This is a genomic window from Tsukamurella ocularis, assembly GCF_024807615.1.
Classification (GTDB): Bacteria; Actinomycetota; Actinomycetes; order Mycobacteriales; family Mycobacteriaceae; genus Tsukamurella; species Tsukamurella ocularis.
The window spans coordinates 846,946-1,077,631 of record NZ_JANUCJ010000002.1 but is presented as its reverse complement, the minus strand read 5'-3'; the positions used below and the strand labels follow the sequence as shown (position 1 = coordinate 1,077,631).

The following is a 230,686-nucleotide window of genomic DNA, read 5'->3' as shown; positions in this document are numbered from 1 at the left end:
GCTCGCGCCCGGCCGCGGTTGCACGCCACATGACCGAGACCGGCTCCTCGCGCGGCCTGACGATCAGGCGCGACCTGGTGGAGAAGATGGTCGCGCACGCGCGGCGCGACCACCCCGACGAGGCGTGCGGCGTCATCGCCGGGCCCGAGGGCTCCGACCGCCCCGAGCGGTTCATCGAGATGCTCAACGCGGAACGCTCGCCCACCTTCTACCGCTTCGACTCGGGCGAGCAACTGCGCGTGTGGCGCGGGATGGACGACGCCGACGAGGAGCCGGTGGTCATCTACCACTCGCACACTGCCACCGAGGCCTACCCCTCGCGCACCGACGCCAAGTTCGCGTCCGAGCCGAATGCGCACTACGTCCTGATCTCCACCCGCGACGAGCTGGGACCCGACGCCGAGGTCCGCAGTTATCGCATCGTCGATTCCGTGATCACCGAAGAGCCCGTCCACATCCTGGAGGATTGATGTCCGTCACCGTCTCCATCCCGAGCATCCTGCGGCCGCTGACCGGCGACCAGAAGCGCGTGCCCGCCGACGGCGAGACGCTCGCGGCCGTCATCGACGACCTCGAGACCCGCCACGCCGGGATCAAGGACCGGCTCATCGCCGACGGCGCGCTGCACCGATTCGTCAACGTCTACGTCGACGACGAGGACGTCCGGTTCACCGGCGGCCTCGACACCCCTGTCGCCGACGGCGGCACCGTCACGGTTCTTCCCGCGGTGGCAGGTGGCTAGGTTCGACAGTCTGCTGGCGTCTCTGGGCGGGACGCCGCTGGTCGGGCTGCCACGCCTGTCGCCCCGGTGGGACGACGCCGACGGTGCGCCGCACGTGCGGCTGTGGGCCAAGCTCGAGGACCGCAACCCGACGGGCTCGATCAAGGACCGTCCGGCGCTGCAGATGATCTCCGAGGCGGAGGCCGACGGCCGGCTGCGCCCCGGTGACACCATCCTGGAGCCCACGTCCGGCAACACCGGTATCAGCCTCGCCATGGCGGCGAAGCTCAAGGGCTACCGGCTGGTGTGCGTGATGCCCGAGAACACCTCCGCCGAGCGACGTCAGCTGCTCACCATGTACGGCGCCGAGATCATCCCGAGCCCCGCCGCCGGCGGTTCCAACCGCGCCGTCGCGGAGGCGAAGAAGCTCGCCGCGGAGCACCCCGATTGGGTGATGCTCTACCAGTACGGCAACCCCGCGAACGCCCGCGCGCACTACACGGGGACGGGACCGGAATTGCTCGCCGACCTGCCCGAGATCACGCACTTCGTCGCGGGTCTCGGTACCACCGGCACGCTCATGGGCACCGGCCGCTACCTGCGCGAACACGTGCCCGGCGTGCAGATCGTCGCCGCCGAGCCGAGGTACGGCGAGCTCGTCTACGGACTCCGAAATCTTGACGAGGGCTTCGTCCCCGAGCTCTACGACGAGGCGGTCCTGACGCGCCGGTTCTCCGTGGGCGCCTACGACGCGGTACGCCGCATGCGGCAGCTCATCGACGAGGAGGGGATCTTCGCCGGCGTCTCCACCGGCGGGGTGCTGCACGCCGCGCTGGGCGTCGCGAACAAGTCCCTGGCCGCGGGTGAGCGCGCCGATGTGGCCTTCGTCGTCGCCGATGCGGGATGGAAGTATCTGTCGACCGGCGCCTACGACGGTACGTTGGAAGATGCGGAGGATGCCCTCGATGGCCAGCTCTGGGCGTGAGTCGACACCGCCTCCGCTCGCGCGAGGAGGTCGCCATGACGGTACCCATCAACGACGAGCGCTCGCCCGCGAGGCGGGTGGCCGGGAGCACGGCCGGACGGTCCGCGATCGTGATCGCCGCCTTCGTCGCCGCGCTGTGGGGCATCGAGGTCATCGACGCGCTCGCCGGCAACTCTCTGGACCAGTGGGGCATCCACCCGCGTGAGGGCACCGACGCGGTCCGCGGGATCGCTGCGGCGCCACTCCTGCACGGCGGCTGGGAGCACCTGGCGGCCAACAGCGTTCCCGCACTGATCCTCGGCTTCCTCGGACTGATCGCAGGCAGCGGCCGGTTCCTGATCGCCACCGCGATCATTTGGCTGGTATCGGGCGTCGGCGTCTGGGTCACGGGCGGGAGCGGCACCGTGGTCATCGGGCTGTCCGGGGTGCTCTTCGGCTGGATGACCTACCTGGCGGTGCGGGGGCTGTTCACCCGCAAGCCGCTCGACATCGTCGTCGGGGTGACGCTCATGGTGCTCTACGGCGGCATGCTGTGGGGCGTTCTGCCCGGTCAGCCCGGTGTCTCGTGGCAAGCGCACCTGTGGGGCGCCGTCGGCGGCGTGCTCGCGGCGGTGCTGCTGGGGCGCCGCGCCCGCACCGAGTCCGGACCTGGCAATTCCCGTGAGGTCGGCGCGATTGCCTCGTGACGATCGCGGATCTGGCAGCATGTGCTTCATGCGTCTCACCATCCTCGGGTGTTCCGGCAGCGTCGGCGGTCCTCGGGCGGCCTGCTCGGGATACCTCTTGGAGGTGGACGGGCACGATCCGGTCGTCATGGATTTCGGACCCGGGGTGTTGGGAGAGTTGCAACAGCGAGTCGACCCGAACACTGTCTCCGTCCTGCTGTCGCACCTGCACGCCGACCACTGCCTCGACGTGCCGTCGCTGCTCGTCTGGCGGCGCTACCACCCGGAGCCGGCGGTGGGGCGCGCCCGCCTGATCGGCCCCGCGGACACGCCGGAGCGCTTGGGGCGTGCCTCCGCTGAGTCGGCGGCGACGCTCGATGACATCTCCGACACCTTCGATTTCTCGGCGTGGACCGAGGGCGAGGACCACGCCGTGGGCGGCCTCACCGTGCGTCCCTTCCGCATGTTCCATCCGCCTGAGTCGCACGGTCTGCGGATCACGTCGCCGAGCGGAAAGGTCCTCGCCTATACGGGCGACACAGGTGTGTGTGACAACCTGGTCGAGGTAGCCCGCGGCGCGGACGTGATGCTGGCCGAGGCCAGCTGGACGCACGACCCCGCGAACCGCCCGCTGGGCGTGCACCTCTCGGGCATCGAGGCAGGCCAGGCCGCCGCGGACGCGGGCGTAGGACGGCTACTGCTCACCCATATCCCGCCGTGGACCTCGCGCGAGGCGGTGCTCGCTGAGGCGCGCTCCGTCTACGACGGGCCGGTCCACGCGGTGACGGGCGGAGACGTCTTCGAGCTCTAGCGCCCCCGCCGACGGGAGGCGATAGGCTGGGGCCGTGAGCAGACGCGCAGACGGCAGGGCCGACGACGAACTCCGCCCCGTGACCATCACCCGGGGATTCACGCAGAACCCCGCCGGCTCGGTGCTGGTGGAGTTCGGTAACACGAAGGTGCTGTGCACCGCGAGCGTTGAGCTGGGCGTGCCCGGATGGCGCCGCGGCTCCGGTCAGGGCTGGCTGACCGCCGAGTACTCGATGCTCCCCGGCGCCACGCACGAGCGCAGCCGCCGCGAGTCCACGAAGGGCAAGGTCGGCGGCCGCACCCACGAGATCTCCCGCCTCATCGGCCGGTCGCTGCGCGCCTGCATCGACCTCGCGGCGCTGGGCGAGAACACGATCGCCCTCGACTGCGATGTGCTGCAGGCCGACGGCGGCACCCGCACCGCGTCGATCACCGGCGCCTACGTCGCGCTGTGCGACGCCGTGACGTATCTCGGTGCCGCGGGCAAGCTGACGGACCCACAGCCCATCTCGTGCGCGATCGCCGCCGTGTCGGTGGGCGTCGTCGACGGCCGCGTCCGGCTCGACCTGCCGTACGAGGAGGATTCGCGCGCGGAGGTCGACATGAACGTCGTCGCCACCGATACGGGAACCCTCGTCGAGGTACAGGGCACGGGCGAGGGCGCCACCTTCGCCCGCACCACCCTCGACTGGATGCTCGACTCCGCGGTCGCCGGCACCGAGAAGCTCTTCGCCGTGCAGAAGGAGGCGCTCGCGGCGCCGTACCCGGGCGTGCTGCCGGAGTTCGAGGGCGAACAGAAGAAGAAGTTCGGGCAGTGACCGGCACGCGGCTGCTGCTCGCCTCGCGCAACGCGAAGAAGCTCCGCGAGCTGCGGCAGGTCGTCGCCGACGCCGGCATCGTCGGTCTCGAGATCGTCGGGCTCGACGAGGTCCCGGCCTTCGAAGAACTGCCCGAGGACGCGCCGTCGTTCGAGGGCAACGCGCTCATCAAGGCCCGACAGGGCTACGAGCGGACCGGACTGCCGTGCCTCGCCGACGATTCCGGCATCTGCGTCGATGCCCTGAACGGCATGCCCGGCGTGCTTTCGGCGCGCTGGTCCGGCCGCCACGGGGACGACCCGGCGAACACCGCGCTGTTGCTCGCGCAGATCTCCGACACCCCGGACGAAAGGCGCGGCGGCGAGTTCGTCTCGGCGTGCGCCCTCGTGGACGGCACGGGGGAGCGGACGGTGCGCGGTACCTGGCGCGGCACCGTCCTGCGGGAGCCTCGCGGCGACGGCGGCTTCGGGTACGACCCCGTCTTCCTCCCCGACGGCTCGGACCGCACCGCCGCGGAGCTGACCGCGGAGGAGAAGAACGCGATCAGCCACCGCGCGAGGGCGCTCGCCCAGCTGGTGGAGCCGCTCCGGGCACTCGCGGCGCGCGTCCCCGGATAGCGCCGCTCCGCGCGGTAATGTCGCCGCGTGAAGCGCAGACCGTCGGGAGCGCGCGGTGGCCGCGTCGCCATCGCGCTGCTGTCGGCCGTCGTGCTCGCCGTCACCGGAACCGTCTGGTGGAGTACCAATCTGGTGATCGGCGGCTTCAACGTCTCGCGCGCGCTCGCCGAGGCCAAGGTCGCCAAGTCCACGGGCGGCGCGAAGAACATCCTGCTGATGGGGCTCGACACCCGGCGCGATCAGAACGGCGACCCGCTGCCGGCCGACGTGCTCGAGCAGCTGCACGCCGGTACCAGTGACAACGGCGGCTACAACACCAACACCCTGATCCTCCTGCACGTGCCCGCGGACGGGAAGAAGGTGACCGCCTTTTCGATCCCGCGCGACGACTACGTGACCTTCATGGGCGTCGAGTCCAAGAAGAAGGGGAAGATCAAGGAGGCGTACGGCACGCGCAAGGCCGAGGTCGAGGACAAGCTGGCCGCCTCGGGCGTCTCCGATCGCAAGGAGCTCGAGAGCAAGGCCCGGGAGTCGGCGCGCGCCGCCACGATCGCCACCGTCGGCCGGCTCGTGGGCGTGCCGATCGACCATTTCGCGGAGGTCAGCCTCGTCGGCTTCTACGACCTCGCGCAGACCCTGGGCGGCGTCGAGGTGTGCCTCAACAACCCGGTGCGCGACAGCTACTCCGGCGCGGCGTTCCCCGCCGGGCGGCAGAAACTGAACGCGTCGCAGTCGCTCGCCTTCGTCCGGCAGCGGCACGGGCTCGCCGACGGCGACCTCGACCGCACGCACCGGCAGCAAGCCTTCATCGCCGGCGTCATGGTGCAGCTGCAGAAGCAGGGCGTCTTCGGCGACGTCCGGAAGCTGCAGTCGCTGATCGCCGTGGCGCAGAAGGACGTCGTCGTCTCCGACGGCTGGAACCTGCAGGAGTTCGCACAGCAGGCCGGCCAGATCGCGGGCACGAACCTCACCTTCACGACGCTGCCGGTCCTCGGCTACGACATGATCGACCAGCAGGCCGTGAACCTGGTGGACCCTAAGGCCATCCGTGCTCAGGTGCAGAAGGCCTTCGGTCAGTCCGTGCCCGAACCTGACGACGCCGACGAGTCCTCCGGCGCCACCGCGACCGCCGGCGCGACGCCGGCCCTGAAGCCCGTGGGCTTCACCGCGCCCCGCGCGCCGGCCACGACGACGGTGCCCGTGTCCGCCGCGGCGGGCCCGGTGCCGGACTCCGGGACGACCCTGCGCGGCGGCGAGATCCCCTGCGTCGACTGATCCGGCCGGGGTCTCGGTAGGGTCGACCCGTCCTGTCATCCAGCCGGAAGGTGCCCCATGTCGAAGCCCACGAACGGAATCCGCCTCGGTGCGGCGGTGCTCGCCGTCGCCGCGCTCACCCTCACCGGCTGCACGAAGCAGGGCGGTGACACCACGTGCGAGAACTACCAGAAGATGACCGACGCGGACCAGCGCGAGCAGGTGACGAAGCTGTACAAGGACAAGCACGGCGACGAGCCGTCCGCACTCGTGATCACCGGCCTGCAGCAACAGGCGATCGTCTACTGCAAGACCGCGGGCAAGCCCGATTCGAAGATCAAGGAGATCCCTATCTCCTGACGGGTCACAGGCGAAGGCGCCGACTCCAGGGGAGTCGGCGCCTTCGTGCTGTGTGGGGTGATCAGTACTGCGAACAGGTCGACGCCACGACGCCGATCGTCTGATTGATCTTTCCCTGGTTCTGGCTGTAATACGCAGCGAGCTGCGGATTCTGCCGGCCCAGCTCGTGGATCCGGGCGGTGCGCTCGGCTGGAGGCAGGGTCAGGACCCGTTCGGCCTCGGCGCGGCCGCCGGGCACCTGATTCACCATCGTCGCAGCCTCGGGCGCGACGGCGACCAGTGCGCGTTCAACCTGGGCGACCGTGCATTTCGTGCCGGGCACCGGATCGGACGGTGCCGCCTGCGCCATTGCGGCGGGGGCCAGGGCGAGGGCCCCGGCAGCGCCGGCGGTGGCGGCGATCTTCCATCGTGTGAGCATGTCGTTCTCCCTTCGTCGTCGCTCGGATTCGCCGGTGGGCGGTCCGAGCCACTCCCTCGAACGTAGCGGGGCGAATCTGAGTTCCTACGAAGAGAATTCATAGACATTCACAGATGCCGGGGCGCATATGGAGCGAAAACCCGGTACCGCCTGCAGGTTCCTTCATGAGAAACGCCGAGGAGCGTGTAGCGAACGGCATCCTCTGTTGTGCTAAGTCCGCCGGTGATTGGCGCGAGGTGTGGTACGCGTGGCGAGAGTCGATGGATGGTGCGCCCGTCCGACCGCGGCTCGCGGCAGTGTGCGGCCGTGCCTGGTAGACAGGAAAGATGACTGACGAGCAGGGAGCTGCGCGGACACGCAGACGCAGATGGCCGTGGATCGTCGGTGGGCTCGTGGCGGTGTTGCTGATGTGGAGCATGAGCTGATCGACGCCAGGGGGATTCGTCGTGTCGGTCGGGCTTCCGAGCCCGACGGGCGCTCCCACGGGTCGGTTGCTCCGGTCAGAGCAGTGCGCGCAGCGCCGTGGCCGCCCCGGCGATGACGAGGGGGAGGCCGAACATCGCGGCCAGCCCCGTCGGGCTCAACTGCTCGCGGACGTGGAACATGTAGTCGCCCCAGCCCTCGGCAGATTCGGTTCCTGGGATGATGACCCATGAAGGGCGCCACCAGCACAGGACGATCCAGTCGAGGATCACCAGGTCGATCAGGCAGAACCCGAAGAGCGTCGCGAAGGCCATTCCGTAGGCCTGGAGGAATCCGGAGGCGGGAGCGCCGTCGATCCAGGTGTAGGCGGCTACGAAGACCGCCCCGACGAGCGCCACGAGGAAGACGGTGGCGAGCACGGTGCCACGGCGCCGCTCCGCCGCCGAGAACTCGGGCATCAGAGCGCGGACATCAGCGGGATAGTCGCCCGCGAGAGCGGCCCGCCCCCAGACGGCGCACGCGAACAGTGCGACGGTGGGCAGAAACAGTAGCGGCAGTGCGACGCCGAGGAAGTGCGTGAACCACATAGGTAAACCTTACCTTGGTGGCGAGCTGGTTCGGCGGGTGCGCCCGGGGAGACTTGAACTCCCACACCCGGAGGTACTGGAACCTAAATCCAGCGCGTCTGCCAATTCCGCCACGGGCGCGTGCGGCAGCGGAGAGTCCCAGCTGCAACGCAGGTCACGATACCGCCATTCGGACACCGCCGGGTCGACGGGTACCGTCGAGGTCGTGAATCGTCGTCGTCACCGCCCCGCGCTGATCGCGTTCGTCGTGATCGCCGCCGCGGCGTTCCTGGCGCTCGGCTGGTGGCAGTGGGGACGCTTCGAGTCCACCGCGGGCTCTGCGCGGAACCTCGGCTACGCCCTGCAGTGGCCGCTCTTCGCCGTCGCGGCCGTCTGGGGCTACCGCCGATTCGTGCAGCTCGAGGACGAGGCAGAGCTGCAGGACCGGCTCGTCGCCGAGGCCGAGGGCGGCACCGGTTCCGCGACCGCGGATTCTCCCGTCGAGCGACCGGCCGTCGCGCCTCGTTCGACGATCGCGCCTGCCGGCACGCTGACCGCGATCCCGGAGGGCTTCCTGCCCAGCCGGGTGACGGCACCGTCGGCCCCCGACACCGCGCCGGACGACCCGGCGCACGACGAGTACAACAGGCTCCTCGCCGAACTGGCGGGGAGCGAGCAGACCGAGGAGAAGAAGTGACCGACGCACCCGCGCCGACGGCGGAGAAGCTGGCGGCCAAGCGCCGCGACCAGGTGAGCGGCGCGCTCAAGCGCTACCGCTTCATGGCGAACTTCACCGGCTACTTCCTGCTCATCCTGTGCGCCGAGATGATCTACAAGTACCTCCTTGCGCCCGCCTTCGACTGGCCGATCCCGGGCTGGCTCGGCCTGATCGCGATCATCCACGGCTGGGGCTACTTCATCTACCTGATCCTCACGCTGGACCTGGGCGTCAAGGTGCGCTGGCCCGCTCCGCGCTTCCTGCTGACGCTGCTCGCGGGCACCATCCCGCTACTCGGCTTCTACTTCGAGAAGAAGAACTCGGACGAGATCCGCGCGCAGTTCGATCTCTGATCCGCTGAACGAACGACGCCGCCCGCTCCGGCAAGGAGCGGGCGGCGTTCGTCGTCCGGGGAGGTCAAGCGTAGATCGCGTCGACCTCGTCGCCGTACTTGTCCATGACGACGTTGCGCTTCACCTTGAGCGTCGGGGTGAGCTCGCCGCCCTCGATGGTGAAATCGGTGCTGAGCACACTCCATTTCTTCACCTGCTCGGCCTTGGAGACCAGCGCGTTCGCGGTTCCCACGGCGGAGGCGATCTCGGCGAGCAGGACGTCGTTGGCGGTGGCCTCCTCGAGCGTCATCTCGGCCGGCAGCCCGTGCGCCGCGAGCCAGCCCGGCAGCGCCTCCTGGTCGAGGGTGATGAGCGCGCCGACGAAGGGCTGCTTGTCGCCCACGAGCATCGCCTGCGAGACCAGCGGGTGCTGGCGCAGCGCGTCCTCGGTCTGCGCGGGCGCGACGTTCTTGCCCGCCGCCGTCACCAGAATCTCCTTCTTGCGGCCCGTGATCGACAGGTAGCCGTCGGCGTCGAGGGAGCCGAGGTCGCCGGTGTGGAACCAGCCGTCCTGCAGCGCCTCGGCGTTCGCCTCGGGAAGGCCCCAGTAGCCGCCGAAGACGACGGGACCGCGGAGTAGCACCTCGCCGTCCTCGGCGATGGCAACCTCGTTGCCGGGGACTGGGCGGCCGACGGTGCCGATCCGCTGTTCGGTGGGCGTGTTGCAGGTGATGGCAGCACTGGTCTCGGAGAGGCCGTAGCCCTCGTAGACGGTGACGCCGGCGCCGCGGAAGAAGTGGCCGAGGCGCGCGCCGAGCGGGGCGCCGCCGGAGACGGCGCAATCGCACTGGCCGCCGAGCGCCTCGCGCAGCTTGGAGTAGACGAGCTTGTCGAACAGCGCGTGCTTGAGCTTGAGCACCAGACCGGCACCGCCCGTGTCCCGGGCCTTGCTGAACTCGATGGAGGTGTCCACCGCGGCGTTGAAGATCTTGCCCTTCCCGCCCTCCTCGGCCTTCGCGCTCATGGTGTTGTACACCTTCTCGAAGACGCGCGGCACGCTGAGGATGTAGGTGGGCTTGAGCTCACCGAACAGGCCCGTCAGGTTCGACAGGTCGGCCGTGTGCGCGACCCGGATCGAGTGCTGGACCGCGGCGACCGAGATGGCGCGCGCGAAGATGTGGGCGAGCGGGAGGAACATCACCGTGCTGGCGTTCTGGCCGGCCATCTTGTCCAGGCCCGCGTGGATCGCGTCGTACTCGCTGAGCAGGTTGTCGTGCGTGAGCACTACGCCCTTGGGCTTACCGGTCGTGCCGGACGTGTAGACGAGGGTCGCCTCCGCGGATGCGTCGACGGCGGTAGCGCGGGCCAAGTAGTCCTCGTCGGAGACGCCGGCGCCGTCGGCGACCAGGGCGTCGACGAGGCCCTCGTCGATGATCCACACCTGCGTGCCGGCGGGCACGCCCGCGGCGATCCGGTCGGCCGTGCCACGGGAGTCGGTGACGAGGGCGATCGAGGCGGAGTCCGCCAGGATGTGCTCGACCTGCGCGGCCGAGTTCGACTCGTACACCGCAACGGTCGAACCGCCGACGGACCAGTTCGCGTAGTCGAGGAGCGCCCACTCATACCGGGTGGGGCTCATGATCGCGATCCGGGTGCCGGCGTCGACTCCGCGGGCGATGAGGCCCTTACCGATGGCGGTGATCTGGTCGTTGAACTGGGCGGCGGTCACGGGCGACCACCCGGAACCGGAGGGGCGCAGGAACAGTTCCGTCGACGGTGCCGATGCCGCGAGATCGCGGACCCGCGTGGTCAGATTGTCGGACGGTGCGTGGGTCCGGGTCGGTTCCGTGGACTCGATGCGCAACTTCATCTCCTCATGCAGATAGTGGAATGAGCACAACCTATCGGAGGATGTCCGATTCCGATAGTGTTTCGCGTGCGCGGCGGATACCGCATATGCTGGGGAAACAATGTCTGATGAATTCGGTGCTGAGCGCACCGCCCCCGCCGCCGTCGAGAACGACGCGCAGGCTCCGGAGAACGAAGCCGAACCGGTGACCTTCCTCGACCTCGGAATCGACGAGCGCGTGCTGCGCGCTCTCGCCGAGGTCGGCTACGAGAACCCCTCGCCGATCCAGGCCGCCACCATCCCGCCGCTGCTCTCCGGCAGCGACGTCGTCGGCCTCGCGCAGACCGGAACCGGTAAGACCGCCGCGTTCGCCGTGCCCGTGCTCTCCAAGATCGACGGTGACAGTCGCAAGCCCCAGGCACTGGTGCTGGCCCCCACTCGCGAGCTCGCGCTGCAGGTGTCCGAGGCCTTCGGCAAGTACGCCGTGCACATGCCCAACATCACCGTGCTGCCGATCTACGGCGGCCAGAGCTACGGCGTGCAGCTCTCGGGGCTGCGGCGCGGTGCGCAGATCATCGTCGGCACCCCGGGCCGCGTGATCGATCACCTCTCCAAGGGCACGCTCGACCTCTCGAACCTCGAGTTCCTCGTGCTCGACGAGGCCGACGAGATGCTCACCATGGGCTTCCAGGAGGACGTCGAGCGGATCCTCGCCGACACCCCGGAGTTCAAGCAGGTCGCGCTCTTCTCGGCGACAATGCCGCCGGCGATCCGCAAGATCTCCAAGAAGTACCTGCACGACCCGGTCGAGGTCACCGTCAAGTCGAAGACGGCCACGGCGTCGAACATCACGCAGCGCTACCTGCAGGTCGCGCACCAGCGCAAGCTCGACGCGCTCACCCGCCTCCTCGAGGTGGAGGAGTTCGACGGGATGATCATCTTCGTCCGCACCAAGTCGGCCACCGAGGAGCTGGCTGAGAAGCTGCGCGCCCGTGGGCACGCAGCCGCCGCGATCAACGGCGACATCGTGCAGGCGCAGCGCGAGCGCACGATCGGCCAGCTCAAAGAGGGCAAGATCGACATCCTGGTCGCGACGGACGTCGCCGCCCGCGGCCTCGACGTCGAGCGGATCAGCCACGTCGTGAACTACGACATCCCGCACGACACCGAGTCCTACGTGCACCGCATCGGCCGCACCGGCCGCGCCGGCCGCAAGGGCGACGCGCTGCTCTTCGTGACCCCCCGCGAGCGGCACCTCCTGCGGGCCATCGAGAAGGCCACTCGGCAACCGCTCACCGAGATGGGGCTGCCCTCGGTCGAGGACGTCAACGCGCACCGCGTGGAGAAGTTCGGCGAGTCCATCACCGAGAACCTCACCAACGACCACCTACAGATGTTCCGCAGGCTGATCGAGGACTATGTGGGCGCCAATGATGTGCCCCTCGTCGACGTGGCTGCAGCGCTGGCACTGCAGTCGCGCGACGGCGCCTCGTTCCTGCTCAAGCCCGACCCGCCGGAGCGCGAGCGCAACGCTCGCGACCGCAAGGACCGCGACTTCGGCGATCGTGACGACCGCCCCGCTCGCGGGCGGGACCGGGATCGGGACCGGGAACCGTCGACCCATCGGAAGACGGGCCGCCCGATGGTGCCGTACCGGATCGCGGTGGGCAAGCGGCAACACGCCACCCCGTCGCAGATCGTGGGCGCGATCGCGAACGAGGGCGGCCTCCGTCGGAGCGATTTCGGGCACATCAGCATCCGGCCGGACCACAGCATCGTCGAGCTGCCGGACGATCTGGACCGCGATGTCTTCGACGCGCTGGAGCGGACCCGCATCTCGGGACAGCTGATCAACCTCGAGCGGGACCCCGGCGCACCATCGGGCCGGCCGAGCGCGGGCAAGCAGCGGTTCCGGGCGGGCCGCAAGCGCTGACGACGCGTCGGCGTTCGCTCCCAGATGTATTAACCTTGAGTCAAGGTGTAGTCCGAATCGGGCGCGCCCACTGTCGGCTGCCGCCGACCCGAGAGACTCGAGGAGCGCATGACCGCCGCCGGTGACCAGGGCGACGGCCCCGGTGGCCGTCGGGATCGCGTCGTCCGTCTACTGCAGTACCTGGACGAGCTGATCCGGTCCAGGTCCGTCGTGACGCGGGACCTCGACGACCACCTCGCGGTGCTGCCGCTCACCGGCGACGGTGCCCTCACCGACAGCTGGGACGCCGACGCAAAGCCCGGCGCGACGATTTTCACGGTTCCGCGCGACGACGCCCCGGACTCCCCGCACTCCCGACTGCTGCGCGTCTTCGACGAGCTGACCGACCACCCCGAGTCGGTGGAGCTGGTGCTGGCCTCTGGTCTGCTCACGGCCCGCGACGGTGACACCGCCATCCGCGCACACCTTCTGACGCAGCCCGTGCTGCTCGAGCGCGACCGCCGTGGCAAGCGGCTGACGGTGGTGCTCCCGCGGGACTCGGTGCCCCGGGTCGAGGACTCGCTGTTGCTCGCCGGGCTCCCGTCCTTCGACCTCTCCGGCTCCGCCGAGCTGCAGACCGAGCTGCGGGAGAACGCCCGCACCGTGCTCGATCCAGCGTGCCAGCAGTTCACGTCAACGTGGCTCGGTGCCGCCACCAAGGACGGGGGAGCGCACGTCGAGTTCGCCCCGGCACTCGTCCTCCGCACCCGTGGCTCGGCGCCCCTGCTCGGTTTCTACGATGCGATGAAGGCCGACGTCGCCGACCCCGAGCGGGACGTGCCGATCGCGCTTGCACAGCTCGTCGAGGGCGTGAGCTCGGAGGAGCGGATCCGGCAACTCGCCGTGGACGGCGCGATGAGCCCGCTCGAGCTGCTGGACGAGGCGTACTACGTGCTGCCGTCCAACGTCGAGCAGCGGGACATCCTGGCGCACATGGGCGCCGACTCCGGCGTCGTGGTCGAAGGGCCGCCCGGGACCGGCAAGACCCACACCATCGCGAACCTGCTGGCCGCGCTGCTCGCCAAGGGGCAGCGCGTGCTGGTCGTCTCGGAGAAGGCGCAGGCCCTCGCCGTGCTCGAGGAGAAGCTGCCGCCGGAGGTGCGCCAGCTGGTGGTCTCGGTCACCGACGTGACCAAGGACGGCTCGGCCTCGCTCGCCTCGTCGGTCACGGAGATCGCCACCCGCAAGTCGACCTACTCCGAGGCCCTCGCCGACGCGGAGATCCGCGATCTGCGGGCCAAGCGCGACCGCGCGATCGAGCGTCGTGAAGAGCTGGTCCGCGACGTCTGGTCGCTGCGCACCGCGGAGAGCGAGGACTCCGACTGGCTGGCGTCGGCGTACTCCGGCAAGCCCGCAGAGATCGTCGCCCAGGTCCGGCGGGACGCCGACAAGTACTCCTGGCTGCCGGGTCCTGTCGACGGTGCGGTGCCCCCGCTCGACACTCGCGAGTTCGACCGCCTCGTCGGGCTGCTGCGGCGCAACGATGAGAACTTCTCGCGTCGCCTCGCACACAACCTGCCGGACCTCTCCGAGGTCCCCGACGCCGACGAGCTCGAGGCGCTGTGCGCCACCCTCGCCGACTCCCCTCTGGCGGGCGCCGACAGCGGCGCGCTGACGCACGTCCTCGGCGGTGTCGACGCCGACCGGCTGGCCGTGATCCGGGCCCGCGCCGATGTGATCAACGAGCTCGTGGGGCGGGTGCGGCGCTATCCGCCGTCCGCGCAGCTGCTGGCCGAGGACATGCTGATCGGCGACCGTGCGCACCTCGCCGCGCGGCTGGGCGGCCTGGAGGAGCAGATCGCCACGGCCCGCACCGCCGACGGCGAGCTCGACGGCGCTGTCGTCCAGCTCAGTGACACCCCGGACGCCAACGATCGCGCCGCGATCGACGGCTACGCGCGCCACCTCTCGCTGGGCAACGAGCCGCGTAAGCGGTTCCGCAAGCCCGAGCAGAAGCAGTTCGAGGCCACCGGTCTCGGCATCGTCGTCGACGGTGTCGACGGGGCGGACAAGGCGCATCTACGGGCCGCCGCACAGCATCTCAAGGTCGAGGACGTGATCGGCCGCGTGGGCGACGTCTTGCGCGCGCTCGGGCTCGAGGCACCCTCGACCGACCCGTCGGGGCGCACCGCCACCCGGGGTCGCAGCGAGCGGCTGAGCCAGGCCGCCGACCAGTTGCTGCGGGCGCGGACCGTCGTGCGCCTGGTCGCCGAACGGGACCGCTTGGTGGAGGCAATGCAAGCGCTCTCCGAGCATGCACCGCGGCCCAAGGACCTCGCCGAGACGGATCAGACTGCGCGCCAGGTGATCGCGATCTCGGCAGCCGTCGGTGCGCGCGACGCGCACAGCCGGCTCGACGCCATCCGGGTGCAGGTGCAGGAGATGGTCGAGCGGGGCCCGTCGCCCGAGGGTGACGCGATGGTCGCCGCCCTGCGCGGCTACAAATACGCCGCGATCCGCGACGCCCGCCGCGCCTGGGACGCCGCCCGCGCCGAGCGCGACGACCGCGGCGCGCTGGACCTTCTCGCGCTGCGTCTGCGGACTAAGGCGCCCGCCCTGTTCGACCTCGTGGCCCGCACCGCCGACGATCCGGTATGGGACGTCCGGGTGCCCGAGCTGGCCGCGGCCTGGTCGTGGCGCCGCGCGGTCACCTGGGCAGCGTCGCGCGTGCACCCCGGCGACGACGCCCAGCTCGAGGCCGACCTGCAGGCTGCGGAGCAGGATGTGGCGCACTACACCACGCGGATCGCGACGGCGAGTGCGTGGCGGCAGTGCCTGCGCCGCATGACTTTCGACGAGATCCAGGCGCTGCACGCGTACCGGGACCACGTCTCCTCGATCGGGCGCGGCTCGGGCCGGCACGCCGAGCGCTTCCGCATCGCGGCGCGTGAGGCGATGCGCCAGGCGCAGTCCGCAGTTCCCGCGTGGATCATGCCGATCTCACAGGTCGTCGCGTCGATCTCCCCGGAGCGCAACGCCTTCGACGTGGTGATCGTGGACGAGGCCAGCCAGGCCGACATCACCAGCTCCTTCCTGCTGTGGCTTGCACCGCGCGTGATCGTGGTGGGCGACGAGAACCAATGCGCGCCCTCGGCTTTCACCGGCGTCAGCCTTGACGACGTCTTCGCCCGGCTGGACGCCCAGCTGCCCGACATCCCGCCGTATCTACGCGACTCGCTGACCCCGCGGTCCAGCCTGTTCACCCTGCTGCGGACGCGGTTCGGGCACACTGTGCGGCTCCGCGAGCACTTCCGGTGCATGCCGGAGATCATCGACTTCAGCTCGCGGCAGTTCTACAGCGATGCCCCGTTGATCCCGGTGCGGCATTACGGCGCTGATCGCCCCGTCCCGCTGCGCGTCACGCACGTGCCGAAGGCGAAGGTCGCCGGCGAGGGCGCGCGGATCAGTAACCCGACGGAGGCTCAGGCCATCGTCGACCAGCTGGCGCGGTGCTTCGCCGATCCGCTCTACGCCGGCCGCACTTTCGGCGTCATCGCGCTGCAGGGCCAGGGGCAGGTCGACGAGCTGTACCGGCGGCTGCGCGAGAGCATCGACCCGGACGAGTGGGATGCCCGCCGGCTGCGGGTGGGTACGCCGCCCGACTTCCAGGGCGACGAGCGCGATGTCGTGCTGTTGTCGATGGTCGTCGCGCCGGACTACCGATTCCGCGCGCTGACCGGCCGTGACTTCCAACGCCGGTTCAACGTCGCCGCGTCGCGCGCCCGCGACCAGCTGTGGCTGTTCACCTCCGTCGATGAAGAGGACCTCAAGGCGAACGACCTGCGCGCCTCGCTGCTGCGCTACGTCACCCGCGCGGACGTCGAAGTAGCGCAGCCGATGCCGCCCGACGTGCCGACCGATCGTCGCGTCGAGCCTTTCGACAACCTCTTCGAGCAGCAGGTCTTCGTGCGGCTGCGTGACATGGGCTACCACGTCAACCCGAAGGTCGTGGTGAACAACCGCTCCATCGATCTCGTGGTGACGGGCGAGCAGGGCCGGCTCGCGGTCGAGTGCGACAGCGCCGACTTCGCCTCGACACCCGAGCAGGCCCGGTCCGACATCGAGCGCGAGCGCGAGCTCCGACGGTGCGGGTGGGAGTTCGTCCGCATCCGCGAGTCCGTCTTCGCTACCGACGCGGACGCGGCGATGGCCGTTGTGGTGCAGGCACTGGACCGGCGGGGCGTCCGCCCGCTGACGCTGCAGCGCGCGCTCACCGTCGGCGAGCGCGCCGCCGACGGCTCCGTCGAGCTGTGGGAGCCCGTCGGGCTCGACATCGATACGGAGTAGGCCGAGGGCCTACTCCGTATCGATCCGGATCAGGAGCGCGAGAACTCCGACGCCACCCGGACCAGCTCGGGGTCGGGGCGGACGCCCGTGTAGAGCACGAACTGCTCCGCAGCCTGCAGGGCGATGACCTCCGCGCCCGTGATGACCGTCGCGCCCGCGGCACGACCGGCCCGCACCAGCGGCGTCTCGGGCGGCATCGCCACCACGTCGAAGACGGTGTCCGCCGCCGCGACGAGCGCCACCGGGAAGGAGAGATCCTCCGCCGCCGGACCGCCAGCCATGCCGACGGGCGTCGCGTTGACGAGGACCCGCGCACCGTCGGGTGCCTCGGTCGCATGGCGGAAGCCGTATAGGCCCGCGAGCGCGGAACCGGCGCCCGCGTTGCGGGCCACGACGGTCACGTCGGCGCAGCCGTGATCGCGCAGGGCCGCGACCACCGCCTTCGCCATGCCGCCCGAGCCGCGAACCGCGACGGGCAGCGTCGGGTCGACGCCGTGCGAGGCCAGCAGCGAGGCGACCGCCGCATAGTCGGTGTTGTGCGCGTGCAGTACGCCGTCTTCGTTGACGATCGTATTCACCGAGTCGATGGCGCTCGCCGACGGCTCCATCACGTCGATGAGCTCGATCACGGCCTCCTTGAACGGCATCGAGATCGCACATCCCCGCACGCCGAGCGCCCGCACGCCACCGATGGCCGCGGGGAGGTCCGTGGTGGTGAAGGCCTTGTAGAGGTAGTTGAGGCCGAGCTCGCGGTAGAGGTAGTTGTGGAACCGGGTGCCGATGCTGCTGGGGCGGCCGGAGAGCGACATGCACAGCACGGTGTCGCGGTCGGGCATGGCGATCGAGTCGTTCACCCCGTTCACCCTAATCCGGCCGATCGGGAACCGCGGGCGCACCTGGTGCGTCCAATTGATGTGACGGATTTCCAGGGCATCGGGCAGACCGCGTGGGAGGAGATGTCGGTCTCCGAGATTCGACACTTCGCGCGCGGGCTCTCCGGCTCGGGCGTCGCGGCGGATGCGCGGGCGATCGGCAGCGCGGGGAACTCCCACGCGGACAGTCTGGCGGAGCTGCAGCGCGACGCCGGCCTGCTGAGCGCCCGCTGGCGCGGCGAGGCCAAGGACCAGTCGTACGTCGAGATCGGCCAGTACACCGACCGCGCGTACACGAACGCGGTCGCGCTGCGCCGGCTGGTGGGTGACGTCGAGGATCTGTCCGACACGGCGACGACCACGACCGAGCAGTTCAGCGACCTGCCCGATCCGCCCTCCACCGACGGGGCGTGGTCGGACTCCGGCTATCGGAACGAGGTGGCGGAGGGCGTTCGTAGCACCTACTCCGCGCCGGTCCAGACGTCCGCGTCCACCCTGCCGTTGGGGGAGAGCCGCGGCCGCACCGACTTCCGTCACGTCGGGCCGGCGGCGACCAAGAACAACGCCGCCGTCACCGGGACGCAGACGGACCCGGGATCGGTGTCCCCGACCGACGGCGCCGGCACGGGTGGCGGGACGTCGGACACGGGCAACGGGACCGACCCGGCGGTGACCGGGTCGGATACCGTCGACACCGCGGCGACGGGCACGGACACCGCCGCCGACGAGGTCGGCGCCGGTACGGGAACCGGGGCCGGCCCGGGTAGCGGTACGGGAGCTGGCACCGGCACCGGCACCGGCGACACCGGCGCGGGCGAGGGGCCCGGGAGCGGCACCGACCCGACGCCGGACGACCCGACCTACGATCCGCTCGATGACACCGCGACACAGACGTCGCTGCTCTCGCCGTCCACCGGCGTCCCCGTCACGTCGGCGGCCCGGACCGGCGCGGGGCTGTCGAGGATCGGCGGCCGCGGCGACGTCGGGCGCACCGCCTCGCCGCTCGGCCTGCGGCAGGACGCCGCGATCGCGCGATCCGCGGCGCCGCAGGTCGGAACGGGAGCGACCACCACGGGCGCGCGGCCCTCGACGGGCCCCTACGGCATGCCGGCGGCCGGCGCGGGCGCGCAGCGCGGCCAGGGCGACGGCCGCCACCGCGCGCCCGCCTACCTCATCGACCGGAGCAACGGGGAGGAACTCGTCGGCGGGATGCCGCTCGTCGGCCCAGGCGTGATCGGCCAGTGGAAGTCCGACGGTCCGCCTGACGCCCCGCGCCCGCCCGCGACTTCGGCGGCGCCGCCCGCTACGGGTGGGCCGCGCCCGCGTTGATCGTCGCGACGAGAGCTGGGAGCGTCGTGGCCGCGGTACCCCGCCAGTGGTACGACGCGGCCTCGCTGAGCGGTGTGGCCTCCGGGTTGATCTCGATGACGGGGATCCCGGCTGCGAGCGCCGTCTCTGGTAGCCGCGCCGCGGGATAGACGATGCCCGACGTGCCGATGACCAGAACCACGTCGGCCACGACCACCGCGGCCTCGGCGCGGCTCCACGCGTCCATCGGCAGTGGCTCGCCGAACCAGACGATCCCGGGCCGCACCAGCGACAGGCAGTGCATGCAGGTGGGCGGCGTGGCGCGCAGCGTCGGCGCGACGTCGGCGTCGTCGGGGAGGAAGGCGTCCGACCCGAGGTAGGGGGTGCCGCAGTGCTCGCAGCGCGGCGCGAACAGGCTGCCGTGCAGGTGCGAGATGACACGCGAGCCGGCCCGCTCGTGCAGGTCGTCGACGTTCTGGGTGACGATCGAGATGGTGCGGTGTGAGGCCAGCTCGGCGAGGGCGATGTGGCCGTCGTTCGGATCCGCCTGACGCGCGACGTGCGCGCGCCACTGGTACCAGCCCCAGACCAGCGCGTTGTCGCGGCTCCAGCCCTCGACGGAGGCGATCGCCTCCGGGTCGTACTGCTCCCAGAGCCCCGTCTGTGCCTCCCGGAAGGTGGCGATGCCGGATTCGCGGCTCATTCCCGCGCCGGTGAGGACCGCGATGGACTCGGCGGAACGCACCAGCTCCGCCACGGCGGCGGGGACGGGGATTGCGGCGGGGCGGTCGGAAGGGTGCATTCCGGGCTGCATCGGCACAGACTACCGACCGTCGACCGGGCGACGGGACAGGTAACGATTCGATAACAACTGCTACTCGCGGGAAACATCGGTGATGGTGGTCACGTGGTGGTGGACCTGCGTGGATTCATGGGTGTATCGGCAACCGGATACACCCGTGAATCGATATCTCCTAGCTACTCGCCGGTATACCGACCGGTTACATATTCGCACGTCAGAGGTAGTGCGAATCCTGTGTTCTCATGGAACACGGGTTTTCCGCGGGCCTGCCGCGGACGCGCCGTCATGGCGGCGCGCAGCGAGCTGATCCGAGGAGATTCATGACTGTCGACGACTTCGTCACCGCCAATGCACGCACGGCCAAGGGACCGCGGAGCAATGACGCGCTGGTGGACAGGTTGGCAGCGGGGGAGCAGTACGCGCTCACCTTCGGCGGCCAGGGCGGCCCGTGGTTGCCCGGTCTGGTCTCGCTCCTGGAACAGACCGGTCTGGCCGACGATCCCGAGTACCGCGACCTGTTCGACGGCTTCGTCGCGCGCGCCGACAGTGTGCTCGAACCCGTCCGTGCTGAGCTGCTCCGCGCGCAGGCCCTGACCTTCGACCCGATGCGCTGGCGCGACGCCTCGATCGCCGCCGCCGAGGCCGAGACCACCGACGAGGACGAGGACCAGGCGCAGGCGGCTGCGGCCCCGTCGGCGCGCCGGCTGCTCGCCCCGCAGGTCGACGGTGCCGTCTTCTCCGTGCCCGGCGTGCTGTTCGCGCAGCTCGTCGCCCTGTACGGCCTCGAGGCCCAGGGCCTCGACCCGTGGGATGTGCCGCCCGTCGCCGCCATCGGCCACTCGCAGGGCCTGCTCGCCGTCTCCGCTTTCGCCTCGCGCGGCAACGAGGGCGACCTCCTCGCGATCGCGCGCCTCATCGGCGCCGCGGGCCGCGTCGTCGCCCGCCGCAAGGGCCTCGTCGCACTGGGCGGCGCCACCCCGATGATGGCGGTCACCGGCGTGCGCCGGGACAAGCTCGAGAAACTGCTCGCCGACTTCACCGCCACCGTCGCCTTCGACGCCTGTGGCCCCGTGCTCGCGGTGCGCAACAACCGCAACTCCTTCGTGCTCACCGGCACACCGAAGCTGCTCGCCGGCTTCCGTGAGTTCTGCGAGTCCGTCGCGGAGACCGAGGAGGAGCAGCGCAAGGAGAAGCTCACCGGCGGCGCCGCCTTCGCGCCGAAGTTCGAGGACGTCGCGGTCGACATCGGCTTCCACCACCCCGCGCTCGCCGACGGCGTCGGCCTCGTCGCGGAATGGGCCGAGCGCTGCGGCCTCGACACCGCCACCGCTGCCCGCCTCGCCGCGGCCGTCCTCGTCGAGTCCGTGGACTGGGTCGACGAGGTCGACGGCGCCATCGGCAAGGGTGCGCGCTGGCTCATCGACCTCGGCCCCGAGGACATCGCCACCAAGCTCTCCGCCGCCCCCGCGCGCGGCCGCGGCGTCGGCCTCGTGCCCGCCACCACGCTGCGCGGCGCCCGCAATCTCTTCTCGCCCGGCGGCGTGCCGGAGCTCCCCCTGGCGTGGTCGGAGTTCTCGCCGCGCCTGGTGACCCTGCCCGACGGCCGCACCGTGCTGTCCACCCGCTTCACCGAGCTCACGGGGCGCAGTCCCATCCTGCTCGCGGGCATGACCCCGACCACCGTCGATCCCGGCATCGTCGCCGCGGCCGCCAACGCCGGCCACTGGGCCGAGCTGGCCGGCGGTGGCCAGGTGACCGAGCCGATCTTCGCCGAGAACGTCGAGAAGCTGACCGCGCTCCTCGAGCCGGGCCGCGCTGCGCAGTTCAACTCGCTCTTCCTCGACCCGTACCTGTGGAAGCTGCAGCTCGGCGGCAAGCGCATCGTGCAGAAGGCCCGCGCCGCGGGCGCCCCGCTCGACGGCGTCATCATCACCGCTGGCATCCCCGAGCTGGAGGAGGCCACGGCGCTCGTCGAGGAGCTCACCGACGCCGGCATGCGGCACGTCGCCTTCAAGCCGGGCACCGTCGAGCAGATCCGCCAGGTGGCGCGCATCGCCGCCGAGGTCCCGCAGTTCCCCGTGATCGTGCACGTCGAGGGCGGCAAGGCCGGCGGCCACCACTCCTGGGAGGACCTCGACGAGCTGCTGCTCGTGACCTACGCCGAGCTCCGCGACCGCAACAACGTCGTCCTCGCGGTCGGCGGCGGCATCGGCACGCCCGAGCTCGCGGCCCAGTACCTCTCCGGCGAGTGGTCGCGCAAGTACGGAGCCCCCGCGATGCCCGTCGACGGCATCCTCGTCGGCACCGCCGCGATGGCCACGCTCGAGGCCACGACGTCGGACGACGTCAAGCGGCTGCTCGCCGAGATCCCCGGTACCCCCGCCTGGATCGGCGCCGGACATGCCGGCGGCGGCATGGCGTCGGGACGCAGCCAGCTGGGCGCCGACATCCACGAGATCGACAACACGGCCTCCGCGTGCGGCCGCCTGCTCGACGAGGTCGCCGGTGACGGCGACGCCGTGGCCGAGCGCCGCGACGAGATCGTCGCCGCAATGGCCGGTACGGCCAAGCCCTACTTCGGCGACGCCGACGCGATGACCTACGCGCAATGGCTCGAGCGCTACCTCGAGCTCTCGGTCGGCACCCGCGAGCAGCTCGCCGCCGCCGACGCGAGCCGCTTCGGCGACTACGGCTGGCTCGACATCACGCACCAGGACCGCTTCCTGTCGATGCTGCACCGCGCCGAGGCCCGCCTCGCGCCCGAGGACCGCGGCCCCATCGAGACCGGCTTCGCGGACGTCACCGCCACCGACGACGCCTACGCCGCGCTCGAGCGACTGCTGCAGCGCTACCCGGAGGCGGCCGACACGCGCCTGCACCCGGCCGACGTGCCCTTCTTCGTCTCGCTGTGCCGCACTCCCGGCAAGCCGGTGAACTTCGTGCCCGTGGTCGACAAGGACGTCCGCCGCTGGTGGCGCTCCGACTCGCTGTGGCAGGCGCACTCGCCGCGCTACTCGGCCGACGAGGTGTGCATCATCCCCGGCCCGGAGGCCGTCGCGGGCATCACCCGCGTCGACGAGCCCGTCGGCGACCTGCTCAACCGCTTCGAGGCCGAGCTGGTCCGCCGCCGTCTCGGCGAGGGCGTCGTCGCGGAGGCCGTCGCCGGCCGTCGCGTCGTGCCCGGCGTTCAGTCCGTCCCGCTCGCGCGGGCCCTGGCCGCCACGAACATCCTGTGGGCCGGCCGCCTCGTGCACAGCCCCATCGCCCGCCTGGGCGCCGGCAGCACCTGGACCGTCGAGGCCGACGGTGACTCCGCCCTGCACTCCGCCACCGGCGCCCGGTTGCGGGTGACCGGCCCGAACGCGGTCGTCCTGGAGATCCCGGTCTCGGGCACCGACCTCGTGATCCCGATCCAGGTCCCGGACAGCTGCGCCGACGGCGGCGTGCCCGTCATCGAACTCGGCGCGGCCAGCGAGTCCATGTCGAAGCTGGTGGCCCTCGCCGCCGCGGGCGACCTGCCCGCCGTCGCCGACGGCGCCGCGACCATCGACTTCGAGTTCCGCGCCGAGGACGCCGCCGACCACGCGGCGATCACGGCGGACAGCCTTCCCGTGGGCCTGTCGGCGCTGTACGGCGACGAGCAGCTGGCAGTGCCGGACGCCTTCGTCGGCCTGTGCTGGCCCGCGTCCTTCGCGGTGGTCGGCGCCGCCACCACCGCCGAGGGCCGCCCCGTCGTGGAGGGCATGCTCGACCTGGTGCACCTCGATCACGCGATCGAGCTGGCCGCGAACCCGACGCCGGGCGCGTACCGCGCGACCGCGCGCCTCGAGGACGTGACCGCCACCGACATCGGCACCGTCGTCACCGTCGGCATCGACGTCCGCGCTCCGGGCGCCGACGCCCCGGCCGTCGTCATGACCGAGCGCTTCGCGATCCGCGGCCGCACCGGCGCCGCCGAGCTGGCCGACCCGCAGCCCGCGGGCGGCGCGCGCGGCGAGACCGCCACCGAGACCCCGCGCAAGCGTCTCCGCCAGGCCGTCGTCCACGCCCCGCAGGACATGAGCGGCTTCGCCGCCGTCTCCGGCGACCACAACCCGATCCATACCTCCCAGGTCGCCGCGAGCCTGGCCGGCCTGCCCGGCCCGATCGTCCACGGCATGTGGCTCTCGGCCGCCGCGCAGCAGGTGGCGTCCGCCTCCAACGGTGACGTCATGCACCGCAAGATCCGCGGCTGGACCACGCGCTTCCTCGGCATGGTCCTCCCGGGCGACGAAGTGCAGTTCACCGTCGAGCGCGTCGGCATCGACCGCGGCGGCGAGCTGCTCGAGATCACCGCGCGGGTCGGCGACGACCTCGTGATGGCCGCGTCGGCCGTGGCCTTCCCGGCCGTCACCGCGTACGTCTTCCCGGGCCAGGGCATCCAAGGCAAGGGCATGGGCCTGAACCAGCGCTCGCGGAGCAAGGCCGCGCGCGAGGTCTGGGATGCGGCCGATGCGCACACCCGCGAGAACCTCGGCTTCTCCATCCTCGCGGTGGTTCGCGACAACCCGCTGTCGATCCGCGCCAACGGCACGGTCTACACCCACCCCGACGGGGTGCTGTACCTGACGGAGTTCACCCAGGTCGCGATGGCGACCGTCGCCTGCGCGCAGCTCGCCGAGCTCACCGAGATCGGTGCCCGCGTGGACGATCCGATCATCGCCGGCCACTCCGTCGGCGAGTACAACGCGCTGGCCTCCGCCGGCGTACTGCCGCTGGGCACGATCCTCGAGACCGTCTTCCACCGCGGCCGCATCATGCAGCAGCTGGTGCCCCGCGACGAGCAGGGCCGCAGCCCCTACGCGATGGCCGCGCTGCGGCCGGAGCTGTTCGATGTCGACGATGCCGACATCTCCGACTGGGTCGAGGGCGTCGTCGAGGGTGCCGGTCTGTCCGGGGAACGTCCGGACCACGGCAGTGGTGCCGCTTTCGGAGAAATCGTCAACCTCAACCTGCGCGGCGCGCAGTACGTCGTGGTCGGCAACCAGGCCGGGCTCGACGCGCTGGAGAAGGCGATCGCCGAGCGCAGCGGCAGCCCGAAGGCATTCCAGCTGGTGCCGGGCATCGACATCCCGTTCCACTCCTCGGTCCTGCGCGACGGGGTGCCGGAATTCACCGCGCGACTGCAGGAGCTGGTGCCGGCCGAGTTCGATTACACCAAGCTCGTCGGCAAGTACCTGCCGAACCTGGTGGCGCGCCCGTTCGAGCTGACCGCCGACTTCGCGGTCTCGATCCTCGACGTGGTGCCCAGCGAGCCGGTCCGCGCGCTCGTCGCCGACTGGGACGCGGCCGCCGCGAACCCGATGGACACGGCCCGCACGCTGCTCATCGAGCTGCTGGCGTGGCAGTTCGCCAGCCCGGTCCGGTGGATCGAGACCCAGGACCAGCTGCTCATCGACACCGACCACGGCGGCCTCGGCGTCGAGCGGTTCATCGAGGTGGGCCTCGCGTCCGCTCCGACGCTCGCGAACCTCGCGAGCCGCACCCTGGCCCTGGCCTCCTACCAGCGCGCCGCCGCGACGGTGCTCAACGCCGAGCGCGACGCCGCGAAGGTCTTCGCGACCGACGAGGACGTCGAGGAGGGCGAGGGCACCGACGCGCCCGCCGAGGCCGCGGCGCCCGCCGCGGACGCACCGGCCGCAGCACCCGCTGCCGCGCCGGTGGCGAGCGCACCGTCGGGCGGCCCCCGCCCGGCCGACCTCGGCTTCGACGCCGCGGATGCCACGCGCGCGATGATCGCGATCTGGACCAAGATGCGTCCGGACCAGCTGGAGAAGACCGACACCATCGAGACGCTGTGCGACGGCGTGAGCTCGCGCCGCAACCAGCTGCTCCTCGACCTGGGCAGCGAGCTCAACCTCGGCGCCATCGACGGTGCCGCGGAGGCGGACCTGCCCACGCTGGCCGGCACCGTCACCAAGCTGGCGCGCACCTACAAGCCGCTCGGCCCGGTGCTCTCCGAGACCGTCGGCAACCAGCTGCGCAAGCTGCTGGGCTCCACCGGCAAGCGCCCGAACTACATCACCGAGTACGTCACCGGCACCTGGGAGCTCGGCCCGGGCTGGGCACAGCACACCGTGCTCGCGCTGGCCACCGGCACTCGCGAGGGCGCCTCGGTCCGCGGCGGCGACCTCGCGACGCTGCTCGACGGCGCCGTCTCCAACGCGGCCGCGCTCGACGCGCTGATCGACCGGGCGGTCGCCGAGGTGGGCGCCGCGCAGGGCGTGCCCGTCGGCAAGCCCTCCGCCGGTGGCGGGGGCGGCGGCGCGACCGTCGACGCCGCGGCGCTCGCCGAGTTCACCTCCGCTATCACGGGGGAGGACGGCGCGTTGGCTTCGTCGGCCCGCGTGCTGCTGCAGAAGCTGGGCCTGGGCACCGTCGAGGGCGGCCTGCCCTCGCTCGACGGAGAGTCGGAGCGGCTCGCCGCACTGATCGCCACCGAGCTGGGCGACGACTGGGCGAACGCGGTCGCGCCGGCCTTCGACGCCAACAAGGCCGTCCTCATCGACGACCGCTGGGCCAGCGCCCGCGAGGACCTGCTCCGCGTGTGGAACATGGACCCGGCGACCTTCCCGACCTACAGCAAGCACATCCTGGAGACCGCCAAGGGCGCCGGCAAGGCGCTGCAGGACCAGGCGCAGTGGTGGGAGAAGAAGGCCACCGAGGCGGGCCGCACCGAGCACGCCCGGGCGTACGCCTTCCTCTCGGGCCTGGCCAAGAGCAGCCCGGAGCCGGGCGTCTACGCGGGTGAGGTCGCCGTCGTCACGGGCGCCTCCGCCGGGTCGATCGCCGCGGCCGTGGCCGCGCGCCTCCTCGCGGGCGGCGCGACCGTGATCGCGACGACCAGCCGCCTCGACGACAAGCGCCTCGACTTCTTCAAGGAGCTGTACCGCACCAGCGCCCGGACCGACGCCGCCCTGTGGATCGTCCCGGCGAACATGGCGAGCTACGCCGATGTCGACGGGCTCGTCGAGTGGATCGGCGAGCGCCAGGCCGAGACCGTGGGCCCGTACACCACGGTCCACAAGGAGGCCCTGGTCCCGACGATGCTGTTCCCGTTCGCGGCGCCCCGCGTCTCGGGCGACATGTCGGACGCCGGGCCGCGCGCCGAGCTCGAGATGAAGATCCTCCTGTGGTCGGTCGAGCGGCTCATCGCCGGCCTCGCCGCCATCGGCAAGGACACCGACCTGGCCTCGCGGCTGCACGTCGTTCTGCCGGGTTCGCCGAACCGCGGCATGTTCGGTGGCGATGGTGCCTACGGCGAATCGAAGGCCTCCCTGGACGCCCTCGTCACCCGCTGGAACGCGGAGAAGTCCTGGTCGGAGCGCGTCACCCTGGCCCACGCCATCATCGGCTGGGTCCGCGGCACGGGCCTCATGGGCGGCAACGACCCGCTGGTCGAGGCCGTCGAGGCGGCCGGTGTGCGCACCTGGTCGACCTTCGAGATGGCCGACAAGCTGCTCGCGAACGCCAGCGCCGAAGCGCGGGAGCGAGCCGCGACGGCCCCGCTGTTCGACGATCTCACCGGCGGCCTGGGCGGCGTCAACCTGGACATGAAGGCGCTCGCCGAGCAGGCCATGGAGGCCCGCCTCGCCGAGGCCGCGGAGGCCGAGGACGAGGGCACCATCGCGGCTCTGCCGGGCGCCCCGGTCGCGACCCTGGGCGAGCCGGACTGGAGCGCGATCGAGGCCCGGCCCGAGGACATGGTCGTGATCGTCGGCGCCGGCGAGGTCGGCCCATACGGCAGCTCGCGCACCCGCTTCGAGATGGAGGTCGACGAGCGGCTCTCCGCCGCGGGCGTCGCCGAGCTCGCCTGGGTGACCGGCATGGTCACCTGGGAGAACGACCCGGAGCCGGGCTGGTACGACGCCGAATCGGGCGACCTGGTGCCCGAGGCCGAGCTGGCCGACAAGTACCACGACGCGGTCGTGGAGCGCTGCGGTATCCGCGAGTTCAGCGACGACGGCGACATCATCGACCAGACGGCTCCGCTGCTGGTGTCGGTGTTCCTGCCCGAGGACATGTCCTTCGTGGTGGCGAACGAGGCCGAGGCCCGCGCCTTCGTCGACGCCGATCCGGAGAACACCGTTGCGGTGCCGATGGAGACGGGCGAGTGGCGGATCACCCGCAAGGCCGGCACCGAGATCCGCGTGCCGCGCCGCACCAAGCTGCTGCGCAGCGTCGGCGGACAGATCCCGGACGGCTTCGACCCCACGCACTGGGGCATCACGCCCGAGATGATCGAATCGGTCGACCGCCTGGCCCTGTGGAACCTGGTGGCCACCGTCGACGCCTTCATCTCCGCGGGCTTCGAGCCGGCCGAGCTGATGGAGTACGTGCACCCCTCGCACGTCGCCAACACGCAGGGCACCGGCATGGGCGGAATGAGCTCGATGCGCGACCTGTTCATCAACACCCTGCTGGGCGAGCCGAACCAGAACGACATCCTGCAGGAGGCCCTGCCGAACGTCGTCGCCGCGCACGTCGTGCAGAGCTACATCGGCAGCTACGGCGCCATGATCCACCCCGTGGCGGCCTGCGCCACCGCGGCGGTCTCGGTCGAGGAGGGCGTCGACAAGATCAAGGTCGGCAAGGCCGTGTTCGCGGTGACCGGCGGATTCGACGACCTGTCGATTGAGGGCATCACCGGCTTCGGCATGATGCAGGCCACCGCGGACAGCGAGAAGATGCTGGCCAAGGGCATCAGCCCGCGCCGCTTCTCCCGCGCCAACGACCGCCGTCGCGGCGGCTTCGTCGAGTCCAACGGCGGCGGCACCGTGCTGCTGGCCCGCGGCGATATCGCGGCGAAGATGGGCCTGCCGGTGCTCGGCGTGGTCGCCTGGGCGCAGAGCTTCGGCGACGGCGTGCACACCTCCATCCCGGCTCCCGGCATGGGCGCGCTGTCGGTGGCCGCCGGCGGCCCGGAGGCCCCGATGGCCCGCAGCCTGCGGCAGCTGGGTGTCGCGGCGGACGACGTCTCGATCATCAGCAAGCACGACACGTCGACCAACGCGAACGACCCGAACGAGGCGAACCTGCACGAGCGGATCGCGGCGTCGATCGGCCGCTCCGAGGGCGCCCCGATGTTCGTGGTCTCGCAGAAGTCGCTGACGGGTCACGCCAAGGGCGGCGCCGCTGCCTTCCAGCTGATCGGTATGTGCCAGATGCTCAACGACCAGGTGCTCCCGCCGAACCGCAGCCTCGACTGCGTCGATGACGAGATGCGGAAGTTCCCGCACCTCGTCTGGTTGCGGGAGACGCACCGGTTCGATGAGGGGTTCCGTCCCAAGGCGGGTCTGCTGACCTCGCTCGGCTTCGGCCACGTCTCGGGCCTCATCGCGGTCGTGCACCGCGACGCCTTCCTGGCCTCCCTCGACCCGGCGGCGCGCGCCGTGTACCTGGCGGCGGCGCGGGAGCGCGAGGTCGCGGGTCGGCGTGCGGTGCTGTCGGCGATGTGCGGCCGGTCGGGCCTGTACCGCAAGCCCCCGGCGGGCCGGCGCTTCGGCGCCGACGCGACCTCCGAGGCGACGGACCGGACCGAGGCGGCTCTGCTGCTCGACGAGGCCGTGCGGCTGGGATCCGACGGCACGTACTGCGCCGACGGATGCCGGTAGCCCGCTAGGCTTCCGCCATGGCCGTGGTGGGAGTCGGGATCGACGTGGTGCACGTTCCCGGGTTCGCGGAGCAACTCGCGCAACCCGGGACCACGATGCTCTCGTCGTTCAGTCCCGCCGAACGACGGGACGCCGCGGGCGACGTGCGCTCCCTGGCCGCCCGATGGGCGGCCAAAGAGGCCGTCTTCAAGGCGTTCTCGTCGGGCTTCTACGCCCAGCGGCCGGCCGAGAAGGAGGTCGGCGCGCGGGAGGTGGAGGTGGTTTCCGATGCTTGGGGCCGCCCGGCGGTACGGGTGTACGGCCGCATTGCGGCCGATCTCGGGCCGGGTGCGACGATCCATGTGTCACTCACCCACGACGGTGACACCGCGGCGGCGTTCGCGGTGATCGAGAGAACTGAAGAGCGCGACGGTCCGATAGGGACCGAGTCGCGCACCGGATAGAGCCGAAAGGGAACAAGCGAGTGTTCAGCCGAATCGCCATCGTGAACCGAGGTGAGGCCGCGATGCGTCTCATCCATGCGGTCCGCGACCTGGCCGCCGAGACCGGGCAGCAGATCGAGACCGTCGCCCTCTACACCGACGTCGACCGCACTGCGACCTTCGTCCGCGAGGCCGACATCGCGTACGACCTGGGCCCCGCTGCGGCGCGCCCGTACCTGAACTACGAGCTGCTCGGCACCGCCCTGCAGGAGACCGGCGCCGACGCGGCGTGGGTCGGTTGGGGCTTCGTCGCCGAGGATCCCGTCTTTGCGGAGAAGTGCGCCGAGGTCGGAGTGACCTTCGTCGGCCCGAGCCCGGACGCGATGCGCCAGCTCGGCGACAAGATCGGCGCCAAGCTGATCGCCGAGGAGGTCGGCGTCCCCGTCGCGCCGTGGAGCCGCGGCCCGGTCGAGACGCTCGAGGACGCCAAGGCCAAGGCCAAGGACATCGGCTACCCCCTCATGCTCAAGGCCACCGCCGGCGGCGGCGGGCGCGGCATCCGCATGGTCGCCTCGGACGCCGACCTCGAGGATGCCTACCTGCGCACCCGCGACGAGGCCGAGCGCGCCTTCGGCAGCGGCGTCGTCTTCCTCGAGCGCCTGGTCACGGGCGCCCGCCACGTCGAGGTGCAGGTCATCTCCGACGGCGATACCGCCTGGGCCCTCGGCGTGCGCGACTGCTCCGTGCAGCGCCGCAACCAGAAGGTCATCGAGGAGTCCGCCTCCCCGGTGCTCGGCCCCGAGCAGGTGCAGCGGCTCAAGGAGTCCGCGGAGCGCCTCGCCATCAAGGTTGGCTACCGCGGCGCCGCCACCGTCGAGTTCCTCTACCACCCGGGCGACGACCTGCTCGCCTTCCTCGAGGTGAACACCCGCCTGCAGGTGGAGCACCCGATCACCGAGGTCACCAACGACTTCGACCTGGTCCGCGCGCAGCTGCACGTCGCTTCGGGCGGCAAGCTCGACGGCGAGCGTCCCGTCGAGCGCGGCCACGCCATCGAGGCCCGCCTCAACGCCGAGGACCCGGACCGCGACTTCGCGCCCGCTCCCGGCCGCATTGCGCTGCTGGACCTGCCCGCGGGCCCCGGCATCCGCATCGACACGGGCGTCTCGCAGGGCGACACGATCCCCGCCGACTTCGACTCGATGATCGCCAAGGTCATCGCGTACGGCAGCGACCGCGATCAGGCGCTGGGCCGCCTGCGCCGCGCCATGAACGAGACCCGCGTCATCATCGAGGGCGGCGCCACCAACAAGAGCTTCGTGCTCGACCTGCTGAACCAGCCCGAGGTGATTGACGGCAGCGCCGACACCGGCTGGATCGACCGGGTCCGCGGCGAGGGCCGCCTGGTCGCCGACCGCCACACGTCGGTGGCCCTGGCCTCCGCGGCGATCGACGCCTACGAGGACGAGGAGCGCGCCGAGCTCACCCGCTTGCTCACGACCGCGTCGGGCGGCCGCCCGCAGGTGCAGCACGAGAGCGGCACCCCGCTGGACTTCAAGCTGCGCGGCGCGAGCTACCGCGTCCGCGTCGCCCGCACCGGCGCCCACAACTTCCGGCTCGTCATCGACACCGGCGCGGAGACCCGTACCGCCGACGTCGACCTGGAGCGCTTCGACAACCACACCGGCCAGGCCGTGGTCAACGGCGTCCGGTACCGGCTCACCACGGGCACGCACGGCCCCGTCCACGTGGTCGACGTGGACGGCGTCACCCACCGCGTCAGCCGCGACGAGGGCGGCGTGGTCCGCTCGCCCGCGCCGGCGCTCGTGGTCGCCGTCCCGGTCGCCGTCGGCGACGAGGTCGAGGCCGGTGCGCCGATCCTCGTCCTCGAGTCGATGAAGATGGAGACGGTCCTCCGCTCGCCCTTCTCGGCACGCCTCAAGGAGTGCGCGGTCACCGTCGGCAGCCAGGTCGAGGCGGGCGCGCCGTTGCTGCGCCTCGAGCCCCTCGGCGACGGCGACGAGGAGACCGCTGGCAGCGCCGCCGGCCCCATCGACCTTCCGGCGGAGCCCGCACAGGTGGGCGCCGTCGAGCGCGCCGCCGCGGGCCGCGACGCCCTGCGCAGCCAGCTGCTGGGCTACGACGTCGACCCTGCCGACGAGAGCCGTCTGCTTGACGAGTACCTGGTGGACCGCGTCGCCGCGGAGCTCGAGGGCGCCGCTCCCGCAGGCGCCGAGCTCGCGCTGGCCGGTGTCTTCGCCGACCTCGCCGAGCTGGGCCTGCGCCGTTCGGTGGGCGGGGACGACGAGGTGCACAGCCCCCGCGAGCACTTCCACACCTACCTCCGCAGCCTCGACGCCGACCGCGCCGGACTGCCGGACTCCTACCGGGCCAAGCTCGCCGCGGCCCTCGGCCACTACGGCGTCGCCGAGCTCGACCGCACGACCGACCTCGAGTCGGCCGTCTTCCGCGTCTTCCTGGCGCAGCAGCGGCCGAAGGTGGGCGTCCGCGCCATCACGGCGCTGCTGCGCAAGTGGCTGCGCGAGCCGGCACCGTCGGTCGAGGAGGGCGGCGACGCGCGCGCCGTGCTCGAGCGGCTCATGGACGCGACGCAGTCGCGCTACCCGGTGATCGCCGACCTCGCCCGCGGCGTGGTCTTCGCCTGGTTCGGTCAGCCGCTGCTGCGCGGCAACCGCGAGGGCGTGTACTCGGCGGTCCGCGCGCACCTGACGCACCTCGACCAGAACCCCACGGCCGTAGACCGTTCCGACCGCATCGCGGAGATGGTGCGCAGCACCGAGCCGCTGGTCCTGCTCCTGGGCGAGCGCTTGGCGGGGGATCACCCCACCGACAACGCGGTCATGCTCGAGGTCCTCACCCGCCGCTACTACGGCAACAAGGGCCTCACGGAGGTCCGCACGCAGGACGTCGCCGGCACCGAGTGGGTCGTCGCCGAGCGCGACGGTGCCCTGCTCGCCTCCGCCGCCGTTGCCTACGACGGGCTCAGCGCCGCGGTCGCCGGGCTGGCGCAGGTCGCCGAGGGCGCGGCGTCGGTGGACGCCGACATCTACCTCAGCTGGGAGCAGCAGCCCGAGGATCAGGACGAGATGGTGGCCGCCTTCGACAGCGTGCTGTCGGCGCACCCGCTCCCGGCGCAGGTCCGTCGCGTGACGATCACCGTCGCGGGCAGCGGCGGTGCGGTCATGCACCACCACTTCACGTTCCGCGCGGCGACCAACGGGGTCGTCGAGGACCGCCTGATCCGCGGCCTGCACCCGTACATCGCGCAGCGCATGCAGCTGGAGCGGCTGCGCCGCTTCGATCTGACGCGCCTCACCTCGTCGGACGACGAGGAGGTGTACCTCTACCGCGCGGTCGCCAAGGAGAACCCGGCCGACGATCGCCTGGTCGCGTTCGCCCAGGTCCGCGACCTGGCCGCCGTCCGCGACGGCGAGGGCCGCCTCCTGGCCCTGCCGACCGCGGAGATCGCGCTCGCCACGTGCGTGGACTCGATCCGCCGGGCGCAGGCCGCCCGCCCCAGCGCGAAGCGCCTGCCCACCAACCGGATCGTCATGTACATCTGGCCGCCGGTGGACCTCAGCGATACGGAGCTCGAGGCGCTCGCCGGGCACATCGGGTCGACCACGGTCGGCGCGGGTCTCGAGGAGGTGCTGCTCATCGGCCGTCGCCGTGACGCGGCGACCGGCGAGCTCGTCAAGACCGAGGTGCGGGTGTCCTTCAGCCCCACCGGTCGTGCCGACCTGCACATCGGCGAGCCGGTCGAGGACACCGTCGAGCCGATCGACGGCTACCGCCAGAAGGTGCTGCGCGCCGCGAGCCGCAACACCGTCTACCCGTACGAGCTGACTTCCGCGCTGGGCGATTTCGTCGAGTACGAGTTGGCCGAGGGCGACATCGCCGACGTGCTGGTGCCCACAGACCGGCCGAAGGGGCGCAACACCGCAGGCATCGTGGTCGGCGTCATCTCTACGGCGACTGACCTGTATCCGGAGGGTGTCAAGCGCGTTCTGCTGCTGGGCGATCCGACCAAGTCGCTGGGTGCGCTCGCCGAGGCGGAGTGCCGCCGGATCAGCGCGGCGATCGACCTCGCGCACCGGATGGAGCTGCCCGTCGAGTGGTACGCGCTCTCCGCGGGTGCCCGCATTTCCATGGACTCGGGCACCGAGAACATGGACTGGGTCGCCGCGTCGCTGAAGAAGATCGTCGAGTTCACGCAGCAGGGCGGTGAGATCAACATCGTCTCCGCCGGCATCAACGTGGGCGCGCAGCCGTACTGGAACGCCGAGGCCACCATGCTCATGCACACCAAGGGCGTGCTGATCATGACGCCGGAGTCGGCGATGGTGCTCACCGGCAAGCAGTCGCTGGACTTCTCGGGCGGCGTCTCGGCGGAGGACAACTTCGGCATCGGCGGTTACGACCGCATCATGGGTCCGAACGGCCAGGCGCAGTATTGGTCCGCGGATCTCATGGGCGCGCACCAGATCCTGATGGAGCACTACGCGCACACCTACATCGCCCCCGGCGAGCAGGCGCCGCGTCGCGCCGCGACCACGGACCCGTCCGATCGCGACATCACGACGTTCCCGCACGTGCTCGCCGACAGCGACTTCACGACCGTCGGCGACATCTTCTCCGCGGAGAAGAACCCGGATCGCAAGAAGCCCTTCGATATCCGCACCGTGATGCGCGCGTTGTCCGACCAGGACCACGACGTGCTCGAGCGCTGGGCCGGTATGGCCGACGCCGAGACCGCGGTCGTGCAGGACGTGCACATCGGCGGCATCCCGGTCTGCCTGCTGGGCATCGAGTCGAAGTCGGTGCCGCGCCTGGGCTTCCCGGCGACCGACGGCCCGGACACCTACACCGCCGGCACGCTGTTCCCGCAGTCGTCGAAGAAGGCGGCGCGCGCGATCAACGCGGCGAGCGACAACCGGCCGCTGGTCGTGCTCGCCAACCTGTCAGGCTTCGATGGGTCGCCGGAGTCACTGCGCAAGCTCCAGTTGGAGTACGGCGCCGAGATCGGTCGCGCGATCGTCAACTTCTCGGGTCCGATCGTCTTCTGCGTGATCTCGCGGTACCACGGCGGCGCGTTCGTGGTGTTCAGCAAGCAGCTGAACCCGAACATGACGGTGCTGGCCATCGAGGGCTCCTTCGCCTCGGTGCTCGGTGGCGCGCCCGCGGCCGCGGTGGTCTTCTCGGGTGAGGTCAACTCCCGCACCGGCAACGACGCGCGGGTCAAGGACCTCGAGGCGCAGGTGGCCGAGGCCACCGGCACCGAGCGCGCGGCGCTGCTCGCCGAGCTCGACGAGGTGCGGGGCTCCGTCCGCGCCGAGAAGCTGGGCGAGGTCGCCTCCGAGTTCGACGGGGTGCACAGCATCCGTCGCGCCGTCGAGGTCGGCTCGGTCGACGAGATCATCGCCGCCGCCGACCTGCGCCCGAAGATCATCTCGGTGATCGAGGCCGCGCAGTAGGACTCGCGTACGAAGGGCGCCGTCGGGACATCCCGACGGCGCCCTTCGTCGTTCCGTGACCTGTACGACGAACGGCCGGGGCGCGCCCTGCGCACCCCGGCCGTCACCGTCGAAGCGACCTACAGCGTCAGGTCGCGCCCGATGATCTCCTTCATGATCTCGGACGAACCGGCCCAGATGCGGGTGACGCGGGCGTCCATCCACGCGCGGGCGGCGCGGTACTCGCGCATGTAGCCGTAGCCGCCGTGCAGCTGCACGCAGGAGTCCAGCACCTGGTTCTGGATCTCGGCGGAGATGTACTTGACCTTCGCGGCGTCGACGGCGGTCAGCGTGCCCTCGGCGTGCGCGACCACGGCCTGGTCCACGTAGGCCTGCGCCATCTCGATCTTGGTGACCAGGTCGGCCAGCAGGAACTTGTTGTGCTGGAACGAGCCGATCGACGCACCGAAGGCCTTGCGCTCGCGGGCGTACTCGATCGTCTCTGCCAGGATCTGCTTGGCGTGCGCGATGTTGCCCACCGCGGAGCCGATGCGCTCCTGGGGCAGCTTCTCCATCATGTGGTAGAAACCGCGGTCCACCTCGCCGATGAGGGCGCTGCCGGGCACGCGCAGGTCGGAGTAGAAGAGCTCCGCGGTGTCGGCCTCGGGCTGGCCCACCTTGTCGAGCTTGCGGCCCCGCTCGAAACCGGGCAGCGAACAGTCCACGGCGAACAGCGAGATGCCGCGGGCCTTGGCGTCGGGGTTGGTCTTCGCCGCGATCACGGCGACGTCGCAGGTGTAGCCGTTGGTGATGAAGGTCTTGGAGCCGTTGAGGATCCAGTCGTCGCCGCTGCGCACCGCCGTGGACTTGATTCCGGCCAGGTCGGAGCCCGCCGAGGGCTCGGTCATGCCGATCGCGGCCACGGCCTCGCCGGCGGCGATGGCGGGCAGCCACTGCTGCTTCGCCTCGTCGGTACCCAAGCGCGCGATGTAGGGCGTGGTGATGTCGAAGTCGATGCCCACCGAGCTGGCGAAGGCCATCGAGACCTTGGCCAGCTCCTCCTGCGCGATCGCGTTGAACCGGTAGTCCTCCGCTTCGCCGCCGCCGTACGACTCCGGGATCTCGAGTCCGAGGACGCCCTGCTCGCCGAGGCCGCGCCACACGTCGCGGGCGATCAGCTTGTCGTCGATGTACTGCTCGGCGTGCGGAAGTACCTGCTTCTGCAGGTAGTCCCGCACCGCCGAGCCGAACTGCAGGTGGTCCTCGGAGTAGATGGTGCGTTCCACGTCGGTGGGGTTCCTCTCTAGATCTTCAGATCGCGGCGCAACTTGGCGACATGGCCGGTCGCGCGCACGTTGTACTGCGCCACCTCGATGGTGCCGTCCGCGCCGATGACGAACGTCGACCTGATGACGCCCGTCACGGTCTTGCCGTACATCATCTTCTCACCGAAGGCCCCGTATTCGGTAAGCACCTGCTTATCCGGGTCCGACAGGAGCGGGAATGTGATCGAGTCGCGCTCCTGGAACTTCGCGAGCTTCGCCGGCTTGTCGGGAGAGATGCCCAGCACGGTGAGCCCGGCGTCGGCGAAGTCGGCCAGGTTGTCGCGGAAATCGCAGGCCTGTTTGGTGCAACCCGGCGTCATCGCTGCCGGGTAGAAGTAGAGAACAACCCGCTGGCCACGGTAGTCGGAGAGCGACACAGGATTGCCGTCCTGGTCCGGCAAAGTGAAAGAAGGTGCATTTACTCCCGGCTCCAGCCGCGTCGATGTAGTCATGCCGTTACCGTATCGGGCATGGCAGCACAGGACGAGGGCTCGGGGTACTCCGGCGGCGCGGGTGGCCGCGGCCGCGCACGCATCCGCAGCCTGGCGAGCGCGGCGCTCAACGCGGACATGACGATCGACCAGGCCACGACCATGCTCGAGGGCATGGCAGTGACCATGGAAAACATGAGTACCACCATGTCGACGTTCGACGAGACGGTGGCCCGCGTGAACCGCAATCTCGACGAGTTCGAGAAGCTCACGGCGCGGTTCTCCGCAACCCTGGAGAAGACCGACGCGGCGTTGGAGAAGGTCAACAGTCTGCTCTCCATGCCCGGCGCGGCGGTCACCGTCGCCGAACGGGTGCTCGCGGTGCCGGCCGAAGTGAGCAAGCGGTTCCGCGGCAAGCCCTGAGTGCGCGCGCCCCCGGCTCCGCACCCGATCGGATCCGGGCGGCGGACCGTCAGATCAGCCCCGGCGGTACCCGTTCGACAGTCCTACCAGCAGTTCCGCGACCAGCGGGTTCGGGGTGGCGTCGGTGCGCAGCACCGCGGACACGGGCAGTGTGAAGCCCGGCGCCGGCCGGCTCGCGATGCCGGGCTGGCGCGGGTCCTCGTACAGCAGCGTCCACCCCTCGGGGTTGTTGATCAGCTCGAAAGCGACGGGGTGGTCCTCGCGGATCTCGGGACCGAGCCGTACCTCCAGCCCGTCGGCAGTGAACACCTTGTCGACGAGCCGGTGGAGCAGCACCTGCTGGTGCGGGGGCGGCAGGAGCAGTGGGTACTGCGCCAGCTCCGTGGTCGACGGTGCCCGACCGAGCACCGCGAGGGGGTGCCTCGTGGAGAACGCGATGAGCGGATTGTCGACCCAGAGCGGCTCCAGGTAGAGGCCGGGCTCGTCCAGGCGGCCGCGGATGAGCGCGAGGTCGGCCTCACCCGACTTCACCGCGGCAATGCGCTGCGCGAAGGGCTTGATGAGGAAGTCGATCTCCGCGCCCGGGTGCCGCTCGCGCACGTCGGAGGCGGCGGCCAGCGCGGACCGGGCGAACGACATGTTCGCCGCGAGCCGGATCCGGTCGGGCCGCGGTCGCACCGCGTCGATGGCCTCGTCCCGCTGCCGGAGCAGCTCGCGGGCGCGGGGGAGCAGGGACTCGCCGGCGTCGGTGAGGCGCACCCGCCGCCCCGCCCGCTCGAAGAGCTCGGCGCCCAGTTCCTTCTCGAGGGTCGCGATCTGGTGGCTCACCGCCGACTGGGAGACGAAGCACTGCTTCGCCGCTCGGGAGAAGCCGCCGTGGTCGGCCACCGCGACGAGGTACTCGAGCTGCCGGAATTCCATACCGCCATTCTATGAACAGATGCGATGGGTCGCATCATCAGGACGGCGATCTACCAGGTTGAAGCGTGATCATCCATGCACCAATCTGGTAGTAGACAAAGACGTCGTGAAGGAGGAGAAGATCATGCGCAGCACCCACGTCGTGGTGATCGGCTCGGGATTCGGCGGCCTCGCCGCCGCGAAGCAGCTGGCCAAGTCGAACATCGAGACCACCCTCATCTCGGCGAACGGCACCCACCTGTTCCAGCCCCTGCTCTACCAGGTGGCCACCGGCGTCACCGTCGGCGAGCGCATCGCGCCGCCCATCGCTGAGGTGCTGCGCCGCCGCCGCACCGTCGACGTCGTGACCGGCTATGTCACCGAGGTCGACGCCGAGCGCAAGGTGGTCACCTACGCGACCGCCGACGGCATCGAGCAGATCGGCTACACCTACCTCATCGTCGCTGCGGGCGCCGCGCAGGCGTACTTCGGGCACGACGAGTGGGCCGGCCGTACCTTCGCCCTCAAGACCCTCGAGGACGCCGAGAATCTCCGGACGCGGCTGCGGGCCGCGTTCGACGCCCCCGCCGAGAGCCCCGCGCGCACCGTTGTGGTGGTCGGCGCCGGCGCCACGGGCGTCGAGGTCGCGGGCCAGGTCGCCGAGCTCGCGCGCCGCTTCCACGACGACGCCGAGATCCGCATCCACCTGGTCGAGGGTGCCGACGACGTCCTGCCCTTCTACGGCGGCACCCTCTCGGGCTACACCCTCGCCGCGCTGGAGAAGGCGGGCGTCACGGTGCACACCGGCACGTTCGTCACCGCGATCGAGGATGACGTCGTCACCGTCAAGGACAAGGCGGGCGTCGAGCGCGAGATCGCCGCGGGCACCGTCGTCTGGTCGGCGGGCGTCAAGGCCACCCCGCTCGCCGGGGTGATCGCCGAGGCCACGGGCTGCGAGACGGACCGCAACGGCCGCCTCCTCATCAACCGCGACCTCACGGTCGGCAGCCGGGCCGATGTCTTCGCCCTCGGCGACATGACGAGCCTGAACGGCCTACCCGGACAGAGCCCCGTCGCCATGCAGCAGGGCCGCCACGCCGCTGACATCATTCGCGGGAAGACGGGCCCGGGCACGCACTTCCGCTACCTGGACAAGGGCAGCATGGCGATGATCGACACCCCGCACGCCGTCATCCAGCCGCCGCTCGGTCTGCCCGGGCTCACCGGCATCGTCGCGTGGGTCGGCTGGCTGGCCGTGCACCTGTACTACTTGGCTGGGATGGGCAACCGCGTCGCTGTGCTCCGGGACTGGCCGCGCGCCTTCGTCGGCACCGCCCGGCCCGGGTTCGCCGTCACCACCGCGCTGCCCGACGGTGCGCCGACGGTCACCGTCGGAGCCCCGGAGTCGGGGGAGGAGCTACCCGGCGGCCTTCGCGTTGCCGGCGCGCCAGACGGACCACGGGAGATTCCAGTCGCCTAGCCCGTCCGTGCCGTCCAGCACGGGGCCCGAGGTGTCGGTGACCTTGACGATGTCGCCGCGCTTGGTGTTCTGCAGGAACCACAGGGCGTTCTCGGTGCTCACGTTGAGGCAGCCGTGGCTCACGTTGGTGGAGCCCTGTTGGTTCACCGACCACGGGGCGCTGTGCAGGTAGATGCCGCTGTAGGACATCTGCACGGCGTAGTCGACCAGCGTGCGGTAGCCGTTGGGGGAGTTCACCGGAACGCCGTAGGTGGACGAGTCCATGATCATGTTCTCGCGGTGATCACCGATGAGGTAGACGCCGTTCGGGGTCTCGTTGCCCGGGCCGCCCATCGAGGTGGGCATCGTCTTGATGAGCTTGCCGTTCTTCGTCACGCGGACGATCTTGTCCTTGTCGGAGACGGTGGTGATCACCTCGTCGCCCACGGTGAACCGGGTGGAGGCGTCCTTCTGGCCGAAGGTGCCGCCGCCGAGGTCCACTCCGTAGATCTTCACGTCCACGCTGACCTTGGTGCCCGGCTTGAAGTAGCTCTCCGGGCGCCAGCGCACCTCGGACGGACTGATCCAGTAGAAGGCGCCCTCGACCGGCGGATCGGTGACGATCTTGATCGCGCGCTGTGCGGCCATCCGGTCGGCGATGCGCTCGTCGAACTTCACGCCCACGGTCTGGCCGATGCCCACCGTCGAGTTGTCGGCGGTGGTGAAGTACGCCTGCGCCAGGTTGTTCGGCGATTGGGTGCTGAAGGTCTCGTTCGCGACGTTGACGCCGCCGATGCCGTTGGCCTCGGCCCGCAGCTTGTAGGTCTTGTTGTAGCCCAGCGGCTCGGCGTTGTTCCAGGAGCGGCCGTCCTCGGCGAGCTTGCCGGCCACCTCCTTGCCGTCCGCGTTGGTCATCACGACCCTGGTCAGCGTGCCGCCGCTCGCGCTCACTGTGATGGGGACGCCGGGCTGCACGTCGAGCGCGCCGTTGCGCACGCTCGAGGTGATCTGCGGGCGCAGCAGGTCGAAGAAGGGCGTCGAGTCGGTGATCTTCTGGTTCTCGTCCGGCAGTGCCGCGTCGCCCGTCGACGACGTGCATCCGGCGACAAGGGCGACGGAGACGACCAGTGCCGTCACCGCCGTCGGGATACGTCGATACACGGCGGGACGGTTGCGCATGGCTCAGCTCCAGGAAAGGCTCAGTCGGATTCGGTCCACGGGACCGATTGATCCCGATTCTACCGGGCCTGCTGAGGGCTCTGCCGGTACGGTGCGGGGTGTGAGCGACGACGGTGACCGGTCCGATTCCGGAGCGCAGGACGACGGTGACCGCCCCTCGGGGCCGTGGGGCGACAAGGGCTACAACAAGCTGGCATTGGGGCTCGCGATCGGCGTGGTCTTCGGCGCGAGCATCGGGACGGCGCTGGGGAATCCCGCGCTGGGTATCGGGATCGGCCTCGCCCTGGGCATCGCCTTCGCCATGGCCTTCGGCTACGGGGCCGGTGAGGATGACGAGGCCGACTGACTCGCCGGCCCCGTCGTCCCGACTTGGGTGAGAGCCTGGGGAGAACGCTGCGGGCGGCAGGTGAGGTGGTTGCTCCCCAGGCTCGATCAGAGCCTAACTTAGCGTAGCTAAATTTAGAAGATTCAATTCTGCGAGCATGGTCACGGTTGGCATTGCTCTCGCGATCGGATGAACGCGTAGTATTTGCTGAGGTGAATACTCTCAGGCTACTGACGAACCGGCACGGCCGGTGCTGATCGACACTCCGTGGACGAAGCTCTCCGGAGTTAGCAGTCCCGACATCAGTGCCTGGAAGTGGGTGGTCTTCGTCGCCGCCATGCTCCTCCTCGTCGTCCAGATCATGGTGTGGAGGGAGCGGTGGTTTAGTGCTTGGCGGTGGTGGAAGTCGGTGCTCTTCTTCGTCGGCTTCTTCTGAGAACGCGGCGGGATCCGTCCTCGACATCCCCTGCAAGGGGGAACACCTCGACTACCGGGTCGAGGTCACTGGTGTGGCGCGACTCGGCGGCGTCGTCCGGTGTCGCTCGACACATTGTCTTTGTGTCGCGCTACGACATGCCGAGGGGGAAGTCCGCGCCGGTCTCCGCTCGGATGACGGGGACTGTCGGCCGGCTGCATGGACCTCCGGGCGGACACGAAAAAGCCCCCTCCGAAATGGAGGGGGCTTCTCGATTGTGCGCCATCAGGGACTCGAACCCCGAACCCGCTGATTAAGAGTCAGCTGCTCTGCCAATTGAGCTAATGGCGCATGCTCGCTCGCTGCGTGCTGGAATACATTAGCAAGGAGTGCCACGAAACGTGAAATCGGCTGGTCAGGGTCAATCTCTGGGCTAACGGCGGGTCACTGGAAGGCGCTCTGCCCGGTGAGCTTCTGGCCCAGGATCAGGGTGTGCATCTCGACGGTGCCCTCGTACGTCAGCACGCTCTCCAGGTTGTTCGCGTGCCGGATCACCGGGAACTCCAGCGAGATGCCGTTCGCGCCCAGGATCGTGCGGGCGGTGCGGCAGATGTCGATCGCCTCGCGCACGTTGTTCAGCTTGCCCAGGGACACCTGCTCGGGCCGCAGTGTCCCGGCGTCCTTGAGGCGGCCCAGGTGCACCGCCAGTAGCACGCCCTTCGTGTACTCCAGCGTCATGTCTGCGAGCTTCTGCTGGGTCAGTTGGAAGCCGCCGATCGGCCTGCCGAACTGCTCGCGCTCCACCGCGTAGCGCTGCGCGCACTCCAGTGCGGTCCGGGCGGCACCCATTGCGCCCCAGACGATGCCGTATCGCGCCTCGCTCAGGCACGACAGTGGGCCGCGCAGGCCGCGAACCTCGGGGAAGGCGGAGGAATCGGGGACGCGCACACCGTCGAGCACCAGCTCGGCGGTCACCGACGCTCGCAGCGACATCTTGTGCTCGATGGTGTTCGCGGCGAAGCCCGCGGTGTCGGTGGGGACAGCGAAGCCGCGGACGCCCTCGTCGGTCTTCGCCCAGATCACGGCGACGTCAGCGAGGGAGCCGTTGGTGATCCACATCTTCCGGCCGTCCAGGATCCAGTCGCCGCCGTCGCGTCGCGCCCGGGTGCGCATGTTCGCGGGGTCGGAGCCGTGGTCCGGCTCGGTCAGCCCGAAGCAGCCGATGAGCTCGCCGGCGGCCATGCCGGGCAGCCAGCGCTGCTTCTCCTCCTCGCTCGCCCACTTCCAGATCGCATACATCGCCAGTGATCCCTGCACGGAGACCATGGATCGCAGGCCCGAGTCGCAGGCCTCCAGCTCGAGGCAGGCCACGCCGTACTCGGTGGCGGTCGTTCCGGCGCAGCCGTATCCGTCGAGGTGCATGCCGAGCAGGCCGAGCGCGCCGAGCTTCCGCATGAGTCCGCGCGGGTCGTCGAGTTCGCCGCGCTCGAACCAGTCGGCGACGTACGGCTCCACCTCGCGGGCGGTCAGCGCGCGGACGGATTCGGCGATCGCGCGCTCCTGGTCGGTGAACAGGCCGGTCAGGCCCGCCAGCTCATCGGGATGTGTGGTCATGGTGCCTCCTCGGCGCCACCCTAGCCGGGCGTGGTGGCCGCCGGACGGAATGTCGTGCTTAGCTGGGCGCATGATCCTTCCCGGAACCCCTGCCCCCGCGGGCGCCGCAGAGGTGCTCAGGCAGCCGGCCCACCAGGTCTCGCCGCGCGCGAAGACGTGGTGGACGGTCCGCGCCGCGATTCGCTGGGTGATCGTGATCCCGCTGGTCACGGTGGTGCTCGCGGTGATCCCGGACGTGCCCTGGTACGTGGCCGTCGCGGCCTTCCTCGTGTTGGCAGGGGCCGCCGCGGCGCACCTGATGGTGATGCCGCGCTTCCGCTACGCCTTCCACCGCTGGGAGATCAACGCCGTGGCGGTGTACTCGCAGGCGGGCTGGCTCACGCGGACCCGCGTCCTGATCCCGATCTCTCGCGTGCAGGTGATCGACACCGTCGCCGGGCCGCTGGAGCGGTCCTTCGGGCTGTCGACGGTCACGGTCACCACCGCCTCGTCGGCGGGCACGGTGCGGATCGCGGGCCTGCCCACGGAGACCGCGCAGGCGATCGCCGCCGGGCTCACCGTCAGCGCCGCGGAGGACACCGATGACGCGACCTGACCAGGAGGCAGCTTCGGTCGCCGACGACGGTTGGAACCGGCTCTCGCCGTGGGGCATCGGCACCCGCGTCATCAAGGCGGTCCCGTCGCTCATTCCCGCCCTCATCGGCGTCTTTTTCCTCGGCCGTGCCGCCGGCCCGGTGTTCTTCGTGATCGCCGGCGTCGCGATCAGCGTGCTCGTCGGCCTGCTGCCCTGGCTCACCACCCGCTGGCGGGTCACCGAGGACCAGCTGGAGCTGCGGCACGGCCTGGTGCGCAAGGTCTCCGCCACCGCCCGCCGAGACCGCATCCGCAGCGTCGACGTGACGGCCGGGCCCATCGAGCGCGCACTCAAGCTGCGCAAGGTGGTGGTCGGAACCGGCGTCGGCGGCAAGGAGTCCGCGCTCGTCCTCGACCCGATCCCCGCCGACGTGGCGGAGCAACTCGGGCGAGACCTCCTGCGCCGCACCGCGGCACCGTCAGCCACGGAGACTCCCGGTGAGCACAGCACAGAGGTGGCGCCCCAGCCGAACGCTCCCGAGGAGGAGCTCGCGCGCCTGCGGCCGGAGTGGATCCGGTTCGCCCCGTTCTCGCTGACGGGGTTCGCCGTTGTCGCGGCGGGCGCCGGCATCGGCTTCCGCATCGTCGACGAGGCGGGCCTGCGCGAGCGCGGCTCCGAGCTCGCCGAGTCCTGGCTGGCGAAGATCCTCGACCTCGGTGCGGCTGTGGTGATCCCGGCCGCCGTTGTGCTCGTGATCGTGGTGTCGATCCTGGTCTCGGTGCTCGCCTACGTGCTCGCCTTCTGGGGCTTCCGCCTGGTCCGCCGGGCCGACGGGGCGCTGCACACCAGCCGCGGCCTGATCTCGACGGTGGCGGCGACGATCGAGCGCAAGCGGGTGCGCGGCGTGCAACTGCACGAGCCAGTCCTCATGCGCCTGCCCGGCGGCGCGAAGCTGCGCGCCATCGCTACGGGCACGGATCGCAATCCCACCCTGCTGCCGCCCGCGCCGCGCGCCGAGGCCGTCCAGGTGGCCGACGAGATCCTCGGCCGGCCCGGCGTGGTCGAGACAGCCCTGGACCCGCACGGGCCGGTGGCCCTGCGCCGCCGCTACACCCGCGCGGTGCTGGGGGCTGTCGTGCCGATCGTCGTGCTGGTGGCGTTCGGCATCGTCGCGCCCGGCGCGTGGAAGGCGCTGCCCCTCGTCGGTGCGGTCCTCGTGGCGATCCTGTCGGTGGCGCTGGCGCGCCTGCGCTACGCCAACCTCGGCACCGTCATCACCGGCGATGCCGTTGTCCTCGGTGCGGGCACCGTCGCACGCACGCGCACCGCACTCGAGTTCGACGGGGTGACCGGGTTCGTCACCCGGGAGACCTTCTTCCAGCGGCGCGCGGGCGTCGCGACCCTCACCGTCGCCACCGCGGCCGGGGCGTTCGGCGCCGTCGACGTGACGCCCGACCGCGCGGCGCAGGTCGCGCGCACCGTCCACCCCGCGATCGTGGCGGGCTTCCTCGTCAGCGAGGCGTGAGCCGGAACAGCTTGATCGTGCGGCCGCCGGCCCAATCGATGTAGTCGTCGTAGGCGGGCCAGACGGCGACGACGCTGGGCCACAGGCGCTTCCGGTCCGACTCGGAGACCCGGCGCGCCCGCACCGGGATGCGCCGGGTGCCCAGCAGCACCTCGGCGTCCGGCGTCGCCTCCAGGTTGTACGACCACGCGGGGTGGTGCTTCTGCCCGAAGTTGGAGGCGATCACCACGAAGTCCGCTCCGTCGCGCACGTACAGCAGCGGGACCGCGCGGGCGACGCCGCTGCGCCGCCCCACCGTGGTCAGCGTGAGCTGGGGGAGTAGCGCCTCGGGGATGAGGTGCACCGAGCCGCGACTGATCCGGGTCACCGCCTTATCGAGCGGCACGGTGGCCCGGACCATGCGGGACACCGCGCGGTGTCGCCCGAGCTGCAGGAAACGCGACTTGAGGTCGTCCACGACGGTCATGGCGGCAGTGTAATGAACGCAGCCCGCCGCCGGGCCCCGATCAGTTGGTCGCGAGTCGCGCGCCGCCCGCCGCGCGGAGCGCTGCGTTCAGCGAGTAGTACTGCGTGAGCTGTTGCGTGACCTTGCCTGAGTCGCGATCGGTCAGGGTGACGGCGTCGGTGATGATGCCGATCGCGGCGTTGTCCGACGTGCGGATGAGCGGCCCGCCACTGTCGCCCTGCGTGGTCACGATGTCGGCGACGACCCAGTCGCCCACGACCTTCGTCACCGTGCCGCAGCGGCGACCGTTCACCGAGCCCAGCTGGCACACCGGGTCCCCGGCGCGCGCGGTGCCCACGGTGCGCGGCGTCATTCCGGGTGCTGACGCGAGGAGCTTCACCTGCGGATCGGTCAGCCGGAACGTGGCCCAGTCAGGCCCGAACGGGTCGACGGGGGAGTAGTGCCCGGGACGGTTCGGGTCCTCCTTGACCTCGGGGGACTTCGACTGCACGACCTCGCCGACGATCCACTTCTTCACGCCGACGGGCTGCTGTGGCGCGCCGCAGTGCCCCGCGGTCACACCGAGGCGTTCGCCGTCCGGCGCGGTCACCGCGAACCCCATGGTGCACTGCAGCGACTCGAACCGGCCGCCGCCCAGGGAGCGCTGCAGGATGTCGATGCGATCGCCCGGTGCCACCGACTTCGGGGCGGGGGTCTGCGTGGGCGCGGGCGTCGGCGCGCTCGGCTTCGCGGGCGTCGACGGTGCGCCCGGCCCCGGCTTCGGCGTTGCGCTCGGCTTCACGGGCGTGCTCGGCGCTCCGGGCTTCGGCGATGGGGCCGGGGTCGTGGGCGCGCCCGAGGCGAGCGCGGGCGTGAGAAGTGCTCCCGACACCAGCAAGGTGACCACCCCGATCGATCCGCGTCGCAGTACCGCACCGATGCGCGTCCCGTCGGTCAAGGTCGAACCCTCCTAAGATGTGGGTCGTGGTGATCGAGGGGCGCCTGAAGAAAGCGCCGCAGAAAATCGTGGCCGAGCTTACCATTCCGCTTGACTGACTTCGTGTGAGATCAATTCACCGTATTGGGATTTCGCTGGTTGTATAGACCATGTACGAACCGCGAGTTTCGGTTCCTGGACCTGAGGAGACCCCTAGTGTCTGACCAGACCTATCAGACGATCGCAGTAACCCTGTACTTCGCAGCTATGTTGTACATCGGTTGGAGTGCGTACCGGAAGACGCGCGACAACCTCGACGACTACATGCTGGCGGGCCGGGGCCTCAAGCCGTGGGTCGCCGCGCTCAGCGCGGGTGCGTCGGACATGTCCGGCTGGCTGCTGATGGGCCTTCCCGGCGCGATCTACGCCAAGGGGCTCGTCGAATCGTGGATCGCGATCGGCCTGACGATCGGCGCGTGGCTGAACTGGAAGTTCGTCGCGCCGCGGCTTCGCTCCTACACCGAGGTCGCGGGAAATTCGATCACGATCCCGAGCTTCCTTGAACACCGGTTGCGTGACGGTTCGCGGTCGCTGCGCATCGTCTGCGGTCTCATCATCCTGGTCTTCTTCACGTTCTACGTCTCCAGCGGCATGGTCGCCGCAGGCAAGTTCTTCGACAGCACCTTCGGCGTGCAGTACATCCACGGCATGCTCATCGTCGCCGTGGTGACGATGATCTACACGCTGTTCGGCGGCTTCCTCGGGGCCACCCTCACCGACGTCGCGCAAGGCCTGCTGATGCTCGCCGCGTTGGTCGCCGTGCCGATCGTCGCCCTCATCGAGGTGGGCGGCCCGGCGGTCACCGTCGACACCGTGAACTCCGTCAACCCGACCTTCTTCAGCCTCTTCGAGGGCGGCACCGCCCTCGGCATCATCTCGGCGGCCGCATGGGGTCTCGGCTACTTCGGGCAGCCCCACATCATCGTGCGATTCATGGCGCTGCGCTCGCCGCAGGAGGCGTCGACCGCCCGCCGGTTCGGCATCAGCTGGATGGTGGCGACGGCGCTCGGCGCCATCTCGACCGCGTTCATCGGCATCGCCTACTTCTCGCTGCACCCCGAAAAGGCGCCGAAGGACCCCGAGACCGTCTTCCTCGTGCTCGCGCAGATCCTCTTCCACCCGTTCGTCGCGGGCCTGGTCCTGGCCGCCGTGCTCGCGGCGATCATGTCGACGGTGTCCTCGCAGCTCGTCGTGTGCTCGTCGGCGCTGGTCGAGGACCTGTTCAAGATCTTCGCCGAGAAGTCGGGACGCGACATGGAGATCAGCGACAAGACGTACGTGCGCCTCGGCCGACTGGGGGTGCTCATCGTCGCGGTGATCGCGGTGCTGCTCGCGATCGATCCGTCCGACAGCATCCTCGAGCTCGTCGGCTTCGCCTGGGCCGGCTTCGGCTCCTCCTTCGGTCCGGTCGTGCTGCTCGCGCTGTTCTGGCGCAAGCTCACCGCCCCGGGTGCGTTGGCGGGCCTCATCGTCGGCGCGGCCGTCGCCTTCGTCTGGGGCCAGTGGCCGCCCTTCGAGCTGTACGAGATCGTCCCCGGCTTCCTCGCGAACCTCGTTGTCGCGGTCGGTGTCAGCCTCGCGACGTACAAGCAAGACGAGGCCGTCGACGCCGAGTTCGACGAGGCCGCGCGGCTCGCGGAGAAGCAGCCGGCCTGAGCGGAACCCGCGCCCCGCTAGGCTCGGCGAATGCCCACTGTCGCGCGGATCCGACGTCTGCCGGCCACGGTGCAACTGCTGCTCGCCTCCTTCTTCCTCTTCAACGTCGGCTTCTACCTCGTCGTCCCGTTCCTGGCCGGGCATCTCGGCGCACTCGGAATGACGGGCGCGATGATCGGCCTGGTTCTCGGGCTGCGCACCTTCTCCCAGCAAGGCATGTTCTTCGTGGGCGGTGCGCTGTCGGACAGATTCGGCGCGCGCCGGATGATCCTGTCCGGCATCGCCATGCGGGTGGTGGGCTTCGTCGTCCTCGCGTTCGCCGGCGGGGTCGTCTCGGTGGTCGTGGGGACCGTGCTCACCGGTTTCGCCGCCGCGCTGTTCGCGCCCGCGGTCGAGTCCACCGACGCGGCCTGGGGCCGCCGGCTCGAGGACGACGGGGTGCTCCCGCGGGCGGAGCTATTCGGCCTGGAGCAGATGTGCAGCCGCGCCGGGAACGTCGTCGGTCCCGCGCTCGGAGCGGCGTTGATCTGGGCGCCGTTCGGTGCGGTCACCCTCGCATCGGCCCTGCTCTTCGTGGGCATGTGGGTCGGGTTCTGGCGACTCCTGCCCCACGATGCCGCCCCGGGCGATGCGGGCGCGAAGCTCGCCGTCGCCTGGCGGACGGTCACCGGCAACGGCCGCTTCATGCTGCTCGCCGCGTTCGGCTCGGTACAGCTTGGCGCCTATGGCCTGATCTATATTGTTCTGCCGGTGGAGCTGCTGCGGGCGGGGAAGCAGGCGTGGCTGGGGTGGGTCTTCGCCGGAGCGGCCGTGATCGTCATCGTCGGTCAGCCCGCAGCCGTGGCCGTCGGACGGCGACTCGGCCGCCGGCGCGCGGTCGGGTGGGGGCTCGGCGTCATGGGCGCGTCGTTCGTCATCCCCGCCACGACGGCCGCCCACCCGGACGGCCGCCATCTGGCGGCGGTGATCGCGTGGATCGCGGTGCTGCACCTCGGGCAGATGCTGCTCGTGCCGCCGTTGCGGGACGCTGTCGGAATCCTCGCCCGGGAGCGGAATCTCGGTGCGCACTATGGGATGCTGGCCACGCTCGGCGGCGCTGCCTCGTTGGTCGCATCACTCGCGGTCGGGTGGGGCTACGACCGGGTCGCCGACGGTGCTCCCGCCTGGCTGGGATGGGCGGCGGTCGCCGCGATCGCGATGGTCGCCGCGGTCGGCCTGCGGGCGGTGACCCCGCAGGCCGGCCCGGTCAGCGCGTGAGGACGGCGGCGAGCCGGCCGACGATGTCGTTCGTCACGTAGGGGATGGTCACCGGGTTCGGCATCGAGAGGGCGTCGCTGACGACGGGATCCAGCCCGACGAGCCGCTTCTGCGCGACGACGGGAAGGGAGGCGAACGCAGGTTCGCCCTCCACCTGCGCCCGGTCGCGCTCCCAGTTGTCGAAGACGAGGACGTCGGCGTCGAGGAGGTGGAAGTTCTCGGCGGAGAGTTCGGTGTTGAGCGCGCCGCCCGCGAACCGGCCTGCGAGGGCGGCGGGTGGGGTGAAGCCCAAGCCGCGGAGGATCTGGAACCGCGCGGCGTCGGGACCGAAGGCGCGCAGTTTGCCGTCCTTCCACCGGATCACGAGAACCGCGGTCTTCCCCGCCAAGGCCGGGTTCGCCACCTTGGCCCGCGCGACGGTGGCCTCCGCGCCGGCGATCAGGTCCTCCGCCCGCTGAGGCCTGCCCACCGCTTGACCCACCCGGCGTGTCACGTCCTGCCAGGGGAGGGCCCAGTCCGTCTGGCCGGCCGCATGCAGCACCGTCGGGGCGATAGCGCTCAGCTGCTGGTAGCGCTCCGCGGTGATGGCGTTGTTCACCGCCAGGATCAGATCCGGGCGCGCCGCCGCGACCTGCTCGAGCGAGAACGCGCCCGTCGCGTTCGGGAGCGGTATCGGCGCGCCGTGCACCAGATCCTGGGACCACCGCCCGACGCCGGTATCCGTCGAGCCGGTCCACATGGGTACGAGGACGGGCGTGATCCCCAGCGCCAGGAGCGAATCCTGGTCACCGATGCCCACGACCGCAACCCGCTGCGGCGGCGTGGTCAGGGTGGTCGTGCCGTGCTGGTGCGGGATCGTAACCGGGAAGGTGCTCGGTTCGGCGCCCGCGGCGGCACTACTGGGGGCGGAGCCTTCGTCGCCCCCGGTGCCGCACGCGGCGACGAGCGTCGCACCGGCCACGGTGGCGAGCGAGGTGAATCCCAGCCGGAGTGCGGTGCGCCGATTGATGGATGCGTCCATGCGATGTCCCTGTCTCGAACCGATGAAGAAGGCGAGCCTAAGCTACATGACTTCGCACAGGGATGCCGCGGCTGCTTCCCAGTCGAGACGGACCGCCCTGTCGGCACCGTCGAACTGGGTGAGGAGCGCGCAGCAGGCCCCGCTCGCGTCGTAGAGCTCGATCGCCGCGGCGTGCTCGTCTTCGGCGGGGCGGACGACGGCGCAGTTGTCGACGCGGGCGAGGTCGATGTCGACGGCCGCGTTGTGAAAGCCGGTGAGCAGACGCGGGCCCTCGGGGAGGACCGCCTCGATCCGTCCGCTGCAGGCTTGTGCGATGCCGCCGCCGAAGACGGCGATTCCCACCGGAGTGCCGGTATCGCAGAGGAATTCGAGCACCTGGGCGATGCGCGACGATGGGATCTGGCAGTACCGTCGTTCGTCGAGCGCACACAGCCCGCGCACCCGTCGTGCGTCTTCGTCGGCGAGGATCGCATCGACGGGGTGCGCACTCGGATCCCTCGTCGCCCGCTCGGGGCGCCCGCCCGCGCTCACCTGGAACAGGACTTCGCGGTGCTGATCCGTGGGCGAGAGATGTCCGAGGGCGCGCACCACCATCCGATCCGGCTCCGCGGTGACGAAGGTGCGATGCAGCGCTCCGCCGCGCCGGTCGACCAGCCCGACCATGCTCGCGTCGGCCGGGCCGCCGGGAGCATCGTCGTCGGTGACCGCGCCGGCCACACGGTCGGGCGCGATCCGGAGCGCGATCCGCCCGGGGACCACGGTGAACGGATCACCAGGCTGCGTCGGCGGCGAGTACCGTCCCTCGTGGGCCAGAGTTGCGACCATCGAGTCCGTGACCGCCACGGCCTGATCGAGAAGAGGAAGGGCACGAGCGACGTCCATGGCCGTCGCGCCCTCGACAGTTGCGCAACCTCGGGCCCGCTGCAGCGGGCAGCGCCCGCAGCCGCAGCCGGGGCAGGACGCGGGCCGCATCAGTACACGTCCCGCACGTAGCGCTTCTCCCGCTTGAGGGTCGCGACGTATTCGTCGGCGTCGTCCGCGCCGCGGCCGCGCTGCCCGGCGATCACCTCGCGCAGCGCCCGGTCCACGTCCTTGGCCATGCGCGAGGCGTCGCCGCACACATAGAAGTGGCCGCCGTCCTCGAGCCAGGCGTAGAGCTCGCTCGCTGCCTCGATCATCCGCGTCTGCACGTAGATCTTCTCCGCCTGGTCGCGCGAGAAGGCCAGATCGAGACGGTGCAGGACGCCCGACTCGGTGAATCCCGCGAGCTCGTCTGCGTAGATGAAATCGCTCGCCCGGTGCTGGTCGCCGAACAGCAACCAGTTCCGCCCGGTCGCCGACGAGGCGGCACGTTCGTGCAGGAACGCACGGAACGGGGCGATACCCGTGCCGGGGCCGACCATGATCATCGGCCGGTCGGGGTCAGACGGGACGCGGAAGGCTGCGTTGGGCTGCAGCGAGATCCCGGCGGTGTCCGCCTCGGTGCAGCGGTCGGCGAGGAAGGTCGAGCACACGCCCTGGTGTTCGCGTCCCGCCTCGGCGCCGTGCCGCACCGCCGCCACCGTCAGGTGGATGCGGTCGGGGCTGGCCAGCGGGCTCGACGAGATCGAGTACGCCCGCGGCTGCAGGGGCCGCAGCAGGTCCGGGAGCTCCGCGGCTTCGATGTGCGCGCCCTCGCACGCGTGCAGGAGGTCGAGGACGTCGCGCCCCCACAGCCACGCGTCCAGCGTCTCCCGCTCTTCGCGCGCGAGGACCGCGGCGAGTTCGGATAAGGGAGCGCGCTCGGCGAGTGTCTTGAGCAGGTCCTTCGACGGTGTCGAGATCTCCCAGTCGGTGGTCAGTCGCGCCACAAGCGGCGCGCCGTCGATGTCGGTGTCCGGCACGGTATCGAGCGCAGCGAGCACGGCGTCCACGAGTGCCGGAGCGTTGCGCGGCATCACGTTCAGGGCGTCGCCAGCCGCGTACTCGATACTGCTGTCGGCGAGGTCGAACTCGAGGTGCCGGATCTCCTTCGCACTCCCTGCCCCGGAGAGCAGGCGGTTCTCCACGAGCCGGGAGGGGAACGGGTTCTTCTTGTTCCATCGTGACTTCGGCTTCGACGGTGTCGCGGGCGCGGCAGCGACGGGTACTGCGGCGGCGTCGGCGGGATCCAGGTGATCGGCGACCGCCCGCAGCCGGGAGACGACCTCGGCGAGCCACGCCGACGCGGGCTCCTCGAAGTCGACGTCGCAGTCCACCCGCGGGGCGAGGCGCGCGGCGCCGAGCTGTTCGAGCCGGGTGTCGATGATCTGCCCGGCCCGGCAGAAGCCCTCGTAGCCGCTGTCGCCCAGCGCGAGTACCGAGAACTGGAGGTGCTCCAGGCGCGGGGCGGCGTCGGCGGACAGCGCCTCCCAGAAGAGCTCCGCGTTGTCGGGCATCTCTCCCTCGCCGTAGGTGGACGTGACCACCAGTAGATGTGAGGCGGCCGCCAGCCGGTCGGGGTCGGCGTCGTCGAGTGCGGCGAGGTCTGCCCCGAGGCCGTTCTCCCGCAGCAACCCGACCAGCCGTTCCGCGAGCTCCTCGCTGTTCCCGGTCTGCGTTCCGTAGAGCACGGTCGCGTGCAGCGTGGCGGCGGTCGCGGTGACCGCCTGCTCGGCCTGCACCGCTGCCAGGCCCGCCAGGAATCCGGACAGCCATGCCCGCTGGTCACCGGTGAAGACGTCGATGAGAGCGGACGAATCCGCCTCGGGGAGGACATAGGTGGGGGCGCTCATGCCAGCGTCTCCTTCGCGAATCGCACCAGGTCCGGCATCGCGCCCTCGACCAGCATGGCGTTGACGGCGGCGCCGTCGAGGGCCGCGGCATTGCGAGCGCGGTGGTGCAGGATCCAGCCGTACGTGCCAGGGGCGTCCATGCTCAGAACGTTCCGCTCCTCGAGTGAGGTGGTGTAGTCGCCCAGGCGCTTCGTCGCGATGAGTGCCGCGAGCTCCGCGTCCTCGAAGTTGTCGAGCCTGGCACGCAGGTACCTCGTGATCCGTTGCCGGACTGCGAAGTCCTCGGTGAGCACCAGGTTCCGTGCACGCGCGGACACCCGCGGGTCGTCGTGCCCCGTCGCGCCCGGCACGCGTTCGGCGGCCACTTCCTGTGCGAGCGACAAGACCGTGAACGACGAGAGCAGGGAGAAGGCGTGCGGGGAACGGGTGTCGCCGAACCGCGGTGCCGAGCCCCCGCCGACGGGTGTACCCGCGCGCAGCGAGCGCTTGAACTCCCGCAGGCGGTCCGCGGCGACCGAGCTCGCCAGCTCGTCGAGCAGCTCCTTGCGGCCGTGCGCAGCCCAGATGTGGTCGGCGTCCTGATAGCGCATCAGCGCGAGGGGTGTGCCGACGACGATGTTCTCGCGGGTGCCAGCCCAGTCCGCGAGGAGGCGTGCGGCGAGCGGCGATCCGGTCGCCTCCGCGTGCCAGGCGAGCATTGTCCGCACCGCGACCTCGTGGAAGGGCGGGGTGTGGGGGCCGACGAGGGTCTCGACATGCAGCGACGAGCTCGCCGCGCCGGCGATCCGGCCCTCGGGGTCGTACTGGTAGACGAACCCGCCGCTCATGCCGTTGCCCAGGCCCTTGCCGAAGCCGCCGAGGTTGAGCACGGCGCCGCCGGTCATGTACTCGCAGCAGTACTCGCCGACCCCCTCGACGACGGCGGTGGCGCCCGAGTTCCGCACGGCGAAGCGGTCGCCCGCCTCGCCCTGCACGAAGGTGCGGCCGCCCGTCGCACCGAAGAGCGCGAAGTTGCCGATCAGGACGTTGGCACCGGCGTCGGCGCCGCCACCACCGGGGGAGCGGACCACGACGCGGCCGCCGCACTGGCTCTTCGCGACACCGTCGTTGGCGGTTCCGGTGTGCCGCAAGTCCATCCCGTCGGTGCAGAAGACGCCGAAGGATTGTCCGGCGCTGCCGTGCGAACGGACGACGACGGCACCGTCGGCGAGGAAGCGGCGTCCGCGCTCGTCGGTGAGCACCGCGGGGTGTCCGTCGGGCACTGTCACGCCCGTGAACGCCCCGCGCTGGTCCGCGGCGGGGTGGTTGAGCAGGCGTTCCAGGTCGACGGCGAGCTGGCCGCCCACCGACTTGTTCGGGTTCGCGAGCGCCACGTCGTCGACGGTGATCGACTCCGCGCCGCCGTCAAGCAGCCGGTCCCGGACCTCCGCGAGGAGGCGGTCGTCCACCGCGTAGTCCTTCTCGAGGTACACGGGATCGTCGACGGTCCGCGGCGCGGGCGCGTGCAGCATCGCGCGCACGTCGAGGTGGCCGACGGCCGCGGGATGTTCTAGCAGCTGAAGGAGATCGGTGCGCCCGCGCGCCTCGCGCAGCGACCGCAGGCCGAGTCGCGCGAGCAGCGTGCGGACGTCGTGCGCGATGTTCAGCAGGTACTGCGCGAGCGCGCGCGGATCCCCGTCGAAGACCTCGGGATTCGTCGTGAGGCCGGCCGGGCACTTGAGGTTGCAGTTCTTGGCCATGACGCACTTGAGCATCATCAGCGCGGTCGTCCCGAACTCGAACGAGTCGCCGCCGAGCAGCGCGGAGACCACGACGTCGCCGCCGGTCTGGTGCGCGCCCGAACACCGCAGGGTCACCTTGTCGCGCAGGCCGTTCGCGACCAGCGCCTGATGCACCTCCGCCACGCCGATCTCTGCGGAGCGTCCCGCGTACTTGAGGCTGGTCACCGCCGCCGCACCGGTCCCGCCGGTGTTGCCGGCCACGTTGATGACGTCGGCGCCGGCCTTCGCGACGCCGACCGCGATCGTCCCGATGCCCTCGGAGGAGACGAGTTTGACGATCACGCGCACGCGGGCCGCCTCGCAGTCGTGGATGAGCTGCGCGAGGTCCTCGATCGAGTAGGTGTCGTGATGCGGTGGGGGAGAGATCAGCTCGATGCCGGGGGTGCCGCCGCGGGCCGCCGCGATGTCGACGGTGACCTTCGGCCCCGGCAGCTGCCCGCCCTCGCCGGGCTTGGCGCCCTGGCCGATCTTGATCTCGAGCTCCTCGAGCATCGGATCCGCGAGGTACCCGGACCAGATGCCGAACCGGCCCGACGCGAACTGCTTGATCCGCGAGCCGCGGATCGTGCCGTACCGCGTGCGGTGCTCGCCGCCCTCGCCGCAGTTCGACATGCCCCCGACCATGTTGGTGCCGTGCGCCACGGCCTCGTGCGCGGTGGCGACGAGGGCACCGTGGCTCATCGCGCCGGAGGCCAGCGTGCGCGTGATCTCGTGTGCGGGCTGCACATCGTCGAGTCGCAGCGAGCGGGGCGCGGTGCACAGCAGCGTCAGGTAGGCGCGGGCCCGCCCGGTGGCCGCGATCACGACGCCGGCATCGGGGCTCGCCTCGACCGTCACCTCGTCCGCGAACAGCTCTCGGAGGTACTCGGCGAACCCTGCGTAGGCCGTGTGCGTCTCGTGTTCCGGAGCGTCGGTGAGGCGCACGACGAACCGGCCGTCCGGCGCGGTGTCGACGGTCAGGCCGCGGGTGGGCAGGCTGGCGTTGCCCTCCAACGAGAATCGCGCCAGCTCGCGATGGAACTCCTGTGCCGTCGTGAGCATCGTGACGTCGGCGGGCAGCGCGAGCACGTCGCGCAGCGCGGACGGGCGGCGCTCGCGCTCGACCAGGGTGGCGGCGAGGAATTCGCGGTAGCCGTCGGTGATCTCGAAGCCGTCGATCTGGCGCGGTAGTAGCGCCTTGAAGCCGCTGTTGCGGTAGGCGGCGTCGTCGAGCCCGAAGGCGTCGTCGAGCTTCGAGAGCGTGAGCAGGCGCAGCGACGTGGAGCCGATGCCGTCGGGTCCGGTCAGAGCCAGGGGCTCCTCGGCCATCCGGGTGAAGCCGCGGACGGCGTTGATGCCGTAGGAGTGCCCGGCACCGTCGGAGCGCTCCTTGAACAGGCCCAGCAGCGGCACGTCGCGCTCCTCCGCCACGGAGGCCGCCCGCTCGTGCCAGTGGGAGTTCGCCTCCGCGATCCGCGCGAAGCCGACGCCCCCGACGGGAGCGTCCAGGTGCGGGAAGTAGCGGGACAGCACCGGATCCCGCGTATCCAGGTAGTTGGGCTCAAAGAACTGGCCGCCGATGTACGACTCCGCCGTGCACAGGCCCACGCGGCCCATCGTCTTGGCGAGCGACTTCTCCGCCGCCTTGCGGAACCGGTCGAAGGCGCGGTCGGTGTCGGTGAGCTCACCGGCGGGCGCCGCATCCGCCGGGAACCGCTCCTCTGCCCGTAGCCGCGCCGAGAGGGAGTACACCGCGGATGCACCGAATCCCAGCGCCGAGGCGATGTGGTGCGAGGACGGTAGCTGGCCGCTCTCGGCGAGGAGCGAGAGTCGCAGGCGCAGCCCCGTCTCGGTGAGCCGGACGTCCACGGCGGCGAGCGCGAGTAAGAGGGGGAGAGGCGCGCGCGACGTGGAGACGCCGCGGTCGGTCAGCACGGCGATGCCGCCGCCGTCGCGGGCGAAGGCCTCGACGTCGTCGCACAGCCGCTCGACGGCCGCGAGCACGGCGTCGGCGTTGGCCGCCGAGTCGGTGTCGGGGTGGTACAGCAGGTCGAAGTGCTGGACCGGTGTCACCTGCTGGTCGCGGAGTTTCACCATCTCCAGGTGACTGAGGATCGGCGAGTCGATCACGATCTGCGGGGCGCGGTGGCCGTGTTCCGCGTTACCCAGAGCCACCCGCATACTCATCGCGTCGGCCTCGCGGATCGAGTCCAGCGGCGGGTTCGTCACCTGCGCGAAGCGCTGGGAGAAGTACTTCGCCATGCCGCCCTCGTGATCCGAGAGGGCGTTGATCGCGTTGCCGTAGCCCATCGCCGAGATCCGCTCCGCGCCGTCGGCCAGCATCGGGTCGAGCAGGAACCGGAAGCTCTCCTGGTTGAGCGAGTAGGCGACGTACCGGCCGTGCAGGCTGAGATCGCCCGGGTACCCGAGGGTCCCGGCATCGCGCTGGATCGGTGGCGGCGCTATGTCGGCGAGGTTCACCCGGGCCTCCCCGAGGAGCGCGGCGTAGTCGCGGCGCGCGGCCAGCAGGTCGAGTGCTTCGCGCGTGCGGCGGACCCGACCGTCGCCGGCCCGGTGGTCCACGTACAGCATGCCCCCGGCCTCGATGCGCCCGCGGTGGATGACCGAGTCCGCGGGGAACGGGACCTGACCGGCCTCCGAGGCGACGACGACGTACTCCGCCGTTTCGACGGTGCGCAGCGGGCGCAGGCCGAGCCGGTCCAGGCGCGCGCCGACCACGTCACCGTCGGAGAAGATGAGCGCGGCCGGGCCGTCGTTCTTCTCCTCGCCGAGGGAGAAGTATTCGAGCATGTCCCGGACCGGTTGCGGCACAGTGCCGTCGTTCTCCCACGCTGGCGGCATGAGCGAGACGACCGCCTCGACCAGGCCCAGGCCGTCGTCGAAGACCCTGCTCTGCAGCGACTGGTCGAGCCGGCTCGAGTCCGACTGGCCGGGCGGACGGACGATGGTGCGCGCCTTGGCGCGGGCGACGGCGTCGTCGGCGAGGCGGTTCTTGCGGTCGGTGTTGAGCTCGCCGTTGTGCGCCATCAGTCGGAACGGCTGGGCCATCGACGGATGCGGCTCGGTGTTGGTGGAGAACCGCGTGTGGAAGTACAAGGTGCACACCGAGTGCCGCGGGTCCGCGAGGTCGGTGAAGTAGCGGATCACCTCATCGGCGTTGAGTCGCCCCTTGAGGGTCTGGGTGCGCGTGCTCAGTGACAGCGGGTACAGGCCGGCGAGATCCGGCGTGCCGTAAGCGATCTGCTCGATCGCGAGGAGGGCCGCGTTCGCGGCGCGGTCCACGTCGATCCTCGGGATGCCCGACGGTGCCGTGAACACCCACTGCGTGATGGGGAGCTGATACCGGAGCGCGGCGGGACGGATCGCGGTGGTGTCGACGGGGACATCGCGCTCGGTGATCACCTCGAAGCCGTGGTCGGCGAGGGTCGCGCGGACGAGTGCCCGCGCGGTCGGTCCCTGCTGCGGGGCGGAGGGCAGGAAGAGGTTGGCGACGCCGAACCGACCACGCTGCAGCTCGCGACCCGTGATCGCGCCGAAGAACTCCACGGACAGGTCCACGTTGACGCCGGCCCCGTCGCCCACGCCCTCCGCGGACATGCCGCCGCGGTGGGGGATGGCGCACAGCGCGTGCTCGCCGTAGGCGATCACGTCGTGGTGCTGGGTGCCGTCCTTGCGGGTGATGAAGCCGACGCCGCAGGCGCTCGACTCCCGGGTGGGGTCGTACAGACCGGTGCGTGGTTCGTTCAACGGATCACTCTCACTCGGGGCGCGGTACCTGAAAGAAGAATGGTAAGGCTAACCTTATGGTTGCGCTATGTGGGGTCGGTCACTCCGGAATCTCGATTGCCGCGGGCGGAGGGCGAGGCGCGCAAATTCGTGGCGACGGCGGCCCGGGAATGGGATTCGGACGAGTCATACGCCATCGCCGTACATGCGGGCGGTGCTCTCGCCGGAACGGTGCACCGCACCCGCAAGGAAAATGGTTCGCCGGGTCGCTCTCTCGGTCGGCCTGGCGAACGACGAAGGCCGGTTGACCAGCATTCATGCCGGTCAACCGGCCTTCACCGATTGGGGTGGATGACGGGACTCGAACCCGCGACAGCCAGAATCACAATCTGGTGCTCTACCAACTGAACTACACCCACCAGGTGCCTGGGGTCGCCAGGCTCGAAGAACTTTACCCGACGGTTCCGGCGGAATCCAATCGGTATAGCCTCCACCCCGTCGAGCGTCGTGACCTGCACGTTCAGGCCGGGCCGAGCTCCTCGACGGCCGCTGCGATCTGCTCGGTCGACGGCCCGGGGGGCGGCACGAAGGCGGTGCTGCGGTAGTACTTCAGCTCCCGGATCGACTCGCGGATGTCCGCGAGGGCGCGGTGCGCCAGTCCCTTGTCGGGCTGGCCGAAGTAGATGCGCGGGTACCAGCGCCGGGACAGCTCCTTGATCGAGCTGACGTCCACCATCCGGTAGTGCAGGAAGCCGTCCAGTTCCGGCATCTCCTTGGCGATGAACCGACGGTCGGTGGCGATCGAATTGCCCGCGAGCGGCACGGCGCCCGCCTCGATGTGCTCGCGGAGGTAGGCGAGCACGGCCTCCTCGGCCTCGCGCACGGTCACCGTCGACGCCCGGACCTCCTCGGTCAGGCCCGAGCGGGCGTGCATCTCCTGCACGACGGGCGGCATGGCCGCGAGCGCGGCGTCGTCCGCGTGGATCACCAGGTCCACGCCCTCGCCGAGGACGTTCAGGTCGCCGTCGGTCACCAGGGCGGCGATCTCGATGAGTCGGTCGGAGGTCAGGTCGAGGCCGGTCATCTCACAATCGACCCATACGAGTTTGTCGTCCACGCCGATCAGCGTAGCCAACGCGGTCAGGTGCCGGGTCGGAGCGAACAGCGAGGGTAGCCTGGCCTCATGAATCCAGTCGGATCGGTGTCGGAGCTCGAGAACGCCGTCGGGAAGCCCGTCTCGGCGATGATGCTCAAGACGATCGATCACCTCGACGAGCACTGCCGGACGATCCTCGCGGTCTCCACTGCGGCCGTCCTCGGTTACGTCGACCGCGAAGGGGCGCAGCGCACCATCCTTCTCGGCGGCGCGCCGGGCTTCGCGTCGGTGACCTCGCCGACGGGGCTCGACGTGGACATCCCGGAGGACGTCGCGCCAGGCGGGGCCTCGCTCCTCGTCCTCGTTCCCGGGTGGCGCGAGACGCTCCGTGTGAACGGCACCGTCGGCGACGGCGGCTTGGCGGTCCTCGAGGCCTACCTGCACTGCGGGAAGGCGGTGATCCGCTCCGGGCTCTGGCAGCCGGCGCCGCCCAGCGCGGTCGCCGCGGGGGCCGACGCCGCCACCATCGGACCGGATGCGGCCGCGTTCCTCGCTGCCGCCCCGTTCGCGGTGATCAGCTCCCGCGACGAGGACGGACGAGCCGACAGCAGCCCCCGCGGCGACCCCGCCGGCGACCTGCGCTTGCTCGGGCCCACCACTGTCGCGATCGCCGACCGCCCCGGCAACAAACGCACCGACACCTTGCACAACATCGTCACCAACCCCGAGGTCGCTCTGCTCGCCCTGGTCCCCGGCGACGGCCGGACGTTGGAGTTGAACGGGACCGCCACCATCAGCACCGATCCGGCGCTACTCGAGCAGCTCGCCGAACGCGGGAAGGCGCCGAAGGCCGTCGTCGTCCTCGAGGTCTCGCGGGCGCGGCTGGCTCGGAGCGAGGGGATCGCCGCCGCGGCGCTGTGGGACCTCGGTCGGCATGCGGACACCGCGGAGCTGCCGCGCCCGTCCGCCGTCTGGACCGACCACGTCAAGCGCAACACGACCGGCGGCGTCGGCGCGCGAGTGTTGCGGGCAGTGGCGAACGAAAGGGTCATGCGGGCCGGAGTCGACCTCGACTACCGTCAGAACCTCTATTGACCCAGGTCTCACGCTAGGGTTTGCACCGTGACTGACAACGCGAACTCTCCGGCGCAGACCATCGCCGCCGGCTACGAATTCTCGGGGCCCGCCCTGGAGCTCGGCACCGTCCTCGTGGACGGCACCGTCGACCCGTCGGCCAAGGTGCGGATCCCGCTGGCCATGATGAACCGCCACGGCCTCGTCGCCGGCGCCACCGGCACCGGTAAGACGAAGACGCTGCAGCTCATCGTCGAGCAGCTGTCCGCCAACGGCGTGCCCGTCGTGCTCGCCGACATCAAGGGCGATCTCGCGGGCCTGTCCAAGCCCGGCGAGGCCAGCGACAGGACCGCATCGCGCGCGACCGACACCGGCGACGACTGGAAGCCCGCCAATGTGCCCACGGAGTTCGTCTCCCTCGGCACCAACGGCGTCGGCGTCCCGATCCGCGCCACGATCTCCTCGTTCGGCCCGATCCTGCTTTCCAAGGTGCTCGGCCTCAACGCGACGCAGGAGTCGACGCTCGGCCTGATCTTCCACTGGGCCGACCAGAACCAGCTCGAGCTGCTGGACCTCAAGGACCTGCGCTCGGTGATCCAGTACCTCACCTCCGCCGAGGGCAAGGCCGATCTGGAGGGCATCGGCGGCGTCAGCAAGCAGACCGCCGGCGTGATCCTGCGGGCCCTGGTCAACCTCGAGGCCGAGGGCGGCGACACCTTCTTCGGCGAGCCCGAGATCGACATGGGCGACCTGCTGCGCACCGCGGGCGGCCAGGGCGTGGTCACCCTGTTCGAGCTGGGCGACCAGGCCGCGCGGCCCACGCTGTTCTCCACCTTCCTGATGTGGGTCCTCGCCGACCTGTTCCAGTACCTGCCCGAGGCGGGCGACCTGGACAAGCCGAAGCTCGTCTTCATCTTCGACGAGGCGCACCTGCTTTTCGCGGACGCGTCGAAGGCGTTCAAGGACCAGGTCGAGCAGACCGTCAAGCTGATTCGCTCGAAGGGCGTGGGCGTGTTCTTCTGCTCGCAGCTGCCCACTGACATCCCGAACCCGGTGCTCAGCCAGCTCGGCGCGCGCATCCAGCACGCGCTGCGCGCGTTCACGCCGGAGGACCAGGCCGCGCTGAGCAAGACGGTCAAGACCTACCCGACCTCGCCCGCGTACAAGCTCGACGAGGCCCTGACCAGCCTCGGCATCGGCGAGGCGATCGTCACCGTGCTCTCGGACAAGGGCGCCCCGACGCCGGTGGCGTGGACCCGCTTGCGGGCCCCACGCTCGCTGATGTCCGCGATCGGCGACGATGCGATCCGCTCCGCCGCGCAGGCCTCTCCGCTGTGGGGCAAGTACGCGCAGACCGTCGACAACCTCTCGGCCTTCGAGAAGCTGTCGCAGAACGCGCAGCAGGCGCAGCAGGAGAACGCGCCCGCCGAGCAGGCGCCGCCGCCTCCGCCCGCGCCCAAGAAGGAGGAGGAAGAGTCCGGCTGGGTCTCCGATGTGATGAGCAACCCCGCCGTGAAGTCCTTCCTCCGGTCCGCGGCGTCCAGCGCCGGTCGTGAGCTGTCCCGCAGCATCTTCGGCACCAAGCGTCGCCGCTGAGCGACCATGACGGACGAAAGTCCGGTCATCGGTCCCCACGATCGTGGGATCCGATGACCGGACTTTCGTCGGTTCGGGCCGGGTGCGGCCCGGGAGGTCAGTTGCCCGCGAGCTTCTTGTACATCTCGCCGACGATGGGCGCCATGATCGCGCGCGGGGTGTAGTGGCCCGCCATCGACATGCCCTTCGAGAGCAGGCCCGGCACGACACGCATCTTGTTCTTCTCCAGCGCGTCCAGGGTCACGCGGGCGGTGTACTCGGTGTTGACCCAGAGGAACTCGGGCACGACCTTCTCGACCGTGGAGCGGTCCTCGGGGTCGGGGAGCTCGGTGCGCACGGGGCCGGGCGCGAGAAGGGTGACGTGCACGCCGGTCTTCTTCAGCTCGCCGCGCAGCGACTCGGAGAAGGTGTTGGCGAAGGCCTTCGAGGCCGCGTATGTGGCGTTGTTCGGGATCGGCATGTTGCCGGCCGCCGAACCGGTGATCATGATGCCGCCGTTGCCGCGCTTCACCATCTGCGGCAGGACTGCCAGGGTCAGGTCGTGGACGGCGTTGGCGTTGAGCTCGAGCTGCGCTCGCTCGTAGTCGAAGTCCAGGTCGATGACGCGGCCGAAGGTCGCGGTGCCCGCGTTGTTGCAGAGGATGGAGATCTCGCGCGAAGCGAGCTCCTCGCAGAGCGCGGCGCGGGCGGAGTGATCAGAGAGGTCGACGCCGCGGACCTCGGCCTCGACGCCGAACTCGGCGCGCAGCTTCGCGGCCAGCTCCTCCATCGGACCGGTGCTCCGGGCGACGAGGATGACCGAGTGGCCGCGACGGGCGAGCTCCGTGGCGAGGGCGACACCGATGCCGGAGGAGCCGCCGGTGACGACGGCGCGGGCGGACTGATGGGGTGCGGGTACTGGCATGGGTCAGATCGTACGGGAGGGCACGCTCGGGTCGACATCGCGAAGATCGCACTGTGACAGCCCTGGTCGCGGAGTGCCGCCGGGCGATTTCGCGCACGCTGGACCTGCGGTGATGCGGTTCGAGTGGCGCCCGCGACCCGCTGCCATTAGGTTAGCCTCGCCATTGTCGCGAGCTGAAGGTGGAAGACATGAACCGCTGGGCCCCGTACTACCTGTCCGCACTCCGGATCGTGACGGGCGTGCTTTTCGCGCTCCACGGCGCCGCCACCTTCTGGGGCTTGCTCGACGGCCGCCGGACGAGCCCGGACGTCTTCGCCTGGCCGAGCTGGTGGGGCGCTGCGATCCAACTCGTCGGCGGCCTGCTCATCGCCGCCGGCGTGTTGACCCGCCCCGCGGCGATCATCGCCTCCGGCTCCATGGCGTACGCCTACTTCGCCTTCCACGCCGGCGACGGACTGTCCCCGCTGGCGAACGACGGCGAACTCTCTGTCCTCTACTGCTGGGTACTCCTGCTCTTCGCCTTCACCGGCTCCGGGCCGATCAGCGTCGACGCCGTGATCGGCCGGCTTCGGGCAGGGGATCAGGCTGAGCGAAAGGCTCCGTCGGATCGCGCCGACGAGAAGGATGCGGCAGAGTCGGCGGTATGACCGCAGACATCCCCGAAGCCGCCCGCGCCCTCCTCGATGGGGCGCTCGTCGTCGACCTCGCGACGGTCCGCCCCGACGGCGGCCCGCAGGTCAATCCGATGTGGTTCCTTTTCGAGGACGGGCTGATCTGGTTCACCCACACCGACTTCCGCCAGAAGTACCGGAACCTCCAGCACGAGCCGCGCGTGGCGATCTCGATCCTCCCGGAGGGGAACCCGTACGGCTACCTGGAGATCCGGGGCGAACTCGACCACATCGAGCCCGATCCCACCGGCTCGCTCTACACCCGCCTCGCCGAGCGGTACGGCCAGGGCTCGGTCGTACCGCCGGATGCGGCGGATCGCATCAAGATCGCGATCCGCCCCACCCGGTTCAGCGGCAACGCGCTCCAGGGCTAGAGCGAGGCCGCGAGCTCGGTGCCCTGGCGGATCGCTCGCTTCGCATCGAGCTCGGCGGCCAGCGCGGCGCCGCCGATCACGTGCGCCTTCACGCCCCGGTCGGCGAGCGCCTCGTCGAGGTCGCGCACCGACTCCTGGCCGGTGCACAGGATAACTGTCTCCACGTCCAGCACGCGCGCGTCCGTGCGCTCCTCGCCGAAGGTGATGTGCAGGCCGGCGTCGTCGACCTTCTCGTAGTTGACGCCCTTGAGCTGCTCGACACCCTTCATCTTCACCGTCGCGCGGTGCACCCAGCCGGTGGTCTTGCCCAGGCCGATGCCCTGCGGGGTGTTCTTGCGTTGCAGCATGTACACCTTGGACCGGGTCGACGGTGCCGGGGCCGGCTTGGTGATGAAGCCGGGCACGTCGCCCTGGCGAGTGACGCCCCACTCGGCGTTCCACTCGTCGAGGTGCAGGGTGGGGGACTTGTCAGTGGTGACGAACTCGGCCACGTCGAAACCGATGCCGCCGGCGCCCATGATGGCCACGGTATCGCCGATCTCCTTGGTGCCGCTGATCGCCTCGGCGTAGGTGATGACCTTCGGGTGATCGACGCCCGGGAAGGACGGGACGCGCGGCACGACGCCGGTCGCGATGATGACCTCGTCGAACTTGCCGGCCAGGTCATCGACGGTGGCCTGCGTGTTCAGGTGCACCGTCACCTGGTTCCGGTCGAGCATCGTGCTGAAGTACCGGATGGTCTCGTTGAACTCCTCCTTGCCGGGGATCTTCGCGGCGTAGCCGAATTGGCCGCCGATGTGATCGCTCGCCTCGAAGAGCTCCACCTTGTGGCCGCACTCGGCTGCGCTCACGGCGGCGGAGAGCCCGGCGGGACCGGCGCCGACGACCGCGACCCGCTTGGCCGAACGGGTCGGGGCCAGGACGAGATCCGTCTCGCGGCCGGCACGCGGGTTCACGAGGCACGAGACCTTCTTGTGCACGAAGGCGTGGTCGAGGCAGGCCTGGTTGCAACCGATGCAGGTGTTGATCTCCTCGGACCGCTCGTCGCGTGCCTTGTTCGCCCACTCCGGGTCGGCGAGCAGGGGGCGGGCGATCTGCACGAGCTGGGCGTCGCCGCGTTCGAGGAGTTCCTCCGCGGTGGCGGGCATGTTGATCCGGTTGGCGGCGCAGACGGGGATGTTCACAGCGCGGGTGACGTCGGCGGTGAACGCGGCGAAGGCCGCGCGGGGGACCGAGGTCACGATCGTGGGCACGCGGGCCTCGTGCCAGCCGATGTCCGTGTTGAGGATGTCCACGCCGGCGTCCTCGAGCTTGTGCGCCAGAGTGAGGATCTCGTCGCGGGTCTGACCGTCGGGGACGAAGTCCGCCATCGACAGCCGGAAGACGACGATGAAGTCCTTACCGCACCGCTTCCGGATCTCCTTGACGATCTCGACGGGGAACCGCTGCCGGTTCTCGGCGGATCCGCCCCACTCGTCGGTGCGCTTGTTCGTGTGCGCCGCGAGGAACTGGTTGATCAGGTAGCCCTCGCCGCCCATCACCTCGACGCCGTCGTAGCCCGCCTTCTGTGCGGTACGTGCCGCGTTCCCGAAGTCGCGGACGGTCTTGCGCACCTCGAAGCCCGACATGGCGCGGGGCTTGAACGGGTTGATCGGCGCCTTGATCGCGCTGGCGGAGGCGCTGAGCGGGTTGTAGGAGTAGCGGCCCGCGTGCAGCAGCTGCATCGCGATCTTGCCGCCCTCCTTGTGCACCGCGTCGGTCACCCGCTTGTGTAGGAGTGAATCGATCGGCGACGACATCTTCGCTCCGGCCGGCAGTAGCCAGCCGGTGATGTTGGGGGAGTAGCCGCCGGTGATGATGAGGCCGACGCCGCCCTTGGCGCGCGCCGCGAAGTAGGCCGCGAGCTTGCCGATGTCCCACGGCATGTCCTCGAGTCCGGTGTGCATGGAGCCCATGACGACGCGGTTCTTCAGCGTCGTGTGACCGAGGTCGAGGGGCTCGAAGAGGTGGGGGTACTTGGCTGACATGGGCTGATCCTTCATTCTGCTGATCGATCCGGGCTGATGGAAGGGCTGGTTCAGGGGGTGAGGGCGGCGAGCACTTCGTCGAGCCAGTCGACGGTGCCCTGTTCGGAGTACACACCGCCGCGCAGCACGAGGTGTTGTTGCAGGTCCGTGCCGGTGAGAGTGGTGGGTTCGGGGTAGTCGCGGGCCTCGAGGCTGCGGAAGAGCTCCGCGCGCTCGGCGTGTAGGTCGCGCACCCGCCGGACCTCGGCCATGAGGTCGGTGAGGTCCGACGGTGCCGCTCCGCGGATCTTGGTGGCCAGCTCGCGCCGGTCGGTGGTGTCCTTGCCGGGGGTGCGGATCCACTCCGACAGGGTCTTCCGCCCGGTGTCTGTGATCGAGTAGACCTTCTTGTCGGGCTTGCCGTCCTGCGCCTGTTCGACGTACGTGACGAGGCCGCTGGTCGTCATCCGCGCCAACGTCTTGTAGATCTGCTGGTGCGAGGCGCGCCACCAGTGCCCGATCGAGCGATCGAAGCGCCGGGTGAGCTGGTATCCGGTGCCCGAGCGCTCGCTCAGGGAGACGAGCAGTGCGTGTTCGAGGGCCACGCCCGCGACGCTACCGGGGCTGTCGCATCTATGCAACTAGTTGCATTGCGCTTGTATGCACAACTCGGAGGCGCGCGACGGTGCCGATAAGATGGCCACCGCACTACTGCCTCCGTAGCTCAGTTGGATAGAGCATCGGCCTTCTAATCCGAATGTCGCAGGTTCGATTCCTGCCGGGGGCGCACAAGAGCCGCGTCGGACCTTGCGTACGCGTTTATGATCTGACCTGCAAATATCGGGCGATATGGGGTGTCCCAGGGCGGGTCCGCGGCGTTACGATCAGCGGTGGACGTGGGGGCCTCATAGGAGGTGCTCGATGAAGCGGACAGTACGAACATTCGCGGCGGCGGCCTGCGCGGTAGCGCTGTTCGGCGGAGGTGGGGCGGGAGCGGCCTCGGCCGACCCCACTCCCGCTCCGCCCCCGGTCGGGTCGACGTGCGGCAAACCCGGCGAGAACAAGGTGATCACCACGATCCACACCTGTGCGAAGATCAACTCCTCGTGCACGGGCTACGACATGATGATCATCGGCCGCGTCGACAAGTGGGGCCACTGCGTGTTTCCCGGCATGAACGGGACCACCTGGTGACGTGAGCGAGCTCGCGCTTCCGCTCGTCGGCCTCGTCGGCGGGATCCTCGCGGGAGTCTCCCCGTGCGTGCTTCCGGTGCTGCCCGTCGTCCTGCTCGGCAGCGCCGGACCGGGCCCGGCGGTGTCCGTACCTCGCGCGCCCGGCCGGTCGCGATCGTCGCCGGCCTGGTGCTGAGCTTCTCGCTGTTCACGCTGTTCGGCACCGTCGTCCTATCGCTCCTGCACCTCCCGGCGGGACTGATCCGGTGGGTCGGAATCGGGGCGCTGCTCCTGCTCGGCGCGGCGATGTTGGTCCCTCCGCTGGAACGGTTGCTCGAACGGCCCTTCGCCCGCCTGTCCCTGCGTGTCCCGCGTATCAAGGGCGACGGTGCCGCCGGCGGATTCGCGCTCGGTGTCGCCCTGGGCGCGGTGTACGTACCCTGCGCCGGACCGGTGCTCGCGGCGATCGCGCTGGCCGGCGCCACCGACACGATCGGCCCGCGCACGCTGATCCTCACGGCCGCCTTCGCGGTGGGTACCGCGATCCCGCTGCTCGCGGTCGCGCTCACCGGTCACCGCCTGGCCGATCGGGTCCGCGCGCTGCAGCGGCGCCAACGGGCGATCCGCGCGGTCGGCGGCGTGCTCGTCATCGCCCTCGCGGTCGCTCTCGCTCTCGGTGTCACCGACCTCATCCAGCGTCGGGTGCCCGACTACACGCAGGCCGTCGGCGACCGGCTGGGCGCCGCGGCGATCGCCCCGCAGGTCGCGGGCACGGGCTCCTTGCAGCAGTGCCAGCAGGCCGCGTTCACCGGGACGGCGCAGCTCGCCGACTGCGGGCCGGCGCCGGAGTTCGCCGGCATCGACCCGTGGATCGGTGGCGCCCCGCGAACGATGGCTGGCCTGCGCGGCAAGGTCGTGCTCATCGACTTCTGGGCCTACTCGTGCATCAACTGCCAGCGAGAACTCCCGCACGCCGAGGCCTGGTGGAAGAACTACCGCGACCTCGGCTTCGAGGTGATCGGCGTGCACACGCCCGAGTACGCCTTCGAGCACGACGTCGGCAACGTCACCGCAGGCTCGCGCAAGCTGGGCCTGACCTTCCCGATTGCCGTCGACAACCGCACCGCCACGTGGAGCGCCTACCGCAACGTGGCCTGGCCTGCGGGCTACCTCGTCGACGTCACCGGGACCATCCGCCTCGTCAGCCTCGGCGAGGGACGCTACGACAAGACCGAGACCGCCATCCGCTCCCTGTTGCTCGCCGCGAACCCCGGCGCGACCCTCCCGCCGGCCACCGACGTCCCCGACGCCACGCCCCGCAACAAGGACCGCACGCCCGAGCTCTATCTGGGGGCGGAGAAACAGCAGGGCTACGGCGGTGCCGGTGGCTACGACTCGGGCACGCGCGCGTTCACCCTCCCGGATGCCGTGCAGCCCAACACCTTCGCTCTCGACGGAACCTGGACCATCGATCCCGAGGGGATTCGAGCAAGGGAGCGGGCCGCCCTCACTCTCTCGTACACCGCGCAGCGGGTCTACCTCGACGTCGGAGGGTCCGGCACGCTCACCGTCACCGAGGGCGGTGCTGTCAGGACCATCCCCGTCGACGGTCCGCCCGACATTCGCACGGTCGTCGACCGCCAGACTTCCGGCGCGGGCACCGTCACCGTCGCCCTCAGTCCCGACCTCGTCGCCTACTCGCTCACATTCGGCTGAGCTCGACACCCGATGGGTGCGCGAAACGCGCAAAAGGGCGACTAACACGCACAAGGGCGCGATGTGAAGACCATCACGTCCATGATCCTCGTGTTACCCCGATCACTCACCCACGAGGAGAAACTCCATGCTGACAGTCCTGGGACTGACCATGGTCGCGGCGTTCATGGTCGTCATCATGACCCGCCGCGCGACGCCCATCGTCGCGCTGATCGCCATCCCGGTGATCTTCGGCCTGCTGGCCGGCGCCGGTACGGGCATCGGCACGATGATCACCGGCGGCATCGAGGACCTCGCGCCCACGGCCGCGATGCTCTTCTTCGCCATCATCTTCTTCGGCGTGATGATCGACGTCGGGCTCTTCGACCCGGTCGTGCGGGCCGTGGTCCGTGTCGTCGGGGAGGACCCGGCCAAGCTCGTGCTCGGTACTGCCGTGCTGGCGGGGGTCGTCTCGCTCGACGGTGACGGCTCCACGACGTTCATCGTCACTACCTCCGCGCTGCTGCCGCTCTATCTCAAGCTCGGCGTCAGCCCCGTCGTGCTCACCGTGGTCGCAGGCCTCGCGAACGGGACCATGAACATCCTCCCGTGGGGCGGCCCCACCGCCCGGGCCGCGGCGGCGCTGAAGATCTCGCCGTCCGAGGTCTTCGTGCCGATGATCCCGTCGCTCATCGCGGGCATGGTCGTGGTCCTCGCGTTCGCCTGGCACCTCGGGCTCATGGAGCGCAAACGCCTCGGCAGCATCGTGATCCGCGAGCGCGTCCTCGCCGGCGCGGGCGCCACCGGCGGCACCGTCGGCGGCGACGGCGGGACCGACGCACCCGTCCCGCCCACCGGTGGCACCGGCGACAGCGCCCTGACCGCGGTCACCGGCGCGCACGGCAACCCGAAGCTGATGTGGTTCAACGCCGGCCTCACCGTCGCCCTGCTGTCGGTGCTCACGCTCGACCTCCTGCCGATCCCTGTGCTCTTCATGATCGCCGCCGCGATCGCGCTGGCCGTCAACTTCCCGCACGTCGCCGACCAGCAGGAGGCCATCACCCGGCACTCCAAGTCGATCGTCTCCGTCGTCGGAATGGTCTTCGCCGCAGCGGTTCTCACCGGCGTCTTCAAGGGCACCGGCATGGTCGACGCCGTCGCCGCCTGGGTCACCGGCATCATCCCGTCGTCGATGGGACCGCACCTGGCGGTCATCACCGGCATCCTGTCGATCCCCTTCACCTTCCTGATGTCCAACGACGCCTTCTACTTCGGCATCCTGCCCGTGCTCTCCGAGACGGCGAGCCACTACGGGATCAGCGCCGCCGAAATGGCCCGCGCCTCGATCACCGGCCAGCCCTTCCACATGCAGAGCCCGCTGGTGCCGGCCATCCTGCTGCTCGTGGCGCTCGCGGGCGTCGGGCTGGCCGATCACCACAAGAAGGTGCTGTGGCGCGCCTTCGTCGTATCGATCGTCATGCTCGTGGTCGGTGTCCTCCTCGGCCAGATCCCCTTCTGAGCGCGTCTCGGATGGCTAGGCTGAGCCGATGCCCAGGATCCGGCTGCGCACGCAGATCCTCCTGCTCCAGGTGGTGATCATCATCGTCAGCCTCGCCGCCGGCTTCGGCATCGTCCTGCACCGCGTGGACGCCGACACCCGCACCGAGTACGGGCACCGGGCGGAGGCGATCGCCGAGACGGTCGCCTCCGACACCGACGTCCGCGCCGGCGCCGCCGCCCAGTCGGCGGCGCGTCGCGCAGGCCACCCGGCCACCCGGCAGGAACTCGCCGGCGGACCGCTGCAGCGCCAGGCGCTCGCCATCACCGAGCGGACGGGAGTCCTCTTCGTCGTGATCGCCGATGACGCGGGCTACCGCATCGCCCACCCGGACTCCGCCCAGCTCGGGGCGCCGCTGAGCACGGATCCGTCCACCGCGCTGGGCGGTGAGATCGAGGTGACCCAGCAGCGGGGCACCCTCGGGGATTCGGTCCGCGCGAAGGCCCCGGTTCTCGGGAACGACGGGACCGTCGTCGGGCTGGTCAGCGTCGGCATCTCCACCGAGACGGTGGCCGAGGCGGCCCGCCGCACGCTGCTCCTGCTGGCTGGCCTGGCCGCACTCGCGCTCGCCGTCGGGATCCTCGGTTCCGGCCTCCTCGCCCGACGGTGGCGCCGACTCACACTGGGTCTCGAGCCGGAGGAGATGGCGGAGCTCATCCGCGAGCAGAACGCCGTGCTGTACTCGGGTTCCGAGGGCGTGATCGCCATCGACGCGCAGGGCGTTGCCCGGGTCATCAACGATCGCGCCCGCGAGCTGCTCGGCGTGACGGCCGAGGCGGGCACCCCGCTCGCCGAACTCGGGCTCACCGACCGGGTCGCGGGCGTCGTCGCCACCCCCACCGAGGTGCCCGTCGCGGCCGCCGTCAACGAGCGGGTCGTCCTCGTCGCCTCGCGGCGGGTGCATCGCGGCGACACCGACCTGGGCACCGTCCTCACCGCCGTCGACCGGACCGACGTCGAGGCGCTCACGCGCGAGCTCGACTCGGTGCAGGCGATGAGCGCCGCATTGCGCGCGCAGCGCCACGAGTCCGCCAACCGGGTGCACGTCGTCGCCGGGCTGCTCCGCGACGGGCGCACTGACGAGGCCCTCGCCTACCTCGACGAGATCGCCGGCCGCGCGGGCGTCCTCCCGGTCTCCGGTCTCGATCGACTCGACGAGCCGCACCTGCGGGCTTTCGTCTCCGCCAAGGCGGCGCGGGCCCGCGAGCGGGACGTCGTGCTGCGCGTCGGTGCCGACACCGCGCTCGTCGGCGTGCTCACGCACCCCGTCGACACCACCACCCTCGTCGGCAATCTCCTCGACAACGCCATCGACGCCGCGGGCGACGGCCCCGAACCGCGGGAGGTGGAACTCGACGTGCTCCGCGACGGCGACGACCTCGCCGTCATCGTCGTCGACAGCGGCCCGGGCTTCGCCGTCGACGACCCGTTCGTCGAGGGCGTCAGCACCCGCACCGACCCGACGGTGCCCGGTGGGCGCGGCCTTGGGCTGGTCATCGCCCGCCAGGTCGCCCGCGGGCACGGGGGAGACGTGACAGTGGTGGCCCGGGGCGGCGACGGCGAGTCCACCACCGTGATGGCCACGCTGCCCGAGGGGGTGCGTGACGATGCCTGACGAGCTGCGGATCCTCGTCGTCGACGACGACTTCCGGGTGGCCGCGATGCACGCCAAGATCGTGGATGCGATGGTCGGCCTCACCACGGCGGGCTCCGCCCGGACGCTGTCGGAGGCGCGGGCGATCCTCGACCGCGACCGGGTCGACCTCGCGCTCGTCGACGTCTACCTCCCCGACGGCTCCGGCATCGACCTGGTGCGCGAGATGCGGTGCGACGCCTTCATCCTCGGCGCCGCGGACGACGCCGCCAGCGTCCGCGCGGGCCTGGCGGCGGGGGCGCTGCAGTACCTCATCAAACCCTTTCCGACGACGGAGCTCGCTCGCCGCCTCGGTGCTTACACGGCGTACCGCCGGATCCTCGGAACGGGAGAGGTCACGCAGGAGCAGGTGGATGCGGCCGCCTCGGTGTTGCGCAGCGAGCGGCCCGCCCCGCGACGGGACGAGGGCGGGTCGGTCACCGAGCGCCGGATCGTCGAAGCGCTGCGCGCCGCCGACGGCCCGATGCTGGCCGACGACATCGCAGCCGAGGTCGGCGTCTCCCCGGCGACGGCCCGGCGCTACCTCGCGGAACTGGTTCGGGCGGGCGCGCTGACGATGGCCCTGCAGTACGGCGCCACAGGGCGGCCGCGGCAACGGTACACGCTGAGCTGAGACGATTCCCGGGCCCGCAGGTGCGCGCCTGTGGATCCCGCGACTCGCCACTTCCGCCGCATCCGAGAGAGCTAGAGTCCGTAGCTATGAGAATTACTCGGCTCGCGCTCGCCGGCATCACAGCACTCGTCGGATCGGGACTGTTCGTCGCCCCGGCCGGCGCCGCGCCGGACTGGTCGGGCCTCGACGTCGCGAACTACGCGGGGCCCGTCCCCGCGAAGGGCGGCCAACAGATCCGGTCCGTGCCCCTCGACCCCGCGCTGTCGCTCCCGGGAGCGGGGACGGCCAAGCGGGTGCTGTACTCGACGACCGATCAGCACGGCAGGCCCGCCACCAGCACCGGTGCGATCTTCGTGCCGAAGGGGCCCGCGCCCGCCGGCGGCTGGCCGGTCATCGCGTGGGCGCACGGCACCGTCGGCCTCGGCGACTCGTGCGCCCCGTCGGCGAATCCCCGGTCCGCCCGCGACCGCGAGTACCTCGGGCACTGGTTGTCGCAGCGGTATGCCGTCGTCGCCTCCGACTACGCCGGGCTCGGGACGCCGGGCCTCATGAGCTACCTCAACAGCGTGTCGACTGCGCACAACGTGGTGGACTCCGTCGTGGCGGCGCACCAGGATCCGTCGCTGCAACTGTCGAAGAGGTGGGCGATCGTCGGCCAGTCGCAGGGTGGCGGCGCCGCCGTCAACAGCGCGCGGTGGGCGACCGAGTTCAGCGCCGGGAGCGGCCTGGACTACCGCGGCGTCGTCGCCACGGGCACACCTTTCAAGATCGAGGAGGTCGTGAAGAACGTCGGGCCCGAGAGTGGTCTGCCCGGCGGACTCAGCTCCGCGGCCACGTCCTACACCGCGTACATCCTGGCCGGCGTCCGCGAGGCGAACCCCGGCGTGGACTTCGATTCGGTGCTCACCCCGCGCGGCAAGGACGCCGCTGCGAAGGCCGAGGTGCAGTGCTACGCGCAGCTCAGCACGACGCTCGCCGGGCAGAAGCCGACGGACTTCCTCACCGCGAAGGTCAGCACCGTGCCCGGCGCGAGCGCGGCCCTCGACCGGTACATGGGTACCCCTACGTCGGGTTACGACCGGCCGGTGTTCCTCGGCGTCGGCCTCAAAGACACCGACGTGCCCGTCCAGTCCTCGATCGCCCTCGCCGCCGCTCTGAAAAAGAGCGGCACGACCGTCGAGCTGCACCAGTACCCGAACGCAGATCACAGCGGCGCCGTCCTCGAGTCCATGAAGGATTCGACGCCCTTCCTCGCCCGCGTCTTCGCCTGATCCTGCGGCCACACGGACGCCGCGCTTGACCGTGCCGCGACGGCATGGTTTCTCCTGGACGCACCCGCCGAAAGGAGCACCACCATGCCGCTGCCGAACCTCATCACCGTCGAGGAGTTCTTCGATTCCCCCGTCCGCGCCGCGGCGAAGATCTCGCCCGACGGCACCCGGATCGCCTTCCTGGCACCGTCGAACGGCCGGCTGAACGTCTGGGTCGAGGACCTCGACGGCGAAGCGCCCGCCCGGCGCGTGACCGCGGACGCGACCCGCAGCGTCCAGATGTTCTCCTGGACCACCGATCCGCGCTGGCTGATCTACCTGCAGGACGACGGCGGCGACGAGCGCTGGCACCTGATGCGCGCCGACCTCGACGACCCGGACGCGCCCGCCGTCGACCTCACGCCCTTCGACGGTTCGACCACCTTCCTCATGGACCTGCCGATCGCCCGCCCCGGCATCGCGATCATCTCCACGAATTCCCGCAAGGTCGACGAGTTCGACGTCTTCGAGCTCGACATCGCCACCGGCGCGCTCACCGAGATCGAGCGCAATCCGGGCAACGTCGCCGGGTGGGTGTACGGCGCCGACGGCACGCTGTTCGCCTCCACCCAGGACGCCGAGGGCGCGATCGCGATCTGCCGCTGGGACTCCGAGGCGCGGAAGTTGCGCCCGATCGCGGAGTTCGACGGCATCGACTACCCGCTGGGCGTCTTCCCGATCGTGCCCTCGCCCGACGGTGGCCTGTGGCTCGGCTCCAACCGCGGCACCGACCGCACGCGCGTGGTCCACCTGGACGGCGCGACGGGGGCGGAGACCGAGGTCGACGAACACCCGTCGCTGAACCTCGACACCACCGGCCTCGTCGCCCCCACCATGCCGCAGCCGCTCATCGTCGATCCGACGACCGGCGCCCTCCTGGGCGTGCGCTACCTCGGCGAGCGCCAGGAGATCCGGGCGCTGGACGCGCGGTTCGGGGAGGTGCTCGACGCCCTGCGCGGCCTGTCGGACGGCGACATCGGCGCCCTGACCTCCGATCTCGACGGGAACCGCTGGGTGGTCTCGTTCGTGCACGACCGCGACCCCGGCGCGACCTACCTCTACGACCATCGCACCGGCGAATCGCGGCTGCTGTTCCGCCCGTTCCCGCACCTCGACCCGGCCCAGCTCGCGCCGATGGAACCGGTCACCATCACCGCCCGCGACGGGCGTGCGCTGCACTCGTACCTCACTCTGCCTCAGGGCGTCGACCCCGTAGGCCTGCCCCTCGTGCTGCTCGTGCACGGCGGCCCGTGGTTCCGCGACACCTGGGGCTACCACGGCGAGGTGCAGCTTCTGGCGAACCGCGGCTACGCGGTGCTGCAGGTGAACTTCCGCGGCTCCACCGGCTACGGCAAGGCGCATATGCAGGCGGGCATCGGCGAACTCGCCGGCGCGATGCACGACGACCTCATTGACGCCGTCGACTGGGCAGTGGCGGAGGGTATCGCGGACCCGGCACGGCTCGCGATCTTCGGCGGCTCGTACGGCGGCTTCGCGACGCTGGTCGGTGTCACCTTCACTCCCGACGTCTTCGCCGCCGCCATCGACTACGTCGGGATCTCGAGTCTGCCGAACTTCATGGCGACGCTGCCCGAGATCGCGCGGCCGTACCTGGCCAACAACTGGTTCCGATACGTGGGCGACCCGTCGGACCCGGACCAGTTGGCCGACATGCTCGCCCGTTCACCGATCACGAAGGTCGACGAGATCCGCACCCCGCTCCTCGTCGTCCAGGGCGCGAACGATCCCCGCGTGGTGCAGGCCGAGTCCGACAACCTGGTGGAGGCGCTCCGGGCCCGCGGCGTCGAGGTGGAGTACATGATCAAGGCCGACGAAGGGCATGGCTTCGTCAACCCGGAGAACACGATCGACATGTTCCGGGCCACCGAGCGCTTCCTCGCCCAGCACCTCGGCGGGCGCGCTGAGGCCAGTGCATGGCCCTGAGCACCCCCGGTCCGCGGCGATCACCGCGGAGTTCCTCGTCGGTCAGCTGACCACGTCCTTCGTCCGGAAGCCGCGCACGGCGAGGGCGAACAGGACGACGGCGATGCTCACCGACAACGAGGCCCCCTGAGCCATCGCCGCCCACTCGATGCTCGGCTGCAGCAGGTCGGTCCATGCGTATTGCCAGTGCGCCGGCAGCGCGGCGCGGAGGCCGCCGAGAGCGGTGACCTGGTCGAGGACGCTACCGATCACCGTGAGCCCCACGGCCCCGCCGACCGCCGCGAGCGGCGCATCGGTGCGGGTCGAGAGCCATAGGGCGAGGCCGGCGGTAGCCAGTTCGGAGACGATGATGAAGCCGGCCGCGAGGATCAGCCGCCACAGGCCGTCAGCCGCCGGAATCGCGGTGTTCGCCGGCGTCTGCAGCGGGCCCCAGCCGTAGGCGAGGGTGCCCGCGATCAGCGCGACCGCGGTGAGCAGGGCCACCGAGGCGACGGACAGGATCAGTGCGACGATCGCCTTCGTCACCAGCAGCCGCGTCCGCGGGACGGGCGCGGCCAGGAGGTAGCGCAGCGACGACCAGTCCGCCTCCGAGGCGACCGCGTCGCCGAAGTACAGCGCGACGGGGATCACCAGCAGGAAGCCGGTGCCTGCGATGAGGACGGTGGCGGTGAGATTCAGCCCGGAGGCGGTGGCGACGTCGAACATCGACGGCCGTCCGTTGCCGCGCCCCGAATCGTCGGTGCCCACGGCGAGGGCGATGATGAGCACGATCGGCAGCGCCGCGAGCAGGGCCGCCATCACGAGGGTGCGACGGCGCTTCAGCTGGCGGGCGAGTTCCACGCGCACTGTCAGGGTGTGCCGGGGCGCGTACTCCCGTGCGGCGCCGTGCGTCGAGTCGCGGCCGGCCGCGGAGTCCTTCGTGGTGGTCATGCTCCGTCTCCCGTCAGCTGGAGGAACGCGTCTTCGAGGGTGCGGGACCCGCGGCCCTCGCCGGCCTGCACGATCTCGTCGACGGTGCCGGCGGCGATGAGCTCGCCGCGGCGCAGCACCACGACGTGCGTGCAGGTCTGCTCGACCTCCGCCAGCAGGTGGCTGGAGACGATCACGGTGCGGCCGGTCGCGCCGTAGCGGACGATCGCGTCCCGCATCTCGCGGATCTGCGAGGGGTCGAGACCGTTCGTCGGCTCATCGAGGACCAGCACGTCCGGCAGGCCGAGCATCGCCTGGGCGATCGCGAGCCGCTGCCGCATGCCCTGCGAGTAGGTGCGCACCGGGCGCTCCAGCGCGTTCCCGAGGTCCGCGATCTCCAGGGCCTCCTCGAGGTGTGCTTCGTCGGTCGGGCGGCCGGTGGCCCGCCAGTACAGGTCCAGGTTCGCCCGACCCGACAGATGCGGCAGGAAGCCCGCGCCCTCGACGAAGGCGCCGACGCGGGAGAGTACCGGTGCGCCGGGCCGGATCTCGTGCCCGAAGACCCGGATGCCGCCCTCGTCCGGCGTGATGAGGCCCATCAACATGCGCAGCGTGGTGGTCTTGCCGGCGCCGTTCGGGCCGAGCAGGCCGAGGATCTGGCCGCGCTCCACTCGGAAGGTCACGTCGCGCACGCTGTAGCCGTCGCCGCCCGCGTACTTCTTGGACAGCCCGGTCACCTGCAGCGCGATGTCGGCCAGCTCCGGGTCGGCGGGCGGCGCCGGGCGCGGGCGGCGTACGAGGAGCAGCGCCGCCGCGATCGCGAGCGCGACGAGCGGCAGCACCCACACCCACGTTGGCAGGGGCGCCGGCGCGGTCTTCAACGCCGGCACCTCAGGCACCGTCAGGGGGCTCGTCACCGTGATCGTGTGCGTCGCAGGCGCGGACGGCGAGAGGTAGGCGAGGTCGGTGGTCGCGAGGGCGAGCCGCATGCGATGCCCGGCGGCGAACTCGTGGTCGATGACGGGCAGCCGGACCGCCGCCGTCGCTGTGCCCGCGGTGATCGGGATGCGGATCGGCGCGGCGAGCTGCTGCGGCAGGATCTGTGTGCCCTCGGGGCCCACGTCGTAGAGCTTCGCGAAGAGCACCGCGTCGGACGCGGTGGAGTCGACCTTGATCGACACCGTCGGGGCGCCGGTCACCGTGACCGGTCCGCTCAGCGGTTCCGAGTCGACGATCGCGGCCTGCGCCGGAAGGTCGCGCGAGAGCCCGAAGGAACCGAGCGCCGCCGCGGACGAGGCCAGGCCGCCGAGGCCGGGCACCCCCGAGATCGACGGTGGCGCACCGCCCGCGGGATTCTCCGCCCGCTGCGGCTCGCCGGGCAGGGCGATTGCGCGCGTGATGGTCCCGGCGAGCCCGGGGTAGGCGTCGGTGCTCGACGCGCGGACGGTGCGCTCGCCTGTCTCGCGGTCGACGCCGCCGGAACGGGAGACCTGGAAGGCGGGCACCGCCGGGGCGTCCTCGTTCTTGAGGTAGCGGTCGAACCACTCCGCCGTGCGGGCGTTCACCCGGGCGTCCTCGGCGCTGCCGGCGTCGTGGCCGCCGGCGATCCAGTCCACCGCGACAGGCGCGCCGTTCGCCGCGATGCGCTGTGCGGCGGCATCGGCGTGATCGAGCGGGAACAACGAGTCGAGCTCGCCTTGCGCGAGGTACGTGGGGACGCGGATCTCCGCGCCCACCGAGGCGGGGCTCCGCGCCGCGAGCAACGCCCTGTCGGTATCGGTGAGCGTGCCGCCCTGCGCGATCCGTGTGTACATCTCGCAGACGGCCGGCTCGAAGCGCGCGCAGCCGCCGCCCATCGTGAACAGGATGCCCGCCCACTGCTTCTTGTAGACGCCGCCGGGGAACAGGGCCTGCTCCAAGTCCCAGTAGGTGATCCGCGGGGCTATGGCGTCGACGCGTTTGTCGTGTCCGGCGAGCAGGAGCGCCAGGGCGCCGCCGTAGCTGCCGCCGGCGACGCCGACCCGGGGATCACCGGGCCGGTCCTGCTGCACGTCGGAGCGCGCGGCGAGCCAGTCGAGGAGCTTGCGCGCGTCCGCGACCTCGGCGTCGGGGGAGTCGAGGCCGACGAGGCCCGTCGACTTCCCGAAGCCGCGCGCGGTGTAGGTCAGCACCGCGTAACCCCGGCCCGCCAGTTGCTCGGCCTCGGCGCGAACGTCGTCCTTCGAGCCGCCGAAGCCGTGTGCGAGGAGCACCGCGGGGGCCGGCCCGGCACCGTCGGGCCGGAAGAACGAGGTGTCGAGCTGGACTCCGGCTCCGTCGATCGCCTGGTCGGTGCGCTGGAACGACGGTGCGCTCCGCCCGCCGAGGCCGCACGCGGCGAACGCGGCGAGGATGATCACGACGGCGGCCAGCGCCGCACCGGTGACGAGGGGGCGCGCGGCGGCGCCGCGCAGAGCGCGAGGTGGGGGCACCCGACCAGGATATGTGCGCTCGCCCGTGCTCGCCGCTGGCTGGATTGCGCCCACGGCGAAAAGGGCTTTGCGATAGGTCATCGGCGGCTGTCAGAGTGGGATCCGGCACTGACCGGGGAGTGGCTGGAGCGGGGTACCGCGGACCGGTCGCCGCTCTCCTCGTCACTCGCTGAGCATGTCCTTGACCATGGGGACGACCTGCTCGCCGTACAGGGTGATCGACCGCATCAGGTCGGCGTGGGTCACGGGCTGGTCGTACTTGAGGTCGAAGCGGTCGACGCCGAGCGCGCGGACCGTCGCCGCGATCCGGCGCGCGACCGTCTCCGGTGAGCCCACGTACAGCGAACCGGTCTCGACCTCGTGCTCGAAGTCGCCCAGTGCGGGCGGAGGCCAGCCCCGCTCGGCGACCATGCGCTGTCGCATCCGCAGCCAGCCGTCGTGGACGAGAGCGCGGGCCTGCTCGTCGGTTTCGGCGACCAGGCCGGGGGAGTGGACGGCGATCGGCTGCGGCGAGCTGCCGAACTCGTTCTCGGCCCGTCGGAACAGGTCGGTGTAGGCCGCGAAGCGTTCCGCTGGACCGCCGATGATCGCCAGGAAGAGACCGAAACCGTATCGGGCGGTGCGGACGACGGATTCGGGGCTGCCGCCGACGCCCACCCAGGCGCGGAGGCCGTCCGCGGTGGTGGGGAACACGCGCTGCTCGGACAGGGCTGCGCGCGTGGTGCCCGACCAGGTGACCGGTTCCTCGGTGAGCAGCGCGGCGAGGAGCTCGAGCTTCTCCTCGAACAGCACCTCGTAGTCCTGCAGGTCGTAGCCGAACAGGGGGAAGGACTCGGTGAACGAGCCCCGCCCGGCGACGATCTCCGCCCGGCCGTTCGAGACGGCGTCCAGGGTGGCGAAGCGCTCGAAGACCCGCACCGGGTCGTCTGAGCTCAGCACCGTGACGGTGGATCCGAGGCGGATGGACTGGGTACGCGCCGCGATCGCCGCGAGCACCATCTCGGGGCTGGAGACGGCGAAGTCCGCGCGGTGGTGCTCGCCGACGCCGAAGAAGTCGAGGCCCGCGCCGTCGGCGGCGACGGCCTCCTCGACGAGGTCGCGGATCACCTGGGGATGGGGCAGCGGCTCGCCGTGGGCGTCCTTCGTGACGCCGCCGAACGTGTCCACGCCGAACTCGGGAATCTTCATGTCAGTCATAGTACCGATGAAAACGGACTGGGGTCCGATTCTATTCCGGGGCTCAGATGACGCCGTGCAGCGGCGGCCGCTCCTCGTTCAGAGTAAATCGGCCTAGGTGGTTGACCTTGTAGCGCACCGGGTCGTGCAGGGTGTGCGTGCGCGCGTCCCGCCAGTACCGATCGAGCCCCGAGTCGCCCCCGGCGCTTCGGGTGCCCGACACCTCGAACAGGGCGGACGGTACCTCGGTCGCCGCCCGGTCTGCGAGCACCTTCGCGGTGGCGACGGCGAGGGAGGCCTCGGCGGCGGTGTCCGGGCCGGGAGCGTCGAAGGTTGCGTCCACCGCCTGTGCAGCGACGACGAGTGCTGCCTCCGCGGCGCGGACCGTCACAGTCAGCTCGCCGAAACGCTGGATCACGAGCGGATCGTCCTGCGCCCGATCGACGCCGGCCTCGAACCAGGGCCGGGACTTCGTCCGGACGAACTCGGCCGCGACCTCGAGCGATCCCCGCGCTATCCCGGCGTCGATCGCGACGTGCAACAGCTGTGCGAACGCGCCGTAGCCGGTGGGCTCCGCGACTGCGGAGGAACGGGCGACGACGGCGTCGAGCGGCACGGCCACGTCATTGAAGCGGACAGTGCCGCTGCCGGTGGTCCGCTGGCCCAGGCCGTTCCAATCGTCGGCGATGGCGATACCTGGGGTATCCGCCGGGACGAAGGCGATGACGTGCTCGCCGGATTCGGTGTCCCGAGCGAGCACCGCGAGGAGGTGTGCGTAGGGCGAACCCGTGCAGTAGAACTTCTCACCGTCGAGGTGCGCGCCGTCGGGGGTTCGGGTGAGCGTGGTGGCCACGTCGGCGACGGTCCTCCCGCCCCGCTCCGACTGCGCGTTCGCGACCCGGGCCCCGTCGAGCACCTGCTCGAAGATCCTGCGCTGCAGTTCCTCCGGGCCCGCCAGACGCAGGGCGGTGAGATACACGTAGTGGCTGTGCGGGATCTGCGCGAGCGAGCCGTCGACGGTCGCGAGGGTCCGGAAGACCTCGGCGACGACGGACGGCGGCAGGTCCGGGCCGCCGAAGCGGGCGGGCACCGTCAGCGCGAACAGGCCGGCGTCGGAGAGGTATTCGACCTCGGCGTGTGGCAAGCGCCGCTCCCGGTCGCGTTCGCCGGCACCGTCGGCGAGCCGCGCCGCGAGCTCACGCGCCGCGGTGACGGCGGCCTCGGCGGAGTCGATCGCGGCCGCGAGGGTCACACCAGTGCCCCGGCGCGGCTCGCCTCGATCTCGCGGACCAGCGGTAGCACCTTCTCGCCGAAGTACTCGATCTCCTCCTGGAAGTGCAGGAAGCCGCCCAGGATGAGGTCGACGCCGAGCTCCTTGTAGGCGACGATCCGCTCCGCGACCTGCTCGGGCGTGCCGATGAGCTGCGTCCGGAAGCCGTCGTTGTACTGGACCAGGTCCTCGAAGCTGGAGTCCGCCCACATGCCGCGGCCGTCCGAGGTGGACTTGCCTGCCTGTTGCACGGCGTCGCGGAAGCCCTCGACCGCCGGCTTGTTGGCCTTCTCGACGATCTCGCGCAAGGTGTCCCGCGCCTCCTTCTCGGTGTCGCGGGCGATGATGAAGCCGTTCAGGCCGAACTTCACCTCGCGCTGCGCCTCCCGGGCAATGCGGCGCAGGTCGTCGAGCTGATCGGTGACGCCGTCGAAGTCCTTTCCGTTGGAGAAGTACCAGTCGGCGTACTTGCCTCCGTTGATGCGCGCAGCGGAGGAGTTGCCGCCCTGGAAGAGTTCCGGGTTGGGGCGCTCCGCGGTGTTGAGCGGCTTCGGCTTGAGCGTGAAGTCGCGGATGCGGTAGAAGTCGCCGCCGAAGTTCACGTCGTCCTCGGTCCAGATCTTCCGGATCACCTCGAGGAACTCCGCGCTGCGGCGGTAGCGCTCGTCGTGCTCGAGCCAGGGCTCGCCGAGCGCCTTGAACTCGCCCGCGAACCAGCCCGAGACCACGTTGATCGCGAAGCGCCCGTTCGACAGGTGGTCGGCGGTGGCGCCGAACTTCGCCAGCACCGCGGGGTGCCACAGACCGGGGTGTACGGCCGCGATCACCTTGAGCTTCTCGGTCGCACCGAGGAGTGCGAGGCTGAACGAGGTGGACTCGTGCTGGTACTCGGCGCCGTAGCTGGCCATGTACCGCACCTGCGAGAGGGCGTACTCGAAGCCCACGCGCTCGGCCGTTTGCGCCAGCTTCTTGTTGTACTCGAAGTCCCAGCTGGTGCGCTGCTCGATGTCGCTGGTCACCAGGCCTCCCGAGACGTTCGGCACCCAATAGGCGAACTTGATCTCGTCAGCGATCTTCTCGGTCGTCATCCGTGCGGTCCTTCGCGGCTAGGAGGTGGGGGAGAGGTCGGGCAGGAAAGCGCCGCGCACGGGCTCCGACGGTGCGCCGGAGGCGTCGAGCAATCCGCGCGCCGCGAGGCGGGGGCGCACGCCCTCGCCGAAGTGGTAGGCCTCCTCCAGGTGCGGGTACCCGGAGAGGATGAAGTGGTCGAGGCCCAGCGCCGCGTACTCGGCGATGAGATCTGCGACCTCGTCGTGGGAGCCGACGAGCGCCGTGCCCGCGCCGCCGCGCACCAGGCCGACGCCGGTCCACAGGCCCGGGTACACCTGGAGCGAGCGGGCGTCTGCGGCCTCGTCGAAGGCCGCACCGCCGCCGTGCAGCTCGCGCATGAGGCGCTGTCCCTCGGACTCGCTCCTGGCCAGGTTGGCCTGTGCGGCGCGCACCGCCGCGGGGTCGAGGTTGCCCAGCAGCCGGTTGGCCTCGGCCCACGCCTCTTCGCTGGTGTCGCGGGAGATCACGTGCAGGCGGATGCCGTAGGTCAGCTCGCGGCCCTGTTCGGCGGCGAGTCCGCGGATCCAGTCCAGCTTCTTCTTCACCTGCGCGGGCGGCTCGCCCCAGGTGAGGTAGGTGTCGGCGTGTTTCGCGGCGACGTCGCCCGCGGCGGGCGAGCTGCCGCCGAAGAAGATCGGCGGGGCCGGATCGGGACGGCGGGCGAGGAGCGCGTTCTCGGCGGAGACGTACTTCCCGGCGACGTTCACCGGCTCGGACGAGGTCCACAGCTGCTTGGTGATGTCGAGGAACTCGCCGCACCGGGCGTAGCGCTCGTCCTTGCTGAGCGTGTCGCCGAAGGCGCGCTGCTCGGACGACTCGCCGCCGGTCACCACATTGAGCAGGACCCGGCCGCCGGACTGCCACTGCAGAGTGCTCGCCATCTGCGCCGAGAGGAGGGGGCTGACCAGGCCCGGGCGCAGTGCCACCAGGAACTTGAGCTTGTCCGTGGACTCGGTCAGAAGCGCGGCGGTGAGCCAGGAGTCCTCGCACCACAGGCCGGTGGGGATGAGCACGGCCTCGAACTCGTTCGCCTCGGCGGCGAGGGCGAGTTGCTTGAGGTAGTGCAGGTTCGCGGGGCGATCACCGCTCATGCCGCTGCCGTGACCGCCCGCCATGAGGTTCCGCGAGTCGCCGTACGTGGGCAGGAACCAGTGCAGGTGGAGAGGTGTGCGCGAGCTCACGTCGGCCTTCCGTTGGGGGAGCGGGGATACGAAGCGCCAGTTCATCACCACGCGGTCGCGGCGGCCAGGTTTCGACTCGCGATGCGTCGAACGTGCACACCTACCGATCAGTAGCTAAGCTGGGAAAGAGTTAGTTAGAGTTCCGTAGTGAAATGAGGTGTGTTGGATGTCGATCGAGACGATGCAGGGCGGCGACCCCGGTACTGGTGGCGCAGCGGCGGCCGGCCCGGCCGGTGCGCAGGCCGAGCGACTTCCCCAGGTGATCGCCCGGATCTTCGCCCGGTACACGGACCGTCCGGCCTTCGCGACCCGCGCGGGCGGCCCCCGCGCCCCCTACGCGAGCGTGACCTACGGCGAGATCTGGCGCCGGGTCACGGCGCTGGCCGCCGCCTGGCAGGGCGAACTGGTAGCGGGGGACTTCGTGGCGATCCTCGGCTTCACGAGCGCGGACTTCGTGACCGTCGACCTGGCGACGACACTGCTCGGCGCACCGAACGTGCCGCTGCAGGCCGGCGCCCCGGCCGCCCGGATCGCCGCCATCCTCGACGAGACCCAGCCGACGATCTTCGCGGTCAGCGCCGACCAGGTGGGCCTCGCGGAGCAGGCCCTCGCCGAGTCCTCCGCCACGCCCCGCGTCGTCGTCTTCGACGGCGAGCACGCCGCTTACGAGGGCATCGAGGCCGACGTCCTCGCGGGCGAGGCCCTGCCCGCGCCCGAGTTCTTCGCGCCCGAGCCGGGCACCGACCCCCTCGTCACGCTGATCTACACCTCGGGCAGCACGGGCACCCCGAAGGGCGCGATGTACACCGAGCAACTGGTCTCCGATGCCTGGCTCAAGGTGGACAGCATCGTCGACATCGACCTGCCGTCCGAATCGCTGCTGCACTTCCTGCCCATGAGTCACATGTATGGCCGGAACTGGCTGATCGCCGGTCTCGCCTCCGGCGGCACCGGCTACTTCGCCGGCGCGTCGGACATGTCGACCCTGTTCGACGACCTCGCCGCCGCGCGCCCCACCGCGATCGGCCTCGTCCCGCGGGTGTGCGAGCTGATCCACCAGAGGTTCCTCGCCGTCGAGGCCGAGACCGACACCGAAACCGCGCGCGTCGAGCTGCGGGACCGGGTCCTCGGCGGACGCCTGCAGGCCGCCATGTGCGGCAGCGCCGCGCTGTCCGCCGAACTGCAGGCCTTCATGGAATGGCTGCTGGGTATCGACATCCAGATCGGCTACGGCTCCACCGAAGCCGGCGGCGTCATCCGTGATGGCGTGGTCGTCCGCCCGCCGGTCACCGAGTACAAGCTCATCGACGTGCCGGAGCTCGGCTACTTCGTCACCGACTCCCCGCACCCGCGCGGCGAGCTCCTGGTGAAGTCGACCCAACTGATTCCGGGGTACTACAACTCCGACAAGCGGATCCGCGATGACGAGGGCTTCTACCGCACCGGCGACGTCATGGCGGAGCTCGCGCCCGACCACCTCGAGTACGTCGACCGCCGCAGCAACGTCATCAAGCTGGCGCAGGGCGAATTCGTGCCGATCGCGCAGCTCGAGGCCACGTACGCCGCCGGCCCCGACGTGCACCAGATCTTCCTGTACGGCACCAGTGAGCGCTCTTACCTCCTCGCCGTCGTGGTCCCCGCGCCCGGCCCGGACGGCGAGACCGACGCCGACGCCCGCAGTCGCGTGCTCGACGGCCTCGGGGCGATCGCCCGCGAGAAGGACCTGGCCGCGTACGAGCTGCCCCGCGACGTGATCGTCGAGCGCGAGCCCTTCTCCCAGGAGAACGGACTGCGATCGGGCATCGGCAAACTCGTCCGTCCCGCTCTGATCGCCCGGTACGGCGCGGAGTTGACCGCGCTGTACGACGCCGCCGAGGAACGCCGACGCGAGGGCCTGCGCGACCTGGACGCCGACGGCTCCGTAGCGGAGACCGTCGTGCGGGCGGCGGCCCTGACCCTCGGCGTGCTGCCCGAGGAGCTCGACGAGGACACCCGTTTCCTCGACCTGGGCGGCGACTCCCTGTCCGCGCTCTCGCTCGCGACGACGCTCGAAGGGGTCTACGACCTGCCCGTCCCGGTGCAGGCGATCGTCGGTCCCACCGCGACGCTGCGCGGCGTGATCGCCCATATCGAGGAAGTCCGGGCGGGCGGCGTTCAGGCCCCCACCGCCGCGTCGATCCACGGTTCCGACGCCGAGGTCGCTCACGCCTCCGACCTGCGACTCGATCGCTTCATCGACCCCGCGCTGCTGGCGGCGGCCCCGTCGCTCCCCGCGCCGCACGGCGAGCCCGCGACGGTGCTGCTCACCGGCGCGACCGGATACCTCGGTCGATTCCTGCTGCTCGACTGGTTGCGCCGGGTCGCCCCGCACGACGGGACCGTCGTCGCGCTGGTCCGCGCCGCTGACGTCGATGACGCGCGCCGGCGCCTCGCCGAAGCGATCGGGACCTCCGATCCCGCGCTGACTGCGGAGTTCGAGGCGCTCGCCGAGCGTCACTTGGACGTGGTCGTCGGCGACTTCGGCGCTCCGTCGCTGGGGCTCGAGGCCGCGACCTGGGACGCCCTCAGCGACCGCGTGGACCACGTGGTGCACTGCGGCGCGATGGTCAACCACGTGCTGCCTTACGACCAGCTGTTCGGCCCGAACGTCGTCGGAACCGCGGAGATCGCCCGGCTCGCGCTCACCGTGCGCCGCAAATCGATCGACTACGTCTCGACGGTGGCGGTGGTCCCGCAGGACGACGGCCGCCTGCTCGTGGAGGACGACGACGTCCGTGTCGCGGGTGCGGAGCGGCGGATCGGTGCCGAGGCCTACGCGAACGGGTACGCGGTGAGCAAGTGGGCTGGCGAGGTGCTGCTCCGCGAGGCCGCGGACCTCGCGGACCTGCCGGTGCGGGTCTTCCGCTCGAACATGATCCTGGCGCACAGCCGATTCCGCGGGCAGTACAACCCCGTGGACCAGTTCACCCGGCTGCTGCTGAGCATCGCCGAGACAGGCCTCGCCCCCGCGTCGTTCTCCGCCGACCCGAGCGGGCCGCGCGCGCACTACGACGGCCTGCCGGTCGACTTCACCGCGGAGGCGATCACCCGCCTCGGCGCCGCGGGCCGCACCGGATTCCGTACGTTCCACGTGCTCAACGTCGCCGAGGACGGCGCGGGGCTCGACGACTTCGTCGACTGGATCGCCGTGGACCGCCCAGTCGAGCGGATCGCGGACTACGCCGAGTGGCTCGCGCGGTTCGAGGCGGCGCTACGCGCCCTGCCCGCGGAGGACCGCCACCGGTCGGTGCTCCCGTTGTTGCACTCCTTCGCTCGGCCCGCCGCCGTGGGCGCGGGAGCGTCGCTCACCGCGGACCGGTTCCGGGAGGCCGTGCGTTCCGAGAACGTCGGTCACGGTGACCTTCCGCACCTCGATCGTGCGCTGATCGAGCGGTACCTCGACGGCTTCGTCGCGGCGGGTTGGCTAGCCCGGTGACCTGCCACGGCGGTCGGACGTGGATGCCGCGGACGCGCCCTTCATCCACAACTAAGCGTACGTAACGTTTTTCCTCCACAGGGCCCGCCCGGGACGCCGTTCCGAGCGGGCCCCGCGCGCGAGACTCGTCGACGACGGCCGGGATCCGCCGGCCGCGCGAATCGACGAGGAGGGGACTATGCCCGGGGTGCTTGTTTTCGCAGCGGGGAACGTCACGAACGATCTGACCTACCGGGAGTCGGCCCGAGACCAGCGGCACGACTTCCTGAGCTTCACGATGGCAGCCAACAACGGCTACCTGGACGAGAACGGCGAGTGGAAGCAGACCAGCACGGTCTGGCTCAACGTCAAGGCCTTCGGCGCGCTGGCCCGCAACGCGCGCGCCGTGATCGCGAAGGGGCGGCCGGTCATGGTGCACGGTGAGCTCAAGCACGAGACCTTCGACGGCGCGGACGGGCAGCGGCACAGCTCCCTGGACCTCAAGGCCGACGCGATCGGTCTCAACCTGCGGATGTGCGCGAGCCAGTACGTGGGCACGGGGGAGCGGTACCGCGAGGTCGCCTCGCCGCCGCTCGAGACGGTCACCGCAGCCCCGGCCGCCGCGACGGCCGCGGACGGCGATCCCGGCGGTGCGGCGGTCGGTCCGGGCGGTGACGGGCTCGTCGTCGTCCAGGGCTTCGGGGAGGGCGAGGAGGCCCACCGCGAACCGGCGGCGGTGGGCGCACCGGACTTCTAGCGGCGGTGTCGCATCCGGCCGCGCGACGGCCAGGGGCGTACCCGGCGTCAGCCGGTGCGGTTTACGCCCGGCCGCGGGCGCGCCGGTCATGGCCGGCGACTGCCACCGGGACACCGACCGTGTGCAGGACGATGCTGCCGAGCACGACGAGGACGGCAACGCCGAGGGTCAGGTCCGCGACCCGGCCGTCCGGCAGGGTGTTGAACGCGATCAGTGCGAAGACGATCGTCGACGTGCCGCGGGGCCGGAGCCACCCCAGCTGGAGGACCTCCCGCCGCGGCAGACCGCCGCCCGCCATGGCGACTCCGATCGGGAGGACACGGCACAGCGTCAGCGTTGCCACGACGAAGAGGACGGTCTGCCAGGCGATCCCGTCGAACAATCCAACGACGGCGACCGACCCGAAGACGAACCACATCGCAGCGGTGAGGAGGAAACCGAGGTCGTCGGTGAGGCCGACGTCGTCGACCGTCGAGGTCCCGCGCCGCAGGCGGTAGACGATGCCGCAGACGAATGCGGCGACGAAGCCGTTACCGCCGAGGCCCACCGCCGCCGCATAGGTCAGGAGCGGTGTGGCGGCGATCGCGAGCCGGCGGCCGCTGTCGGAGGTGAGCCCTGCACGCTCGGCGTACTGCACGCCGACCGAGATCATCGCACCCAACGCCGCGCCGACCGCGAGCGCGATGGCCGCCTGCGGTGCGGCGGCTAGGAGCGCGGGCGCGGGATCGTCGTCGCCGTGACCCGGGCCGGCCCAGTACAGCGCGAACAGGAACAGGGGTGTCACGAGGCCGTCGGTGTAGCCCGACTCGACGGTCAGCACGTCGCGGACCCGGCGGGCACATGCCGATCCCGCAAGAGCGACGGTGCCGAGGCGAAGTCGATCGGGGCGATGACGCAGGCGATCAGGACCAGCACCGACCAGCCGAGGTGCGGGAGCAGCAGCCAGCCGATGAGAACGGTCAGTGCCAGGCTCACGGGAAGGCCGATGAGCAGCGATCGCACGACGAGCCGCGGGTGCCGCCCCAGGAGCGAGCCGCGCACGTGCGTGGCGTCCACGAACAACAGCACCGCGAGGATGATCTCGGCGGCGCGCTGCGCCGCGCCGGTGTTCAACGCTTCGGCGATCGCGCCATGCGCCCCGACGCCGACAACGCCACCCGCGAACACCATCACCAGCGGCGCGGAGACGCCCCACCGGTCCATGCGCCCGGACAACAGGCACCAGAGAAGGAAGGTCGCGGCTGCTATCAGGGTCGCCGGAATCACGCTGCGATTATCCCGCACTCCGGGCGCCGGACCTCACACCTGGCGGTGCGGTGGCGTGAGGTCGAGTTCACGGGGCGGACACCGCGGGAACCGGCGCTGCAACATCGCCTGCTTACCTTCGACGCGAGAGATCGTCGACGCACCGGGAGGTCTGGACATGAGCCGATCACACACGATCACGGACTGGGATCCGGAGAACCGTCAGCAGTGGGAGTCGGGCGGCGAGAAGGTCGCGAAGCGGAACCTCCTGTGGTCCGTCATCGCGGAGCACGTGGGCTTCTCCGTCTGGTCACTGTGGTCCGTCATGGTCCTGTTCATGCCGCAGGACGTCTACGGCCTGAGCACGGCCGACAAGTTCCTCATCGGCGCGACCGCCACCCTGGTCGGTTCCTGCCTGCGGATCCCGTACACGCTGGCCACGGCCCGTTTCGGCGGGAGAAACTGGACGATCTTCAGTGCCTTCGTCCTCGCGGTCCCAGTGATCGCCACGATGGTGATCCTCGCCAACCCGGGACAGCCCCTGTGGGTTTACCTGGCGTGCGCCGCGCTCACCGGCTTCGGCGGCGGCAACTTCGCTTCGTCGATGACCAACATCAACGCCTTCTTCCCGCAGCGGCTGAAGGGATGGGCGCTCGGGCTCAACGCGGGCGGCGGCAACATCGGCGTCCCAGCGGTGCAGCTCGTGGGGCTCCTCGTCATCGCGACTTTCGGCAACCGCGAGCCCTACTGGGTGTGTGCCGTCTACCTGGTCCTGCTGGCGGTGGCCGGCATCGGCGCTGCGCTGTTCATGGACAACCTGCAGGTCCCGACTGTCGACACCGCGGCGATGCGGGCCGCGACCAAGGACCGCGACACCTGGATCGTCGCGCTGCTGTACATCGGCACGTTCGGTTCCTTCATCGGCTTCTCCTTCGCCTTCGGACAGGTGCTGCAGGCGACGTTCCGGGCTGGCGGCGAGACGGCCGCGCAGGCTTCGCTGCACGCCGCGCAGATCGCCTTCCTCGGCCCGCTGCTGGGCTCGATCTCCCGGGTGTACGGCGGCAAGCTCGCGGACCGCCTCGGCGGTGGCCGGGTGACCCTGTACGTCTTCGCCGGGATGATCGCCGCCGGCGGCGTGCTCATCGCGGCGGCCACGACCGCGGGCTCCGGAGCCCCGTCGGGCGCGGTGCTCGGCGCCTACGTCGTCGGCTTCATCGCCCTGTTCCTGCTCAGCGGCCTGGGCAACGGGTCCGTGTACAAGATGATCCCGTCCATCTTCGAGGCCAAGGCCCGCTCGCTCGACGCCGACGAGGCGACGCGGACGCACTACTCCCGCGCGATGTCCGGCGCCGTGATCGGCATCGCCGGCGCGATCGGCGGCCTCGGCGGCGTCGGAATCAACCTGGTCCTGCGCGCTTCGTACCAGTCCTCGGGCACCGCGACCATCGCGTTCTGGGTGTTCGGCGCCTTCTACGTCCTCGCCGCCGTGGTCACCTGGAAGGTGTACGTGCGTACGCCCGCGCCGCGCGGGCATGGGACGCTGGAGCACACGTCGCGCGACGATGCCCTCACCGTCGCCGACACCCGATGACCGTCCCACTGAAGGAGCCCGATCCGATGACCGAGGCGCCGGCCCGCCCCCTTCTCGGATTCACCGTGGCCATCACGGCCGCGCGCCGCGCCGACGAGCTGGCCACCCTGCTCGAGCGGCGCGGCGCCGCCGTGCTCGCGGCGCCCGCGATCGCGATGGTCCCGCTCTCGGACGACGACCGGCTGCGCGCCGCGACCGAGGAGCTGCTCGAGACCCCGCCCGACCTGCTGGTCGCGACCACCGGCATCGGCTTCCGCGGCTGGCTCGAGGCCGCCGAGGGCTGGGGGGTCGCGGAGCGCCTGCTCGCGGCGCTCGGCGCCGGCCGGGTCATCTCCCGCGGGCCGAAGGCCACGGGCGCGCTGCGGGCCGCGGGGCTGCGCGAGGAGTGGTCGCCCGAGTCGGAGTCCTCCGCGGAGGTGCTCAGCCACCTCTCGGGCGCCGACCTCACCGGCCTTCGGGTCGCGGTCCAGCTGCACGGCGCCACGGAGAAGTGGGATCCGAACCCCGGGCTGCTCGACGGGCTGCGCGCGCTCGGCGCGGAGATCGTCGAGGTCCCCGTGTACCGCTGGGAGCGGCCCGCCGATCTGACCGGGCTCGACCGGATCGTCGAAGCGATCGCCACGTCCGCCGTCGACGCCGTCACCTTCACCTCGGCGCCCGCCGCCGCCTCGGTCCTCGAGCGCGCCGCCGAGCTCGGGCTCGACGGGGCCATCCGCGGCGCCCTGAGCGGCCCGGTCGTGCCGTACTGCGTCGGGCCGGTGACCGCGACGCCGCTCGACCGGCTCGGCATCGCCTCCGTCACCCCCGAACGCATGCGCCTCGGAGCCCTGGCCCGGCTCGTCGAGCAGGACCTGCCCGCGCGCCGCCCCGACCTCCCGGTCGCGGGCCACAGGCTCGGCCTGCGGGCCCGGGGCGCGGTCGTCGACGGTGAGGAGCGCGAGCTGACGCCCACCTCGATCGTGCTGCTGCGCCTGCTCTCCCGCGAGCCGGGGTCCGTCGTCTCCCGGGACGACCTGCTGGCCGCGTTGGGCGGCGACGATCCGCACGCCGTCGAAGCGGCGGTCGCGCGACTCCGCTCGGGCCTGGGCCACAAGGAGATCGTCGCCACCGTGGTCAAGCGGGGCTACCGTCTCGCCATCGATGAGGAGCACTGACATGGGAACCCTCCTGGTGGCCCACGGCACTCGCAGCGAGCACGGCGTGGCGATGGTCGGCGACCTCGCTGCCGCTATGTCCGCGCGCCTGACCGAGACGGTCCGCGTCGCCTTCGTCGACGTTCTCGGCCCGACACCCTCGGAGGTCCTCTCCGAGCTCGATCACGAGCCCACCGTGGTCGTGCCCGCCTTCCTGTCCAGCGGCTTCCACGTGCGCCACGACCTACCCCGCGAGGTCGCCGAATCCGGCCACCGCACCGCGACGGTGACGCCCGCACTCGGGCCGTCCCCGGAGCTCGCCCGCGCGATGCTCGGGCGGCTGCAGGAGGCGGGTTGGCAGCGCGGCGACGCCGTCGTCATGGCCGCGGCCGGAACCCGCGACGCGCACGCCCAGGGCGAGCTGCGGCGGACGGCCGCCGCGCTGTCGGCGCTGGTGGGGAGCCGGGTGTCCATCGCCTTCGCCGCACCCAGCCAGCAGAGCGAGGGCTACCCCTCGGTCCCCGAGGTCGTCGCCCGCGTCCGGTCCGCCGGTGCCCCGTCCGTCGCGGTCGCCTCGTACCTCCTGGCGGAGGGGCTGTTCCAGCAGCGCCTGCGCGACTCCGGCGCGGACGTGGTGGCCGCGCCGCTGGGCCTGCACCCCTCGGTGGTGCGGCTCGCCTGCCTGCGCCGCAGCCACGCCGGGCTGGCCGCGCCTGCGGTCCCGGACGCCGTCGTCGGGCGCTGACCTCCCCCGACGGGCCCGGCCCGGCGCGGGTCAGGACAGGTTCTGCACGACGAAGATCGCGCCCCACAACAGCGCGCTGAGCACCGCGAGCGCGACGGCGACCAGGGCGAGCAGGGTCGATGCGGATACCTTCCGCGGCCGTCCGGCAGCGCGGGACGCCTCCGCGGCGGAGTCCTGCGGGGCGGCACCAGCTGCGGGGGCGAGGGCTTCCGCGAGCGCCTGGGCGAATTCGCCCGCGGACTGAAATCGGAACGCGGGGTCGCGCGAGGTCGCCCGCGTGAGCGCCGCCTCGAGCCCCGGGCCCAGATCGGGCCGTGCCCGGCGGGCGTTGGCGATGCCGAAGGAGTTCGGCGCGGACCCGGTGAGGAGCGTGTAGGCCGCGCTGGCCAGCGAGAACACGTCTGACCGCACATCGGGTGGCGACCCTGCGAAGATCTCCGGGGCTGCATGCGCGCCCGTGTCCGGGACGTGGCTCAGTGCGGCCGGATCGACGAGGACGACGCGACCGTCCGGCAGGTGACGGATTGCGGCGGGACTGAGCCGGCCGTGGGGGTGGCCGTCTGCCACGCGCAGGTCGACCTCGTCTGCCACCGCCGAGACGAAGCGTGCGACCTCGTCCGCGGCGAGCGGGCCGGTGGCACGCACGCGGGCCGCGAGATCGTCGCCGTCGGGCATCGGGCTCTTGCGGTCAGGAGCCACTGAGGAACAGCGCCATGAAGCCGGCGGCGGCGAAGACGACCAGCAGGAGGAAGACGATCGGCAGGGCCGCTTCGGGGATCTCGAAGCGATTGCGGGTGGGCTTCGGCGTCGTCGCCGGGGAGGGTGTCGGCGGCGTGGCGAGCTGCATCGCCGCGTCGGGGGCGGGAGCGCGGACCGGGGTCGAGGCCGGTTGAACGGGCCGGTCCAGCGCTTCGGTCAGGGCGGCGGCGAAATCCGCGGCGGTGGGGTACCGGAGTTCGGGCGTCCGGGCCGTCGCCTGCAGCAAGACACCGTCGACCGCGGGGCCGAGATCGGGACGGTCCCGGCGCACCGTTGCGAAGCCGTACGGGTTGGGCGGATGCCCGGTGAGCAGTGTGTACGTGGTGCTGGCGAGGGAGAAGACCTCGGACCGCGCGGTCGGCGCAGCTCCGGCCCGGACCTCGGGTGCGGCGTAGGTCTGCGCATCCTCGTCGTCGCTCGCGTCGGTCAGCCGCGCATCGTCTGCCTGGACCTGCAGCGCCGCGGGGCTGATCCGCCCGTGCGGTGCCCCGGCGTCGACCCGGGCGTCGATGACAGGCGCGATCGCGGCCATCAGGAAGCGCACGTCCTCCGCCGCGAGCGGCCCCCGATCCTGCAGTTCCACGGAAGAGTCGCCCTGACCGGCCATCGCCTTCTCCTTCAGCTGTCAGGAGCAGAGTAGCGGTGGTGCGATCACAGAAGTTCGGGGCGGGGACGGAAACCGAAGCGGACCTCCGGCGAGTTCGCGACGAAGACCGTCCCGTCGAGCGAGATTCTCGTGTCATACACCGGGATCGAGACGCCGGGGGCGTCGAGGCAGCGCCCGTCGAGCAGGCTGAAGGCCTGCTTCTTCAGCGGCGACTGGACCACGGGGAAGCCGCCCCGGTCGCCGACGATCCCACGAGACATCACGGCGGCCCGGCCGATGGGGTCGATGTTGCCGATCGCGCGGATGCTGTCGTCGGCCAGCCGGAACAGGGCCACCTGGGCCCCGTCGGGGAGCAGGACGGCGACGCCGCGCAGCGGCTCGAGCCGGGTCGCCGGGCAGGCGGCGGTCCAGTCGCGGGTCCAGCGGTGCAGGTCGAAGGGGGCGGCGGTCATGCGCGGTCCTTCCTCGGGGGCATGGACGGGGTGGGGGTGCCCAGCAGGATCGGCACCTTGCGGCCGTTCTTCTCGCCGAAGTCGACGGTCGGATCGGGGGCGCCGGGGGCGTTGACGAAGGAGACGAACCGGGCGAGCTTGTCGGGGTCGTCGAGGACGCCCTTCCACTCGCACCCGTAGCCGTCGACATGACGCTCGACAGTGGCCTCGAAATCGGTGTTCAGGCCGAGAGCGTCGTCGATGACGACCTCGCGGAGGCGGTCCATGCCGAGGTCCTCGACCCACGGCGCCGTCCGTTGCAGCCGGTCGGCGGTGCGGATGTAGTACATGAGGAACCGGTCGACGTATCGGATGAGCGTCTCCCGGTCGAGGTCGCCCGCGAGGAGCTGTGCGTGCTTCGGCGTCATGCCGCCGTTCCCGCCCACGTAGAGGTTCCACCCGGACTCCGTGGCGATCACGCCGACGTCCTTGCCGCGGGCCTCCGCGCACTCTCGGGCGCAGCCGGAGACGCCCATCTTGATCTTGTGCGGCGACCGCAGGCCGCGGTAACGGAGCTCGAGATCGATGGCCATCTGCACCGAGTCCTGCTGGCCGTATCGGCACCAATCGCTGCCGACGCAGCTCTTCACGGTGCGCAGCGACTTGCCGTAGGCCTGACCGGACTCCATGCCGGCGTCCACGAGGCGCCGCCAGATCAGCGGCAGCTGGTCGACGGTGGCGCCGAACAGGTCGATCCGCTGACCGCCGGTGATCTTGGTGTACAACCCGAAGTCGCGGGCGATCTCGCCGATCACGATGAGCTGCTCGGCGGTGACGTCGCCGCCCGGCATGCGCGGCACCACCGAGTAGGTGCCGTTGCGCTGGATGTTAGCGAGGAAATGGTCATTGCTGTCCTGCAGCGACGCCTGCTCGCCGGAGTGGATGTGGTCCGAGCTGGTGGACGCGAGGATCGACGCCACCGTCGGCTTGCAGAGGTCGCAGCCCGTGCCGGACCCGAACCGCTCGATCAGGCCCGAGAAGGTACGGATGCCGCTCGCCTGCACCAGCTCGAAGAGTTCCGCGCGGGACTGGGTGAAGTGCTCGCACAGCGACTTCGACACCGTGACACCCTCGGCCTCCAGCAGCTGCGAGAGCAGCGGCACGCACGAGCCGCAGGACGTGCCCGCGTTCGTGCAACCCTTGAGTTCGGCGACGGTGCACGCCCCGTCGGCGATCGCCGAACACAGCGTGCCCTTGGAGACGTCGTTGCACGAGCAGACCTGCGCCGCATCGGGGAGCGCGCCGATGCCGATGCCGGGGGAGTCGCCGCCGGACGGCGCGATGAGCGAGACGGGGTCGCCCGGCAGCGACGACCCGACCAGCGGCCGCAGGACGCCGTACTGCGAGGCGTCGCCGACCAGCACGCCGCCGAGCAGGGTCGTCGCGTCGTCGGAGAGCACCAGCTTGGCGTAGGTGCCGCCGATCGGGTCGCTGACCACCACGTCGAGCGCGCCGGGGGTGGCGCCGTGGGCGTCGCCGAACGAGGCCACGTCGACGCCGAGGAGCTTGAGCTTGGTGGATAGATCCGCGCCGGGGAACTGGGCGTCGCCGCCGAGCAGGCGATCGGCGACCACCTCGGCCGTCGCGTACCCGGGACCGACGAGGCCGTAGCAGCGGCCCTCGATCGCAGCGACCTCGCCGATCGCGTACACCGCGGGATCCGAGGTGGCGCAGGAGAGGTCGGTGAGGACGCCGCCGCGTTCGGCGAGGTCCAAGCCGGCCTCGCGGGCCAGCTCGTCGCGCGGTCGTACGCCGGCGGCGAAGACCACGACCGCCGCGTCCACGACGCTCTCGTCCTTGAGCGTCACCGCCAGCCCGTGCTCGGCGGCGGCGATGTCGGTGGTGCCGGACGAGAGGGTGATGTCGATGCCGAGGTCGCCGATCATGCGGGCCAGGTGCTCGCCGCCGCCGGTGTCGACCTGCTGCGGCATCAGACGGGGATTGACTTCCACTACGTGCGGCCGTAGGCCCAGCGTGCGGAGGGCGTTGGCGGCCTCCAGGCCGAGGAGACCGCCGCCGACCACCATGCCGACGGGCTCCGCCGAGCGTGCGAGCGCCGCGTCGGCGTCGGCGCGCAGGGCGTCCAGGTCGTCGAGGGTGCGGTAGACGTGGCACCCCGGTAGGTCGTGGCCGGGGACCGGCGGGACGAAGGCGTACGAGCCGGTCGCGAGCACCAGTGCGTCGTAGGCGACGGGGCCCTCCGCCGTCGTCACCGTTTGCGCGGCCCGGTCGATGCCGGTCACCCGCGCCCCGAGCCGTAGCTCGACCAGCGGATCGCCGGCGTAGTCGTTGCCCGCGAGTGCCAGCTCGGAGCGGTCCCACGTGCCGACGTAAGACGAGAGCCCCACCCGGTCGTAGGCGCCGTCGGCCTCCTCGCCCAGGACGACGATCCGCCAGGCCCCCGCTTCGTCGCGGGCGCGCAGCGCCTCCACGAACCTGTGCCCGACCATGCCGTGACCCACCACGACGACGGTGCGCTGGGTGACCATGGACCTCTCCTCTCGTCGGAAACCGTTGGCACCGAATGTAGGGAGGGGGTGTTGCGGGGTTGTGCCGCCGTGTTGCCCGTCGATCACGCCTTCCTCACGGGGCGCGGGAGCAGGACGTGAGGAGTCAGGCGAGCCGTTCGACGAGGTCCCCGCGCCGAGCGCGCGGGGGCACGAGTGCGATTGCTCGGCGCCCGACCGCGTCGCGCAGGTGCGGCGTCGCCACTGTCGCGGGCAGGCGCCACCGGCCCGCGCCGTCGGGCTCGACGGGCAGCATGCGCCACCGGTCGTCGGGGTTGGGATCGGCGAGGGCGAGCAGCTCGGCGGCCCGCGGGGTCTCGTGAAGCAGAGCCGCGCGCAGCGGCCACGCGAGGAGCGCGGCCCCGAGCATCGCCGCCATCGGGTTGCCGCCCAGGCCGAGCACGACCGGGCCGTCAGGCACCGTCGCGACGAGCAGAGAGCCGCCAGGGCGCACGTCCACCCCGTCGATGAGCAGCGTCGCGCCGGCCTCGGCGAGCGCGCCTCGCAGCCGGTCCGCAGCGCCGCGCCCGGTGGCGCCGATGACGGCGACGACGTCGGCGCCGTCGGGCAGGAGGGCCACGCGGAAGGAGGCGGGCGCGTCCGGCAGGTGGTGGCCGCGAAGCACGCGCGCGCCGGACGCCTCGAAGAGCGCGGTGACGGGGCCCCGGGCGGTCTCGGGGAGGCCCGCGCGGCCAGCGGCCCCGACCTCGTCGCCGGAGGTATGCAGGCGGATCCGCACGGGCCCGCGGGCGGAGATCGCGGCGACGCCGGCGGCGCGGGCCAGCGAGACCAGTGATGGGTCGATCGCGGCGCCGGCCGGGGCGAGCGTCGCGCCGGCCGGCCACGCGGAGCCGGTCGACCGGACGTCGTTGCGGAGCCGATCGGTACAGGTCAGGAAGGCGCCGTCCAGTTCGATCTCCTCGTCTCGGACTACCCGGTCGGCACCCGCGGGCAGGCGCGCGCCGGTCGCGATCCGCACCGCTGTCCCGGCCGCGAGCGGCGGGGCGGCGTGCCCCGCCAGCGCGGCGCCGTCGACGGGGCGCCACGGTGCCGGGCCCGCCACGGCCCAGCCGTCCATCGCGGACTGGTCGAAGGGTGGGAACGGCGCGGCCGCGACGAGCGGCTCCGCGAGCACGGCGCCGGGCACCGGTGGCCCGCCGGCCGCAGGGAGCACGGGGAGGACGGAGCGGAGCAGTCGGCGGACCGCAAGCGGAGATCTCTCGGCGCGCGCCAGGTCCTCGGGGGTATCGATGTCGTCGAGCGGAAGGCGCAGTCGGGGCGCATCGGGGGGAAGGATCGCGCGGACGGGCGTGTTCGCGGCGCTGCCGATCCCGGCGAGCGCGGAGCGGAGGGCGGCGGTCTCCCACACGGCCAGCAGGTACTGGGGGCGGCCGTGCGGATCCTCGGCGAGTGCCACCGGTGCTCCGGTCTCGGCCCGGAGCATGGCGAGGCGGGCCAGAGTCGACGGCTCCACCTCGGGCAGGTCCGCGGCGAGAACCGCGACCGTGCGCGCTGCCGCCGGGATCGCCGCGAGCCCCGCGGCGACCGCGGCGAGGGGGCCGCCCCCCGGCGGGTCCTCGCGGACCACGACGACGTGTTCCGGCACGGCGCGGGGCGGGCCCACCACGACCGTCGGCGCCCCGCCGGCCGCGTCGATCGCGGCGTCGAGCAACCGACGGCCGCCGACCACGAGTTCGGGCTTGTCGCGCCCGAGGCGACGGGCATCGCCACCGGCCACGACGACGGCCGCGTCACAGGACGCGGCCGGGTCGTGGTCAGTAGACGTCACGCACGTATCTCCGTTCGGCCGACAGCGCCGCCAGGTAGGCGTCCGCGCTGCGCGGGGCCATGTGGCCGTGTTCGGCGACGATACCCCGCAGAGCCTCGTCCACATCGCGGGCCATGCGCGCCGCATCGCCGCACACGTAGAGGTGCGCGCCGGCGCGGATCCACTCCCATAGTTCGGCGGCGTGCTCACGCATCCTGTCCTGCACGTACACCTTCCGATCGGAGTCCCGGGAGAACGCGGTATCAAGCCGCGTGAGCACGCCGTCGGCGGTCAGCGCGTCGAGCTCCCCGCGGTAGTAGAAGTCGCTGGCCTCGTGCTGCTCGCCGAAGAACAGCCAGTTCGGCCCCGTCGCGCCGCTGCGAGCCCGGTCGTGCAGGAAGCCGCGGAACGGCGCGATGCCGGTGCCCGGGCCGATCATGATCGCCGGCGCGGTTGCGTCCTCCGGCGGCAGGAAGGCGCGAGTCGGCTGCACGAAGACGTCCACCTCGCCGCCGGCATCCAGGCCGGCGAGGTGCGTCGAGCAGGCACCGCCCCGGCGCCTGCCGTCATGGTCGAAGCCGACCACGGAGACCGTGATCGACACCCGGTCGGCGTCCTCGCGCGGGCTCGACGAGATCGAGTACAGCCGCGGAGTGAGCGGTCGCAGGAGCGCCTCCCACTCCGCCGGATCGGCCTCGACCGGGTGCGCGGCGAGCAGGTCGAGCAACTGCCGGCCCCAGGTCCAATCGGCGAATTTGGTGGGCTCGTCGAGGATCCCCCGCAGCTCCTCGCTCACCTGGCAGCGGTCCGCGACGAACCGCAGCAGCTCGGGGGTGATCCGGGTCAGATCCTTGCGGTCGAGGTCCGCGCCGTCGCGCTGGACGCCGGTCCGGGCGCAGAACTCCTCGACGACGGCCCCCGGGTTCACCGGCCAGATCCCCAGTGCGTCACCCGCGCGGTAGGAGAGCGCGGTGGCGGGGAGCTCGAAGGTGAAGCGGCGCACGTCCTTCGCCGAACCGTCGCCGGAGAGCCGCTCGGATTCCAGCAGGCGGGTGCGCAGCGGGTTGGACCGGGAGTGACCGGTCGGTTCGGGCGTCGCCGGCGGCGGCGGCGCGGCCTCCGGATCCAGCGCGGACACCACCGCGCGGAGCCAGGCGGCGGCAGTCTCGGCGTAGTCGGGCTCGCAGGAGGCGCGGGGCGCGAGGCGGGCGCCGCCGAGGTGCTCGAGCCGGGCGTCGAGCTTGCGGGCGAAGCCGCAGAAGTCGGCGTACGAGGGGTCGCCGAAGCCGAGGACGGAGAACCGCAGACCGCCCAGGTCCCCGGGCTCGGCCCCGGCGAGCGCGTCCCACAGCGCAACGCCGTTGTCGGGGGCCTCGCCGTCGCCGGTCGTGGCGACCAGAAACAGCACGGCGCCCGTCAGCTGTGCGGGCGAGATCTGTTCGGCACCGAGAACCGTCGCCGTCATACCTGCGCCGCGCAGTGCCGCGGCGCAGTCCGCAGCGTAGCCCTCGGCCGTGCCCGTTTGCGACGCCCAGACGAGCGTCACCGTCGTGCTGGGGGTCGAGACCCCGGCGGCGGTCGTGCCGAACACGCCCGCCAGGACACCTTCCAGCCAGGCCCGCGCGATCGGCGCGAGCGGGGCGTCGTCGGGCACCGTCGGCACCCCGGACGGTGGTGCGACGCTCAGGCCCGTGAGCAGGCCGCCGAGGTAGCCGGACGCCTCGGCGGTCAGTTCGCCAGGACCCGAGACGTACGGAGCGAGCGCCGCCGCGAGCGGGGACGACGGCACGTCGATCGGGGCAGGCGGGTCTGCCGGGACCGGGGTGAGCGCCACGGCGCTCACCTTGAACTCGGGCTGCAGGGATTCGGGGTCGACGGCGTCGTTGGTCACGGCGTTCACGGCCACGTCCTCTCGGAAGGCGTCGGCGAAGTGCATGGGGGCGAAGCAGACTCCCGGCCGGACGGCGTCGTCCACGGCCACCGGCAGCGTCGCGCCGCCGCGCCGGCTGGAGACCCGTACCTGCGCTCCGTCGGTGAGGCCCCACCGGTTCGCGTCCTCCGGGTGGAGCTGGAGGAAGGGCTCAGGGTTGAGTCGGTTGAGTTTCGCGACCCTCCCCGTCTTCGTCATGGTGTGCCACTGATGTGCGAGGCGGCCGGTGGTGAGGATCAGGGGGTACTCGTCGTCGGGCAGCTCCGCGGGCGGCAGGTACGGCCGCGGGAGGAAGCGCGCCCGCCCCGACGGCGTGGCGAAGACGGGGCCCCGGTCGGGGTTCTCGGGGTCCAGGTAGCGGATCGGATTCCGGTCGGGCCCGCCCGGCGCCGCGGGCCACTGCACGGGGCCGCCGGCAAGCCGCGCGTGGTCGACCCCGCGCACGTCCCAGCCGGTCCGTGGATTGTGGAAGGCCTTGAGCTCCTCGAAGACGGCCGCGGCGTCGGGGTAGTCGAAGTCGGCGCCGTGACCGAGCTCGGCGGCGATCAGGCAGATCAGCTTCCAGTCGGGCAGTGCGTCGCCGGGCGGCGGCGTCGCGGCGGCGGTGCGGGTAAGGGAGCGTTCCGAGTTGACCATCACCCCGTCGGCCTCGGCCCAGAGCGCGGCGGGCAGCACGACGTCCGCGTACTCCGCGGTCTCGGTGCCGGTGTACGCGTCCTGCACGACCACCAGCTCCGCCGACCGCAGGGCGTCGATCACGGTGGACCGGTTGGCCATCGACGCCGCCGGATTGCTGCAGATGATCCACGCGGCCTTGATGTTCCCGGCCGCCAGTTCCCGGTACATCTCGACGGTGCCCTGGCCGGCCTCGGCGCGGATCGTCCCGTCGGGCAGGCCCCACAGGGCCTCCGTGCGGGCGCGGTCGCCGTCGTCGAGCACGGAGCGCTGGCCGGGCAGGCCCGGACCCATATAGCCCATCTCGCGGCCGCCCATCGCGTTCGGCTGGCCGGTGAGGCTGAACGGGCCCGAGCCGGTGCGGCAGATCGCGCCGGTGGCGAGGTGCAGGTTGCACAGCGCGATGGTGTTCCAGGTGCCGTGGGTGGACTGGTTCAGGCCCATGGTCCACAGACTGGTCCAGTTCGCGGCGCCGGCGATGAGCTCGGCCGCGCGTTCGATGTCGGCCGAGTCGAGTCCGGTGATCTCGGCGACGCGGTCCACCGGGTAGTCCTCGAGGAAGGCGGGCATGGCGTCCCAGCCCTCGGTGTGCGCGTCGACGAACTCCCGGTCGACGGCGCCGCGGGCGACGAGCTGCGCGAGCAGGCCGTTGAGCAGCGCGAGGTCGGTGCCGGGGCGGATCGGTAGGTGCAGGTCGGCCTTCGCCGCGGTCGCGGTGCGCCGCGGATCGACCACGATCAGCTTCGCTCCCGCCTTGACCCGGTCCATCATGCGCAGGAACAGGATCGGGTGGCAGTCGGCCATGTTGGCGCCGGTGACGAGGAAGACGTCGGCGTGATCCAGATCGTCGTAACTGCCGGGCGGTCCGTCGGAACCGAGGGACTGCTTGTAGCCCGTTCCCGCGCTCGCCATGCACAGTCGGGAGTTGGACTCGATCCACTTGGTGCGCAGGAAGCCCTTCGCCAGCTTGGTCGCGAGGTACTGCGCCTCCAGCGTCATCTGCCCACTCACGTACAGGGCGATCGCATCGGGTCCGTGCTCGTCCCGGATCTCCCGCAGGCGCCGTCCGGTCGCCGCGATCGCGTCTGCGAGCTCGACGGTGCCGCGCGGCCCGTCCCGGTGCTCGCGGAGTTCGGCTCGGGCCTGCCTGCCGCCGGCGGTAAGCAGGTCGACGGTGGTGGTGCCCTTGGTGCACAGCCGCCCGCGATTCGCGGGGTGGTGCTTGGTTCCGACCGAGCCGGTGACGGCACCGTCGCGCACTTGCAGGGTGAGGCCACAGCCCACCCCGCAGTACCCGCACACCGTCTCCACATCCATGGCGCCCACGGTGCCCGCGCGGTGTTTCCGGGTTCGGGCCGCATTGTTACGGCGACGTGACCTGCTGCGCGCCGCGCCGCGCCGACTGAAGTGAGACGGATCGGAGGGACGGCGCGCACTGGGATGACACGCCGGAACTGTACGACCGGTCTCTGATGATGCGGGCCCGGCAGCCGAGCACGGGGACAGGCCTCGGCTGTGGCCATTCCAGCTGCGCGCGGTCCGCTCATCCGATCCTGCGGCCGATGCGCCAGGCGCCGAGGAGGACGAAGACGGTGAACAGGCCGGCGAACAGCGCCCAGATAGCCCAGGCCGGGACGTGCGCGGACGCGATGTACGGCAGGAGCCCGTACTCCGCTTCGGCCGTCGCACGAGCAGGCTCGGAGGATCCGACGAGCGCGTCGAGCGGACCGCGGGTGAACGGCCCGCGCATCAGGGTCGCAGACTGGTTCAGCGGGAGGACGTTCATGAAGGTCACCACGCCGCTCGGCAGGGCGCCGACGGTGATGTAGGCGCCCGCCAGGAAACCGCCCGCCGTGCCCACGATCGTCGCGACCGAGGTGAACACGCCGGCAGAACCGATGAACGTGACCACGAAGCTCCAGATCGCGGAGAACAGCAGGCAGAAGCCGACCAGCTGCGCCAGGGCCTGCGTGAACGCGCCCACCGACAGCGCTGCCGAGTGGACGATGCCGAGGTAGAGGTCCGCGAGCACGAACACCGTGGTGCTCAGGGCAGTCGACACGACGAAGGCGCCGAGCAGATAGCTCAGGATCAGCTGAAACCGGCTGATCGGCGAGACCAGGAAATCGCGGAAGACATTGCCCACCCGGTCGTTCACGAACACCACCAGCGCAGACAGACTGGTCGTGGCGGTGGTGATCATCACCAGGTTGGCGATCACCCAGGAGTAGACGAACGTGTCGACGTCGTCGGCGTTGGCGGTGGGCAGGGACTTCTGCAGTGCGTCAGTCTGCACGCCGCCGAGGAAGGCGGAGAACAGCACGAACAGGATGATGGGCGAGAGCAGGGAGAAGAACACCGCCGCCGGGTCCCGGAAGAAGACGACGACGTTGCGCCGGGTCAGGTTCGCGAGCGTCATCGCGCACCTCCCCGAGTGATGGCGAGGAAGACGTCGTCCATCGTGCCGTGTCGGAACTCGAAATCGTCGATGTCGGAGTCGAAGTCGCGAAGGAGCGCCCTGGCCTCGCCGCTGGACTCGACGGTGATCCTCCGCTCGGTGCCGTTGCGCCGCGCTCGGGGGCCGTAGCGCTGGTCGAAGCGCCGCGGGTCCCGCAGCGTGACCCGCAACTCGTCCTTCGCGTGAGCGCTCCGCAGCTCCGTCGGCGTTCCCGCCGTGACGATCCGGCCGTGGTCGATGATCGCGACGCGGTCGGCGCGCTCAGCCTCCTCCATGTAGTGCGTGGTAAGGAAGACGGTGAGCCGCAGCCGCTTCTGCAGGTCGAGAATCGTCGACCACACGCGGTCGCGCGAGTCCGGGTCCAGACCGGTCGTCGGCTCGTCGAGGAACAGGATGCCGGGCTGGTGGATCAGGGCCCGCGCGATGTCGGCGCGCCGCTTCTGCCCGCCCGACAGCGCCTTGTACCTGCGCGTGAGGAACTCCTCTAGCCCGAGCAGCGACGACAGCCCAGCGATCCGCTCCTTCGTTGTCTTCGCATCGATGCCGTAGAAGGTCGCCCGCAGCGCCAGGTTCTCCCGGACGGACAACACCGGATCCAGAAGGGACTCCTGGAAGACCACGCCGATGGCGCGCCGGATCTCGAGGTCCTGCTTTCCCACCTGCATTCCGGCGACGAGGATCTCGCCCGACGTGATCGACTTGAGTGTGGTGATGCAACTGATCGTCGTCGATTTGCCCGCGCCATTGGTGCCCAGGAAGGCGAATGTGCTGCCGCCCGCCACGTCGAAGGAGACTCCGTCCACCGCGCGTACGTCGCCGTAGCTCTTGACCAGGTTCCGGACGCTGATGACCGGCGGAGCGCCGGGTCCCGTGGCGGCACGGGGGAGGCCACCGGGGGTGGGCCGCGGCGGCCCCGCGGGCCGGGGTGCTGGTGCGGCGGGAGCCGGCGGCAACGCGGGCGGCCGATCGGGTGCCTGTGGCGCTCGTCTGCTCGTCGGGTTCAACGGCCCCTGCGGCCCGTGCGGCCCCTGCGGCGCCTGGGGCCCGAGCGGACGGGCGGACGGGACCGGAGGTGCGGTTGCGCCCGGCGCTGCGGCTGCGGCGGGCCGCGACGGCGGCGGGGACACACGGGACGCACCGGGCGGCGCGGGGCGAGCGGGACCCGAGGGGAGCGGTCGCGCCACGGTCGGTATGGGCCGGGAAGCAGACAGCGCCGGGCGGGACGCTCTCATCCGACCGGTGGTCAGCATCGGCGGGTTGGCGGTCGGCGCGGGTGTCCGGCGGCGCCGCTCGCGGAGCGTCGTCGTGGTTCGCTCCACGGGGTCGCGCGGCGTCGAACCGTTCATGAGGCCGCGCTCTCGGGGAGGTCGAGGGACGACGGCGCGGGGAGGTAGCCGCAGTCGATGAACCAATCGAAGTAGCGTCGCAGCAGCGCGCCGTCGATCGGCGGGCAGACGATGCCGGTGTCCGCGAGGCCGTCCCGCACGTTCGCGTCGTCGAACGTTGCATCGGGCATGTTGTCCAGCGGTGTCGCCGAGAGGAACGGCGCCAGGGCGGCGGCCGTCTCGTCGCCGTCGCGTTCGGCGAGGTCCGCGGCGCGCTCGCACCACTGGCCGAACGGCAGTTCCTCGCCTGCGTAGCCGAAGTCGGACATCCAGCGCACCAGGTCCGGCACGGCCACGGTCTCGGACGAGACGACGTGGAACGTGCGCCCCGCGAGTCGCTGCTGCCGCGCCAGGTGCGCGATCGCGCCGACCACGTAGTCGACGGGGGTGATGTCGGTCGACATGTCCATCGTCGGCGCCGCGCCCAGGGCGATGCCGAGCCGGATCGTCTGCCACAGGAAGTCGGAGAGCTGGCACGCCCCGGAGCGGCTGTGGCCGGCGACGCGGCCGGTGCGGTAGACGTACGTCGGCACACCGCGCGATCGGGCCTCGAAGACGAGCTGCTCGCCCACCCACTTGGACTGGGTGTAGCCGAAGGTGAAGCGCGGGTCCTGGACCGGGCTGCGGTCGTCCTCTGCGAAGACGGTGTCCTGCGGATAGGAGAACCGTGAGAAGACGTACGTCGTCGAAACGAAGTGCACGGGCTTGACGGGGCCGTCGCAGGCGAGCGCGAGCACCTGCACCGTGCCGTCGACGTTCGCGGACTTCAGCGTCGGATACGGCCGCAGGAAGTTCACGTCGGCCCCGCAGTGCATGATGCCGTCCGCGGTGGCGGCCAGCTCCGCCCAGGCGGTGTTGTCGAGGCCGAGCCGGGGTCGCATCAGATCGCCCGGCACCGCGACGATCCGGGCGGCGTAGGCGTCGCGCCAGATCCCGTAGTCGCGCATCGTCGTCCGGATCCTGTCGAAACCCTCCTCGGGCGAGCCGGCGCGGACCAGGCAGTGCATGGTCGCCGACGAGGTGTCCAGCAGCTCCGCGAGCAGGAACGCGCCGACGAAGCCTGTCGCGCCAGTGACGAACAGGTTCCGCGGGTCCGTGACGCTGCGCACCGGCGCGCCCGGTGCGGGCCGGATGTGCTCGGGCAGAACGACCTCGTCGGCGAGGACCAACGGGCTCTCGAAACCCGCGCCGCCCTGCTCAAGGATCGCCGCCAGTCGTTCGATGGTGAGCTCGCCCGCGAAGAGGGCGGGCAGCGGCACCACTCGGCCGAGCTTCTCCCGCACCCGGAAGACCAGCTTCGTCGCGAGCAGCGAGTGGCCGCCGAGGAGGAAGAAGTCGTCGCGGACCCCGGGCGCTGCCTGCAACGACAGCAGGTCGGTCCAGATCGCGGTGAGGTCGCGCTCCAGATCGGTCCGGGCGGCGACGTACTCGGTGCCGCTTGCGGCGGCCAGGGCCACGGGTGCACCGCCGGTGGCGGCGAGGGCCTTGCGGTCGATCTTGCGGTTCGGCGTCAGCGGGAAGGCGTCGACGACGGCGAACGCGCTCGGCACCATGTACGGCGGCAGCGTCTCCCGGAGGCTCGCGAGCAGGGCACCGGTGTCGCCCAGGCGTTCCGCCTCGCATTCGAGGTAGGCGGTGATCGCGGCACCGGCCGAGTCCACGGCGGCGATCGCGCGGACGCCGGGCAGCGCGGTCTCGAGCGCGCTCTCGATCTCGCCCAGTTCGACGCGGAAGCCGCGCACCTTCACCTGGGTGTCGATCCGGCCGCCGAACTCGATCCGTCCGTCGCGGAATCGACGCACCAGATCGCCCGTCCGGTAGGCGCGGACGGGCTCCGGCCCGGCCAGCGTCACGAACCGGTCGTTGGTGAGCTCGGGGCGCGCGTGGTAGCCGAGGGCGACGCCGTCGCCGATGATGCACAGCTCGCCGAACACCCCGTCGGGCACGGGGGCGGCGGTGGCGTCCGCGACCACGATTCCGGTGCCGCGGATCGGGTGGCCGATGGGGATCGCACCCGCGGCGACGTCGGCCTCGGTGACTCGGTGCACCGTCGACCAGATGGTGGTCTCGGTGGGGCCGTACATGTTCCACAGCTCGTCGGCGCTGGACAGGAGCCGCCCCGCGAGCACGGCGGGCATCGCCTCGCCGCCGCACAGTGCCCGCAGCCCGCGCGTGCCGGACCAGCCGGTGTCGAGCAGCAGGTGCCACGTGGTGGGCGTGGCTTGCATGACGGTGACGGCGTGTTCGTCGAGGAGCGCCGCGAGCCGGTCGCCGTCGCGGGCGTCGTTGCCGTCGGCGATGACGACCCGTGCTCCGGTGGCGAGCGGGAGCAGCAGTTCGAGGATCGCGATGTCGAAGGACGGGCTCGTCACGGCCAGCAGCGTGTCCGACGGTGCCATGCCCGGCTCGGCGCGCATCGCCTCGAGGAAGGTGACGACGTTGCGGTGCGAGACCCGCACGCCCTTAGGGCGTCCCGTGGAGCCGGAGGTGTACAGCATGTACGCGGTGCGAGTCGCGGGGTCCTCCGTCGACGGGGCCGGGGCCGACCCGGCGGGCGCGTTGGCGACGTGGGTCGCGTCGATCCACGGCAGGTTCAGGCCCGGCACCTCGGCCACGTTCCCGGCCGTGGTGATCAGCGCCGGGATGCCCGCGTCGGCGCAGATGAATTCGAGGCGCTCGGCCGGATAGGCGGGGTCGAGCGGCACGAAGGAATAGCCGGCCCGGAGCGTCGCGAGCATGGCGACGACGACTTCCGCCGACCGCGGGAGGAGCAGGCCCACCGGCGTCTGCGGCGGCGCATCGAGGCGATCGGCGATCCGGGCGGCGAGCCGCTCGACCCGGGCGTCCAACTCGGCGTACGTGATCCGCTCCGCACCGGCGACGATCGCGGTGCGGTCGGCGGAACCGCCTGCCGCGGCGAGCACGTACTCGTCGAGCGCGGGGGTGGCGGGCTGCGGGGCGGGCAGGTCGGCCGGGACCGGGAAGGTCGAGAGCGGCAACGTCGAGATCTCGGTTCCCGTAGGGGACCCGGTCGCGGTCACCGCCTCGAGCGCCGCGACGAACGAGTCGATCAGCGCGTCGGCGGTCTCCTGGTCGAACAGGTCCGCCGCGACGTCGAGAGTGCCGGTCATCGTGGTGGGCGTGGTGGTGACGTTCAGCAGCACGTCGAACTTGGCGCAGCCGTTGTACAGGTCGCGCAGATGCATCTCGGGCGCGCTGCGGTCCTCCTGCATGTTGAGGATCGCCTGGAACAGCGGCGGGCGCGCGGGGTCGCGGCCGAGATCGAGCGCCGAGAGCACGCGGTCGAAGCGCGCGTCCTGATGCGTGAAGCATTCGCGCACAGTGGTATTTACCTGAGTGAGCAGGCCCTTGACCGTCTCGCCCGGCTCGAGCGCGACGGGCAGCGCGAGCGTGTTGAGGAACGGGCCGATCACCTGTTCAGACCCCGGCTGGGAGCGCTGCGCAACGGGAACGCCGACGACGACGCTGTCCTGCGCGGACCAGCGGCCCAGGACCACCGCGTACGCGCCGAGCACCGTCACGAAGGGGGTGACGCCGTGCTCGGCGCTGAACGTGCGGATCGCCGCGGTCTGCTCGGCCGTGAGCGCGAACTCGGTCCGGCGGCCGCGGTAGGCCTGACGGGCCGGGCGGGGGTGGTCCGTCGGGAGGGTCAGCGCGGTCGGCGCACCGTCGAGCCGCTCGGTCCAGTAGGCGATATCCGCGGCGTCGGCGTCCGCCTCCGCGCGCTCCCGCTCCCAGAGCGCCACGTCGGCGTACTGGAACGGGACCTCGGGGAGTTGCTGCAGCCGGCCGACGAGCCGGCCCGTGGCGAGTCGACCCAGCTCGGCGAAGAGGATGCCGGTGGAGTAGCCGTCGGCCACCATGTGGTGCAGCGTGATCTGCACCCACGTGCCGCCGGAGGCGCTGCGCGCTAGGGTCGCCCGCAGCAGCGGCTCGCGGGCGATGTCGAAAGGAGTCCGTGCGTCCTCGCGGAACCGGTCCCACATCCGCTCGTCGTCGACACCGTCGAGGAACGCGACCTCGGGCCGCTCGGCGGGTGCGATCAGGGCGACCGGCTCGCCGTCCTCCATGCCGAACCGCGTGCGCAGCACCGGGTGCCGCGCGATCACCTCGGCCAGGCAGTCGGTGAAGACGTCGAGGGGGACGTCGATCGGCAGCCGAGCGACGCCGGACATGACGTGCATGGTCGTGCCGGGGTGGAACTGCTCCAGGAACCACATGTTCTCCTGTGTGGCCGAGAGCCGCACCGCGTCGCCCTCGCGCACGCGGCGCGTGATCGGCGCCGCGGCGGGCACGGCCGACGGAGCCTTCCCGAGCCGGGCCAGGAGGGCGCGGCGCTGGGCGGGACTGAGCGCCGCCAGGCGGTCTTCGATCTCGGTCATCGGGGGCCTCCGGCGTTGGGTTCGGTGGTCTCGGACTGGGCGAGCAGGGCAGCGACGGCCTCGTCGTCGAGGTCCGCGAGCAGGGACGCGAGGTCGTCGACCTCGGCGTCGGGTTCGATGTCGCCCGAGGAGAAGTCGAGGGTGGCGAGCAGCTCGGCGGCGATCGTCGCCACCGTCGCGCCGTCGAGGAGGAAGGCGATCGACGGGGCGGCGCGGAACTGCTGCTCCACGCGGATCCGCAGCTCGGTGGCGAGCATCGAGTCCACGCCCAGACGGCCGAGCGGCTCGTCGTCGGGGATGTGTTCCTCCGCCATCCGCAACACGCGGGACACGGTGAGCCGCACCCCGTCCGCGGCGATCGGCGCGCGGTCGTCCGCCGCGGCGGAGCCGAGCCGCTCGAGGATCGACTCGGCGTCGCCCTCCTCGTCGCCCTCCGCCCGGCCCAGGTGGGCGACGAGGGTCGGGGTGAGCGCGTAGCTCTCGATCACGGTGGGCCAGTGCGCCGACACCACTCCCTGCTGCACCTCGCCGGAGCCGAGTAGCTCCGCGAGGAGGTCCATGCCCGTCACGGGGTCGATGAGGTCGATACCGCGCTGCCCGTACAGCTCGCGGAGGCCGAGGCTGGCGATCATCCCGGCGTCCCACGGGCCCCAGTTGATCGACAGCGCCGGCAGCCCCTGCGCCCGGCGGTAGTGGGCCAGCGCGTCCAGGAAGGCGTTGCCGGCGGCGTAGTTGCCCTGACCCGGTGAAGGAATGACCGCGGAGATCGACGAGAAGAGGGCGAAGAAGTCGAGCGGCTCGCCGGCCGTCGCCTCGTGCAGCGCCCAGGCCCCCAGCACCTTGGGCCGCACCACTCGCTCGACCTGTTCCTGCGTCATCCGCACGAGGATCTGGTCGTCCACCGCGCCGGCGGAGTGGATCACGCCCCGCAGTGCGGGCACGCCGCCCGACCGCAGCCGTTCGAGGCACGCGGCGAGGGCTGCGGCGTCCGTGACGTCCACCGCCACGACGTGCACGGTCGCGCCCGCCGCCTCCGCGGTGCGGACCGCGACGACGGCGTCGCGCTGTGCGGGATCGGTGAGGTCGTCCCAGGTCGCCCGCGCCGGGAGGCCTGAACGGCTGGTCACGATCAGGTGGCCCGCGCCGCGCTCCGCGAGCGCGACGAGCACCAGTCTGCCGAGCGCGCCGAGGCCGCCCGTCACGAGGTAGGCGCCGTCGGGGCGCATCCGGGCCGGGATCCGACCGCCGGACCGGGCCGACGGGTACAGGCGCGCGACCAGCCTCGTGCCGTCGCGGAAGGCGACCTGGTCCTCGTCGCTGCCGGTGACGGTGAGCTCGTCGAACAGCATCGCGGCGCTGCCCTCTCGGTCGCCCGGATCGAGGTCCACGAGTCGGGCCTGCAGCCCGCTCAGCTCGTGGTGCAGGACCCGGCCGACGCCGAGCATCGTGGACTGCAGCAGCCCCGCCGCGGACACGCCGCCCGCGACGGGCTGCGCGCCGTCGGTGACGAGGAAGGTCGGTGCCGCCACGCCGCGCTGCTCGAGCTCGGCCGCGAGGTGCATCACGGAGAGGACCGCCTCGTGTGCGGTCCAGCGCAGCGGGTCGGCCGCGTCGGGGGAGGCGTCGAGCGACCACAGGTGGACGATGCCCCGCAGGCCCGCGTCGGGGACGGCGCGGTCCAGGGCGGCGGCCAGGGCCGCGCGGTCAGCGGGCGGAACGGCACCGTCGGCGGCACCCGCGTGGAGCAGCACCGGGGTGCCGCCCGCCGCGGTCAGGCGGTCGGCGAGGCGGTCGGCGACATCGGTGCGGTCCGCGAGGAGCAGCCACGTGCCCTCGGCGGATGTGCGCTCGGCGTCGTCCGCGGGCTGCGGCTCCCACGCCTCTTCGTACACCCATTCGGTGCCCACGCGCTGCGGCGCCGCGGCGGCGTCGCCGAGGATCCGGACGGTGAAGCCCTCCACCTCGGCGAGGACCCGGCCGTCGTCGCCGGCGAGGATCACGTCGCCGCTGATCGTGGCGGGGTCGGGCGAGGTCCGGGCGGTGGCCCGGGCGACGACGGGGCCCTCTGGCCGGGCGTGGATCACCACGCGGTCGACGCCGACGGGCATGAGCTTGGCGCCCTCCGCGCGTTGGAAGGCCAGCGGTAGCAGCAGCTGGAAGGCCGCGTCGAGGACGCTCGGCTCGAGGATCGGCGCGCGATCCGCCACCGGCTCGGCGGCGACGGCGCGGATCCGCGCGGACGCCGCGCCGTCGCCGACGGTCACGTCGTACAGCAGGCGGTACGCGGGCCCGTAGGCGAAGCCGGCGTCGCGGAAGCGCTCGTACAGCGCGTCCTCGTCGATGCGCGTCCCCGCGACGGGGGCGACCTCGGCGTGGGGTGCGATCGACGGCGCGGGCCGCAGCGTCGCGGTCGCGTGCCGCGCCCAGCGGCCGGCGCCGGGCACCTTGCCGTGAATCGCGATCCGCCCGGAATCGGCGTCGAGGCTGGTATCGACCAGGTAGGTCCCGCCGCCGTGCATCAGCGCGGTCTCGAATGCGACGCCCTGCAAGGTGCACGCCGTGGCGCCGTACTCGTCACGCGCGACCTCCGCCGCGATCTCAAGGAACCCGGCGCCGGGGAACAGCGTCGCGCCGTGCACCACATGGTCGGCGAGGGACCGCGGCGCCGTGCCGTCCAGCAGGCGCCGCCAGCCGGGCAGGGCACCGTCGGATCGGTTGCCCAGATAGGGCTCGACGGTGTCCGCCAGCCGCTCCCGTCGCCCGGCATCGCCCTCGGACCAGTACCGGCCCGTCTGCCACGGGTAGGCGGGGAGCGACCGCATCGGTGCGCGCGGCACGAGCGGGGAGAAGTCCACGTCGACGCCCCGGACCCACAATTCCGCCAGTGCAGCGGCGAAGGATTCGGCGTCCTCGCCGTCGCGGCGCAGCGACGCGACCGTCGTCGCCGACTGCCCGCGGGCGGCGGCGACCTCCGCGATCGCGCGGCCCACCACCGCCGTGGGGCCGATCTCCAGGAAGGTCACGGCACCGGGGTGATTCGGCCCGCTCGCTCCGCTCCCGGCGCCACCGTCGATCATCGCGCCGGCGGCGGCACCGAACAGCACCGGACGGCGGATGTTGCGCCACCAGTACTCGGCGTCGTGCGGAGCCGATCCGTCCATCGGGACGCGGGCGCCGGTCACCGTCGAGTAGAGCGGGATCGACGGTGCACCGGGGGCGAGTCCGGCGAGGACGGTGCGGAGTTCCGCCTCGAGCGGGTCCATGGCGCGGCTGTGGTACGGGACGTCGCCGGGAACGAGGCGCGCGAAGACGCCGTCCGCGCCGAGCCGTTCCGCGAGCGACTCCAGGACAGGGAGCGCGCCGACCAGGGCGACCGACTCGGGGCTGTTGATCGCAGCGAACTCGACCTCGCCGCGCGCGACCTCGGGCAGATCCCGCGCCGCGGCCTCGCCGAGCGCGACGGCCAGCAGCCGGCCGCCCCCGCTCGCCGTGTGCTGGAGGCGGGCGCGGTGCACAATAACGGTGATCGCGTCGTCGAAGGTCATAGCCCCGGCCTCCAGCGCGGCGGCGACCTCGCCCGCGCTGTGCCCCACGATGAGATCGGGCCGGACTCCGAACGACTCCCACAGCCGAGTCAGCGCACACTGCACACCGAAGTTCGCGATCTGCGCGACCACGGACTCCTGCATGCGGGACGCCGATTCCGGGGCCAGCAGCTCGGCCGTGAGCGACCAGCCGGCGAGCGGCGTGATCGCGGCGTCACAGCGCTCGATCGCGGCGCGGAAGACGGAATTGTTCTGCAGCAGGCCGCGGGCCATACCCCACCACTGCGGGCCCATGCCGGTGTAGACGAAGGCGAGGGGGCGGGCGCCGGCGAGTGCGGAACCCATGCGGACGGCCTGGTGCGGGACACCGGCGGCGGCGGTGCGCAGCGCATCCTCGGCTTCGGTCGCGTCGGCGGCGATCACCGCGAGCCGCGCGGCGCGGTGGGCACTGCGCCGGTGCGCGAGCGCCCCGGCCAGCGGGGCCGAGCCCTCGGCCGCCGCGACCCCGACGTAGGCGGCGGCGAGGTGTGCGAGGGCGTTCTCGCTGCGTGCCGCGAGCGGGAGCACGACCGCCACCCCGTCGCGCACGCCGTCCGCGGGCACCACCGGGGCGCGCGTCTCGACGGGGACGGACTCGAGGATCGCGTGCGCATTGGTGCCGCCGAAACCGAACGAGTTGACCCCGGCGCGCAGCGGGCCGTCGGGCCGGAGCGGCGTGGACTCGGTGGCGACCCGGATCCGCAGCTTATCGAGGTCGATGGCGGGATTGAGTGTGTCGAGGTGCAGGTGCCGCGGCACACGCCGGTGGGCGAGCGCGAGGGCGGACTTGATGAATCCGACGACGCCCGCCGCGGCCTCGAGATGCCCCAAATTCGTCTTCACCGAGCCGATCACCAGCGGGCGGTCCGCCGGGCGGCCCGCGCCGTAGATCTCGCCGATCGCGGTGGCCTCGATCGGATCGCCGACGGGGGTGCCGGTGCCGTGCGCCTCCACGTAGTCGACGGAGTCCGCGGCGATACCGGCGCGGGCGAGCGCAGCCTCGATGGCGCGCTTCTGGCTGTCGCCGTTGGGCACCGTGATGCCGTTCGTGCGCCCGTCCTGGCTGACCGCGGTGCCGAGCACCGTCGCGTAGACCCGGTCGCCGTCGGCACGTGCCTGCGCGAGGGGCTTGAGCACGACGAGCGCGGCGCCCTCGCCGCGGACGTAACCGTTAGCCGCCGCGTCGAACGCACGCGAAGTGCTGGTGGGGGAGAGGAAGCCGCCCGTGGAAGCGGCGACGGTGAAGTTCGGACTGAGCATCAGGTTGACGCCGCCAGCGAGGGCGAGGTCGCTCTCGCCGTTCCAGATCGACTGGCAGGCCAGGTGGATCGCGACCAGCGACGACGAGCACGCCGTGTCGACGGACATGCTGGGCCCGAGCAGGTCGAAGGCGTGCGAGATGCGGTTGGACAGCATCGTCATCACGACACCGGTCGCAGTGTGCGCGGCGACCGTCGGTGGCTCCGCGGCGGACGTGGAGAACTGCATCTGGCTGTAGTCGAGGGTGAAGCCCCCGGTGAAGACCGCGGTCTGCGAGCGCTCGAGCTCCTCGGCGCGCAGCCCGGCGTCCTCGATGGATTCCCACGCGACCTCAAGGAGGAGCCGTTGCTGCGGGTCCATCGAACTCGCCTCGATCGGGGAGATCCCGAAGAAGGCCGGGTCGAACTCGTCGACCGGGTCGGTGAGGAAGCCGCCGCGGCGCACCCGGCTCTTGCCCGGCGTGCGCTCGGACTCGTAATACCGGTCCGTGCTCCACCGACCGGCGGGGATGTCGACGATCGCATCGCGCTCCTCGTCGAGCAGCTTCCAGAAGTCCTCTGCGGAGCGCACACCGCCCGGCAGGCGGCATCCGATGCCGACGACGGCGATCGGCTCGCGGTGTGCCGGTTCTCCGCACACCCGGGTTTCACTTACCTCATTCCTCACGACGAATCCCCTATCCCCTGTGGACGATTGCGGTCCGACGGGCGCTCCCCAGCGACCGTGCTCCTACTGTGTCGTTCGGTCCTTAAGGCCCGCTTGTTACGGGCCAGTCGACGCGGGGGGCCGCCGGCGAGCGCAGGCCGTCCGGTGGCGGGGGCCAGTCGCCGTGGCGCTCGACGCGTCGCCGCATGAGTCAATCCCGGTGGGGAGCGCGTCGCGCGAGTGGCCGAGTACTCGATTCCCGGGCGGTGCGCTACCCGGTCCACCGCGCGTGCACTGCGTGGTCGCGTGCGCTCGCCCCGGTCTGGTACCCGTCCGCGGGTGCCGGTCGGTAGGCTGGAGTCGTTTGCCCCCGGCACACCGGTGGGTCGTTTTCGCGTGAGAGCAGGCAGGGACTGTGGCTGAGTTCATCTACACCATGAAGAAGGTGCGTAAGGCGCACGGCGACAAGGTCATTCTCGATGACGTGACGATGTCGTTCTACCCGGGCGCGAAGATCGGCGTGGTCGGACCGAACGGCGCGGGCAAGTCGTCGATCCTCAAGATCATGGCCGGCCTCGACCAGCCGTCGAACGGCGAGGCCTTCCTGGACCCGGACGCCACCGTCGGCATCCTGATGCAGGAGCCGAAGCTCGACGAGACCAAGACGGTCAAGGAGAACGTCGAGGACGGCCTCGGCCAGACGATGGTCAACCTGCGCCGCTACAACGAGGTGGCCGAGCTGATGGCCACCGACTACACCGACGAGCTGATGGAGGAGATGGGTCAGCTGCAGGAGCAGTTGGACGCCGTCGACGCTTGGGAGGTGGACTCGCAGATCGAGCAGGCCATGGACGCCCTGCGCTGTCCGCCGGCCGACTCGTCGGTCGAGAACCTCTCCGGTGGCGAGAAGCGCCGCGTCGCGCTGTGCAAGCTGCTGCTCAGCAAGCCCGACCTGCTGCTCCTCGACGAGCCCACCAACCACCTGGACGCCGAGTCGGTGCTCTGGCTGGAGCAGCACCTCGCGAGTTACCCGGGCGCCGTCCTGGCCGTGACCCACGACCGGTACTTCCTGGACCACGTCGCGCAGTGGATCTGCGAGGTCGACCGCGGCAAGCTGCACCCGTACGAGGGCAACTACTCCACCTACCTGGAGAAGAAGGCCGAGCGCCTCGAGGTGCAGGGCAAGAAGGACCAGAAGCTGCAGAAGCGGCTCAAAGAGGAACTCGCCTGGGTGCGCTCCGGCGCCAAGGCCCGCCAGACCAAGAACAAGGCGCGCCTCGAGCGCTACGACGAGATGGCGGCCGAAGCCGAGAAGCACCGCAAGCTCGACTTCGAGGAGATCCAGATCCCCACGCCGCCGCGCCTGGGCAACGTGGTCGTGGAGGTCTCGAACCTCGACAAGGGGTTCGACGGCCGCGTCCTGATCAAGGACCTGTCGTTCACCCTGCCGCGCAACGGCATCGTCGGCGTCATCGGCCCCAACGGCGTCGGCAAGACGACCCTGTTCAAGACCATCGTCGGCCTGGAGAGCCCGGACTCGGGCGACGTGAAGGTGGGAGAGACGGTCAAGCTCAGCTACGTCGACCAGAACCGCGCCAACATCGACCCGAAGAAGTCCGTCTTCCAGGTGGTCTCGGACGGGCTCGACTACATCACCGTCGGCCAGAACGAGATGCCCGCTCGCGCCTACGTGAGCGCGTTCGGCTTCAAGGGACCGGACCAGCAGAAGCCCTCGGAGGTGCTCTCGGGCGGTGAGCGCAACCGCCTGAACCTGGCGCTCACCCTCAAGGAGGGCGGCAACCTCATCCTCCTCGACGAGCCGACCAACGACCTGGACGTCGAGACCCTCTCCAGCCTGGAGAACGCGCTGGAACAGTTCCCCGGCTGCGCCGTGGTGATCTCCCACGACCGCTGGTTCCTGGACCGCACCTGCACGCACATCCTGGCCTGGGAGGGCAACGTCTCCGAAGGGCAGTGGTTCTGGTTCGAGGGCAACTTCGAGGCGTACGAGGCGAACAAGATTGAGCGCCTCGGCGCGGAGGCGGCGCGCCCGCACGCGGTGACGCACCGCAAGCTCACGCGCGACTGAGATCGAGCGCAGCGACGAAGCCCGCGACCGCACTGGTCGCGGGCTTCGTCGTCATTACTGGCGCGTAGCCCCCCTCCCGGTCGTAGTGTGGTGCGCGGAGCCGACAGGCTCCGTCACACCATGGCAACGGCGCCGCGTGCTGACCCCGCATTTGGCGTGCCGCTGTCGCGAACCCCGCAGGAGGAGCACGCCCGTGGCGCAGTCCGCGATCGATCCGTCCGTCTTCACTCGCGTCGCGTCCGTCGTGGCCGCGCAGCCGCCCGGAAGGTCACCGTCGGACTTCCTGGCCTGGCTCTCTGAGGACAACGCCCGGATCCTCGGATCCCGGGCCGAGGGTGTCGGCACCGGCGTCCTCGTCGACCCAGATGCGAAGCTCCAAGCCGTGATCGACTCGATGCCTGCGCCCGAGCCCGGCTCTATCGCCGTGGTGGAGCTGGCGCAGCCGCTCGGCGACGCGGCGGGCTCGCCCTTCCTGCTCGCCGCGGCGCCGTCCGACGGCGGCCCGGTGGAGCTCTTCGCGATGGCGCTCACGGTGCTCGGCTTGCACCACAACGTCTTCGGCATCCCCATGGTCGGCGCGAAGATCGAGCGCGTGCTGGCCCGCATCGGCGTAGACCGGACGGACCCGGCCAACCAGCGCCTCATGGAGTACATCCAGACCTACCCCCGCCTGCGACTCGTCGTCGCCGACGAGGACGAGCTGGCCCGCGTCTTCGGCGCCCTGCGCGACCTCGGCGACGACGACCTGGCGCTCTTCCTGCGCACCGACAAGCTGGCCCGCTTCGCGCGCGCCCTCGTCTACCTGCCCCGTGACCGCTACACCTCGCGTGCGCGCGGCGTCCTGATCGACGTCCTCGAGGACGAGACCGGCATGCACGTCGACCGGTTCACCGCCCGCGTCACCGAGTCGGCGATCGCGCGCATCCAGTTCGTGCTGCTGCCGCGCGGCGAGGACACCGTCCCCGTCTTCCAGGCCGCCGACGAGGCGCGGATCCGCGCCCGGCTCGGCGACGTGAGCCGGACGTGGGACGAAGACGTGCTCTCGGCCGCCGCAGCCGCCGGCGCGGACGCCGCCACCGTCTCCGCGTACCTCCCGGGCATCTCGCCCAACTACAAGGAGGACCAGACCCCCGAGGTCGCGCTGCTCGACATCAACCGCATCGCGGCGCTCCCCGCGCAGGGCAGCGACCTCGTCTTCTACGACCCGCCGGAGGGCCGGGGCGCCAACCTCGGCTTCACCATGTACATGACCGGCGGGCAGGTCACGCTCTCGCAGGTGCTGCCGGTCCTGCAGTCCCTGGGCGTCGACGTGCTCGACGAGCGGCCCTACACGGTCCGCCGGCCCGACGGTGCGCTGTGCTCGGTCTACGACTTCGGGCTGCGGGTATCGCCCGTGCTACGCGCGACCGCGGCCGAGGGCGTCGCCGAGGCGGACCTCCCGGCGCACCTGGCGCGCCTGCGCGGGCTGGCGAGCGAGGGCGCCGCCGCCGTCTGGCGCGGCGAGGCCGAGGTCGACAAGTTCAACGAGCTGATCTTCGCGTTCGGACTGGACTGGCGCAGCGTCGCTCTGCTCCGCGCCGTCGGCCAGTACCTGCGACAGTGCGGCTTCCCGTACAGCCCGGGCCACATGGCGCAGGTGCTGCTCGAGCATCGCGACGCGGTCCTCGCATTGGGCCGGCTGTGGACCGCGACCTTCGACCCGATCGCGGCGGACACCGACGCGGCGGAGGCCGCCGAGGCCGACCTCAAGGCCGCCTTCGCGGCCGTGACCAGCCTCGACGCCGACCGGATCCTCCGCGCCTACCTGCACGTCGTGCAGGCGGCCGTGCGCACCAACTTCTACGCCGATAAGCCCGTGATCTCCATCAAGCTGGAGCCCGGCCTCATCCCCGAGGCGCCCAAGCCGCGCCCGCGGTTCGAGATCTTCGTCTACTCGCCCCGCGTCGAGGGCGTGCACCTGCGGTTCGGGATGGTCGCCCGCGGCGGGCTGCGCTGGTCCGACCGCCGGGAGGACTTCCGCACCGAGATCCTCGGCCTGGTGAAGGCCCAGGCGGTCAAGAACGCGGTCATCGTGCCCGTGGGCGCCAAGGGCGGCTTCGTCGTGAAGCAGCCGCCGGAGGTCACGGGGGATGCCGCCGTCGACCGGGACGCGCAGCGCGCCGAGGGCGTCGCCTGCTACCGCATGTTCATCTCCGGCCTGCTTGACGTGACCGACAACCTCGGCCCGGACGGGGACGTGCTCCCGCCCGAGCGTGTGGTGCGCCGGGATCCGGACGACACCTACCTGGTGGTCGCCGCGGACAAGGGCACCGCCTCCTTCTCCGACATCGCCAACGACGTCGCGGCCGGCTACGGCTTCTGGCTCGGCGACGCCTTCGCCTCCGGCGGCTCCGAGGGCTACGACCACAAGGGCATGGGCATCACCGCCCGGGGTGCCTGGGAGTCGGTCAAGATGCACTTCCGCGAGAGGGGCGTCGACACGCAGTCCGAGGACTTCACGACGGTCGGCGTGGGCGACATGAGCGGCGACGTCTTCGGCAACGGCATGCTCCTCTCCGAGCACATCCGGCTGGTCGCGGCGTTCGACCATCGCGACATCTTCCTCGACCCGAACCCCGACGCCGCCGTCGGTTTCGCCGAGCGGGAGCGCCTGTTCGCGCTGCCGCGGTCGTCGTGGAAGGACTACGACACCACGAAGATCAGCGAGGGCGGCGGCGTCTTCAGCCGTGACCAGAAGTCGGTGCCGATCAGCCCGCAGGTGCGGGCGGCGCTCGGCCTCGCCGACGACGTCACCGAGATGACCCCGCCGGAACTCATGCGCGCGGTGCTGCTGGCCCCGGTCGACCTGCTGTGGAACGGCGGTATCGGCACCTACATCAAGGCGTCCACCGAGACCAACCTCGACGTGGGCGACCGCGCCAACGACGCGATCCGCGTCGACGGGCAGGAGGTGCGCGCCACGGTGGTCGGCGAGGGCGGCAATCTGGGCGTGACCCCGCTCGGCCGCATCGAGTTCGACCGCGCCGGCGGCCGGATCAACACGGACGCCATGGATAACTCCGCGGGCGTGGACTGCTCCGACCACGAGGTCAACATTAAGATCCTGCTCGACCGGCAGATCGCCGCGGGCGCGATCCCCGCGGGCGAGCGGCACGATCTGCTGGTCTCGATGACGGACGACGTCTCGCGCCTGGTGCTCGCCGACAACGTCTCGCAGAACACGGCGCTGTCGGTCGAGCGCTCCCTCGCTCCCAAGATGGTCGACGTGCACGCTCGGATCCTCGCGGACCTGTCCCGCAACCGCGGCGTCGACCTGCGGCTGGAGGCGTTGCCGACCCGCAAGGAGACCGACAAGCTGCAGGCCGCGGGCCTGGGACTGAGTTCGCCGGAGCTGTCCAACCTCATGGCCCACGTCAAGCTCGCGGTGAAGGACGATGTGCTGTCCGGGGACCTGCCCGACAACGACGTGCTCGTCGCGAAGCTGCCCGAGTACTTCCCGGACCGGCTCCGCGAGCGCGCGGGCGAGGCGGTCTTCGCCCATCCGCTGCGCCGCGAGATCGTAGCGACCCAGACGGTCAACGAGATGGTCGACAACGCGGGCGTCAGCTTCGTCTACCGCCTCGCGGAGGAGACCGGCGCCGGCGCCCCCGACGCGGTGCGTGCCTTCGTCGCGGTGAGCCGCGTCTTCGGCCTGCAGCGCACGTGGGCTGAGCTCAAGGAGGTGCCGGTCTCGGCGAGCGAGACCGCGGCGCTGCTCGCGGAGAGCCGCCGCGTGCTCGACCGCGGGGCCCGGTGGATGCTCACCAACCGGCCGCAGCCGATCGCTATCGGCGCCGAGGTCAACCGCTACGCCGACCGGATCGCCGCGCTGTCGGCCGCCATGGGCTCCTGGGAGCTCCGCTACGACCGGCACGCGTGCGCCTCGTCGGACCGCGCGATCGCCGCGGGTGTGCCGGAGGAGCTGGCGTACACCGTGGGCCGTGCGCTGTACCGGTTCAGCCTGCTGGACGTGGTGGACATCGCGGACATCGCCGAGCGCGAGGACGACGAGGTGGGACAGCTGTACTTCGCCCTCATGCAGCGCCTGCGGGTGGACGAGATGCTGGCCGCCGTCGCCGAGTTGCCCCGCGGCGACCGGTGGAGCGAGATGGCGCGGCTCGCGCTGCGCGACGACCTGTACGGCGCGCTGCGGGGGCTGACGATCGAGGTACTCAACTTCACGGATCCCACCGAGCCGGCGATCCAGAAGATCGGCGACTGGGCGTCGCACAACGCGCGACGGCTCGAGCGTGTCGGCGCGCTGCTCGGCGAGATCCTCGATCCCGCCGACGGGAACAGCCCCATCGCCAACGACGAGTCGCGGCTCTCGGTGGCGACCCGGGCGCTGCGGTCTCTGCTGCGGCACGTGGGGTAGCCCCATGGCGGTCCGCTAGCGTGGAGTCGTGACCGACTACAGCTTCACCGCGGCGGGCGTCACCGGGGTGCGCACCGTCGCCGACGACGGGGCCGCGAGCTTGACGGTGCCCGTGGACGTGCGCTGGTCCGATATGGACGTCTACCAGCACATCAACAACGCGCGCATGGTGACGCTGCTGGAGGAGGCGCGGATCCCGCTCCTCTTCGCGCCGGACGCGCCCACGCGCGACCTGCTCGACGGGCTGCTGCTGGCGAAGCTCGAGGTCGAGTACCGCGGGCAGCTGCGGCATCAGGACTCGCCGCTGCAGATCATGCTGTGGACCTCTGCAGTGCGGGCGGCGGACTTCGTGGTACACCACGAAGTCCGGCCCGCCGGCGGCGCGCTCGACACCGCGCCGGCAGTGGTCGCGCAGGTACGGCTCGCCGCCTTCGACGTGGCGGAGCAGCGCGTACGGCGGCTGTCGGGGGAGCAGCGCGACTACCTGAAGTCGTTCTCCCGGTGAGCGATCGACGCCTGACCGTGTCGGGCGCAGGTCCGCGCTCGAACCTCGCGGCCTTCGTCACCCGCCTGCTGCGCACCGACGACTCGGCTGTGATCCGCGTGCGGCGCCGCGACGAGCAGCACGTGGAGGTCTGGGGGAGGACGGGATTCGGGGTTCTCGCGGTGCGGGTGCTGACGGGGACCGTCGCGCCGGAGTCGCTGGTGTGCAGCGCTGCGACCGTACTCGACTCGCTCCGCGCGGCACCGTCGGACGAGGGCGGCTACGTGGACGTGGGCTTCGCCCTGGACTCCGCGTGGCGCGGGGCCCTCCCGCCCCCAACGGGTTTCCGGCCGGTCGACGATGTTCCGGCGCAGGCGTTGCGCGCGGTCGCTGCGCGCGGCGTCGAGGTGGGCCGCGAGACCGGTGGTCCGGCGGGGCCGCCCGCGTCCCTGCTCGACTCCGAAGTGGTCAGCGTGAGCACCGACGGGACCACCGTGCCCATCAGCCTGCGCACCGCGTTCGCCTTGGAGGCTATGGGATTCGCCGCCGACGGTGCCGACGAGCCGGTCCGTATCTCGGCGTCGGCGACCTGGGTCCGGGTGGACGCCCGGTTCGGCTCGCTGTACCAGCGGCGCGAGGCGGGGCCGGGCCTACTGGTCTGAGCCACCGTCCGCGCGCGTGGAGGCTTCGTAGAGCTGCGCGGTCCGGTTCTGCTGCGCGAGCCGGCGCAGCGTCTGCAGGACTTTGTCGGAGAGCACGGTGCCGACGATGGCGGTCCGCAGCGCCTGGGCGTCGTCCCCGGTGAGGGTGTCGAGGTCGGACGCGGCCACCGTCTCCGCGGCGTCGGCCCAGCGTTCCAGGGTCTCTCTGCCGCCCACCTCGCACGTCTCGGCGAGCGCCTTGAGCTGCGCGCCGAGCTGGGGCAGCAGCACGTCGCCGTCCTGGATCCGCCAGCCGCGCTGCTCCACGAACTCGGTCGCCAGGGCGGTCCACTCGGCGTCCTCGTCGAACTGCGCGGCATCCATGAGCGCCTCCTGCGCGACCCCGAGCAACTCGTGCCGCGGCACCGTCGGGCTGTCCAGCGCGTCGATCACGCGCCGGACCTGGGCAAGGGAGAGACCGCCCGAGTCGACCAGCGCGCGGATCAGCCGCACCCGCTCGACGTGTGCCGGGCCGTACTCGGACTGCGTCTTGGTCACCGGCTCGCCGGGCGCGAGCAACGACTCCCGGAGGTAGTACTTGAGCGAGGCGGTGCTCACGCCGGTCTCCGTCGAGAGTTCCGACAATTTCATCCCTTGATCTTGACACGGGATAGCTTCACTCTCCAATATGGGTAGTGGCACTATCCAATCTCGCTCCGGCAGGGAGAGACTGATGAACCACGATCTGCAGACCGATACCCACGACGGTGACCTGGTGGTGTTCCTGCTCGGAATGCGCCCACGGCGCACCTGGCGCCTGGGACAGGCGGCCTTCGTCGGGCGCTCCCTGCGCAAGATGCAGGCCGAGATCGAGCGCGACCGCAAGCGCGGCGGCGCGCTGGGCTACCTGGGCGGATTCAAAGCGATCGCGCCGGGCGGCCCGCTCCTCGTGCAGTACTGGCGCAGCTTCGAGGAACTCGAGACGTACTCGCACTCCACCGACTTCGCGCACCGGCCGGCGTGGCTGCAGTTCTACACGATGGCCCACGCCGAGGGCCGTTCGACGGTCGGCATCTGGCACGAGACCTACCGGGTCCCGGCCGGCGCCCACGAGTCGATCTACGCGGACCTGTCGGCCCCCGTCGGGCTCGCCGCGGCCGTCGGCGCGCAGCCACTGGCCCGACGGGGCCGGACCTCGCGGGAGCGCATCGGCGCCTGAGGCGCCGGCGCGGTCACGCCAGCCAGCAGGCCGCGTTCGGCGGCAGCAGACCGTCGACCAGCGGCGCGCTGGAGAGGATGACCTCGCCACCCGGAAGCTCGACGAGGCCGTCCGACGCGTTGAGCACACAGGTCAGACGGCCGTCGATGCGCCGGAAGGCCAGCGCGCCGGGGCGCGGCGCGCCGAACCACTCGATCGCGTCGCCGCGGAACTCCGGCCGCATCCGGCGCAGCTCGATGGCGGTTCGGTAGAGAGTCAGCGTCGAATCGAGGTCCTCAAGCTCGGCCTCGGCCGTGAGGTCCTTCCAATCGGCCGGCATCGGGAGCCAGGTGTCGGGGCTCGTCGAGAAGCCATACGGCGGCAGCGTCCCCTGCCAGGGCAGCGGCACCCGGCAGCCGTCGCGGCCGCGCTCGGTGTGACCAGACCGCTCCCAGGTCGGGTCCTGGAGCGCCTCGTCGGGCAGATCGACGTTCGGTAAGCCCAGCTCGGAGCCGTTGTAGAGGAACGCCGTTCCCGGGAGCGCCAGCTCCACCAAGATCATCGCCCGCGCGCGAGCCGTGCCCAGCTCGCCGCCGCCGAACCGCGTCACCTCGCGCGGCACATCGTGGTTCGAGAGCGTCCACGTCGGGATGCCGTTCACCGACTCGACCGCGATCAGCGAGTTGTCGATCGCCTCGCGGATCTCGCGCGCGTCCCACTCCGCCTCCGCGAGCCGGAAGTTGAATCCCAGATGCAACTCGTCGGGCCGGATGTACTCGGCGAACCGGTCGTTGTCCTTGACCCAGATCTCGCCGACGGTCACTCGGCCGGGGAACTCGTCCATCACCCGGCGGATGCGCCGATGGATCGCGTGCACGCCGGGATCGTTGAACCGCAGGTCGTTCTCGTCGTTGTCCATGATCTGGTTGTTGACCAGATCCATGTCCGGCAGGCCCGCCGGCTTCGACATGCCGTGCGCCACGTCGATCCGGAAGCCGTCGACTCCGCGGTTCAGCCAGAACCGCAGGGTCTGCGCCAGGTCCTGGAAGACCTCCTCGTTCTGCCAGTTCAGGTCGGGCTGCTCGGGCGCAAAGATGTGCAGGTACCACTGGCCTGGCGTGCCGTCCGCCTCCGTGACGCGATGCCACGCAGGGCCGCCGAAGATACTGGGCCAGTTGTTGGGGGGCTCGTCACCGTTCGGCCCGCGCCCCTCTCGGAAGACGTACCGGTCGCGCTCCGGGCTGCCGAGCCCCGCGGCCAACGCCGCCTGGAACCACGGATGCTGGTCGGACGTGTGGTTCGGCACCAGGTCCATGGTCACGCGGATCCGGTGGGCGTGCGCCGCCGCGATCAGCTCGTCCATGTCCTGCAGGGTGCCGAACAGCGGGTCGATGTCGCGGGGGTCCGAGACGTCATAGCCGTGATCGGCCATCGGGGACCGCATCACGGGCGAGAGCCACAGCGCGTCGACGCCGAGCAGCTCCAGGTAGCCCAGCCGGTCGATCACGCCGCGCAGATCACCGACGCCGTCGCCGTTCCCGTCCGAGAAGGACCGGGGGTACACCTGGTAGAAGATCGCGTCCTTCCACCACGGGGCCTCGATGTAGTGGGGTGTGCGGACGGGTGGCGTCATCTCACTCCTGTTCAAGCGCCCATGGGGGTGTTCACGAGCATCTGTGCGGCCATTTCACAGTAGTTCCTGAGCTGCTGCTTGCGATCCGGGATCATCCGCGCGTCGTCGATCGAGGCGATCGCCACGTCCATGCACCGTAGCCAGGCGTCGCGCTCGATCTCGGTGATACGGAAGGGCACGTGCCGCATGCGAAGTCGAGGGTGCCCGCGCTGCTCGGAGTAGGTGCGCGGCCCGCCCCAGTACTGCTCGAAGAACATCCGCAACCGGACCTCCGCTGGGCCGAGATCCTCTTCCGGATACAGGGGGCGGAGCAACTCGTCGCGCGCCACCTCCTGGTAGAAGCGGTGGATCAATTCCGCGAAGGTGTCCGCGCCGCCGACGGCGTCGTAGAAGCTCTGCTGGTCCGGCGTGCTCACGCCCTCCAGTCTCGCACGGGCCGTGACGACGGCCGTTCGAGGTTCGTCGTCGCGCCGGACTCGGATTACTGTCGGGGCGGTGAGCGGGGAATCGAGCCAGGCCGACGACGGTGCCGAGGTTCGACGCCTGCGTGATCGCATCGCGGTGCTGACCGCCGAGTTAGAGGAAGCCCGCCGGTCTCTGCCGATGTTCCGGGCGATCGCCGAGGCGGCGACGGACCTCATCTACGTCAAGGACCACGCCGGCCGGTACCTGTTCGTCAACGACGCCGTCGCCCGGCTCTACGGGGTCCGGGTCACCGACTTCGTCGGTAACGACGACAGGCAGATGTTCGACCCGGCCGCGGCGGCGCAGCTGCGGGAGACGGACCGGGAGATCATGCACACCGGGGTCGGGCAAGAGCTCGAGGAGTCGACGACCGTCGACGGACTGTCGCGCACCTTTCTGTCGATGAAAACCCCCTACCGCGACGCGGACGGCGAGATCGTCGGGTTGATCGGCGTCTCCCGCGACATCACCGACACCCGCAGCACTGCGGAGGAGGTCGCCCGGCTCCGCGCGCTGCAGGCTGCTGCAACGGCGGCGGCCACCCCCGACCCCGCCTCGGGTGCCGACTTCGCCACCTTCCGCACCTTCCAAGCCATCGCGGACGCAGCTCCCGACTCCGTCTACGTCAAGGATCGCCAGGGGCGGTTCATGTTCCTCAACCGTGCCGCGGTGCGCGTGCTGCAGGCTACTGAGTTGCCCATCGGCGAGGTGCTCGGTGGCACGGACGACGACTTCCTCGACGCCCGGGTCGCTGCGCGGATCATGGGCACCGACCAGGAGGTGATGGAGACCGGCGTTGCGCAGGAGGTCGACGAATCGGCCCTGATCGACGGCCGGTGGCGCACCGTCCGTTCGCTCAAGGCGCCGTACCGCGACGAGTCCGGCCGGGTGATCGGGCTCGTCGGGATCTCGCGCGACGTGACGGCGACCCGGCAGATGGAGGCCCGCCTCCTGCGCGCCGAGGCGCGTTGGCAGTTCGCGGTCGATACAGCGGGCGAGGGCATCTGGGACTGGGACCTCGCTGCGCGGGAGGTGTACTACTCGCCCCGGTGGAAGCGCATGCTCGGCTACGCGGACGACGAGATCGGCGACACCACGAACGAGTGGGAGCGGCGGGTGCATCCCGACGACCTGGAGACCGCCCTGCGTGCCATGAACCGGCACATGCGCGGCGAGACGGCCGAGTACCACTGTGAGCACAGGATCATGACCAAGTGCGGTGAGTACCTGTGGGTGCGCGGACGGGGACGCGTCATCGAGCGGTCCGAGACCGGTGCCATCGTGCGGATCATCGGCAGTCTGAGCGACGTCACGGCCGAGATCGCTGAGCGGCGCGCGCTCCAGGACGCGGCTCAGGAGCTCAGTCGGCTCGCCGAGATCGACGAGCTCACCGGGATCGCGAACCGGCGCGGCTTCGGCCGCGCGCTCGACGCCGCGCTGCGCGACGCGGCGGAGAGTGGGGACCTCGTGCACCTCGCCCTCATCGACGTCGACGGGTTCAAGAGCTACAACGACACGCACGGGCACGTGGTCGGGGATCACGTGCTGCGGGAGCTGGCGGCGGTGATCGCACGAATTCCATCGCGCCGCGGCGAGGTCGCGGCGCGCTACGGGGGCGACGAGTTGGCGCTGTTGCTGGTGGGTGCGGTCGATCTGCGGGAGGTGCTCGAGTCGGTCCGGCGCGACATCCTCGCGCTGGGTCTGGCGCCCAATGGGCTGCCGGTCTCGGTCAGCATCGGTGCGGTCTCCGCGAACGCGGCGACCACGGCCCCGGGCCTGCTGCTGCACGAGGCGGACCGTCGGCTGTACCGGGCGAAGGCGGACGGCCGGAACCGGGTCGTCGCCGGGTAGGTCACCTCACGTTCACCCGGTATCCGCCGACTCGCCTCGGGAAATGCGCGGAAATCACCGTGCGGATCGCCGTCGGCCGTGGTGCACTACTAGAGGCGAAGGGCGTCGGCCGACCCGGCGGGGCCCGCGCGACGGTGAGGAGTGTCGATGAAGCGAACGCACGCCGCGGGTGGCCCCGCGACCACGGCGCTCGCCGACGACTCCCGTTCCGCTGGTGCCGTGTGGGGCAAGCGCAGGGTGTTGCTGCTCAACGCCACCTACGAGCCACTGACCGCGATCTCGATGCGGAGGGCGATAGTCCTCATGCTCAGGGATAGGGCCGACGTGGTCCACGACGATCCGAACGGTCCGCTGGTTCATTCAGCGGACCGTTCGCTGTCTGTGCCGTCGGTCATCCGGTTGCGGACGTACGTCCGCGTGCCGTACCGGGCCCAGGTGCCCATGACGCGGGCTGCGCTGATGCACCGCGACCGGTTCCGCTGCGGCTACTGCGGAGGCAAGGCCGACACCATCGACCACGTGCTGCCGCGCTCGCGCGGCGGCGGTCACGGGTGGGAGAACTGCGTCGCCTGCTGCGCGTCCTGCAACCACCGCAAGGCCGACCGGCTGCTGTCCGAAATCGGCTGGAAGCTGCGCACCGAGCTGCGGGCGCCGCAGGGGCGGCACTGGCGTCTCCTGTCGACGCTCAAGGAGGTCGACCCGATGTGGAGTCGGTATCTCGACCTCGATGCGGCATAGGCTAAGTTGTTCCACAGACCGACCAGCGTCGTCGGGCGTCCGACAGAGATAGGAAAGGGGCCCACAGTGAGCTTGCTCAACATCGTCGGCGGGATCACCGTCGTCGCGACGATCGTGATCGTCGTCCTGTGTGTCATCTCGATGGCCACCGGCCGCAACGAGAAGTACCAGCAGCCGGGCGAGTACAAGCTCGGTGAGCCGTGGACCCGCGAGCCCATGCTGTTCAGTGCGGTCGACGAGGCGCCCGTGGGCCCGCATGGCGCGCACCACGGTGACCATGACAACGAGAACCTGATCGGGGGTGCCGCTCGTGGCAAGTGGTGACCAGACGCAGACCGTCGCCGTTCCGCAGGGCGAGCTGCCCATCGGTACGGCCATCACATCGAGCGGCCGCATCTCGGCGGCGCGCCAGGCGAGCGACAACCCAGCCAACCCGCCCTTCTCGCGCGAGGAGCTCATCGGCCTCGATGAGGCGCTGATCCGCGCGACCCGCGACGCGAACGCCCGGTTCTCGGTGTACATCGGCGACCTCGGCGACGACCCGCACGCAGGCGCCGAGGCCGTGCTCCGCCAGGCCCCCGAGCCCGAGTACGCCGCGCTCATCGCCGTCTCGCCGAACACGCGCGACATCGTCGTGCTCACCGGCAGCGGCGTCGCCCACCGGCTGGGCGACAAGGTCGCCCAGCTCGGCGTCACCGCTGCGATCCCGCCCTTCCAGGCCGGCGATCTCATCGACGGCGTCATCGCCGCCCTGCGCGTCATGGCCTCGGCCGTGAAGCCGCCCACGGCGTAACCCGCGACTCGACGCGACGAGCCCGCCGGATGTGTTCCGGTGGGCTCGTCGCGTTTCTCGTGGTGGCGCCGGGGCCTACGCGGGGAAGTCGCCGTCGACGTAGAACCACTGCCCGTCCTCGCGGACGAAGCGGGAGCGCTCGTGAAGGACTCCGTGCGCGCCGTCCTCGACGTACGTCGCCCGGAACTCGACGACGCCCGTGTCATCGGTCGCGGCGCCGGCGACGGTGTCCACGATCTGCAGGCCGCGCCATCGCATGTCCCCGTCCAGCTGGAGCTCGGCGGGACGGGTGCTCGGATGCCAGGACGCGAGCAGCCAGGCGGCGTCGCCATCGCGGAACGCGGCGAACCGGGATCGCATCAGCGCCTCCGCGGTCTCCGGAGTGTGGTGTGCGTCCATCCGTGCACCATACGGCGACGGTCATCACGTTGTGCTCGGCGCCCGATCGTGTTCTGATCGAATCAAAGTATTGAAGTTTCAATGATTGGACACGGTATGAACCTCAACCGGACGATCCGCAACGCCGTCGCCGCGGTGCTCACCGTCGGAGCCCTGGTGCTCGGCGTCGCCGCGCAGGCGAGCGCGGCACCGTCGACCCCGCGAGAGGTCGTGACGGCCTTCTACACCGAGGGCTTCGTGCAGCGCGACATCGCCGGCGCGGCGCAGCGCTACATCGGCGACCACTACATCCAGCACAACCCCGAGGTCGCCGACGGGCGGGACGCCTTCGTGAAGGTCCTCGGGCCCGTCGTGAAGGACCCGAAGTACAGCACCTCGATCGTGCGCGTCGTCGCGGACGGCGACATCGTCGTGGTCTACGCGAAGTCGGTCTACGACGGCAAGGCCCAGGCGGTCGCCGATATCTTCCGCGTCGCGAACGGCAAGATCGTCGAGCACTGGGACGTCATCCAGAACGACCCGGGCAAGACCGTGAGCGGCCACCCGTTCATCAGCTGATTCACTCCACACAGCGGCCCCGGTATCGAAGGATCCCGGGGCCGCTGTCGTCGGTCCGTCAGGCGCGATCGAAGGCGCGTGCCGCCAGCGAGCGGACGATGCCCGCGCGGCCCTCGAGGACCAGGCGGCGCAGGGCCGGGGGCTTGTCGCCCGCGAGCCAGGCGTCCGCCGCGGCCACGGCCTGATCGGAGATGTCCCACGACGGGTACAGGCCCACGACGACCGTCTGCGCGACCTCGGACGACCGGCGCGTCCACACCTCGTCGATCGACGCGAAGTAGCGCGCCGTGAACGGCGCCAGCAGCTCATCCTGGCCCGGTGCGACGATGCCCGCAGAGATCGCGCGGGTCAGCGTGTTCGACAGCGAGTCGTCGCCGAACACCTTCTCCCAGGCCTCCTCCTTGACCCGGATGTCCGGGCGGGCGGCCAGCGCGGCCGCGGCGGACCGCTCGCCCGCAGCGGTCGGGTCGCGCAGCACCTCGGCGTCGATCTCGTCGGTGCCCGCGGCACCGGCGCGCGCCAGGGCCGTCAGGAGGCGCCACCGCAGGTCGGTGTCGACGGTGAGTCCGTCGAGGCCCACCGACGCGGGCTCGGCACCGTCGTACAGCGCCTGCAGCACCTCGACCTCGGAACGTCCCAGCGCAGAAGCGGTCAGCGCGTTGACGAAGGCCAGCTGGAAGTCCGATCCGGCCTCGGCGCCGCGGGCGAGGCCCAGCAGGCCGGAGGCGAGCCGCTCCCGGCCCTCCGCCGCAGCCCAGGTGGGATCGGCGTAGGACTCGAGGGCCGTCTGCGCCTGCAGTACGACGCGCTGCACCACACCCACCTCGGTCTCGGCGCCGATGCCTCCGAGCACCAGCTCGACGAAGTCGCGGGCCTTCATCTCGGCCTGCCGCGTCATCTCCCACGCCGCGGACCAGCCGAGGGTGCGGGGGAGCGAGTCGGCGATGTCCGCGATGCGGCTCGTCACGGTCGCCAGCGAGACCGGGTCCAGCCGCACCGAGCAGTAGGTGAGGTCGTCGTCGTTGACGAGCACGAGTTCGCCTCGGTGCACGCCGACGAGCTCGGGCACGTCGGTGCGCTCGCCGGCGACGTCGAGCTCGACGCGTTGTGTGCGCACCAGCTTCCCGTCCTCGTCGGCGTAGACGCCGACGGCCAGGCGGTGCGTGCGCAGCTCGCCCGCGCCGGGCTCCGCGCCCTCCTGGACGATGGCGAACTGGGTGAAGTTCCCGTTGCCGTCCACCTCGAAATCGGGGCGCAGGATGTTGATGCCCGTGGTCTTGAGCCACTGCGCCCCCCAGTCCGAGAGGTCGCGGCCCGACGAGGCCTCCAGCGCGCGCAGAAGGTCGTCGAAGGTGGCGTTGCCGAACTTGTGCTCCGCGAAGTACGCGCGCAGGCCGGCCAGGAAGGGCTCGAGCCCGACATACGCGACCAACTGCTTGAGCACCGACGCGCCCTTGGCGTAGGTGATGCCGTCAAAGTTGACCTCGACGGCTTGCAGGTCGGGGATGTCGGCCGCGACCGGGTGCGTCGACGGTAGTTGGTCCTGCCGGTACGCCCAGGACTTCTCGACGTTCGCGAACGTGGTCCACGCCGAGGTGTACTCGGTGGCCTCCGCCTGACTCAGCACCGAGGCGAAGGTCGCGAAGGACTCGTTGAGCCACAGGTCGTCCCACCAACGCATCGTCACCAGGTCGCCGAACCACATGTGCGCCATCTCGTGCAGCACCGTCTCGCAGCGCCGCTCGTACAGGTACCGGGTGACCTTCGAACGGAAGACGTAGTCCTCCAGGAAGGTCACCGCGCCGGCGTTCTCCATCGCGCCCGCATTGAACTCCGGCACGAACAACTGGTCGTACTTGCCGAAGGCGTACGGGATGCCGAAGTTCTTGTGGTAGAAACCGAATCCCTGCTTGGTCTCCGTGAACAGCCGGTCGGCGTCCATGTACTCGGCGAGGGTGGCGCGGCAGAACAGGCGCAGGTCGATGGTGCCGTGCTCGTCGGTGTACGCGTCGCTCCACACCGCGTACGGGCCGGCGATGAGCGCCACCAGGTAGGTCGACATCGGCTCGGTCGTGACGAAGGTCCAGCGGTGCGCGCCGGTCGGCAGCGGCTCCCGGGTCGCCTCCGCGCCGCCCGTCACCACGGTCCAGGCCGACGGTGCCGTGACCGCAACGTCGAAGACGGCCTTGAGGTCGGGCTGGTCGAAGCACGCGAACATGCGCTTGGCGTCGGCCGTCTCGAACTGCGAGTACAGGTAGACGGCGCCGTCCGTGGGGTCGACGAAGCGGTGCAGGCCCTCGCCGGTGTTGGAGTAGGAGAACCGGCCGGAAATCACCAGCTCGTTCTCGGCCGCGAGGCCGTGCAGCGCGAGCCCGCCCTCCTCGGTGTAGCCGGAGGTGTCGACGGCCCGCCCGTTGAGCGTGGCCGTGATGCCGCCGGCGATGAGGTCGATGAACGTCTCCGCGCCCGGCGTCGCCGTGAACGTGATCGTCGTAGTCGACCCGAAGGTCTTCTCGCCGGGCGAATCCGCGCCGTCGGTGAGGTCGAGGTCGATCGCATAGCGCGACACGGCGACGGTCGCGGCGCGCTCGGCGGCCTGGACCCGGGTGAGATTGGGCGCGGACAAGAGGGACGCTCCTTCGGGGCTCGGTGGACGACGGAACCGGACGCACCGGCTCGACCCGTCCCACAATGCCACCCGCCGCCCCCGCGTGCCCGCGCGGGAAGCAGATCGGCGTGCGCGGTGTTGCAGGAGGGAGCAGGATCTCATCGAGATGTGACCGTCCCACGAGCAGGAGCCGAAGTGACCGATACCCCCCCGTCCACCGTCAAGGATCGCGTCGAATTCTGGTTCGACCCGCTGTGCCCGTGGTGCTGGATCACCTCGCGCTGGATCCTCGAGGTCGAGAAGGTGCGCGACATCGACGTGCAGTTCCACGTGATGAGCCTGGCCGTCCTCAACGAGGGGCGCGACGATCTGCCCGAGATCTACCGGGAGCTGATGAAGACGGCGTGGGGCCCGGTGCGTGTGCTCATCGCCGCCGCCCAGCGCCACGGCGACGAGGTGCTGCCGAAGCTGTACACCGCCATGGGCACCCGGATCCACAACGAGCAGAACAAGGATCTGGACGTCGTGATCGCCGAGTCGCTCGCTGAGACCGGCCTTGAGTCGGACCTGGCCGCCGCCGCGAACAGTACTGAGTACGACGAGTCACTACGGGCGAGCCACCACGCCGGCATGGACAAGGTCGGCGACGACGTCGGCACCCCGACCATCCACGTCAACGGCACCGCCTTCTTCGGGCCCGTGCTCTCCCGCATCCCGCGCGGCGACGACGCGGGCCGCGTGTGGGACGGCGCAGTGCTCCTCGCGAGCTACCCGCACTTCTTCGAGCTCAAGCGCAGCCGCCACGAGGAGCCCGCGTTCGACTGACACCGCGAACGACGAACCCCGCCGCACCATGGCCGGTGCGGCGGGGTTCGTCGGTGCGAGGATTAGGAGCCTGCCGGCGGGTTCTCGTTCTGCCCAGGCTGTTCGGGCTTCCCCGCCTGCGTGCTGGAGTCGCCCTGCGGAGCGTGCCGCTGTGCGAAGTAGCCGCCCTCCGGGTACGGCTGCTGCGCGGGTGCAGGCTGGTCCGCGGGGACGTGAGTGGGGCCGTACGGTCCCGTCGGGACCTGGTGCACGGGGCCCGGCCCGAAGGGCGCCGGTGGCACCTGCCCCGGCGCGGGGGCCAGCACCTCCTGCTGGGTGTACGTGGGCACGGGGCCGGCGGGAACGACCGCGCCGCCGCCGACACCGCGCGTCGGGCCGCTGGGGGCGAACCACAGTGAGCCGGCCTTGGTGCGGTTGCGCAGGGCGGCCGCGCGCCAGGTGAGCACGGGGTGCGATGCCGTGAGATTCACCAGCCAAGTGAAGAAGCCCTTGTCGGTCGACGCACGGTCGGCGAGCTGGTCGAAGTCGACCTCCTTGCCGAGGTACTTGCCGGCGCCGAGGACGCCCATGCCGCCGGGCGTACCCGCGGGCTGGTTGAAGTAGCCGTAGTTGTCGGCGGTGTACTCCTGCGAGCGGGACAGGGCTGCGCCGATCACCGGCAGGTAGCTCATCGCGAAGGAGCCGACCTGTCGCCAGTAGGAGACGTGACCCGCCGCGATATGGCCGACCTCGTGGCCAATGATGTACGCGAGTGCGTCGGGGTCGCGGGCCTCGCCGCCGATCTCGAACAGATCGCTGTAAACCACCACGAAGCGGCGGAAGCCGTGGCCCGACGCGAAGGCGTTGATCTGGCCGTTGCCGATCACCACGAAGGCGTCGGGGACCTCGCGCATGCCGTACCTCGCTGCGGCCTCGCGCACCATGCGGTAGCCCTCGGGGAACTGCGTGGGCGTCATCTGCACGCCCTGGACGCGGGGCGATGCCCAGGTCAGGCCTCGACCGAGCCACAGCAGGACCGGCACGACAAGTGCCAGCAGTAGGTACTCGTTCACCACGCCGAACATGGCCAGGAGCAGTGCACCGCCGTAGATCACGACGGTCACCAGGATCACGATCACCAGCAGCGGGATCTCCCACGGGTGACGACGCGGGGCGCCGGCATACGACGGGGCCTGAGGTACCGGCGGAACGGGGCCGCCGGGTCCGCCCGGGAAGTTCCCGCCGGGGAAGTGAGCGCCCGGGAAGTGGCCTGAGGCGAACGGCGATCCGCCGGGCTGCTGGACGGGGGCACCCAAGCCCGCAGTCACCGACGGATCGTGCGCGCCGAGCTCGGGCAGCGCGTGGTGCCCGCCGGACTGGTGCTGCTCGGTGGGGAAGTCCGCGGCGGGGATGGCGGAGGTCGTCGCGTCTGACGGCGACGGGGCCTCGGTCGCAGCCGGCTCCTCCGGCTGCACCACGGGGAAAAAGCCCGTACTCGGCATCGTCGATTCGTCGGGTTCGGTGCTGAAGGCCCCGCTGCGGGCGGACGCGGTGGGGGAGGAGTCGCCCTGCGGCTCCTGGCCCGGTGTCTGCTCGGTGCTGTCATCCATGCCATCGAATGTAGGCTGTGCCGCTCATCGATGCGCGCGCGGCGCGTGTCAGACTTGTTCTCATGCGCGTTTACCTCGGCGGCGACCACGCCGGATTCGAACTGAAGTCCCAGATCATCGAGCACCTGACCGCGAGCGGTCACGAGGCCGTCGACTGCGGCGCCCACACGTACGACGCGGTCGATGACTACCCCGCGTTCTGCATCGACGCCGCAACCCGCGTCGTGGCCGATCCGGGAAGCCTCGGGATCGTGCTGGGCGGCAGCGGCAACGGCGAGCAGATCGCCGCGAACAAGGTGCCCGGGGCTCGCTGCGCCCTCGCCTGGAGCGTCGAGACCGCGAAGCTGGCGCGCGAGCACAATAATGCGCAGCTGATCGGCATCGGCGGCCGCATGCACAGCAAGGAGGAGGCGCTCGCCATCGTCGACGCCTTCCTGGGCCAGGCGTGGTCGGAGGAGCCCCGGCACCAGCGCCGCATCGACATCCTCTCCGAGTACGAGCGCACGGGCGTCGCACCCGCCGTCCCGGGCGCGCCCGAGGCCTGATCGGCCCGGACCGGCACCGACGATGCCCGAAGGGCACACACTCCACCGGCTCGCCCTCGCCCACGACGCACTGTTCGCGGGCGAGGGCGTCCGCGTCTCCAGCCCCCAGGGCAGGTTCGCTCCGGAGGCGAAGCGCCTCGACGGTCGCGTCTTCGAGCGCGCCGACTCGTGGGGCAAGCACCTCTGGCACCGCTACGACGGCGGACTGATCGTCCACGTCCATCTGGGCCTGTACGGCGCCTTCACCGACTTCGGGTTATCCGACGGTGCACCGCCTCCTGTCGGGCAGGTCAGGTACCGCATCGTCGGACCGCGCGGCGGCACCGACCTGCGCGGCCCCGCCGCGTGCGAGCTCGTCACCGAGGAGCAGGTCGACGGGGTCCTCGCCCGCCTCGGCCCCGACCCGCTGCGGCCTGATTCCGATCCGGACGAGGCCTGGCGGCGCATCGAGCGGTCGCGTCGGCCCATCGGCGCGCTGCTCATGGACCAGAAGGTGATGGCGGGCGTCGGCAACGTCTACCGCGCGGAGGTCCTTTTCCGTGCCGGGATCGACCCGCATCGCGAGGGGCGCGACGTCTCCCACGAGGAGTTCTTTCGGCTCTGGGCCGACTTGGTCGCCCTGATGCCGATCGGCGTGGAGCGCGGCCGCATGCACGTCGTCCGGCCGGAACACGACCACGGCGCAACGTCGTACGCCGAGGACCGGCCCCGGACCTACGTCTACCGGCGCACCGGCGATCCCTGCCGCGTGTGCGGCACGCCCGTGCGGACCGAGGTCATGGAGGCTCGGAACCTGTACTGGTGCCCCACCTGTCAGCCCTGACCTCGCTGTTACTTCGGACACATCACCGGTTTCTTAACATGGATTTCAGCTCGTTCACATCCGCGAGCGCAAGGGTTGTCGCATGAACACGCTGACCGTCCACAGCAGGGCGGCCCGGCCACCGGCGGACGCCGGCCGGGCCCGGATCACCGTGCTCGCCGTCGGGGGCACGGGTGAATCCTGGATCGACGATCCCCGCACAGAGGTGACCGGCATGCTCAGCCACGTTGTGGCCGAGCTCGACGAACGATTCGGCGCCCGCTGGGTGGGCTACCCCGCCTCCTACGGCCCGGTACCGGCGCGCGACGGTGTCTCGTTCGCGGAATCCGTCTCGATCGGCGTCGAACGCCTCCTGGCTGCGATCGCCGAAGCCGACGGTCCCGTCGTCCTCATCGGCTATTCCCAGGGCTGCACCGTGGTCCGCCGGGTCCTCGGTGCGATGGCCGACGGTCCCGTGCTCGCGCAGCACGTGCTCGCCGCCGGGCTGATCTCCGATCCCGAACGTCCGCACGGCAGTGATCCCGCGTTGTGCGGCTCCGGCGTCGCGGGCGACGGCCCGTCGGTACCCGATGGGCTGCCGCTCCAGTGGATCTCGCATCCGCAGGACGTGATCTGCAACGCCAGTGTCGATTCCTTCGTCCGCGACATCGCCGACGCCACCGCCTACCTGGCACTGCGCGACCTGGCGACGTGGGCGCCCCGGGCGGCGGGCGAGTACCTCGGCCACCGTTTCCAGAACGCCACTCGCACGGCCTTCGGCTCCCGGCAGTGGCGGCGCGACGTGGACCGGCTGCGCACGGCCGGCCGGGAGATCCTCGGCTATCTGCCGCGGGTGCAGTACCGCGGCCGCGACTACAACCTGCGCGGCAACCGGCACACCGCGTACGCCACAGAGCCGTTGGCCCGCCTGCGGCACGAGGACTACGAGCTCACGGGCTGCCAGATCCTGGCGCAATGGCTGCAGGTGCAGGCGACCTTCGCCCTGGCGGCGGAGCCGGATCACGACGCCGGGGCCCCGCGGAGCGGTGCGGCGGCGTCGCCTGGTCTAGAGTCGGGGAAGTATCTGCAGGCGGGCTGACCCGGAGGAAGAGCGAAGTGGCACGTGACACCGAGAGCATCGAGCGCGACATCGAGCGCGCCCGGGAGCAGCTGGCGGCGACGCTGGATCAGCTGGGCGAGCGGGCGGACCCCCGCAAGCTCGCCGAGCAGGCGCAGCAGTCGGTGATCGCCACCGTGACGAAGCCGCCGGTGCTCGCCGCCGCGGCCGGCCTAGCGGTGTTGGCCGCGCTCGTGATCGGTTCGCGTTTCAAGCGGGCTCGTCGCGAAAAGCAGCTCATCCGCGCGATCGCCGAGGGCAAGATCTCGCTCTGATCCGCATGGATCGTACGAAACGAGGCGGCGCCGGCATCGGCGCCGCCTTCGTCGTCTCCGGGCTTCTCGTGACCGCTTGCAGTGGCCCCGCGGCGGGCCCCATCGCGCTGCCCGGAAGTTTCCCGGCACAGCAGGTCCCGGTGGTCGGCGAGATCCGCAAGGCCGAGACCATCGAGGTCGGGCACGCGATGTGGCGGGTCACCGTGGCGGGGCGCGACACCGTGGCCGCCGCTCGCGCGCTGCTCGCGGCGGGCCTGGTCCCCGTGGCGCCGGGCGTCCCGCTCGACGCCGGCCAGATCGGGGCGGTGTACCGCGGCCGCGGCTTCACCGTCGGGATCTCGTCGAACGACGGTGAGGTGACCTACGTCGTCAGCCCCACGCCTGGCATCTGACCTCAGGGAATCTCCTGATTCCGCCATCGCGGATCGGCGTTACGCTGGGTCCATGGAGTTTCCGAAAGTACTGCTCGCCCCCGCCCGCGTCGGGCTGGCTGCGGCGAGCCTGGGCCTCGCCGCCGCCGAGACCTCGGTCGGAGTCGCGCGCGATGTCGTGTCGATGGCCGCAGACAAGATCGATCCCGGATCCGGCGGCGGAACCCGCCACGAGAACCTGATCACCGCTGCGCAACGCGTGCCACACATCGTGCACCGCGTTTCCGAACTGCTCAGCGACGACGGCGCCATCCATCGTGTGGTGGGCCCCGGAGGGGCGGCCGACCGGGTGGCGGACCTGTTCGACGAGGGCGGCCCTGTCGATCGCGTGATCCGGCCCGACGGGCCGCTCGACCGCGCCACTCGCGAGGGCGGCATCGTCGACGCCTTCACCGCGGAGGACGGCGTGGTGCAGAGGCTCGCGGAGGTGACCGAGGCGATGAACAAGCTCACGCCGACGATCGCCGCGATGGGGCAGCGGTTGGGCGACATCGAGACCGTGGTCGGCGCGGCGAACACCGTCGCCGAGCCCGTCACGGATCTGCTCGCGAGCCTGCCGAAGTTCGCGCTGCGTACCGCGAGTGAGGTCGCCAAGGCGGCGCAGCCCAGCCGGCCGAGGCCGGCGAGGGTCGTGGCCGCGCCGTCGGTCGCGGTTCCGCCCGCGGTCGTCGTCGCCTCGGTCGTCGAGGTGGACGCCGTCGAGGTCCCGCCCGAGTCGCTCGCCGTGCCGGAGTCTGCGACCGCGGCGGAGACTCCCGCGGCGGACGGCGGTGATCCGCCCGCTCAGGGCTGACCGGCTAGGCGCCGTCCGGGTCGAACGGCGTCTCCTGGTAGACGCAGTAGTTGAGCCAGTTGCCGTAGAGCAGGTTCCCGTGCCCGCGCCAGCGGTTGCGTGGAAGCTGCGCGGGGTCATCGCCCGGGAAGTAGTGGGCGGGCGGCGCGACCGGGAGGCCCTGCTCACTGTCCCGCGCGTACTCGCGGGCAAGGGTGTCCGCGTCGTACTCCGGATGGCCCGTCACGTAGACCTGCCGGCCGTCGCGGCTCGCCGCGAGGTACACGCCGGCCTCGTCGCTGACGGCCAGCACGTCGACGTGGCCGGTCGCCTCGACGTCGGCCGCATCGACGTCCGTGTGCCGCGAGTGCGGGGCCAGGAAGTCGTCGTCGAAGCCGGTGACCACCGGCGATCGTGTCGCGGTGAGACGGTGCGGGTAGACGCCCGAGAGCTTCTGGGGCAGTTCGTGTTTCCCGACGCCGTAGTGGTGGTACAGCGCCGCCTGGGCGCCCCAGCAGACGTGCAGGGTGGACTGCACGTTAGTCCGCGTCCAGTCGAGGATCCGGGTCATCTCCGGCCAGTAGTCGACGTCCTCGAAGTCGAGCCGCTCGACGGGGGCCCCGGTAATGATGAGGCCGTCGAAGTGCTGCTCGGCCACGTCGTCGAAGGTGGAGTAGAACGAGTCGAGGTGCTCGGATGCGGTGGTCCGCGAGACGTGGCTGGCCATGCGCAGGAGGGTCAGCTCGATCTGCAGCGGGCTGTTACTGAGCAGGCGCAGCAGCTGGGTCTCGGTGGTGACCTTCATCGGCATCAGGTTCAGGATGGCGATCCGCATGGGGCGGATGTCCTGATGTCCCGCGCGGTCGTCGGACATGACGAACACCTGCTCCGCGGCCAGGACGGCCCGGGCGGGGAGGTCGTGGGGCATGGTGACGGGCACCCGACCAGCCTAGTTCAACGGCGACGCCGCCCTATTCCGCCCAGGGCCTCGGCCCACGCTGACTACGTGTAGGACTTCGCGCAGATCGTGTACACCGGGTCGTCGAAGAAGTAGCTGCGGTCCCATTCGCCCGAGCAGCGCCCGGAGTCCTTGAGACCGCCCACCACGGAGACGACGGTGATGGTTCCCGGCGCGCCGCACTGCCCGGCCGCCTTGATCCAGGTGCCCGGCACGGGGGCCGTGTAGCAGTAGTTCACGTTCAGATTGGGCGTGAGACAGTACCACAGGCCCCGCGCGATCGAGGTCTGCTCGGTGCGGCACTTCTCTCCGGCGGGCATCACCTGGGTGACCTTGTACGGCGAACCGCCGTCGTCGCAGTTGCCTACCTTCGGGGCCTCGGGAACGTCGTAGAGGCAGTCGTTGATGCGGAAGACCGCCCCCGCGCCGGTCGTCGCCGACGCGGTGTCCTTGCCGGGTTCGGCGCCGTTGGAGTCACTGAGGAGTGCGGCCACCACGATGGCAGCGATGAGCGCGACGACCGACGCGACGGCGACGAGGGCCAGGATCACGTTGCGGCCCGAGTTGGGCTTCTGTGGCGGCGGAGGCGGAGCGCTGCCGGGCACTGGGCCCGGCGCGGCGGGGCCGCGCGGCGGGTTCGGCAGCGGGATCGCCTGCGAGTAGGCCTGACCCGGCTGGTTCGGATTCTGGCCGCCGCCGCCGCCGTACGGACCGGGGCCGGTCATGCGCCCGCCTTCTTCGCCGCTGCCTTCATCTCCTTCTTATGGGCCCGCACCTTCTGGAGGGACTCGCCGTCGACGACGTCCGCGACCGACCGGTATCCGGCCTTGCCGTAGTCGCCGACCGCCGTCGCCCAGCCGCGCGGCTTCACGCCGAGCTGCTTGCCGACGAGCGCGGCGAAGATCTTCGCTTTCTGGGCGCCGAAGCCGGGGAGGGCCTCGATCCGCTTCACCAGATCGGCGCCGGACGCAGCTTCCGTCCAGATCCGCTCAGCCTGCCCGTCGTACTCGTCGACGACGATCTGGGCGAGTGTCTGTAGGCGCGCCGCCATGGCACGGCCGTAGCGGTGGATCGCGGGCGGCGTGGTGCACAGTTCCTCGAACCGGACCGGGTCCGCGACCGCGATGTCGCGCGGGTCGATGCTGCCGAACCTGTCGAGCACCTTCCACGGACCCGCGAACGCGCGTTCCATCGGGAACTGCTGGTCGAGAAGCATGCCCGCGAGCAGCGCGAACGGATGCTCCGAGAGCACCGCGTCCGACTCGGGTTCCCCCGTGATGTGCAACGTGACCGCCATGAGCGCCACTTTACTTCAGCCGTGCCTTCCCATACGGGGACCGACGCGGCGGCTAGGGTTGCAGATGACGGCCAAGGCGAGGCGAAACGAGGAGAAGCGGATGTCGAACATCGACTACGAGGTGCGCGACGAGGTCGCCCACGTGCGGATCAATCGACCCGAGAAGCACAACGGCCTCACCCTGGACATGATCGACGACCTCGCGAAGGCCGCTGATCGCGCGAAGAACGATCGCTCGCTGCGCGCCGTGATCCTCTCCGGCGAGGGCAGCTCGTTCAGCTCCGGCCTCGACTTCGCCTCGGCGGGCAAGGAACAGCGCCGCCTGCTCATGAACTTCGTGCCCAAGCGCATCTCGGCGGCGAACAACTTCCAGGCCGCGGGCTGGGCGTGGCGCAGCGTGCCCGCGCCGGTGATCGCGGTGGTACACGGCCACTGCTACGGCGGCGGCTTGCAGATCGCGCTGGGCGCGGACTTCCGCTACGCCTCGAGTGAGGCGGACTTCTCGATCCTCGAGGCCAAGTGGGGCCTCATCCCCGACATGTCGATCTCGGCGTCCATCGCCCAGCTGACCACCATCGACGTCGCTAAGCGCCTCACGATGACCGGCGAGATGTTCTCCGCGAAGCAGGCGCTCGACTGGGGCCTCGTCACCGGTGTCTCCGCCGATCCGATGAAGGACGCACTGGAGTTGGCGGAGAAGCTCAAGGAGCGCTCACCCGACGCGGTGGCCGCGTCCAAGGCGCTGTTCGAGAACACCTGGTACAGCGGTTCGCGCCTGTCCTTCCCCGTCGAGCAGGCCCTGCAGCTCGGTCTGATCCGTGGCAAGAACCACGTGATCGCCCGCACCGCGGCCGCGAACAAGCAGAAGCCGGCCTTCATCGAGCGCCAGTAGCGCCTCTCCTCCCGATTGAACACTGTTTCGGCGGCGTCGACCTGCGTTTTTCGCCGCCGAAACAGCGTTCAATTGCGTCAGCCGCCGGGTCGGACGATGCCGTGATCGAACGCGAAAACTATCGCCTCCGCGCGGTTGCGCACGTCCAGCTTGGTAAAGATCGAGCCGATGTGGCTCTTCACGGTGACGATTGAGATCACCAGCTCGGCGGCGATGTCGTCGTTCGAGAGTCCGCGGCCGACGAGTGCGAGCACGTCGGCCTCACGGGAGGTCAGTCGCGAGGCCTCGCCCGACGGTGCCGCCACCGCCGGCGCCGCCGTGCGATAGGTCTCGAGCACGCGGCCGGTGACCGCGGGGTCGAGGACCGCCTCCCCGGCGGCGACGAGGCGCACCGCGCGGATGAGCTCCTCCGCGGGCGAGTCCTTGAGGACGAAGCCGGAGGCGCCCGCGCGCAGCGCCTCGGAAAGCAGGTCGTCGTCGCGGAAGGTGGTGAGCACCAGCACCGGTGGCGCACCCGCGGACGTGGTGAGGCGCCGCGTGGCCTCCATCCCGCTGATTCGCTTCATGCGTAGGTCCATCAGCACGACGTCGGGAGCCGCCGCCGCGACGGCGGCGGCGACCTCGTCGCCGTCGGCGCACTCGCCCACCACCTCGAAGCCGTCGCGGCGGCGCAGGATCCGGCGCAGGCCCACTCGGACCAGGTCCTGGTCGTCAACCAGAACGAGGCGGATCGGTCGGTCGGTCACGGAAGGTCTCCTTCGATCGAACCGGTTGCCCCGGCACCGGTCTCGGCGGGAAAGACGGCATCGACCAGCCACACGCCGTCGGTGGGCCCCGCTGTCAGGGCGCCGCCCGCGCTCTCCACGCGGGCACGCATCCCCGTCAGTCCCGTGCCGCCGGGGGCGCGCCGGGCACCGTCGGCGACGGGGCACGAGACCCGGATCCCGATGCGGCCCGTGTGACGTGGCGCGATGACCACCGAGACCCGCGCGCCCGGCGCGTGTTTGACGGCGTTCGCGAGCGACTCCTGCACGAGCCGGAAGGCGGCGAGGCCGGCGGTGCCCGAGAGCGCCGTCGACGGGGCGCGTTGGTCCAGCTCGACGGCCAGGCCGGCGCGCGCAAATGACGCTACGAGCTCGGGGACTTCGGGGAGGCCGGGCTGGGCGGCGTCGGCGCTGTCGGACCGAAGGAGTTCGATGGTGGTGCGGATGTCCTTCATCGCGGTCCGCCCCTGGGTCTCCGCATCGCGGAGCGCCTCGACGGCCTCGGCCCGGTCGTCGTCGGACTCGAGTGCCCGGCGCGCAGCGGTGACGTTGAGCAGCACCACGGCCAAGGAGTGCGCGACCACGTCGTGCACCTCGCCGGCGATGGCGGCGCGGTCGAGCGCGGTGCGGGAGGCCTGCGCGCGCCGCTCGGCCCGGAGCAGCAGGAGTTGGTTCTGCAGCAGCTGACCGACGGCCGCCCCGAAGCACACTGTGAGCGCGATGAGCCATGCCTGATGGATCGCGCCGAGTACCCCGGCCGTGATCACGACCGCCTCGTAGATCGCCAGGTGTATGGCGGTGATGCGAACCGGTGTCACCGCGGCCACCTGAGTGATGCCCAAGATCACCATGAGCGGTACGACGTCGAAGGGAGCGGGGACGCACCAGAACAGGGCGGCCGTGGTCAAGGTGGCGATCGAATGCGCCGTGAGCGACACCGACCAGGTGCTGAGCAGGCTGGCAGCGGTGTGTCCCAGAGAGATCGCGCAGGCGCCGAGGAGCCAAATCCACTGGGTGCCGTGCGGGCTTGCGAGGAACCTGGGCACGGCCGCCGCGATCACCAGGGCGAACATCGCGATCTCGGTGATCATCATGTAGTACGGCGGGTATTCGTACCCGAGCTGCGCGAGTGCTCTCCGGTACCGCGCCTCCAACCACCGTAGCCAGCGCATGGTGTGCATCGTAGTCGTGCGACACCACCGGGTCGTCCTACCTGGGTCGGATCCGCGCGCCCGTCCGCAGGCGGATCTGGAGTTCCGTCCTGGGCACGCTGACCTGCGCCGATCCGACTCGTACCGTCGAAGGTGATTCGGAACACACACACCGGACGTCGGAGAAGGAGAAGGCCATGATCACCGTTCTCGTCATCACAGCGTTCGTCCTCGCGATCGCGTGGCTCACCCACGACCGCGACGGCCTCGACTACGGCGCGCGCGACATCCACCGCGCGATGGCCGCGAGGGATCGCCAGTACGGTCCCGGCGGCGTCGTCGTCCCCTGACGATCCCGGTGGTCCGCCCGCGCTCACCGTTCGGCGTGCACAATCGATCCAGGAGGACGCCCATGACCACGATCACACGAGCCTTCCGCGCCGGCCTCGGCACCGGGCTCGGCGGCACCGTCGCCCGCACCCTGTCGATCCCCGAGCCCGCGTGGCACCTGCGCGATCCCGCGTGCGCGGGTATCGATGGCGCGAACTCCGACGATGCGGGCCCCGTCGACGCCGCGGGCGTGGCCGCCCTCCGCGCGGCCCCGTCGCTCCCGCTCGGCCCGCTGCGAGCGTCGCTGAGCTACACGCTGCGGGAGGGCGACGTGACCTTCCGGGCCGCGGAGCGTTACGGCGACGTCTTCCGGTCCGAGTTCGCCGGCGGCCCCGGTCAGGTGGTGCTCGTATCGAATCCTGCGCACATCGCCTCCCTGATGTCACGGCCGGACGATGCGCCCTCGGCCACCCGCTTCTCGCCGCTGCGCCCCGTCGTGGGTCCGGACTCGGTGCTCACCGCCGTCGGTCCGCGCCACAAGCAGCAGCGTGGCCTGCTGCTGCCGCAGTTCCACGGCCGGGCGGTCACCGAGTATCAGCGGCGGATCGACGCGGCCACCGCGTATCGGATCGACGAATGGCGGACGGGGGAGCCGGTGGCCCTGGCGGACATCGGCCAGCAGATCACCCTCGACGTGATCATGTCGGCGGTCTTCGGGATCGAGGACGAGGCGGGTGCCACCGCCGCCGAGAGCGCGGTCCGCACGTCGATGGTCCGGCTGCTGCAGCTCTCGACGCATCCGCTCGCGACCGCGGTGCAGCTGGTGAACGCGCGCAGCCCCGAGCCGCGGGGCGTGCTGAAGATGATCCTGCGCCCGCTCGACCGCGCCATCTACGCCGTGATCGCCGAGCGCCGGAACGAGGGTGCCGACGGTCCCGACGGGGCCGGCCGGTCGGACATCCTCACTGTGCTGATGGCGGCCCGCGGCGATGACGGTGCGCCCCTGGCGGACAGCGAGATCCGCGACGAGCTGCTCACGCTGGTCCTCGCGGGGCACGAGACGACGTCGAACTCGGTGGCGTGGACCTTCGAGCGGCTCACCCGCAACCCCGACGTGTACCGCCGGTCCGTGGAGGCGGCCCGGGAGGGCGACGAGGCGTACATCGAGGCGCTCATCAACGAGTCGATGCGCAACCGTCCCGTGGTCCCGGTCGTCGCACGGGAGCTGCTGTCGGACTGGCAGTTCGGGCCGTACGTCGTCGAGCGCGGGGTGATCGCCCTGATCTCGATTCTGCTGCTGCACCACCGCGAGGACCTGTATACGCGGCCCTACGCGTTCGACCCCGAGCGCTTCCTCGGCGTCAAACCGTCACCGCAGAAGCTGATGCCCTTCGGCGGCGGCACCCGCCGCTGCCTCGGCGCGGGGCTGGCTATGGCGGAGCTGCGGTCGGTGGTCACGCAGATCCTGCTGCGCGTGGATCTCGCGATGACCGATGCGCCCGCCGAGCAGCCGCGGCACCGCAACGTCACGATGATCCCCGCCGACGGGGGCCTGGTGACTGCGGTGCGCCGAGACTGACCTCGTCGACCGGCCTCGCGACCGAACTCAGGCGCGCGTGCCCCGCTCGTCGCCGAGACGGACCGGGGCGATGTCCGCGAAGACGTCGCCCGGTCCGGGGTTCGTCGAAGGTGCGCCCCCGCCCAGGTGGTGCACGACGCCCCATACCGCGTTGAGCGCGGTCTGCAGCGCGCCCTCGGCCCACCCGGCGGTCCACGAGATGTCGTCGCCCGCCAGGAAGAAGCCGCGGTGCCGCGGATCCAGGGACTCCTGCATGAAGTGCGTGTACAGCCGCTCCTGGTAGCGGTAGTGCCCGGGCAGGTTCGCTTTGAAGGCGCCCATGAAGTACCGCTCCGTCTCCCACGAGACCGTCTTCGGGGTGGCGATGATGTGGCTGCGGATGTCGACGCCGGGGTAGATCTCGCCGAGCGACTTGAGCATCAGGTCGAGCCGCGCGTTCACGTCCAGCGGCAGCACCTTGAGCGAGTCGTCGGACCAGGTGTACGACAGGCAGATCACGCCGGGACGGTCGGGCCCGTGGTCGAGCAGGTAGGTGCCGCGGCTCATCCGGTCCGTGAGCGTCATGGACAGGGTGTCGCGGCCCGTGGCCGGGTCGACGTCGAGCCAGAAAGGCCGGTCCACCAGCGCGAAGACCTTGGAGCTGCCCATGTAATGGGTGCGCTCCACGGCGGTCCAGTGGTCGATCGGCAGCAGGTCGTCGTCGCAGTCGATCGTGTTGAGCAGCATCCACGCCTGGCCCGTGAAGACGGCCGCCGGGTAGGTGCGGGTCTCGCCGGCCGCGTCGGTCAGCGTGTAGGCCGGGGCGCCGCCCGGGCCGGCGGTGCGGCGGATCGCCGTCACGGCGGGACGGTGCGCGCCGCCGTTGAGGTCCCGGACGGACCGCGCACCGTCGAACGGGCTCTCCCACAGGTGCTTCGGCAGCCGGTCCGCGCCGCCGACGATGCCGCGATGGTGGTCGTCGGCGGCGGTGCAGGTGACGCGGAGGATCTCCAGCATCGAGTTGGGGTAGTCGGTGTCCCAGCCACCGGTCCCGAATCCGACCTGCCCGAACAGCTCCCGGTGCGCGAACGAGCGGAAGTGCTTCGAGGCGGTGAGGAAGCCGTAGAAGGTCTGGTCGTCGAGCTCCTCGACGAGGCGCGACCACACGGCGCGGATGCGCGGGACGTCGCGCGTGCGGATCGCGTCCTGCAGCTCGGCGGCGTCGGCGTAGTCGGCGAGCGTGGCGTCCCAGGCGCGGGCGACCTCGGCGAACTCCGGCGGGAGATCGGCGGCGGTGCGGGCGTAGTGGCTACGGCCCTTGAGATCGATGACGGTGCTGGGCGTCGCTTCGGAGAGGGGATTGGGGAAGGCCTCGGTCTCCAGGCCCGCGAGATCGAGGTAATGCTGCAGCGTGGTCGAGGACGGCGGGAAGCGCATCGCGCCCATCTCCGCCACCAGGTCGTCGGCGTAGCCCTCGAAGCGCTCGCTGCGCATCCGGCCGCCGATCCGGTCGGCCTCGTACACGATGGGTTTCAAGCCGAGGCGTGCCAGCTCGTAGGCGGCGGTCAGCCCGGCGAGGCCGGCGCCGATGACGGCGACCTCGGTGCCGCGCACGGCATCGGGCACCGTCCCGAGGCCGTCGGGGTGGGCGACCCAGTCGTCGTAGGCGAAGGGGAAGTCGGGGCCGAACATCGTCAGGGGAGCGTCCGAGGCGGACGGGCCGTGGGCGGGCATGGCGGGTTGGGTCATGTGGGCTCCTGGGGTGCGGGGCTCAGTACAGGTCGGTGCGCCGGTCGCGCAGGTAGGTGTTGGCGATCCGCGCCTCGCGCAGGGCCTCCGGGTCGGCGGTGAAGACGAGCAGTTCCTCGGCGCGCCCGGCCCGGGCCACGACGTCGCCGTCGGGTCCCGCCGCGGTGCTCAGCCCGCAGTACTCGAGCGAGGTCTCCCGGCCGCAGTGGTTGGTGTAGGCGATGTACAACTGGCTCTCGAAGGCGCGCACCGGGACGATCTGTTCCGCGATGCGGCCGAACGGCTCCATCAGGCCCGTGGGGATCAGGAGCAGGTCGGCGCCGGCGTCCGCCTGGGCGCGGACGGCTTCGGGGAACTCCACGTCGTAGCAGATGAGGAGTCCGCACCGCAGGCCGCCGAGGTCGAACTGTACGGGCAGCTCACCGCCCGGCGCGAACATCGTGCGGTCGAGGTCGCCGAACAGGTGCGTCTTGCGGTAGTGCGCGAGCTCGGCACCGTCGGGCGAGACGACGGTGACGGCGTTGAAGACGGTGCCGTCGTCGAGTTCCGGGTAGCCGGCGACGACGGCGACGCCGTGCCGGCCGGCGATGCCTGCGATCGCTGCGTGGTACTCGCCGCCGCGCGGGCGGGCGAGGTCCCGTGCGGCCGTGCCGATGTCGTAGCCGGACACCGACATCTCGGGCGTGACCAGGATCTGCGCTCCCGCGGCGGCCGCGCGGGCGGCGGCCGCGTCGATCGCCGCCAGATTCCGCGCGACGTCCGGCTCCGACCCGAGTCCCTCCGGCCCTTGGAACATGCCGACGGTGACCGTCATCGCGCGTCCTTCGCGAGGTCGACGTCCTGTCGCAGCCGTGAGTGCCGGTAGCCGTACAGCGCGTAGACCACGACTCCTGCCAGGGTCCACCAGCCGAAGGCCTGCCACGTCACGATGTCGAGCTCGCGGACGAGAATGCCGCAGAAGACGATCCCGAGGATCGGCACCAGGGGGAGGTGCAGGGGCCCGTCAGCGCGCGGGATCGTCACCGTGAACGGGGCGGTGAAGCCGCGCTCGAGGTCCGGCCGGGTGTTTCGGAGGATGATCACGGCAAGGTTCACCAGTGCGAACGCGAACAGCGCACCGATGGACGTCGCCTCGGCGAGTTGGCCGAGCGGCACCAGGCCCGCGACGGCGGCGACCACGATGCCCACCACCGCGATGTTGATGTAGGGGACGTGGGAGCGCGAGCCGACCTTCGAGAAGGCCTTGGGTACCAGGCCGTCCCGGCTCATGGTGTAGAGGATGCGGGTCTGCCCGTAGAGCACCGCGAGCACGACGCTGGCGATGGAGATCGCGGCGCCGACCGACAGCAGGATCGAGGGCCAGGTGCTGGAGGTGACCGCAGTGAGGATCGCGGCGAGCGGAGCGTCCTTCGGCATGTCCTGCCAGGGCAGTGCCCCGACCGCGGCGATCGCGACCAGGCAGTAGATCACCGTCGTGATGAGCAGCGAGAGCATGATGGCCCGCGGCAGATCGCGCTTGGGATCCTTCGCCTCGTCGCCCGCCGTGGACGCCGCGTCGAAGCCGATGTAGGAGAAGAAGACCTGGCCCGCCGCCGCGGTGATGCCGGCGATGCCGAGCGGCGCGAAGGGTGTCAGGTTGCCGGCGTGGAAGGCGGTGAACGCGACGATGCAGAACAGCACGAGGATCACGATCTTGATCGCGACCATCGCGGTGTTCACGGCGGCGCTCTCGGTGGTGCCGCGGAGCAGGAGTGCGGTCGCCAGCAGGACGATCACGATGGCGGGCAGGTTAACGACACCGCCATCTGTGCCGGGCGGATTGGCCAGGGCCGCAGGCAACTGTACGCCGAAAGCCTGATCCAAGAGCTCGTTGATGTACTGACCCCACCCGACGGCGACCGCGGCCACCGAGACGCCGTACTCGAGCATGAGACACCACCCGCACAGCCACGCGAAGAGCTCTCCGGTGGAGGCGTAGGTGTACGAGTACGCGCTTCCGGATGCGGGGATGGCGCTGGCGAGTTCGGCGTAGGAGAGGGCTGAGAACAGCGCGGTGACCGCCGCCAGGACGAAGGCGAGGATGATCGCGGGGCCTGCCTTCGGCGTGGCGGTCCCGAGGATGACGAAGATGCCGGTGCCCAGCGTCGCGCCGATGCTCACCGCGGTGAGGTGAACGACGCCCATCGAACGCTTGAGCGCGGGGCCCTTGGTCACTCCCGGATTGGGCAGGGATCGCTCGGTGGACTGGCGCGCCATGAGCCCCGCAGCGACGCTGTTCACGAGGCCGCCTCGTTCACCGCGAGCACCGACAGCAGTTCGTAGGCCACGTGCGCCGCCGCAACGCCGGTCAGCTCGGCATGGTCGTACGGCGGGGCGACCTCGACGACGTCCGCCCCGACGACGTCCGTGCCGACGAGGGCGCGGATCGTGTTGAGTAGCTCGCGGCTCGTCATCCCGCCGGCCTCGGGGGTGCCGGTGCCGGGCGCGTGCGCGGGGTCGAGCACGTCGATGTCGACGGAGACGTAGACGGGGCCACCGGCACCGTCGGGCCCGGCGAGGCGCCGGCGCATGCGCTCGATCACGCTGGCCAGGCCGTCGTTCTCGTAGTCGTCGGAGCGCACCACCTGGAAGCCGAGGACGCCGTCGGCGGTGAGGTCCTGCTCGCCGTAGAGGGGTCCGCGGATGCCGATGTGCATCGAGCGCTGGAGGTCGATCAGACCTTCCTCGCTGGCCCGCCGGAACGGGGTGCCGTGCGTGTACGGGGCGCCGAAGTAGGTGTCCCAGGTGTCGAGGTGCGCGTCGAAGTGCAGCACGGCGACGGGGCCGCGGTCGGCGGCGACGGCGCGCAGGATCGGCAGCGCCAGCGTGTGATCGCCGCCGAGGGTGAGCACCTTGGACCCGGCTCCGCGCAGGCGCGTGATCTCGGCCTCGACGGTCCCCAGCGCCTCGACGATGTCGAACGGGTTCACCGCGAGATCGCCGGCGTCGGCCACCTGGTGCACCGCGAAGGGCGAGACGTCCAGCGCGGGGTTGTAGGGCCGCAGCAGCTTCGACGAGGCCCGGATGTGGCCGGGGCCGAAGCGCGCGCCGGGGCGGTAGCTCACGCCCGAATCGAAGGGGATCCCGAGGACGGCGACGGCGGCACCGTCGACCTCGTCGAGGCGGGGCAGGCGGGCGAAGGTCTCCGGCCCGCAGTAGCGGGGGACGAGGCTCGCATCCACCGGTCCGCGGGGCTGAGAAGGGCGCTGGGTTTCGTCAGACACGGATGGATCCTCTCGCAGGGGCTGCTTTTGTGGGCCGGATCACATAGTGTGGGACATCGACCGACTTGTCAACTCGAGTTTCCTGAAAGGAAACATCTGTTGGATGCCACTGCTGTGCGGGCGGATGACGTTCTCGCCGTGCCGGATCAGGTGGGTGCCGCGCTCAAGGCGGCCCGCCGGGCCCGCCGCCTGACGCTCGCGGGCGTCGCGGAGCGCATCGGCGTCACCAAGGGCTATCTGTCCAAGGTGGAGCGGGGCCTGGCGGCGCCGTCGATGGCGGTCCTGGTCCGGTGGTGCGAGGCGCTGGAGGTCCCCGTCGGATCGCTCTTCGACGGTGGCGCCGCCGGGTCGATCGTCCGCGCGGACGCCTACCCGCAGGTGCGCTTCGGCGGCGACGGCCTCGCGGAATTCCTGCTCACGCCGTCGGGGGAGCAGCGGGTCCAGGTGCTGCTCAGTGAGATCGAGCCCGGGGGCGGCAGCGGCGACGAGGCGTACGCGCTCCCCGCGGAGGTGTCCTTGGTCCTGGTGCAGCGCGGCGAGCTGCGCCTCGCGTTCCCGCCGGAGCCGGGCGTCCACCTGGCCGCCGGGGACGCCATGACCTTCGACCCGGGGCGACCGCACACCTTCGTCGCGGGCCCCGGCGGTGCCCGCGTCCTCTGGGTGATGGCCCCGGCGCTGCCCGCCGGGGAGCGGCGCTAAGCCCCGTCGAGCGCGTCGGAGGGCGCGACGGCGGCGGCGCCCGCGCGCCGGCCGGAGAAGATGCAGTCGGCGAGCGAGAGCCCGCTGACGTAGGAGTTCGAGCAGATTCCCACGGCGGTGCGGCCCGCCGCGAACAGGCCGGGAATCGCGGTCCCGGCGTCGGTGCGGACCGCGCCCGAGTACTCGTCGACGACCAGTCCGCCCAGCGTGAGCATCGGCATGGGGTAGGTCATCCGGTCGGTGAAAGAGATGTCGAGCAGGGTGAACGGGGCCTTGGTGGCGGGCCTGCGGAGATCGTCGGGCTTGCCGAACGGGTCCGGCCGGCCCAGCGCGATCGCCTCGTTGTGCTCGTCGACGGTGCGCCGCAACCCGGCGGGGTCGATCCCGGCGCGGGTCGCGGCCTGCTCGACGGTGGGCGCGGAGACGCTGCCGATGCGGAGGAGACGCTCGAGCTGAAGTCGCTGAAACCACACGGTCTGCTCGCCGATCTGCTCCCGCACCCCGGCCGCCAGCTCGGCGTCGACGAGCAGCCAGGCGCGATGCCCCGGCGCGTCCGCGATGGCGGCGCCCAGGGCCGCGCCGTACCGGGACTCGTCGACCATCCGCCGACCGTCCGCGTCGACGGCGAGCGCGCCGAGGTACCCGCTCGGCGGCGCGATGAACCGCCAGTTCGACAGGGAGTCCATGCGGTCCGTGGCGCCGCCCGCCGAGATGCCGAGCCGGATACCGCTGCCGTCGTCGCCGGCGGTGCCGAGCGGCAGGCCCTGCGGCCAGGGGTAGCCCGGCGCGTGCTCGCCCACCATCGCGCCGTTGGCGACGAAGCCGCCGGTGCTCAGGACGACGCCCGAGCGGGCGCGGATGCGGATCGGCCGGCCGTGTCGGCGTTCGATCCGGTTCAGCAGTCGCTGCATCGCCGCGCGCAGGCCCTGGTGGTAGACGCCTGGTTTCGCTGAGATACGGGTGAGGACGGCGAACCGTCGCCGGACTGAGGCGGGCGCGTTCTCGATCGTCGTGGCCTCGACGCCGACGGCCCGCCCGTCCTCGACGATCAGGCCGGTCGCGCGAGTGCCGGTGTGGACCCGGACGCCGTGTGCCGCGGCCGATGCGGCGAGCGGCCCGTAGAGCTTCTTGCCCGAGACGCCGGGGCCGTGGGCGCGGTGTCCGCGCTGGCGCGGTTTCGCCGCCTCGCGGAAGCCGCCGGAGTTCTCGCTGCCGGAGAAGTACAGGTAGTAGTCGTCGGTGGGGTAGGACGTCTTGAACGGGCACAGTGACGGGTCGAAGGGCACGCCGTGGTCCATCAGCCAGTCGATCATCGCGGGGGACTGCTCGCAGAACCGCCGTAGGGTCTCGTCGGACACCGCGTCGCCGACCTCGAGGCGCAGGTAGGCGAGCATGTTCTCGACGTCGTCGTCGACGCCCGCCGCCCGCTGGATCCGGGTGCCGCCGCCGGCGTAGACGATGCCGCCCGAGAGGTTCGTCGCGCCGCCGCCGAGATACCGGTCCAGGGCCAGCACGTCGGCCCCGGCCTCGCGGGCCGCCAGGGCCGCCGCCGCGCCCGCGCCGCCGAATCCGACCACCACCACGTCCGCCGTCGTGTCCCAGTCCTGCGCCATGCGCGGACTATAACGTGTTCTAGAAATGTGCGGGATCGGTTCCCGCGAAGGTCAGTTCCCGGTGAACCGCGGCGGCCGCTTGTCGAGCATCGCGGCGACGGCCTCGTGGTGATCCGCGGTGGAGTGCGCGATCGTCTGCATGGCCGCCGAGAGCTCGAGCAGCGCGTCGAGGCTCTGGTGCTGGCCCTCGCGGAGCAGCCGCTTCGTCATGCGCAGCGCCTGCGGCGGATTCGCGGCCACCCGGTCCGCGAGCGCCCGGGCCGCACCGAGCAGCTCGTCGGGCTCGACGACGCTCGAGACCATGCCCCAGTCAAGCGCGGTCGCCGCATCGACCGCTTCGCCGGTGAGCGCCATCTCCGTGGCCCGGGCCATGCCGACGATGCGCGGCAGCAGCCACGCGCCGCCGTCGCCCGGGATGAGCCCCACCTTAACGAAGCTCTCGGCGAAGACCGCCTTCGTGGACGCCACCCGCAGGTCGCACATCATCGCGAGGTCGCAGCCCGCGCCGATCGCCGGGCCGTTCACTGCCGCCACCGTCGGGACTTCGCAGTGGTACAGCGCGCGGGGGATGCGCTGGATGCCGTGCCGGTAGCCCTGCCGCTGCTGTGCCGGGGTGCCGCCGAACATGCCCTCCTTGTCGCGCATGTGCTTGACGTTGCCGCCGGAACTGAACGCCGAACCGGCGCCGGTGAGGATCGCGACCCGCACCTCGTCGTCGCGGTTGACCGCGTCTACCGCGCGCTCGATCGCCTCGATCATCGCCTCGTCGGAGACGGGGTTGCGGGCGGCGGGATCGTTCAGCGTCCAAGTGACGACGGGGCCGTCGCGCTCGATCAGGAGTGGTTCGGTCATGGGGAGACCCTATGCGGTGCGGATACGCGACGGGGGCGTCCCGAACTCGGCGGTGAAGGCGGCGGTGAACGCCGCGGGCGTCGCGTAGCCGAGCCGTCCCGCGGTCTCCGTGACGGTCGCGGTGCGCAGCATCGGCAGCGACGCGAGCAGTCGGGCGCGCCGGCGCCACACCGCCGGGCTCGACCCCGTCGCGGCGCGGAACCCAGCGGTGAACAAGTAATCGATGACGGCGGTCGCCGCCGTGGTCGCGACTGCCTCCATGTCGCGCGCCGTCCTCGCCGAGCTGCGGGAGAGCGACGAAAGCCCCGGTCGGCGCCGGGGCTTTCGTACTGGAGCGGGCGACGGGAATCGAACCCGCGTAGCTAGTTTGGAAGACTAGGGCTCTACCATTGAGCTACGCCCGCGTGCATCGAACTCGACGCGCGAGACATATTACGGCATGCGCGACCAGAGGCGGAATCCTCCCCGGTGTCACCGTGCGGATCTGCGGATCAACGGAACTGCTCGACGTGGTCGGCGATCCACTGCGCATAGGTGCGGGCCGGCCGCCCGGTGGTCCGCTCGACGACGTCGCTTGGAGCGATCGGACCCAATGCGGCGACCTCGAAGGACCGCAGCAACGACTCGACGGCGGGCGCGGGCACGCCGGCCCCGGCGAGCCGCCGCCGCACCTCGTCGGGTTCGATCTCGCGCACGTCGAGGGGAGTTTCCAATGCCTTGGCCAGCAGGCCGAGCTGCTCGCGCGAGCTGAGCGCCTCGGGCCCCGTGAGGTGCAGCGGACCGTCGGGCTCGGGCGTACCGAGCAGGAGGGTTGCGGCCACGTCGGCGACATCCCGCTCATCGACGGGCAGCATCGGCACGTCGAGGTAGGGGGCCTCCGCGAACCGGCCCGCGCGGACCGTCGGGCCCCACCAGTGCAGCGTGTTCAGCGCGAACGGGACCGGACGCAGCACGTGCCTCGTCCCGGCGAAGCCGGCGCTCACCTCTTCGAGAGCGCGGTGGTGTGCGCCGGTCGGGCTCAGCGGGTCCGTGACGGACGCGGTCGAGAGGTGCACCAGACGACCCACCTGCGCGGCGTTCGCGGCGGCGACGAACTCGGCGAGCCGGTCGTGCGGCGCGGAACCCAGTGCGGACGCGACGATCAGCACGGACGCGCACCCGTCCACGAGCGCGTGCGCGGGGGCAGACGACGACTGCGTCTCGATACCGTCCGGCAAGTCCGCGGCTTCCGGTGTCCGGCTCGTCGCGCGAACCGAGGCCCCGTTCGCCGCGAGCTGCGCGACCACGCGGCGTCCGACGACCCCCGTTGCTCCGGTCACCAGGATCATGCGTTCCTCCGATCGGATGAGACGTCGAGGATGTCGTTGCTCACCCTACGGACTTCGAGCCTCGGGCGAGTTGAAAAGAGTGCATTCGCAATGCAGGATGTGTGCTGTGAATCCCGACGGAACCGGCAATCAGCCCAGCTACGGCCCCGATGGTCAGTGGGCTGGCCCCACCGGCGGCTCCCCGCAGTTCGGGTACCAGCAGCCGGCCCCGCCGCAGTACCCGTACGGCGACCCGTGGGCACAGCAGTACGCCCAGCAGCCCGGGTACGCCCAGCCGGGATACCCGCAGGGTTACCACCAGCAGACATACGGGCAGCCCGGCCCCGGCTGGGGAGCGCCCGCCCCCGAGGTGAAGGTCGGGATCGTCGTGCTACGCCAGCTCGACCTGAGTGACATCTACGGCGGGGCGATGGCCGCAATCCGTAGCAACCCCGGCGTCATGGTCGGGCTGACGGCGGTGCTCGTGCTGGTCACGCAGCTGATCACCTTCCTGGCGCAGATCCCCATGACGCGCATCGCGGTGGATCCGGACGCCGAGACGGACGCGGCGCTAGGTGACGTCGCCGCCGCGACGGGGCTCAGCATCGGCGTCGGGCTGGTAGCAGGCATCGCCACGCTCTTCCTCACGGGCGTCCTGACGGTCGCGGTCGCGCGTGCGGTGATGGGGGAGCGGAGCAGCGCCGGAGAGGCGGTGCGGGCGATCGGTCCCCGCCTGCTCTCGCTGATCGGCCTCAGCGTGCTGCAGTTCCTCATCTTTCTGGTGCCCACCGCGTTGGTGGTGGGCCTCGTCGTCGCCGTCGCGGTGGCGGCGGGCGACGCCGGGCCCGTCGTGGCGGTCCTCCTCGCGTTCGTGCTCCTGTTCGTGCTGATTGTCGGGTACCTGGCGATCCTGCCGACCGTCTCCCTCGCATACCCAGCCGTCGTCGTCGAACAGCTCGGCCCGATCGCGGCGCTCAAGCGCGGTTTCGAGCTGCAGAGGCCGGGCTTCTGGCGGGTCCTCGGCATCCTGCTGCTCACCTATCTCATCACCGGCATCGTCACGATCGTGGTCTCGATCCCGTTCGGCATCGTCAGCGTGCTCGTCGACGACGGTGCCGGGCTCGAGACCCTCGCGGGCTCGACGGTGACGGGTCTCGCCATCGCGGGTATCGGCGCGGTGATCGGGCAGGTCCTGACGGTGCCCTTCCTGGCCGGCGTGCAGACGCTGCTGTACGTGGATCAGCGGACACGCAACGAGCAGTTCGACCAGGTGCTCCGCGACGAGGCGCTCCGGCGCTGGCAAAGCGGTGTGCCGGGCATCCCGACGGACGCGCTGTGGCTGCAGAAGCCGCAGGCGGCACCGTCGAGCTGGTACTGACGCGCGGGTCGCTCAGGCCCGTTCGCGGGCCACGATCCAGCGGCTGACCGGCGTCCGCAGCACCAGGTCGACGAAGAGCAGCGACATCGCCAGCACGACGACCGACAGCGTCGCGGCGCGCAGGAACGCCGACGCGGGGAACCAGCTGCCCAGTAGGTCGAAGAAGCCGACCTCGCTGAGGATGTCGAGCATCAGCGGGTGCACCGCGAAGACGCCGAAGGCGCGGATCGTCGCGTAGGAGACGACGCGCTCGCCCACGGCCCGGCCCGAAGCGCGGAGGTCATCCCACATCATCGCGGCGAGCCAGATCAGGATCGTCGCGGCGATGTACCAGGGGAGGTACAGCGGGTTCCACGCCGCGGTGACGGCGTCCGGAACGTTCCCGGGCTCGGTATCGCGCAGGTAGATCATGAGGCTGAAGGCGCCCGCCGCGAGGCAAAGGGCGACCAGCCGCAGGGCGTGCGCTCGGAGCCAGGGGCCGACCTTCTCGTAGTGCTGCGCGGCGAGCATGCCCATCGCCACGAAGAGCACGTACATGGGGAGCAGCTTCCACATGTGGTTGAACAGTGTCTCCCACGGCTGGCCCGCCGGCCGCGGCGCGTACTGGTAGAAGGCGAAGAAACCGAGCTGGATCGCGCCCGCGGTCAGCAGCACCGTCCACGGGTGCCCTTCGAGCGTGCGGGAGAGCCTCTGCAGCGCCGGGAAGAACAGGTAGATCTGCATCGAGATCAGCAGGAAGTACAGCTGGTACTTCGCGTCACCGGTCAGGGTGGTGCGCGCGAGATCGCCCAGCCACCGCCCGGGTGAGGGGAACGGATCGCCGGCGATGAGCAGGTGGTCGGTGACCGAGTAGACGAGGGTCCACACCAGGTACGGGCCCACGATGAGCCCGAAGCGCTTGCGCCAGAACTCCCGGGCCGTCATCGTGCGGCCGCGCATGCTTAGGACCAGCACGAAGAGCGTCACCGCGACGAAGCCGTAGCGGGTGAGGTGCAGCGCCGCCGAGACCAGTCCGGTCTGGCGGATCACGTCCGGGGAGTAGTTGATCGTGGTCACGCAGTGCGCGATCACCACGCCGAGGAACAGGAGGACCCGGGTGAGATCCGCCGTCTGCTCGCGCTTCGGCTTCGCCGGGGCCTTCTCGGGCGCGGCGACCTGCGGCGGCTTCGTCGTTTCGATGGTGGGCACCACCCTGGTGTCGTGCAAGGGCTGAGCGTCTTCACCCCGGGCTGCGGTCGTGTTTGTTTCGGTATCCTACGTGATCCTGCCGCAGGAATCGGACAAGGGGCGCGTGCGCCCGTGTCCGATCAGGACGTGGTGGTGATCAGGGGGATGGCCTGTTCGTCGACGGTCCACGCCCCGTGGTGACCGAGCATCCGCGACTCCATCGGCTCCTGGCTCGGCGTGACCAGTACCGATCCGCCCTGTGCCACGGCGAGGACGTGGCCGATGCGGTGGGCGACCACGGGGTTCGGGGGCGTGGGTCCGAACCAGTTTTCGTCGAGCGCCTGTTCGCGGCTCACCACGTGGGCGTGGGCGCCGAGCGTTTCCGACCAGCGCACGCGCACGTCGTCGACGTGGTGGCCCCGCGAGAGGTAGACGTGCCGCACCCGCGCCTCGCCGGCGATGATCCGGACGCCGCGGTGCAGGGCGGGCAGCGCATCGAGGTTGACCAGCGACTCCGCTTGGATCATCCCGTGATCGCCGGTCACCAGAAGAGTGCACGTGCCGGGCAGGTCCGCGAGGAGGTCCGCGAACATCGCATCGACCGCGCGCAGCACGCCCACCCACTCAGGTGAGCTGGGGCCATGCACGTGTCCCGCCGCATCCAGCAGGCCGGTGTACGCGTAAGCGAAGCGTCGGGCGGCGCTGTCGTGCCGGGCGACGTCGAGCACGCCCTCGCGCACTTCGTTGAGGTTCGCGGCCGGGTGCTGGACGCCCGTTGCGCGGAACGCGGCCTTGGTCAGGCCCGAGGTCGCCTGATAGCCGGGCACCACGTAGTGGATCTCCGCGCCCGCGTCGGCGAGGTCTTCGAGGCGGCTGCGGCGGCGCTGCAGCTCACGGGGCGGGTGCGATGCGCGGGCGTCGGGCCCGCTCGCGCCGTCGATGGTCCAGCGCAGGGAGTTGAAGAGGCGCCGGCCGTGTTCGTCGGGGACGCCGAAGCTGTAGCCGACGATGCCGTGCGCCGCGCACGGCGCCCCTAGTGCGAGGCTCGACAGGCTGCTCGCGGTGGTCGCGGGGAAGCCCGCGTTGAGGGTGGTGTGCACGTGCGCGGCGAGCGTCGGGGCGTCGTCGGTGTGGCGGCGCAGGAGCTCGGCGCCGAGCCCGTCGATGAGCAGCAGGACGACATCACGTTCGACGGCCAGGTCCAGCGGGTTCTCCCCGGCGATGCCGAAAGCGGTACAGACCGAGGGCAATACGTCGGAGAGCATCCCGGTCATGGGTCGATCGTAACGCTCGCAAAGGCGCGCTGAGGCGGGAACCGCGGCGTGTGACGCGCTCTCGGCGCGACTGTTACGTGATCGCCGAGGGGATCAGCGTGGCGACGCCGCCCTCGACGAGCAGCGCCTGATCGTCGTTGACGCGGGTCAGCGCGAAGCGGTCGCCGTAGGTGCGGACGACGTCGTCGATCATGGCCGGAGGATAGGGCGGGAGCGCGCCGTCGGCGTGCGGGATGACGACGGTGTCGACCAGGCCCAGCCCGGTGAAGTCGGTGACGCCGGGGGCGTCCGCGGGGTCGTCGAGGGGCGCGACCGGCTCGACGTTCGGCCCCGCGACGACCGAGCCCGCGCTGAGCCCGACGTAGGGGAGGCCCGCGCGCACCCGCGCCTTGAGCACCTCGCCGCAGCCGCTGGCCTGCAGTGCCCCGAGCAGGACGAACGTGTGGCCGCCGGAGAGGTACACGGCGTCGACGGTGTTCAGGTCGGAGTTGAAATCGGCCGGGTCCGTGTACTTCGCGAGGGTCATCCGGGTCAGTCGGAAACCGAGGTCAGTGAGCTGCGTCCACTCGAACGAGCCGAAGGGCTGGTCGGCGTACGGCGCGCCTGCGTCGTCGATGAAGCCGATCCGCAGGGCGCTCGGTTCCCGCCCGGTGTGCCGGCGGAGGAAGTCGGGCAGGGCGCCCGCGTTGAGCGACAGCAGCAGGAGATTCACGATCGCGACGTTACGCCGGGAGTTTCTGGAGCGGCGCGGACCGGCCGGGAGTGTGAGCCGGTCGGACGGGCGCCGCGGGCGCCATCCGTGCAACGAGTGGGATGGAAGTCTACGCTTGTGGCAAAAGTGACGAGGATGATGCGGAGGTCCGGATGCGCGCACGATTCGCGCCCGCGGTGGTGGCGGGCTGCTGCGCGCTCCTCGCGGGATGCTCGGCGACGGTGTCCGGGAACGGCGCCGGTGTCACGGTGATCCGCGGCGGGGTCGGCCCGGGGATCGCCACCCCCGCTCCGGCCACGCCCGCACCTGTCACGACGACCACCGCATCGTCGACGACGAGCAGCGCGCCCTCGTCGAGCGCCGCGACCGCGGCGATCGCCCTGCCCGACAACGGGAACGGCTTCACCTTCATCCAGACCCGCAGTGGCCGCACGCGCTGCCAGATCAGCGCGAGCAGCGCCGGCTGCCAGCTCGTCTTCGATCAGCCGCGGCCGCGGACTGACTCCGGCGACGAGGCCAACGGTGTCAACGTCACCAGCGATGGCGATCTGTCGTACGTGCTCGGCAACCTGGGCGCGATCGACCCGGCGACACTCGACTACAAGACCTACACCGCCCGCGGGTGGTTCATCGTCGCTAACGAGTACGGCACGGCCTTCACCAACCGGACTACCGGGCACGGCATGGTCGTGAGCGCGCAGGGCGCGAAGGCTTTTTAGCGGGGCGTCGTGATCACCACGACGGCTTCGGCGCCGTCGACGGTCGCGAACCGGTGCGGCCCGTCGCTGGTCCAGGAATACGAATCACCCTGGTGCACTGTCATTTCGGACCCCACCGGGCCGACGGAGAGGGTACCGTCGACCACCGTGAGGTGCTCCCGGACGGCCGGGCCGTGTCCGGGGGAGACGTGATCCGAACCGCCGGGGAATTCGAGCCGGAACACTTCGACCGTGACGTGCGGCAGGTGGCGCACCGAAAGCAGTGCGGTGCGCATGCCGCCGTCGGCGACGCTGTGCGAGCCCGGGGACTCCCCGACCAGGGCGGTGAGCGGTACGTCGAGCGGGCCGCACAGCGCGTAGAGGGTCTCGACCGTCGGGTTGCGGCCGCCGGCCTCGATCTCCGAGAGTGAGCCCTTGCCCACGCCGGCTCGGCGCGCGAGCTCGGACAGGCTGAGGCCGCGCTCGGTGCGCAGCTCGCGGAGGCGGCGGCCGACGTCGGGGGAGGGCATGACCCCATGCTACGTTCTGTCCATGGAACGTTCTGAGAACGGAACGATGGTGCCGGTGGGTGCAGGCATCGTGACCGCCCTGGTCGGGTACACCTCCGCCTTCGCGGTCGTGCTCGCCGGCCTGCGCGCGATGGGCGCGAGCCCGGGCCAGGCGGCGTCGGGCCTGCTGGCCGTCACGGTGACCATGGGCGCCGCGTCCGCACTGCTCTCCTGGCGGTACCGGATGCCGATCATCAGCGCCTGGTCCACGCCCGGCGCGGCGCTGCTCGCGACCACGGGCGCCGTCGCGGGCGGCTGGCCGGCGGCGGTGGGGGCCTTCGTCGTCTGCGGCGTGCTGTTCGTGCTCACCGGACTCTGGCCGGCGCTCGCGCGCTGGGTCCAGAAGATCCCGACGCCCATCGTCCAGGCCATGTTGGCGGGCGTACTGCTGCCGCTGTGCATCGCGCCGGTCACGTCGCTCGCGAAGCATCCGTGGGCGGTGGCGCCCGTGCTGGTGGTGTGGTTGGTGCTGCTCAAGCTCCGCCCGCGGTGGGCGGTGCCGCTGGCCTTCGTGGCCGCGCTCGTCGTGATCGCCGTGGCCCTCGTGCGCGACGATGCCGTCCCCGCCGTCGCGGAGCTGGTCCCGCACGTCGAGTGGACGACCCCCTCGATCACGCTGCAGGCGCTCACCGGCGTGGTGCTGCCGCTGTACATCGTGACCATGGCCTCGCAGAACATCCCCGGGGCCGCGGTCCTCGCGAGCTACGGGTACTCGGCGCCGTGGCGGCCCTCGCTCGCCGTGACCGGCCTCGGCAGCGTCGTCGGGGCGCCCTTCGGCGGGCATGCGATCAACCTCGCCGCGATCAGTGCGGCGCTCGCGGCGGGCCCCGACGCGGGGTCGGACACGTCTCGGCGGTGGATCGCCGGAGTCTCGTCGGGCGCGTCGAATCTCGTTCTCGGCGTATTGAGTACGGGCCTGACCGCGGTGGTTCTCGCGGCGCCCGAGGGAGTGATCCAGGCGGTGGCCGGCGTCGCGCTCGTGGGCGCCTTCGCCGCTGCGTGCGCCGGTGCCATGGCCGCCGAGTCCGCGCGCGTGCCAGCCGCCGTGACGTTCATCGTCGCCGCCTCGGGCACGACGGTGGCCGGGGTCGGCTCCGCATTCTGGGCGCTCGTCGTCGGCATCGTCGTGTACGTGATGCTGGGAGTCCGCCTGCCGTCAGACGCGTGACTCCGCCTGCGGCTCGGAGGGCGATGCGCTCGTCGTCGTGGTCGGCGCCGTCGAGGTCGTGCTCGTGCTCGTGGGTGACGTCGTGGTCGGAGTGGTGGTCGTCGGCGGCGTCGTCGACGGGGTGGTGGTCGTCGTCGAGGTGGGCGTGGTGCTGGTGGGCCGCGGCGCGCTGGAGGTCGTCGGCCGAGTGGCGTCCGTTGGCCTCACGAGAGGCACCGGATCGACTCGGTCGGAAGGGTTTTCGACCATCGTCCGCGGCACAGGCAGCCTGCCCGGATTGTTGGCAGTCGGAACGGCCGTGGCCCCAGCGCCGTCGTTCCCGTTCGCTCCGGTGAGAGCGAAGGCACCGCCGAGGGAGATCGCCGCGACCGCGAGCGCGCCGATGGCCGCGACGGTGCGCTTGCGTCGATCGCGGTGCGTGCTTGCCGATTCGGTCGCGGGGGATCGGTCCGTGGGGGTCGAATCCGGTCGCGTGTTCGGCTGGGGTGTGAAGGGTCGCCGCATCGTCGAGGCGTACGCCGCGGGGTCGTACCGGCGCGCGGTCGTCGTGTGCTGGCCGGCCCGCGTGATCGCCTCCGCCAGTGCGCCTCCGTCGGCGAACCGCCGACGCGGCTCCTTCGCCAGCGCGCGCATGATCAGGTCGTCGACGGGGCCGGGGACCCAGGTGGGCAGCGCTGGCGGCTCCTCCCGGATGTGCTGGACGCACAGGGCGACCGCGGTCGGCGCGGTGAACGGCGGATGCCCCGTGAGGCATTCGTAGCCGACGACGCCGAGGGAGTAGACGTCGGAGGAGGCGGTGGCGTCTTCGCCGGAGGCCTGTTCGGGGGAGATGTATTGGGCGGTGCCCATGACCATGCCGGTTTTGGTGACGGGTGCGGCGTCGACGGCTTTGGCGATGCCGAAGTCGGTGATCTTGACCTGTCCGGTGGGGGTGATGAGGATGTTGCCGGGTTTGACGTCGCGGTGTACGAGGCCGGCGGTGTGGGCGACTTGGAGGGCGCGGCCGGTTTGTTCGAGGAGGTCGAGGGCTTGGGCTTGGCTGAGGTGGCCGAGGCGGCTGAGGACGGCGTTGAGGGGTTCGCCGTTGACCAGTTCCATGACGAGGTAGGCCAGGGGTGCGCCGCCGGCTTGGTCGGCGGTTTCGCCGTAGTCGTAGACGCCGGCGATGCCGGGGTGGTTGAGGGCGGCGGTGGTGCGGGCTTCGTTGCGGAAGCGGGCGAGGAATTCCTGGTCTTCGGAGAATTCGGCTTTGAGGACTTTGACGGCGACGCGGCGGTCGAGTCGTGTGTCCATGGCCTCCCAGACCTGGCCCATGCCGCCGGTGGCGATGAGCCGGAGGAGTTCGTAGCGGTCGGCGAGTACGGTTCCGCAGCGCAAGAGCCGCTCCCTCCTATGTCGGGATCGTCGCTGGTGGCCCGCCGGGGCGCGGCCGACGGGCGCCGAGAAGGCGCCGCGCACGACGAGTCGGGTGTCTGGTCGTCGTGGATATCGCCGGAAACGGTCGAATCGTTACTCAGTGCAGTTCGCGTGCGGGCGCCAGCGCTCTGAGTCGGATGACGGGGACTGGCACCTGCGGCCGTTCGCTCCGAAGACTGGCACCTCGCTCACAGAAAGCGGCCGTCCGTGCAATTTGGAAGAGCACACGATCGCCGTGCGATAGAGGCGCTCGCAGGTGACGTGAGTCCGTCGGAACCCATGCGGGAGCGTGCGTGTGATGGTGTGTCACATCGCGGCGCTGAAGCCGATGGCCCCTCTCCGGGTACCGCCGCTGATCTGCGTGTTCTCTGTCGGGATGACAGGATTCGAACCTGCGACCCTTCGCTCCCAAAGCGAATGCGCTACCAAGCTGCGCCACATCCCGTGATCGCTCGCGCGACCAGCTAAGAGACTACCCCGGCACGAGAACCCCGACTACGCCCGCGTCGATGTGAGCTCTCCGGCCCCGGCCCGGCTCGAACGGGCGGCCACCCTCGCCATCGCGGGTAGGTCGCGTCCTCACCGAGTAGACGCGACTTGGGCGGAGTCGCCCGCGACGCTACGGGCGCCGGCCACCGCACGGCCGTCGAATTTTTCAGGCAACGGTCGTTGACCCGTACTAACGAACTCGTGCGCGCTGGCAAACTGATCTGATGACGAGAATGCGCGCCGTGCTGCTGCTGGTCTCCCTGCTCGCCACGACGGCGCTCACCGTGGTCCTCGGCACCACCGACACGTCGGCACCGCTCACCTATCCCAGCCGGTTCCTCATCTGGAACCTCTTCCTCGCGTGGATGCCGATGGTCTTCGCCGTCGGCTTCGCGACGGTCCGTAGCCGGTGGCCGCTCGTGCCGCTAGGCATCGGCTGGCTGGCCTTCCTGCCCAACTCGCCGTACCTAGTGACCGACCTTGTGCACCTCGGCGACGACGAGAACATGTGGCGACATGTGCTGCAGTACGGCTTCGCTGCCTGGACGGGGATCCTGCTGGGCGTCGTCTCGATGCTCCTGGTGCATCGCCGCCTGCAGCGGGAGTTCGGCGCGCGCTGGGGATGGCTCGCCGTCGTGCTGTCGGTGGGGCTGTGCGCGATCGGGGTGGTGATCGGCCGTTTCCAGCGCTGGAACTCCTGGGATCTTGTGACGCGACCGGACGCCGTAGTGATCGCGACGCTGGACTGGGTGACCTCCCCGTTCTCCTACGTCCAGTCCACCGGTGTCGCGGTGGCCGTGGCGGCGTTCTTCGGCCTGGCGTACCTGACGATCTGGTCCTTGACTCCGGCTGTGACAGTCCCCTCCAGGTATGCCTCGGACAGCGAGTGAGCGGCGCACCGTCGGTCCCGAGTACCGGGAGTGTTTCGTCGCATACGGCCATCTCCATGGCGATCGTGCGCCGAAGTCGATGGTCGCTACACAGGCCGCGAGCCCGTGCCGATCGGGAAGCACTACATCAGGGTGGACACCGGCGAGATGGAGCCCAGCCCCCAGACCGCTGCCTCCGACCACGCCGTAACCGGAGTAGACAAGCGAGAACCGGCGGTCGTGATGCCCGACACCGCGATGAAGTGGCCCGCGCCCCGGCAGGTCGCGGCCGTGAAGATCGGTGCGCCGCCGCCCGACCCCGGTCCGCCCAGGTGCCCGAAGACTGTCGCCGCCCGCCCGCCAGGGGCCGAAGACCGCCGCCGACGGTGCCCTCTCCGGCACACTCGCGCAGGCTCGCCCGGACGCACTCCTGAGGGTGGGCGGCATGTGGAGCGACCTTCTCCGAAATTGGGCGAGGCCGGCGGCACCTGTAACGCGCCCCGGCCTCTGTTTCACTGAGCGGTTTACAGACACGCTCACGAACTTGTTCGAAACTATATCAGACGGCGCTCCTGTGTTCCAATTGGTCACGGTTGCCCCGGTGCTCGTTACACCTCCGACTGTCGCGTGCGGTCGGCTGCACCGGACGTGCGCATCTCGACGGGTCCGACCGGGCGATCCCTTGGCGTGCAACGAGAGTTGGAGACTTGCGCTCAGTGGCGGAGTCACGGGCCCTGTCGGCAACGTGGATGTCGAGATATTCTGAATCTGAGAGGAATCCGTCCCGCGGGCGACCGGGATGGCGCTTCGGATGCGGACCGGAATTTCAGAGGCTCTCGGCACTACACTCTTGGATTCACGAGGGGGCGAAAATTTCTGATACGAGTACGTTCGAAATATGAGCGAGCATTCGAGGCCGAACATTAAAGTCGTAGATTTCGATCTCAAGAGATCGCGGCAATAGGCAGATGATTCAAGTCGAAATTGACCATCTCGTGCGGGTGTCAGCCATAAGCTGCGACCTCATCGAAACGAAGCCGGTGGGTGATCTCCGGATCGTCGGGATCGGGATCGAGTAGAATGTTTGCCCGTGCTGGTTCGACCCGACCGGGGGAGACGACAGCATCCTCGTGTCAGCGGCAATAGGCCGGGCGGGCGCGTCTGAGAACGGGGCACGTGGCCGCGAGGAGGACCTGCCAGCGATGCGCTCAGTCAGGAGCCGGTAGAGGCTTTTCGGGCAAGATTGCTTGCGACGGTGTACCGCAGTCCTCCGCAGCATCTCGCCCTTCCGTGCCGTCAACCGAATTCGTTTGTTCTCCTCAAGTAGTGCGTTTGCTCCTGGCTATCCAACGTCGGCCAGGGTAGGCTCACCATACGTGCTCCTGACATCGAAGGGATTACCCCGAATGCGCTTCACCTTATCTCGAGTCGCTGCCCCTGCCTTAGTTGCCGTTCTGGTAGCGGCCTGCGGCTCCGGCGCCACGACTCCCGGTCCTAGCCAGTCAGCTCAAGCGGGCGGATTCCCTCGCACAGTTGAGCAGGCGATGGGCACGACCACTATTAAGGCGCAGCCGCAACGCGTCGCAGCGTTAGATGCTTCGTATGTAGACGCTTCGCTGATGTTGAACACGAAGGTGGTAGCTTTCACCGACTACGACGGAACTAACGGCAAGCTCCCTGACTATCTTGGGAAATCTCGAGAGACGTATGGTGCCGAAGCGGCGTCAATCGGTCCCTTGGAGTCGCCGTCCCTGGAAAAACTGGCCGTCGCGAAGCCCGACCTCATCGTGAGCGCGAAAGTTCGTCACGAACGCGAGTACCAGAACCTCACGGCGATCGCGCCGACCGTTTTTAGTGAGACCACGGGGCCCACGTGGAAGGATAACATTCGACTGTTGGCAAAGGCGTTGGGTAAAGAAGCGCTAGCCGAGGAACGCCTCGCTGAGTATCAGGAGCAGGCAAGGAAGGTCGGCGACGCGGTTAAGAGTAAGGCCGGACCTGATACGACCATTTCGATCGTTCGATTCCTTGATACACGAGCGCGTGTTTACGGCAACACGTCTTTCCCCGGTATCGTCCTGAAAGACGCTGGGTTGTCTCGCCCCAAGTCGCAGGACGTCAACTCCTTCGTCGTCCAGATCAGCCCGGAGCAGATTCCTTTGGCCGATGGGACGAAGATATTCGTGACCTCGTACGACCAGGACGGTATTAGCACCCGCGGCTCATTCGAGCAGAACCCCCTCTGGGCGCCTTTGGCACCAAAGGTCACCAATGTCCAGGACTCAGTCTGGATCAGCTCTGTGAGCGTGCAAGGCGCATACCAGATGCTGGCCGATATCGCCAAAGCGTTCGGCGTCGATGGCCCTAGCAAGCCGGCTTGGATCGCTTAAGTTCAGTCTGGACTATGAGGCCTATAGGGGTGGTCGACGATCGGCGGCCACCCCTACGGTGACAATCTCAAGCAGGTTTCCGCCGGCTCCGCCGATCGCTGTTATCTTGGTCGCTTCGCGAACATCGATGACTAGATCAACAATGGCACGCGCCGCAGAATCCTGGAGTGTGCCTGGAATGTACTCGATTCTTGCAATCCCGTCGCCGCACACATGCTCCACTAATTCTGCCGCGATAGGAACGTCTCCTATGCCGATCCGAACCCCCCAGCTGCCAGATGAAGAGGTGTTCGGGGCGAGCCGGCCGGGGGTAGGCGATCAGAAATCCGACGATCTGACCGGTATGATCTGTAGCGACCGCGGACCAGCGACTGAAGTCCCGGCACCAGATATTGTACGCTCGCTGTGAGGTCGCCCCCATTCCCAGCTCTATTGCTAGTTCACGAATTCCCGCCGAATCACCGAGAGTCGCAGCACGTACGCCCACTGAAGCGCCCATCTCGATCATTCTCCTTCAGTCTTTCTCGCCGGAGAGTTGCTTGCAGGGCTGAGCCGGGAAGCATTTCATAATCGTTCAAAACCGCGTCGACGTTCCCAGTCGGTCACGGCCGAATCGTACGAGTCAGCCTCGGAGTGATATGCCCGCGCGAAGTAGTCCACAACGTCGTCGCCAAAATACTCCCGCGCTCGCTCGCTACGCTGCCATCGATCGGTGGCGGCTCGCAAGGTTCCCGGCAGAGAGGGGTAAGTGTGATCTGGCGCCTGCTCGTCGAACAATGGCAGCTCGTTTTCGATTCCGTACCGCCCCGCCGCAAGGATTGCCGCCGTCGCAAGATAGGGATTGGCATCGCCGCCGCCCAGGCGGTGCTCAATACGTAGTCCTGGACCCGCGCCCACCACTCGCACGGCGCGAGTCCGGTCATCCCTTCCCCAACCGGCGACGCTGGGCGCGAATGCTTCCGGTGCCATTCGCTTGTAGGAGTTTATGTTCGGGGCGAACATCACAGTAAACTCGGCCATGCACGCAAGTTGACCGGCGATGAAATGCTCCATGAGGCGAGACATTTCGTGCGGCTGCTCATCCGACCGCGCGAAGGCTGATCGCCCTTCCGTATCGCGCAGACTCAGGTGGATGTGACATGAGTTTCCCTCGCCCATGTCGTACTTGGGCATGAAAGTCAATGAGACATCGTGTTCGGCCGCGATCTGCTTTGCCCCAGTCTTGTACAAGACATGGTTGTCACAAGTGGTGATGGCATCGGAATAGCTGAAGACGATCTCGTACTGCCCTGGGTGGCACTCGGCTCGGGCAGTCTCGATGTCGAGGCCGGTCGCGCTCATCGCGTCACGGATGGCGCGCGTAACAGGGGTGATCGCCTCGAGGCCGGTCAACGAATAGTCCACGTTGTGCCGTGTCGCAGGATGCAACCGCTGATACCCGAGTTCAGCCGCCGACTCGTAACTTTCACGGAAGATGATGAACTCGAGTTCATTTCCGGTAAATGCTGCTAGGCCCAACTGAGCGAGGGCGTCAAGCTGATCGGTGAGTACCTGTCGAGGAGCGACCCGTACCGGATCCCCCCGGAGATCGACGGGATCTCCCAGAACGAGTGCCGTCCCGAGATCCCAGGCCAGCGTGCGAATCGATCGCGGATCCAGCCGCAGGGTGAAGTCCCCGAACCTGGCCGCTTCGTCGCCTAGGAACAGTTCGGCGATAGCTGTCATGTCGACGTCGCTGGCGAGCAAGTAGTCGCAGGCGGGGAACCCGTCGCGGTATCCGCTCAGGAAGTGCCGGGCTCCGACCCGGGTCCCTTTGAGACAACCCTGCGTATCTGGCAGTGCGACGATGACCTCGCGAATCACGCCAGCGTCGATGGCGCTGCGCAGTTCGTCGAAGGAGCCCCCAATCGTCACGAGTCAATCCTGTCCGTTTCGGTGCCGGAAGCGTTGTGGTGCAGAGGGTTCGGCGCTGTGCCTTGAATGAGATCGAAGCCGGGATCTCGCTCGCTCCGGTCTGGATCGGAGAGCATGTCGAACTGCTCCAGGTTCAGAGTCGTCTTTCCGAAACCTGGACGGAACAGGTCGAACAGGTGGAACCGCTCCTTCAACGCAGGGAATCGTGACTGGTAGTCGAGGATCTCCCGCCCGACCATGCCCCAGAATGCTGGCTCCGGCAGTCCTAGCTCGGTTTCGACAATGCGAGCCAGGTATCGGAACTGCCCGGAGAAGACGCACGTCTGAATCGATTGCGACAGTTCGTCAGGTCCCCAGCGGTGCAGGACCGCTTCGGCGTCGGAGGGCAGATCGCCGTACTCCGGCAGGTCTTCCACGAGCAAGTTGACGTCCTCCGCGAAGTCCTTGACGGCAACCCGGACCGGGATATCGCTCCGGTCGTAGATGATCACGATGTTCTGGCCGTGCGGAGCGAAGGCGACACCGTACGCGTAGAGGTAGTGCAGCAGCCCGGGGAGCAGTGCGTGCAGCAACGCGCCGAGCCAGTTCTGCGGGTCCAATCCGGACCGGCTGACGTGTTCGGCGATCATCGATCGCTTATCCGATCCCACCGAGAGTAGCGCTGCCATCGATCGCGCACGCTCGCCAGGACCGAGCCTGGTCTCGATCGGGTCACGCCAGACCGCGCCGAGAAGCTCCGCGAGACGATAGGGGGCGCCTTCAATGTGCTGGTAGACCGGATGCGTCACCGCCGCTGAGGCGACCTCACCCAGTAGTTCCATACCGCATTCGCCCGTGAGGAACTGGTCCCGATCATGAATCGCCTGTAGCCACGCACTGATCGCCGGCGCCTGCGTAGTGGGACCACTCGCGATCCCCCGGTATACCATCGTATTCCGGATTGAGAGGGCTACCTTGACATCCCTGCGGTCAGGGCGATCGACGTTCGACAGGGTCCGGATCGATTGCGACGGCAATAGTCGGTCGGTGGCGGAGCCGAGCAGCACCATCCGGCCATCTGCCAGTTGTGGTGCGAAATGGGTGGTCAGGATCTCCTCCCACTGCCATGTATGCACCGGTAGCCAGATGAAGTCGTCCTCCTGGTCCGGACCGATGCTCTCGAGCAGTTCGTTCCTGAACCGTTCGATGTCCCGCACGTCGAGCTCCGAGGCGAGAAAGTCCCGTTGGGCGATCGATCCGATACTGCTGAAGCATGCCAGGTCCCGGTGCACTGCGATCCACGGAAGCTGCAACACCGCGCCAGACTCGGGCGCGTATCTGGCCAAGTCCCTCGCCGAGAAGCCGACTCTTCCCTTGTTCAGAATCATTGTTGGGTGCCCTGTCAGGTGCCGCTCCAGTTCGCCGTAGCTCAGATCAGCGAGTTGCGCCCCGGTCGGCATCGCCGCCAGTATCCGCGACTCTGCCAGCCTGGTCGAGAACATCTCTCTCAGCGCCTCGCAGAGAGTCGCATCAGTCATGCCCAAGAGCGGCTGGAGATCGATGAGGAGCTGCCCCGGGTCGTCCGCAGGCATATCCGTTGTTCCGTGACTTCGGATCACGGAGTCTGCCACGATCTGCAGGTTGCCGAGAGCGCCGTGACCGGCCTCGAAGCGATAGGTGACGTCCCCCAGGTCGAGGGCGAACACTCCCGGCTCCACCACGTGCGGCGCGATCCCGCCTTCGTAGGCCAGCTCCGAGATTGCCTTCTCGAGGATGCTCCGTCCCGCAGTCGCCCACGGTGTGCCCACGCCATCGGCGTGGTCGCGGATGCTCACCGGGAGATCAAGATCTGTCACAGGTCCACTTCCGATCGGTGGTACGAATTGGCTTTCGGACTCGGCAGTCATGGAGCGGAGTCCGGCGGTACGAAGCTGGTGAATGCGTTGTCCTCGGGTAGCGGGATCACTGGTCGGCCCGACACCGCGTTGACGATCACTGCGGCGCGCCATGCACCCAATGTGAGGTCGGGGGCGCCAACACCGTGGGTGTGCATCTCCGCGTTCTGAACGTAGAGACCGCCGGTTACCGAACGATCGGTGCCGACCCGGTAGTTCAGATCTATGCGGTATTGATCGCGCTCGTCCCAGTCAATCAGGCCTTCCAGGGCGTCGAGGAAGGCTGGTCGCACCGGGGAGTACCCGGTGGCTAACACCACGTGATCCGTCCGGACCACGTACTCTCTCTCCGTCTGACGGTGTCGACACGTCATCTCGATGCCGTCCACGACCTGGTGGGCGGCGATCACCTCGACGCCTGGCGACAACTCAGTGCCACTCGTGTGCTCTGCTACCCGACGGTCATACAGCTCGTCGAAGACGTCACCGATCGTGCGGGCGCTGATGCCTTTGTAGAGCTGCCACTGGCGGGCGACGGCGCGGCGGCGCGCCGGCTCGGGGAGGCTGTGGAAGTACGTGGTGTACTCCGGTGTGAAGTGCTCCAGTCCAAGCTTGGAGTACTCCATCGGAGCGAATGCATCGGTCCGTGTGATCCATCGCAAGTGTTGTGGAGCGCGAACCTGGAGCAGATCCAAGAACACTTCCGCACCGGATTGCCCCGAACCGATCACCGTTACGTCTGGCGAGTCACGGAGCGCGGGCCTCCGAGTGAGGTAGTCCGCCGAGTGCAGCACCCGGTCTCCCAGTGTGCCTCTGAAAGCGTCCGGGATCGTCGGTTCGGTGCCTACGCCGAGAACGACGTTACGAGCGAAAACGGTCTCGCCACCGATCTCGACGACGAACGCCTCCCGCTGCGAGTCCCAACCGCACGACGTGACGTTGGCACCGAATCGACACGACGGGATCTGTGAGGCGGCCCAGGCGCAGTAGTCCTGGTACTCGATCCTCGGCACGTGCCAGCGCTCGGCGAAGAAGAACGGGAAAAGGCGGCCCTTATGCCGGAGATAGTTCAGGAAGGACCACGGACTGGTCGGGTCCACCATGGTCACGAGATCCGCGAGATACGGAACCTGGACCTCGGTGCCCGCTATCTGCATGCCGGGATGCCATGCGAACTCGGGCTTGCGGTCCACGAACAGCGTGCGGAGCTCCGTCGGCTGCGTGAGCGCAGCGAGCGAAAGGTTGAACGGTCCAATTCCGATGCCGATGATGTCATAGCAGTCCAGGTTCACGACACCGCCTCATCGACGTGCTGAGAACAGGCGAGCCCAGCAGCCACGACGCGGGCGATCAATTGCGACAGGTCCTCGACTCGAATCGCGGGGTTCAAGATCGTCAACTTGAGGCGCACGCCGTGCGGGTGTTCTGCGCGGCCGACCACCGCTACTCCCTCATGAAGAAGGTTCCGCCGCAACGCGGCGTTGACTCGATCCGAGTCGGCGGGGTCGTCGGTACGGTACCGGAAGACGACGGTCGAGAGCACCGGCTCTGCGTCCAGTTCCAGGCGCGGCTGGGCGGCGATAATCGCCGCTGCTTGCTGTGCGAGTTCGTGGCACGCTTCGATCAATGCGCCAATGCCCGCGCGCCCGAGTGCCCGGAATGTGGCAGCTACCTTGATCACGTCGGGACGCCGGGTGGTGCGTAGCGATCGGTGCAGCAGACTGATGTATCCAGCTTCCTCATCATCGGTAGGGTTGAGGTAGGCGACATTGCGGGCCAACGGCTTCAGCGTCTCGCGTTGACGTGCCAGGAAGACTCCCGCGGCCACGGGTTGCCACCCGAACTTGTGCAGGTCCATCGCGATCGAATCGGCTCGCTCGATCCCGTCCAGCAGTCCGGCGAGACGATCAGAGAACAACAGAGCCCCGCCGTACGCGGCGTCGACGTGCAGCCACACTCCGAGCTCCGATGTCAGCTCTGCGATCCGCGCGACGGGGTCGATGGCGCCGAAGTCCGTGGTGCCAGCGGTGGCCACCACTGCGAGCGGGACGATGCCGGGTCGAGCTAGCGCCGATCGAAGGGCACCGACGTCCATCTGATTGTGCTCATCTGTGGGGATCGAGACCACAGACCGCTCCCCGAGTCCGATCAATGCGGCCGCTCGTTGAACGGAGAAATGAGATTGCTCGGAGGTAAAGATCCGAGCCTGGCCGGCGGCGGCGGGGAGGCCGTCAGCTGTGGCGTCCACGCCGAAGCGTTCGGCCATGCAGTGCTCTCGCGCCAGCAGCAACCCCATGAGATTCGATTCAGTTCCCCCGGTGGTGAACACACCGGTCGCCTCCGTGGGACGGTAGCCGGCGAGCTCACTCAGCTCAGCGATGAGGCGGGACTCCAGAATGCTGGCCACCGGAGCCTGGTCCCACGAGTCCATCGAGGGGTTGAGCACGGAGGCGATGACATCCGCTGCTGCGGCGACCGCCAGCGGAGGGCAGTGCAGGTGACCGACGCAGCCCGGGTGGGCCGGATCGGTCGACTCTGCTGCTGTGATGTGTGCGAAGAGGCGCAGCGCTTCCTCAGCACCCGTGCCCCGCTCGGGAAGCAGTCGCGTGATCGCCGTCTCGACTCGGCGTTCGACGCCGTCCGGGCCGCCCGCAGGTAGGGGACCGGGGCGCTCGTGGAAACCGGTAACCAATCCGGCGAGTGTGACGTCAATCAGATCACCGAGCCGATCGAGGCGGCCCAATGACCCCGCCAAGGCATCGTCGCTGGCACCGATTCCGGTCACGGCCGATGAGTCCGTGAGTCTCACCATGCCGAGTCCCCGCGTCTGCGGAACTCGACCGGCCAGGCCCCACCCCGCTCGCGAGACCTTCTCCATGGGTTCGTCATGTCTGTCATTTCTCCTGATCAGTGTTTGCCACTCGGGGATGGCTGACCTAGACGGACCAGCGCGATGCCTGCGGGTGCCCTAGGAATTCAGGCATCGCGAACTCCCACCCGTACGATCCTGCGGTGGGGAACACCACGATGTCCCCTACCCGCACGCGATCCACTGTGATGTCCCGCGCCAGAGTGTCTTCGGGAGTGCACAGCTCTCCGACAACGGTGATCGGTGCATCAGTCACCGTGGGCCGTTCCCAATCGTGTGGCCAGCTCTCGATTGGCAACACGGCAAAATTGTGGATCAATGGCCACGAGGTGGGCAACTGGAAGTGGTTGATCCCACCACGAAGGATCACGAACCACGTCCCGTGGTTGAACTTCAGGTCGGTGACTTCGGCCGCGTAGTAGCCGCATTCCGCTACGGGCCAACGGCCGGGCTCGAACAGGACCCGCACCCCGGGCGGCGGCGAGATGTCCTCGAGCGCAGCACCGAACGTTGCGACATCAAACGACGGCCCCCCAGCGAAGTCGACGCCGAATCCGCCGCCGGTGTCCACCACCTGTAACTCGAAGCCTGCTTCCTGAGCCGCCCGCATGCTGAAGTCCAGGCACCAGCGCACGTAGTCCGCATGTGCCATCGCGTCGATGTTGTTCGATACGGCATGGATATGAAATCCCACCAGTTCGATCGCGTCGAGGCCACCGGCCACCTCCAATGCGGCCGGCACGTCCGCCTCGGCGACCCCGAAGGCGGTGGCCGTCCCCCCCATGGCGAGTGAGCCCGAGATCGGTACTCGATTCGGGTTCACTCGCAACGCCGCTCGAATCCGCCGTCCTGAGGCCTTCGCGATCTCGTCGAGGCGTCGCAGTTCCAGGACGCTCTCGACGTTGACCATCACGTCCGCCTGCGCTGCCGTTTCGCACAGCGCGCGGAGGAACGTAGCCGTCTTTCCCGGTCCCGCAGCCGCGATCCGCGCGGTCCGTCCAGTTCGAGCGGCCGCCGTCAGCGCCGCCTCCATCTCCCGAACCGAGGCCACTTCGAACCCGTCCACCGCGGGGGCCAATGCCTCCAACACGGGCTGGTAGGAGTTCGCCTTCACCGCGTAGTAGGCCGAAGTCCACGTCGGTAGGGCAGCACGCATCCGCCGGGCCTGGTTAGCGGCTGCGGCGAGGTCGTACACATAGCCACTCACCGGAGCGGATTGCTCTGCGTGGAGACGACGAATGCAGGCGATCACACCGTCGGGCACGGCACCGTTGAGCGGGCGTCCGCGGGCGGGCGCAGCACTGACTGGCAGGTCGATGGTCACAGCGGTTGGTTCCTCTTGTTCCTCTGTCAGCGGGGGAAGCAGGGTGGGACCGAGGTCGATCAATGTTGCCTAACCTAACTCCATGTCCTAGGCTAGCAGCAATGGGGTCAAACGATCGAGTTCGCCTCATCGAAGCCGATCTATTGCGGCGCTTGAATTCTCGAGCCCGATCCGGCGCTGTGGCGGCCGTTCAGTGTCGCGGGGCCGTCGGGCCGACACACCGGAGAGCACACCGACAGGAGTAGGCGGACCCATGCAGTTGGCAACCATCGAGACAGCGGCCGAATGTGGCGAGATGACCGCTATTCTGAACCGTCAAACGGCCCGCGAGTCGAGTGCACGAACCTACGCGCGCAGCTTCCCGATCGTGCCTGTCAGCGCCACTGGCATCCACGTCACAGGGGCCGACGGCAAGCGGTACTTCGACTGTCTCTCGGGCGCCGGCACCCTGGCTCTGGGGCATAACCATCCCGCTGTGATCGACGCACTTCACAGGGCGCTGGATTCGACTGCCCCGCTGCACATCCTCGACCTCGCGACGCCGGAGAAGGACGACTTCACCACTGCGCTCTTCGAGACTCTGCCTGCCGAGTTCGCCGCCGATGCTCGAATCCACTTCTGCGGGCCGAGCGGCGCGGACGCCATCGAGGCCGCTTTGAAGCTGGCGCGGACCGCTACGGGAAAGCGCACCGTCTTGAGCTTCACTGGTGGCTACCACGGCATGACAGGTGGCGCGCAGGCGATCACCGGCAATGTGGGTCTCAGTGCACGCGTCGGCGGCATCATCAGTGACGTGGTGCGGTTGCCTTACCCGTACGAGTATCGGTGCCCGTTCGGCCGTGGCGGCGAGGACACCGCACAGATCTCCGCGGAGTACGTCGAGCACCTCCTCGACGACCCCTCGGGAGGCGTTTCTTCCCCGGCCGCCATGGTGCTGGAGGTTGTCCAGGGTGAGGGGGGCGTCGTACCGGCGTCATCCGAATGGTTGCGCAGCATGCGGAGGATCACCCAAGAGCGTGGTATTCCACTGATCGTCGACGAGGTCCAAACCGGAGTAGGACGGACCGGCGCCATCTGGGCGATCGAGCATAGCGGCATTATTCCGGACATGATCGCCATGTCGAAGGCAATCGGCGGCAGTCTCCCGCTCGCTGCACTCACTTACCGATCCGAGTACGACTGCTGGACGCCTGGCGCCCACACCGGAACCTTCCGTGGCAACACGCTGGCGATGGTCGCCGGTGCAGTGACCCTGCGGACCGTGCAGGACGACCGACTGCAGGTTCGCGCCGCAGAACTCGGCGCCACAACGATGCGCAGATTCCAAGACCTGTCCGAAGAACTGCCGTGCATCGGCGACGTCCGTGGGCGTGGGCTGATGATGGGCTTGGAGTTGGTCGATCCCACCGCGGAACCCGATGCGACGGGCGCCCGGCCTCCGGCGCCCGAACTCGCCGCTACGGTGCGCTCCGAGTGCCTCAATCGGGGAGTGATCGTCGAACTCGGTGGGCGACACGACTCGGTTCTGCGCCTCTTGCCGCCCTTGATAGCCACCGATGGAGAGATGAACGAGGTGATCGACCGAGTCATCGAGGCTCTTGCGGTGGCGCAGCGCGACCACACCGGCGGAACCGTCTGATGGCTCGGAGACCCGCCGCTGAGCAGATCACTCTGGATCTCATCGACGTGCTCATCCGGGAGAACCTGTTCAGCACCGCCGATCGGTTGGCGGAGACGCCCTCTGCCGATCCGGACACGCACGAGATCGCCTGCCGAATCCCACTGATCGAAGGCGAACTGCATTTCGTGGGGCGCCCGGGAGGCGCACTGCAGGCGGTGCGGGCGTCGTCCACACCAGTATGGATCCACGACGATCGACGGACACCGCTCACAGATCCGGGTCGGGTACTCGAACTGGTGGCGGCGGCGGCTGATGCTCCCGCACTCGTCGAGGTCGTGGCGGATCTTCGACTCGCGGTGTCCCATGCGGAGCGAATGCACGCCGGCTGGCGCCACCTGGCCCCCGATACTGCAGGCCCGGCGCTCCTTACCGGGGAGCGGATCGCTTCGCTGCGCAATCGCCCCTTTCATCCAACCGCCCACGCCGTGTCCGGGTGGGATTCGGCCGAAGTGGACCGATTCGGTCCCATGCGCGAGCAACCGCTTGCAATGGGGTGGATCGGCGTACGGCGAGCGCGCCTACGCACCGGGTCGGCTGCAGAATCGTCGGCACTAGAGGCCCTGCTACTGAACGGCGCAGAGCGAACGGCACTCGGCAACGCGATGGCCGCATCCGGAGTCGATCTCGCGGAGTATCAGCCCGTGCCGATCCACCCGTGGCAGCGCGACAACGCCCTGGCACGACATTTCGGTCCTGAACTGGGCGCCCGCGATATCGTGGTCCTCCCCTTAGACTCGGGACGCTTCTGTCCAACCTCATCGCTCCGATCCCTCATAGCCAGCGATGATCCGAACATCCACCTCAAAGTGCCGATCGAGGTGGCGACGCTTGGATCGACGCGCCTGCTTCCGGCGCAGTATCTCGACAACGGCGAGCGGGGGCAGAAGCTACTCCACCTACTTCGCGACCGGAGCAACATTCTGGGCGACATCGTCGACCTCTGTGACGAGCGCACGTGGTGCGGCTGGAACGATCCCGACGAGTTCGCTCGTCGGCCGGGTCTGCTGTCGGCTCAAGTCCGCCGCTATCCGCCGACGGCGGATGACGAGGTGACCCTGCCGATGTCTGGGTTCGCAGCGTGGGGTTGGGATTCGTTGCGGCCCCACCTGCTTACGGCGAACTTCGATCCCGCCGATCCTCTGCGCCTCTTCGAGGAACTGGTGGCAGGTTTCTGGACAATGGCGCTCGAGTTCGCGAACTTCGGCGCGATGCCCGAACTCCACGGTCAGAATGTGCTCGTTGTCCTCGGCGGAGGTCGAGTCAAGCGGTTCGTCCTCCGCGACCACGACACAGTCCGAATCGTGCCCGAAGCGTTGAAACGTGCAGGGATCCCCGATCCGGAGTACCGGATTCCCGACGGCGTTCCCCAGTCTCTGCGTCTGGAAAGTGCAGAACGACTGCTCAGCTATCTGCAGACCCTCGGCGTCCAGGTCAATCTGTACGGCATCGCGGATTCACTCGCCGACGAGTTCGGAATTCCGGAGTCTGCGTTCTGGCGCATACTTGAGCGAACCCTGCGAGGATCACTGGAATCTGGAACGGTGTGCACAACGGTCGCCGACACGATGCGGGAGTTGTTCCTGGACCGGCAGACATGGCCGAGCCGGCAGATCTTCGGCCCGCTCCTTCAACGCGGACGCTCGACCGAGGCGAGCATGCCAGCGTCGGTCGGGAGGGTTCCCAACCCGTTGACGACGGCGGAGTCTCACGCGTGACGCGTCGTGCGACGAAGACCTTCTCGGTCCTGTGGTTCGGCCAGTTCGCGGCGACCGCAGGCCTCACCATCCTGGTGCCCCTCACGCCGTTCTACCTGACGGATCTCGGAGTGAGGGACGGTGCGCTGTCGGCGTGGACGGGCGTCAGTGTCGCGGCACCGGCGGTCACGTATGTGTTGACGGGGCCGATCTGGGGGCGACTCGGAGACCGGTACGGCCCCAAATCGATGGTGCTTCGCGCGTACCTAGGCCTTGCGATCGCTGTGGCCGCGATGGCATTGGCGCAGACACCACTGCAGTTCCTCCTGTGCCGTTTGGCGCAAGGGGCGTTCGGAGGAGTGGCAGGTGCGACGACAACGTACGCGGCGTCGATCGCGGACGATCAGCAGCACGGGCGCATGTTCGGCTGGCTGTCGAACTCGACAGCGGTGGGCGCTCTGGTGGGCCCACTCGTCGGCTCCGTCGCCGTCAATTGGTTCGGGTACAGCGCACTGTTCACCGCTACCGCGGCACTGCTACTGATCGCATGCGTCCTGTCGGCCACAACCTTGCCGAATACCTCGATGACGGCGGCCAATCTGGAAAACAGATGGTCGGAAGGCGTCGCTTCTGCGGTAGCGGTGCTGCGCCGAAAGCCGCTGCTTCCGTTGATCGTCGCGGCTATCCTCGCCGATTCCGCCGTGTTCGGGCTCGTCGTTGTGTTCGCCCCCAGACTGAGCGCCATCACTGGTTCCACTGCCAGCGCCATCATGTGGGTCGGACTTCTGCAGGCACTCACATGGGCGGGGGCTGCCGTCATCGGGCCGTGGTGGGGTCGTCGTAACGATCGCCGTGACGGCGGCGAGAGTTTTGCCCTCGCCAGCGGGATGTGCGCAGTCGCGATCTCGCTCCAATCCGTGGCGCCCACACCGCTGCTCATGGCACCGCTCCGTCTGGTCCAGGGCTGCTCGTCTGCGGCCTTCGACCAATCAGTCATGCACACGGTGTGCCGGACGGTGCCAAATCATATCCGCGGCACCGCGATCGGCACCACCACGGCACTAGTGGGCATAGGCCAGATCGCCGGCCCCTTGATCGCCGCGGTGGTTGCCACCACTGTCGGCATCACCGCCACGTTCCTCGTTCTAGCACTCCTGGTCGGCATAGCAGCTGCCATCTCGCTCGCCGCTGGGCGAGTCGCTTCCGATTCCGCCGTCGTGTCGGGACGCGAGCCCACTGCACACGAAGCCAGACAATGAACCACGGCCACCGCACAATCGATACTTCCTTGAGGTGAGAAATGTCATCAGCACAGACGAACGCTGCACAGGCCGGACGCCGCCGACTACTCAATTGTTTCCTTCGAGAAACCGGACACGTGCTGGTACCCATCGCCGAAGGACTCGGTGCGGTCTCGTTCGAACATGCCGACATCGCCGTGACGGAGCTGTCGGAGTCCGGACAGAGCTTCACCGGTTCGGGGAACGGCCCGCGCGGTCTCGTCTCGGACGGGCCGGACACGAGACTGATCGTCGAATTGGCCTATCACTCGCTGATCGGCAACCACGACTATGGTGATCGGTTCTGGATAGAGGATGCGGACGGGACACGCGCTGAGATTGGACACGAGCAGCTGATCGACCTCGTGCTGAGTATCGTCGCACCGATCTGTGCACAGGTCTTCCCCGACGAGCAGTGGGACGAACAGGCGATCCGGGCCAAGCTGGCCCAGAGCATCTCCACCACGACCCAGTACCTGGCTCAGACGAGACGACCGGACCGCACTGCAGACGGGGGACGAATGCGGACCGCGGAGCAGGCGATGCGGACGGGCCACCCATTTCACCCGATCCCCAAGGGCACCCAGTGGAGCAGCGACGACCTTGCGCGCTACGCCCCCGAGCTCGGTACCGAGTTCGATCTTCATTGGTTCGCGTTGAGCGATTCGGCGCTGCTCGAGGAAAGGGTGGTCGACGCTCCCTGGGTCCCCGACGCAGTTGTGAAGGCGACTCCTGACGGCTACTCGGCTCTACCTGTGCATCCTTGGCAGGCCGACTACCTGCGCGGGCTTCAAGAGGCCCAGAATCTCCTGGCGGACGGAACTCTGGTCGACCTTGGAGAACTCGGGCCGAGTGTGTATCCGACCTCGTCCGTACGTACTGTGTGCTCTCCCGAGCACGAAATCATGTGGAAACTTCCTCTGCACATCCGGGTCACGAACAGTCTGCGCGTCAACCCACTCCCGGAAATGCGTCGCGCAGCGGACGCCGCAAGGCTGATCACCGAAATCGCGCCGAGTTGGCCGGAGGAATTCCAGGTCCTCGTCGAGACCGGATTCCGGACCATAGATCCCGCTATCGGCTCGGCCGGCCTCGTGGCCGATCTGGGAGTACTCTTCCGCCGCAACCCGTTCATTGGAAACGGCCTCACCCCGCAGGTCTTGTCAGGCCTGCTCGACGAGGCTCCGGGGATCCGGCCGCTCCTGCTCGACGAAGTCGAACGAGCCGGGGGTGACCACCGCGAGTGGCTCCGTCGTTACCTCGCAGTATCCCTGGTTCCGATGCTCGAGATCTACGATCGTGACGCCTTGAGTTTCGAAGCCCACGTGCAGAACTGCCTGATCGAGTTCGAGGACGGTTGGCCGACCCAGACCTGGGTGCGTGACTTCGAGGGCACCTCCGTGAGCCGAGAACGGGGAATCGGACGCGACCTGAAGCGCTCAAGCCCGCTCAGCGGCTACACCGATCGCGAAGTGTGGCTGCGACTGGTGTACCACGTCGTGACCAACCAGGTCGGGCACGTCATCTACGCCCTCGCACGATTCGGCCCTCACAGTGAGCACGAGCTCTGGGAGACGACACGAGACCTTCTGGCCGAATTGGACTCTCCTGCAGCGCGGATGTTGTTGACGTCTCGAACGTTGCCCGCCAAGGGAAACCTGGTGACCGGCTTCGCTCGTCCCGGGGTTCTGCCGCTCTACGTTGACATCGCCAATCCGCTGAACCCGGCATCGGTATCGACGACAACTTCCGAAAGAGGCGGCATCGGTGCTGCAGCCCAATAGACTCAAGGAGAAACTACAAGCTGCGGACACCATCCACGGTCTGTTCAGCTTCCTCGCCGATCCCACAATGATCGAACTGATCGGTTACAGCGGATACGATTTCGTGATCATCGATACCGAGCACACCTTGGTGGATCCGCATCGTCTTGAGCATCTCATCCGTGCTGCGGAGACCGCGGGCATCACGCCGTTGGTGCGTGTGCCGACATCCCACACGGCCGCGATGACCCAGGCCCTCGATGCAGGCGCCATGGGGATCGTCGCGCCGCGCGTCTCCGATCCAGCTGATGTCGGTCGGATCGCCCGGGCAACCAGGTATTTTCCGCTCGGCGAACGCGGGTTGAACGGCGGTCGCATGACCGGTTTCGGGCACATCGAACTGGCCGACTACCTCGACCGGGCCAACGCTGAAACCATGCTCTGCATAATGATCGAGGATCAACAAGGCATCGAGCGGCTTCCCGAGATGCTCGCTGCGGCCAAGGTTGATCTCGTGCTCTCCGGTACTGCGGACCTGTCTCAGTCCCTTGGATTGCCTTGGCAGCTCGACCACCCGAACGTGCGCGAAGCCGAACAACAGATCCACGCGCGGTGCCGTGAGGCGGGCGTGGCCTTCTGTGCTCTCTCGCGCGGGCCCGCGCACTACCGTGGCTGGCACGACGCCGGAGTCCGCGCATTCGTTGTCGGCAACGATCGCGGCCTCGCGGGCCACGCCTTCCACAGCCATCTCGAACAACACCGCCAACCGGAGGCCCCGATTGATACAGATCGATGACAACGCCACCCCCGGAGCAAAGCCGGTGGACGACGAGCTCTGTGAGTACCGATACGACCTGCAGGCCCTCGGTGATCACGTCACCACAGCCGTCGCAAAGCTGCCCTCGAGGTGCAGGATGTTCTATGCCATGAAGGCAAACAGCGCAGCCCCCATCCTGCGCACAGTCGCCGCTCGAGTGAACGGCTTCGAGGTGGCCTCCGGTGGCGAACTTCGCAAGGCTCGCGCGGCGGATCCGGCCGCCGAGATCCTCTTCGGTGGCCCCGCCAAGTCCAACGCGGAGATCGCTCTTGCCGTACGCGACGGCAACACGCGCATCCACGCGGAGAGCCTGCTCGAACTACACCGAATCTCGTCCGCAGCCGTCGCCGCAGAAACCAAGGTCGAGGTCCTCCTGCGAGTGAACATCGCCGATTCACTCCCGGCCGCCACGATTTCGATGGGTGGACGGCCCACGCCCTTCGGCATCGATGAACGACTTCTCCCCGAAGCCGTCCAATTGGCGTCGAATCTCCCCGGCCTTCGGTTCCGAGGCTTCCATCTGCACTCCCTGTCCAACAATCTGGATCACTGTGCTCACCTGCAAATGCTGGAACTGTACCGGGACAAGGCGCTCGACTGGGAAGCGCGATTTGGCGTCCGCATCGAGCATCTCGACGTCGGCGGCGGCATCGGGGTCAACTATCACGACCTGTCGGAGCAATTCGACTGGGACGCGTTCACAGTCGGTCTCGCCCGATTGGTCGACACCTTTCCCGCGCATTGGCGGACCATCGACTTCGAATGTGGCCGCTACCTCGTCGCTGGGTGCGGCCGGTACCTCGTAGAGGTCATCGACATCAAACGCAATCACGGGGTCGACTACGTCATCGTACGTGGGGGAACGCATCACTTCCGACTGCCGGCATCCTGGCAACACAGCCATCCATTCACTGTTCATCCCACCGATCGGGTCAACTCCGGACTACCCCGTCCAGAGGTCGTCAACGGTCCGGTCAACGTGGTCGGCGAGCTGTGCACTCCGAAAGACGTTCTCGCACAAAATGTTCACGTTGCTAGAATCCGGACGGGCGACGTGTTGGCCTTCGAATACGCGGGCGCCTACGGATGGGACATCTCGCATCATGACTTCTTGTCGCATCCGCATCCGGACCTCACGTACCAATAATGCAACGGACGGATGTGAGGCGAAATTCGCGATTCCAGGAGTACTTCGAGGCGGAGGTTGTCGATTCCTATCGAGTCACTCCGAACATGACTCGAGTCTGCCTCGGCGGTGACGGGCTACGCTCGTGGGTCAGTAGTGGTGTCCCCGACGAGCGAATCACGATCGCAATCCCGGCGCCGAACCAGTCTGCACCACCACGGCCCCGGGTCCGCGACGGGCGTTGGCACTACCAAGAACCCAAGCCTCTAAGTCGCGCGTACACAGTGCGCCGAGTGAACCCCGGAACAATCGTCATCGATTTCGTGGTCCACGAAGGCGGGGCAGCATCGAGCTGGGCTACGAGTTCGCAGCCAGGTGACATCGTCGGACTCTCCCTGGCTCAGGGCTGGTACCGATGCCCCCGCGGTGCGACTGCTGTGCTGCTCGTAGGCGATGCCACAGCGCTCCCCGCCATGAGCAGAATCATCGAGGAAGCTCCAGCCGGGCTCCGTATCCATGCGATCGCTGAGGTCGCCACTCCTGACGACAAGCAGGTCCTGGCATCGCGGGCCGACGTGACCTACGAGTGGATCCTCGGTACCGGGATGGGGCGCTCACCGTCGTCCTTGCCCAGCGCGGTACTCGCCCGCTCCTTCGCTGCGGAGAACACATACGTGTGGGTGGCGGCGGAAGCAGGTGCGACCCAATCTATCCGCAAGATCCTTCGGCGCGAACGCGAGGTTTCTAACTCCATGATGACGATCACGGGGTACTGGCGTTCCGGGGCCGGCTAACCTGGGCGGGCGCACCGAACCACTTCGACTGACGGGCCGACGAGATCGTCGATGGCGTTGGCCGTCGCGAATTCAGCGTGTCGTAGTTCGTAGGAATACGTGCACCGGTTCTGCGTTCGTCACCGGCGACGGTCCGGAGGCGTGAGGCCGTCGAGGATCAGATCGAGCATCCGTTCTGCGCGATCCACTGGTCCAGGTGAAGCGCGCCAGAGGGCGCCTGTGAGCTGCAGGAAGTCTCCCGCGTCGGCGTCGGCCCGGATCGATCCGTCGCGCTTACCGGCGTCGAGGAGCAGGGTGATCGCTGCGATCACCGGCGCGTAGGTCTGTTCGGCAATCGCCTGATGCGCGCTCGGGCTGAGGGCGTCCCCGAGGCCGTGCTTCCGGCGCATGGCAGTGACCAGCTCGATCGTCCAGTCCCGGAGGGCTTCCCGTGGGGTGGCGTCCGCGAGGCGAGCGGGGATGTCCTCGACGATGCCGGTGACCTCGTCCTCGTAGACGGCGAGGACCAGTGCGTCGCGGTTGGGGAAGTGCCGGTACAGCGTGCCGGCGCCCACGCCGGCGCGCTGTGCGATCCGGTTGAGAGAGGTCTCGCCGTCGTCGAGGAGCGCCTGTCGTGCGGTTTCGAGGATCTTGGCGCGGTTCGCCTGCGCGTCCGATCGTGCCATCGTGTGCACCACCCTTGCTATCCGGAGATCTCTCCGTTACTGTAATCGGAGAGATCTCCACTTATTCTACGTGTTCGCCCCGCGAGGTGCGATGGCCGGGACGGCGATCCGTCCGGCGGCGCATCCGAGAGAGGAAATCCATGGCAGAGGTACTGGTCACCGGAGGATCGGGATTCATTGGCGGGTGGTGCGTCGTCGCACTGTTGGAAGCGGGCCACGACGTCCGCACGACGGTGCGCGACCAGAGTCGCGCGCAGGTGCTCCGCGCCCGGTTCCACGACGCCGTCGCGTTCGACGACGACCGGCTGACGTTCGTGGTCGCCGACCTCGACGGCGATACCGGTTGGGCCGACGCTGTGACAGGGTGTGACTACGTGCTGCACGTCGCGTCGCCCACGCTTCGGGACGGCCTGCAGGAGGAGGCGGTGATGGTGGCGACCGCCGAGGGTGGCGTCCTCCGGGTGCTTCGCGCGGCCCGGGACGCCGGCGTGCGGCGCGTGGTGCTCACCAGCGCCTTCGGCGCCGTCGGGTACGGGCATCCGGACCGGTCGGCCCCGTTCACTGAGGAGGATTGGACGAACGTCGACGCGGACATCGCGCCGTACCAGAAGTCGAAGACCCTCGCCGAGCGCGCCGCCTGGCGGTTCGTCGAGGAGGAGGGTGGCGACCTGGAGCTCGCAGCGGTCCATCCGACCGCCGTCATCGGACCGGTCCTGGGCCCGGACGATCCGCCGTCGCTGCGCACGATCAGCGGCATGCTCGGCGGGGTGATGCCGGTGTGTCCGCCCTTCGCCACGGGCTGGGTCGACGTGCGCGATGTCGCGGACCTGCATCTGCGAGCGATGACGGACCCGGCGGCCGTCGGGGAGCGTTTCCTCGCGGTGTCGGGGAGCAGCCTTCGGGTGGTCGAGATCGCCCGTATCCTGCGAGACCGCCTCGGAGAGCGTGCCTCCCGCGTGCCCACCCGTGAACTGCCGCTGCCGCTGGCGCGCCTCCTCGCGCGGGTGAATCCTCAGCTGCGCGCTCTTCGCACCCAGCTCGGACACGACTTCGACGCCACGAGCGCCAAGGCTGAGCGAATGCTGGGGTGGTCGCCGCGCCCGGTCGACGAGTCTGTGGTCGACACCGCCGAGAGGCTGCTCGCCCACGGCGCCGTCGACCGCTGACGGATCACGGCAGCCGGGCGGCCCGCCTGATCCACGCAGTCGCGCCGAGCGAGATGAGTGCGGTCGCCACCAGGTAGCCCGCCGCTGTCCACGGCGCACCGTCGGCCCCGTGGATGAGGGCGGTGAGGATGAGAGGAGTCAGGCCCGAGGCGTAGATCCCCGAGAACTGGTAGACGACCGACAGGCCTGTGTACCGGACCTCTGTGGGGAACAGGCTCGCGAAGAACGTGCCCTGCGCGGCGTAGAAGACGCCGTGGATCAGGCCGAAAACGATGACGAGGCCAGCGGTGAACCACACGATCGACGCCGTGCCGAACAGCGCGAACACGGGGAAGACGGCGAGCCCGTAGAGCAGTACGCCCGTTCCGTACACGCGCGCAGGCCCGATCCGGTCCGCGAGTACGCCCGCGAACGGGATGACCACCGCCATCACCAGCGCCGCCGCGGTGACGGCCAGGAGGACGTCGACCTTGTTCATTGCGAGTGTGGCTGTGGCGTAGGTGATCGCGAAGACGCCCCACGTGTTGAACGCGCTGCCCTCGGCCCACCGTGCGAGGCAGCCTGCGATCGTGTTGCGGCGCAAGACCGGATCGCCGAGCAGCTGGCGTAGAGGAGTACGAGTGGTGTCCAAGGTCGCGCGCGCCGCCACGAAGGCGGGTGTCTCGTCGACCGCCAGCCGGACGACGATGCCGATCACCACCAGAACGATCGAGACCGCGAAAGCGATGCGCCATCCGAACCGGAGGAACTGGTCGTCGTCGAAAACCGTTTGCAGCAGGGCGAAGACCGCCGTTCCGAGCCCGAGGCCCAGCGCAAGGCCTACCTGAGGGACGGCACCGAAGCGGCCCTTGCGGCCCTCGGGCGCGTGCTCGACGGCGAGTAGCACCGCGCCCGCCCACTCGCCGCCCAGGGCGAAGCCTTGCACGATCCGCAGGAGCAGCAACAGGATCGGCGCCAGGATCCCGACCTGCCCAGCGGTGGGGAGTGCGCCCATGAGCGCGGTCGCCACTCCCATCAGCAGCATCGTCAGGGCGAGCGTCTGCCGACGGCCGATCCGATCGCCGATGTGCCCGAAGACGAGCCCGCCGACGGGGCGCATGACGAATCCGACGGCGAAGGTGACGAAGCTGAGCATGGTGCCCACGAAGGAACTGGCGTCGGGGAAGAAGAGCTTGTTGAAGACCAGCGATGCGGCGGTCGAGTAGAGGAAGAAGTCGTACCACTCCACCGTGGTGCCCAGCAGCGACGCCGCGATCACGCGCCGCAACTGCGAGCGGTCGGGAGCGTACGGGGACGGCGCGTCGTCGACGGTGGCGGTACTCACCGACCGGAAGCTATCCGCGGTCGGCGGTACCTGTCACCGGTTGTACTCGCGGTGACCGCAATCGGGTCAGTACGCCGAGCTCCGATTCGCCGCGGCCCAGCCCCGCTCCACGTCCGACTGTGCGGGAGGCGGCACGAGGCCGTTGATCATCCACATCTCCTCGCTCGTGTCGTCGACGTGGAACTCCCACTGCAGATCCGGGTGCCGCGCGAGCGAGGGGGCGACCATCGCGCGAACCCATTCGGCGATCCGGGTCCGGCTCGCCGAATCGGATGCGTGCCGGGCGATGTGGTCGATGGCGATGCGCACCGCGGTCGGCGCACTCACGCCGCCGATGAAGAAATTCTCCGGGGCGACCTCGCGGAACAGGACAACGACGTAGAAGCGCGGCAGGCCGATGGCCGCGTATTGATCGGTGATCGCGGCGGCCAGGGCCTCCTTCTCGGAGGGGGTGAAGACGCCGGGGGTGTGGTGGATGTTCCAGAGCGGCATGACGGTTCCTCGGTTTCGATGCGGCGTGGGGGGTTAAGCGGGCGTGGGGAAGGCGAGGGCCTCGACGGGGCCCGACAATGCCGCCTTCGTCGCGGCGGTGATCTCGTCGGCCAGGACTTCGACGTCGCCGGCCTCGACACCGTGGAGGATCGTCGCGGCGATCGCGGCGGGCGTCGCCTTGGGCAGCGGAATCGCGGAGACCATGTCGGTGTCGATGAAGCCCGCGTGCACGCCGACGACCTGTGTGTTCTGGGCGGCAAGCTCGGCCCGCAGGGAGTTGGTGATCGACCACGCCGCTGCTTTGGAGGCGCCGTACCCGCCCGACCCCGCGAGCCACGACAGCACCGAATGCATGTCGACGAGGGCGCCACCGCCCTGCGCCGCGAGAACGGGCGCGAACGCGCGTGCCACGCGCAGCAGCCCGAAGGCGTTCACATCGAACATCGCCTCGATGTCGCGCGGATCTCCTGTGACGAGCGGGGTGGGCGTCATGATCCCCGCGTTGTTGAAGACGATCCCGGCGTCCGACGCGAGTCGCGCGAGCGCTTCTGCGGATTCGGTCGAACGGACCTCGAGCTCGACCGGAACGACCTCCGGGCGGGGATCGGTGAACGATGCGCGGCCGGTGGCGTAGACCTTCCGCGCCCCGCGGGCCAGCGCCTCGTCGACCAGTGCGGCCCCGAGGCCCCGGCGGCCTCCGGTGACCACGATGACGGCGTCCTTGATGGCGACCATGACAACTCCTTCTGGGTAATGACTACGTTAGTCAGCTTGATTCAAGCATCGGCACCTGACTAACGCAAGCGTTAGTTATGATCGAGGAATGGATTTCGAGAAGCGGCTGCGAGACCGGGGTAGGTGGACGATCGGCGACGGCTGCTCGGCCGCGCGCACGCTGGACCTACTCAGCACGAAGACGGTCTTCCTCGTCGTCCGCGAACTGCTCTACGGCACGACGCGGTTCGACGATCTCGTGACCCGGACGGAGACCTCCGCGCCGGCGGTCTCGCGAGCGCTCAAGCAGCTCGCCGCGGCGGACCTCATTGCGGCGACCGAGTACCGCGAGCCGGGGGCGCGTGCCCGCGCCGAGTACCGGCTCAGCTCTGCGGGCCAGGATCTGTTGCCGGTCTTCCTCGCGCTGATCCAATTCGGCGACGCCCACCTGCAGCCCGACGGTGCGCCCCTCGTCTTCGTGGATGCGGAGTCCGGAGAGCGAGTGCGCACCAGGCCCGCCGCGGGCGGGGTGGAAGTGCCCGCGGACGGTATCGAGATCCGGCTGAACCCGGACCGGTGGGACGCGCCGGGGCTCGTCAGCCGAGCAGCTTCCGCCGATCCGAGTGCAGGAACGTGACCAGTGTGATGGCGCCGCACAGCAGGCCCGCCACGAGGATCACCTGCGGGCCAGTGACGAAGGATCCGATGACGCCGCCCACCGCTGCTCCGAGGACGAATCCCACGTAGACGAGGGCGTAGCCGAGCCAGTCGAAGACGGTGCCGTTGCCGGTCGCGTGTCGCTCTATGCCCTGGCCGAGCTTGACCAGCGTGCCCGTCACGTACGACAGAGGCACCGAGACCTCGCCGTTCTTCGTGAACGAGGTGTTCAGCGCGCCCAGCGAGAAGGTGATGATGAGGATGGGAAGGAAGCGCACCTCAGGCTCGGCGAAGCCGTCCAGGGCGAAGTCGGTCGCCGACGCGATGAGGAGGCCTGCTGTGGTGAGCACGGTGGGGCCGTGCGGGTGGTTGTGCCAGAAGTAGCGGCGGCAGATCGACGCGACGACGACGCCGGTCACGAAGGCGACGATGAGGGCGGTCGCGGCGAGCGCGCCCGCGCCGGGGATCTGCTGCGCGTCGGACGCCTTGAACCACGTGAGCACCGCGCGTTCGGTGTTACCCGTCATGAAGGTGACGAAGTATCCCGCCGAGTGCAGGAAGGCGACCGCGCCGACCATGCCGGCCATGCCGGCGAGGAGCCAGGACAGGCGGGCGTGGGGGCCGATCGCAGCGTCCCGGGAAACGACCGGGCGGGGCGGCTTCGTGGGCTGGTGCTCCGTCGTGGTGGTCATTCCCCATGGTTACCGACGGGAAGCACCTTCCGCCGCGCGATCGCACCGATTCACATTCGCGGCCCGATGGGAGGCGGATCACAGTGCGTGCCAGGCGGCGGTCAGGCGGGCGGCGGGTCCGTCGACAGGAAGTCGCGTTGGAACAGACCCATGAGCCGCGCGTTCCGGTACTCGCCGTTCGAGAAGTACTGCTCGCGGAGCAGGCCCTCTTCGGCGAAGCCCAACTTCTCGTAGACGTGGGCGGCCTTCTCGTTGGCGACGTCCACGTAGAGGTAGACCTTGTGCAGGTTCAGAATCCGGAACGCGTAGTCGAGCGCCTTCCGGGTGGCCGGCGCCGCGTATCCCTTGCCCTGCGCGGACGGGGCCACGATGATCTGGAACTCGCAGTTGCGGTGGATGACATTGATCTCGACGAGTTCCACCAGGCCCACCGGCAGTCCGTCGTACTCGATGATGAAGCGCCGCTCGCGCTCGTCGTGGATGTGCCGCTCGTAGATGTCCTCGAGCTCGGCCAGCGCGTCGAAGGGCTCCTCGAACCAGTACGACATCACCGCCCGGTCGTTGAACAGGCCGTGCACGAACCGCAGGTCCGTACGCTCCATGGCGCGCAGCTTCAGTTCCACCACCTCAGCGTAGAACGATCGCGCCCGTGCGGTGCCGAACCGCCGGCTGGGGCCCGAACGGACACCGTCGAAATGACTAGGCGGCGAGGCCGATGCCCAGGAAGAGGACGGCGAGGAGCGGCGCCGTGCCCTGGATCGCGGCGGCGCGGAGCTTCGTCCGGTCCGAGAGGGCGAGGACGAGCGCCGCCGCGAGCATCGACCCGACGCCCACGATCACCAGCGTCGCGCCGACCGCGCGCTGCGGTCCGAACAGCGCCAGCCCCAGGAACACCGCGACCGCGAGGAACAGGTTGTAGAAGCCCTGATTGAACGCGAGCGGGCGGGTGATCTCCGCCGTCTCCGGCGTGGTGCCGAAGGTCGCGCGCGAGCGTGGCGAGGTCCACGCAATCGACTCCAGGTAGAAGATGAAGCAGTGCACGAGAGCCGCGAGGGCGGCGGCGACGAGTCCGATGACGATCATGTTGCTCATCATGGCCGATCGTCGGGCCGTCCGGGCCTTCGGCACCCCCGCCCGGGCTGTCACGGGCCGGGCGCCGTCGCGTACGCTGACCCGAGTGCCGTGGGCCCGACGGGGTCCCGTGCTGCCCGCAGGAAACCGCACATCAGGCGGTCATCCTGCTGATACCAACCCGAGGAGAACGAGTGAAGAGCACCGTCGAGCAGCTGAGCCCGACTCGCGTCCGCCTGAGCGTCGAGGTTCCCTTCGACGAGCTCGCGCCCGATTTCGAGCGCGCCTACGCGACGCTCGCCGACCAGGTCAACATCCCCGGCTTCCGCAAGGGCAAGGCCCCCGCGAAGCTGATCGAGGCGCGCGTCGGCCGCGACGCCGTGCTCTCGCAGGTGATCAACGACGCGCTGCCCGGCAAGTACAGCCAGGCCGTTCTTGACTCCGAGATCAAGGCCCTCGGCCAGCCTGAGATCGACATCGACAAGCTCGAGTACGGCGAGGCGTTCTCGTTCACCGCCGAGGTCGACGTGCGCCCCGAGATCACGCTGCCCGAGTACTCGTCCATCGAGGTCGAGGTCCCGTCGCTCGAGGTCACCGACGCCGACATCGACGAGCAGATCGAGGGCCTGCGCGCCCGCTTCGGCACCCTCAAGGGCGTCGACCGCGCCGTCGAGACCGGTGACTTCATCACCATCGACCTGTCGGCGACCGTCGACGGCAAGGACGTCGAGGACGCCAAGACCACCGGCCTTTCGCACGAGGTCGGTTCCGGCAACCTCATCGACGGTCTCGACGAGGCCGTCGTCGGCCTGAAGTCGGGCGAGTCCAAGGAGTTCACGACCACGCTCGTCGCCGGCGAATTCGCGGGCCAGGAGGCGGACGTGACCGTCGTCGTCGACTCCGTCAAGGAGCGCGAGCTGCCCGAGCTGGACGACGAGTTCGCCCAGCTGGCGAGCGAGTTCGACACCGTCGACGAGCTGCGCGCCGACCTGCGCCAGCGCGTCGAGCAGAACAAGAAGCTGGGCCAGGCCGCGGACATCCGTGACGCCGTGCTCGACAAGCTGCTCGAGGCCGTCGAGGTGCCGCTGCCCGAGGCCGTCGTCAAGGAGCAGGCCGACGCGAACGTGCACGACGTGCTGCACCAGGTGGGCCACAACGAGGAGCTCCTCGAGACCGCGCTCAAGACGCAGGGCACCACCCGCGAGGAGTTCGAGACCCAGGCCCGTGAGTCCGCCGAGAAGCAGGTCAAGGTGCAGCTGCTCCTCGACGCGATCGCCGACGCGCAGGACGTGCAGGTCGACCAGCAGGAGCTGCAGGAGCACATCCTGTTCCAGTCGCAGCGCTACGGCATGCAGCCTGCAGAGTTCATCCAGCAGATCCAGCAGGCCGGCCAGCTGCCCGCCCTCTTCCAGGAGGTCCGTCGCGGCAAGGGGCTCGCGGACGTGGTCCTCGAGGTCGCGGTCAAGGACGCCGACGGCAACGTCGTCGACACCAAGGAGCTGTTCGACCGTGAGGACGCCGGTGAGGCACTCGCGGAGGAGGCCGCCTCCGAGGAGGATGTGGTCGCCGAGGCCGAGGAGATCACCGCCGAGGCCGACGAGAAGTAGAACCCCGCGGAGCGCCCCGCAGCCGATCCGGCTGCGGGGCGTTTCTGCCCTCAGCGGAGCCGAGCGTGCCGGGGACGGTTCGGTCGGTTCTGTTCGTTACTGTCGATGTCAGAAAGAAAGGCAGGGAGCAGCGGATGAACTCCAACCCCACCATGCGGGCCGGAATTGCCGGCCTGAACCTCAATGATTCGGTGTACAGCCGCCTCCTGGAGTCGCGGATCATCTTCCTCGGCAGCGAGGTGAACGACGACATCGCGAACCAGCTCTGCGCACAGATGCTGCTGCTGTCCGCGGAGGATCCGACCAAGGACATCAACCTCTACATCAACTCGCCCGGCGGCAGCATCTCCGCCGGCATGGCGATCTTCGACACCATGGAGTTCGTGGAGTGCGACGTCGCGACTTACGCGATGGGCATGGCCGCCTCGATGGGTGAGTTCCTGCTCGCCGCGGGTGCCAAGGGCAAGCGCTACGCGCTGCCGCACGCGCGGATCATGATGCACCAACCGTCCGCCGGTATCGGCGGCACCGCGTCTGACATCGCCATCCAGGCGGAGCTGTTCCGCAAGACCAAGGTGGAGATGAACCGGCTCAACGCCCAGTTCACCGGCCAGCCGATCGAGCGGATCGAGTCCGACGCCGACCGCGACAAGTGGTTCACGGCCGAGGAGGCTCGGGATTACGGCTTCGTCGACCACGTCGTCAGCCGCGCGAGCTCCGTCAAGTAGCGAGAGGACACTTCCATGACTGAGGGTTACCCCACCACGATGTCGGCTCAGGGCCTGCACGTCCCCGCCACCGGCCGCTACGACGTCCCGTCGTTCATCGAGCGCGCGGCGAACGGCAACGAGCGGGTCACGAACCCGTACTCGAAGCTGTTCGACGAGCGCATCATCTTCCTCAAGAATCAGATCGATGAGGTCTCGGCGAACGACGTGATGGCCCAGATCCTGGTGCTCGAGTCGCAGGACCCGGACCGCGACATCACGATCTACATCAACTCGCCCGGCGGCAGCCTCTACGACGCCCTCGGCATCTACGACACGATGCAGTACGTTCACTGCGACGTGGCGACGGTGGTGCTGGGCACCGCGGCCTCGGCCGCGGCGATCCTGCTCGCCGGCGGCACCCCGGGCAAGCGCGCCGCGCTGCCCAACTCGACGGTGCTCATCCACCAGCCCCGCACGGGCGGCTCGATGCGCGGCCAGGTTTCCGACCTCGAGATCCAGGCCGCCGAGATGGAGCGCGCGCGCAACCGCCTCGACGAGATCCTGGCGGGCCACACGGGCCAGACCGTCGAGACGATCCGTAAGGACACGGACCGCGACAACATCCTCACGGCCGACCAGGCCAAGGAGTACGGCATCGTCGACACGGTGTTCCCGTACCGCAAGGCGTCCGCGAAGTAGTACCAGCAGGACATCGGGGGTCGCGACACGCCGCGTGAGCGGGTTCCGCGGCCCCCGGTGCCACCTCTAGCAAGCTATTCATATCGGTCGCCGGGACGGAAGTTCGCGGGTACCGTCGACATCAGACCCCACCTGTTGAGCAACGCGGCAGGCGAGTCATCGGCAAGGGAAGTAGGCACAGGGCATGGCACGGATCGGGGACGGCGCAGACCTGTTGAAATGCTCTTTCTGCGGAAAGAGCCAGAAGCAGGTCAAGAAGCTGATCGCGGGCCCCGGCGTGTACATCTGCGACGAGTGCATCGACCTCTGCAACGAGATCATCGAAGAGGAACTGGCCGAGACCAGTGACGTGAAGCTGGACGAGTTGCCCAAGCCCGTCGAGATCCGTGACTTCCTCGACAACTACGTCATCGGCCAGGACTCCGCCAAGCGGAACCTCGCCGTTGCCGTCTACAACCACTACAAGCGCATCCAGGCCGGCGAGCGCAAGGATGCGCGCGGCGAGGCCGTGGAGCTGGCGAAGTCCAACATCCTGATGCTCGGCCCGACGGGCTGCGGCAAGACCTACCTCGCGCAGACCTTGGCGAAGATGCTCAACGTGCCCTTCGCCATCGCCGACGCGACGGCACTCACCGAGGCCGGCTACGTGGGTGAGGACGTCGAGAACATCCTCCTCAAGCTGATCCAGGCCGCCGACTACGACGTCAAGCGCGCCGAGACCGGCATCATCTACATCGACGAGGTCGACAAGATCGCCCGCAAGAGCGAGAACCCGTCGATCACCCGGGACGTCTCCGGCGAGGGCGTGCAGCAGGCACTGCTGAAGATCCTCGAGGGCACGCAGGCCAGCGTCCCGCCGCAGGGCGGCCGCAAGCACCCGCACCAGGAGTTCATCCAGATCGACACGACGAACGTCCTGTTCATCGTGGCCGGCGCCTTCGCAGGACTGGAGAAGGTCGTGGGCGACCGGATCGGTAAGCGCGGCCTCGGCTTCGGCAACGAGGTGCGCACCAAGGCGGAGGTCGATACGGTCGACCACTTCGCCGACGTACTGCCGGAGGACCTCATCAAGTTCGGCTTGATTCCTGAGTTCATCGGTCGCTTGCCCGTCATCGCCTCGGTCTCGAACCTCGACAAGGAGTCGCTGGTCTCGATCCTGTCGGAGCCGAAGAACGCCCTCGTCAAGCAGTACCAGCGCCTCTTCGAGATGGACGGCGTGGAGCTCGAGTTCGACGAGGACGCGCTCGGCGCCATCGCCGACCAGGCCATCCACCGCGGCACCGGTGCCCGCGGCCTGCGCGCCATCATGGAAGAGGTCCTCAACCCCGTCATGTTCGACATCCCGTCGCGCGACGACGTGGCGAAGGTCGTCGTCACGGGGGAGACGGTGCGCGACAACGTGCTGCCGACCATCGTGCCCCGCAAGCGCTCCCGCGACGAGCGTCGCGAGAAGAGCGCGTAACCCACGCATCGACTGCGCCCCCGGCCGAATCGGCCGGGGGCGCAGTCGTTTCCGATCGCCGATGGCAGTGAACGATCACCGGGCGCGTTGCACCCGAGCCTCGTGCCAGACGGGCTCCGGGGCCTCGCGCACGGCACCGTCGGACCCGAACACCAGGAACCGGTCGAAGGACCGCGCGAACCACCGGTCGTGCGTCACCGCCAGCACCGTGCCGTCGTACGCTTCCAGCGCGTCCTGCAGCGCCTCGGCGCTCTCCAGGTCCAGGTTGTCCGTCGGCTCGTCGAGCAGCAGCGCCGTGCTCCCGGCGAACTCCAGGAGCAGCACCTGGAAGCGCGCCTGCTGGCCGCCCGAGAGGCTCTCGAAGCGCTGGTCGGCCCGCCCGTGCAGCTCGTAGCGCCGCAGCGCCGGCATCGACCGGCCGAGGTCCGCCGCGTGCTCGTGCCGGAGGATCTCGACGAGCGTGCGGCCCTGCAGTTCGGGATGCGCGTGGGTTTGGGCGAAGTGCCCCGGCGCCACGCGGGCGCCGAGCGTCGCGGTGCCCGTGTGCGCAACCTCCTCACCCGCGAGCAGCCGCAGGAAGTGCGACTTCCCGGAGCCGTTCGAGCCCAGTACGGCGACCCGCTCGCCGTAGAAGACCTCGAGGTCGAAGGGCTGCATCAGGCCAGTGAGCTCCAGGTCCTTCGCCGTGACGGCCCGCACGCCGGTGCGCCCGCCGCGCAGCCGCATCGTGATCTCCTGCCGCCGGGGCGGCTCGGGTGGGGGACCGGCCTCCTCGAACCGGCGCAGTCGGGTCTGCGCAGCCTGGTACCGCGAGGCCATCCCGTCATTGAACTTCGCCTGCTCGCGCAGGGTCAGCACCAGCTTCTTGAGCTGCTGGTGCCGCTCGTCCCAGCGGCGGCGGAGCTCGTCGAACCGCGCGAAACGCTCGTCGCGCGCCCTGTGGAAGGTGGCGAAGCCGCCGCCGTGCACCCAGGTGTCCGAGCCGCCGGGCGCGGGCTCCACGGCGACGATCCGCGTGGCCGCGCGGGAGAGCAGCTCCCGGTCGTGGCTCACGAACTGCACCGTCTTCGGCGTCTGCCGCAACTGCTCCTCGAGCCACTCCTTACCGGGCACGTCGAGGTAGTTGTCCGGCTCGTCGAGGAGCAGGACCTCGGCGTCGCCGCGCAGCAGCGCCTCCAGCGCCAGCCGCTTCTGCTCACCGCCGGACAGCGAGGTCAGGCCGCGCCATTGCGCGCGGTCATAGGGGACGCCCAGTGCTGCGACGGTGCACGCGTCCCACAGCGTCTCCGCCGCATAACCGCCCGCGTCGCCCCATTCGGCGAGCGCCGTGGCGTAGCGGATCTGATGGGCGTCGCCGTCGTCGTCCATCAGCGCCAGCTCGACCGCATCCAGCACCTGCGCGGCGGACTGCAAGCGCGGCGCGGCCACGGACAGCAACAGGTCGCGCACGGTCCGGTCGTCGCGCACCGAGCCGATGAACTGGGGCATCACCCCGACGCCGCCGCTGGAGGTCACGGTGCCGCCGTGCGGCTCCAGCTCGCCCGCGAGCAACCGCAGCAGGGTCGTCTTGCCGGCGCCGTTGCGGCCGACGAGCGCGGCCACCGCGCCGTCGCCGATCCGGAACGAAACGTCGCCGAGGAGCGCCCGCCCGTCGGGTAGGAAGTACTCCACGTGTGTCGCCTCGAGATGTCCCATTCGTCCTATCCTCCGGGGAGGGCCGGTGCGCGCGCCACCTGTTTTCCGGAGCGCCGCGCACCGTCAAAAGCCCCGCGGAAGTCGCTCGCGTGCACTGACTAGAATCGTGGGGTGACTACTGAGCCGCAGAACGCCGCAGACCGACTTCCCGCCGCCTGGGAGCCCGGTGCGGTAGAGGCGGACATCTACCGCGGCTGGGTCGACGCGGGGTACTTCACGGCCGACAACACCTCGCCGAAGCCCGCGTTCTCCGTGGTCCTGCCGCCCCCGAACGTGACCGGCAGCCTGCACCTGGGCCACGCGCTCGACCAGACCATCACCGATGCGCTGTGCCGTCGCAAGCGGATGCAGGGCTACGAGGTGCTGTGGCTGCCGGGCACCGACCACGCCGGCATCGCCACCCAGTCGCTCGTGGAGAAGCAGCTCGCCGCCGAGGGCACCAGCCGCCGCGAGATCGGCCGCGAGAAGTTCCTCGAGCGCGCCTGGGCCTTCAAGGAGGCCAGCCACGGCAACATCACCGGCCAGATGCGCCGCATCGGCGTCGGCGTCGACTGGTCCCGCGAGCGGTTCACCATGGACGAGGGCCTCTCGCGCGCAGTGCAGACCATCTTCAAACAGCTCTTCGACGCGGGCCTGATCTACCGCGCCGAGCGCCTGGTCAACTGGTCGCCCGTGCTGCAGACCGGCATCTCCGACCTCGAGGTCGATCACAAGGAGGTCGACGGCGAGCTCGTCTCCTTCCGCTACGGCTCGCTGAGCGACGACGAGCCCCACATCGTCTGCGCCACGACGCGCCTGGAGACGATGCTCGGCGACACCGCGATCGCCGTCCACCCCGAGGACGAGCGCTACCGCGCCCTCGTCGGCACCACTCTCGAGCACCCCTTCCTCGACCGCCGCATCCCGATCGTCGCCGACGACTACGTCGACCCCGAGTTCGGTTCCGGCGCAGTGAAGATCACCCCCGCGCACGACCCGAACGACTTCGCGCTCGGCCAGCGGCACGACCTGCCGATGCCGACGATCATGGACGAGACCGCCCACATCGACGGCACCGGAACGCAATTCGACAGCCTGGACCGCTTCGCCGCCCGCAAGGCGATCCGCGAGGCGCTCGCCGCGCAGGGCCGCATCGTCAAGGAGGTGCGCCCGTACCGGCACAGCGTCGGTCACAGCGAGCGCTCCGGAGAGCCGATCGAGCCGCGCCTGTCGATGCAGTGGTGGGTCAAGGTGGACCGCCTGTCCAAGGCCGCGGGCGACGCGGTCCGCAGCGGCGACACCAGCATCGTCCCCGAGTCCCTCGCGCCCAGGTTCTTCGACTGGGTCGACGAGATGCACGACTGGAACATCTCGCGCCAGCTGTGGTGGGGCCATCGCATCCCCGTCTGGTATGGCCCCGCAGACGCCGACGGCAACCGCGACGTCGTCTGCTGCGGCCCGGACGACGCGCCGCCCGCCGGCTACGAGCAGGACCCTGACGTGCTCGACACCTGGTTCAGCTCGGGCCTGTTTCCGTTCTCGACCATGGGCTGGCCCGAGCAGACCGCTGACCTGGACAAGTTCTACCCCACGTCCACTCTGGTCACGGGCTACGACATCATCTTCTTCTGGGTCGCCCGGATGATGATGTTCGGCACCTTCCTCGGCGAGGAGCCGAATGCGCCCGGCAAGGTGCCCTTCCACGAGGTCCTCCTGCACGGCCTGGTGCGCGACGAGTTCGGCCGCAAAATGAGCAAGTCGAAGGGCAACGGCATCGATCCGCTCGACTGGGTCGAGGAGTACGGCGCCGACGCGCTGCGCTTCACTCTCGCCCGCGGCACGATCCCCGGCGCCGACCTCAACGTGGGCGCCGACGCGGCCGCGAGCAGCCGGAAGTTCGCCACCAAGCTGTTCAACGCCACCAAGCTGGCCCTGATGAACGACGCCCGCGTCGGCGAGCTGCCCGACCGCGCGGCCCTCACCGACGCCGACCGCTGGATCCTGGACCGTCTCGCCGCCGTCCAGGCCGAGGCCGACGCCGCCTTCGACGCCAACGAGCTGGGCAAGGCCTGCGAGGCGCTCTACCACTTCGCGTGGGACGAGCTGTGCGACTGGTACCTCGAGGTCTCCAAGCTGCAGCTGCAGGGCGAGGACGCGGCGGTCGCCGACAACACCCGCCTCGTGCTCGGCAAGGCCCTCGACGTTGTCCTGCGCATGCTGCATCCGACGATGCCCTTCGTCACCGAGGTGCTGTGGAAGGCCCTCACCGGCGGCACGTCGCTCGTGATCGCGGACTGGCCGTCGCGTGACTGGGCCCCGGCCGAGATCCCCGCCGACGGCGTGGAATCCGCCCGCCGCTTCGCCGACCTGCAGCGGCTGGTCACGGAGATCCGCAGGTTCCGCAGCGACCAGCTGCTCAAGCCCGGCCAGCGGGTCGCCGCGCGGCTGACCGGCCTCGACGAGGCCGGCCTGAGCTCCCTCGCGGCCGCCGCCGCGAACCTGTGCCGCCTCACCCCTCCGGAGGACGGCTTCGCCGCCACCGCGTCGCTGGAGGTCCGGCTCGGGGGCGGCACGGTCACCGTCGAGCTGGACACGTCCGGCACCGTCGACCTGGGGGCCGAGCGGGCGCGCCTCGAGAAAGACCTCAAGGCCGCGCAGAAGGAGCTCGACGGCACGTCGGCCAAGCTGGGCAACGAGGCCTTCCTCGCGAAGGCGCCCGATGCGGTCGTCGACAAGATCCGTGGCCGCCAGTCGGTCGCGCAAGAGGAGGTCGAGCGCCTCACCGCCCGGATCGCGCAGCTGGGCGGGGGCGCGGCGTGACGGTGCCCGCCTTCGCGGCCGACCCAGACGACCTCGCCGAACTCGCCCAGGTCGAGGCGGAACTGGATCAGCGCTGGCCCGAGACGAAGATCGAGCCCTCGCTCGCCCGGATCTCCGCGCTGATGCAGCTGCTCGGCTCGCCGCAGGACGCGTACCCGTCGATCCAGGTCGCCGGGACCAACGGCAAGTCCTCGACCACGCGGATGATCGACTCGCTGCTGCTGGCCTTCTCCCGCCGCACGGGCCGGATCACCAGCCCCCACCTGCAGCTCGCGACCGAGCGGATCGCGATCGACGGTGCGCCGCTCACCGCGAGGCAGTACGTGGAGACCTACCGGGAGCTCGAGCCCTTCATCGAGCTCGTCGACGCGCAGTCCGAAGCCGCCGACGGGCCGCGGATGAGCAAGTTCGAGGTGCTCACCGCTATGGCCTTCGCCGCTTTCGCCGAGGCCCCCGTCGACGTCGCCGTCGTCGAGGTCGGTCTCGGCGGCACCTGGGACGCCACCAACGTGGTGACAGCCGAGGTCGCCGTCATCACCCCGATCGGACTCGACCACGTCGAGATCCTCGGCCCCGACCTCACGTCGATCGCGGGGGAGAAGGCCGGCATCGTCAAGCGCGCGCCCGAGCGGCTCATCCCCAAGGACACCGTGGTGATCGTGGGCAAGCAGGAGCCCGAGGCCATGGACATGCTGCTGCGCAAGGCCGTCGAGGCCGACGCGGCAGTCGCGCGCGAGGGATCCGAGTTCGCCGTCGTCGAGCGTCGTGTCGCGGTCGGCGGGCAACAGCTCACCCTCCAGGGGCTCGGCGGCGTCTACGACGACGTCTTCCTGCCGCTGCACGGCGAGCACCAGGCCAACAACGCGGCGGTCGCCCTCGCCGCCGTCGAGGCCTTCTTCGGCGCCGGCGCCGACCAGCAACTCGACATCGACACGGTGCGTGAGGGCTTCGCGAAGTCGGCCTCGCCGGGGCGGCTCGAGCGGGTCCGCAACGCCCCGACGGTGCTCATCGACGCCGCGCACAACCCGCACGGCGCGCAGGCCCTCGCCCGGACCATCGAGACCGAGTTCGGCTTCCGCACGCTCATCGGCGTCGTCTCCGTCCTCGCCGACAAGGACGCGGTGGGCGTGCTGACGGCGCTCGAGCCCGTGCTCGACACCGTCGTCATCACTCACAACGGCTCGCCTCGTGCGCTCGAGGTCGAACGACTGGCGGCCATCGCCGAGGAGATCTTCGGCGAGGACCGCGTGGTCACCTCGCCCACCATGGTCGATGCGGTGGAGACCGCCGTCGCGCTCGCCGACCAGGAGTCCGACGATGAGGAAGGCCCCGCCTCGGGCGTCGGCGTCCTCATCACGGGATCCGTGGTCACCGCCGGCGCCGCGCGTTCGCTGTTCGGAAAGGAACCCCAGTGACCGAGCCCCAGCGATTCACTCCGCCGCCCAAGGATCCGTGGAAGAGCTTCCGCGGCATCCTCTCCGGAACCCTCATTCTCGAGATGATCGTGATCCTGCTGGCCCTGCCCGTGGTCGTCCGGCTCTCGCCAGGCCTTTCCTGGCTCAAGATCTCATACGTCCTGATCCTTGCGGCGCTGATGTTCGCCGGTTGCATGGTCGTCAAGAAGCCGTGGGCGGTCCCCGCCTTCCTCGCGCTGCAGGTCGCCGTCATCGCCGGGTTCGTCGTGCACTGGGGGATCGGCGCCGTGGGCGTGGTGTTCGGCATCGTCTGGGCGTACATCGCGTACATCGAGCGCGACGTGAAGCAACGCATGGAGCAGGGTCGCCTGCCGGGGCAGGAACCGATCGCCGAGTGAGGCCCGTTACGCTGTTGCCCGTGACTGAGCGGACTCTGATTCTCATCAAGCCCGACGGCGTGCGGCGCGGCCTCTCCGGGGAGATCCTGGCGCGTATCGAGCGGAAGGGCCTCACGATCGCGGCCCTCGAGCTCAAGCACGTCTCGACCGAGGTGGCCGAGGGCCACTACGCCGAGCACAAGGAGAAGCCATTCTTCGGCTCCCTGCTCGAGTTCATCACCTCCGGGCCCGTGGTGGCCGCAGTGCTGGAGGGCCCGCGGGCGATCGCCGCGTTCCGCCAGCTCGCCGGCGGCACAGATCCGGTGGAGAAGGCTGTGCCCGGCACCATCCGCGGCGACTTCGGCCTGGAGACCCAGGAGAACCTGGTGCACGGCTCCGACTCGCCCGAGTCCGCCGCGCGCGAGATCGCCCTCTGGTTCCCCGGTCTCGCCTGACCTGCGAGAACCTGTTCCACACCCCTGATCCCACGGGCCCGCCCGCGCGACACCGCGCGGCGCGGGCCCGATACTTTTCCGCACTGCCTGTGGCGTGTGGGATACTGACGTCGGACGCACGTCGGCGCGCGCAACCGCGCAGCACCGACCGGCCCGGCTGGCTCACAGAATGTCGAGCCAGCGTGCGCCACGCACGAGACACGTGCAGACCTTGACAAACGTGGGGCGGTAGGAGAATTCCTTCGCCCGCACCACATGACACGCCCCCGCGTGGCCGCGACCAGCAGTGATCGCGCCCGGGGGTCGGTAGGAGATATTGAGTGGCCGACAACACGTCGCCGGAAGAACAGAACAACGAAGCTCGGGAGGAGTTCCCGCAGAAGCTGCGCGTCCACGCGCTGGCGCGTCTGCTGGGCCTCACCAGCAAGGAGGTGCTCGCACACCTCGGTGAGCTGGGCTTCGTCGCGCGCAGTGCGCACTCGAGCATCGACCGCAGCGCCGCTGAGCGGGTGCGCGATCGTATCGCCGAGGGCGCGGGTGGCACGGAATCGGCGGAGGCCGACGCCTCCGTGACTCCGGACGTCGCGGAGTCCGCCCCGGAGCCGACCGCGGTGGGCAGCGTGCCCTCGCTGTTCTCGGCTGCCGCGGCCGCCGAGCCCGTGGTCGAGCAGTCGCCGGCGTCTTTCGACGCGAACGTGCCGCTGTTCCTGCAGCCCGAGCAGGTCGAGCAGGCGCCGCGGAAGGCGCGCGCCGCCAAGAAAGACGCCGTCCCGGCCCCCGAGGCGGAGAAGCCCGAGGCCGAGACGACCTCGACCGCGCCTGAGCGGTCTGAGGCGAGCGCGACCTCGGAGGCGGAGCAGCCTGAGGCCGTCGAAGCCGAGGCCGAGGCGACCGACGCAGCACCGTCGACCGAGCAGAACGACGACGAGGCCGCCGGCAACCGTCGTCGCCGCCGCGGACGCCGGGGCCGCGGCCGTGGCCGCGGGGAGAACGCCGACGAGCAGGACGGCCAGGAGTCCGAGGACGGCGAGCAGACCGAGGTGCCCGCCGGGAGCGGCGCCCCCAAGGCCGACGCAGACCAGGCCGAGACCGAGCAGGCCGACGGCGAGAAGACCGAGGACGCCTCGGACGATGCCGACGGGGACGACGTCGAGGACGTGACCGACGGCGGCTCGCGCCGTCGTCGCCGTCGTCGCCGGCGCCGCGGCACGGGGGAGGACGGCGCGGAGGCGACCCCGTCCGACGACCCGCCCAACACCGTGGTGCACGAGCGCGAGCCGCGGCAGCGGCAGCGGCGCGACGAGGTGCGCGGCATCAGCGGCTCGACCCGCCTCGAGGCCAAGCGCCAGCGCCGCCGCGACGGCCGCGACACCGTGCGCCGCCGCCCCCCGATCCTCACCGAGTCGGAGTTCCTCGCTCGCCGCGAGGCCGTCGACCGCGTGATGGTCGTGCGCGAGCGCACCGGCGTCGGCCCGTCGGAGGGCCAGGACGGCCACACCGTGCCGCACCCGCAGGACTACACCCAGGTCGCCGTCCTCGAGGACGGCGTGCTGGTGGAGCACTTCGTCACGTCGTCGAGCTCGGCGTCGATGGTCGGCAACATCTACCTGGGCCGCGTGCAGAACGTGCTGCCCTCGATGGAGGCGGCGTTCGTCGATATCGGCCGCGGCCGCAACGGCGTCCTGTACGCCGGCGAGGTCAACTGGGACGCTGCCGGCCTGGACGGCAACGCCCGCAAGATCGAGCAGGCCCTCAAGCCCGGCGATCAGGTGCTGGTCCAGGTGTCGAAGGACCCGGTCGGGCACAAGGGCGCTCGCCTGACCACGCAGATCTCCCTCGCGGGCCGCTTCCTGGTCTACGTGCCCGGCGGCGGCTCCGCGGGCATCTCGCGCAAGCTGCCCGACACCGAGCGCAAGCGCCTCAAGGAGATTCTCAAGGAGATCGTCCCGGCCGATGCCGGCGTGATCATTCGCACCGCGTCCGAGGGCGTCAGTGCCGAGGAGCTCGCGGGCGACGTGGCGCGGCTGCAGGCCCAGTGGGTGGAGATCGACGAGGCCTCCTCGCAGAAGGGCGTCAAGGCGCTCTACGAGGAGCCGGACCTCTTGGTCAAGGTCGTGCGCGATCTGTTCAACGAGGACTTCAGCAAGCTCGTCATCGAGGGCGGCCGCGCCTGGGACACCGTGGAGAAGTACGTCTCCACCGTCGCGCCCGACCTGCTGCCCCGCGTGGAGAAGTTCGACAAGGCCCACGCCGATGCGCCGGACGTCTTCGCGACCTACCGCATCGACGAGCAGCTCGCCAAGGCGATGGACCGCAAGGTCTGGCTGCCGTCGGGCGGCACGCTGGTCATCGACCGCACCGAGGCCATGACGGTCGTCGACGTCAACACCGGCAAGTTCACCGGCGCGGGCGGCAACCTCGAGGAGACCGTCACCCGGAACAACCTCGAGGCGGCCGAGGAGATCGTGCGGCAGATGCGGCTGCGCGACATCGGCGGCATGATCGTCGTCGACTTCATCGACATGGTCCTCGAGTCCAACCGCGACCTCGTGCTGCGCCGCCTCACCGAGGCGCTCGGCCGCGACCGCACCCGCCACCAGGTCTCCGAGGTCACCTCGCTCGGCCTGGTGCAGATGACCCGCAAGCGGATCGGCACGGGCCTCGTCGAGGCCTTCTCCACGCCGTGCCAGGCCTGTTCGGGCCGCGGCATCATCGTCCACGATGCGCCCGTCGAGTCGTCGGGCGGCGGCGAGGACGGCGGCCGCTCGGGCGATCGGGCGGAGGGTTCCGGCCGTAAGAAGCGCAAGCGCACCAAGTCCGACGGTGCCGCACAGGCCCCGTCGACGCCGCCGGCACCGCCGGCGCCGGCGAGGGAGCCCGCCGTGCACAAGGGCGAGCACCCCATGTTCCGGGCGATGGCCGCGCACCACGGCGACGAGGCGCCCGCGGAGGGGGCCGACTTCGCCGAGGCGCCGGCCGAGACCGCGACCGTCGAGCGGGCGGCCGTGGAGCAGGTGGTCGAGGCCGTCGCGGACGCGCCTCTGGCTGCCGCGGCCACAGCACCGGTCGAGACCGTGACCGAGAAGCCGGCCGAGGCGGCGGCACCGTCGGCGCCCCGGCGTCGGCGGGTGGCGCGCAAGGCGCCCACCACCACGTCCGCGGCACCGCAGACGATCGTCGTCGACATCGCGGCCCCCGCGCCCGACGCTCCGGCGGTCGCGGCCACCGCGGCCGACGGTGCTGGTGCCTCGGTGGCGGAGCCCGCGCGCAAGCGGGCCCGTCGACGGGCCGCCGCCCGCCCTGCCGGCCCCGCGGCCGGTGGTGCCGGGAGTGACGGTGCTGACAAGGCGGACCAGCCGGTTTGACCCTGTTGCCGGCCTTCCCGTAACCTGGGAAGGTCGCTTTTCCGGCGGCGCGCTCGTGCGTGCGTGTTCCGGAGTACCCGCGTGATACGAGCCGCGCACCTGGCGCGCGCTGAACTACGAGATGTGTAAGAAGAGGTAAGTCCGAAGATGGCCACGTATGCGATCGTCAAGACCGGCGGCAAGCAGTACAAGGTCGCCGTCGGCGACCTGGTGAAGGTCGAGAAGATCGACGGTGAGGTCGGCAGCAGCGTTCAGCTGCCCGTCGCTCTGGTCGTCGACGGCGCGAACCTCACCACCGACGCCGCGGCGCTGGAGAAGATCTCCGTGACCGGCGAGGTCGTGGATCAGGTCAAGGGCCCGAAGATCCGGATCCACAAGTTCAAGAACAAGACCGGCTACCACAAGCGTCAGGGCCACCGGCAGAAGCTGACGGTCGTCAAGGTGACCGCGATCGCCTGACCGGCGAACCCAGACAACGAACACCCCTAGTACAGGAGTAGCCAGATGGCACACAAGAAGGGCGCGTCCAGCTCGCGCAACGGTCGTGATTCCAACGCCCAGCGACTGGGCGTCAAGCGGTTCGGTGGCCAGAAGGTCAGCGCCGGTGAGATCCTGGTCCGCCAGCGCGGCACCCACTTCCACCCCGGCGTCCTCGTCGGCCGTGGCGGCGACGACACCCTGTTCGCCCTCGCCGCGGGTGCGGTGGAGTTCGGCACGAAGCGTGGCCGCAAGACGGTCAACATCGTGCCGGTCGCTGTGGAGGCCTAGTCCCGCAGCGGCAGTACGAGTCTTTTCGAAGGCGGGTGTGGTCTCCATCAGGTGACCCGCCCGCCTTCGGCTTTTCCGCCCCGCGCCCACCGGCGCAGGGCACACAGGTAGAAAGAGGTTTCCCATGTCCAGGTTCGTCGACCGGGTGACGGTGCACGTCACGGCCGGTAACGGTGGCCACGGCTGCGCCTCGATCCACCGCGAGAAGTTCAAGCCGCTCGGCGGCCCCGACGGCGGCAACGGCGGCCGCGGCGGCTCCGTGGTCCTCGAGGTCGATCCGCAGGTGCACACCCTGCTCGACTTCCACTTCCGCCCGCACCTCAAGGCGACGAACGGCAAGCCCGGCGAGGGCGGTAACCGCGAGGGCAAGTCCGGTCAGGACATCGTGCTCAAGGTGCCGGACGGCACCGTCGTGCTCGACACGGACGGGAAGATGCTGGCCGACCTCGTAGGCGCCGGTACCCGCTTCGACGCCGCGCAGGGTGGCCGCGGCGGCCGCGGCAACGCCGCGCTCGTCTCCAAGGCTCGCAAGGCCCCCGGCTTCGCCCTCCTCGGCGAGGAGGGCCAGGCCCGCGACCTGGTGCTCGAGCTCAAGTCCGTTGCCGATGTCGGCCTCGTCGGCTTCCCGTCCGCGGGCAAGTCCTCGCTGGTCTCGGTGTTGTCGGCCGCGAAGCCGAAGATCGCCGACTATCCCTTCACCACCCTCGCCCCCAACCTCGGCGTCGTTTCGGCGGGGGAGACCACCTTCACCATCGCCGACGTGCCCGGACTCATCCCCGGCGCCTCGACGGGCCGCGGCCTCGGCCTGGACTTCCTGCGCCACCTCGAGCGCTGCGCGGTGCTCGCTCACGTCGTGGACTGCGCGACCCTGGAACCGGGCCGCGACCCGGTCAGCGACGTCGACGCGCTGGAGGCCGAGCTGGCCGCCTACCAGCCGGCGCTGGCCGCCGACACCGGCCTGGGCGAGCTGTCCGAGCGCCCGCGCATCGTGGTGCTCAACAAGGCCGACGTGCCCGACGCCGAGGAGCTCGCCGAGATGGTGCGCCCCGAGTTCGAGGCGCGGGGCTGGCCCGTCTTCGTGATCTCCGCGGTCGCCCACACCGGCCTGCGCGAGCTGACCTTCGCCCTCGCCGACCTCGTACAGAAGTACCGCGCCGAGCTCGGCACCCCTGTCGCGCGGCGCCCCGTGATCCGGCCCATCGCGATCGACGAGTCCGGCTTCGAGGTCATCTCCGATCCGGATCAGCCGGGCGGCTTCATCGTGCGCGGCCCGCGGCCGGAGCGATGGATCAAGCAGACCCCGTTCGACAACGACGAGGCCGTCGGCTTCCTCGCCGACCGGCTCAACCGGCTCGGGGTCGAGAAGGAGCTCATCAAGCTTGGTGCGGAGCCCGGCTGCCCCGTCACGATCGGCGACGTGTGCTTCAACTGGGAGCCCTCGCTGGGCACCATCGACGACGTGCCCGTCACCGGCCGCGGCACCGACATCCGTCTCGAGCAGAACGAGCGCGTGGGCGCGGCCGAGCGACGCCACCAGCACGACGTGCGCCGCGGCCTCGCGAGCGACGACGAGGACGACGAATGACGGCGGCGCCCGCGGCCGGTGATCTCCTCGCCGGCGACATGCGCGCCGCGGTCGCGGGCGCCCGCAAGCTGGTCGTGAAGATCGGCAGTTCCGCGCTGACCGACCTGGAGCACGGGCTGGCCTCCGACCGGCTGGACGCGCTCACCGACGCCATCGTCGCGCGGCTCGACCGGGGGACCGAGGTCATCGTGGTCTCGTCCGGGGCGATCGGCGCCGGCATGGCCCCGCTGGGCCTCAAGCGCCGCCCGACGGATCTGGCCACCAAGCAGGCCGTCGCCTCCGTGGGGCAGTTGCAGCTCGCGAACGCGTGGGGCGCCTCGTTCCGGCGGTACGAGCGCATCGTCTCCCTGGTACTGCTCACCGCGCACGACATCGGCCTGCGCGTGCACGCCGCGAACGCGCAGCGCACGCTGGACCGGCTGCGCACGCTGGGCGCCGTGCCGATCATCAACGAGAACGACGTGGTCGCCTCGAACGAGGTCCGCTTCGGCGACAACGACCGGCTCGCGGCCCTCGTCGCGCACCTGACCGGCGCCGACGCGCTGGTCCTGCTGTCGGACGTCGACGGGCTCTACGACGGTGACCCCCGCAAGGGGGAGGCGTCGCTGATCGCCGCCGTCGACGGCCCCGAGGACCTGGACGGCGTCGTCGCGGGCTCCGGCGGCGCGCTCGGCACGGGCGGCATGGCCTCGAAGCTCTCGGCGGCGCGCCTGGCGGCGGACGCCGGCGTCCCCGTGCTGCTCACCGCCGCCGCGCTCGCCGACCGTGCGCTCGACGGTGCCGATGTGGGGACCGTCTTCCGGCCCCGAGCCGTACGTCTGTCGGCGCGGCGGTTCTGGGTGCGGCACGCGGCCGACGTGCACGGCGATCTGACGCTGGACGACGGTGCCGTCGCCGCGGTGGTGGACCGGCGTCGCTCGCTGCTCCCCGCCGGCGTGACAGCGGTCAGTGGCACCTTTTCCGGCGGCGACGTGGTGAACCTGCGCGACCTGCAGGGGACCGTGCGGGCCCGCGGAGTGGCGGCCTACGACCACACCGAACTCGAGACGATGCTCGGCCGCGACACCACGGACCTCCCGGAGGGCCTGCGGCGGCCGGTCGTCCACGCGGACGACCTGGTGCCTGTGCGCTGACGCCCGCAGGCGTCGATCGTCAGACCTGAGCGCGCTCGAGGTCGCGGCGGAGCGCGGCCTCGGAGGCCTTCACGGCTTGCACGGCGAAGGGCTCGATGATCATGCCGAGTGCCTTCCCCGCGAGGCCGCCGGGCAACTCGTAGGTGAACTCGACCGCGAGCTCCGTGGCGGCGTCGCCGACGGCGCTGAACGTCCAGCGCGACGTGGTCTTGAAGCCAGCGATGGAGGTGAGCGTGATCAGGCGGCCCTCCTCGAACTCGGTGACCTCGACGACGGAGCCGATCTCCTTCGGACCGATCCTCACCGCAGAGTCGTAGGTCGCGCCGAGGCCGTAGTCCTTCTCACCCTGCGGCACGAACCTGCTGATGCCGAAGAACCACTGCGGTACGGTCCGGTAGTCCGCGACGTGCGCGAACGCGGTGCTCAGCGGTACCGACGCGGTCGCGGTGTGGTGGATGGTGGTCATGGAGGCCTCCGGTCTGGGCGAGCAACAGCGAACACGTGGGATCCGGTGCCCCGGGTGATCACGGGCGACCCTACAGGTGCGACCAGGACATTCATACAGACAGGTAGGAATTGTCCATCATCGTGGTACGTTTTAGTGAGAACTGTGTCAGCCCAGCAGGAGGAGTCCGTCGTGGCACTGCACATCACCCACATGGGCCGCACCCGCGGCCGCCCCTTCCCGGGGCAGGCGGAGTACGAGCAGACCCTGCACGACCTCTCCGAGGCCTCCGTTCAGCGCAACTTCGATCCGTACGTCGACATCGACTGGGACTCGCCTGAGCTGGCGGTCACGCCGGACGACCCGCGGTGGATCCTCGACTCCCGATTCGACCCGATCGGCCGCACCGAGTGGTATCAGTCGCAGCCGCGCTCGAAGCAGATCGAGATGGGCATGTGGCGCCAGGCGAACGTGGCCAAGGTCGGTCTGCAGTTCGAGTCGGTGCTGATCCGCGGCATCATGCAGTACACCGCGATGCAGCCGAACAACTCGCCGGAGTTCCGCTACGCCACGCACGAGGCGAAGGAGGAGTGCCAGCACACGCTGATGTTCCAGGAGTTCGTCAACCGGATCGGGATGGACGTCCCGGGCGGCCCGCTGTGGTTCCGCCGCCTGTCGCCGATCATCCCGCTGGCCGCAACCACCTTCCCGATGATCTTCTACATGGGCGTGCTCGGCGGCGAGGAGCCGATCGACCACGTGCAGAAGCAGTTCCTGCGTTCGGGGATCGAGCAGCATCCGACGATGACCGCGGTCATGCAGCTCCACGTGGCGGAGGAGGCGCGGCACATCTCCTTCGCGCATCAGCTATTGGAGCACCGCATCCCCACGCGCGGCGCCTTCCCGCGCTTCCTGCTCTCGCTGGCGCTGCCGATCGTGATGCGGTCGCTGCTCACCGCGATCGCGGTGCCGCCCCGCGCGTTCCGCAAGCGCTTCGAGATCCCCCGGGAGGTGTGGAAGGAGATGTACTGGCGCTCGCCCGAGTCGCAGGCGATGAAGCGCGAGGTCTTCGGCGACGTGCGGCTCCTGGCCGATAAGACGAAGCTGATGAACCCGGTCTCGCGCGTGCTGTGGCGCGCGCTCGGCATCGACGGCCGCGTCTCCCGCTTCCGGAGCGAGCCCGCGTACGCCGCCGGCTGACCCGGTCCCGACCGATCCGCCTGGAGCGGAGCTGCCGTGAGCGGTTCCGCCCCAGGCGGATTCGTCTGTCCGGGGGAGGGGTTCGGCGCCACGATGGGCGCATGAGTGAAAACCCGAAGATCCCGCATTTCACCGAACGGGTGCGCCGCGAGCTCTACGACCGCCGCGTCGTCGTCCTCGACGGTCCGCTCGACGACGACAACGGCTCCCTGCTCGCCACCCAGATCCTCTCGCTCGCGTCCACGAGCTCGGCCGACATCGCGCTGTGGATCCACTCGCCGGGCGGCTCCGTCCCGTCGATGCTCGCGATCCGCGACGTGATGCGGCTCGTGCCGTGCGACGTCTCCACACTGGTCCTGGGCATCGCCTACAGCGCCGGACAGTTCCTGCTCTCCGCCGGCACGCCCGGCAAGCGTCGCGCGCTGCCGCACGCCCGAGTTCTCATGCACCAGGGCTCGGCGGGCATCGGCGGCACGGCGGTCGATATCGAGCTGCAGGCCGGCGACCTGCGGCACACCCGCGACACCGTCCTCGGCCTGATCGCCGACGATACTTGCCGGCCCCTGGAGCAGATCTTCGAGGACTCGCTGCACGACCGCTGGTACACGGCAGAGCAGGCCCGCGAGTACGGCTTCATCGACGAGATCGTCGAGTCCTTCGACACCGTGGTGCCGGGCCGGCGCCGGGCCGGCTTCGACCTGACGGGAGCCACTCGATGAGCACCTACACGATCCCCAACGTCATCGACCGTCGCCCGAACGGCGAGCGGATCACCGACGTCTACTCGCACCTGCTCTCCGAGCGCGTCGTCTACCTCGGCACCGCGATCGATGCGGGCGTCGCGAACGCGATCGTCGCGCAGCTGCTCTTCCTCGCCTCCGACGGCGACGGCGAGATCCAGCTGTACATCAACTGCGAGGGCGGCGATCCCAGTGCGGCGCTGGCGATCTACGACACCCTGCGCTACATCCGCCCGACGGTGGCGACCACGTGCGTCGGGCAGGCGGTCGCCGTCGGCGCGCTCCTCCTCGCAGGCGGCGCGCCTGGGCGCAGGATGGCGCTGCCGCACGCGCGGGTGGTGCTGCACCAGCCCTCCGCGCAGGGCCGCGGCACCATCCCGGACCTGATCCTCCAGGCCGACGAGGTGATCCGTGTCCGCGCACAGATGGAGCGGGTGCTGGCCCGGCACACGGGGCGGACGCCCGAGGAACTGCGCGCCGATACGGACCACGACCGCGTCTTCACCGCCGAGGCGGCCGTCGACTACGGGCTGATCGACGAGGTGATCGAGGAGGCCTGACGGCTCAGGCCGCCAGCGTCAACAGGCGCGGAGCGGGGGCGGCGGGCTCGGGGGAGACGGGGCCCGCCGCCGGCCGCGCGGTGCGATCGAGGCGCAGCACCGGGCGGGCGGCACCGAGTCGGCGGCCCACCTCGACGGCGACCGCCCCGACGCCGGTGCCGAGCGCCCCGGCGATCGCCGCCAGCATCTCGCTCGACGGGTCCTTGAGGCCGCGCTCGATCTCGGAGAGGTACTGCGGCGAGATCCCCGCCCGCGCCGCGGTGTCGGCCAACCGCTCGCCCCGCTCCTGGCGACGACGCCGCAACACACCGCCCAGTTCGTGCCGGAACAGTGCCTCGCCGCCGATCGTCATACCGGCAACGCTACGACGCCCGGGGGTGCGGCACCGTCGGATCCGCTCTGAGCAGCGCGGTCACTGCGCGGCGATCGCTACCTGCAGCCGGGACCGTGCCTCGTCGCCGGCCTCGCCGGGCAGCATGTCGAGGGCCTTCCCGATCGGCATGGATCCGGCGAGCTCCAGGAGCTGGTCGACGGGCATGCCGCCCGCCGCCCCCGCCAGCGTCGCGCGGAAGCCCTCGCCCGCGACGGGGTGCGCGGCCCACTCCGAGATCGTCGAGTCCATGTCCAGCCGCTGGGCGAGTACGTCCCCGCTGAGCGTGAGCGCGACGTCCGCGTCGATGTCCGCGCTGCTGCGGCCCACTTCGATCAGGTAGTCGCCGGGCGAGACGATCCACTCGCCGCGCGACGCGTCCCAGTGGGCGAAGGCGCGCCGCGGCAGGTCGAGCGTCACCGTCGTCGAGGCGCCGGGCTCGAGCGCAACCTTGTCGAAGGCGGCCAGCGACCGGCGCGGTCGGAAGACCGGGCCGGGTCCGCCGCCCACGTACAGCTGCACCACGTGACTGCCGGCGCGGTCGCCGGTGTTCGTGACGCGGACCGTGGCGGTCGCGCTGTCAGGCCCGGTGGCTCGCACGGCAAGGTCGTCGACCGCGAAGGTGGTGTAGCCGAGGCCGTGCCCGAACGCGTACCGCGGTGCGATGCCCCGCGTGGTGTACCAGCGGTAGCCCACGAGCATGCCCTCGCCGTAGCGCACGGTGCCCAGCTCGCCGGGGAAGGTCCCGAACGCCGGCGTCTCCTCCAGTCGGTGCGGGATCGACTCCGCGAGCCGGCCCGACGGTGCCGCGAGGCCGAACAGGAGGTCGGCGATCGCCGCGCCGCCGCCCTGTCCGAGGAGGAAGGCCTCGAGGATCGCATCCACCTCGTCGTGCCAGGGCTCGAGGTCGATCACGCCGCCGCCGACCAGCACGACGACGGTGCGCGGCGCCGCGGCGGCGACGGCGCGGAGCAGTTCGACCTGCCGCGGGTCGATCGCGAGATCCCGCCGGTCGAAGCCCTCGGACTCCTCGGCCTCGGTGAGTCCGGCGAAGACCACGGCCGTCCCGGACTGCGCGGCCGCCGCGACCGCCTCGGCGCGGAGCGCGTCGTCGTCCCCGCCGTCCTCGATCGCGTAGCCCGCCGCGAACTCCACCACGACGCCCAGATCGGCACCGCGCGATGTGATCTCGTCGAACGGGACGTCGACGCGGGTGGCGTTGATGTGGCTGGAGCCGCCGCCCTGGTAGCGCGAGGTGCGGGCCAGCTCGCCGATCACGGCGACCGACCCCGACGCGGGACCGAGGGGGAGCGCGCCGTTCTTGTTGCGCAGCAGGACGGCGCACTCCGCCGCGGCGTCCCGCGCGAGGGCGTGGTGCGCGTCGAGGTCCGCCGCGGGCTCGTCGTCCGACGGTGCCCAGCGCTTCAGGTCGATCACGCGCTGCGCCGCGCGCGTGACGACGGCCTCGTCGAGCTCGCCGGACTCGACCGCTGCGACGATCCGCGCCGCGCTGTTCGGGCCGTGCGGCATCTCCAGGTCGAGCCCGGCGCGCACCGCGGCGACGGGGTCGTGCACGGCGCCCCAGTCGGAGACGACGAGCCCGTCGTAGCCCCACTCGTCCCGGAGCACCGTCGTGAGCAGCCAGGGGTTCTCCGAGGCGTAGACGCCGTCGATGCGGTTGTACGAGCACATGACCGTTGCGGGGTCCGCGTCCTTGACGATCCGCTCGAACGCGGGCAGGTAGATCTCGCGGACGGTGCGCGGGTCTGCGTCGACGCTGACCCGCATGCGCTCCGTCTCCTGGTTGTTCAGGGCGAAATGCTTGACCGACGCGCCCGCGCCGCCGTCCTGCAGGCCCTGCACCTGGGCGGCGCCCAGTGCGCCGGCCAGCAGCGGATCCTCGGAGAAGTACTCGAAGTTGCGGCCGCACAGCGGATGCCGTTTGATGTTGACACCGGGGCCGAGCACCACGGCGACGCCGAGCGCCCGCGCCTCCGCCGCGACCGCCCCGCCGATGCGCCGCGCCAGGCCCGGATTCCAACTCGATCCCACGGCGACCGCCGGCGGGAAGCAGGTCGCGGGCGCGGAGGCGTTGAGTCCCAGGTGATCCGACGCGCCCACCTGGCGTCGCACGCCGTGCGGGCCGTCGGTCAGCACGATCGACGGGACGCCCGGGGCTGCGGCGGTGGTCCAGAAGTCGGCGCCTGTCAACAGGCGGGCGCGGTCCTCGAGCGGCAGGTCGGCGGCGGTGCTCACGGGATGTCCTCTCGGTCGGTGCAGGGGTTCAGGGGGCGACGAGGCGGTGCAGCGCCGTCGCGACGTCCACGTCGACGGTGACGTCGGCCAGCCCGTCGCCCCGCGTGCGTCCGCGGTTGACGATGATGACGGGCTTGCCCTGTTTGTGCGCGTGCCGTACGAACCGCAGCCCCGACATCACGGTGAGCGAACTGCCGAGTACGAGCAGGGCATCGGCATCGTCGACCATGGCGAAGGCACGCGCGACGCGCGGCTTGGGTACGGACTCTCCGAAGTAGACGATGTCGGGTTTGAGGATGCCGCCGCAGGTGCCACAGTCGACCATGGTGAAGTCCGTCGTGTCCTCGACCACGACGTCGGCGTCGGGCGCGACCTCGACCGCGCCGCGGTCGGCGATGCGCGCGGCGAAGCCCGCGTTGAGCGGCTCGAGCTCCGCGTGCAGGCGATGCCGGCTGATCCGGTTCTCACAGCTCAGGCAGCGCACCTGAGCGTAGTTGCCGTGCAGGTCGATGACGCCGCGCGAGCCGGCCTTGAGGTGCAGCAGGTCCACGTTCTGTGTGATGATCCCGCTGATGCCGGGGAGCGCCGCCAGGGACCGATGCGCGGGGTTGGGCAGCGCGGCGTCCATGTGGCGCCAGCCGAGGTGGTTGCGGGCCCAGTACCGCCGCCGGAACTCGGGTGAGCCGAGGAACTGCTGGATCGTCATCGGGTTCCGACGGGGCGCCCCGGGGCTGCGGTAGTCGGGAATGCCCGACGCGGTGGAGATTCCCGCGCCGGTCAGGGCGACGATCCGCCGGCCGCGGAGCAGAGCGCGGGCCCGGTCGAGCCGCTCGGCGTAGTCCGGGTCCTGCGCGGTGGCCTCCGCGGGCTCCCAGGCTGGCATCGCAGTGCGCACCCGTCCAGGCTACGTCGCTCGGGTCAGTCGGCGGCGCCCAGTGGATTCTCGGGCATCGACTCCTTGCGGCGCAGCCACAGGCGCAGGGCGATGAGCGGCACGAACAGGCCGCAGACGCCGAAGATCAGGAACTGCCAGGGCCCGCCGATGTGGTCGACGAGCCAGCCGAAGTTCTGCCCGAAGAAGCCGGTGACGAAGGTCAGCGGGAGGAAGATGGTGGAGAGGACGGTGAGCCGCTCGATGGTCGAGCTCTGTCGCGCCGCCGAGTGCGCCTGCTGCACCGAGACGACGGCGATGTTCGCCTGCAGGATGGTGCCGAGCAGGTCGCGCTGCGCGGAAACCTCCTCGTTGACGAGTTGCAGCCGGTCGTAGACGTCGCGGAGGTAGGGGGAGAGGCGTTCCTCGCCGAGGCCTTTGCCCACCGTGGTGACCACGGCGAGCAGCGGGTGGGCGGCGCGGTAGAAGTTCGTCACCTCGCGCCGGAGGAGGTAGATCCGCTCCGTGGGCGCGACGGCGCCGGAGAAGACCGTCGCCTCGATCTGCTCGATGTCGTGCTCCAGGCCGGCGACGACGGGCTCGTAACCGTCGACGACCTGATCGAGGATCGCCCACAGCACCGCGTCGGTGCCGAGCGCGAGGAGCTCCGGCTTCTGCTCGAGCCGAGCCCGGGCCTGATGCAGCTCACTCGCGACGCCCTGCCGCACGGTGATGACGAAATTCTTCGCGACGAAGACGCTGATCTCGCCGAAGTCGACCTCCTCGCGGGCGTCGTCGTAGCGCGCGGTCCGAAGGATCACCAACTTCACCGAGGCCTCGAAGTCCTCGACTTTGGGTCTGAGGTGATAGTCCTGCGCGTCCTCGACGGCGAGCTCGTGCAGGTCGAAGGCCTCGCGGACGGACTCCATCTCCCCGGGGGTCGGCTCGAACAGGCCGAGCCACACGAAGCCGTCCTCGGTGCACAGGCGCGCGGCGTCCAGCGGGGCGAGGGTCTCCTCGGCCTGCCGGGCGCCGCCCAGGTAGTGGGCGCAATCGACGATCACTCGGGAGATTCAACTCCACCTCGGGCGCTCGCGTGCGGTATCGCACCGCCCATTCGCCTGGCGGTCACCGCCCCGACACCACTGTATTCGTTTACCGAAGTATATTTCGACGATGACCACCGAGACCACGCAGGCACCGTCGATCGCGGCGCGCCTGGACCGGCTGCCGATGACCCGGCTGCACTTCGCCGCTGTCGGCGTCATCGGGCTGGGCCTGTTCTTCGACCAGTACGAGAACTTCCTCGCCGCGACCATCGCGACCGTGCTCAAGAAGGACTTCGCACTCGGGCAGGACGAACTCAAAGTGCTGCTGGCATCCGCGTTCATCGGCCAGTTCATCGGCGCCCTGTTCATGGGCCGCCTCGCGGACCGCTACGGGCGCCGCACCGCGTTCATGATCAACCTGGCGCTCTACTCGGCGATGTCGCTCGCGGGCGCGTTCAGCCCCAACGCCGCGTTCCTCGTCGTCACTCGGTTCGTCGCCGGGATCGGCATCGGCGGCGAGTTCGCGCTCGCCGATTCCTACCTCTCGGACATCCTGCCGAAGAACGTGCGCGGCAAGTACATCTCGCTCGCGTACGTGGTGTCCTTCCTCGGCGTCCCGGTTGTCGGGTTCGCCGCGCGCTGGCTCACCCCGCAGGCTTTCGATCTCGGTGGAGTGGAGGTGCAGGGGTGGCGGCTGCTGTTCGTTTTCGGCGCACTCGGGTCGTTGCTGGTGTGGCTGGTCCGACGGGGCCTGCCCGAGTCGCCCCGGTGGTTGGAGGCACAGGGGCGCTACGACGAGGCCGACGCCATCGTCCGTCGGATGGAGGCGCAGGCGGTGAAGGAGGGGAACGTGCTCGCCGAACCGGACGCGGCCCTCCGCCCGGTGAGGTCCCACGCGATCACCATCCGCGCCCTGTTCCGCCCGCCGTACCGACGGCGGACCGTCATGCTGTGGATCGTCTCCGCACTGGAGGTCTTCGGGTACTACGGATTCGGCACCATCGCGCCGCTGGTCCTGCTCGCCAAGGGCTACTCGATCCAGACCTCGCTGCTGTTCGTGGCGCTGTCCTACATCGGCTACCCGCTGGGCGCCGCGCTCGCGGTGCCGATCGTCGAGCGGATCGAGCGCCGGTACCTGGTGATCGGCTCGGCGGGCCTGATGGCCGTCTTCGGCCTGTGGTTCGGCTTCGCCGCCAGTCCGGTGCAGATCGTGCTCGCCGGGTTCCTCTACACGGTCTCGTCGAACCTGTTCTCCAACGCGTACCACGTCTATCTCGCGGACTCCTACCCCACGGCGATCCGCGGGACGGCCGCCGGCGCCGCCTACTCGCTGTCGAAGCTGGTGACCGCGTTTCTTCCGTTCGTTCTGCTTCCGATTCTCGACGAGCGTGGCAGCGTGTGGGTGTTCGCGGTGGTCGCGGCGGCGATGCTCGCCCTGATGATCACGGTGGCCGCCCTCGGCCATCGGAGCACGGGCCGCTCCGCCGACGAGGTCTAGGACGGAAGGCATCATGACGGAATCCATTGCGACGAAGCCCGTCTCGTCGCGGGCGGAGACCCGCCGGGCGATCTGGAACACGCTGCGCGGATCGAGCGGCAACCTGGTCGAGTGGTACGACGTCTACGTCTACACGGTGTTCGCGACCTACTTCGAGAGCCAGTTCTTCGACAAGGCCGATAAGAACTCGACCGTCTACGTCTACGCGATCTTCGCCGTCACCTTCCTGATGCGACCCGTCGGTTCGTGGTTCTTCGGCCGGTACGCCGACCGCAAGGGCAGGCGGGCGGCGCTCACGATGAGCGTCTCGCTGATGGCCGCGTGCTCGTTCGTCATCGCGATCGTCCCCGGCCGCGAGACGATCGGCATGGCGGCCGCGGTGATCCTCATCGTGTGCCGCCTGGTGCAGGGCTTCGCGACGGGCGGCGAGTACGGCACCTCGGCGACGTACATGTCGGAGGCGGCCACCCGCGAGCGCCGAGGCTTCTTCTCCTCGTTCCAGTACGTCACGCTCGTCGGCGGGCACGTGCTCGCACAGTTCATGCTGCTCGTGCTCCTGGGGATCTTCTCCAAGGCGCAGGTGTCCGACTTCGGCTGGCGCATCGCGTTCTTCGTCGGCGGCATCGCGGCGATCGTCGTCTTCTGGCTGCGGCGCACGATGGACGAGTCCCTCTCGGAGCAGCAGCTCGCCGCGATCCGCGACGGCGAGGACACCAGTTCCGGCACCATGCGCGAGCTGCTCACCGGTTACTGGCAACAGCTGGTGCTGTGCTTCCTCGTCACGATGGGCGGCACGCTCGCCTTCTACGTCTACAGCGTCAACGCCCCGGCGATCGTCAAGACGGCCTACACCGATCACGCGCTGACGGCGACGTGGGTGAATCTGATCGGCCTGATCTTCCTCATGCTCATCCAGCCGATCGGCGGCACGATCAGCGACCGGATCGGCCGCAAGCCGATGCTGATCTTCTTCGGCGTGGGCGGCGTCTTCTACACGTACTTCCTCATCACGTTCCTGCCGAACATCCACGTCGCGATCGGGTCGCTCGCGATGGTGTGCGCCGGCTACATCATCATCACGGGCTACACGTCGATCAACGCGCTGGTGAAGGCGGAGCTGTTCCCCTCGCACGTGCGTGCCCTGGGGGTGGGCATCGGCTACGCCCTCGCCAACTCGATCTTCGGCGGCACCGCGCCGCTGATCTACGAGGCTGCCAAGAAGTCCGGCCACGTGCCCTGGTTCATCGCCTATGTCACGATCACCATCGCGATTTCGCTCTTCGTGTACATCTTCTTCCTGCACAACAAGTCCGAGACGTACCTCGATCGGGAGCGGGGCTCCGCCTGGGTGCCCGACGGTACGCGGTAGCGCCCCCTGCGGCGCTGACCGGTCACGCGGCCCGGTTCATCGCCGGTGCGTCAACGACGCCCTGGCACTCGTCGTGGCCAGGGCGTCGCGCGAGGCATGAGGATCAGCGCCAGCGCGCGAGCAGTTCGTTCGAGCGTTCGGTGAGCGCCATCTGCCAGATCGGGCCGAAGCTGATCCGGCCCGCGCCGGCAGCGGCGAGGGCGGCCAGATCGTCGGTCGCGGGATTCGCGATCGCGTTCACCGGGAGCGGCAGAGCGTCCGCGAGGTGACGGAGCGTGGCCGCGTCGTGGAACGCGACCGGGTACAGCGAATCGGCGCCCGCGCCGACGCACAGCTGCATCCGCGCGATGGCGCGCTCTACGCGATCCTCCGCCTCGCCCACCTGGTTCTTGAAGATGTCGGTGCGGGCGTTGATCACGACGTGCACGCCCGCAGCGTCGGAGGCGGCGCGCAGCGCGGCGACCAGGTCGGCGTGCTCCTGCGCGTCGCGGAACCGGCCGCCCTCGGAGTGCACCGTGTCCTCGATGTTCAGGCCCACCGCGCCGGCACCGAGGAGGCCCTCGATGATCCGTTCGGCTGACTGCCCGTAGCCCGACTCGATGTCGACGGACACGGGAACATCGACGGACGAGGTGATCTGCGCGACGCGGGTCAGCGCCTCCTCGAAGCTCATGCCCTCGCCGTCGGGGCGGCCGATCGAATCGGCCATCGGGTGCGAGCCGACGGTGAGAGCGGCGAAGCCCGCCGTGACCGCGGTGTTCGCGGACCAGGCGTCCCAAGTGGTGGGCAGGACGACGGGATCGCCCTTGCGGTGCAGGGACTTGAGGGTCACGGCCAGATCAGCGAGCGAGGTCATGTCCTCAGTCTGGCCCATCCGCCCGCCCGGCGCACTGCTTCGGAAGGGCCCGTCGCCCGCTGATATGTGCGGTCGCGGATAGGGTGATTCGATGTCGGAAACCGAGTCGGGTCCGCTGCGGCCCGTCGAGCTCGCGCACGCCGCGGTCACGGCCGCCCTCATGTCCGCGATCGCCGTGCTGTCGATGGTCGTCCCGGGTGCCGTCGTCTTCGCCTGGGCCGGCGCCGTTCCCATGGGCGTGCTGGCCTTCCACCACCGCACACGGGTCGCGGTCGCCACGACGATGGCCTCCGGGGCCGTCGCCTTCCTGCTCGCCGGATTCGGCGGCCTGGTGTCCGCGTGGACCTGCGTGTACATGGGAGTCATCTGCGGTCAGGTCCGCCGAAGGGGCCGCGGGCGCGGGGTCATGCTCGGCGTCGCCTCCCTGTGGGGAGTCGTGGTGGCGACCGCGGTATTCGCCTTCCTCGCGGTGTTTGCGGAGATGCGCAGCGTGGTGCTCGGCGCATTCGCGGCGAACGTACGCGGCCTAGGCGCTCTCCTGCTGCCGCTCCCGGGCGGAGCGGGGCCCGGATCGGCGCTGCAGCGGCTCGCAGACTTCGGGCTGCAGCACTGGCAGGTATTCGTGTGGGTATCGGTCTGGCTCATCGTGGTCCTCGGTTGCTCCTTCGCCTGGCGCATCCTCACTCCAGTGCTCCGCCGGGTCCGGGCCACCAGCGTCGCGCCGCGCGACCTCTTCCCCCGCGAGCCCGACGACGGTGCGCCCCGCCCGCTACCGCTCGCGCTGCAGGATGTCGCCTTCCGCTACCCGGAGGCACGGCACGAGACGCTCTCCGGCGTCTCCTTCGCCGTTGAACCGGGCGATCACGTCGCGGTGACCGGCGCCAACGGCACCGGCAAGTCGACGCTCATGCGCGTGCTGGCGGGACTCCTTCCCACCGGCGGGACCGTCGACCGCCCCGGCACCGTGGGGCTCGGCCGGGTCGGTGGCACCGCACTCGTGCTGCAGCACGCCGACAGTCAGGTGCTCGGGATTCGCGTCGCGGACGACGTCGTCTGGGGCCTGCCGGACGGGGTCGAGGTCGACGTCGACGGCCTGCTCGCGGAAGTCGGGCTCGGCGGCATGGGGGATCGTGATACCTCTGGCCTCTCGGGCGGGGAGGCGCAGCGTCTCGCCGTCGCGGCGGCCCTCGCCCGGCGGCCCGCACTCGTTATCGCCGACGAGGTCACCACCATGGTGGACCGGGACGGCCGCGAGGATCTGATGGCGCTGCTGGGCGGCCTGACCCGGCAGCACGCCCTGAGCCTGGTGAACATCACCCACTACCCGGAGGAGGCGGCCGGGGCGGACCGCACCGTCGACCTGGGGAGCGCGCAGCGCGCCGACCCTCCCGCGTCCGCCTCGGCAGGGCGTGTCCGCCCCGCCCTCGGCGCACCGCTGCTCCTGCTGCGCGGGGTGCACTACGAGTACGACGCCGGGACGCCCTGGCGGCGCACGGCGCTGCGCGGCGTCGACTTCGTCGTGCGTGCGGGGGAGTCGATACTGCTCTGCGGCGGCAACGGGTCGGGCAAGTCGACGCTCGCCTGGGTGATGGCCGGGCTTCTCGAGCCCACCGCCGGTACCTGTGAGCTCGACGGTGCTCCCGTCGCCGAGCACGTCGGAGCGGTGGCGCTCGCGCTGCAGGCGGCCCGCCTGCAGCTGGTGCGCGGGACCGCCGGCGACGCGCTCGCGGCTTTGGCCGGCTTCCGAGGCGACGATGCACCTGCGATCACCCGGGCCCTCGCCTCCGTCGGCCTCCCCGCAGCGACGGCGGAACTCCTCGTCGACCGACTCAGCGGCGGCCAGCTCCGCCGGGTGGCGCTCGCGGGGCTGCTCGGCCGCGCGCCGCGGTTGCTCATCCTCGACGAGCCGCTGGCCGGCCTGGACCTGCTCTCGCAGCGCGAGCTCGTCGAGCTGCTGATCGGTATCCGCGACGGCGGCCAGGCGATGGTGATCATCTCGCACGACGTCGACCACCTCGACCGGCTGTGCGATCGGACGGTCCACCTCACCCGCGGCGCGATCGACGCGGAGGAGGTGGCATGAGTCGGTCGACGTCGTTGGTGCTGCGGACGCTGCCGCAGCGCTCCTACCTGCATGATCTCTGGGCCGGCACGAAGCTGCTCGCGGTGGCGGCGGTCTCGGTCGTCCTCACGGTCGCCCCGAGCTGGCCGGTGGTCGGGCTGCTCGCCGCGTTGCTGGTAGTCGCTGCTGCGGCGGCGCGGATCCCACTGTCAGTGGTGCCGACCGTGCCGCGGTGGGTGCTCGTGGTGGTGCTCATCGGCGGGTGCCTGATGGCCGCGAGCGGCGGTGTGCCCCACGTGGACGTCGCCGGCGTCACCGTCGGCCTCGGCGGCCTGCTCAACCTGCTGCGCGTGATCCTGCTGGGGCTGGTGCTTCTCGGGGCCGGCGCGCTCATCGCGTGGACCACGGACCCCGCCGACGTGGCGCCCGCGGTCGCGCGGCTGTGCGGGCCGTTGCGCCGGTTGCGGTTTCCGGTAGACGAGTGGGCCGTGACCCTCGCGCTGGCGCTGCGCACGTTCCCGCTGATGATCGACGAGTTCCGGACGCTGTCGGCGGCGCGCCGCCTCCAGCCGCCGCCCGCGGTGAAGCGCTCCCGCCGTGCTGATCTGGTCGACCTCTGCGTCGCGGCGATGGTCGTCTCCCTGCGCCGCGCAACGGAGATGGGAGAGGCGATCGCCGCCCGCGGCGGCACCGGCCGCCTCGTCGTGCGCGCCGCCGGCCCCGGCCGCATCGACGCCCTCGCCGGCCTCGTGGTCCTCGCCGTGTGCGCCCTCGCCCTCACCCTATGACGCAATTGAACGACGTTATGGAGAACCCGACCTGGGGTTTTACTCTCCATAACGTCGTTCAATTGCTGAGGGGTGTCAGTCGACGGCGACCAGGGGGTAGACGCCGTTCTCGTCGTGCACCTCGGTGCCGACGACGGGCGGGTTGAAGACGCACAGCATGCGCATGCGGGTCTTCGTGGTCACGGTGTGCCGCTCATTGCCGTCCAGCAGGTACATCGTGCCGGGGGCGAGCTGGTACTCGACGCCGGTCTCCCGGTCGAGGAGCGTGCCCTCGCCCTCCACCAGCCATACGGCCTCCACGTGGTTGGCGTAGTGGAACTCGTTGACGGTGCCGGGCTCGATGACGGTCTCGTGGAACGAGAAGCCGACCCGGTCGCCGCCGAGCACGATGCGCTTGCTGCGCCAGTTCCCGGCGGCGACGTCGCGTTCGGTGCCGGTGATCTCGTCGATGGTGCGCACGATCATGCGGACAGTGCCTTTCGAGTCGCAGTGGCGAGGATGTCGAGGCCGAGGTCGAGCTCGGAGTCGGTGATGGTGAGCGCGGGCAGGAGCTTGACCACCTCGTCCGACGGGCCGGAGGTCTCCGCGAGGAGGCCCTGCTGGTAGGCGGCGGCGCAGACGGCGCCCGCCTTGTCGGCGTCGTTGAAGACCAGGCCCTGCACCATGCCGCGACCGCGGTGGCTGAGCTGCTCCGGGAACTCGGCGCACAGCTCGTCGAAGCGCTTCTCGATATGGGCGCCCTTCCGGAGCGTCTCCTTCTCGAGGACGTCGTCTGACCAGAACTCGTCGATCGCGTGCTTGGCGGTGACGAAGGCGGGGTTGTTGCCGCGGAAGGTGCCGTTGTGCTCTCCGGGGCCCCAGATGTCCAGCTCGGGCTTCATCAGCGTGAGGGCCATCGGCAGGCCGTAGCCGCCGATCGACTTGGAGAGCGTCACGATGTCCGGGGTGATCCCGGCCGCCTCGAAGGAGAAGAACGGACCTGTACGGCCGCAACCCATCTGGACGTCGTCGACGATGAGCAGCATGTCGTGCCGCTCGCACAGGTCGGCCAGCGCGCGCAGCCATTCGGGGCGCGCGACGTTGACGCCGCCCTCGCCCTGAACGGTCTCGACGATGACTCCGGCCGGCTTGTTCAGCCCCGAGCCGGAGTCGTCGAGCACGGCCTCGAACCACTGGAAATCCGGTGCGACGCCGTCGAAGTAGTTGTCGAAGGGCATGGGAGTCGCATGCACCAGCGGGATGCCGGCGCCGCCACGCTTCATCGAGTTGCCGGTCACCGACAACGCGCCCAACGTCATGCCGTGGAAGGCGTTGGTGAAGTTGATGATCGACTCGCGGCCCTTGACCTTGCGGGCGAGCTTCAGCGCCGCCTCCACGGTGTTGGTGCCGGTGGGGCCGGGGAACTGGACCTTGTAGTCCAGGCCGCGGGGCTTCAGGATCTTGTCCTCGAAGGTCTGCAGGAACTCGCCCTTCGCCACGGTCGACATGTCGAGCGAGTGCGTGATGTGGCCCTCGGAGATGTACTCCACCAGGGCCTGCTTCAGCTTGGGGTGGTTGTGCCCGTAGTTGAGGGCGCCGGCGCCCGCGAAGAAGTCCAGGTAGCGGCGGCCATCGCGGTCAATGAGCCAGGATCCCTCGGCCCGATCGAAGACGGCGGGCCAGCCGCGCGAGTAGCTGCGCACCTGAGACTCGCGGGTGCTGAAGATCGAGGGCTGCTCGAAATCGGCGGTGCTGGTGTGATCATCGGTCAGGGTGGACATGGTGATCCTCCTAGTGGGCCCGGTAGCGGCCCCGCCGGTCAGGCGGGGTCGATGACGTACAGCTGCTCGGGCTCGTGGGGGTCGGATTCAGTGGGGGAGATGTGGTGCGAGGCGAACAGATCGCGCACCGTGAGGGTGGAACGGCGCTTCTTCGCCACGGAGCCGAAGAGCACCTGGGACGCCGTGTTGGACGCGGTGATCGTGGTCTCCAGGCGTGAAACGCCCCTCACCGCAAGATGGTCCAACAGATCGATGAGCATACGCGAGGCGATGCCGTGGCCCCGATGGGCGGCGTCCACCGCCACCTGCCACACGAACAATGTGTCCGGGCGGTCGAGACGGCGGTACCCCGTGACGAAACCGGCGACGGCGCCGTCGCGTTCGGCGACGATCGACGACTCGGCGAAGTCACGGCACAACAAGGTGTACGCGTACGTCGAATTGAGATCGAGAACCTCGGTGTCCCGGGCGATCTCCCACAACCGGATTCCGTCCTCGATGGACGGGCGACGGGTGGTGACCCCCGTTTTCGCGGGGGCAGTGGGATCGCTCTTGTGAGACGGGCTCATCGCTTTCGACGCTAACAACCGGCATTGCGGAAGTCACCCGCGCTTCGGAATCGGTCAGCGGAACCCCGGGGTATCCCCAGCGAGGCGGGTCAATGTGAGATGGGTCACATCGAAGCTGCGGTGGGGCCGGCGCAGACGCTGTGCGGGCGGGCGGCAGTGTTGGGGAGCGGGTAGTGGGAGACGGCGCAGTCGGGCGTGATCCGACCGATCGGCCCCGCCCCGATCTCGACGAACCAGAGGGCCCCGTCCGGTCCGGTGGTTCAGGGCGTATGGGCCTCGCCGGGCACGTCGTGGACGGTGATCGTCATCGGGCGGTCTCCTGGGCGACGAGGAAGGCGTCGACTTCGGCAGCTGTCGGGGCGGCCGCCGCGCCGGCAGCGGTGGCAGTAAGGGCGCCGGCCGCGTTGGCGCGGCGGAGGCGCTCGGCGGGCGGGAGGAGCCAGTGCGCCGCGAGGGCGCCGGCGAAGGCGTCGCCGGCGCCGGTGGTGTCCACGACCTCGACCGCGAAGCCGGGGGTGTCGACGGTGCCGTCGGGTCCGGTCGCCCGGGCGCCGTCGCCCCCGAGGGTGGTGACGACGTGCGGCACGCGCCCAGCGACCTCGGCGAGCGCCTTCTCCTCGTCCCGGTTGACGATCACGCCGTCGAGGAGTTCGACGAGGTCGTCGGGGAGCGGCTGCACTGGTGAGGGATTGAGCAGTACGACGGTACCGGCCTCGCGTGCGGCGCGTGCGGCGTCGATGACTGCGGGAAGTGGGATCTCGAGCTGTAGGAGGAGCACGTCCGCGTCGGCGATCGCCGCGCGCGCCGCGTCGTCCACGCGGACCGCGGCGTTCGCGCCGGGCACGACCACGATGTGGTTCTCGCCGGAACCGTCGACGGTGACGTTCGCGAAGCCGGTGCTTCCGGGCGTGCGCGCGACGCGGGAGACGTCGACCTCCGCACCCGAGAGCGAGTCCAGGACCGTGCCTGCGGCGTCGTCGTCGCCGACCGCGCCGATGAAGACGGTCGCGGCACCCGAACGCGCCGCCGATCGGGCCTGATTCGCGCCCTTCCCGCCCTGTCCGAAGGCGACGGACACACCGGTCACCGTCTCGCCCGGATGCGGGAACCTTTCGCACACCGTGATCGCGTCCAGGTTCACGCTGCCCACCACGACCACCGACGTCATGCCCGCACCTTACGACGCGCGCCGGACGTAGGCTCGGCGCATGACCATGATTCGTCCGTTCCTCATGTTCCAGGGCGCGGTCGCCGAGGAGGCGATCGACCTGTACGTCGCGACCTTCGACGGGGCGGTCCTCAGCTCGGTGCCGCACGCGGATCCGAAGCACGGCATCCAGCTCGCCGAGGTGGTGATCAAGGGCGAGCACGTGCTCATCAGCGACAGCTCCGTCGACCACGCCTTCGACTTCACCCCGTCGACGTCGCTGTTCGTGGACTGCGACGACCGTGAGGAACTGGAGCGTCTCACCGAGGCGCTCGGAGCGGGAGGGAAGACCTACATGCCGGTGGGCGAGTACGGCTTCTCCGCCGCCTTCGCCTGGGTGGGGGACCGGTTCGGCGTGTCCTGGCAGCTCAACCTGGCCTGACAGTGCGCCTTACCGTCGTGCGGGCCGGCGGGCCGGCCCTCGCGTCACGCTGAGCGCAAGCCTGGGCGGGCGCGGGCGCGCCGCCTAGCGTCGGCCTCCATGAGCCGTCAGATCCGTTTCAACGCCTTCGACATGAACTGTGTCGCCCACCAGTCCCCGGGCCTGTGGCGGCACCCGAAGGACCAGTCGCACCGCTACAAGGAGCTCGGCTACTGGACGGACCTGGCGAAGCTGTTGGAGCGCGGCACCTTCGACGGCATCTTCATCGCCGACGTCCTGGGTATCTACGACTCCTACAACGGCAACGGCGACGCCGCGATCAAGCACGCGGCGCAGGTCCCCGTCTCCGACCCGATCCTGCTGGCCTCCGCCATCGCGGGCGCGACGGAGCACCTCGGCATCGGCATCACCGCCGGCACCGGCTTCGAGCACCCCTTCCCCTTCGCCCGCAGGCTCACCACCCTCGACCACCTCACGAACGGCCGGATCGGCTGGAACGTGGTGACGGGGTACCTGCCGTCGGCGGCGAAGAACATGGGGCAGCTCGACCAGCTGCAGCACGACGAGCGCTACGACCACGCCGACGAGTACCTCGAGGTGCTCTACAAGCTGTGGGAGGGCTCCTGGGAGGACGATGCGGTGATCCGCGACCGCGAGAGCGGCGTCTTCACCGATCCGTCGAAGGTGCACCCGATCAATCACCACGGCAAGTACTTCGACGTGCCGGGGATCCATGTCGGCGAGCCCTCGCCGCAGCGCTCGCCGGTGATCTATCAGGCCGGGGCGTCGCCGCGGGGGCTGGCGTTCGCGACGGGCAACGCCGAGGCGATCTTCGTGGCCGCGCCCACCAAGGCGATCCTGAAGAAGGTCGTGCGCACGATCCGCGAGGGTCTCGTCGCGAACGGCCGTGACCCGTACTCGGCCAAGGTCTACACGCTGCTCACCATCGTCACGGACGAGACCGAGGCGAAGGCGCAGGCGAAACTCGAGGAGTACCACCGCTACGCCAGCATCGAGGGCTCTCTGGTCTTCATGTCCGGCTGGATGGGCGTGGACCTGGGCGCCTACGACCCGAGCGACCCGGTGGGCGACGTCAAGTCCAACGCCATCATCTCCGCCGTCTCCAACTTCCAGCAGGCCGACCCGTCGGGCAAGGACTGGACCGTCGAGGACATCGGCAAGTGGGGCCGCATCGGCGGGATGGGTCCGGTGCTCGTCGGCTCCGCCGAGCGGGTGGCCGACGAGCTGCAGGAGTGGGTCGACGAGACCGACGTCGACGGCTTCAACCTGGCCTACGCGATCACGCCCGGCACCTTCGAGGACATCGTCGAGTTCATCGTCCCGGAGCTGCGCCGACGCGGCGTGTACCCCACCGAGTACGTGCCGGGAACGCTGCGACACAAGCTGTTCGGGCAGGGTGACCGGCTCGCCGCCGATCACCCCGCCCAGCGCTTCCGCTACGCGGGCGCGCAGGACTACGCCGGAGCGAGCTCCTTGGCGTAGAGCGAGGCGCCCTTGGCGTCGCGCAAGTGCACCGTCAGCGCCCGGGTGCCGCCGTCGATGGTGACGTGCCCGAAGTGCTGGAAGCCCTCGGCGGGGGAGACGTTCGCCTT

Annotated in this window: 185 protein-coding genes, 6 tRNA genes and 2 pseudogenes (2 of these 193 running past the window's edge); 101 read left to right on the top strand and 92 right to left on the bottom strand. The window is 70.2% G+C overall.

Annotated elements, in window-relative coordinates; genetic code table 11:
- The 10 genes in view from HNP44_RS11095 to trbK are tightly spaced (at most 57 nt apart) and all read left to right on the top strand, a layout consistent with a single transcriptional unit that may run on beyond the window.
- A protein-coding gene (locus HNP44_RS11095; RefSeq protein WP_224646357.1) for a DUF2017 domain-containing protein crosses the window boundary here: on the top strand, position 1 shows a 1-nt sliver of it. The gene continues 608 nt to the left of window position 1, outside the view; just 1 of its 609 coding nucleotides falls inside the window; its start codon lies off the left edge, out of view; the stop codon is cut by the window's left edge — 1 of its three bases falls inside, at position 1.
- Positions 2–29: 28 nt separating this feature from the next.
- Complete coding sequence (locus HNP44_RS11090; protein ID WP_259139585.1) at positions 30–470, top strand: M67 family metallopeptidase; 441 nt, start codon at positions 30–32, stop codon at positions 468–470.
- Complete coding sequence (locus HNP44_RS11085; protein ID WP_259139587.1) at positions 470–742, top strand: MoaD/ThiS family protein; 273 nt, start codon at positions 470–472, stop codon at positions 740–742. The genes HNP44_RS11090 and HNP44_RS11085 overlap by 1 nt, the downstream gene beginning before the upstream one ends.
- On the top strand, positions 735–1,706 hold the full coding sequence (locus tag HNP44_RS11080) for a PLP-dependent cysteine synthase family protein (RefSeq protein ID WP_259139588.1): 972 nt from the start codon (positions 735–737) through the stop codon (positions 1,704–1,706). The genes HNP44_RS11085 and HNP44_RS11080 overlap by 8 nt, the downstream gene beginning before the upstream one ends.
- 35 nt (positions 1,707–1,741) lie before the next feature.
- Entirely contained in the window at positions 1,742–2,392 is a 651-nt protein-coding gene (locus HNP44_RS11075) for a rhomboid family intramembrane serine protease (RefSeq protein WP_259139589.1), read from the top strand.
- A gap of 28 nt (positions 2,393–2,420) precedes the next feature.
- Entirely contained in the window at positions 2,421–3,182 is a 762-nt protein-coding gene (locus HNP44_RS11070) for a cyclic nucleotide-degrading phosphodiesterase (protein ID WP_259139590.1), read from the top strand.
- Between the two features lie 34 nt (positions 3,183–3,216).
- The gene (gene rph / locus HNP44_RS11065) at positions 3,217–3,999 is read left to right on the top strand and encodes a ribonuclease PH (RefSeq protein ID WP_259139591.1); all 783 of its coding nucleotides are present in this window, start codon (positions 3,217–3,219) and stop codon (positions 3,997–3,999) included.
- Complete coding sequence (gene rdgB, locus HNP44_RS11060) at positions 3,996–4,616, top strand: RdgB/HAM1 family non-canonical purine NTP pyrophosphatase (RefSeq protein WP_259139592.1); 621 nt, start codon at positions 3,996–3,998, stop codon at positions 4,614–4,616. Before rph ends, rdgB begins: the two co-directional genes overlap by 4 nt.
- A gap of 27 nt (positions 4,617–4,643) precedes the next feature.
- Complete coding sequence (locus HNP44_RS11055; protein WP_259139593.1) at positions 4,644–5,891, top strand: LCP family protein; 1,248 nt, start codon at positions 4,644–4,646, stop codon at positions 5,889–5,891.
- Positions 5,892–5,948: 57 nt separating this feature from the next.
- Positions 5,949–6,230: an entry exclusion lipoprotein TrbK gene (gene trbK, locus HNP44_RS11050; RefSeq protein ID WP_259139595.1), complete on the top strand. Its 282-nt coding sequence runs from the start codon at positions 5,949–5,951 to the stop codon at positions 6,228–6,230.
- A 61-nt stretch (positions 6,231–6,291) separates the two neighbouring features.
- Here the strand turns inward: trbK and HNP44_RS11045 are convergent, their stop codons facing one another.
- From HNP44_RS11045 to HNP44_RS11035, 3 genes are all read right to left on the bottom strand, one after another.
- A complete protein-coding gene (locus HNP44_RS11045) occupies positions 6,292–6,648 on the bottom strand; it encodes a hemophore-related protein (RefSeq protein ID WP_259139596.1) in 357 nt (118 codons plus the stop codon).
- A 500-nt stretch (positions 6,649–7,148) separates the two neighbouring features.
- Positions 7,149–7,658, bottom strand: coding sequence for a hypothetical protein (locus HNP44_RS11040; RefSeq protein WP_259139597.1), 510 nt, complete (start codon positions 7,656–7,658; stop codon positions 7,149–7,151).
- Between the two features lie 38 nt (positions 7,659–7,696).
- Positions 7,697–7,778, bottom strand: a tRNA-Leu gene (locus HNP44_RS11035).
- A gap of 85 nt (positions 7,779–7,863) precedes the next feature.
- Here HNP44_RS11035 and HNP44_RS11030 point away from each other — a divergent pair.
- Positions 7,864–8,334, top strand: a complete 471-nt coding sequence (locus HNP44_RS11030) for a transcriptional regulator (RefSeq protein WP_259139598.1) — start codon at positions 7,864–7,866, stop codon at positions 8,332–8,334.
- The gene (locus tag HNP44_RS11025) at positions 8,331–8,708 is read left to right on the top strand and encodes a DUF3817 domain-containing protein (protein ID WP_259139599.1); all 378 of its coding nucleotides are present in this window, start codon (positions 8,331–8,333) and stop codon (positions 8,706–8,708) included. The genes HNP44_RS11030 and HNP44_RS11025 overlap by 4 nt, the downstream gene beginning before the upstream one ends.
- Positions 8,709–8,772: 64 nt before the next feature.
- Here the strand turns inward: HNP44_RS11025 and HNP44_RS11020 are convergent, their stop codons facing one another.
- Complete coding sequence (locus HNP44_RS11020) at positions 8,773–10,557, bottom strand: AMP-dependent synthetase/ligase (protein WP_259139600.1); 1,785 nt, start codon at positions 10,555–10,557, stop codon at positions 8,773–8,775.
- A gap of 100 nt (positions 10,558–10,657) precedes the next feature.
- Here HNP44_RS11020 and HNP44_RS11015 point away from each other — a divergent pair, with 100 nt between their 5' ends.
- The gene (locus HNP44_RS11015; protein WP_259139602.1) at positions 10,658–12,469 is read left to right on the top strand and encodes a DEAD/DEAH box helicase; all 1,812 of its coding nucleotides are present in this window, start codon (positions 10,658–10,660) and stop codon (positions 12,467–12,469) included.
- A gap of 108 nt (positions 12,470–12,577) precedes the next feature.
- Entirely contained in the window at positions 12,578–16,795 is a 4,218-nt protein-coding gene (locus tag HNP44_RS11010; RefSeq protein ID WP_259139603.1) for an AAA domain-containing protein, read from the top strand.
- Positions 16,796–16,824: 29 nt separating this feature from the next.
- Here HNP44_RS11010 and HNP44_RS11005 read toward each other — a convergent pair whose 3' ends face one another.
- The gene (locus HNP44_RS11005; RefSeq protein WP_259140248.1) at positions 16,825–17,631 is read right to left on the bottom strand and encodes a shikimate 5-dehydrogenase; all 807 of its coding nucleotides are present in this window, start codon (positions 17,629–17,631) and stop codon (positions 16,825–16,827) included.
- A 78-nt stretch (positions 17,632–17,709) separates the two neighbouring features.
- On the opposite strand from HNP44_RS11005, the gene HNP44_RS11000 reads away from it, so the two are divergent.
- Positions 17,710–18,996: a hypothetical protein gene (locus tag HNP44_RS11000; protein ID WP_259172086.1), complete on the top strand. Its 1,287-nt coding sequence runs from the start codon at positions 17,710–17,712 to the stop codon at positions 18,994–18,996.
- Here the strand turns inward: HNP44_RS11000 and HNP44_RS10995 are convergent.
- Complete coding sequence (locus tag HNP44_RS10995) at positions 18,971–19,789, bottom strand: SIR2 family NAD-dependent protein deacylase (RefSeq protein WP_310437675.1); 819 nt, start codon at positions 19,787–19,789, stop codon at positions 18,971–18,973. The two genes, HNP44_RS11000 and HNP44_RS10995, sit on opposite strands and share 26 nt — an antisense overlap.
- Positions 19,790–20,097: 308 nt before the next feature.
- Here HNP44_RS10995 and HNP44_RS10990 point away from each other — a divergent pair, with 308 nt between their 5' ends.
- From HNP44_RS10990 to HNP44_RS10980, 3 genes are read left to right on the top strand one after another with little or no spacing between them, the layout of a single operon-like run.
- Positions 20,098–29,430, top strand: coding sequence for a type I polyketide synthase (locus HNP44_RS10990; protein WP_259139604.1), 9,333 nt, complete (start codon positions 20,098–20,100; stop codon positions 29,428–29,430).
- 17 nt (positions 29,431–29,447) lie between these two features.
- Complete coding sequence (acpS, locus tag HNP44_RS10985) at positions 29,448–29,873, top strand: holo-ACP synthase AcpS (RefSeq protein ID WP_259139605.1); 426 nt, start codon at positions 29,448–29,450, stop codon at positions 29,871–29,873.
- Positions 29,874–29,893: 20 nt separating this feature from the next.
- Complete coding sequence (locus HNP44_RS10980) at positions 29,894–35,347, top strand: ATP-binding protein (protein ID WP_259139606.1); 5,454 nt, start codon at positions 29,894–29,896, stop codon at positions 35,345–35,347.
- A 119-nt stretch (positions 35,348–35,466) separates the two neighbouring features.
- On the opposite strand, the gene HNP44_RS10975 is transcribed toward HNP44_RS10980, so the two are convergent.
- Both HNP44_RS10975 and bcp read right to left on the bottom strand, forming a co-directional pair.
- Positions 35,467–36,612, bottom strand: coding sequence for an acyl-CoA dehydrogenase family protein (locus HNP44_RS10975; RefSeq protein ID WP_259139607.1), 1,146 nt, complete (start codon positions 36,610–36,612; stop codon positions 35,467–35,469).
- Positions 36,613–36,629: 17 nt separating this feature from the next.
- On the bottom strand, positions 36,630–37,103 hold the full coding sequence (gene bcp / locus HNP44_RS10970) for a thioredoxin-dependent thiol peroxidase (protein ID WP_259139608.1): 474 nt from the start codon (positions 37,101–37,103) through the stop codon (positions 36,630–36,632).
- A gap of 18 nt (positions 37,104–37,121) precedes the next feature.
- Between bcp and HNP44_RS10965 the strand changes: the two genes are divergently transcribed.
- The gene (locus HNP44_RS10965; protein WP_259139609.1) at positions 37,122–37,505 is read left to right on the top strand and encodes a hypothetical protein; all 384 of its coding nucleotides are present in this window, start codon (positions 37,122–37,124) and stop codon (positions 37,503–37,505) included.
- Positions 37,506–37,559: 54 nt separating this feature from the next.
- On the opposite strand, the gene HNP44_RS10960 is transcribed toward HNP44_RS10965, so the two are convergent.
- Positions 37,560–38,426 (bottom strand): LysR family transcriptional regulator, encoded by an 867-nt coding sequence (locus tag HNP44_RS10960; protein WP_259139610.1) that lies wholly within the window; start codon positions 38,424–38,426, stop codon positions 37,560–37,562.
- 124 nt (positions 38,427–38,550) lie between these two features.
- Between HNP44_RS10960 and HNP44_RS10955 the strand changes: the two genes are divergently transcribed.
- A complete protein-coding gene (locus tag HNP44_RS10955; RefSeq protein WP_259139611.1) occupies positions 38,551–39,885 on the top strand; it encodes an NAD(P)/FAD-dependent oxidoreductase in 1,335 nt (444 codons plus the stop codon).
- Here the strand turns inward: HNP44_RS10955 and HNP44_RS10950 are convergent.
- Positions 39,823–41,043: a L,D-transpeptidase gene (locus HNP44_RS10950; protein ID WP_259139612.1), complete on the bottom strand. Its 1,221-nt coding sequence runs from the start codon at positions 41,041–41,043 to the stop codon at positions 39,823–39,825. The two genes, HNP44_RS10955 and HNP44_RS10950, sit on opposite strands and share 63 nt — an antisense overlap.
- 100 nt (positions 41,044–41,143) lie before the next feature.
- Between HNP44_RS10950 and HNP44_RS10945 the strand changes: the two genes are divergently transcribed.
- Complete coding sequence (locus tag HNP44_RS10945; RefSeq protein WP_259139613.1) at positions 41,144–41,389, top strand: hypothetical protein; 246 nt, start codon at positions 41,144–41,146, stop codon at positions 41,387–41,389.
- Between the two features lie 229 nt (positions 41,390–41,618).
- On the top strand, positions 41,619–41,804 hold the full coding sequence (locus HNP44_RS10940) for a hypothetical protein (RefSeq protein WP_259139614.1): 186 nt from the start codon (positions 41,619–41,621) through the stop codon (positions 41,802–41,804).
- Between the two features lie 257 nt (positions 41,805–42,061).
- Here the strand turns inward: HNP44_RS10940 and HNP44_RS10935 are convergent.
- Both HNP44_RS10935 and HNP44_RS10930 read right to left on the bottom strand, forming a co-directional pair.
- A tRNA-Lys gene (locus HNP44_RS10935) sits at positions 42,062–42,134 on the bottom strand.
- A gap of 93 nt (positions 42,135–42,227) precedes the next feature.
- Positions 42,228–43,397 carry an acyl-CoA dehydrogenase family protein gene (locus HNP44_RS10930; RefSeq protein ID WP_259139616.1) on the bottom strand — a complete coding sequence of 390 codons (1,170 nt, stop codon included), beginning with the start codon at positions 43,395–43,397 and terminating at the stop codon, positions 42,228–42,230.
- A gap of 70 nt (positions 43,398–43,467) precedes the next feature.
- Here HNP44_RS10930 and HNP44_RS10925 point away from each other — a divergent pair, with 70 nt between their 5' ends.
- Entirely contained in the window at positions 43,468–43,992 is a 525-nt protein-coding gene (locus HNP44_RS10925; RefSeq protein ID WP_259139618.1) for a PH domain-containing protein, read from the top strand.
- A complete protein-coding gene (locus HNP44_RS10920; RefSeq protein WP_259139619.1) occupies positions 43,979–45,496 on the top strand; it encodes a PH domain-containing protein in 1,518 nt (505 codons plus the stop codon). Before HNP44_RS10925 ends, HNP44_RS10920 begins: the two co-directional genes overlap by 14 nt.
- Here HNP44_RS10920 and HNP44_RS10915 read toward each other — a convergent pair.
- Both HNP44_RS10915 and HNP44_RS10910 read right to left on the bottom strand, forming a co-directional pair.
- A complete protein-coding gene (locus HNP44_RS10915; protein WP_259139621.1) occupies positions 45,483–45,962 on the bottom strand; it encodes a nitroreductase family deazaflavin-dependent oxidoreductase in 480 nt (159 codons plus the stop codon). The genes HNP44_RS10920 and HNP44_RS10915 overlap by 14 nt on opposite strands.
- Before the next feature lie 40 nt (positions 45,963–46,002).
- On the bottom strand, positions 46,003–46,638 hold the full coding sequence (locus HNP44_RS10910) for a S1 family peptidase (RefSeq protein WP_259139622.1): 636 nt from the start codon (positions 46,636–46,638) through the stop codon (positions 46,003–46,005).
- Between HNP44_RS10910 and HNP44_RS10905 the strand changes: the two genes are divergently transcribed.
- The 3 genes from HNP44_RS10905 (at position 46,619) to HNP44_RS10895 (ending at position 49,851) form a co-directional block, all read left to right on the top strand.
- A complete protein-coding gene (locus HNP44_RS10905) occupies positions 46,619–46,915 on the top strand; it encodes a hypothetical protein (protein WP_259139624.1) in 297 nt (98 codons plus the stop codon). The two genes, HNP44_RS10910 and HNP44_RS10905, sit on opposite strands and share 20 nt — an antisense overlap.
- A 179-nt stretch (positions 46,916–47,094) precedes the next feature.
- Positions 47,095–48,594: a sodium/proline symporter PutP gene (putP, locus tag HNP44_RS10900; RefSeq protein ID WP_259139625.1), complete on the top strand. Its 1,500-nt coding sequence runs from the start codon at positions 47,095–47,097 to the stop codon at positions 48,592–48,594.
- Between the two features lie 30 nt (positions 48,595–48,624).
- The gene (locus tag HNP44_RS10895; protein ID WP_259139626.1) at positions 48,625–49,851 is read left to right on the top strand and encodes an MFS transporter; all 1,227 of its coding nucleotides are present in this window, start codon (positions 48,625–48,627) and stop codon (positions 49,849–49,851) included.
- Here the strand turns inward: HNP44_RS10895 and HNP44_RS10890 are convergent.
- The 6 genes from HNP44_RS10890 to orn all read right to left on the bottom strand — a co-directional run bounded on the left by HNP44_RS10890 (position 49,841) and on the right by orn (position 60,249).
- The gene (locus HNP44_RS10890) at positions 49,841–50,872 is read right to left on the bottom strand and encodes an iron-siderophore ABC transporter substrate-binding protein (RefSeq protein WP_259139627.1); all 1,032 of its coding nucleotides are present in this window, start codon (positions 50,870–50,872) and stop codon (positions 49,841–49,843) included. The genes HNP44_RS10895 and HNP44_RS10890 overlap by 11 nt on opposite strands.
- 42 nt (positions 50,873–50,914) lie before the next feature.
- Entirely contained in the window at positions 50,915–51,715 is an 801-nt protein-coding gene (locus HNP44_RS10885; protein ID WP_259139628.1) for a hypothetical protein, read from the bottom strand.
- Between the two features lie 128 nt (positions 51,716–51,843).
- A complete protein-coding gene (locus HNP44_RS10880) occupies positions 51,844–53,625 on the bottom strand; it encodes a sulfite reductase subunit alpha (protein ID WP_259139629.1) in 1,782 nt (593 codons plus the stop codon).
- Complete coding sequence (locus HNP44_RS10875; RefSeq protein ID WP_259139630.1) at positions 53,622–59,153, bottom strand: glutamate synthase-related protein; 5,532 nt, start codon at positions 59,151–59,153, stop codon at positions 53,622–53,624. Before HNP44_RS10875 ends, HNP44_RS10880 begins: the two co-directional genes overlap by 4 nt.
- Positions 59,154–59,475: 322 nt before the next feature.
- Positions 59,476–59,551: transfer RNA gene (locus tag HNP44_RS10870), tRNA-His, on the bottom strand.
- Positions 59,552–59,652: 101 nt separating this feature from the next.
- Positions 59,653–60,249: an oligoribonuclease gene (orn, locus tag HNP44_RS10865; protein WP_259139632.1), complete on the bottom strand. Its 597-nt coding sequence runs from the start codon at positions 60,247–60,249 to the stop codon at positions 59,653–59,655.
- A gap of 66 nt (positions 60,250–60,315) precedes the next feature.
- On the opposite strand from orn, the gene HNP44_RS10860 reads away from it, so the two are divergent.
- Together HNP44_RS10860 and HNP44_RS10855 are read left to right on the top strand one after the other, a co-directional pair.
- Positions 60,316–61,323, top strand: coding sequence for a pyridoxamine 5'-phosphate oxidase family protein (locus HNP44_RS10860; RefSeq protein ID WP_259139634.1), 1,008 nt, complete (start codon positions 60,316–60,318; stop codon positions 61,321–61,323).
- A gap of 27 nt (positions 61,324–61,350) precedes the next feature.
- Entirely contained in the window at positions 61,351–62,898 is a 1,548-nt protein-coding gene (locus HNP44_RS10855; RefSeq protein WP_259139635.1) for a DUF853 domain-containing protein, read from the top strand.
- 97 nt (positions 62,899–62,995) lie between these two features.
- Here the strand turns inward: HNP44_RS10855 and cmrA are convergent, their stop codons facing one another.
- Positions 62,996–63,802 (bottom strand): mycolate reductase, encoded by an 807-nt coding sequence (cmrA, locus tag HNP44_RS10850; protein ID WP_259139636.1) that lies wholly within the window; start codon positions 63,800–63,802, stop codon positions 62,996–62,998.
- A 188-nt stretch (positions 63,803–63,990) separates the two neighbouring features.
- On the opposite strand from cmrA, the gene HNP44_RS10845 reads away from it, so the two are divergent.
- Positions 63,991–64,449 (top strand): DoxX family protein, encoded by a 459-nt coding sequence (locus HNP44_RS10845; RefSeq protein ID WP_259139637.1) that lies wholly within the window; start codon positions 63,991–63,993, stop codon positions 64,447–64,449.
- Positions 64,446–64,847 (top strand): PPOX class F420-dependent oxidoreductase, encoded by a 402-nt coding sequence (locus HNP44_RS10840; RefSeq protein WP_259139638.1) that lies wholly within the window; start codon positions 64,446–64,448, stop codon positions 64,845–64,847. The genes HNP44_RS10845 and HNP44_RS10840 overlap by 4 nt, the downstream gene beginning before the upstream one ends.
- Here the strand turns inward: HNP44_RS10840 and HNP44_RS10835 are convergent.
- Complete coding sequence (locus HNP44_RS10835; protein ID WP_259139640.1) at positions 64,844–66,874, bottom strand: NADPH-dependent 2,4-dienoyl-CoA reductase; 2,031 nt, start codon at positions 66,872–66,874, stop codon at positions 64,844–64,846. The two genes, HNP44_RS10840 and HNP44_RS10835, sit on opposite strands and share 4 nt — an antisense overlap.
- Positions 66,875–66,924: 50 nt before the next feature.
- Complete coding sequence (locus HNP44_RS10830) at positions 66,925–67,458, bottom strand: PadR family transcriptional regulator (RefSeq protein ID WP_259139641.1); 534 nt, start codon at positions 67,456–67,458, stop codon at positions 66,925–66,927.
- 108 nt (positions 67,459–67,566) lie between these two features.
- On the opposite strand from HNP44_RS10830, the gene HNP44_RS10825 reads away from it, so the two are divergent.
- The 8 genes from HNP44_RS10825 to HNP44_RS10790 all read left to right on the top strand — a co-directional run bounded on the left by HNP44_RS10825 (position 67,567) and on the right by HNP44_RS10790 (position 76,800).
- Positions 67,567–67,640 (top strand) — tRNA-Arg (locus tag HNP44_RS10825).
- Positions 67,641–67,774: 134 nt separating this feature from the next.
- Entirely contained in the window at positions 67,775–68,047 is a 273-nt protein-coding gene (locus tag HNP44_RS10820; RefSeq protein ID WP_259139642.1) for a hypothetical protein, read from the top strand.
- Positions 68,048–68,110: 63 nt separating this feature from the next.
- The gene (locus HNP44_RS10815; RefSeq protein ID WP_259139644.1) at positions 68,111–69,742 is read left to right on the top strand and encodes a redoxin domain-containing protein; all 1,632 of its coding nucleotides are present in this window, start codon (positions 68,111–68,113) and stop codon (positions 69,740–69,742) included.
- A 127-nt stretch (positions 69,743–69,869) separates the two neighbouring features.
- Complete coding sequence (locus HNP44_RS10810) at positions 69,870–71,240, top strand: CitMHS family transporter (protein ID WP_259139645.1); 1,371 nt, start codon at positions 69,870–69,872, stop codon at positions 71,238–71,240.
- Between the two features lie 28 nt (positions 71,241–71,268).
- On the top strand, positions 71,269–72,894 hold the full coding sequence (locus HNP44_RS10805) for a sensor histidine kinase (RefSeq protein ID WP_259139646.1): 1,626 nt from the start codon (positions 71,269–71,271) through the stop codon (positions 72,892–72,894).
- Positions 72,887–73,546, top strand: a complete 660-nt coding sequence (locus HNP44_RS10800; protein WP_259140251.1) for a response regulator — start codon at positions 72,887–72,889, stop codon at positions 73,544–73,546. Before HNP44_RS10805 ends, HNP44_RS10800 begins: the two co-directional genes overlap by 8 nt.
- Before the next feature lie 86 nt (positions 73,547–73,632).
- Complete coding sequence (locus tag HNP44_RS10795) at positions 73,633–74,817, top strand: alpha/beta hydrolase family protein (RefSeq protein ID WP_259172091.1); 1,185 nt, start codon at positions 73,633–73,635, stop codon at positions 74,815–74,817.
- Positions 74,818–74,901: 84 nt separating this feature from the next.
- Complete coding sequence (locus HNP44_RS10790; RefSeq protein ID WP_259139649.1) at positions 74,902–76,800, top strand: S9 family peptidase; 1,899 nt, start codon at positions 74,902–74,904, stop codon at positions 76,798–76,800.
- A 42-nt stretch (positions 76,801–76,842) separates the two neighbouring features.
- Here the strand turns inward: HNP44_RS10790 and HNP44_RS10785 are convergent, their stop codons facing one another.
- The 6 genes from HNP44_RS10785 to HNP44_RS10760 form a co-directional block, all read right to left on the bottom strand.
- On the bottom strand, positions 76,843–77,730 hold the full coding sequence (locus HNP44_RS10785; RefSeq protein ID WP_259139651.1) for an ABC transporter permease: 888 nt from the start codon (positions 77,728–77,730) through the stop codon (positions 76,843–76,845).
- Positions 77,727–80,180: an alpha/beta fold hydrolase gene (locus tag HNP44_RS10780; protein WP_259139653.1), complete on the bottom strand. Its 2,454-nt coding sequence runs from the start codon at positions 80,178–80,180 to the stop codon at positions 77,727–77,729. Before HNP44_RS10780 ends, HNP44_RS10785 begins: the two co-directional genes overlap by 4 nt.
- Positions 80,181–80,342: 162 nt before the next feature.
- Positions 80,343–81,377, bottom strand: coding sequence for an Atu2307/SP_0267 family LLM class monooxygenase (locus tag HNP44_RS10775; protein WP_374758765.1), 1,035 nt, complete (start codon positions 81,375–81,377; stop codon positions 80,343–80,345).
- A gap of 43 nt (positions 81,378–81,420) precedes the next feature.
- Positions 81,421–82,608: an SfnB family sulfur acquisition oxidoreductase gene (locus HNP44_RS10770; RefSeq protein ID WP_259139656.1), complete on the bottom strand. Its 1,188-nt coding sequence runs from the start codon at positions 82,606–82,608 to the stop codon at positions 81,421–81,423.
- Positions 82,605–83,714: a dimethylsulfone monooxygenase SfnG gene (gene sfnG / locus HNP44_RS10765; RefSeq protein ID WP_259139657.1), complete on the bottom strand. Its 1,110-nt coding sequence runs from the start codon at positions 83,712–83,714 to the stop codon at positions 82,605–82,607. Before sfnG ends, HNP44_RS10770 begins: the two co-directional genes overlap by 4 nt.
- 18 nt (positions 83,715–83,732) lie before the next feature.
- Positions 83,733–84,851, bottom strand: a complete 1,119-nt coding sequence (locus HNP44_RS10760) for an LLM class flavin-dependent oxidoreductase (RefSeq protein ID WP_259140253.1) — start codon at positions 84,849–84,851, stop codon at positions 83,733–83,735.
- A gap of 232 nt (positions 84,852–85,083) precedes the next feature.
- Here HNP44_RS10760 and car point away from each other — a divergent pair, with 232 nt between their 5' ends.
- Both car and HNP44_RS10750 read left to right on the top strand, forming a co-directional pair.
- Positions 85,084–88,392 (top strand): carboxylic acid reductase, encoded by a 3,309-nt coding sequence (gene car, locus HNP44_RS10755; protein ID WP_259139658.1) that lies wholly within the window; start codon positions 85,084–85,086, stop codon positions 88,390–88,392.
- 178 nt (positions 88,393–88,570) lie between these two features.
- Complete coding sequence (locus HNP44_RS10750; protein WP_259172092.1) at positions 88,571–89,128, top strand: single-stranded DNA-binding protein; 558 nt, start codon at positions 88,571–88,573, stop codon at positions 89,126–89,128.
- Positions 89,129–89,189: 61 nt separating this feature from the next.
- Here HNP44_RS10750 and HNP44_RS10745 read toward each other — a convergent pair whose 3' ends face one another.
- Complete coding sequence (locus HNP44_RS10745; protein WP_259139661.1) at positions 89,190–89,948, bottom strand: cation:proton antiporter domain-containing protein; 759 nt, start codon at positions 89,946–89,948, stop codon at positions 89,190–89,192.
- The gene (locus HNP44_RS10740) at positions 89,942–90,394 is read right to left on the bottom strand and encodes a cation:proton antiporter (protein WP_259139663.1); all 453 of its coding nucleotides are present in this window, start codon (positions 90,392–90,394) and stop codon (positions 89,942–89,944) included. Before HNP44_RS10740 ends, HNP44_RS10745 begins: the two co-directional genes overlap by 7 nt.
- Before the next feature lie 157 nt (positions 90,395–90,551).
- Here HNP44_RS10740 and HNP44_RS10735 point away from each other — a divergent pair, with 157 nt between their 5' ends.
- From HNP44_RS10735 to HNP44_RS10725, 3 genes are read left to right on the top strand one after another with little or no spacing between them, the layout of a single operon-like run.
- Positions 90,552–91,964, top strand: coding sequence for a nitrate/nitrite transporter (locus HNP44_RS10735; RefSeq protein ID WP_259139665.1), 1,413 nt, complete (start codon positions 90,552–90,554; stop codon positions 91,962–91,964).
- Positions 91,961–93,118, top strand: a complete 1,158-nt coding sequence (locus HNP44_RS10730) for a uroporphyrinogen-III synthase (RefSeq protein WP_259139667.1) — start codon at positions 91,961–91,963, stop codon at positions 93,116–93,118. Before HNP44_RS10735 ends, HNP44_RS10730 begins: the two co-directional genes overlap by 4 nt.
- Before the next feature lies 1 nt (position 93,119).
- Entirely contained in the window at positions 93,120–93,842 is a 723-nt protein-coding gene (locus HNP44_RS10725; protein ID WP_259139668.1) for a sirohydrochlorin chelatase, read from the top strand.
- Positions 93,843–93,872: 30 nt separating this feature from the next.
- On the opposite strand, the gene HNP44_RS10720 is transcribed toward HNP44_RS10725, so the two are convergent.
- From HNP44_RS10720 to HNP44_RS10675, 10 genes are all read right to left on the bottom strand, one after another.
- On the bottom strand, positions 93,873–94,541 hold the full coding sequence (locus HNP44_RS10720; RefSeq protein ID WP_259139669.1) for a hypothetical protein: 669 nt from the start codon (positions 94,539–94,541) through the stop codon (positions 93,873–93,875).
- Positions 94,531–95,208, bottom strand: coding sequence for a hypothetical protein (locus HNP44_RS10715; RefSeq protein ID WP_259139670.1), 678 nt, complete (start codon positions 95,206–95,208; stop codon positions 94,531–94,533). The genes HNP44_RS10720 and HNP44_RS10715 overlap by 11 nt, the downstream gene beginning before the upstream one ends.
- Positions 95,209–95,252: 44 nt before the next feature.
- Positions 95,253–95,660: a nitrite reductase small subunit NirD gene (gene nirD, locus HNP44_RS10710; RefSeq protein WP_259139671.1), complete on the bottom strand. Its 408-nt coding sequence runs from the start codon at positions 95,658–95,660 to the stop codon at positions 95,253–95,255.
- Positions 95,657–98,188: a nitrite reductase large subunit NirB gene (nirB, locus tag HNP44_RS10705; RefSeq protein WP_259139672.1), complete on the bottom strand. Its 2,532-nt coding sequence runs from the start codon at positions 98,186–98,188 to the stop codon at positions 95,657–95,659. Before nirB ends, nirD begins: the two co-directional genes overlap by 4 nt.
- 124 nt (positions 98,189–98,312) lie before the next feature.
- Positions 98,313–99,995, bottom strand: coding sequence for an NTP transferase domain-containing protein (locus HNP44_RS10700; RefSeq protein WP_259139673.1), 1,683 nt, complete (start codon positions 99,993–99,995; stop codon positions 98,313–98,315).
- On the bottom strand, positions 99,982–103,896 hold the full coding sequence (locus tag HNP44_RS10695; protein WP_259139674.1) for a bifunctional nitrate reductase/sulfite reductase flavoprotein subunit alpha: 3,915 nt from the start codon (positions 103,894–103,896) through the stop codon (positions 99,982–99,984). Before HNP44_RS10695 ends, HNP44_RS10700 begins: the two co-directional genes overlap by 14 nt.
- Before the next feature lie 226 nt (positions 103,897–104,122).
- Positions 104,123–104,998, bottom strand: coding sequence for an ABC transporter permease (locus tag HNP44_RS10690; protein WP_259139675.1), 876 nt, complete (start codon positions 104,996–104,998; stop codon positions 104,123–104,125).
- Complete coding sequence (locus HNP44_RS10685; RefSeq protein WP_259139676.1) at positions 104,995–105,840, bottom strand: ABC transporter ATP-binding protein; 846 nt, start codon at positions 105,838–105,840, stop codon at positions 104,995–104,997. Before HNP44_RS10685 ends, HNP44_RS10690 begins: the two co-directional genes overlap by 4 nt.
- A 539-nt stretch (positions 105,841–106,379) precedes the next feature.
- Positions 106,380–110,825, bottom strand: coding sequence for a non-ribosomal peptide synthetase (locus tag HNP44_RS10680; protein ID WP_259139678.1), 4,446 nt, complete (start codon positions 110,823–110,825; stop codon positions 106,380–106,382).
- Positions 110,822–116,335: a type I polyketide synthase gene (locus HNP44_RS10675; protein ID WP_259139679.1), complete on the bottom strand. Its 5,514-nt coding sequence runs from the start codon at positions 116,333–116,335 to the stop codon at positions 110,822–110,824. The genes HNP44_RS10680 and HNP44_RS10675 overlap by 4 nt, the downstream gene beginning before the upstream one ends.
- A 394-nt stretch (positions 116,336–116,729) precedes the next feature.
- Between HNP44_RS10675 and ettA the strand changes: the two genes are divergently transcribed.
- From ettA to HNP44_RS10655, 4 genes are all read left to right on the top strand, one after another.
- The gene (gene ettA / locus HNP44_RS10670; protein WP_259139680.1) at positions 116,730–118,403 is read left to right on the top strand and encodes an energy-dependent translational throttle protein EttA; all 1,674 of its coding nucleotides are present in this window, start codon (positions 116,730–116,732) and stop codon (positions 118,401–118,403) included.
- A gap of 193 nt (positions 118,404–118,596) precedes the next feature.
- The gene (locus HNP44_RS10665; protein ID WP_259139681.1) at positions 118,597–122,817 is read left to right on the top strand and encodes an NAD-glutamate dehydrogenase; all 4,221 of its coding nucleotides are present in this window, start codon (positions 118,597–118,599) and stop codon (positions 122,815–122,817) included.
- Between the two features lie 67 nt (positions 122,818–122,884).
- Positions 122,885–123,322 (top strand): acyl-CoA thioesterase, encoded by a 438-nt coding sequence (locus HNP44_RS10660; RefSeq protein ID WP_259140254.1) that lies wholly within the window; start codon positions 122,885–122,887, stop codon positions 123,320–123,322.
- Positions 123,319–123,963: a hypothetical protein gene (locus tag HNP44_RS10655; RefSeq protein ID WP_259139682.1), complete on the top strand. Its 645-nt coding sequence runs from the start codon at positions 123,319–123,321 to the stop codon at positions 123,961–123,963. Before HNP44_RS10660 ends, HNP44_RS10655 begins: the two co-directional genes overlap by 4 nt.
- Here the strand turns inward: HNP44_RS10655 and HNP44_RS10650 are convergent.
- Positions 123,952–124,593, bottom strand: a complete 642-nt coding sequence (locus HNP44_RS10650; protein ID WP_259139683.1) for a MerR family transcriptional regulator — start codon at positions 124,591–124,593, stop codon at positions 123,952–123,954. The genes HNP44_RS10655 and HNP44_RS10650 overlap by 12 nt on opposite strands.
- Before the next feature lie 82 nt (positions 124,594–124,675).
- On the opposite strand from HNP44_RS10650, the gene HNP44_RS10645 reads away from it, so the two are divergent.
- Positions 124,676–125,161 carry a DUF4188 domain-containing protein gene (locus HNP44_RS10645; protein WP_259139684.1) on the top strand — a complete coding sequence of 162 codons (486 nt, stop codon included), beginning with the start codon at positions 124,676–124,678 and terminating at the stop codon, positions 125,159–125,161.
- A 13-nt stretch (positions 125,162–125,174) separates the two neighbouring features.
- Here HNP44_RS10645 and HNP44_RS10640 read toward each other — a convergent pair whose 3' ends face one another.
- Together HNP44_RS10640 and HNP44_RS10635 are read right to left on the bottom strand one after the other, a co-directional pair.
- Complete coding sequence (locus HNP44_RS10640) at positions 125,175–126,773, bottom strand: glycoside hydrolase family 13 protein (protein ID WP_259139686.1); 1,599 nt, start codon at positions 126,771–126,773, stop codon at positions 125,175–125,177.
- Between the two features lie 11 nt (positions 126,774–126,784).
- Complete coding sequence (locus HNP44_RS10635) at positions 126,785–127,189, bottom strand: globin (RefSeq protein ID WP_259139688.1); 405 nt, start codon at positions 127,187–127,189, stop codon at positions 126,785–126,787.
- A 79-nt stretch (positions 127,190–127,268) separates the two neighbouring features.
- Between HNP44_RS10635 and HNP44_RS10630 the strand changes: the two genes are divergently transcribed.
- The 4 genes from HNP44_RS10630 to HNP44_RS10615 all read left to right on the top strand — a co-directional run bounded on the left by HNP44_RS10630 (position 127,269) and on the right by HNP44_RS10615 (position 130,620).
- Positions 127,269–129,089 (top strand): PAS domain-containing protein, encoded by a 1,821-nt coding sequence (locus HNP44_RS10630; RefSeq protein WP_259139689.1) that lies wholly within the window; start codon positions 127,269–127,271, stop codon positions 129,087–129,089.
- 147 nt (positions 129,090–129,236) lie between these two features.
- Positions 129,237–129,827, top strand: a complete 591-nt coding sequence (locus HNP44_RS10625; protein WP_259139690.1) for an HNH endonuclease — start codon at positions 129,237–129,239, stop codon at positions 129,825–129,827.
- 66 nt (positions 129,828–129,893) lie between these two features.
- Positions 129,894–130,151 carry an aa3-type cytochrome oxidase subunit CtaJ gene (gene ctaJ, locus HNP44_RS10620; protein WP_068526454.1) on the top strand — a complete coding sequence of 86 codons (258 nt, stop codon included), beginning with the start codon at positions 129,894–129,896 and terminating at the stop codon, positions 130,149–130,151.
- Positions 130,138–130,620 carry a DUF5130 domain-containing protein gene (locus HNP44_RS10615; protein WP_259139691.1) on the top strand — a complete coding sequence of 161 codons (483 nt, stop codon included), beginning with the start codon at positions 130,138–130,140 and terminating at the stop codon, positions 130,618–130,620. The genes ctaJ and HNP44_RS10615 overlap by 14 nt, the downstream gene beginning before the upstream one ends.
- Before the next feature lie 75 nt (positions 130,621–130,695).
- On the opposite strand, the gene HNP44_RS10610 is transcribed toward HNP44_RS10615, so the two are convergent.
- Positions 130,696–131,019 carry a YchJ family protein gene (locus HNP44_RS10610; protein ID WP_259139692.1) on the bottom strand — a complete coding sequence of 108 codons (324 nt, stop codon included), beginning with the start codon at positions 131,017–131,019 and terminating at the stop codon, positions 130,696–130,698.
- Between the two features lie 96 nt (positions 131,020–131,115).
- Between HNP44_RS10610 and HNP44_RS10605 the strand changes: the two genes are divergently transcribed.
- Positions 131,116–131,577, top strand: a complete 462-nt coding sequence (locus HNP44_RS10605; protein ID WP_259139693.1) for a nuclear transport factor 2 family protein — start codon at positions 131,116–131,118, stop codon at positions 131,575–131,577.
- A gap of 58 nt (positions 131,578–131,635) precedes the next feature.
- Here HNP44_RS10605 and pepN read toward each other — a convergent pair whose 3' ends face one another.
- Complete coding sequence (gene pepN, locus HNP44_RS10600) at positions 131,636–134,203, bottom strand: aminopeptidase N (protein ID WP_259256881.1); 2,568 nt, start codon at positions 134,201–134,203, stop codon at positions 131,636–131,638.
- Positions 134,204–134,380: 177 nt separating this feature from the next.
- Here pepN and HNP44_RS10595 point away from each other — a divergent pair, with 177 nt between their 5' ends.
- A complete protein-coding gene (locus tag HNP44_RS10595) occupies positions 134,381–135,010 on the top strand; it encodes a DsbA family protein (protein ID WP_259139695.1) in 630 nt (209 codons plus the stop codon).
- 233 nt (positions 135,011–135,243) lie between these two features.
- Here HNP44_RS10595 and HNP44_RS10590 read toward each other — a convergent pair.
- Positions 135,244–136,140 (bottom strand): annotated as a pseudogene (locus HNP44_RS10590) (M48 family metallopeptidase); the annotation flags it as partial.
- A gap of 521 nt (positions 136,141–136,661) precedes the next feature.
- Here HNP44_RS10590 and HNP44_RS10585 point away from each other — a divergent pair.
- From HNP44_RS10585 to HNP44_RS10560, 6 genes are all read left to right on the top strand, one after another.
- Positions 136,662–137,144: a ribose-5-phosphate isomerase gene (locus HNP44_RS10585; RefSeq protein WP_259139696.1), complete on the top strand. Its 483-nt coding sequence runs from the start codon at positions 136,662–136,664 to the stop codon at positions 137,142–137,144.
- A gap of 22 nt (positions 137,145–137,166) precedes the next feature.
- Positions 137,167–137,967, top strand: coding sequence for an Fpg/Nei family DNA glycosylase (locus HNP44_RS10580; protein WP_259139697.1), 801 nt, complete (start codon positions 137,167–137,169; stop codon positions 137,965–137,967).
- Positions 137,968–138,049: 82 nt separating this feature from the next.
- Entirely contained in the window at positions 138,050–139,045 is a 996-nt protein-coding gene (locus tag HNP44_RS10575) for a PE-PPE domain-containing protein (RefSeq protein ID WP_259139699.1), read from the top strand.
- A gap of 17 nt (positions 139,046–139,062) precedes the next feature.
- Entirely contained in the window at positions 139,063–139,338 is a 276-nt protein-coding gene (locus HNP44_RS10570; protein WP_259139700.1) for a DUF3618 domain-containing protein, read from the top strand.
- A 5-nt stretch (positions 139,339–139,343) separates the two neighbouring features.
- On the top strand, positions 139,344–139,730 hold the full coding sequence (locus HNP44_RS10565; protein ID WP_259139701.1) for a hypothetical protein: 387 nt from the start codon (positions 139,344–139,346) through the stop codon (positions 139,728–139,730).
- 52 nt (positions 139,731–139,782) lie between these two features.
- Entirely contained in the window at positions 139,783–140,562 is a 780-nt protein-coding gene (locus tag HNP44_RS10560) for a hypothetical protein (RefSeq protein WP_259139702.1), read from the top strand.
- 4 nt (positions 140,563–140,566) lie between these two features.
- On the opposite strand, the gene metA is transcribed toward HNP44_RS10560, so the two are convergent.
- From metA to HNP44_RS10545, 3 genes are all read right to left on the bottom strand, one after another.
- A complete protein-coding gene (metA, locus tag HNP44_RS10555) occupies positions 140,567–141,481 on the bottom strand; it encodes a homoserine O-acetyltransferase MetA (RefSeq protein ID WP_259139704.1) in 915 nt (304 codons plus the stop codon).
- Positions 141,482–141,543: 62 nt separating this feature from the next.
- The gene (locus tag HNP44_RS10550; RefSeq protein WP_259139705.1) at positions 141,544–142,224 is read right to left on the bottom strand and encodes a hypothetical protein; all 681 of its coding nucleotides are present in this window, start codon (positions 142,222–142,224) and stop codon (positions 141,544–141,546) included.
- Positions 142,221–142,796, bottom strand: coding sequence for an HhH-GPD-type base excision DNA repair protein (locus HNP44_RS10545; RefSeq protein ID WP_224645501.1), 576 nt, complete (start codon positions 142,794–142,796; stop codon positions 142,221–142,223). Before HNP44_RS10545 ends, HNP44_RS10550 begins: the two co-directional genes overlap by 4 nt.
- Positions 142,797–142,896: 100 nt before the next feature.
- On the opposite strand from HNP44_RS10545, the gene HNP44_RS10540 reads away from it, so the two are divergent.
- Entirely contained in the window at positions 142,897–143,688 is a 792-nt protein-coding gene (locus HNP44_RS10540) for a crotonase/enoyl-CoA hydratase family protein (RefSeq protein WP_259139706.1), read from the top strand.
- Positions 143,689–143,765: 77 nt separating this feature from the next.
- Here the strand turns inward: HNP44_RS10540 and HNP44_RS10535 are convergent, their stop codons facing one another.
- Both HNP44_RS10535 and HNP44_RS10530 read right to left on the bottom strand, forming a co-directional pair.
- Complete coding sequence (locus HNP44_RS10535; protein WP_259139707.1) at positions 143,766–144,434, bottom strand: response regulator transcription factor; 669 nt, start codon at positions 144,432–144,434, stop codon at positions 143,766–143,768.
- Positions 144,431–145,624, bottom strand: a complete 1,194-nt coding sequence (locus tag HNP44_RS10530; RefSeq protein WP_259139709.1) for a sensor histidine kinase — start codon at positions 145,622–145,624, stop codon at positions 144,431–144,433. Before HNP44_RS10530 ends, HNP44_RS10535 begins: the two co-directional genes overlap by 4 nt.
- A 176-nt stretch (positions 145,625–145,800) precedes the next feature.
- Here HNP44_RS10530 and HNP44_RS10525 point away from each other — a divergent pair, with 176 nt between their 5' ends.
- Complete coding sequence (locus tag HNP44_RS10525) at positions 145,801–145,953, top strand: hypothetical protein (protein ID WP_259139710.1); 153 nt, start codon at positions 145,801–145,803, stop codon at positions 145,951–145,953.
- 62 nt (positions 145,954–146,015) lie between these two features.
- Complete coding sequence (locus tag HNP44_RS10520; protein ID WP_259139711.1) at positions 146,016–147,512, top strand: cytochrome P450; 1,497 nt, start codon at positions 146,016–146,018, stop codon at positions 147,510–147,512.
- A 27-nt stretch (positions 147,513–147,539) separates the two neighbouring features.
- Here the strand turns inward: HNP44_RS10520 and HNP44_RS10515 are convergent, their stop codons facing one another.
- From HNP44_RS10515 to speB, 4 genes are read right to left on the bottom strand one after another with little or no spacing between them, the layout of a single operon-like run.
- The gene (locus HNP44_RS10515) at positions 147,540–149,240 is read right to left on the bottom strand and encodes a flavin monoamine oxidase family protein (protein ID WP_259139712.1); all 1,701 of its coding nucleotides are present in this window, start codon (positions 149,238–149,240) and stop codon (positions 147,540–147,542) included.
- 22 nt (positions 149,241–149,262) lie between these two features.
- Entirely contained in the window at positions 149,263–150,054 is a 792-nt protein-coding gene (locus tag HNP44_RS10510) for a carbon-nitrogen hydrolase family protein (RefSeq protein ID WP_259139714.1), read from the bottom strand.
- Positions 150,051–151,496, bottom strand: coding sequence for an amino acid permease (locus HNP44_RS10505; RefSeq protein ID WP_259140255.1), 1,446 nt, complete (start codon positions 151,494–151,496; stop codon positions 150,051–150,053). Before HNP44_RS10505 ends, HNP44_RS10510 begins: the two co-directional genes overlap by 4 nt.
- A 20-nt stretch (positions 151,497–151,516) precedes the next feature.
- Entirely contained in the window at positions 151,517–152,503 is a 987-nt protein-coding gene (gene speB, locus HNP44_RS10500) for an agmatinase (protein WP_259139716.1), read from the bottom strand.
- A 99-nt stretch (positions 152,504–152,602) separates the two neighbouring features.
- Here speB and HNP44_RS10495 point away from each other — a divergent pair, with 99 nt between their 5' ends.
- On the top strand, positions 152,603–153,202 hold the full coding sequence (locus tag HNP44_RS10495; protein ID WP_259139717.1) for a helix-turn-helix domain-containing protein: 600 nt from the start codon (positions 152,603–152,605) through the stop codon (positions 153,200–153,202).
- On the opposite strand, the gene HNP44_RS10490 is transcribed toward HNP44_RS10495, so the two are convergent.
- The 5 genes from HNP44_RS10490 to HNP44_RS10470 all read right to left on the bottom strand — a co-directional run bounded on the left by HNP44_RS10490 (position 153,199) and on the right by HNP44_RS10470 (position 156,995).
- Complete coding sequence (locus tag HNP44_RS10490; protein WP_259139718.1) at positions 153,199–154,815, bottom strand: FAD-binding protein; 1,617 nt, start codon at positions 154,813–154,815, stop codon at positions 153,199–153,201. The two genes, HNP44_RS10495 and HNP44_RS10490, sit on opposite strands and share 4 nt — an antisense overlap.
- A 51-nt stretch (positions 154,816–154,866) precedes the next feature.
- Entirely contained in the window at positions 154,867–155,667 is an 801-nt protein-coding gene (locus HNP44_RS10485) for a crotonase/enoyl-CoA hydratase family protein (RefSeq protein ID WP_259139720.1), read from the bottom strand.
- A 9-nt stretch (positions 155,668–155,676) separates the two neighbouring features.
- Entirely contained in the window at positions 155,677–155,928 is a 252-nt protein-coding gene (locus HNP44_RS10480) for a helix-turn-helix domain-containing protein (RefSeq protein WP_374758764.1), read from the bottom strand.
- Positions 155,929–155,997: 69 nt separating this feature from the next.
- A tRNA-Gly gene (locus HNP44_RS10475) sits at positions 155,998–156,071 on the bottom strand.
- An 87-nt stretch (positions 156,072–156,158) separates the two neighbouring features.
- Positions 156,159–156,995, bottom strand: a complete 837-nt coding sequence (locus HNP44_RS10470) for an NAD(P)H-binding protein (protein ID WP_259139721.1) — start codon at positions 156,993–156,995, stop codon at positions 156,159–156,161.
- A 106-nt stretch (positions 156,996–157,101) separates the two neighbouring features.
- Here HNP44_RS10470 and HNP44_RS10465 point away from each other — a divergent pair, with 106 nt between their 5' ends.
- Complete coding sequence (locus HNP44_RS10465) at positions 157,102–158,352, top strand: DUF2076 domain-containing protein (RefSeq protein ID WP_259139722.1); 1,251 nt, start codon at positions 157,102–157,104, stop codon at positions 158,350–158,352.
- Between the two features lie 12 nt (positions 158,353–158,364).
- Here HNP44_RS10465 and HNP44_RS10460 read toward each other — a convergent pair whose 3' ends face one another.
- The 3 genes from HNP44_RS10460 to HNP44_RS10450 form a co-directional block, all read right to left on the bottom strand.
- Entirely contained in the window at positions 158,365–159,558 is a 1,194-nt protein-coding gene (locus tag HNP44_RS10460) for an acyltransferase (RefSeq protein WP_259139723.1), read from the bottom strand.
- A gap of 101 nt (positions 159,559–159,659) precedes the next feature.
- Positions 159,660–160,793, bottom strand: coding sequence for an alkaline phosphatase family protein (locus tag HNP44_RS10455; RefSeq protein WP_259139725.1), 1,134 nt, complete (start codon positions 160,791–160,793; stop codon positions 159,660–159,662).
- Positions 160,794–160,866: 73 nt separating this feature from the next.
- Entirely contained in the window at positions 160,867–161,505 is a 639-nt protein-coding gene (locus tag HNP44_RS10450) for a Type 1 glutamine amidotransferase-like domain-containing protein (protein ID WP_259139726.1), read from the bottom strand.
- Between the two features lie 152 nt (positions 161,506–161,657).
- On the opposite strand from HNP44_RS10450, the gene HNP44_RS10445 reads away from it, so the two are divergent.
- Entirely contained in the window at positions 161,658–162,224 is a 567-nt protein-coding gene (locus tag HNP44_RS10445; RefSeq protein ID WP_259139727.1) for a hypothetical protein, read from the top strand.
- Here the strand turns inward: HNP44_RS10445 and HNP44_RS10440 are convergent.
- Positions 162,221–162,733 (bottom strand): helix-turn-helix domain-containing protein, encoded by a 513-nt coding sequence (locus HNP44_RS10440; protein ID WP_259139728.1) that lies wholly within the window; start codon positions 162,731–162,733, stop codon positions 162,221–162,223. The genes HNP44_RS10445 and HNP44_RS10440 overlap by 4 nt on opposite strands.
- A 22-nt stretch (positions 162,734–162,755) precedes the next feature.
- Here HNP44_RS10440 and HNP44_RS10435 point away from each other — a divergent pair, with 22 nt between their 5' ends.
- A complete protein-coding gene (locus HNP44_RS10435) occupies positions 162,756–163,940 on the top strand; it encodes a benzoate/H(+) symporter BenE family transporter (RefSeq protein ID WP_259139729.1) in 1,185 nt (394 codons plus the stop codon).
- On the opposite strand, the gene HNP44_RS10430 is transcribed toward HNP44_RS10435, so the two are convergent.
- Together HNP44_RS10430 and HNP44_RS10425 are read right to left on the bottom strand one after the other, a co-directional pair.
- Positions 163,929–165,317 carry a protein kinase domain-containing protein gene (locus HNP44_RS10430; RefSeq protein WP_259139730.1) on the bottom strand — a complete coding sequence of 463 codons (1,389 nt, stop codon included), beginning with the start codon at positions 165,315–165,317 and terminating at the stop codon, positions 163,929–163,931. The two genes, HNP44_RS10435 and HNP44_RS10430, sit on opposite strands and share 12 nt — an antisense overlap.
- 410 nt (positions 165,318–165,727) lie before the next feature.
- A tRNA-Pro gene (locus HNP44_RS10425) sits at positions 165,728–165,801 on the bottom strand.
- A 268-nt stretch (positions 165,802–166,069) separates the two neighbouring features.
- Here HNP44_RS10425 and HNP44_RS10420 point away from each other — a divergent pair.
- Together HNP44_RS10420 and HNP44_RS10415 are read left to right on the top strand one after the other, a co-directional pair.
- Positions 166,070–166,735 (top strand): DUF1361 domain-containing protein, encoded by a 666-nt coding sequence (locus tag HNP44_RS10420; protein ID WP_259139731.1) that lies wholly within the window; start codon positions 166,070–166,072, stop codon positions 166,733–166,735.
- A 1,523-nt stretch (positions 166,736–168,258) separates the two neighbouring features.
- Positions 168,259–169,104 carry an ABC transporter substrate-binding protein gene (locus tag HNP44_RS10415; RefSeq protein WP_259139732.1) on the top strand — a complete coding sequence of 282 codons (846 nt, stop codon included), beginning with the start codon at positions 168,259–168,261 and terminating at the stop codon, positions 169,102–169,104.
- A gap of 564 nt (positions 169,105–169,668) precedes the next feature.
- Here the strand turns inward: HNP44_RS10415 and HNP44_RS10410 are convergent.
- From HNP44_RS10410 to HNP44_RS10390, 5 genes are all read right to left on the bottom strand, one after another.
- On the bottom strand, positions 169,669–171,018 hold the full coding sequence (locus HNP44_RS10410; RefSeq protein ID WP_259256880.1) for a glutamine synthetase family protein: 1,350 nt from the start codon (positions 171,016–171,018) through the stop codon (positions 169,669–169,671).
- Positions 171,015–172,832, bottom strand: coding sequence for an IucA/IucC family protein (locus tag HNP44_RS10405; protein ID WP_259139734.1), 1,818 nt, complete (start codon positions 172,830–172,832; stop codon positions 171,015–171,017). The genes HNP44_RS10410 and HNP44_RS10405 overlap by 4 nt, the downstream gene beginning before the upstream one ends.
- A gap of 68 nt (positions 172,833–172,900) precedes the next feature.
- A complete protein-coding gene (locus HNP44_RS10400) occupies positions 172,901–174,184 on the bottom strand; it encodes a lysine N(6)-hydroxylase/L-ornithine N(5)-oxygenase family protein (protein ID WP_259139735.1) in 1,284 nt (427 codons plus the stop codon).
- Positions 174,181–175,677 (bottom strand): pyridoxal phosphate-dependent decarboxylase family protein, encoded by a 1,497-nt coding sequence (locus tag HNP44_RS10395; RefSeq protein ID WP_259139737.1) that lies wholly within the window; start codon positions 175,675–175,677, stop codon positions 174,181–174,183. Before HNP44_RS10395 ends, HNP44_RS10400 begins: the two co-directional genes overlap by 4 nt.
- A gap of 151 nt (positions 175,678–175,828) precedes the next feature.
- Positions 175,829–177,085 carry an alanine racemase gene (locus HNP44_RS10390; RefSeq protein ID WP_259139738.1) on the bottom strand — a complete coding sequence of 419 codons (1,257 nt, stop codon included), beginning with the start codon at positions 177,083–177,085 and terminating at the stop codon, positions 175,829–175,831.
- Positions 177,086–177,338: 253 nt separating this feature from the next.
- On the opposite strand from HNP44_RS10390, the gene HNP44_RS10385 reads away from it, so the two are divergent.
- From HNP44_RS10385 to HNP44_RS10355, 7 genes are all read left to right on the top strand, one after another.
- Positions 177,339–178,724 carry a diaminobutyrate--2-oxoglutarate transaminase family protein gene (locus HNP44_RS10385; RefSeq protein ID WP_259139739.1) on the top strand — a complete coding sequence of 462 codons (1,386 nt, stop codon included), beginning with the start codon at positions 177,339–177,341 and terminating at the stop codon, positions 178,722–178,724.
- Positions 178,724–180,481: an IucA/IucC family protein gene (locus HNP44_RS10380; protein ID WP_259139740.1), complete on the top strand. Its 1,758-nt coding sequence runs from the start codon at positions 178,724–178,726 to the stop codon at positions 180,479–180,481. Before HNP44_RS10385 ends, HNP44_RS10380 begins: the two co-directional genes overlap by 1 nt.
- On the top strand, positions 180,478–181,719 hold the full coding sequence (locus HNP44_RS10375; protein WP_259139741.1) for an MFS transporter: 1,242 nt from the start codon (positions 180,478–180,480) through the stop codon (positions 181,717–181,719). Before HNP44_RS10380 ends, HNP44_RS10375 begins: the two co-directional genes overlap by 4 nt.
- 119 nt (positions 181,720–181,838) lie before the next feature.
- Positions 181,839–183,524 carry an IucA/IucC family protein gene (locus tag HNP44_RS10370; RefSeq protein ID WP_259139742.1) on the top strand — a complete coding sequence of 562 codons (1,686 nt, stop codon included), beginning with the start codon at positions 181,839–181,841 and terminating at the stop codon, positions 183,522–183,524.
- Complete coding sequence (locus HNP44_RS10365; RefSeq protein ID WP_259139744.1) at positions 183,508–184,299, top strand: HpcH/HpaI aldolase family protein; 792 nt, start codon at positions 183,508–183,510, stop codon at positions 184,297–184,299. Before HNP44_RS10370 ends, HNP44_RS10365 begins: the two co-directional genes overlap by 17 nt.
- Positions 184,300–184,324: 25 nt before the next feature.
- Positions 184,325–185,467, top strand: a complete 1,143-nt coding sequence (locus tag HNP44_RS10360; RefSeq protein ID WP_259139745.1) for a type III PLP-dependent enzyme — start codon at positions 184,325–184,327, stop codon at positions 185,465–185,467.
- Entirely contained in the window at positions 185,467–186,240 is a 774-nt protein-coding gene (locus HNP44_RS10355) for a siderophore-interacting protein (protein WP_310437674.1), read from the top strand. Before HNP44_RS10360 ends, HNP44_RS10355 begins: the two co-directional genes overlap by 1 nt.
- Before the next feature lie 119 nt (positions 186,241–186,359).
- Here the strand turns inward: HNP44_RS10355 and HNP44_RS10350 are convergent, their stop codons facing one another.
- Complete coding sequence (locus HNP44_RS10350) at positions 186,360–186,905, bottom strand: TetR/AcrR family transcriptional regulator (protein WP_259139746.1); 546 nt, start codon at positions 186,903–186,905, stop codon at positions 186,360–186,362.
- Between the two features lie 140 nt (positions 186,906–187,045).
- Here HNP44_RS10350 and HNP44_RS10345 point away from each other — a divergent pair, with 140 nt between their 5' ends.
- Positions 187,046–188,071 carry an SDR family oxidoreductase gene (locus tag HNP44_RS10345; protein WP_259139747.1) on the top strand — a complete coding sequence of 342 codons (1,026 nt, stop codon included), beginning with the start codon at positions 187,046–187,048 and terminating at the stop codon, positions 188,069–188,071.
- Between the two features lie 4 nt (positions 188,072–188,075).
- Here the strand turns inward: HNP44_RS10345 and HNP44_RS10340 are convergent, their stop codons facing one another.
- From HNP44_RS10340 to HNP44_RS10330, 3 genes are all read right to left on the bottom strand, one after another.
- Positions 188,076–189,395, bottom strand: a complete 1,320-nt coding sequence (locus HNP44_RS10340) for an MFS transporter (protein ID WP_259139748.1) — start codon at positions 189,393–189,395, stop codon at positions 188,076–188,078.
- Between the two features lie 66 nt (positions 189,396–189,461).
- Entirely contained in the window at positions 189,462–189,887 is a 426-nt protein-coding gene (locus HNP44_RS10335) for a tautomerase family protein (RefSeq protein ID WP_259139749.1), read from the bottom strand.
- Between the two features lie 33 nt (positions 189,888–189,920).
- Positions 189,921–190,622 carry an SDR family oxidoreductase gene (locus HNP44_RS10330; protein ID WP_259139750.1) on the bottom strand — a complete coding sequence of 234 codons (702 nt, stop codon included), beginning with the start codon at positions 190,620–190,622 and terminating at the stop codon, positions 189,921–189,923.
- A gap of 88 nt (positions 190,623–190,710) precedes the next feature.
- Here HNP44_RS10330 and HNP44_RS10325 point away from each other — a divergent pair, with 88 nt between their 5' ends.
- Positions 190,711–191,238 carry a winged helix-turn-helix transcriptional regulator gene (locus tag HNP44_RS10325; protein ID WP_259139751.1) on the top strand — a complete coding sequence of 176 codons (528 nt, stop codon included), beginning with the start codon at positions 190,711–190,713 and terminating at the stop codon, positions 191,236–191,238.
- On the opposite strand, the gene HNP44_RS10320 is transcribed toward HNP44_RS10325, so the two are convergent.
- From HNP44_RS10320 to HNP44_RS10310, 3 genes are all read right to left on the bottom strand, one after another.
- Positions 191,198–191,950 (bottom strand): YoaK family protein, encoded by a 753-nt coding sequence (locus HNP44_RS10320; RefSeq protein WP_259139752.1) that lies wholly within the window; start codon positions 191,948–191,950, stop codon positions 191,198–191,200. The two genes, HNP44_RS10325 and HNP44_RS10320, sit on opposite strands and share 41 nt — an antisense overlap.
- A gap of 101 nt (positions 191,951–192,051) precedes the next feature.
- Positions 192,052–192,573, bottom strand: coding sequence for a spermidine N1-acetyltransferase (gene speG, locus HNP44_RS10315; RefSeq protein WP_374758763.1), 522 nt, complete (start codon positions 192,571–192,573; stop codon positions 192,052–192,054).
- 76 nt (positions 192,574–192,649) lie between these two features.
- Entirely contained in the window at positions 192,650–193,033 is a 384-nt protein-coding gene (locus tag HNP44_RS10310) for a DUF1304 domain-containing protein (protein WP_259139754.1), read from the bottom strand.
- A 182-nt stretch (positions 193,034–193,215) separates the two neighbouring features.
- Between HNP44_RS10310 and tig the strand changes: the two genes are divergently transcribed.
- From tig to clpX, 4 genes are all read left to right on the top strand, one after another.
- A complete protein-coding gene (gene tig, locus HNP44_RS10305; protein WP_259256878.1) occupies positions 193,216–194,628 on the top strand; it encodes a trigger factor in 1,413 nt (470 codons plus the stop codon).
- A 134-nt stretch (positions 194,629–194,762) separates the two neighbouring features.
- A complete protein-coding gene (locus HNP44_RS10300) occupies positions 194,763–195,356 on the top strand; it encodes an ATP-dependent Clp protease proteolytic subunit (protein ID WP_224645540.1) in 594 nt (197 codons plus the stop codon).
- Between the two features lie 15 nt (positions 195,357–195,371).
- On the top strand, positions 195,372–196,037 hold the full coding sequence (locus tag HNP44_RS10295; RefSeq protein ID WP_304941264.1) for an ATP-dependent Clp protease proteolytic subunit: 666 nt from the start codon (positions 195,372–195,374) through the stop codon (positions 196,035–196,037).
- Between the two features lie 184 nt (positions 196,038–196,221).
- Positions 196,222–197,499 (top strand): ATP-dependent Clp protease ATP-binding subunit ClpX, encoded by a 1,278-nt coding sequence (clpX, locus tag HNP44_RS10290; RefSeq protein WP_224645541.1) that lies wholly within the window; start codon positions 196,222–196,224, stop codon positions 197,497–197,499.
- Between the two features lie 75 nt (positions 197,500–197,574).
- Here clpX and HNP44_RS10285 read toward each other — a convergent pair whose 3' ends face one another.
- On the bottom strand, positions 197,575–199,194 hold the full coding sequence (locus HNP44_RS10285) for an ABC-F family ATP-binding cassette domain-containing protein (RefSeq protein ID WP_259139756.1): 1,620 nt from the start codon (positions 199,192–199,194) through the stop codon (positions 197,575–197,577).
- A gap of 111 nt (positions 199,195–199,305) precedes the next feature.
- Between HNP44_RS10285 and HNP44_RS10280 the strand changes: the two genes are divergently transcribed.
- The 9 genes from HNP44_RS10280 to proB all read left to right on the top strand — a co-directional run bounded on the left by HNP44_RS10280 (position 199,306) and on the right by proB (position 211,091).
- Positions 199,306–201,993, top strand: a complete 2,688-nt coding sequence (locus HNP44_RS10280; protein WP_259139757.1) for a valine--tRNA ligase — start codon at positions 199,306–199,308, stop codon at positions 201,991–201,993.
- Complete coding sequence (gene folC, locus HNP44_RS10275) at positions 201,990–203,408, top strand: bifunctional tetrahydrofolate synthase/dihydrofolate synthase (protein ID WP_259139759.1); 1,419 nt, start codon at positions 201,990–201,992, stop codon at positions 203,406–203,408. Before HNP44_RS10280 ends, folC begins: the two co-directional genes overlap by 4 nt.
- Entirely contained in the window at positions 203,405–203,806 is a 402-nt protein-coding gene (locus HNP44_RS10270; RefSeq protein WP_259139761.1) for a DUF4233 domain-containing protein, read from the top strand. The genes folC and HNP44_RS10270 overlap by 4 nt, the downstream gene beginning before the upstream one ends.
- 20 nt (positions 203,807–203,826) lie before the next feature.
- Positions 203,827–204,240 (top strand): nucleoside-diphosphate kinase, encoded by a 414-nt coding sequence (ndk, locus tag HNP44_RS10265; RefSeq protein WP_068524796.1) that lies wholly within the window; start codon positions 203,827–203,829, stop codon positions 204,238–204,240.
- Positions 204,241–204,560: 320 nt separating this feature from the next.
- Positions 204,561–207,605: a ribonuclease E/G gene (locus HNP44_RS10260; protein ID WP_259139766.1), complete on the top strand. Its 3,045-nt coding sequence runs from the start codon at positions 204,561–204,563 to the stop codon at positions 207,603–207,605.
- A 147-nt stretch (positions 207,606–207,752) separates the two neighbouring features.
- A complete protein-coding gene (gene rplU, locus HNP44_RS10255) occupies positions 207,753–208,064 on the top strand; it encodes a 50S ribosomal protein L21 (protein WP_224651863.1) in 312 nt (103 codons plus the stop codon).
- 45 nt (positions 208,065–208,109) lie between these two features.
- Positions 208,110–208,373: a 50S ribosomal protein L27 gene (gene rpmA, locus HNP44_RS10250; RefSeq protein WP_224651862.1), complete on the top strand. Its 264-nt coding sequence runs from the start codon at positions 208,110–208,112 to the stop codon at positions 208,371–208,373.
- 124 nt (positions 208,374–208,497) lie between these two features.
- On the top strand, positions 208,498–209,958 hold the full coding sequence (gene obgE / locus HNP44_RS10245; RefSeq protein ID WP_259139769.1) for a GTPase ObgE: 1,461 nt from the start codon (positions 208,498–208,500) through the stop codon (positions 209,956–209,958).
- A complete protein-coding gene (gene proB, locus HNP44_RS10240; RefSeq protein ID WP_259139770.1) occupies positions 209,955–211,091 on the top strand; it encodes a glutamate 5-kinase in 1,137 nt (378 codons plus the stop codon). The genes obgE and proB overlap by 4 nt, the downstream gene beginning before the upstream one ends.
- A 19-nt stretch (positions 211,092–211,110) precedes the next feature.
- Here proB and HNP44_RS10235 read toward each other — a convergent pair whose 3' ends face one another.
- The gene (locus HNP44_RS10235; protein ID WP_259139771.1) at positions 211,111–211,557 is read right to left on the bottom strand and encodes an SRPBCC family protein; all 447 of its coding nucleotides are present in this window, start codon (positions 211,555–211,557) and stop codon (positions 211,111–211,113) included.
- Positions 211,558–211,749: 192 nt separating this feature from the next.
- Here HNP44_RS10235 and HNP44_RS10230 point away from each other — a divergent pair, with 192 nt between their 5' ends.
- The 3 genes from HNP44_RS10230 (at position 211,750) to HNP44_RS10220 (ending at position 214,036) form a co-directional block, all read left to right on the top strand.
- Positions 211,750–212,736, top strand: a complete 987-nt coding sequence (locus tag HNP44_RS10230; protein ID WP_259140258.1) for an AurF N-oxygenase family protein — start codon at positions 211,750–211,752, stop codon at positions 212,734–212,736.
- A 101-nt stretch (positions 212,737–212,837) separates the two neighbouring features.
- Positions 212,838–213,455, top strand: a complete 618-nt coding sequence (locus tag HNP44_RS10225) for a ClpP family protease (RefSeq protein ID WP_259139773.1) — start codon at positions 212,838–212,840, stop codon at positions 213,453–213,455.
- Positions 213,452–214,036: a ClpP family protease gene (locus HNP44_RS10220; RefSeq protein WP_259139774.1), complete on the top strand. Its 585-nt coding sequence runs from the start codon at positions 213,452–213,454 to the stop codon at positions 214,034–214,036. Before HNP44_RS10225 ends, HNP44_RS10220 begins: the two co-directional genes overlap by 4 nt.
- Positions 214,037–214,040: 4 nt before the next feature.
- On the opposite strand, the gene HNP44_RS10215 is transcribed toward HNP44_RS10220, so the two are convergent.
- From HNP44_RS10215 to HNP44_RS10200, 4 genes are read right to left on the bottom strand one after another with little or no spacing between them, the layout of a single operon-like run.
- Positions 214,041–214,388 (bottom strand): helix-turn-helix domain-containing protein, encoded by a 348-nt coding sequence (locus HNP44_RS10215; RefSeq protein ID WP_259139776.1) that lies wholly within the window; start codon positions 214,386–214,388, stop codon positions 214,041–214,043.
- Between the two features lie 60 nt (positions 214,389–214,448).
- A complete protein-coding gene (locus tag HNP44_RS10210; RefSeq protein ID WP_259139777.1) occupies positions 214,449–216,662 on the bottom strand; it encodes a glycoside hydrolase family 3 C-terminal domain-containing protein in 2,214 nt (737 codons plus the stop codon).
- A gap of 28 nt (positions 216,663–216,690) precedes the next feature.
- Positions 216,691–217,545 (bottom strand): Sir2 family NAD-dependent protein deacetylase, encoded by an 855-nt coding sequence (locus tag HNP44_RS10205; protein ID WP_259140259.1) that lies wholly within the window; start codon positions 217,543–217,545, stop codon positions 216,691–216,693.
- A 35-nt stretch (positions 217,546–217,580) separates the two neighbouring features.
- Positions 217,581–218,597 carry a magnesium and cobalt transport protein CorA gene (locus HNP44_RS10200; protein WP_259139778.1) on the bottom strand — a complete coding sequence of 339 codons (1,017 nt, stop codon included), beginning with the start codon at positions 218,595–218,597 and terminating at the stop codon, positions 217,581–217,583.
- Positions 218,598–218,709: 112 nt separating this feature from the next.
- On the opposite strand from HNP44_RS10200, the gene HNP44_RS10195 reads away from it, so the two are divergent.
- Together HNP44_RS10195 and HNP44_RS10190 are read left to right on the top strand one after the other, a co-directional pair.
- Positions 218,710–220,080 (top strand): MFS transporter, encoded by a 1,371-nt coding sequence (locus HNP44_RS10195; protein ID WP_259139780.1) that lies wholly within the window; start codon positions 218,710–218,712, stop codon positions 220,078–220,080.
- Between the two features lie 13 nt (positions 220,081–220,093).
- On the top strand, positions 220,094–221,449 hold the full coding sequence (locus HNP44_RS10190; protein ID WP_259139782.1) for an MFS transporter: 1,356 nt from the start codon (positions 220,094–220,096) through the stop codon (positions 221,447–221,449).
- Positions 221,450–221,552: 103 nt separating this feature from the next.
- Here HNP44_RS10190 and HNP44_RS10185 read toward each other — a convergent pair whose 3' ends face one another.
- A complete protein-coding gene (locus tag HNP44_RS10185; protein WP_259139784.1) occupies positions 221,553–222,305 on the bottom strand; it encodes an isocitrate lyase/PEP mutase family protein in 753 nt (250 codons plus the stop codon).
- 91 nt (positions 222,306–222,396) lie between these two features.
- Between HNP44_RS10185 and HNP44_RS10180 the strand changes: the two genes are divergently transcribed.
- A complete protein-coding gene (locus tag HNP44_RS10180; protein ID WP_259139785.1) occupies positions 222,397–224,388 on the top strand; it encodes an ATP-binding cassette domain-containing protein in 1,992 nt (663 codons plus the stop codon).
- Positions 224,385–225,155, top strand: coding sequence for an energy-coupling factor transporter transmembrane component T family protein (locus tag HNP44_RS10175; protein ID WP_259139786.1), 771 nt, complete (start codon positions 224,385–224,387; stop codon positions 225,153–225,155). The genes HNP44_RS10180 and HNP44_RS10175 overlap by 4 nt, the downstream gene beginning before the upstream one ends.
- 75 nt (positions 225,156–225,230) lie before the next feature.
- Here the strand turns inward: HNP44_RS10175 and HNP44_RS10170 are convergent, their stop codons facing one another.
- The 5 genes and pseudogenes from HNP44_RS10170 to HNP44_RS10155 all read right to left on the bottom strand — a co-directional run bounded on the left by HNP44_RS10170 (position 225,231) and on the right by HNP44_RS10155 (position 228,652).
- Positions 225,231–225,620: an ectoine synthase gene (locus HNP44_RS10170; RefSeq protein ID WP_259139787.1), complete on the bottom strand. Its 390-nt coding sequence runs from the start codon at positions 225,618–225,620 to the stop codon at positions 225,231–225,233.
- Positions 225,617–226,915 (bottom strand): diaminobutyrate--2-oxoglutarate transaminase, encoded by a 1,299-nt coding sequence (gene ectB / locus HNP44_RS10165; RefSeq protein WP_259139788.1) that lies wholly within the window; start codon positions 226,913–226,915, stop codon positions 225,617–225,619. Before ectB ends, HNP44_RS10170 begins: the two co-directional genes overlap by 4 nt.
- Before the next feature lie 38 nt (positions 226,916–226,953).
- On the bottom strand, positions 226,954–227,484 hold the full coding sequence (ectA, locus tag HNP44_RS10160) for a diaminobutyrate acetyltransferase (protein ID WP_259139789.1): 531 nt from the start codon (positions 227,482–227,484) through the stop codon (positions 226,954–226,956).
- 104 nt (positions 227,485–227,588) lie between these two features.
- Positions 227,589–227,732, bottom strand: a pseudogene (locus HNP44_RS20940) (virginiamycin B lyase family protein); the annotation flags it as partial.
- A gap of 56 nt (positions 227,733–227,788) precedes the next feature.
- On the bottom strand, positions 227,789–228,652 hold the full coding sequence (locus HNP44_RS10155; RefSeq protein ID WP_259139790.1) for a ribokinase: 864 nt from the start codon (positions 228,650–228,652) through the stop codon (positions 227,789–227,791).
- Between the two features lie 40 nt (positions 228,653–228,692).
- Between HNP44_RS10155 and HNP44_RS10150 the strand changes: the two genes are divergently transcribed.
- Together HNP44_RS10150 and HNP44_RS10145 are read left to right on the top strand one after the other, a co-directional pair.
- Positions 228,693–229,073: a VOC family protein gene (locus HNP44_RS10150; protein ID WP_259139792.1), complete on the top strand. Its 381-nt coding sequence runs from the start codon at positions 228,693–228,695 to the stop codon at positions 229,071–229,073.
- 99 nt (positions 229,074–229,172) lie between these two features.
- Complete coding sequence (locus HNP44_RS10145) at positions 229,173–230,576, top strand: LLM class flavin-dependent oxidoreductase (protein ID WP_259139793.1); 1,404 nt, start codon at positions 229,173–229,175, stop codon at positions 230,574–230,576.
- Here the strand turns inward: HNP44_RS10145 and HNP44_RS10140 are convergent.
- Positions 230,549–230,686 carry the 3' end of an alkaline phosphatase D family protein gene (locus tag HNP44_RS10140; RefSeq protein WP_259139795.1) on the bottom strand. Its footprint extends 1,467 nt past the window's final position, so the window shows 138 of its 1,605 coding nt (coding positions 1,468–1,605); its start codon lies beyond the right edge, outside the window — the gene reads right to left on this strand; it ends in the stop codon at positions 230,549–230,551. The two genes, HNP44_RS10145 and HNP44_RS10140, sit on opposite strands and share 28 nt — an antisense overlap.

Excerpts from the sequence above, each read along its gene's own strand:
- HNP44_RS11090 (WP_259139585.1), top strand. The coding sequence starts at position 30 with ATGACCGAGACCGGCTCCTCGCGCGGCCTGACGATCAGGCGCGACCTG.
- HNP44_RS11085 (WP_259139587.1), top strand. The coding sequence starts at position 470 with ATGTCCGTCACCGTCTCCATCCCGAGCATCCTGCGGCCGCTGACCGGC.
- HNP44_RS11075 (WP_259139589.1), top strand. The coding sequence starts at position 1,742 with ATGACGGTACCCATCAACGACGAGCGCTCGCCCGCGAGGCGGGTGGCC.
- HNP44_RS11070 (WP_259139590.1), top strand. The coding sequence starts at position 2,421 with ATGCGTCTCACCATCCTCGGGTGTTCCGGCAGCGTCGGCGGTCCTCGG.
- trbK (WP_259139595.1), top strand. The coding sequence starts at position 5,949 with ATGTCGAAGCCCACGAACGGAATCCGCCTCGGTGCGGCGGTGCTCGCC.
- HNP44_RS11045 (WP_259139596.1), bottom strand. The coding sequence starts at position 6,648 with ATGCTCACACGATGGAAGATCGCCGCCACCGCCGGCGCTGCCGGGGCC.
- HNP44_RS11040 (WP_259139597.1), bottom strand. The coding sequence starts at position 7,658 with ATGTGGTTCACGCACTTCCTCGGCGTCGCACTGCCGCTACTGTTTCTG.
- HNP44_RS11020 (WP_259139600.1), bottom strand. The coding sequence starts at position 10,557 with ATGAAGTTGCGCATCGAGTCCACGGAACCGACCCGGACCCACGCACCG.
- HNP44_RS11015 (WP_259139602.1), top strand. The coding sequence starts at position 10,658 with ATGTCTGATGAATTCGGTGCTGAGCGCACCGCCCCCGCCGCCGTCGAG.
- HNP44_RS11010 (WP_259139603.1), top strand. The coding sequence starts at position 12,578 with ATGACCGCCGCCGGTGACCAGGGCGACGGCCCCGGTGGCCGTCGGGAT.
- HNP44_RS11005 (WP_259140248.1), bottom strand. The coding sequence starts at position 17,631 with ATGCCCGACCGCGACACCGTGCTGTGCATGTCGCTCTCCGGCCGCCCC.
- HNP44_RS10995 (WP_310437675.1), bottom strand. The coding sequence starts at position 19,789 with ATGCAGCCCGGAATGCACCCTTCCGACCGCCCCGCCGCAATCCCCGTC.
- HNP44_RS10990 (WP_259139604.1), top strand. The coding sequence starts at position 20,098 with ATGACTGTCGACGACTTCGTCACCGCCAATGCACGCACGGCCAAGGGA.
- acpS (WP_259139605.1), top strand. The coding sequence starts at position 29,448 with ATGGCCGTGGTGGGAGTCGGGATCGACGTGGTGCACGTTCCCGGGTTC.
- bcp (WP_259139608.1), bottom strand. The coding sequence starts at position 37,103 with ATGACTACATCGACGCGGCTGGAGCCGGGAGTAAATGCACCTTCTTTC.
- HNP44_RS10965 (WP_259139609.1), top strand. The coding sequence starts at position 37,122 with ATGGCAGCACAGGACGAGGGCTCGGGGTACTCCGGCGGCGCGGGTGGC.
- HNP44_RS10960 (WP_259139610.1), bottom strand. The coding sequence starts at position 38,426 with ATGGAATTCCGGCAGCTCGAGTACCTCGTCGCGGTGGCCGACCACGGC.
- HNP44_RS10955 (WP_259139611.1), top strand. The coding sequence starts at position 38,551 with ATGCGCAGCACCCACGTCGTGGTGATCGGCTCGGGATTCGGCGGCCTC.
- HNP44_RS10950 (WP_259139612.1), bottom strand. The coding sequence starts at position 41,043 with ATGCGCAACCGTCCCGCCGTGTATCGACGTATCCCGACGGCGGTGACG.
- HNP44_RS10930 (WP_259139616.1), bottom strand. The coding sequence starts at position 43,397 with ATGACCACACATCCCGATGAGCTGGCGGGCCTGACCGGCCTGTTCACC.
- HNP44_RS10925 (WP_259139618.1), top strand. The coding sequence starts at position 43,468 with ATGATCCTTCCCGGAACCCCTGCCCCCGCGGGCGCCGCAGAGGTGCTC.
- HNP44_RS10920 (WP_259139619.1), top strand. The coding sequence starts at position 43,979 with ATGACGCGACCTGACCAGGAGGCAGCTTCGGTCGCCGACGACGGTTGG.
- HNP44_RS10915 (WP_259139621.1), bottom strand. The coding sequence starts at position 45,962 with ATGACCGTCGTGGACGACCTCAAGTCGCGTTTCCTGCAGCTCGGGCGA.
- HNP44_RS10905 (WP_259139624.1), top strand. The coding sequence starts at position 46,619 with ATGCGATCGCCCGGTGCCACCGACTTCGGGGCGGGGGTCTGCGTGGGC.
- HNP44_RS10895 (WP_259139626.1), top strand. The coding sequence starts at position 48,625 with ATGCCCACTGTCGCGCGGATCCGACGTCTGCCGGCCACGGTGCAACTG.
- HNP44_RS10890 (WP_259139627.1), bottom strand. The coding sequence starts at position 50,872 with ATGGACGCATCCATCAATCGGCGCACCGCACTCCGGCTGGGATTCACC.
- HNP44_RS10880 (WP_259139629.1), bottom strand. The coding sequence starts at position 53,625 with ATGAGCGCCCCCACCTATGTCCTCCCCGAGGCGGATTCGTCCGCTCTC.
- HNP44_RS10860 (WP_259139634.1), top strand. The coding sequence starts at position 60,316 with ATGAATCCAGTCGGATCGGTGTCGGAGCTCGAGAACGCCGTCGGGAAG.
- cmrA (WP_259139636.1), bottom strand. The coding sequence starts at position 63,802 with ATGCCAGTACCCGCACCCCATCAGTCCGCCCGCGCCGTCGTCACCGGC.
- HNP44_RS10845 (WP_259139637.1), top strand. The coding sequence starts at position 63,991 with ATGAACCGCTGGGCCCCGTACTACCTGTCCGCACTCCGGATCGTGACG.
- HNP44_RS10840 (WP_259139638.1), top strand. The coding sequence starts at position 64,446 with ATGACCGCAGACATCCCCGAAGCCGCCCGCGCCCTCCTCGATGGGGCG.
- HNP44_RS10835 (WP_259139640.1), bottom strand. The coding sequence starts at position 66,874 with ATGTCAGCCAAGTACCCCCACCTCTTCGAGCCCCTCGACCTCGGTCAC.
- HNP44_RS10820 (WP_259139642.1), top strand. The coding sequence starts at position 67,775 with ATGAAGCGGACAGTACGAACATTCGCGGCGGCGGCCTGCGCGGTAGCG.
- HNP44_RS10810 (WP_259139645.1), top strand. The coding sequence starts at position 69,870 with ATGCTGACAGTCCTGGGACTGACCATGGTCGCGGCGTTCATGGTCGTC.
- HNP44_RS10805 (WP_259139646.1), top strand. The coding sequence starts at position 71,269 with ATGCCCAGGATCCGGCTGCGCACGCAGATCCTCCTGCTCCAGGTGGTG.
- HNP44_RS10800 (WP_259140251.1), top strand. The coding sequence starts at position 72,887 with ATGCCTGACGAGCTGCGGATCCTCGTCGTCGACGACGACTTCCGGGTG.
- HNP44_RS10795 (WP_259172091.1), top strand. The coding sequence starts at position 73,633 with ATGAGAATTACTCGGCTCGCGCTCGCCGGCATCACAGCACTCGTCGGA.
- HNP44_RS10790 (WP_259139649.1), top strand. The coding sequence starts at position 74,902 with ATGCCGCTGCCGAACCTCATCACCGTCGAGGAGTTCTTCGATTCCCCC.
- HNP44_RS10785 (WP_259139651.1), bottom strand. The coding sequence starts at position 77,730 with ATGACCACCACGAAGGACTCCGCGGCCGGCCGCGACTCGACGCACGGC.
- HNP44_RS10775 (WP_374758765.1), bottom strand. The coding sequence starts at position 81,377 with ATGACTGACATGAAGATTCCCGAGTTCGGCGTGGACACGTTCGGCGGC.
- sfnG (WP_259139657.1), bottom strand. The coding sequence starts at position 83,714 with ATGACGACCGAGAAGATCGCTGACGAGATCAAGTTCGCCTATTGGGTG.
- HNP44_RS10760 (WP_259140253.1), bottom strand. The coding sequence starts at position 84,851 with ATGGCGGGCGGTCACGGCAGCGGCATGAGCGGTGATCGCCCCGCGAAC.
- car (WP_259139658.1), top strand. The coding sequence starts at position 85,084 with ATGTCGATCGAGACGATGCAGGGCGGCGACCCCGGTACTGGTGGCGCA.
- HNP44_RS10750 (WP_259172092.1), top strand. The coding sequence starts at position 88,571 with ATGCCCGGGGTGCTTGTTTTCGCAGCGGGGAACGTCACGAACGATCTG.
- HNP44_RS10735 (WP_259139665.1), top strand. The coding sequence starts at position 90,552 with ATGAGCCGATCACACACGATCACGGACTGGGATCCGGAGAACCGTCAG.
- HNP44_RS10730 (WP_259139667.1), top strand. The coding sequence starts at position 91,961 with ATGACCGTCCCACTGAAGGAGCCCGATCCGATGACCGAGGCGCCGGCC.
- HNP44_RS10725 (WP_259139668.1), top strand. The coding sequence starts at position 93,120 with ATGGGAACCCTCCTGGTGGCCCACGGCACTCGCAGCGAGCACGGCGTG.
- HNP44_RS10715 (WP_259139670.1), bottom strand. The coding sequence starts at position 95,208 with ATGGCCGGTCAGGGCGACTCTTCCGTGGAACTGCAGGATCGGGGGCCG.
- nirD (WP_259139671.1), bottom strand. The coding sequence starts at position 95,660 with ATGACCGCCGCCCCCTTCGACCTGCACCGCTGGACCCGCGACTGGACC.
- nirB (WP_259139672.1), bottom strand. The coding sequence starts at position 98,188 with ATGGTCACCCAGCGCACCGTCGTCGTGGTGGGTCACGGCATGGTCGGG.
- HNP44_RS10695 (WP_259139674.1), bottom strand. The coding sequence starts at position 103,896 with ATGGATGTGGAGACGGTGTGCGGGTACTGCGGGGTGGGCTGTGGCCTC.
- HNP44_RS10690 (WP_259139675.1), bottom strand. The coding sequence starts at position 104,998 with ATGACGCTCGCGAACCTGACCCGGCGCAACGTCGTCGTCTTCTTCCGG.
- HNP44_RS10680 (WP_259139678.1), bottom strand. The coding sequence starts at position 110,825 with ATGACCGAGATCGAAGACCGCCTGGCGGCGCTCAGTCCCGCCCAGCGC.
- HNP44_RS10650 (WP_259139683.1), bottom strand. The coding sequence starts at position 124,593 with ATGAAATTGTCGGAACTCTCGACGGAGACCGGCGTGAGCACCGCCTCG.
- HNP44_RS10645 (WP_259139684.1), top strand. The coding sequence starts at position 124,676 with ATGAACCACGATCTGCAGACCGATACCCACGACGGTGACCTGGTGGTG.
- HNP44_RS10640 (WP_259139686.1), bottom strand. The coding sequence starts at position 126,773 with ATGACGCCACCCGTCCGCACACCCCACTACATCGAGGCCCCGTGGTGG.
- HNP44_RS10625 (WP_259139690.1), top strand. The coding sequence starts at position 129,237 with ATGAAGCGAACGCACGCCGCGGGTGGCCCCGCGACCACGGCGCTCGCC.
- HNP44_RS10610 (WP_259139692.1), bottom strand. The coding sequence starts at position 131,019 with ATGGACGCACACCACACTCCGGAGACCGCGGAGGCGCTGATGCGATCC.
- HNP44_RS10605 (WP_259139693.1), top strand. The coding sequence starts at position 131,116 with ATGAACCTCAACCGGACGATCCGCAACGCCGTCGCCGCGGTGCTCACC.
- HNP44_RS10585 (WP_259139696.1), top strand. The coding sequence starts at position 136,662 with ATGCGCGTTTACCTCGGCGGCGACCACGCCGGATTCGAACTGAAGTCC.
- HNP44_RS10580 (WP_259139697.1), top strand. The coding sequence starts at position 137,167 with ATGCCCGAAGGGCACACACTCCACCGGCTCGCCCTCGCCCACGACGCA.
- HNP44_RS10575 (WP_259139699.1), top strand. The coding sequence starts at position 138,050 with ATGAACACGCTGACCGTCCACAGCAGGGCGGCCCGGCCACCGGCGGAC.
- HNP44_RS10565 (WP_259139701.1), top strand. The coding sequence starts at position 139,344 with ATGGATCGTACGAAACGAGGCGGCGCCGGCATCGGCGCCGCCTTCGTC.
- HNP44_RS10560 (WP_259139702.1), top strand. The coding sequence starts at position 139,783 with ATGGAGTTTCCGAAAGTACTGCTCGCCCCCGCCCGCGTCGGGCTGGCT.
- HNP44_RS10550 (WP_259139705.1), bottom strand. The coding sequence starts at position 142,224 with ATGACCGGCCCCGGTCCGTACGGCGGCGGCGGCGGCCAGAATCCGAAC.
- HNP44_RS10545 (WP_224645501.1), bottom strand. The coding sequence starts at position 142,796 with ATGGCGGTCACGTTGCACATCACGGGGGAACCCGAGTCGGACGCGGTG.
- HNP44_RS10540 (WP_259139706.1), top strand. The coding sequence starts at position 142,897 with ATGTCGAACATCGACTACGAGGTGCGCGACGAGGTCGCCCACGTGCGG.
- HNP44_RS10530 (WP_259139709.1), bottom strand. The coding sequence starts at position 145,624 with ATGCGCTGGCTACGGTGGTTGGAGGCGCGGTACCGGAGAGCACTCGCG.
- HNP44_RS10525 (WP_259139710.1), top strand. The coding sequence starts at position 145,801 with ATGATCACCGTTCTCGTCATCACAGCGTTCGTCCTCGCGATCGCGTGG.
- HNP44_RS10520 (WP_259139711.1), top strand. The coding sequence starts at position 146,016 with ATGACCACGATCACACGAGCCTTCCGCGCCGGCCTCGGCACCGGGCTC.
- HNP44_RS10515 (WP_259139712.1), bottom strand. The coding sequence starts at position 149,240 with ATGACCCAACCCGCCATGCCCGCCCACGGCCCGTCCGCCTCGGACGCT.
- HNP44_RS10510 (WP_259139714.1), bottom strand. The coding sequence starts at position 150,054 with ATGACGGTCACCGTCGGCATGTTCCAAGGGCCGGAGGGACTCGGGTCG.
- HNP44_RS10505 (WP_259140255.1), bottom strand. The coding sequence starts at position 151,496 with ATGGCGCGCCAGTCCACCGAGCGATCCCTGCCCAATCCGGGAGTGACC.
- HNP44_RS10490 (WP_259139718.1), bottom strand. The coding sequence starts at position 154,815 with ATGGCGCAGGACTGGGACACGACGGCGGACGTGGTGGTGGTCGGATTC.
- HNP44_RS10485 (WP_259139720.1), bottom strand. The coding sequence starts at position 155,667 with ATGACCGAACCACTCCTGATCGAGCGCGACGGCCCCGTCGTCACTTGG.
- HNP44_RS10480 (WP_374758764.1), bottom strand. The coding sequence starts at position 155,928 with ATGGAGGCAGTCGCGACCACGGCGGCGACCGCCGTCATCGATTACTTG.
- HNP44_RS10470 (WP_259139721.1), bottom strand. The coding sequence starts at position 156,995 with ATGATCCTGGTGACCGGAGCAACGGGGGTCGTCGGACGCCGCGTGGTC.
- HNP44_RS10455 (WP_259139725.1), bottom strand. The coding sequence starts at position 160,793 with ATGACCGGGATGCTCTCCGACGTATTGCCCTCGGTCTGTACCGCTTTC.
- HNP44_RS10445 (WP_259139727.1), top strand. The coding sequence starts at position 161,658 with ATGCGCGCACGATTCGCGCCCGCGGTGGTGGCGGGCTGCTGCGCGCTC.
- HNP44_RS10440 (WP_259139728.1), bottom strand. The coding sequence starts at position 162,733 with ATGCCCTCCCCCGACGTCGGCCGCCGCCTCCGCGAGCTGCGCACCGAG.
- HNP44_RS10435 (WP_259139729.1), top strand. The coding sequence starts at position 162,756 with ATGGAACGTTCTGAGAACGGAACGATGGTGCCGGTGGGTGCAGGCATC.
- HNP44_RS10420 (WP_259139731.1), top strand. The coding sequence starts at position 166,070 with ATGACGAGAATGCGCGCCGTGCTGCTGCTGGTCTCCCTGCTCGCCACG.
- HNP44_RS10415 (WP_259139732.1), top strand. The coding sequence starts at position 168,259 with ATGGGCACGACCACTATTAAGGCGCAGCCGCAACGCGTCGCAGCGTTA.
- HNP44_RS10385 (WP_259139739.1), top strand. The coding sequence starts at position 177,339 with ATGCAGTTGGCAACCATCGAGACAGCGGCCGAATGTGGCGAGATGACC.
- HNP44_RS10380 (WP_259139740.1), top strand. The coding sequence starts at position 178,724 with ATGGCTCGGAGACCCGCCGCTGAGCAGATCACTCTGGATCTCATCGAC.
- HNP44_RS10355 (WP_310437674.1), top strand. The coding sequence starts at position 185,467 with ATGCAACGGACGGATGTGAGGCGAAATTCGCGATTCCAGGAGTACTTC.
- HNP44_RS10350 (WP_259139746.1), bottom strand. The coding sequence starts at position 186,905 with ATGGCACGATCGGACGCGCAGGCGAACCGCGCCAAGATCCTCGAAACC.
- HNP44_RS10345 (WP_259139747.1), top strand. The coding sequence starts at position 187,046 with ATGGCAGAGGTACTGGTCACCGGAGGATCGGGATTCATTGGCGGGTGG.
- HNP44_RS10335 (WP_259139749.1), bottom strand. The coding sequence starts at position 189,887 with ATGCCGCTCTGGAACATCCACCACACCCCCGGCGTCTTCACCCCCTCC.
- HNP44_RS10330 (WP_259139750.1), bottom strand. The coding sequence starts at position 190,622 with ATGGTCGCCATCAAGGACGCCGTCATCGTGGTCACCGGAGGCCGCCGG.
- HNP44_RS10325 (WP_259139751.1), top strand. The coding sequence starts at position 190,711 with ATGGATTTCGAGAAGCGGCTGCGAGACCGGGGTAGGTGGACGATCGGC.
- HNP44_RS10320 (WP_259139752.1), bottom strand. The coding sequence starts at position 191,950 with ATGACCACCACGACGGAGCACCAGCCCACGAAGCCGCCCCGCCCGGTC.
- HNP44_RS10310 (WP_259139754.1), bottom strand. The coding sequence starts at position 193,033 with ATGATCGTCATCGGACTCGTCGCCGCCGCCCTCGCGGCTCTCGTGCAC.
- HNP44_RS10300 (WP_224645540.1), top strand. The coding sequence starts at position 194,763 with ATGAACTCCAACCCCACCATGCGGGCCGGAATTGCCGGCCTGAACCTC.
- HNP44_RS10295 (WP_304941264.1), top strand. The coding sequence starts at position 195,372 with ATGACTGAGGGTTACCCCACCACGATGTCGGCTCAGGGCCTGCACGTC.
- clpX (WP_224645541.1), top strand. The coding sequence starts at position 196,222 with ATGGCACGGATCGGGGACGGCGCAGACCTGTTGAAATGCTCTTTCTGC.
- HNP44_RS10285 (WP_259139756.1), bottom strand. The coding sequence starts at position 199,194 with ATGGGACATCTCGAGGCGACACACGTGGAGTACTTCCTACCCGACGGG.
- rplU (WP_224651863.1), top strand. The coding sequence starts at position 207,753 with ATGGCCACGTATGCGATCGTCAAGACCGGCGGCAAGCAGTACAAGGTC.
- rpmA (WP_224651862.1), top strand. The coding sequence starts at position 208,110 with ATGGCACACAAGAAGGGCGCGTCCAGCTCGCGCAACGGTCGTGATTCC.
- obgE (WP_259139769.1), top strand. The coding sequence starts at position 208,498 with ATGTCCAGGTTCGTCGACCGGGTGACGGTGCACGTCACGGCCGGTAAC.
- proB (WP_259139770.1), top strand. The coding sequence starts at position 209,955 with ATGACGGCGGCGCCCGCGGCCGGTGATCTCCTCGCCGGCGACATGCGC.
- HNP44_RS10235 (WP_259139771.1), bottom strand. The coding sequence starts at position 211,557 with ATGACCACCATCCACCACACCGCGACCGCGTCGGTACCGCTGAGCACC.
- HNP44_RS10230 (WP_259140258.1), top strand. The coding sequence starts at position 211,750 with ATGGGCCGCACCCGCGGCCGCCCCTTCCCGGGGCAGGCGGAGTACGAG.
- HNP44_RS10225 (WP_259139773.1), top strand. The coding sequence starts at position 212,838 with ATGAGTGAAAACCCGAAGATCCCGCATTTCACCGAACGGGTGCGCCGC.
- HNP44_RS10220 (WP_259139774.1), top strand. The coding sequence starts at position 213,452 with ATGAGCACCTACACGATCCCCAACGTCATCGACCGTCGCCCGAACGGC.
- HNP44_RS10215 (WP_259139776.1), bottom strand. The coding sequence starts at position 214,388 with ATGACGATCGGCGGCGAGGCACTGTTCCGGCACGAACTGGGCGGTGTG.
- HNP44_RS10205 (WP_259140259.1), bottom strand. The coding sequence starts at position 217,545 with ATGCCAGCCTGGGAGCCCGCGGAGGCCACCGCGCAGGACCCGGACTAC.
- HNP44_RS10195 (WP_259139780.1), top strand. The coding sequence starts at position 218,710 with ATGACCACCGAGACCACGCAGGCACCGTCGATCGCGGCGCGCCTGGAC.
- HNP44_RS10190 (WP_259139782.1), top strand. The coding sequence starts at position 220,094 with ATGACGGAATCCATTGCGACGAAGCCCGTCTCGTCGCGGGCGGAGACC.
- HNP44_RS10185 (WP_259139784.1), bottom strand. The coding sequence starts at position 222,305 with ATGACCTCGCTCGCTGATCTGGCCGTGACCCTCAAGTCCCTGCACCGC.
- HNP44_RS10180 (WP_259139785.1), top strand. The coding sequence starts at position 222,397 with ATGTCGGAAACCGAGTCGGGTCCGCTGCGGCCCGTCGAGCTCGCGCAC.
- HNP44_RS10175 (WP_259139786.1), top strand. The coding sequence starts at position 224,385 with ATGAGTCGGTCGACGTCGTTGGTGCTGCGGACGCTGCCGCAGCGCTCC.
- HNP44_RS10170 (WP_259139787.1), bottom strand. The coding sequence starts at position 225,620 with ATGATCGTGCGCACCATCGACGAGATCACCGGCACCGAACGCGACGTC.
- ectB (WP_259139788.1), bottom strand. The coding sequence starts at position 226,915 with ATGTCCACCCTGACCGATGATCACACCAGCACCGCCGATTTCGAGCAG.
- ectA (WP_259139789.1), bottom strand. The coding sequence starts at position 227,484 with ATGAGCCCGTCTCACAAGAGCGATCCCACTGCCCCCGCGAAAACGGGG.
- HNP44_RS10155 (WP_259139790.1), bottom strand. The coding sequence starts at position 228,652 with ATGACGTCGGTGGTCGTGGTGGGCAGCGTGAACCTGGACGCGATCACG.
- HNP44_RS10150 (WP_259139792.1), top strand. The coding sequence starts at position 228,693 with ATGACCATGATTCGTCCGTTCCTCATGTTCCAGGGCGCGGTCGCCGAG.
- HNP44_RS10145 (WP_259139793.1), top strand. The coding sequence starts at position 229,173 with ATGAGCCGTCAGATCCGTTTCAACGCCTTCGACATGAACTGTGTCGCC.